The 230,686-nt window shown below is 52.9% G+C and carries 195 protein-coding genes, 1 other RNA gene, 4 pseudogenes and 1 other annotated feature (2 of these 201 only partly in view); of the genes and pseudogenes, 116 read left to right on the top strand and 84 right to left on the bottom strand.

Annotation, left to right across the window (positions count from 1 at the left end):
• The 4 genes in view from ACX1CU_RS18805 to ACX1CU_RS18790 are tightly spaced (at most 31 nt apart) and all read left to right on the top strand, a layout consistent with a single transcriptional unit that may run on beyond the window.
• On the top strand, nt 1-295 hold the 3' portion of the coding sequence (locus ACX1CU_RS18805; protein ID WP_459399755.1) for a hypothetical protein. The gene continues 38 nt to the left of window position 1, outside the view; the window shows 295 of its 333 coding nt (coding positions 39-333); the start codon falls outside the window, past its left edge; it ends in the stop codon at nt 293-295.
• Between the two features lies 1 nt (nt 296).
• A complete protein-coding gene (locus tag ACX1CU_RS18800) occupies nt 297-539 on the top strand; it encodes a hypothetical protein (protein WP_459399754.1) in 243 nt (80 codons plus the stop codon).
• A complete protein-coding gene (locus tag ACX1CU_RS18795) occupies nt 536-904 on the top strand; it encodes a hypothetical protein (RefSeq protein ID WP_459399753.1) in 369 nt (122 codons plus the stop codon). The genes ACX1CU_RS18800 and ACX1CU_RS18795 overlap by 4 nt, the downstream gene beginning before the upstream one ends.
• Nucleotides 905-935: 31 nt before the next feature.
• Entirely contained in the window at nt 936-1,970 is a 1,035-nt protein-coding gene (locus ACX1CU_RS18790; protein WP_459399752.1) for a major capsid protein, read from the top strand.
• Nucleotides 1,971-2,330: 360 nt separating this feature from the next.
• Here the strand turns inward: ACX1CU_RS18790 and ACX1CU_RS18785 are convergent, their stop codons facing one another.
• On the bottom strand, nt 2,331-2,576 hold the full coding sequence (locus tag ACX1CU_RS18785; RefSeq protein ID WP_459399751.1) for a hypothetical protein: 246 nt from the start codon (nt 2,574-2,576) through the stop codon (nt 2,331-2,333).
• A gap of 436 nt (nt 2,577-3,012) precedes the next feature.
• Here ACX1CU_RS18785 and ACX1CU_RS18780 point away from each other — a divergent pair, with 436 nt between their 5' ends.
• Together ACX1CU_RS18780 and ACX1CU_RS18775 are read left to right on the top strand one after the other, a co-directional pair.
• A complete protein-coding gene (locus ACX1CU_RS18780; protein ID WP_459399750.1) occupies nt 3,013-3,399 on the top strand; it encodes a hypothetical protein in 387 nt (128 codons plus the stop codon).
• A gap of 114 nt (nt 3,400-3,513) precedes the next feature.
• Complete coding sequence (locus ACX1CU_RS18775) at nt 3,514-4,488, top strand: DUF4062 domain-containing protein (RefSeq protein ID WP_459399749.1); 975 nt, start codon at nt 3,514-3,516, stop codon at nt 4,486-4,488.
• A gap of 157 nt (nt 4,489-4,645) precedes the next feature.
• Here the strand turns inward: ACX1CU_RS18775 and ACX1CU_RS18770 are convergent, their stop codons facing one another.
• Nucleotides 4,646-5,995: a tyrosine-type recombinase/integrase gene (locus ACX1CU_RS18770; protein ID WP_459399748.1), complete on the bottom strand. Its 1,350-nt coding sequence runs from the start codon at nt 5,993-5,995 to the stop codon at nt 4,646-4,648.
• Nucleotides 5,996-6,394: 399 nt separating this feature from the next.
• On the opposite strand from ACX1CU_RS18770, the gene ACX1CU_RS18765 reads away from it, so the two are divergent.
• Both ACX1CU_RS18765 and ACX1CU_RS18760 read left to right on the top strand, forming a co-directional pair.
• Entirely contained in the window at nt 6,395-6,616 is a 222-nt protein-coding gene (locus ACX1CU_RS18765) for a type II toxin-antitoxin system Phd/YefM family antitoxin (RefSeq protein ID WP_380677638.1), read from the top strand.
• Nucleotides 6,613-6,987 (top strand): type II toxin-antitoxin system death-on-curing family toxin, encoded by a 375-nt coding sequence (locus ACX1CU_RS18760; RefSeq protein ID WP_459399747.1) that lies wholly within the window; start codon nt 6,613-6,615, stop codon nt 6,985-6,987. The genes ACX1CU_RS18765 and ACX1CU_RS18760 overlap by 4 nt, the downstream gene beginning before the upstream one ends.
• A gap of 400 nt (nt 6,988-7,387) precedes the next feature.
• Here ACX1CU_RS18760 and ACX1CU_RS18755 read toward each other — a convergent pair whose 3' ends face one another.
• From ACX1CU_RS18755 to ACX1CU_RS18740, 4 genes are all read right to left on the bottom strand, one after another.
• Nucleotides 7,388-8,071 carry a YdhT family protein gene (locus tag ACX1CU_RS18755; protein ID WP_459399746.1) on the bottom strand — a complete coding sequence of 228 codons (684 nt, stop codon included), beginning with the start codon at nt 8,069-8,071 and terminating at the stop codon, nt 7,388-7,390.
• Between the two features lie 768 nt (nt 8,072-8,839).
• The gene (locus ACX1CU_RS18750) at nt 8,840-10,012 is read right to left on the bottom strand and encodes a fimbrial protein (protein WP_459399745.1); all 1,173 of its coding nucleotides are present in this window, start codon (nt 10,010-10,012) and stop codon (nt 8,840-8,842) included.
• 938 nt (nt 10,013-10,950) lie between these two features.
• Nucleotides 10,951-11,874 (bottom strand): LysR substrate-binding domain-containing protein, encoded by a 924-nt coding sequence (locus ACX1CU_RS18745; RefSeq protein ID WP_459399744.1) that lies wholly within the window; start codon nt 11,872-11,874, stop codon nt 10,951-10,953.
• A gap of 227 nt (nt 11,875-12,101) precedes the next feature.
• Nucleotides 12,102-18,134 (bottom strand): Ig-like domain-containing protein, encoded by a 6,033-nt coding sequence (locus tag ACX1CU_RS18740; RefSeq protein ID WP_459399743.1) that lies wholly within the window; start codon nt 18,132-18,134, stop codon nt 12,102-12,104.
• Between the two features lie 675 nt (nt 18,135-18,809).
• Here ACX1CU_RS18740 and ACX1CU_RS18735 point away from each other — a divergent pair.
• From ACX1CU_RS18735 to ACX1CU_RS18710, 6 genes are all read left to right on the top strand, one after another.
• Nucleotides 18,810-19,307, top strand: coding sequence for a CS1 type fimbrial major subunit (locus ACX1CU_RS18735; RefSeq protein WP_459399742.1), 498 nt, complete (start codon nt 18,810-18,812; stop codon nt 19,305-19,307).
• Nucleotides 19,308-19,542: 235 nt separating this feature from the next.
• Nucleotides 19,543-21,795: a TcfC E-set like domain-containing protein gene (locus ACX1CU_RS18730; protein ID WP_459399741.1), complete on the top strand. Its 2,253-nt coding sequence runs from the start codon at nt 19,543-19,545 to the stop codon at nt 21,793-21,795.
• 56 nt (nt 21,796-21,851) lie between these two features.
• Nucleotides 21,852-22,532, top strand: coding sequence for a pilus assembly protein (locus ACX1CU_RS18725; protein WP_459402859.1), 681 nt, complete (start codon nt 21,852-21,854; stop codon nt 22,530-22,532).
• On the top strand, nt 22,501-23,172 hold the full coding sequence (locus ACX1CU_RS18720; protein WP_459399740.1) for a fimbrial biogenesis chaperone: 672 nt from the start codon (nt 22,501-22,503) through the stop codon (nt 23,170-23,172). The genes ACX1CU_RS18725 and ACX1CU_RS18720 overlap by 32 nt, the downstream gene beginning before the upstream one ends.
• Before the next feature lie 26 nt (nt 23,173-23,198).
• Nucleotides 23,199-23,720: a fimbrial protein gene (locus ACX1CU_RS18715; protein WP_459399739.1), complete on the top strand. Its 522-nt coding sequence runs from the start codon at nt 23,199-23,201 to the stop codon at nt 23,718-23,720.
• An 811-nt stretch (nt 23,721-24,531) separates the two neighbouring features.
• Nucleotides 24,532-24,987, top strand: a complete 456-nt coding sequence (locus ACX1CU_RS18710; protein ID WP_459399738.1) for a hypothetical protein — start codon at nt 24,532-24,534, stop codon at nt 24,985-24,987.
• A gap of 253 nt (nt 24,988-25,240) precedes the next feature.
• On the opposite strand, the gene ACX1CU_RS18705 is transcribed toward ACX1CU_RS18710, so the two are convergent.
• Nucleotides 25,241-26,194 (bottom strand): LysR substrate-binding domain-containing protein, encoded by a 954-nt coding sequence (locus ACX1CU_RS18705; protein ID WP_459399737.1) that lies wholly within the window; start codon nt 26,192-26,194, stop codon nt 25,241-25,243.
• 318 nt (nt 26,195-26,512) lie between these two features.
• Entirely contained in the window at nt 26,513-27,151 is a 639-nt protein-coding gene (locus ACX1CU_RS18700) for a helix-turn-helix transcriptional regulator (protein ID WP_459399736.1), read from the bottom strand.
• A 723-nt stretch (nt 27,152-27,874) separates the two neighbouring features.
• On the opposite strand from ACX1CU_RS18700, the gene ACX1CU_RS18695 reads away from it, so the two are divergent.
• From ACX1CU_RS18695 to ACX1CU_RS18680, 4 genes are all read left to right on the top strand, one after another.
• Nucleotides 27,875-28,414 (top strand): fimbrial protein, encoded by a 540-nt coding sequence (locus ACX1CU_RS18695; protein WP_459399735.1) that lies wholly within the window; start codon nt 27,875-27,877, stop codon nt 28,412-28,414.
• A 52-nt stretch (nt 28,415-28,466) separates the two neighbouring features.
• Entirely contained in the window at nt 28,467-29,168 is a 702-nt protein-coding gene (locus tag ACX1CU_RS18690) for a fimbria/pilus periplasmic chaperone (protein ID WP_459402858.1), read from the top strand.
• A gap of 76 nt (nt 29,169-29,244) precedes the next feature.
• On the top strand, nt 29,245-31,887 hold the full coding sequence (locus tag ACX1CU_RS18685; RefSeq protein WP_459399734.1) for a fimbria/pilus outer membrane usher protein: 2,643 nt from the start codon (nt 29,245-29,247) through the stop codon (nt 31,885-31,887).
• Between the two features lie 9 nt (nt 31,888-31,896).
• Nucleotides 31,897-33,015: a fimbrial protein gene (locus tag ACX1CU_RS18680; protein ID WP_459399733.1), complete on the top strand. Its 1,119-nt coding sequence runs from the start codon at nt 31,897-31,899 to the stop codon at nt 33,013-33,015.
• Between the two features lie 447 nt (nt 33,016-33,462).
• Here ACX1CU_RS18680 and ACX1CU_RS18675 read toward each other — a convergent pair whose 3' ends face one another.
• The 7 genes from ACX1CU_RS18675 to mhpD all read right to left on the bottom strand — a co-directional run bounded on the left by ACX1CU_RS18675 (nt 33,463) and on the right by mhpD (nt 39,205).
• On the bottom strand, nt 33,463-34,452 hold the full coding sequence (locus tag ACX1CU_RS18675; RefSeq protein ID WP_459399732.1) for an amidohydrolase family protein: 990 nt from the start codon (nt 34,450-34,452) through the stop codon (nt 33,463-33,465).
• Nucleotides 34,449-35,021: a 3-hydroxyanthranilate 3,4-dioxygenase gene (locus ACX1CU_RS18670; protein ID WP_459399731.1), complete on the bottom strand. Its 573-nt coding sequence runs from the start codon at nt 35,019-35,021 to the stop codon at nt 34,449-34,451. Before ACX1CU_RS18670 ends, ACX1CU_RS18675 begins: the two co-directional genes overlap by 4 nt.
• Nucleotides 35,022-35,219: 198 nt before the next feature.
• Entirely contained in the window at nt 35,220-35,639 is a 420-nt protein-coding gene (locus ACX1CU_RS18665; protein ID WP_459399730.1) for a RidA family protein, read from the bottom strand.
• Nucleotides 35,636-36,418, bottom strand: coding sequence for a 2-keto-4-pentenoate hydratase (locus tag ACX1CU_RS18660; protein ID WP_459399729.1), 783 nt, complete (start codon nt 36,416-36,418; stop codon nt 35,636-35,638). Before ACX1CU_RS18660 ends, ACX1CU_RS18665 begins: the two co-directional genes overlap by 4 nt.
• Nucleotides 36,415-37,452 (bottom strand): 4-hydroxy-2-oxovalerate aldolase, encoded by a 1,038-nt coding sequence (dmpG, locus tag ACX1CU_RS18655; RefSeq protein WP_459399728.1) that lies wholly within the window; start codon nt 37,450-37,452, stop codon nt 36,415-36,417. The genes ACX1CU_RS18660 and dmpG overlap by 4 nt, the downstream gene beginning before the upstream one ends.
• The gene (locus ACX1CU_RS18650; protein WP_459399727.1) at nt 37,449-38,396 is read right to left on the bottom strand and encodes an acetaldehyde dehydrogenase (acetylating); all 948 of its coding nucleotides are present in this window, start codon (nt 38,394-38,396) and stop codon (nt 37,449-37,451) included. The genes dmpG and ACX1CU_RS18650 overlap by 4 nt, the downstream gene beginning before the upstream one ends.
• Nucleotides 38,393-39,205, bottom strand: coding sequence for a 2-keto-4-pentenoate hydratase (mhpD, locus tag ACX1CU_RS18645; RefSeq protein WP_459399726.1), 813 nt, complete (start codon nt 39,203-39,205; stop codon nt 38,393-38,395). The genes ACX1CU_RS18650 and mhpD overlap by 4 nt, the downstream gene beginning before the upstream one ends.
• Before the next feature lie 210 nt (nt 39,206-39,415).
• Here mhpD and ACX1CU_RS18640 point away from each other — a divergent pair, with 210 nt between their 5' ends.
• The 3 genes from ACX1CU_RS18640 (at nt 39,416) to ACX1CU_RS18630 (ending at nt 43,528) form a co-directional block, all read left to right on the top strand.
• On the top strand, nt 39,416-40,396 hold the full coding sequence (locus ACX1CU_RS18640; RefSeq protein WP_459399725.1) for a LysR substrate-binding domain-containing protein: 981 nt from the start codon (nt 39,416-39,418) through the stop codon (nt 40,394-40,396).
• A gap of 158 nt (nt 40,397-40,554) precedes the next feature.
• Entirely contained in the window at nt 40,555-42,027 is a 1,473-nt protein-coding gene (locus ACX1CU_RS18635) for a 2-hydroxymuconic semialdehyde dehydrogenase (RefSeq protein ID WP_459399724.1), read from the top strand.
• A gap of 136 nt (nt 42,028-42,163) precedes the next feature.
• Entirely contained in the window at nt 42,164-43,528 is a 1,365-nt protein-coding gene (locus ACX1CU_RS18630) for an MFS transporter (RefSeq protein WP_459399723.1), read from the top strand.
• A 38-nt stretch (nt 43,529-43,566) separates the two neighbouring features.
• Here the strand turns inward: ACX1CU_RS18630 and ACX1CU_RS18625 are convergent, their stop codons facing one another.
• From ACX1CU_RS18625 to ACX1CU_RS18610, 4 genes are all read right to left on the bottom strand, one after another.
• Complete coding sequence (locus tag ACX1CU_RS18625; protein WP_459399722.1) at nt 43,567-44,913, bottom strand: ATP-binding protein; 1,347 nt, start codon at nt 44,911-44,913, stop codon at nt 43,567-43,569.
• A complete protein-coding gene (locus tag ACX1CU_RS18620; protein WP_459399721.1) occupies nt 44,889-45,557 on the bottom strand; it encodes a response regulator in 669 nt (222 codons plus the stop codon). The genes ACX1CU_RS18625 and ACX1CU_RS18620 overlap by 25 nt, the downstream gene beginning before the upstream one ends.
• A gap of 212 nt (nt 45,558-45,769) precedes the next feature.
• Nucleotides 45,770-46,117 carry a hypothetical protein gene (locus ACX1CU_RS18615; RefSeq protein WP_459399720.1) on the bottom strand — a complete coding sequence of 116 codons (348 nt, stop codon included), beginning with the start codon at nt 46,115-46,117 and terminating at the stop codon, nt 45,770-45,772.
• A gap of 196 nt (nt 46,118-46,313) precedes the next feature.
• Nucleotides 46,314-47,330, bottom strand: a complete 1,017-nt coding sequence (locus ACX1CU_RS18610; protein WP_459399719.1) for a LacI family DNA-binding transcriptional regulator — start codon at nt 47,328-47,330, stop codon at nt 46,314-46,316.
• A gap of 215 nt (nt 47,331-47,545) precedes the next feature.
• Here ACX1CU_RS18610 and ACX1CU_RS18605 point away from each other — a divergent pair, with 215 nt between their 5' ends.
• The 3 genes from ACX1CU_RS18605 (at nt 47,546) to ACX1CU_RS18595 (ending at nt 51,347) form a co-directional block, all read left to right on the top strand.
• Nucleotides 47,546-48,292 (top strand): SDR family oxidoreductase, encoded by a 747-nt coding sequence (locus tag ACX1CU_RS18605; RefSeq protein ID WP_459399718.1) that lies wholly within the window; start codon nt 47,546-47,548, stop codon nt 48,290-48,292.
• Between the two features lie 28 nt (nt 48,293-48,320).
• The gene (locus tag ACX1CU_RS18600) at nt 48,321-49,961 is read left to right on the top strand and encodes an FGGY-family carbohydrate kinase (protein WP_459399717.1); all 1,641 of its coding nucleotides are present in this window, start codon (nt 48,321-48,323) and stop codon (nt 49,959-49,961) included.
• 111 nt (nt 49,962-50,072) lie between these two features.
• Entirely contained in the window at nt 50,073-51,347 is a 1,275-nt protein-coding gene (locus ACX1CU_RS18595) for an MFS transporter (protein ID WP_459399716.1), read from the top strand.
• 57 nt (nt 51,348-51,404) lie between these two features.
• Here ACX1CU_RS18595 and ACX1CU_RS18590 read toward each other — a convergent pair.
• The 7 genes and pseudogenes from ACX1CU_RS18590 to ACX1CU_RS18560 form a co-directional block, all read right to left on the bottom strand.
• Nucleotides 51,405-51,974: pseudogene (locus ACX1CU_RS18590) on the bottom strand (ABC transporter ATP-binding protein); the annotation flags it as partial.
• A 77-nt stretch (nt 51,975-52,051) separates the two neighbouring features.
• A complete protein-coding gene (locus ACX1CU_RS18585) occupies nt 52,052-52,732 on the bottom strand; it encodes an energy-coupling factor ABC transporter ATP-binding protein (protein WP_459399715.1) in 681 nt (226 codons plus the stop codon).
• Nucleotides 52,717-53,427 carry an energy-coupling factor transporter transmembrane component T family protein gene (locus ACX1CU_RS18580; protein WP_459399714.1) on the bottom strand — a complete coding sequence of 237 codons (711 nt, stop codon included), beginning with the start codon at nt 53,425-53,427 and terminating at the stop codon, nt 52,717-52,719. Before ACX1CU_RS18580 ends, ACX1CU_RS18585 begins: the two co-directional genes overlap by 16 nt.
• Nucleotides 53,427-54,005 (bottom strand): ECF transporter S component, encoded by a 579-nt coding sequence (locus ACX1CU_RS18575; RefSeq protein ID WP_459399713.1) that lies wholly within the window; start codon nt 54,003-54,005, stop codon nt 53,427-53,429. Before ACX1CU_RS18575 ends, ACX1CU_RS18580 begins: the two co-directional genes overlap by 1 nt.
• A gap of 152 nt (nt 54,006-54,157) precedes the next feature.
• Nucleotides 54,158-54,577 (bottom strand): PPC domain-containing DNA-binding protein, encoded by a 420-nt coding sequence (locus tag ACX1CU_RS18570; protein WP_459399712.1) that lies wholly within the window; start codon nt 54,575-54,577, stop codon nt 54,158-54,160.
• Nucleotides 54,578-54,878: 301 nt separating this feature from the next.
• The gene (locus tag ACX1CU_RS18565) at nt 54,879-55,067 is read right to left on the bottom strand and encodes a hypothetical protein (RefSeq protein WP_459399711.1); all 189 of its coding nucleotides are present in this window, start codon (nt 55,065-55,067) and stop codon (nt 54,879-54,881) included.
• An 86-nt stretch (nt 55,068-55,153) separates the two neighbouring features.
• Complete coding sequence (locus ACX1CU_RS18560; RefSeq protein WP_459399710.1) at nt 55,154-55,315, bottom strand: YnfU family zinc-binding protein; 162 nt, start codon at nt 55,313-55,315, stop codon at nt 55,154-55,156.
• A 212-nt stretch (nt 55,316-55,527) separates the two neighbouring features.
• On the opposite strand from ACX1CU_RS18560, the gene ACX1CU_RS18555 reads away from it, so the two are divergent.
• Entirely contained in the window at nt 55,528-56,079 is a 552-nt protein-coding gene (locus ACX1CU_RS18555) for a lipid-binding SYLF domain-containing protein (protein ID WP_459399709.1), read from the top strand.
• Between the two features lie 9 nt (nt 56,080-56,088).
• Here ACX1CU_RS18555 and ACX1CU_RS18550 read toward each other — a convergent pair whose 3' ends face one another.
• Entirely contained in the window at nt 56,089-56,823 is a 735-nt protein-coding gene (locus ACX1CU_RS18550; RefSeq protein ID WP_459399708.1) for a Crp/Fnr family transcriptional regulator, read from the bottom strand.
• Nucleotides 56,824-57,064: 241 nt separating this feature from the next.
• Here ACX1CU_RS18550 and ACX1CU_RS18545 point away from each other — a divergent pair, with 241 nt between their 5' ends.
• From ACX1CU_RS18545 to ACX1CU_RS18530, 4 genes are all read left to right on the top strand, one after another.
• Complete coding sequence (locus tag ACX1CU_RS18545; RefSeq protein WP_459399707.1) at nt 57,065-57,394, top strand: metalloregulator ArsR/SmtB family transcription factor; 330 nt, start codon at nt 57,065-57,067, stop codon at nt 57,392-57,394.
• Between the two features lie 151 nt (nt 57,395-57,545).
• A complete protein-coding gene (locus ACX1CU_RS18540) occupies nt 57,546-58,835 on the top strand; it encodes an arsenic transporter (RefSeq protein WP_459399706.1) in 1,290 nt (429 codons plus the stop codon).
• Between the two features lie 41 nt (nt 58,836-58,876).
• Nucleotides 58,877-59,302 carry a glutaredoxin-dependent arsenate reductase gene (arsC, locus tag ACX1CU_RS18535; protein WP_459399705.1) on the top strand — a complete coding sequence of 142 codons (426 nt, stop codon included), beginning with the start codon at nt 58,877-58,879 and terminating at the stop codon, nt 59,300-59,302.
• Nucleotides 59,303-59,395: 93 nt separating this feature from the next.
• The gene (locus ACX1CU_RS18530; RefSeq protein ID WP_459399704.1) at nt 59,396-60,517 is read left to right on the top strand and encodes a ribosomal protein uL16 3-hydroxylase; all 1,122 of its coding nucleotides are present in this window, start codon (nt 59,396-59,398) and stop codon (nt 60,515-60,517) included.
• A 104-nt stretch (nt 60,518-60,621) separates the two neighbouring features.
• On the opposite strand, the gene ACX1CU_RS18525 is transcribed toward ACX1CU_RS18530, so the two are convergent.
• From ACX1CU_RS18525 to ACX1CU_RS18510, 4 genes are all read right to left on the bottom strand, one after another.
• Nucleotides 60,622-61,887 carry an MFS transporter gene (locus tag ACX1CU_RS18525; RefSeq protein ID WP_459399703.1) on the bottom strand — a complete coding sequence of 422 codons (1,266 nt, stop codon included), beginning with the start codon at nt 61,885-61,887 and terminating at the stop codon, nt 60,622-60,624.
• A 25-nt stretch (nt 61,888-61,912) separates the two neighbouring features.
• Nucleotides 61,913-62,755: a class I SAM-dependent methyltransferase gene (locus ACX1CU_RS18520; protein WP_459399702.1), complete on the bottom strand. Its 843-nt coding sequence runs from the start codon at nt 62,753-62,755 to the stop codon at nt 61,913-61,915.
• Nucleotides 62,756-63,239: 484 nt separating this feature from the next.
• A complete protein-coding gene (locus ACX1CU_RS18515) occupies nt 63,240-63,611 on the bottom strand; it encodes a VOC family protein (protein WP_459399701.1) in 372 nt (123 codons plus the stop codon).
• A 110-nt stretch (nt 63,612-63,721) separates the two neighbouring features.
• Complete coding sequence (locus ACX1CU_RS18510) at nt 63,722-64,282, bottom strand: GNAT family N-acetyltransferase (protein ID WP_459399700.1); 561 nt, start codon at nt 64,280-64,282, stop codon at nt 63,722-63,724.
• A gap of 270 nt (nt 64,283-64,552) precedes the next feature.
• On the opposite strand from ACX1CU_RS18510, the gene feaR reads away from it, so the two are divergent.
• The 3 genes from feaR (at nt 64,553) to ACX1CU_RS18495 (ending at nt 69,583) form a co-directional block, all read left to right on the top strand.
• Nucleotides 64,553-65,470: a transcriptional regulator FeaR gene (feaR, locus tag ACX1CU_RS18505; protein ID WP_459399699.1), complete on the top strand. Its 918-nt coding sequence runs from the start codon at nt 64,553-64,555 to the stop codon at nt 65,468-65,470.
• A gap of 199 nt (nt 65,471-65,669) precedes the next feature.
• Complete coding sequence (tynA, locus tag ACX1CU_RS18500; protein ID WP_459402857.1) at nt 65,670-67,940, top strand: primary-amine oxidase; 2,271 nt, start codon at nt 65,670-65,672, stop codon at nt 67,938-67,940.
• Nucleotides 67,941-68,203: 263 nt separating this feature from the next.
• Nucleotides 68,204-69,583 carry an IS4 family transposase gene (locus tag ACX1CU_RS18495; RefSeq protein WP_459399698.1) on the top strand — a complete coding sequence of 460 codons (1,380 nt, stop codon included), beginning with the start codon at nt 68,204-68,206 and terminating at the stop codon, nt 69,581-69,583.
• 347 nt (nt 69,584-69,930) lie between these two features.
• Here ACX1CU_RS18495 and ACX1CU_RS18490 read toward each other — a convergent pair whose 3' ends face one another.
• Together ACX1CU_RS18490 and ACX1CU_RS18485 are read right to left on the bottom strand one after the other, a co-directional pair.
• Nucleotides 69,931-71,430 (bottom strand): aldehyde dehydrogenase family protein, encoded by a 1,500-nt coding sequence (locus ACX1CU_RS18490; protein WP_459399697.1) that lies wholly within the window; start codon nt 71,428-71,430, stop codon nt 69,931-69,933.
• A gap of 64 nt (nt 71,431-71,494) precedes the next feature.
• The gene (locus tag ACX1CU_RS18485; RefSeq protein ID WP_459399696.1) at nt 71,495-73,210 is read right to left on the bottom strand and encodes an alpha-keto acid decarboxylase family protein; all 1,716 of its coding nucleotides are present in this window, start codon (nt 73,208-73,210) and stop codon (nt 71,495-71,497) included.
• 910 nt (nt 73,211-74,120) lie between these two features.
• On the opposite strand from ACX1CU_RS18485, the gene pagP reads away from it, so the two are divergent.
• On the top strand, nt 74,121-74,711 hold the full coding sequence (gene pagP / locus ACX1CU_RS18480; RefSeq protein ID WP_459399695.1) for a lipid IV(A) palmitoyltransferase PagP: 591 nt from the start codon (nt 74,121-74,123) through the stop codon (nt 74,709-74,711).
• Between the two features lie 6 nt (nt 74,712-74,717).
• Here pagP and ACX1CU_RS18475 read toward each other — a convergent pair whose 3' ends face one another.
• On the bottom strand, nt 74,718-75,332 hold the full coding sequence (locus ACX1CU_RS18475; RefSeq protein ID WP_459399694.1) for a hypothetical protein: 615 nt from the start codon (nt 75,330-75,332) through the stop codon (nt 74,718-74,720).
• 150 nt (nt 75,333-75,482) lie between these two features.
• Here ACX1CU_RS18475 and ACX1CU_RS18470 point away from each other — a divergent pair, with 150 nt between their 5' ends.
• Together ACX1CU_RS18470 and ACX1CU_RS18465 are read left to right on the top strand one after the other, a co-directional pair.
• Complete coding sequence (locus ACX1CU_RS18470; protein WP_459402856.1) at nt 75,483-75,866, top strand: VOC family protein; 384 nt, start codon at nt 75,483-75,485, stop codon at nt 75,864-75,866.
• Between the two features lie 167 nt (nt 75,867-76,033).
• Nucleotides 76,034-76,288, top strand: a complete 255-nt coding sequence (locus tag ACX1CU_RS18465; RefSeq protein ID WP_459399693.1) for an ABC transporter ATP-binding protein — start codon at nt 76,034-76,036, stop codon at nt 76,286-76,288.
• 58 nt (nt 76,289-76,346) lie between these two features.
• Here the strand turns inward: ACX1CU_RS18465 and ACX1CU_RS18460 are convergent, their stop codons facing one another.
• Complete coding sequence (locus tag ACX1CU_RS18460) at nt 76,347-77,132, bottom strand: helix-turn-helix transcriptional regulator (protein ID WP_459399692.1); 786 nt, start codon at nt 77,130-77,132, stop codon at nt 76,347-76,349.
• A gap of 96 nt (nt 77,133-77,228) precedes the next feature.
• Between ACX1CU_RS18460 and ACX1CU_RS18455 the strand changes: the two genes are divergently transcribed.
• Nucleotides 77,229-77,999 (top strand): class I SAM-dependent methyltransferase, encoded by a 771-nt coding sequence (locus ACX1CU_RS18455; RefSeq protein ID WP_459399691.1) that lies wholly within the window; start codon nt 77,229-77,231, stop codon nt 77,997-77,999.
• A gap of 43 nt (nt 78,000-78,042) precedes the next feature.
• On the opposite strand, the gene aqpZ is transcribed toward ACX1CU_RS18455, so the two are convergent.
• Nucleotides 78,043-78,738, bottom strand: a complete 696-nt coding sequence (gene aqpZ / locus ACX1CU_RS18450) for an aquaporin Z (RefSeq protein WP_459399690.1) — start codon at nt 78,736-78,738, stop codon at nt 78,043-78,045.
• 839 nt (nt 78,739-79,577) lie between these two features.
• Here aqpZ and ACX1CU_RS18445 point away from each other — a divergent pair.
• Nucleotides 79,578-79,859 carry a YdgH/BhsA/McbA family protein gene (locus ACX1CU_RS18445; RefSeq protein ID WP_459399689.1) on the top strand — a complete coding sequence of 94 codons (282 nt, stop codon included), beginning with the start codon at nt 79,578-79,580 and terminating at the stop codon, nt 79,857-79,859.
• A 243-nt stretch (nt 79,860-80,102) separates the two neighbouring features.
• Entirely contained in the window at nt 80,103-80,660 is a 558-nt protein-coding gene (locus tag ACX1CU_RS18440; protein WP_459399688.1) for a class I SAM-dependent methyltransferase, read from the top strand.
• Nucleotides 80,661-80,744: 84 nt separating this feature from the next.
• Here ACX1CU_RS18440 and ACX1CU_RS18435 read toward each other — a convergent pair whose 3' ends face one another.
• Nucleotides 80,745-80,963 carry a hypothetical protein gene (locus tag ACX1CU_RS18435; RefSeq protein ID WP_459399687.1) on the bottom strand — a complete coding sequence of 73 codons (219 nt, stop codon included), beginning with the start codon at nt 80,961-80,963 and terminating at the stop codon, nt 80,745-80,747.
• Between the two features lie 29 nt (nt 80,964-80,992).
• Here ACX1CU_RS18435 and aroL point away from each other — a divergent pair, with 29 nt between their 5' ends.
• The 5 genes from aroL (at nt 80,993) to ppnP (ending at nt 85,956) form a co-directional block, all read left to right on the top strand.
• Nucleotides 80,993-81,517 (top strand): shikimate kinase AroL, encoded by a 525-nt coding sequence (aroL, locus tag ACX1CU_RS18430; RefSeq protein WP_459399686.1) that lies wholly within the window; start codon nt 80,993-80,995, stop codon nt 81,515-81,517.
• A 396-nt stretch (nt 81,518-81,913) separates the two neighbouring features.
• Nucleotides 81,914-82,687 (top strand): IclR family transcriptional regulator, encoded by a 774-nt coding sequence (locus tag ACX1CU_RS18425; RefSeq protein ID WP_459399685.1) that lies wholly within the window; start codon nt 81,914-81,916, stop codon nt 82,685-82,687.
• 218 nt (nt 82,688-82,905) lie between these two features.
• Nucleotides 82,906-84,474, top strand: a complete 1,569-nt coding sequence (locus ACX1CU_RS18420) for an OPT/YSL family transporter (protein WP_459399684.1) — start codon at nt 82,906-82,908, stop codon at nt 84,472-84,474.
• A gap of 41 nt (nt 84,475-84,515) precedes the next feature.
• Nucleotides 84,516-85,445, top strand: a complete 930-nt coding sequence (locus ACX1CU_RS18415) for a DUF1177 domain-containing protein (RefSeq protein WP_459399683.1) — start codon at nt 84,516-84,518, stop codon at nt 85,443-85,445.
• Between the two features lie 220 nt (nt 85,446-85,665).
• The gene (gene ppnP, locus ACX1CU_RS18410; RefSeq protein ID WP_459399682.1) at nt 85,666-85,956 is read left to right on the top strand and encodes a pyrimidine/purine nucleoside phosphorylase; all 291 of its coding nucleotides are present in this window, start codon (nt 85,666-85,668) and stop codon (nt 85,954-85,956) included.
• 46 nt (nt 85,957-86,002) lie between these two features.
• On the opposite strand, the gene rdgC is transcribed toward ppnP, so the two are convergent.
• Nucleotides 86,003-86,914 (bottom strand): recombination-associated protein RdgC, encoded by a 912-nt coding sequence (gene rdgC, locus ACX1CU_RS18405; RefSeq protein WP_459399681.1) that lies wholly within the window; start codon nt 86,912-86,914, stop codon nt 86,003-86,005.
• 248 nt (nt 86,915-87,162) lie between these two features.
• Here rdgC and mak point away from each other — a divergent pair, with 248 nt between their 5' ends.
• The gene (gene mak, locus ACX1CU_RS18400) at nt 87,163-88,068 is read left to right on the top strand and encodes a fructokinase (RefSeq protein WP_459399680.1); all 906 of its coding nucleotides are present in this window, start codon (nt 87,163-87,165) and stop codon (nt 88,066-88,068) included.
• 28 nt (nt 88,069-88,096) lie between these two features.
• Here the strand turns inward: mak and licT are convergent, their stop codons facing one another.
• The 3 genes from licT to sbcD all read right to left on the bottom strand — a co-directional run bounded on the left by licT (nt 88,097) and on the right by sbcD (nt 93,748).
• Complete coding sequence (licT, locus tag ACX1CU_RS18395) at nt 88,097-88,954, bottom strand: BglG family transcription antiterminator LicT (RefSeq protein ID WP_459399679.1); 858 nt, start codon at nt 88,952-88,954, stop codon at nt 88,097-88,099.
• A gap of 331 nt (nt 88,955-89,285) precedes the next feature.
• Nucleotides 89,286-92,522, bottom strand: coding sequence for an exonuclease subunit SbcC (gene sbcC, locus ACX1CU_RS18390; RefSeq protein ID WP_459399678.1), 3,237 nt, complete (start codon nt 92,520-92,522; stop codon nt 89,286-89,288).
• Nucleotides 92,519-93,748 (bottom strand): exonuclease subunit SbcD, encoded by a 1,230-nt coding sequence (gene sbcD / locus ACX1CU_RS18385; protein ID WP_459399677.1) that lies wholly within the window; start codon nt 93,746-93,748, stop codon nt 92,519-92,521. The genes sbcC and sbcD overlap by 4 nt, the downstream gene beginning before the upstream one ends.
• A gap of 218 nt (nt 93,749-93,966) precedes the next feature.
• Here sbcD and phoB point away from each other — a divergent pair, with 218 nt between their 5' ends.
• The 13 genes from phoB to araD all read left to right on the top strand — a co-directional run bounded on the left by phoB (nt 93,967) and on the right by araD (nt 110,374).
• A complete protein-coding gene (gene phoB / locus ACX1CU_RS18380; RefSeq protein WP_459399676.1) occupies nt 93,967-94,656 on the top strand; it encodes a phosphate response regulator transcription factor PhoB in 690 nt (229 codons plus the stop codon).
• Between the two features lie 24 nt (nt 94,657-94,680).
• Nucleotides 94,681-95,997 (top strand): phosphate regulon sensor histidine kinase PhoR, encoded by a 1,317-nt coding sequence (phoR, locus tag ACX1CU_RS18375; RefSeq protein ID WP_459399675.1) that lies wholly within the window; start codon nt 94,681-94,683, stop codon nt 95,995-95,997.
• 15 nt (nt 95,998-96,012) lie between these two features.
• Entirely contained in the window at nt 96,013-96,960 is a 948-nt protein-coding gene (locus ACX1CU_RS18370; protein WP_459399674.1) for a PstS family phosphate ABC transporter substrate-binding protein, read from the top strand.
• Between the two features lie 504 nt (nt 96,961-97,464).
• Nucleotides 97,465-98,787 carry a branched-chain amino acid transport system II carrier protein gene (gene brnQ / locus ACX1CU_RS18365; protein ID WP_459399673.1) on the top strand — a complete coding sequence of 441 codons (1,323 nt, stop codon included), beginning with the start codon at nt 97,465-97,467 and terminating at the stop codon, nt 98,785-98,787.
• Between the two features lie 71 nt (nt 98,788-98,858).
• Nucleotides 98,859-100,262 (top strand): proline-specific permease ProY, encoded by a 1,404-nt coding sequence (gene proY / locus ACX1CU_RS18360; protein WP_459399672.1) that lies wholly within the window; start codon nt 98,859-98,861, stop codon nt 100,260-100,262.
• A gap of 253 nt (nt 100,263-100,515) precedes the next feature.
• Nucleotides 100,516-102,339, top strand: a complete 1,824-nt coding sequence (gene malZ / locus ACX1CU_RS18355; RefSeq protein ID WP_459402855.1) for a maltodextrin glucosidase — start codon at nt 100,516-100,518, stop codon at nt 102,337-102,339.
• Nucleotides 102,340-102,690: 351 nt separating this feature from the next.
• A complete protein-coding gene (locus tag ACX1CU_RS18350) occupies nt 102,691-103,758 on the top strand; it encodes a zinc-binding dehydrogenase (RefSeq protein ID WP_459399671.1) in 1,068 nt (355 codons plus the stop codon).
• A gap of 121 nt (nt 103,759-103,879) precedes the next feature.
• Nucleotides 103,880-104,797, top strand: coding sequence for an ABC transporter substrate-binding protein (locus tag ACX1CU_RS18345; protein ID WP_459399670.1), 918 nt, complete (start codon nt 103,880-103,882; stop codon nt 104,795-104,797).
• Between the two features lie 54 nt (nt 104,798-104,851).
• Nucleotides 104,852-106,342 (top strand): sugar ABC transporter ATP-binding protein, encoded by a 1,491-nt coding sequence (locus ACX1CU_RS18340; protein ID WP_459399669.1) that lies wholly within the window; start codon nt 104,852-104,854, stop codon nt 106,340-106,342.
• A complete protein-coding gene (locus ACX1CU_RS18335) occupies nt 106,339-107,328 on the top strand; it encodes an ABC transporter permease (RefSeq protein WP_459399668.1) in 990 nt (329 codons plus the stop codon). Before ACX1CU_RS18340 ends, ACX1CU_RS18335 begins: the two co-directional genes overlap by 4 nt.
• Nucleotides 107,329-107,344: 16 nt before the next feature.
• Entirely contained in the window at nt 107,345-108,832 is a 1,488-nt protein-coding gene (locus tag ACX1CU_RS18330) for an FGGY-family carbohydrate kinase (protein ID WP_459399667.1), read from the top strand.
• Nucleotides 108,819-109,688: an L-ribulose-5-phosphate 3-epimerase gene (locus ACX1CU_RS18325; RefSeq protein ID WP_459399666.1), complete on the top strand. Its 870-nt coding sequence runs from the start codon at nt 108,819-108,821 to the stop codon at nt 109,686-109,688. The genes ACX1CU_RS18330 and ACX1CU_RS18325 overlap by 14 nt, the downstream gene beginning before the upstream one ends.
• Complete coding sequence (gene araD, locus ACX1CU_RS18320; protein WP_459399665.1) at nt 109,682-110,374, top strand: L-ribulose-5-phosphate 4-epimerase; 693 nt, start codon at nt 109,682-109,684, stop codon at nt 110,372-110,374. The genes ACX1CU_RS18325 and araD overlap by 7 nt, the downstream gene beginning before the upstream one ends.
• Nucleotides 110,375-110,413: 39 nt before the next feature.
• On the opposite strand, the gene ACX1CU_RS18315 is transcribed toward araD, so the two are convergent.
• From ACX1CU_RS18315 to ACX1CU_RS18300, 4 genes are all read right to left on the bottom strand, one after another.
• A complete protein-coding gene (locus ACX1CU_RS18315; protein ID WP_459399664.1) occupies nt 110,414-111,418 on the bottom strand; it encodes a LacI family DNA-binding transcriptional regulator in 1,005 nt (334 codons plus the stop codon).
• Between the two features lie 103 nt (nt 111,419-111,521).
• Entirely contained in the window at nt 111,522-113,285 is a 1,764-nt protein-coding gene (ggt, locus tag ACX1CU_RS18310) for a gamma-glutamyltransferase (protein WP_459399663.1), read from the bottom strand.
• A 218-nt stretch (nt 113,286-113,503) separates the two neighbouring features.
• Nucleotides 113,504-114,106 (bottom strand): peroxiredoxin C, encoded by a 603-nt coding sequence (locus ACX1CU_RS18305; protein WP_459399662.1) that lies wholly within the window; start codon nt 114,104-114,106, stop codon nt 113,504-113,506.
• A gap of 229 nt (nt 114,107-114,335) precedes the next feature.
• The gene (locus ACX1CU_RS18300) at nt 114,336-114,917 is read right to left on the bottom strand and encodes an ACP phosphodiesterase (protein WP_459399661.1); all 582 of its coding nucleotides are present in this window, start codon (nt 114,915-114,917) and stop codon (nt 114,336-114,338) included.
• Between the two features lie 120 nt (nt 114,918-115,037).
• On the opposite strand from ACX1CU_RS18300, the gene queA reads away from it, so the two are divergent.
• The 5 genes from queA to secF all read left to right on the top strand — a co-directional run bounded on the left by queA (nt 115,038) and on the right by secF (nt 120,529).
• Nucleotides 115,038-116,108 carry a tRNA preQ1(34) S-adenosylmethionine ribosyltransferase-isomerase QueA gene (queA, locus tag ACX1CU_RS18295; RefSeq protein ID WP_459399660.1) on the top strand — a complete coding sequence of 357 codons (1,071 nt, stop codon included), beginning with the start codon at nt 115,038-115,040 and terminating at the stop codon, nt 116,106-116,108.
• 78 nt (nt 116,109-116,186) lie between these two features.
• Nucleotides 116,187-117,311: a tRNA guanosine(34) transglycosylase Tgt gene (gene tgt / locus ACX1CU_RS18290; RefSeq protein ID WP_459399659.1), complete on the top strand. Its 1,125-nt coding sequence runs from the start codon at nt 116,187-116,189 to the stop codon at nt 117,309-117,311.
• A gap of 33 nt (nt 117,312-117,344) precedes the next feature.
• A complete protein-coding gene (yajC, locus tag ACX1CU_RS18285; RefSeq protein WP_004940391.1) occupies nt 117,345-117,677 on the top strand; it encodes a preprotein translocase subunit YajC in 333 nt (110 codons plus the stop codon).
• 25 nt (nt 117,678-117,702) lie between these two features.
• On the top strand, nt 117,703-119,550 hold the full coding sequence (gene secD / locus ACX1CU_RS18280) for a protein translocase subunit SecD (RefSeq protein ID WP_459399658.1): 1,848 nt from the start codon (nt 117,703-117,705) through the stop codon (nt 119,548-119,550).
• A 10-nt stretch (nt 119,551-119,560) separates the two neighbouring features.
• Nucleotides 119,561-120,529, top strand: coding sequence for a protein translocase subunit SecF (gene secF, locus ACX1CU_RS18275; RefSeq protein WP_459399657.1), 969 nt, complete (start codon nt 119,561-119,563; stop codon nt 120,527-120,529).
• An 88-nt stretch (nt 120,530-120,617) separates the two neighbouring features.
• Here secF and ACX1CU_RS18270 read toward each other — a convergent pair.
• Nucleotides 120,618-121,148 (bottom strand): annotated as a pseudogene (locus ACX1CU_RS18270) (SadB/YajI family lipoprotein); the annotation flags it as partial.
• 197 nt (nt 121,149-121,345) lie between these two features.
• On the opposite strand from ACX1CU_RS18270, the gene nrdR reads away from it, so the two are divergent.
• From nrdR to pgpA, 6 genes are all read left to right on the top strand, one after another.
• A complete protein-coding gene (gene nrdR, locus ACX1CU_RS18265) occupies nt 121,346-121,795 on the top strand; it encodes a transcriptional regulator NrdR (protein ID WP_037394689.1) in 450 nt (149 codons plus the stop codon).
• 10 nt (nt 121,796-121,805) lie between these two features.
• Nucleotides 121,806-122,921, top strand: a complete 1,116-nt coding sequence (ribD, locus tag ACX1CU_RS18260) for a bifunctional diaminohydroxyphosphoribosylaminopyrimidine deaminase/5-amino-6-(5-phosphoribosylamino)uracil reductase RibD (protein WP_459399656.1) — start codon at nt 121,806-121,808, stop codon at nt 122,919-122,921.
• Between the two features lie 111 nt (nt 122,922-123,032).
• Complete coding sequence (gene ribH, locus ACX1CU_RS18255; protein ID WP_459399655.1) at nt 123,033-123,503, top strand: 6,7-dimethyl-8-ribityllumazine synthase; 471 nt, start codon at nt 123,033-123,035, stop codon at nt 123,501-123,503.
• Nucleotides 123,504-123,524: 21 nt separating this feature from the next.
• Complete coding sequence (nusB, locus tag ACX1CU_RS18250; protein ID WP_459399654.1) at nt 123,525-123,941, top strand: transcription antitermination factor NusB; 417 nt, start codon at nt 123,525-123,527, stop codon at nt 123,939-123,941.
• Nucleotides 123,942-123,986: 45 nt separating this feature from the next.
• Entirely contained in the window at nt 123,987-124,973 is a 987-nt protein-coding gene (gene thiL, locus ACX1CU_RS18245; protein ID WP_459399653.1) for a thiamine-phosphate kinase, read from the top strand.
• Nucleotides 124,970-125,458 carry a phosphatidylglycerophosphatase A gene (gene pgpA / locus ACX1CU_RS18240; RefSeq protein WP_459399652.1) on the top strand — a complete coding sequence of 163 codons (489 nt, stop codon included), beginning with the start codon at nt 124,970-124,972 and terminating at the stop codon, nt 125,456-125,458. Before thiL ends, pgpA begins: the two co-directional genes overlap by 4 nt.
• A gap of 56 nt (nt 125,459-125,514) precedes the next feature.
• Here pgpA and ACX1CU_RS18235 read toward each other — a convergent pair whose 3' ends face one another.
• From ACX1CU_RS18235 to xseB, 4 genes are all read right to left on the bottom strand, one after another.
• Nucleotides 125,515-126,489, bottom strand: coding sequence for an aldo/keto reductase (locus ACX1CU_RS18235; protein ID WP_459399651.1), 975 nt, complete (start codon nt 126,487-126,489; stop codon nt 125,515-125,517).
• A 100-nt stretch (nt 126,490-126,589) separates the two neighbouring features.
• Complete coding sequence (gene dxs / locus ACX1CU_RS18230; protein WP_459399650.1) at nt 126,590-128,452, bottom strand: 1-deoxy-D-xylulose-5-phosphate synthase; 1,863 nt, start codon at nt 128,450-128,452, stop codon at nt 126,590-126,592.
• A 33-nt stretch (nt 128,453-128,485) separates the two neighbouring features.
• Nucleotides 128,486-129,388, bottom strand: coding sequence for a (2E,6E)-farnesyl diphosphate synthase (gene ispA, locus ACX1CU_RS18225; RefSeq protein WP_459399649.1), 903 nt, complete (start codon nt 129,386-129,388; stop codon nt 128,486-128,488).
• Nucleotides 129,389-129,393: 5 nt separating this feature from the next.
• A complete protein-coding gene (gene xseB, locus ACX1CU_RS18220) occupies nt 129,394-129,657 on the bottom strand; it encodes an exodeoxyribonuclease VII small subunit (RefSeq protein WP_459399648.1) in 264 nt (87 codons plus the stop codon).
• A 290-nt stretch (nt 129,658-129,947) separates the two neighbouring features.
• On the opposite strand from xseB, the gene thiI reads away from it, so the two are divergent.
• Nucleotides 129,948-131,396: a tRNA uracil 4-sulfurtransferase ThiI gene (gene thiI / locus ACX1CU_RS18215; RefSeq protein WP_459399647.1), complete on the top strand. Its 1,449-nt coding sequence runs from the start codon at nt 129,948-129,950 to the stop codon at nt 131,394-131,396.
• Nucleotides 131,397-131,434: 38 nt separating this feature from the next.
• Here the strand turns inward: thiI and yajL are convergent, their stop codons facing one another.
• Together yajL and panE are read right to left on the bottom strand one after the other, a co-directional pair.
• Entirely contained in the window at nt 131,435-132,025 is a 591-nt protein-coding gene (gene yajL / locus ACX1CU_RS18210; protein WP_459399646.1) for a protein deglycase YajL, read from the bottom strand.
• On the bottom strand, nt 131,988-132,899 hold the full coding sequence (gene panE, locus ACX1CU_RS18205; protein WP_459399645.1) for a 2-dehydropantoate 2-reductase: 912 nt from the start codon (nt 132,897-132,899) through the stop codon (nt 131,988-131,990). The genes yajL and panE overlap by 38 nt, the downstream gene beginning before the upstream one ends.
• 168 nt (nt 132,900-133,067) lie before the next feature.
• Here panE and ACX1CU_RS18200 point away from each other — a divergent pair, with 168 nt between their 5' ends.
• On the top strand, nt 133,068-133,559 hold the full coding sequence (locus tag ACX1CU_RS18200) for a YajQ family cyclic di-GMP-binding protein (protein WP_024913870.1): 492 nt from the start codon (nt 133,068-133,070) through the stop codon (nt 133,557-133,559).
• Nucleotides 133,560-133,593: 34 nt separating this feature from the next.
• Here the strand turns inward: ACX1CU_RS18200 and ACX1CU_RS18195 are convergent, their stop codons facing one another.
• The 8 genes from ACX1CU_RS18195 to ACX1CU_RS18160 form a co-directional block, all read right to left on the bottom strand.
• Nucleotides 133,594-134,958, bottom strand: coding sequence for an MFS transporter (locus tag ACX1CU_RS18195; protein ID WP_459399644.1), 1,365 nt, complete (start codon nt 134,956-134,958; stop codon nt 133,594-133,596).
• A gap of 198 nt (nt 134,959-135,156) precedes the next feature.
• Nucleotides 135,157-136,047, bottom strand: coding sequence for a heme o synthase (gene cyoE, locus ACX1CU_RS18190; protein WP_459399643.1), 891 nt, complete (start codon nt 136,045-136,047; stop codon nt 135,157-135,159).
• 12 nt (nt 136,048-136,059) lie between these two features.
• On the bottom strand, nt 136,060-136,398 hold the full coding sequence (locus tag ACX1CU_RS18185; RefSeq protein ID WP_459399642.1) for a cytochrome o ubiquinol oxidase subunit IV: 339 nt from the start codon (nt 136,396-136,398) through the stop codon (nt 136,060-136,062).
• Nucleotides 136,395-137,012 (bottom strand): cytochrome o ubiquinol oxidase subunit III, encoded by a 618-nt coding sequence (locus ACX1CU_RS18180; RefSeq protein WP_459399641.1) that lies wholly within the window; start codon nt 137,010-137,012, stop codon nt 136,395-136,397. The genes ACX1CU_RS18185 and ACX1CU_RS18180 overlap by 4 nt, the downstream gene beginning before the upstream one ends.
• The gene (gene cyoB / locus ACX1CU_RS18175; RefSeq protein WP_459399640.1) at nt 137,002-138,993 is read right to left on the bottom strand and encodes a cytochrome o ubiquinol oxidase subunit I; all 1,992 of its coding nucleotides are present in this window, start codon (nt 138,991-138,993) and stop codon (nt 137,002-137,004) included. Before cyoB ends, ACX1CU_RS18180 begins: the two co-directional genes overlap by 11 nt.
• Nucleotides 138,994-138,997: 4 nt before the next feature.
• Nucleotides 138,998-139,951 (bottom strand): cytochrome o ubiquinol oxidase subunit II, encoded by a 954-nt coding sequence (cyoA, locus tag ACX1CU_RS18170; RefSeq protein ID WP_459399639.1) that lies wholly within the window; start codon nt 139,949-139,951, stop codon nt 138,998-139,000.
• A 441-nt stretch (nt 139,952-140,392) separates the two neighbouring features.
• Complete coding sequence (ampG, locus tag ACX1CU_RS18165) at nt 140,393-141,871, bottom strand: muropeptide MFS transporter AmpG (RefSeq protein WP_459399638.1); 1,479 nt, start codon at nt 141,869-141,871, stop codon at nt 140,393-140,395.
• A 53-nt stretch (nt 141,872-141,924) separates the two neighbouring features.
• Nucleotides 141,925-142,503, bottom strand: a complete 579-nt coding sequence (locus ACX1CU_RS18160) for a lipoprotein (protein WP_459399637.1) — start codon at nt 142,501-142,503, stop codon at nt 141,925-141,927.
• A 328-nt stretch (nt 142,504-142,831) separates the two neighbouring features.
• Between ACX1CU_RS18160 and bolA the strand changes: the two genes are divergently transcribed.
• The 9 genes from bolA to ACX1CU_RS18115 all read left to right on the top strand — a co-directional run bounded on the left by bolA (nt 142,832) and on the right by ACX1CU_RS18115 (nt 153,470).
• Nucleotides 142,832-143,146 carry a transcriptional regulator BolA gene (gene bolA, locus ACX1CU_RS18155; protein ID WP_459399636.1) on the top strand — a complete coding sequence of 105 codons (315 nt, stop codon included), beginning with the start codon at nt 142,832-142,834 and terminating at the stop codon, nt 143,144-143,146.
• Between the two features lie 364 nt (nt 143,147-143,510).
• Nucleotides 143,511-144,815 carry a trigger factor gene (tig, locus tag ACX1CU_RS18150; protein WP_459399635.1) on the top strand — a complete coding sequence of 435 codons (1,305 nt, stop codon included), beginning with the start codon at nt 143,511-143,513 and terminating at the stop codon, nt 144,813-144,815.
• A gap of 410 nt (nt 144,816-145,225) precedes the next feature.
• Entirely contained in the window at nt 145,226-145,849 is a 624-nt protein-coding gene (clpP, locus tag ACX1CU_RS18145; RefSeq protein WP_021180167.1) for an ATP-dependent Clp endopeptidase proteolytic subunit ClpP, read from the top strand.
• Between the two features lie 150 nt (nt 145,850-145,999).
• Complete coding sequence (gene clpX / locus ACX1CU_RS18140; RefSeq protein ID WP_459399634.1) at nt 146,000-147,271, top strand: ATP-dependent protease ATP-binding subunit ClpX; 1,272 nt, start codon at nt 146,000-146,002, stop codon at nt 147,269-147,271.
• Between the two features lie 195 nt (nt 147,272-147,466).
• Nucleotides 147,467-149,821, top strand: coding sequence for an endopeptidase La (gene lon, locus ACX1CU_RS18135; protein WP_459399633.1), 2,355 nt, complete (start codon nt 147,467-147,469; stop codon nt 149,819-149,821).
• A gap of 215 nt (nt 149,822-150,036) precedes the next feature.
• On the top strand, nt 150,037-150,309 hold the full coding sequence (gene hupB / locus ACX1CU_RS18130) for a nucleoid-associated protein HU-beta (RefSeq protein ID WP_024913884.1): 273 nt from the start codon (nt 150,037-150,039) through the stop codon (nt 150,307-150,309).
• Between the two features lie 167 nt (nt 150,310-150,476).
• The gene (gene ppiD, locus ACX1CU_RS18125; protein WP_459399632.1) at nt 150,477-152,360 is read left to right on the top strand and encodes a peptidylprolyl isomerase; all 1,884 of its coding nucleotides are present in this window, start codon (nt 150,477-150,479) and stop codon (nt 152,358-152,360) included.
• A 138-nt stretch (nt 152,361-152,498) separates the two neighbouring features.
• Nucleotides 152,499-152,888 (top strand): ComEA family DNA-binding protein, encoded by a 390-nt coding sequence (locus ACX1CU_RS18120; RefSeq protein ID WP_459399631.1) that lies wholly within the window; start codon nt 152,499-152,501, stop codon nt 152,886-152,888.
• Nucleotides 152,889-153,056: 168 nt separating this feature from the next.
• Nucleotides 153,057-153,470, top strand: a complete 414-nt coding sequence (locus ACX1CU_RS18115) for a YbgC/FadM family acyl-CoA thioesterase (protein ID WP_459399630.1) — start codon at nt 153,057-153,059, stop codon at nt 153,468-153,470.
• 151 nt (nt 153,471-153,621) lie between these two features.
• On the opposite strand, the gene queC is transcribed toward ACX1CU_RS18115, so the two are convergent.
• Together queC and ACX1CU_RS18105 are read right to left on the bottom strand one after the other, a co-directional pair.
• On the bottom strand, nt 153,622-154,320 hold the full coding sequence (queC, locus tag ACX1CU_RS18110; protein WP_459399629.1) for a 7-cyano-7-deazaguanine synthase QueC: 699 nt from the start codon (nt 154,318-154,320) through the stop codon (nt 153,622-153,624).
• A gap of 150 nt (nt 154,321-154,470) precedes the next feature.
• Nucleotides 154,471-156,180: an SgrR family transcriptional regulator gene (locus ACX1CU_RS18105; protein ID WP_459399628.1), complete on the bottom strand. Its 1,710-nt coding sequence runs from the start codon at nt 156,178-156,180 to the stop codon at nt 154,471-154,473.
• A gap of 160 nt (nt 156,181-156,340) precedes the next feature.
• On the opposite strand from ACX1CU_RS18105, the pseudogene cof reads away from it, so the two are divergent.
• Nucleotides 156,341-157,158, top strand: a pseudogene (gene cof / locus ACX1CU_RS18100) (HMP-PP phosphatase).
• Nucleotides 157,159-157,212: 54 nt separating this feature from the next.
• Here the strand turns inward: cof and ACX1CU_RS18095 are convergent.
• Entirely contained in the window at nt 157,213-158,253 is a 1,041-nt protein-coding gene (locus ACX1CU_RS18095; protein ID WP_459399627.1) for a PLP-dependent cysteine synthase family protein, read from the bottom strand.
• Nucleotides 158,254-158,373: 120 nt separating this feature from the next.
• Between ACX1CU_RS18095 and ACX1CU_RS18090 the strand changes: the two genes are divergently transcribed.
• The 5 genes from ACX1CU_RS18090 (at nt 158,374) to amtB (ending at nt 164,421) form a co-directional block, all read left to right on the top strand.
• Nucleotides 158,374-158,835 carry an Lrp/AsnC family transcriptional regulator gene (locus ACX1CU_RS18090; RefSeq protein WP_429617287.1) on the top strand — a complete coding sequence of 154 codons (462 nt, stop codon included), beginning with the start codon at nt 158,374-158,376 and terminating at the stop codon, nt 158,833-158,835.
• 88 nt (nt 158,836-158,923) lie between these two features.
• On the top strand, nt 158,924-160,699 hold the full coding sequence (locus tag ACX1CU_RS18085; protein ID WP_459399626.1) for a SmdA family multidrug ABC transporter permease/ATP-binding protein: 1,776 nt from the start codon (nt 158,924-158,926) through the stop codon (nt 160,697-160,699).
• Nucleotides 160,692-162,470: a SmdB family multidrug efflux ABC transporter permease/ATP-binding protein gene (locus ACX1CU_RS18080; RefSeq protein ID WP_459399625.1), complete on the top strand. Its 1,779-nt coding sequence runs from the start codon at nt 160,692-160,694 to the stop codon at nt 162,468-162,470. Before ACX1CU_RS18085 ends, ACX1CU_RS18080 begins: the two co-directional genes overlap by 8 nt.
• 289 nt (nt 162,471-162,759) lie before the next feature.
• A complete protein-coding gene (glnK, locus tag ACX1CU_RS18075) occupies nt 162,760-163,098 on the top strand; it encodes a P-II family nitrogen regulator (protein ID WP_002208627.1) in 339 nt (112 codons plus the stop codon).
• A gap of 36 nt (nt 163,099-163,134) precedes the next feature.
• The gene (amtB, locus tag ACX1CU_RS18070) at nt 163,135-164,421 is read left to right on the top strand and encodes an ammonium transporter AmtB (RefSeq protein WP_459399624.1); all 1,287 of its coding nucleotides are present in this window, start codon (nt 163,135-163,137) and stop codon (nt 164,419-164,421) included.
• Nucleotides 164,422-164,495: 74 nt separating this feature from the next.
• On the opposite strand, the gene tesB is transcribed toward amtB, so the two are convergent.
• The gene (tesB, locus tag ACX1CU_RS18065) at nt 164,496-165,359 is read right to left on the bottom strand and encodes an acyl-CoA thioesterase II (protein ID WP_459399623.1); all 864 of its coding nucleotides are present in this window, start codon (nt 165,357-165,359) and stop codon (nt 164,496-164,498) included.
• A 277-nt stretch (nt 165,360-165,636) separates the two neighbouring features.
• On the opposite strand from tesB, the gene ACX1CU_RS18060 reads away from it, so the two are divergent.
• On the top strand, nt 165,637-166,128 hold the full coding sequence (locus ACX1CU_RS18060) for a YbaY family lipoprotein (protein WP_459399622.1): 492 nt from the start codon (nt 165,637-165,639) through the stop codon (nt 166,126-166,128).
• A gap of 52 nt (nt 166,129-166,180) precedes the next feature.
• Here ACX1CU_RS18060 and ACX1CU_RS18055 read toward each other — a convergent pair whose 3' ends face one another.
• Complete coding sequence (locus ACX1CU_RS18055) at nt 166,181-166,495, bottom strand: MGMT family protein (RefSeq protein ID WP_459399621.1); 315 nt, start codon at nt 166,493-166,495, stop codon at nt 166,181-166,183.
• A 156-nt stretch (nt 166,496-166,651) separates the two neighbouring features.
• Here ACX1CU_RS18055 and ffs point away from each other — a divergent pair.
• Nucleotides 166,652-166,748: signal recognition particle sRNA small type (ffs, locus tag ACX1CU_RS18050), an RNA gene on the top strand.
• A 572-nt stretch (nt 166,749-167,320) separates the two neighbouring features.
• On the opposite strand, the gene ACX1CU_RS18045 is transcribed toward ffs, so the two are convergent.
• The 6 genes from ACX1CU_RS18045 to sdeX form a co-directional block, all read right to left on the bottom strand.
• Nucleotides 167,321-167,524 (bottom strand): HHA domain-containing protein, encoded by a 204-nt coding sequence (locus ACX1CU_RS18045; RefSeq protein WP_431223464.1) that lies wholly within the window; start codon nt 167,522-167,524, stop codon nt 167,321-167,323.
• 50 nt (nt 167,525-167,574) lie between these two features.
• Nucleotides 167,575-167,943: an Hha toxicity modulator TomB gene (gene tomB, locus ACX1CU_RS18040; RefSeq protein ID WP_459399620.1), complete on the bottom strand. Its 369-nt coding sequence runs from the start codon at nt 167,941-167,943 to the stop codon at nt 167,575-167,577.
• Between the two features lie 754 nt (nt 167,944-168,697).
• Nucleotides 168,698-168,838 (bottom strand): type B 50S ribosomal protein L36, encoded by a 141-nt coding sequence (ykgO, locus tag ACX1CU_RS18035; RefSeq protein ID WP_459399619.1) that lies wholly within the window; start codon nt 168,836-168,838, stop codon nt 168,698-168,700.
• A gap of 12 nt (nt 168,839-168,850) precedes the next feature.
• On the bottom strand, nt 168,851-169,108 hold the full coding sequence (locus ACX1CU_RS18030; RefSeq protein WP_459399618.1) for a type B 50S ribosomal protein L31: 258 nt from the start codon (nt 169,106-169,108) through the stop codon (nt 168,851-168,853).
• A gap of 180 nt (nt 169,109-169,288) precedes the next feature.
• Nucleotides 169,289-172,435 carry a multidrug efflux RND transporter permease subunit AcrB gene (gene acrB / locus ACX1CU_RS18025; RefSeq protein ID WP_459399617.1) on the bottom strand — a complete coding sequence of 1,049 codons (3,147 nt, stop codon included), beginning with the start codon at nt 172,433-172,435 and terminating at the stop codon, nt 169,289-169,291.
• An 18-nt stretch (nt 172,436-172,453) separates the two neighbouring features.
• Nucleotides 172,454-173,644 (bottom strand): multidrug efflux RND transporter periplasmic adaptor subunit SdeX, encoded by a 1,191-nt coding sequence (gene sdeX, locus ACX1CU_RS18020; protein WP_459399616.1) that lies wholly within the window; start codon nt 173,642-173,644, stop codon nt 172,454-172,456.
• Nucleotides 173,645-173,786: 142 nt separating this feature from the next.
• Here sdeX and acrR point away from each other — a divergent pair, with 142 nt between their 5' ends.
• From acrR to mscK, 3 genes are all read left to right on the top strand, one after another.
• Nucleotides 173,787-174,452 (top strand): multidrug efflux transporter transcriptional repressor AcrR, encoded by a 666-nt coding sequence (acrR, locus tag ACX1CU_RS18015; RefSeq protein WP_459399615.1) that lies wholly within the window; start codon nt 173,787-173,789, stop codon nt 174,450-174,452.
• Nucleotides 174,453-174,462: 10 nt separating this feature from the next.
• Nucleotides 174,463-174,816 (top strand): DsrE/DsrF/TusD sulfur relay family protein, encoded by a 354-nt coding sequence (locus tag ACX1CU_RS18010; RefSeq protein WP_459399614.1) that lies wholly within the window; start codon nt 174,463-174,465, stop codon nt 174,814-174,816.
• A gap of 156 nt (nt 174,817-174,972) precedes the next feature.
• Nucleotides 174,973-178,305: a mechanosensitive channel MscK gene (gene mscK, locus ACX1CU_RS18005; RefSeq protein ID WP_459399613.1), complete on the top strand. Its 3,333-nt coding sequence runs from the start codon at nt 174,973-174,975 to the stop codon at nt 178,303-178,305.
• A gap of 49 nt (nt 178,306-178,354) precedes the next feature.
• Here the strand turns inward: mscK and rsmS are convergent, their stop codons facing one another.
• Both rsmS and priC read right to left on the bottom strand, forming a co-directional pair.
• Nucleotides 178,355-178,537 (bottom strand): pleiotropic regulatory protein RsmS, encoded by a 183-nt coding sequence (gene rsmS, locus ACX1CU_RS18000; protein WP_459399612.1) that lies wholly within the window; start codon nt 178,535-178,537, stop codon nt 178,355-178,357.
• A gap of 96 nt (nt 178,538-178,633) precedes the next feature.
• Complete coding sequence (gene priC, locus ACX1CU_RS17995; RefSeq protein WP_459399611.1) at nt 178,634-179,170, bottom strand: primosomal replication protein PriC; 537 nt, start codon at nt 179,168-179,170, stop codon at nt 178,634-178,636.
• A gap of 126 nt (nt 179,171-179,296) precedes the next feature.
• On the opposite strand from priC, the gene ACX1CU_RS17990 reads away from it, so the two are divergent.
• The 12 genes from ACX1CU_RS17990 to ACX1CU_RS17935 all read left to right on the top strand — a co-directional run bounded on the left by ACX1CU_RS17990 (nt 179,297) and on the right by ACX1CU_RS17935 (nt 192,647).
• On the top strand, nt 179,297-179,677 hold the full coding sequence (locus ACX1CU_RS17990) for a DUF454 family protein (protein WP_459402854.1): 381 nt from the start codon (nt 179,297-179,299) through the stop codon (nt 179,675-179,677).
• Between the two features lie 160 nt (nt 179,678-179,837).
• On the top strand, nt 179,838-180,389 hold the full coding sequence (apt, locus tag ACX1CU_RS17985; protein ID WP_459399610.1) for an adenine phosphoribosyltransferase: 552 nt from the start codon (nt 179,838-179,840) through the stop codon (nt 180,387-180,389).
• A gap of 97 nt (nt 180,390-180,486) precedes the next feature.
• Nucleotides 180,487-182,442 carry a DNA polymerase III subunit gamma/tau gene (gene dnaX / locus ACX1CU_RS17980; RefSeq protein WP_459399609.1) on the top strand — a complete coding sequence of 652 codons (1,956 nt, stop codon included), beginning with the start codon at nt 180,487-180,489 and terminating at the stop codon, nt 182,440-182,442.
• Nucleotides 181,775-181,839: a sequence feature (DnaX frameshifting element), on the top strand. Its footprint overlaps the gene before it by 65 nt.
• Before the next feature lie 42 nt (nt 182,443-182,484).
• Complete coding sequence (locus ACX1CU_RS17975; protein WP_037394553.1) at nt 182,485-182,814, top strand: YbaB/EbfC family nucleoid-associated protein; 330 nt, start codon at nt 182,485-182,487, stop codon at nt 182,812-182,814.
• Nucleotides 182,814-183,419 (top strand): recombination mediator RecR, encoded by a 606-nt coding sequence (gene recR, locus ACX1CU_RS17970; protein WP_459399608.1) that lies wholly within the window; start codon nt 182,814-182,816, stop codon nt 183,417-183,419. Before ACX1CU_RS17975 ends, recR begins: the two co-directional genes overlap by 1 nt.
• Before the next feature lie 142 nt (nt 183,420-183,561).
• On the top strand, nt 183,562-185,427 hold the full coding sequence (htpG, locus tag ACX1CU_RS17965; RefSeq protein ID WP_459402853.1) for a molecular chaperone HtpG: 1,866 nt from the start codon (nt 183,562-183,564) through the stop codon (nt 185,425-185,427).
• A 190-nt stretch (nt 185,428-185,617) separates the two neighbouring features.
• Complete coding sequence (adk, locus tag ACX1CU_RS17960) at nt 185,618-186,262, top strand: adenylate kinase (protein WP_459399607.1); 645 nt, start codon at nt 185,618-185,620, stop codon at nt 186,260-186,262.
• 83 nt (nt 186,263-186,345) lie between these two features.
• Complete coding sequence (locus ACX1CU_RS17955; protein ID WP_459399606.1) at nt 186,346-187,479, top strand: sugar diacid recognition domain-containing protein; 1,134 nt, start codon at nt 186,346-186,348, stop codon at nt 187,477-187,479.
• Nucleotides 187,480-187,597: 118 nt separating this feature from the next.
• Nucleotides 187,598-188,863, top strand: coding sequence for a GntP family permease (locus tag ACX1CU_RS17950; protein ID WP_459399605.1), 1,266 nt, complete (start codon nt 187,598-187,600; stop codon nt 188,861-188,863).
• Between the two features lie 10 nt (nt 188,864-188,873).
• Nucleotides 188,874-190,022 carry a glycerate kinase gene (locus tag ACX1CU_RS17945; protein ID WP_459399604.1) on the top strand — a complete coding sequence of 383 codons (1,149 nt, stop codon included), beginning with the start codon at nt 188,874-188,876 and terminating at the stop codon, nt 190,020-190,022.
• Between the two features lie 298 nt (nt 190,023-190,320).
• Nucleotides 190,321-191,283 (top strand): ferrochelatase, encoded by a 963-nt coding sequence (gene hemH / locus ACX1CU_RS17940; protein WP_459399603.1) that lies wholly within the window; start codon nt 190,321-190,323, stop codon nt 191,281-191,283.
• Nucleotides 191,284-191,342: 59 nt separating this feature from the next.
• Nucleotides 191,343-192,647 (top strand): inosine/guanosine kinase, encoded by a 1,305-nt coding sequence (locus ACX1CU_RS17935; RefSeq protein WP_459399602.1) that lies wholly within the window; start codon nt 191,343-191,345, stop codon nt 192,645-192,647.
• Nucleotides 192,648-192,696: 49 nt separating this feature from the next.
• Here ACX1CU_RS17935 and ybaL read toward each other — a convergent pair whose 3' ends face one another.
• Nucleotides 192,697-194,388 carry a YbaL family putative K(+) efflux transporter gene (gene ybaL / locus ACX1CU_RS17930; protein ID WP_459399601.1) on the bottom strand — a complete coding sequence of 564 codons (1,692 nt, stop codon included), beginning with the start codon at nt 194,386-194,388 and terminating at the stop codon, nt 192,697-192,699.
• A 229-nt stretch (nt 194,389-194,617) separates the two neighbouring features.
• The gene (locus ACX1CU_RS17925; RefSeq protein ID WP_459399600.1) at nt 194,618-195,838 is read right to left on the bottom strand and encodes an MFS transporter; all 1,221 of its coding nucleotides are present in this window, start codon (nt 195,836-195,838) and stop codon (nt 194,618-194,620) included.
• Between the two features lie 236 nt (nt 195,839-196,074).
• On the opposite strand from ACX1CU_RS17925, the gene ushA reads away from it, so the two are divergent.
• Both ushA and ACX1CU_RS17915 read left to right on the top strand, forming a co-directional pair.
• Complete coding sequence (ushA, locus tag ACX1CU_RS17920) at nt 196,075-197,727, top strand: bifunctional UDP-sugar hydrolase/5'-nucleotidase UshA (protein WP_459399599.1); 1,653 nt, start codon at nt 196,075-196,077, stop codon at nt 197,725-197,727.
• A gap of 288 nt (nt 197,728-198,015) precedes the next feature.
• Complete coding sequence (locus tag ACX1CU_RS17915; RefSeq protein WP_459399598.1) at nt 198,016-201,396, top strand: glycoside hydrolase family 3 protein; 3,381 nt, start codon at nt 198,016-198,018, stop codon at nt 201,394-201,396.
• Nucleotides 201,397-201,492: 96 nt separating this feature from the next.
• On the opposite strand, the gene ybaK is transcribed toward ACX1CU_RS17915, so the two are convergent.
• The 3 genes and pseudogenes from ybaK to copA form a co-directional block, all read right to left on the bottom strand.
• Nucleotides 201,493-201,972: a Cys-tRNA(Pro)/Cys-tRNA(Cys) deacylase YbaK gene (ybaK, locus tag ACX1CU_RS17910; RefSeq protein WP_459399597.1), complete on the bottom strand. Its 480-nt coding sequence runs from the start codon at nt 201,970-201,972 to the stop codon at nt 201,493-201,495.
• A gap of 227 nt (nt 201,973-202,199) precedes the next feature.
• Nucleotides 202,200-203,003: a TraB/GumN family protein gene (locus ACX1CU_RS17905; protein WP_459399596.1), complete on the bottom strand. Its 804-nt coding sequence runs from the start codon at nt 203,001-203,003 to the stop codon at nt 202,200-202,202.
• A gap of 125 nt (nt 203,004-203,128) precedes the next feature.
• Nucleotides 203,129-205,630: pseudogene (gene copA / locus ACX1CU_RS17900) on the bottom strand (copper-exporting P-type ATPase CopA); the annotation flags it as partial.
• A gap of 120 nt (nt 205,631-205,750) precedes the next feature.
• On the opposite strand from copA, the gene cueR reads away from it, so the two are divergent.
• Nucleotides 205,751-206,152 carry a Cu(I)-responsive transcriptional regulator gene (gene cueR, locus ACX1CU_RS17895; RefSeq protein WP_459399595.1) on the top strand — a complete coding sequence of 134 codons (402 nt, stop codon included), beginning with the start codon at nt 205,751-205,753 and terminating at the stop codon, nt 206,150-206,152.
• Here cueR and ACX1CU_RS17890 read toward each other — a convergent pair.
• The 6 genes from ACX1CU_RS17890 to tesA form a co-directional block, all read right to left on the bottom strand.
• A complete protein-coding gene (locus ACX1CU_RS17890; protein WP_459399594.1) occupies nt 206,149-206,610 on the bottom strand; it encodes an NfeD family protein in 462 nt (153 codons plus the stop codon). The two genes, cueR and ACX1CU_RS17890, sit on opposite strands and share 4 nt — an antisense overlap.
• A gap of 2 nt (nt 206,611-206,612) precedes the next feature.
• A complete protein-coding gene (locus tag ACX1CU_RS17885) occupies nt 206,613-207,518 on the bottom strand; it encodes an SPFH domain-containing protein (protein WP_459399593.1) in 906 nt (301 codons plus the stop codon).
• 156 nt (nt 207,519-207,674) lie between these two features.
• Nucleotides 207,675-210,488, bottom strand: coding sequence for a hypothetical protein (locus ACX1CU_RS17880; RefSeq protein ID WP_459399592.1), 2,814 nt, complete (start codon nt 210,486-210,488; stop codon nt 207,675-207,677).
• Nucleotides 210,489-210,950: 462 nt separating this feature from the next.
• Nucleotides 210,951-211,805 carry a co-chaperone YbbN gene (locus tag ACX1CU_RS17875; RefSeq protein ID WP_459399591.1) on the bottom strand — a complete coding sequence of 285 codons (855 nt, stop codon included), beginning with the start codon at nt 211,803-211,805 and terminating at the stop codon, nt 210,951-210,953.
• A gap of 66 nt (nt 211,806-211,871) precedes the next feature.
• On the bottom strand, nt 211,872-212,648 hold the full coding sequence (locus ACX1CU_RS17870) for an SDR family oxidoreductase (protein ID WP_459399590.1): 777 nt from the start codon (nt 212,646-212,648) through the stop codon (nt 211,872-211,874).
• 25 nt (nt 212,649-212,673) lie between these two features.
• On the bottom strand, nt 212,674-213,312 hold the full coding sequence (gene tesA / locus ACX1CU_RS17865) for a multifunctional acyl-CoA thioesterase I/protease I/lysophospholipase L1 (RefSeq protein WP_459402852.1): 639 nt from the start codon (nt 213,310-213,312) through the stop codon (nt 212,674-212,676).
• On the opposite strand from tesA, the gene ybbA reads away from it, so the two are divergent.
• The 11 genes from ybbA to tssM form a co-directional block, all read left to right on the top strand.
• Complete coding sequence (gene ybbA, locus ACX1CU_RS17860; protein ID WP_459399589.1) at nt 213,283-213,969, top strand: putative ABC transporter ATP-binding protein YbbA; 687 nt, start codon at nt 213,283-213,285, stop codon at nt 213,967-213,969. The genes tesA and ybbA overlap by 30 nt on opposite strands.
• Complete coding sequence (gene ybbP, locus ACX1CU_RS17855; protein ID WP_459399588.1) at nt 213,966-216,398, top strand: putative ABC transporter permease subunit YbbP; 2,433 nt, start codon at nt 213,966-213,968, stop codon at nt 216,396-216,398. The genes ybbA and ybbP overlap by 4 nt, the downstream gene beginning before the upstream one ends.
• 834 nt (nt 216,399-217,232) lie before the next feature.
• The gene (locus ACX1CU_RS17850) at nt 217,233-219,260 is read left to right on the top strand and encodes a type VI secretion system Vgr family protein (protein WP_459399587.1); all 2,028 of its coding nucleotides are present in this window, start codon (nt 217,233-217,235) and stop codon (nt 219,258-219,260) included.
• A gap of 170 nt (nt 219,261-219,430) precedes the next feature.
• Nucleotides 219,431-221,956 carry a DUF2169 family type VI secretion system accessory protein gene (locus ACX1CU_RS17845; RefSeq protein WP_459399586.1) on the top strand — a complete coding sequence of 842 codons (2,526 nt, stop codon included), beginning with the start codon at nt 219,431-219,433 and terminating at the stop codon, nt 221,954-221,956.
• Nucleotides 221,956-223,023, top strand: a complete 1,068-nt coding sequence (locus ACX1CU_RS17840; RefSeq protein ID WP_459399585.1) for a pentapeptide repeat-containing protein — start codon at nt 221,956-221,958, stop codon at nt 223,021-223,023. Before ACX1CU_RS17845 ends, ACX1CU_RS17840 begins: the two co-directional genes overlap by 1 nt.
• A 13-nt stretch (nt 223,024-223,036) precedes the next feature.
• Complete coding sequence (locus ACX1CU_RS17835; RefSeq protein WP_459399584.1) at nt 223,037-223,675, top strand: DUF3540 domain-containing protein; 639 nt, start codon at nt 223,037-223,039, stop codon at nt 223,673-223,675.
• A 28-nt stretch (nt 223,676-223,703) separates the two neighbouring features.
• Entirely contained in the window at nt 223,704-224,096 is a 393-nt protein-coding gene (locus ACX1CU_RS17830) for a DUF4150 domain-containing protein (protein WP_459399583.1), read from the top strand.
• Nucleotides 224,097-224,135: 39 nt separating this feature from the next.
• Nucleotides 224,136-224,693 (top strand): type VI secretion system lipoprotein TssJ, encoded by a 558-nt coding sequence (tssJ, locus tag ACX1CU_RS17825; RefSeq protein ID WP_459399582.1) that lies wholly within the window; start codon nt 224,136-224,138, stop codon nt 224,691-224,693.
• A gap of 261 nt (nt 224,694-224,954) precedes the next feature.
• Nucleotides 224,955-226,292 (top strand): type VI secretion system baseplate subunit TssK, encoded by a 1,338-nt coding sequence (gene tssK / locus ACX1CU_RS17820; protein WP_459399581.1) that lies wholly within the window; start codon nt 224,955-224,957, stop codon nt 226,290-226,292.
• A gap of 36 nt (nt 226,293-226,328) precedes the next feature.
• Nucleotides 226,329-227,573 carry a DotU family type VI secretion system protein gene (locus ACX1CU_RS17815; protein ID WP_459399580.1) on the top strand — a complete coding sequence of 415 codons (1,245 nt, stop codon included), beginning with the start codon at nt 226,329-226,331 and terminating at the stop codon, nt 227,571-227,573.
• Between the two features lie 11 nt (nt 227,574-227,584).
• A protein-coding gene (gene tssM / locus ACX1CU_RS17810) for a type VI secretion system membrane subunit TssM (RefSeq protein WP_459399579.1) crosses the window boundary here: on the top strand, nt 227,585-230,686 show its 5' portion. Its footprint extends 528 nt past the window's final position; only the first 3,102 of its 3,630 coding nucleotides appear in the window; its start codon is at nt 227,585-227,587; its stop codon lies beyond the right edge, outside the window.

Raw genomic sequence — 230,686 nt, 5'->3', positions numbered from 1 at the left:
TGAAATTGACTTCATTCAATCACGTTGGAACAGAGAAATTTATAATTTCTCTATTATGTATGTTCGCAGTCTGCAAGAAATTATCTTGAAAATCAGCAATGCCAAAAGTTGCAATCATAAACACTTACAGGATTTTATTTTTGTTTATGATTTCACCGTGAGTGAGTTGGTAGCGTTATATTCAGCGTATGAAACCCATGCTAAAAACATTACACCGACATGTTTTGACGATGCTGTTATAGGCGATCTCATGGATATTGGGTATTTTATAGGTAAGCTAATTAAGGGAGAATGAAATGATTAATACAATTAGATTAAATAAAAATAATGATGATAGAATCAGGGTGACATTGCTGGTAGATGATGTTGAAGTGGCAAATAAAATTTATCTAAAAGCAATAGAGTCTGAAACAGATGTTCATGTTGATGATAATGTATTAAAAGCATTCAAAGAAAAAAATAGAGATAATACTCAAGATAAACAAAACAAGTTAGATAGTTTTATTAAAAACAAAATGAATAAAAGGAAAAAGAAATGACACTATATTATGATCACAACCTCGACTACTGCGTTGCTGATGTTATCACATACGCAACCGATCCACTGCTCCAGGATAAAATTGTAAAACTACACACAGCTACAAAGGAGGTATTTCGGGCAGGCTCTCTGATTGATAGTTCAACTGGCAGTCTAGCAACAGCATCTACCATATCACAAAATTTATTTGTGCTATTGGAAAAAACACGTATAGGGCAAGAAACTATTTCCTGCGCCTATCCATTTGGTGTTGAACTAAAAACACAAGCACTACTAGCAAATGAAAAAGCCGCATTAACGGTGTTATTACCTATGTTACAGGCTCAAGGTTTTGGTATCCACGACTGTGGTATTTTTGCAAGTTAATCCCGATAACAATAATTAATAAAGAGGTTCGATGACAGTTTTAAACCCAAACACAGGTTATATTTATGATCTATCATCCGTGTACAATGTAACAGATACTGAAAATTTAATTTTATCAAGTTTAGATTTATTCAAAGTTGAAACACACCCGAGAAATAGAATCTCGATTGATAGAATGGTTGCTAAATCAAGCCAGATGCTAAAAGAGAACAAAGCCGAGGTGCACAGCGATTTTAATACCACTGAGCGACAGTTTGGTTCGAGTTACTTATATCAGATGATTTATCATAGTGCGATTGACAGCGTAACAAGCCGAGACGTTGAAAAATATCTAGGCAAAAATGATAATGATGCTGCACAAACAATTGACTTTTGCATCGCTGAATTTGGAGTTGAACAGGGACAGGCGTACCGTCGAACTAAAGAACAAATGTTGCGTGATGCAATTTTGGGAGGTGTTGCCAAATCTCAGTATGCAGAACAAGGTGATTTGAATTTTTATACTGAATTTGGTCAAGCGAAAACTCTGGTCACTATCGATACCTCAGAAACCGCAAACGTACCTGAACAGTTGGATGCAGTTTGGCGCAAAATTCGTAGTGTTATCAGCGAACAAGCAGGAAATCTCCAAGGCGTGACAGTGTTATGTTCCGGCACGATGGCGAGTGCACTCAAATACCATGTGAGCATCACTCAGGCGATGATGTTCATGGGTTTCAATAGCCCAGATAATTTTTATACTCAGTACACCGAATTGCTTCCCGGCTACAGCATATGGAAGTTTAAAAACTTTACATTTGTAGACGTTACTGGTGATAGCGGTATTGAGGAATATATCGGTGAGAATGGTGCAGTATTTATCCCCAGATTTAGTCAAGACAGTGGTGTTTATACACTGCATACAGGTGTCGGTGTGAAACACGCTTACCAAGGAAAAGAATTGAGTGAGGTTCATCAATACATGGTTAAAGACGAAAAATTCGGCTATCCAAGTGTTATTTTCGAAAGTGCGACATTGCCAATTAATCACCTACCGCAAGCGATTGTATTTGCTACAGTAGTATGATGGTGATTAAAATCTCAGGGGCTAAATGCCCCTTTTTTGTATATTTATCCAATAAAAATTTAAAATGAGGAAACATGAGGTTAATTATTGAAGGGGAGCGGGGAAGGCCATTTTTCAGTATCAACAGTGATGAGGAGATTTTGAGATTTGTTAACCTATCTGCATTGTGCACAGCGTTTAACATCAGCTTGCAAACAGTAAAAACCAGATTAAATCGGGGTTTGTCTCTGCGGGATGCGCTAACTCTACCTAATTACTATAATCACAGGTAGCCAAGGCTTGAGAAATTCAGTTTTGAATATGTACGGAAGCACCAATAATATCAACAATTAATAAAGGGGCCATGGCCCCTTGAATAAATTAGCGGTTTTTATCTGACTGTGAGACTACAGAACCCGCGAACGTTTTGGTCAGGTCGCTATATTTATCACTTTTCAGGGCTGCGGAAGCTTTTGCTTCCATTGCCTTGCCGGTTTCTTTTCCAGCTGCTGCCTGAGACAAAGCCGATGCTGCAAAACTTTTCTGAGTTGCAGAAGCGTTTGGATCGCGCAGGGTTTTCGCAGCCTGAGAGGCTACTGATTTAGAGGTTTTCTTGGTATTTACCATCGCTATACACCTATTTCTATTATGGATATATGGTCTCATATGGTGCTATAAATTAATAAAATGCACTATATGTAGTAATTACTGTATATGTGACCAGTTATAAGATCAAGAAAAGTATGGCTAAAGATCAGTAAAATTACACCTCCGAAGGGGGAGGGACACGCAATCGCACAGTTTTCACGTAGTGTCACCTATTCGACTGGAACCCATAAAAGTAACTGATTCAAGATTGAACTCAGTATGGGGGCCGTACGGGCTGCACAGTGGCTGTGTGAGGGTGTGCCTTGATATTTAACAGAAGAACAGTTCCAAAAGTGCCCCCCGGATCAGCCAACATAGTAGCTCTATCCAAATAGTTGGGATATTTTAAGTAAGATGTAAGTATGGTGAGATATTTAAAGATGGCGTAAACTAGTCAGAAAAAAGGAGATGTCATATGCTGGGAGTACGTGGAAAGTTAACCTTAATAATTGCGATTTTTAGTATTTACTCTGGTTTCACTTCGGCAAAATCAGAGTGCAGAGAAATGGCAGCGCGCGTAGTTCTTGATAGTGATGTTGCTCCAGTTTTTCTCAAAAATAATAGGGATTTAAAAGAACTTCAAGGCATTATGTATAATGCAGAGGTATTTTGCAAACGCCTTGTTAAATCAGTAAAGACCGGAAAGGTGACAGCAGATAGTATTCGGGTTAAAACGGATTATGGATTAAAAGAGGCTAAAGAAAAATATCAAAACGATGGTGATGTAGATGCATTTGAATTTCAAAAAATGCTTGCCAAAGTAACAATGGAGTCCATCCGAATTGCAGAAAGAGGAAATTAAAAGTTCGTCTTTTGGCTCCATTTTTTGTGTGCGCTAGCAGCGTTGTTGTAATCTTCTGCTAAGATAACGTCACTTTATAGTGACTACCTCCATGCTGATTGGGACAAGGATTAAGTGGATAAAAGATATCAAGTATTCGTTAGCTCTACCTTCACTGACCTTGAGGATGAGAGAAAACATGTGATCCAGACGTTGATGGAAATGGATTGTATTCCTGCAGGGATGGAGCTATTCCCTGCAATTGACGAAGAACAGTGGGAATTTATCAAGCGTATAATTGATGACTGCGATTATTATCTTTTGATAATTGGTGGACGCTATGGAACAGTCGCTGATGATGGGTTAAGTTATACAGAAAAAGAATTCGACTATGCTGTATCTAAAGGGCTGAAAGTAACAGTGTTGGTACATGAAAACCCTGGTCAGCTGTCAGTAGATAAGTCAGAATTAAATCCAGAGTCACGAGAGAAGCTTACTAAGTTTATAGCGAAAGCTTCTGACGGTCGGTTACGTAAAACATGGGCTAGTGTAAAAGACTTACCTGGATTGGTTGCCCTCAGCATGACTAAAACTATTAAGACATACCCTGCTGTAGGATGGGTTAGGGCTAATAAAATAACAAATGAAATGGCACTAAGTGAGCTTAATGAATTAAGAAAGCGTAACGAGGATCTTTTGGCTAAAATAGAGGTGCTTGAAGGGAAATCTTCTTTTACCCCACCTGAAGATATAGCTGACTTTGAATCTTATTTCGATGTTAATTATAGTTCGCATTCATATGATATTTCTCGTGGTTATATTAGTAGTGGTAATTTATCAATAAGCCTGCGGTGGGATAAGTTATTTTCTGCAATATCTCCATTTGTTATTGGAGGGGCTACTGATGGAGATATTGCTAAAGTGCTTTCAGAGTACATAGTTAAGATTAAGCCAAGCAATTATGATGATACTAATGTTGATCTTCATGATGTAAAGACAATTTATATACAGTTTAAAGTCTTGGGATTATTAGATAATGAGGCTGAGGATTGGAGGCTTTCACCTGAAGGGAATAATAGGATGCTGTTGGTGAGAACTATCAGGAAATAAAATTCACCCCTATTAAAGGAATGATATGTCGCTCAGGTAAAATAAGGCCCCGCAGGGGGTAACCTGTAGGGCTATAGCATTATTTTACCTCCTTCATGTTTTTAAACTAATCGACCGGCTTATTCAATCGGCATATCTAACGTTCTATGAAACAGATCTATTCTTTTCCAAAATATAACTCCTTAGCCGTGATATCTTCAATTTCTATAATGTCATACACCAATGCACTACAACGATCCGTGATTTCATCGAGTGATGAGAGGGGGGAGAGGGGGGGGCATATATGAACCACCCCCTCATAACTTACTAATTCTATTATCTTTCTTAATTCCTCAAACTCAGCGCCTTGGCTGTAAACTTGTTTGGCAATTGTCTTCTGAGTATGACCAACAATCGCAGCTATTCGACTATCATCAATGTTGTACCTATCCAAGCAGGTGATAAACATTCCACGTAAACTGTGGAAGCATTGTCTATCGCTTGCAGCAGGTAATACACGGTTTCTCAATCGGGTAAATTTCTGGCTAAAATAGGGGGCTATTTTACCGTCACTTCGGGTGATATTGTTTGCACTTGGCAACAGGTATTCATTGCCACGGCTCAGGTACTTCTCAATTATTCCCATAATAAATGAGTGCGCCGGAATTGTGCGGATTCCTGCCTTTGTCTTGCTTTTCACTATCTGAATAGATAACTCTGTGCCATTTCTAGAAATGTTCTCAGACTTGAGAGACACGATTTCTTCTAAACGCATCCCCTGATACAGCCCGATCAAAATAACATCCCTCAACTCATCGTCAGCCGCATTAAGCAGTCTCTTTACCTCTTCAATGCTAAACGGCTCATAATTGGTGACAGTGGATTTAGCCTCCAGTGCATAGCCCTTGAAAGGACAATCAGCCGGGATACCGTCATAGCAGCGCCTCGCGTACTCATAGACTGTCGAGAGGCTTGATAGATAGTTTTGGACTGTCTGAGATGATTTTTCTTTCTTCTGTTCTCTTATGAAGCCTGAAACCTGTGTCCTAAGCACGTCTTTCAGTGCAATGTCTGGTACACCAACCGTTTCAAGAAATAAATTAACACTCAGAAGAGTTTTAGATAGTGTCGTGAGTTCTCGTTTATCTCGATATTCCGAGAGGTATTCGTCCCTCACCGTTGCCAAGGTAATCGGAGCATGCTCAAGTTGCACGGCACTGATCAGTGGCGTAGGGAAGTTAAGCTGAATCCTGTTTGGTTGTGTACCAGTTAGAGAATGAATGGCGGCTATACCACGTTGAACGCGAATTTCTGGGGTATCAGGTTTTAACTGGTTTTTGATCTTGTTGAACTCAATAATCATGTGATCACGAAAATCACGGGCCTGCATTAGGTCACGTGTACCAGTGCTCTTCCTGAATGCTCGTTTTCCATCACAGATTGCTCTCATGTATTTAGGGACGAATACTTGAAAGATCCAAACGCCGTCTTTGCTTTGATATAAATATTGGTTACCCTTGATCGCCATGATTCTGTTCCTGTATGCTCACAGCATCAGTTACAAGAAAAGTACAATGTTGAGATGTCGGAACGGCAGCTTCCCAAGCTGCATACGAGGGTTCGATTCCCTTCACCCGCTCCAAAAACACTTCTCCCTAAGTATCCTAAAGTCTACTCAAACCACTATCCACAAGCGTTTACATCAAATTTCATTATCCTGACGTCTACTAAGTTGCATTGAAATCTACTCACCGTTGGGGGTATTGAACTAACGGTACATGAAGTGGTGGCCGGTAAGTAGGTTTTACCCTGAACTGCTGGTGCGACTGTGGGAGGCTGTTTCATCATCACACTACGCCTATCTCTCTAAATTGCGTTAAGTACATTTGAAGTGTACATTTTAACTGTACATTAAATGGGAGGGATTATGATCGTTTACACATCAACACAGGCTCGCGCCAATATTTCCGCAGTTCTTGACGCTGCCACCAGCGGGGAGCCGGTTGAAATTACCCGCCGTGATGGTTCTGCCGCCATAGTGATCAGCAAGGCCGAGTTTGAGGCATATCAAAAAGCAAAGCTTGATGCCGAGTTCGACAGCCTTATGCAGCGCCACGGACGTACCGTTGAGGCTTTGACTGATAGATGAAGTGGGTTAGCGCCAGTGAAATAGTCATATTCCATGACAGAATTTTGCAGCTGTACCCCGGTGTGGCAGGTATGCCAGATGCGGGTAGGGCAGAGGCCATTATTCACCGGGTTCACAATCTTGCTCACTACGAAGGTGTGAATGATGTGTTTGACTTGGCTGCTGCCTATTGGGCTGCTATTGCGCGCGGACGTATCTTCAATGATGGCAACAAGCGAACGGCATTCTTTACCACCATGGCGTTTCTAAGGCGTAACGGTGTGCTAATCCGTGATGAGGGTAATACGCTTGAAGAACTGACCGTCCAGGCCGCTACGGGTGAACTTACCCCGATACAATTAGCGCAAAGCTTACGTGAGCTTGTCGAATGAAAAGTGTTTTTCTGGCCGGTGGGTTGTCGTCACTGACGGCCCTCCACCAGCACCACTCCCTATATGGCTAAAAATCACTCGCAATCACGGCAAGCGAGAACAAATGTGTGTAGTTTCATTTTTGTAAACTCATGAAGCACCGTATTTACTGGCTTTAAGAGCTGGCGTTCTACTCCCTTCACCGCCTAGGCGAGGGTTTTTGTTTTCTGGCTCAGTAAGTTATTGGTTTAGTGATGTTTCCAATCGATAACCCAACCTGTGGCCGTTGTAACAGTTAGTACAGGTTGGTGGTACATTATGTGCCGACTCCAAAACCCAATAAACATGGCGTATATGAAGTACGCTTCGACGTCCCCAAAGAGCTCCAATAAGGCTGCTCTGATAATGGCCGAGTACCTAATCAGATGGCAACGATATTACCGTTCTCATCCAGACGATACATCCTACCTTTTTCGATCCCATTTTCTCCTTCATAAACGACGGTGACGCGAGCGCGAATACCATCATGCCAAGCAATAGCTGCAACACCTTGCTCATTGAGGGTGAAATAACGTGGATTTTTTGCGGCGAAAATAGTCGTACCGCGCCCACCATCGGAATTAATATTATTATCGGTGCCACAGGAGAAGAGGATGTTGTTGTTACCACAGTCAATAATCTGGCTTGCATCTCCCGCTGCCATTAAAACAGAATCAGCAACATATCCTGCAGTTCTAATAGTGCCATTTGTATTGGCAGTAACGGCAATTGCATCTGTTAATGTTAAATTTTCGGCGTCAGGGAAGAAATATTCAAGCATAATAGAAGAACCAAAACCCAGTGCTGAGGTCAGCGATGCATTGCCGCCTGTAATGCACGAATTTTCGCCCGTTGTCGCTATTTTTCCGCCCATGTTGGGAAAATTAACGTCGTCGTTAGTGGAAACAACATCGTCGTATACCATTGCGTTATCGCCACAGTGTACGATATTTATCGGGCTGGATTTTCCAACGATATTCTGACCATTTTGAGAGAAAGCGACACCTCCATACAGGGTACCTGCAATCATGGTGGTGCCTTCGATAGGTGAATTAACAGTAGACATAGTATTTCCTTTTAGGTGATGGTGAATTTTGCGCTTTACTGTATGGCTAATATTCCGTAAATCCTGCCTAAACTCACGACACTTACGTTGTGCTGTGGATGGTAGTACATGTATCACCGCCCTGGCACTGCGCCACCGAGAGCGGATACAAGTGGAAGAGGCCAACACCGCGCCGCTAATAGCCTTATTCGCTCCACCAGCGCGTTTCCACGAATGCCAGACACGCCAACGCAAGCCTGGTGTATAGAAAGGATGAGGCGAGTACCGCGATATGCGCGACAGTGTGTCGGCACTGAACCAACGTGCTTTTGTTTATATATACAGAGAGAAATAGTCGGGAAGAAAAACGATTCCGGCATGAGGTATGGTAAGCGGCGAGGCTATGGCTTAAATATGTGGAATTGAACACGCAGTAATTTTTGCTGTTTTTGGTGGGAGCCCAGAAGCACGCAAAGCAGAGGTACGCAGGCTGGCACGCAGAAAAAACATGTTTTGAAGTGCTTACCGATCAATCAATAGGCAAAGCAGGGGGCGCAAAAAATTTTGGGGCATATAGAATTTGTAAAAAACATCCAATATAAACATTGTGATGTGTATATTTTTCTACTCTCTTCACCCCCAGTAAATTCAAGCCTCCCAGCGAGACCTTGTTATCTCAAGGTCCGCCAGTATCAACCAAAGAACATGACTTACAATTTATTGGTATCGTATTAGGTTTATTAAAAACCCAACGTATTAATCTTTGAAATATATCAAACCACAAGGCTATCAGTAGTAGTTAATCAAAAATACCACTTTGCCATCCGCTTTCCCTGGCGTAGGAGAAGCAGCGGTTTGAATATATCGGGCAGCCAAAGGAATACGGATCGACGAACGCCCATCTTTTGGCAGCGTTAGCTTTTTTTCGGTTGATAGATTAAACAGAGTTGGTGATTGACCGCTCTCTCCCCAACCGATCTGGATCCCCACGCCCGAAGCGGGGCCAGAAACTGTCGAATCAATGGCCATTACCCCATTGGTGGCATCTGTCACCGAGGTGGTTGGGGTTAATCTCACACCAATGCTGTTACTGGTTGAGTTGGCAACGAGCCCGGTGCCGGTAGTGTAATCGAACATCACTGTACTGTTATCAGCGTTATAAAAACCATAGAAGGCCGGGCAGTTGGTCATCGAGATTGAAGCATCGACCCAGGGAGTGGTCGCGCCCTGGCCAGTAAAGTACTGCGGTATATCGAAGCTCCCAAGATTGACACTCACATCTGGCGTGGTACAGGTCTGAGCCGATACCGTCAACTGCCCCTGAAATTGAACCCGGGTAACGGTGATAGGTAATCCAGTTGTCCCCGGATGATTCAGCGGATTAGCAATTGTCAGGCCAGCTACCGGAAGTTTCGACGCATCCAAGGTATGATTTCCTAGCGCAATATTGCCTATTTTAATCAGTGAGACATAGATAACTCTATTCACCAAGTAAGGCTTATAATGTCCACCCGTTATCGGGGACTGATAATCGTTAGGAAACTGATAGTTCGGTTGGCCAACCTTGGCCGCATCACCATTATTGCTGCGGGAGATGGCAATACCGATACCTGGAATACCGGTCTCATACACCGCACCACCGAAAGGACTGCCTGACCAACTGGAAAGCGGCATAGGTGCCTGATCGACACTCCAGACAACGTTGAACCAGATAGAATCGGGGTCAATCGTTGATGCACAATCCATCACACTGATGCCGGTTGTACCACTAATCCAACGCCCTTGATAAATTACCGTCCCGACAGGAATATCCGCCCCTGCTGAGATCGCTGCGGGGGTTAGTGGAACGATATCGATACGTGAGGAGCCACCTACTGCGGAACAGATTACCAACGCCAAGGTGCTGTTGCTGACTGCCATGAGTAACAGTAGCCCAATGGTACGCTGTATTATTCTCTTCATTCTTTTACCTCTGGCACAGTTTTGTGTGCGACTCTTTATATATCTATGTCTTCTACATGACGTTAATTGCATAAGCTGAATAATTATCATGCAGGGCCGTTACCCGTTGTTAATCGCCAATGCTGTGTGCATCATTTTTTGCCAGCTTTGACTTTTGCGTAGTTGCGGAAATTGGCACTATACAAAGGGGAAATAAATGGTTGTATCGAAGTTAATTACATATTTCCGCTTTAAAATAAGGTGTCAATAACCCTCTATTTAAGAGGTGTATTGTAGGTTTTATTTTCATCATTTCAACCTCACTACGATGATCAAATTGCCACTTTAGATAATCCGAAATTGGATTATAAATCCACAAATTCAATATTACTTAGAATAAAAGACCAGGATGATAAATTTATTTGGAATATATAAGGATATTTCGATTGGTTTTTTTTAGTAGTTATAAATGCCAAATATTTAAAGTTTAAAGTATTAATAACCATACAATGAGTTTTATAAAATAAATTCAATTGACTATAAGTAATTATGCTGTTGGTTTCTTTTGGGGTAAAGAGAGAACTTCATAGATTATGTTAGCAAATAATCATCAGTACCCAATGCTAACGAGAGTTGGTGAAGAGTTACAAGAAAATACGGGTTAAATGCGCGCTTGAAGAGTTGATCGTTTAGGCTAATACCGGTGAGCTTACCCCGATACAATTAGCGAAAAGCTTACGTAAACTTGCCGAGTGAGAAGGCTTGCCTGGTTAGCGGAGGGGGCGGCTATGATTATAGGTTAGGTCGCTTCCTTTGGTTTTAAAGTCGTAAAAACGCTTTTATTCTCAACTGACTGGAGTGATGTATTAATCCTACCAAATTTTGCTAAAAGTCTATTTTAGTACTCACTAAAACCAGTTAGATTTCAATTGGTTCATATGAAAAAATAATCTACTTTATTATTGACTCTTATCAGAGAGAAGGTTGAAGCACGCCTGGCTGACTCTATCTATCAGTTGCCTAGCTAGCGGAGTTAATCCCTGTTGTTGCCTGTAAAGCAGAATATAAAGTGCATCAGGCAGCTTCTCTTGTATTGGGATAAAGGTTATAAGATCTTTGATGTAAGAAATATCGAGAATAGCTTTGGGACCAACAAAAAAGTAATCCTTACTTAAAACCAGTTGTTCACCAATGCTCATTGAGTCACCATAAATCACGCTGTCCTTGTCCACTCTTCCTTTGGGGAAAATAAATTTCTCCAGACTTTTATAATATCCTGTTCTTGTGCTGGGGAAATACCATTTTGCCCCTTGTAGTTCGCTTAGTGAACGACAATGAGAGAGAGGATGCCCCTTTCTGGCAATAATACAAAATTCTGCTTTGATTGATTGCTCGATAGTAAACTCATTCATTGCTATTTCAGGTGATGCGATGCCGATAAAGAAATCTAATCGCCCTCGCCGGAGCGAATTCACCAACTCACAAAGTTGTCCTTCAATAATGGTAATATTAGACGTCGGATGTTCTTTTTGAAACTTATGAACCAAGGCAGGCAGTACGCTAAGCGCGGGCAGATGAGAACAACCAAGGGCGACATTGCCCTGAGATTGCTCACTCAATTGATGCAACTCATCAACGGCTCTTTCCAGATCGTTAAGTAGTGTATTAGCCCTATGTTCAAAAACACGCCCCATCTCGGTTAAAACCATACCCTGAGGCCCCCTGGCTAACAAGGTTACCCCTAATATCCGTTCTAGCTCCTGAATGCTTTTGGTCATCGCCGGCTGTGTTTTGAACAGCGCCTGTGCAGCAGTTCTGATGTTTCCATAATAGACAATCGCCTTAAAATCCCGGAGCTGATTGATTTTTGGCAGTTCTTTCATCGTTCACCACGCATTTTAAAGTAAATAACGGCTCTGGAATGAAATAAATTTAAGCTTAGATGCTGACCCGGGAAATGTAAATACACGGTTTTTTGTATCAGAGTCAGTTTGGGAATTGATAAGATAAAAGAAAGCCACCGCTTCAAGCGGTGGCTTTACTAGATATCGGAGCCTGTCCCATCAATATGTCTTAGAACAAGCCACTGTATCTGCAACGACTTTCGGTCTTAGTTATATACTATCTGCATACCAGAGATAAAAGCACCGCTCTGTCCGTTCGTTCCTGTTGAATAAACGATAATCCCGTAGATGGTATCCGATACGGTGGCGGTATAGGCCGTTCCCGTTGACGAACCAACCTTATGATCGGCACCGTCTTTCCATGTCAACATTTCCAGTAATGGATTCGGTAGCCCTGTGATTGGCACGATCGCACTGTACCCAGTAATTGATGTTACTTTGTCCAGATTGAGAACTTCGGTAGACGCCTGGCCACCTGGTCCGCCTGCAATCAGCACTCCACTTGAATAGAATCCATCGACAACTGACGCGCTCTTTAATGTCAGGGATGGATACTTTTCTTTCGGGATCAGCGTAGTGTACGCTGTCTTGGTCCCAATAATTGCACTGGTCTTGGCCACAATCACGCTCACGTCAGTTTCCGCAGTCATCCCCTCAAAGGTTACTGACAGCTTACCTGATTCACTTTCATCCGCTGATGTGACATAGCCTGAGCCATCGACGCTAATTTTCGCATTACTGCTCTTCCAAGAGCCGGTTTTGGTAATATCGACTTTTGAACCGTCTGAATACACGGCTTCTGCGGTAACGTTAGTACCGAAGTATTTAGTCAACGTAATATCTTGTCTACCCAATGCAACGCTTTTTAGCACCGTTTTAAAGCTGACAGGTACACTGTTGGATGACTGACCGTTCAGTTGAGCATTAACCGTCACAGTTTCCTGCTTAGTGTTAATGAGTCCGATTCTAGCCTGTCCATTCTCATCAATAGTGACGGTGCTGGCGCCAACAAATTTAGCACTTCCGGTGGTGGTAAAGGTCACATCCAGAGCACCAGCCTTGTCTTTGATAATGTTTCCATTCTTATCTGTCATAGTGACGATCAGATTATGAGTAGAAAGCTCGCTTGGCGTATCTTCACTTTTCTGCGTTTCAATCGTTTTACCTGCAGTATCAAGAACCAGCCCGCTGGTGGTATTGATCATTGCCGTACTGAAATCCGCTTCAAAGCTCAGTTCGGTGCTGCTGGTCACGCCGCCCACTTCTGCTTCCACTTTGACGCTGCCCGCTTGCTCGCTGGTCACCGGCAGAGAGGCAATGCCGTTCTCGTCAGTTTTCACGGTCTGCTGACGGGTTGAACCGTCCGGGTTGGTCACGGTAAAGGTGACGTCAAAGCCCGGGATCGGGTTGCCCTTGGCATCTTTCACTGGCAACTGCACGGTATTCACATCGCTGCCGTTAGCCACGGTATTACCCGCTTTACCCGACAGACCGTTTTCGTCGATGGTCGCGGTGCTGCTGTCGGCGACAAAGCTCAGTTCGGTGCTGCTGGTGACGCCGCCCACTTCTGCTTCCACTTTCACGCTGCCTGCTTGATCGCTGGTCACCGGCAGAGAGGCGATGCCGTTCTCGTCGGTTTTTACCGTTTGCTGACGGGTAGAGCCGTCCGGGTTGGTCACGGTAAAGGTGACGTCAAAGCCCGGGATCGGGTTGCCGTTGGCATCTTTCACCGGCAACTGCACGGTATTCACATCGCTGCCGTTAGCCACGGTATTACCCGCTTCTGCCGTCAGGCCGTTCTGGTCGATGGTCGCCGTGCTGCTGTCGGCCACAAAGCTCAGTTCGGTGCTGCTGGTCACGCCGCCGACGTTGGCTTCCACTTTCACACTGCCCGCTTTATCGCTGGTCACCGGCAGAGAGGCGATGCCGTTCTCGTCGGTTTTCACCGTCTGCTGACGGGTAGAGCCGTCCGGATTGGTCACGGTAAAGGTGACATCAAAGCCTGGGATCGGGTTACCGTTGGCATCTTTCACCGGCAACTGCACGGTGTTGACGTCGGTGCCATTAGCCACGGTGTTACCCGCTTCTGCGGTCAGGCCGTTCTGGTCGATGGTCGCCGTGCTGCTGTCAGCCACAAAACTCAGTTCGGTGCTGCTGGTGACGCCGCCCACTTCTGCTTCCACTTTCACACTGCCCGCTTGATCGCTGGTCACCGGCAGAGAGGCGATGCCGTTCTCGTCGGTTTTCACCGTCTGCTGACGGGTTGAGCCGTCCGGGTTGGTCACGGTAAAGGTGACGTCAAAGCCTGGGATCGGGTTGCCGTTGGCATCCTTCACCGGCAACTGCACGGTGTTGACGTCGGTGCCATTAGCCACGGTGTTACCCGCTTCTGCGGTCAGGCCGTTCTCATCGATCTTCGCCGTGCTGCTGTCGGCCACAAAGCTCAGTTCGGTGCTGCTGGTGACGCCGCCGACGTTGGCTTCCACTTTCACACTGCCTGCTTGATCGCTGGTCACTGGCAGAGAAGCGATGCCGTTCTCGTCAGTTTTCACCGTCTGCTGACGGGTTGAACCGTCCGGGTTGGTCACGGTGAAGGTGACGTCAAAGCCTGGGATCGGGTTGCCGTTGGCATCCTTCACCGGCAACTGCACGGTGTTGATATCGGTGCCGTTAGCCACAGTATTACCCGCTTCTGCGGTCAGGCCGTTCTCATCGATCTTCGCCGTGCTGCTGTCGGCCACAAAGCTCAGTTCGGTGCTGCTGGTGACGCCGCCGACGTTGGCTTCTACTTTCACACTGCCTGCTTGATCGCTGGTCACTGGCAGAGAAGCGATGCCGTTCTCGTCGGTTTTCACCGTCTGCTGACGGGTGGAGCCGTCCGGGTTGGTGACGGTAAAGGTGACGTCAAAGCCCGGGATCGGGTTGCCGTTGGCATCCTTCACCGGCAACTGCACGGTGTTGATATCGGTGCCATTGGCCAGGGTGTTACCCGCTTCTGCGGTCAGGCCGTTCTCATCGATCTTCGCCGTGCTGCTGTCGGCCACAAAGCTCAGTTCGGTGCTGCTGGTCACGCCGCCGACGTTGGCTTCCACTTTCACACTGCCCGCTTGATCGCTGGTCACTGGCAGAGAGGCGATGCCGTTCTCGTCGGTTTTCACCGTCTGCTGACGGGTTGAACCGTCCGGGTTGGTCACGGTAAAGGTGACGTCAAAGCCCGGGATCGGGTTGCCGTTAGCATCTTTTACCGGCAACTGCACGGTGTTGACGTCGGTGCCGTTGGCGGTGGTGTTACCCGCTTCTGCGGTCAGGCCGTTCTCGTCGATGGTCGCGGTGCTGCTGTCGGCCACGAAGCTCAGTTCGGTGCTGCTGGTGACGCCGCCGACTTCTGCTTCCACTTTCACGCTGCCCGCTTGCTCGCTGGTCACCGGCAGAGAGGCGATGCCGTTCTCGTCAGTGGTCACGGTCTGCTGACGGGTAGAGCCGTCCGGGTTGGTCACGGTAAAGGTGACGTCAACGCCCGGCAGTGAGTTGCCCTTGGCATCTTTCACCGGCAACTGCACGGTGTTCACGTCGGTGCCGTTGGCGGTGGTGTTACCTGCTTTACCCGACAAGCCGTTCTCGTCGATGATCGCGGTGCTGCTGTCGGCCACAAAGCTCAGTTCGGTGCTGCTGGTGACGCCGCCCACTTCTGCTTCCACTTTCACGCTGCCCGCTTGTTCGCTGGTCACCGGCAGAGAGGCAATGCCGTTCTCATCGGTGGTCACGGTCTGCTGACGAGTCGATCCGTCCGGGTTGGTCACGGTAAAGGTGACGTCAACGCCCGGCAGTGGGTTGCCCTTGGCATCTTTCACCGGCAACTGCACGGTGTTGGTGTCGGTGCCGTTGGCGGTGGTGTTACCCGCTGCCCCGGTCAGGCCGTTCTCGTCGATGGTTGCGGTGCTGCTGTCAGCGATAAAGCTCAGTTCGGTGCTGGTAGTCACGCCGCCGATGTTGGCTTCCACCTTGACGCTGCCCGCTTGCTCGCTGGTCACCGGCAGAGCGGCAATGCCGTTCTCATCGGTGGTCACGGTCTGCTGACGGGTGGAGCCGTCCGGGTTGGTGACGGTAAAGATGACGTCAAAGCCCGGCAGTGGGTTACCTTGTGCGTCTTTGACTGGCAATTGCACCAGATTCACGTCGGTGCCGTTAGCCAGGGTGTTACCTGCTTCTGCGGTCAGGCCGTTCTCATCGATCTTCGCTGTGCTGCTGTCGGCGATAAAGCTCAGTTCGGTGCTGCTGGTGACGCCGCCGACTTCTGCTTCCACTTTCACGCTGCCCGCTTGCTCGCTGGTCACCGGCAGAGAGGCGATGCCGTTCTCATCGGTGGTCACGGTCTGCTGACGGGTAGAGCCGTCCGGGTTGGTCACGGTAAAGGTGACGTCCATGCCCGGCAGTGGGTTACCGTAGGCGTCTTTCACCGGCAACTGCACGGTGTTCACATCGGTGCCGTTGGCCAGGGTGTTGCCCGCTTTGCCCGACAGACTGTTCTGGTCGATCGTTGCAGTGGTATTATCTGCCGAAAGCGTAACGGTAGCCTGTTTCACTGCTATCTCTGAACCAGAAATGTTTGCCGCGATCTTCACCTCACCCACGCTGGTGCCCGCGGTAAAGGTGGCAAGATAAACCCCTGGGCGCTCTGCGGACTCAGTAACTTTACCGATCGCATGAGGCGTTGGTTGTGCCGGAGCAGAGGCCGGGCTGATTTTGCTGGCAACTGATGGCGCCTGGAACTCACTGTCCAGCGTAATCTGCCCCGCAATACCGCTGATTGGGCGGCCGCTGCCATCTTTTAGTGACAATTCTACCTGCGTCGTTGAGCGACCATCGGCAGGCAGGCGGGCATTTTTAATCATCAGATTGGAGGTGGCCGCAACGCCAAATCCGGTGACCACGACTTGACCCTGAGCAGGTTCAGAACGGTTACCTGATTTGTCGATAACGATCACGCTAATCGGGTAGCTGTTATTGCCCAGCAGGTTATACGATGGCAATACGGCCTGCCACCCCATACCGTTGGGGACAATCTTGCCGCCGGCAGCGGTAAACCCGTCTGCTTGCCACTCAAATGAAGCAACGCCGTTCTTGCTGGTAACCGTGATCGGCAACTCAATCGTCTGGCCGGAATCACCTTGTACCAACGGTGCCATCACCACGTTCAGTAACTGTTGCTCGCGATATTGCAGAACAATTTCATTATTACGGTCAACCAGCTCGTAGCGGCTGCCTGCCAGGGTACGTTTTGCCCCCACGTTGGCCGGATCGAGCTGCTGTGACAGATCGGTGCCAAAGGAATAATTGAAGGAAAGATTGAAGCGGGTATCTTCCATCCCGCTGGTTCCCTGTTTGTGGTCAGCACCCAGAGTAATAAGTGGGATCGGGGAATAATTCACACCGAAAGTGACTGCAGCCGGATCGGACTGACGTTTATCTTTGCCAAATAAACCGACATCATCACCAAAGTACTGCTCATAAACCAGCTTGCCGCCCAACTGTGGCATGGACGGAAGATAGGCTTCTGTACGGATATCAAAGCCATTGGCGGCTTTTTCATCAAAACCGTCCAGATCGCGCGAGTTCTTCCAACCGCTGATGCCGAAATAGCCGTTGGCTGCAACGCGCAGGTAATCACGAGCATATTCACCGCCAATACCGAGGCGTGAATGATGGCCTTGCATATCCCGATCCAGGAACAGGTTATAGCCAAACATCTGCTGATCGATAAAATGACGTTGCCCTATACCCGTGTTAAGCGTGAGGCGATCGTCAATATAGCGGGTACCCAGTTGACTGAAGGTCAGCAGGCTTGGGGTGTCTTGCAGCGGTAATAGAACGTCTAACTGGCTGCCTTTCAGATTAAGTTTGTCGTCCAGGTTCAATTGGACTTTGGCCGAACCAAATTGATTCAGCCAGGTTTCTACGGCGTCATTCGCGGTGCTGGTTACAGCACCACGGGCGATAGATTCAGCCTGCTTGGTTGGATCTCCGCTGGCTAATACAGACGCCAGACGGGTTGCCGCCGTTGCAACGGCTTGTTCATCTTCAGTATGGGCTTTGTTCGCCGCCATCACTGCCGGGGTGTAGGCCAGGCTCAGCGGAAATGCCACCTGCGTGACAATATTCGTCCAGGCTAACAGGATGGATAACCGAGATTTTTTTGGTGCCTCTGGCTTACGGCGAGAGGGTAAATCATGCGTGTTCAATGCAACTACCTTATAGATAAATAGAAAAAATATATTTACAGGAGGGGCTTAGTGGTTCTGCCTTACCTGTTTTTGAGTATTGAATGAATAATTAACTTGAAGAAAAACAATGCTAACTATTGGGTTGTGTTTTCAACCTGACAATGGTGGCGATTTGTTTTTAATAAAAATGATGTTAGGGGTGGTTACCTGTAATTAAATAATAAAAATACACTGGTGAATAACTGGGGTTGAAACTGCGAGAAATTTTTTGAGAAATACATGTGAATGATTGCCTATAATAACGTCATAGAGTTACTTCTTCCTGTTCACTTGGCTACCAAATTTTCACCATTGTATGGCGTGTCTAAAAGAACGTAAATAAAGTAATTTCTATAGGTGATAACATATTCTCAAACGATAGTTTTTTTATGGGGCGGTATTAATTTAATCTATCACCAATAAAAATTAATTGGCTTGTGGTAATCATATTCTGCGGCTATATTGGCGCGCATCTGAATAGTGCTAATGAAAAGTACTCAGATAAATACGGTAAAATAGCCTAAATTGCGCCAAGCAGACTGAAAACAATCCTTTAATAAGGGTCGTTTTTACCCTGTTTGGTTTAAATAGGTAATTCAACGCGTTCCTTGATGATAAGGACGTCTGCTAATTGCAATGATAAGGAAAGTAACAATGAAAAAGATTCTTCTGTCTGTGGTCGCTACAGCGATTCTGTCTACCAGCATGGCTCAGGCGGCCGATGGCGTGAAAAAAGAAATCACCATCGTGGCCAACATTAACGATGCTATTTTTGTTTCTAAGCCAGACGGTAGCACCTGGTATGATAAAGAAGAACTGTTTGCTAAAGACTATACGCAGACTGAATTTGCTTCTAACGATCTGCCAGTGCGTGTTTATACCACCGACAATGAAGTTAACGTCTCTCTGGTTCAGCCATTGACCGTTGCTCGTGCTGATGGTGCACAGTTGTCTAACGTCGCGATCAGCTTCGCAGGTAAGCCTGTTGTTCAGGGTACTCCGCTGAAAGTGACGCAAACTACTACCGCTCCAGGTGGTTATGACAACACTTATACTCTGAAGATTAATGCCAAAGCACCAACCAATGCTGCCGGTACCACCAACGGTTCATACCAGGGTGATCTGGTCATGCTGTTCGAGCCAAAGGCTTAATTATTTTATAACGGAAAGTGCTGGATAACGCTTAATCCTGTATTGATTTTTAGGGTTATTTTCGGATAACCCTAAGTATCGTACTGTGAATGCCATCTTCTCATTTTTAATAACGAAAGTTTTTATATCTCTAGTGTTAAAAACAGGCAAGGTGCGGCTTATTAATTATTAAATAAAAAAATTAATAATTAATGGGTTACTGACCGTGTTGTTGAATCTCTACATGGAATATAAGATGGGTAGAACAATCCCAGGATGGGCGGCAGGTTTATTATTATTGACTCCGTCAGCAACCACTTATGCTGAGGAAGCTCAAATCGAATATCAGGTGCCCGCAGGCTTCTCTGAGGCCGAGCAGGACTCCTCCATGCAGTTTCTTGCAACCCTCGACAGTAAACCGTTGCCGGGGCCTATCAGTTGGTCTGCCCAAAAAAATCGTCTCTCCTTTGATGAGACCCTGTTTCGCCAAAATGGGATTTCAACCGAGCAAATAGACCTGTTGAACAAGGTACTGACACAGATCCCCTATGCGGTTTGCCCGAACGGTTGTGACTATACCGTCAACGGTCAAACCGTCTCGCTCGACAAGGTCAAGCAGTCGCTGACCATCACCGATGGCAACAAGCGTTACGTCCAGCCCCAGACCATGATGGGCTTTATCCACAACCAGTCACTGGATGTGCGTACCGCCTCTAACGAGTACCGCGCCGTTTCCGCCTTTGGTCAGGGCTACCTTGGCTTGCCTTCGCAGAGCTACGGCTACCTGAGCTGGTACTACAACGACAGCAAAAACTTTGATACCCGGACCACCGATCAGGGCGTCAGTACCTGGTATCTGCAGAAGAACTTTGCCACTACCTATCTGCGCAGTGGCCGGCAGGATAGCAGAGATAACGCAGCAGGTAGCATCAGCACCTCACTTAACCCAAGTTTCGACCAGTTTGTCACCTTGGGCAGTCAGGACAATCTGAAGCGTGACAACCAGTCCGCCGGCAAGATGGTGTTGTTCGCTACCGCAGACGGTGACTACGAGTTCTATCGCGATGGGCGGTTGATCCGCCGTGTACCTGCGGTGATTGGCCGTAACGAGATTGACTACAACCAGTTACCTGGCGGCTTTTACAGCGTAGAGGTGCGTCTGGTCAATCGTAGTGGCCAAGTGGTGAGCAGCGAGAGCCAGCAGATTGCCAACATCAACTACGGCGGCAGCACTGGCTGGTATGTCACGCTGGGTAAAGAGCTTGACAGCGAAAAGAGCCTTCTTAGCGCAGGTATCAGCTTCCAGACCAACTGGTTTGCGGCCAGCAGTGCACTGCTCAAGGGTACTGGCAACAGTTGGGTGATGGAGCATAACCTTACGCGGCCAATGCAGGTGGCAGAGGTAGAAGTGACGCCAACCGTCGGGGTGATGGCGGGGGAAAAACGCGTGGGGGGTTACGCCAGCCTGAGCGCGGGCAACCAGCAATTGGGTTACCTGACCGCTTCGCAGTACCAGAATACTGCGGTCTCTGAGTTCTACCCGGCCAGCAACAGCACCGCGTTTGGTTATAGCCGCCAGTTCGGCCCGACCCGTTTGGGCTACAACTACAGCCGCTATGCCAATAGCGAACGCCATCAGTTGCAGAGCACCTGGAATTGGCGCGGCAACGGCGTCTGGGCGGTGATCTCCACCGGCTTGCAGAAAGGGGGCTATGACAACAGCAGTAATAACTACGGGCTGTTCCTGAATACCACCATTATGTTGGACCGTAATACCGGCACCCTGAACGCTGCCTACAACAACGGCAAACTGTATACCGGTGGCAGCTACGCTCGTGAATTTGAGGACAGCACCGGTACTACCACTGCCGGTATCGACTTCAGTGACGTTGGCCGCACCAATGCGGTGGGCCTGAACGCACGCCGCAGCGGTACCCGCGGGGATGCCTCTTTGCGCGTTGGGGTAGACGACCATATTACTAGCGGCAGCTTCAACTACAACGGTATGTTCGCCGCCAGCCAGGATGGGGTTGCCTTTGGGCGTACCAGTCCAAGCGGTGCCGCCATGCTGGTTCGTACTCCAAAACTGGGTGACGCCAAATATGGCTTCAAGGTGGAAGGCAACCCGGTAGGGGGCGGTAGTACCTATGCGGTGCCATTGGCCAGCTATCAGGACGTGACCTTTGCTCAAGCACAATCGGTAGATGCGGACGTCGACATGAACATCCGACTGCCCGCCAACGTAGTACGTGCGCATCCAGGCCAGGTCTACCCGGTGGACGCCGAGGTGGAAATGAACCTGCTGTATAACGGCTTCCTGGTGGACGGCCGTGGTTTGCCGGTAAGTGGAACGGTCAGTGAGACTGGCGATATGGTCTATCCGAATGGCCTGTTCTCGCTGGCATCAACGAGGTTGATAAAAGAAATCACCGTGACCGGCAAGCTGGGGCGCTACCGCTGTGACATGACGCAGCCAAAAGATAAGCGCTACCTGTGCGTTGCAGGTTGAGAACACATCCGCTGTGAACAGCGAAGAATTGATGAGAATTAACGAGGAAAACCATGATTAAACAATTGCAGTCTGCGGTGGTAGCCAGCCTTCTGGCTCTAAGCGGTCTGGCTCACGCTGATGGCCAACTGATGGTGATGCCAGCACGCAGCACCGTTGAAGGGCAGCAAAACCGTACCGTGCAGGTCAGCAACCTGGGTGACAAGCCCCTTTACCTGAAAGTGGATCTGATGCGTGTTGAGAACCCCGGTGAAACGCCAGAGCGCAAAACGGCGATCGGTGATATCACCGTGCCGGAGATGATAGCTAACCCGGCGAAGTTGACGCTGGGGCCCGGCCAGAAACGCGATATCAATCTGGTAGCGCTGAAAGCCCCGGCCCGGGAAACGCTGTACCGGTTGTATATCGTGCCGGTGTCCAGCATCAAGGTCGTCGGTCAGGAAAGTAAGGACAAGATCAGTGCCCCGCTGACCTTTGGTGTGGCCTATGGTGTGCTGGTTCACCATCTGCCTTCTTCTGGAGCACAAACCCGAGCCTGGAGCCATCAATGCACCGCTGCCGGGCTGCAACTGATGGCTAACGGTACCGTCCATTCGCTGTTCAGGCAGTTACAAGTGACTCCGGCAGGCAGCATGTCTGCGGAACAAAAAGTGTTCCCCGGCACCCCATTGGTGTTCCCGGTGAAAACCCTGAAAGGAAACGCCGATGGCCAGCCATTTGATATCCGCTGCCAGTAAGGCCACAGGGCTACTGCTGTGTCTGCTTCCTTGGGGGGCTGCACTGGCGTTGATTGATATCAGCCCAAAAATCCTGGAGATGCAGGATCAACAAGCAAGAGTACAGGTGATTAATACCGGCGATGCACCGGAGTTTGTTGATGTCTCTCTGTTTGAGGTCAGCAACCCTGGTGTGCCTGTCGATGAGGAACAACTGATACCGCTGGGGATTAGCAAAGATCCTTATCTTTATGCCGCTCCATTTAAGCTTTCGCTGGGGCCGCGCCAGCAGAAACCTGTTCAGTTAAAGGCACTAAAACAGCCGGAAAGAGAAAAGGTGTACCGGTTGGCGGTGATTCCCCAACAAAAAGTCAGCATCAGCGGCACCCGAGACAATGTGATGCTGGTCAGCCTGGGGTTTAACGGCTTGGTGCGCCAGTTGCCAACCCGGCAGGTCGCCACTTGGCAACACCGATGCGGCGTCAGTGGGCTGGAGCTTAATGCCACTGGAACGGTGCGGGTAGAGTTCAGTGAACTGAAGTTGAATGGCCTAGCCGTGGATGATTTTAATGTTTACCCCGGTACGCCACGGCTGATAACCGGGAACACTCTGACTGGCATGGCGCAGGATAAGTCCTTTAGCCTTCAGTGCGGCAAATGAGCGCAGACAATCAAGGAATGAAGACCATGAGATTATGGCAGCAGGTAATAACAGCATTGTTGCTGCTGACAGGGAGCACGGTAAATGCTGCCGACACAGTGCTGGGCGGTGTACCCATCAACATTACTCTAACCAATCTGGTACAGATCACGGTAGAGAAACCGGGCGGAGGCTGGTACGACACATTAACGCTCAGCAACAGCGCGGGCAGCGATATTACACGCTACCAGGTGCAGGTCCCGGTTCAGGTCAGTATCCGCAATGGGCAAGACTTTATGGTATCACTGGTTAATCCGCTGGTACTGACTCATGAAACGGATACCGCGCTGACCTTCACTACCGAGCAAGTAGGGTTTGGTAGCAACGCAACCACGCAGAAACTACTAAATTCCACTCCGGTAGATTTCAGCAATCCTCCACAGGTCGGAGGCACCTCGACAGGCAGTTATTTGCTTTCGGTATCGGCACGCCAGCCTGTAGGAGTGTTAGGAAACGTTTCCGGAAGTTACGCCGGTAAACTGGTGATGATGTTTGAAGTAAAGGTCTAAAACCGTGGCCTGGTATGCTCGATAAAGGCCATAGAATTGCCCGTACTTGGAACAATGACCAAACTATCAATATTTCTAGTTTGGCTTAGTCAGCTATACACAAAATAATTTGAGTTGCTTGTAGGCGATAGAGCATAGCCAACACCCAAGCAACCTGAAGTATGGAGTGTATATAACTGAGTCAATGCGAAATTTAAAGTAAAGGTGAATAATGAGGCGCAATCTATCAAGTATGCTCTCAATGTCTTTAATACTGCTGTGTGCTAGCACTCAATTTGCGACTGCCGGTACTCTTTATCAGAATACGATCTCCAACTGCAATATGATCAGTACAGGCAAAAATCAATGGCAGGTTAGCTTTGATTACACCCGAATTATAAATTCGACGGGACCGAGCATACCTGATACTCAGTATACTATTATTGATCTTAGAGTTCCCAGCATCAATAGTCGATATATTAACCCACTACTGACTCAGGCTGTTTCGCCACCACCTATCAGTAATGTGATTATACCGAGTGATACTCGGTATACTGTTAGTGCTTCGGTAGTGCGTATTTCAAGAACGCTAGGCACTGTCCTGAATGTAGGTAGCGTCAAGTATAATATATCATCTGAAGGGAATAATGCATTCCCGACGGCTTCTGTAAATACTTATAGCCTGGGAAATGACAATTACTTATCCAGAAGTCTCTATTACTGGATTGTGCCGGGAGATCCTCCTGGGAACTGCCGAAGTTCGGGCGGTTCTAGTACTCCACCGACGCTTCCCCCCATTGACGAGCTAATCCCCGTGGAGACAGAGTTCAAGATGAGCACCGCTGTATGGGAGCTAGATACTGTTGATGTTGGGAATTTACCCGATGTGGCTAAAGCCGGGAACGGTTTGGCTGCATCGATTAAGAATGCTGCCAGCAATAATCTGTGTATCAACTATACAACTGCGGGAGTAAAGAACAAAACCTATGCGCTGAGTGTAACCAACACCTCCAATATGAAAGGTGGCCGTAATCTATTTACGCTGCAAGGTCCTGGTAGCCAGTTATTTTATAACTTACAGCTGGCCAGCAATACGGGCGTGACGGCGAACGACTACAGTTTCCCTGCTGCCAGCGCCAAATATATTACCTTGACACAGACTGCCAGTAGCGTGGCGGGGCGTAGCGAGATGTGTTGGACGCCTAAAATTAATCTGTTTAAAGACGCTTCTACCAAAGAAGGGATGCATACCGGTACAGTGAATTTTGTTATTAGCCCTAAGGCCTGATGAGATAGGCACTTCTATTTACTGTTCACACGCCCCAGTTGCTGTTTTTTTAAACATGCTGGGGTGTGTGCTGATAGTAAGCCAAGCATAACCCCTGCTCTTGGCGGTCAAGCCGAGTTTATTACGTGAGTGAAATTTTTGGTTATTAAGCAGGGCGGGAAGGGAAGCGGCGTCGCCATTATCAGGTAGGCTGTAGCAGCCAAGATAAACATTAACGCCGTCTAAAAGAATATCGCTGGAAATATGTCTGGCTTTATTTAACCGGTAAAATAGTTTCTGGTTCAACCTGATTGTACCAAGGGTAGTTCTGACATTCCCGATGCAGTTTATCTATCATGGCTCTGGCAATCATCGTTAACGGCAGGCGATGGGAGTAGATAAAACTGTAGGTCGCATCGGGCAACGGTTCCTCGATGGGTATCATGCATAACTGCTGGCTCAAATAAGGTACCTGAAGGATCTCTTTTGCGGCCACGGTCAAAAAGCCAGCGTTCATCACCATCTGTAATGTTGTCGCTGCCGTATCTCCTCTGATAATAGATTGTGCATACTGTTCCCCTTCGGGGAACAGTAGTGTATCTAGCTCGCCGTAGTAACCCATTTTCGCCGTTGGTAAATACCATTTGGCCTGTTTAAGTTGGTTCAGTGAAGTACAGTTGGCCAACGGATGCCCCTTGCGAGCCAGTATGGCAAAAGGAGTGGTGAAAAAGGGTTCTTCAATAAACTCGTTGGTTATAACACTTTCCGACGACGTTGCGCCGATAACAAAGTCTAACTTCCCAACGCGTAGCTCAGGCAAAAGGTCGGGGAGTTGGCCTTCGGTAAGATTGATGTTGACCTGCGGAAAGCGTTTTTGGAAACGCTGGACCGCCGATGGCAACATGGTAAAAAAGGGTAATGACGAACTACCTAACTCAATGGTTCCCTTTGAGGATGCGCTCAGTTGTTTGGCTTCATTGACGGCGCGCTCCAACTCTTTCAGCACCAATTGTACGCGGGGCTCAAAAAGTTTCCCTGCTTCGGTCAGCACCACTCCGCGAGGTCCGCGAACCAAAAGTGGCGTACCTAGCATTTTCTCAAGCTCATTCATTGACTGTGTCAAGGCTGGCTGGGTCTGATGCAGAGCTTTGGCGGCAGCCCGAAAGCTCCCATGCTCTATAATTGACTGGAACATTTTTAGTTGATTGGGTTTTGGCAGATTTCTCATAATTATGATATCTGTTTCTCTCTGTATTACTTGTTTTTATATTCCACTTAGGGGATATAAACCGGTTTATAGAAAAGCCGTTTAGCTATTGACATTTTTTACCGATCAAGTGTTTTCGGGAATATGTAATGGCAAAGTTAAATGGCGAGTTAGTGTGTTTTTAATATTGTGAATTTTATCTACCGTGATATAGGCTGATTGCGGTGTCGGATAATAAATTCTTAAAAATTAGTGGCGAATCATGCCCAGTATTACTCTGCAAACGCTTATCTTTGTAACCATAAGCTTGCTTTACTTGGCTGCTTTATTTTCATGCCTTTACACCATTTCAGTGATGAACGTTTCTTTTAATATATTTTTCTTTTTCAAACTCACCAGTGGGTGTAACGAACGGGCTCCCAACTTTGTCAAGGCAGCACGTTTATAATGACTGATCGTTCTGAAATCTAATTGCAATTCTTTTGCTATCTGTTTTGCAGTATCGCCGTCCAGTAACATGCGCAGAACCTGTAATTCACGTGAGGAGAGCATGATCGAGGTTATCTCCCTACCTTGCCAAGGAAAGATCAGGCTCAGCAGTTCCATTTTTAACTCATCGAGCGACATGGTATTATCCAATATGACACGGACGTTTCCTAAACCGCCAAAGTAGCACTTTAGTAAGCTCATATAAGCCATGTTCCCTATCAGTATCACCTGACTATTAGGATGCTTTTTCAGTAAATCTTGCCCAATCAATTGCAAGAGCGAGGCCAGATTTTGTTCACGATTGCTGATGGTCAGAATGACAAAGTCAACCACTGGCAACGCGTTCAAAATATTTTCACATTCAGCCAGGTTATTGGTGCTTCCCACAATATCAAGAGCGTGAGATAACTGTGTATCATTAATTAAATTTTCTAACCCTACACGCATAAAATTGCAGGGGCACTGTAGAACGACTCTTTTCTTTCTCATTACTTCCTCGTGATTTTTAGATATGATTTTTTTATCGGCTTATCGTCTTTTAAACTACACTCTCATTACTATACGTATTGCTCGAACTGACGTGAGCCGTTGACGGCTGAGTTACTTTCTTAGTGACTGGAGTAGCTGATTCCTTAAGGTGTTTTTTCCATGTCTAAAAAAGCTTGTGCAGAGCAATGGGGCACTGGATGGTCATCTTATTTTAGCTATAAGTATTCAAGGCTATTCTTAAGTTGAATATTTCAGCTAAAGATGAAGCGCATCTGAAATTTAATGGGTGCTGCCCTGCTTTTATTGATGGCTAGTATAGGATTTTACTTAATGGCTGTGAAGGAAGTATTTTCTATCAGTGATAATTAAAATTAATAATTTTAAACCATGGCTGATTGTTAGTGCTCGTTGTGTTTATATTCATATGATTTTCATGGGGTTTAAAAGTAAACAAAATTTTTCCTATCACTGATAGAAAAAACTTTATTTACAGGGTTGTGTTTGATTATTATAGTTCGCCTCGTTGAATGACACTTCGCTTAAAGTAAGTACCCAGTCTTTCATTATATAATCACGCTAATTACGGCTTTATTTACAGCTGGTCTGTGTATATCAGTAACTTTTTTTAGAGTGATTTCCCATTTTTTCAACAAATAACGTAACTCATTCCAGGCGCCTTTTTATAACCAGGGGCGCTCTGTTAACTGTAATTAAGGAATATCAATGAACAAAATTATGTTGTCTGCTCTCGCTGGTGCAATGCTCTCTTCTGGTCTGGCACAGGCCGCTGCTGGTGGCACCATTAACTTTGAGGGGCAGTTAACTAACAACACCTGTGAGGTTGTTGTCGATGGTCAGGTTAGTAACCCGAAGGTAACCCTGCCGGTTATCAGTACAGGTCAACTAGGTAGCGCCACGCAGACTGCCGGTATGACCGGTTTCAACCTGGCGCTGGCCAACTGTAGCGGTAGCCTGAAAACCGCTTCGGCTTTCTTTGAAGCCGGAGCATCGGTAGATGCGCTCACGGGTCGCCTGAAAAACACCGGTACGGCACAAAACGTTAGCCTGCAATTGCGTGATGGCACCAGCGCTTCTCAAGCGGTGATCAAAGCGGGTAACGCGGCTCAGGCTAATAGCAACTCATTTGTTAACGTCGAGTCTGGTAGTGCTAGCCTGCCTTACTTTGTTGAGTACTACGCTGAAGATGCCACTATTGCAGGTACCGTAGTCGGCAGCGTTGTTTACTCTATTCAGTACAAGTAATACCTCTAGGGAGGGTAATACCCTCCCGAATAATTTATTTTCAGGAGCGTTTATGAGTTTTTTGCTTCATCATGTTTTTCGGATGGTTGGCTTGGCTGCGGTGGCTTTATTCAGTGTTAATAGCCTGGCCAGCATAGTGATTAATGGCACTCGGGTGATTTACTCTTCAGATCAAAAAGAGGTTAGCGTCAAACTGAGTAATACGGGGAATTCTCCGGTTTTGGTGCAAAGCTGGCTGGATACTGGGGATACCAATGCCAAACCGGCCGATATCAAGGTTCCCTTTATACTTACGCCACCAATGAACCGAGTAGAAGGTGGGAAAGGGCAAACGCTGCGGATAAGTTATACCGGCACAGCGCTACCCATGGATAAAGAGTCGGTATTTTGGCTCAACGTGCTGGAAGTCCCCGCCAAAAAACAGGCAAAGACGGACGAAAATTATCTGCAAATGGCATTTCGCTCGCGGATTAAATTATTTTATCGCCCAGCAGGGTTGGCAGGTAATGCCAATGATGCCGCTAAAGCCGTTACTTGGAGCGTAAAAGGCAACAGCCTACAGGCATTCAATCCAACGCCATATTATGTTTCTTTTGTCAGCCTGGCGGTAAACGGTAAAAAAATTGAAGGTGAGATGATAGCACCGCGTTCTACTTTGGCCTTACCATTGCCTGCTAATAAGGGTAATACGGTGAACGGTGAATATGTTAATGACTACGGCGCGATTAATTCATTCAACGCCGAAATAAGATAGCGTTAATTTTATAGGCGCTGGGATTTTTAATGAGTTGTCAGTCAATATTCGATAAGTAATCTTCAAGAGATATATTATGCCAAAAGTTTTATCCTATGGCTTGCAGAGTCAATTGTCTCCTTTAGCCATGGTTATTTTGTCGGCTTTTTTTACTGCGAATGTAAAAGCGAATACTGCTGTTACTCCTCAGGAAGTTGCCCAGAATGTTGAGTTTGATGCTTTTTTCCTGAATCTTGATGATGAAACATCAGTCGATCTCAGCCGCTTTGCTAACGGTGCTTCGGCATTGCCGGGTGTTTATCGTACTGCTATTTATGTCAACAATACGCCAGTTGATAATAAAGAGGTTGAATTTAAATCACGTGAAGATAAATCGGTTTATCCGTGCCTAACCGCTGAAATAATAAAGAACATCGCCTTCAATTATGAACAATTACCGTCGGGCGTGTTACAGGCGACAGAGACCGGTGAACACTGTGTCGATCTGCAGCGTAAACTGCCTGATGCCCAAGTTAACTTCGACAGCAGCGAACAGCGCCTGGATTTACTGATCCCACAGATTTATATGTTGAAAGCAGCGCGAGGCAGCGTTAGCGCGGAATTGTGGGACAGCGGTATTCCTGCACTGATGCTCGGTTACAACGTGAGCGGGTATTCCAGCGAGTCTCGTGACCATAGCTTTAACTCGCTGTATGCCGGTGTGAATGCCGGGCTGAATGTTGGTGCCTGGTATTTGCGGCATAACGGCGCCTATAACTGGATGGAAAACGGGCCAGCGCAATACAGCAATCGCAACACCTATTTACAGCGGGATATCCCGCACATCCTGGGGCGTGGATTAGTTGGGCAAGCCAATACGGATGGGCAACTGTTTGACACCTTGCCGTTCACCGGCCTTCAACTGATCAGTGATGAACGCATGCTGCCAGAATCACAGCGCGGCTATGCGCCGGACATTCGTGGGATTGCGCGTACCAATGCGCGGGTTACGGTGCGCCAGAACGATCAGGTATTGTATGAAACCACGGTAACGCCCGGTGAGTTTCTGATCAACGACCTCTATCCCTCTGGGTACGGCGGCGATCTTGAGGTGACCGTGCGTGAGGCCGATGGCACTGAGCAGCGTTTTCGGGTGCCCTATGCGTCTGTGGCACAACTGTTGCGCCCAGGTTCATCACGCTATGCCGCTACTGCTGGCAGATTACGTCACGATCAGCTGCTTGATAACCCAGAGCTTTATCAACTGACCTACCAGCGTGGGCTGACCAACACCGTCACCGGCTATAGCGGTTTGCAGGTGAGCCAGGGCTATAGCGCATTGCAGCTAGGCGCCGCCGTCAGTACACCGATTGGGGCCCTGGCATTTGACGTCACTCAGGCGCGGGCTCAGGTAGCAAGTAAGCAGGATGATAAGCGCGGTAAAACCTTTAACGGGCAGAGTTACCACCTCAGTTACAGCAAAGTGATTACTGAGACCAACAGTAACCTGGCGCTGGCGGCGTCACGCTTCTCTACCGAGGGTTATCTGGATTTTATGACCGCCATGGAAAGCCGTGATGCGGTAGCCAGAGGCGATTCTCCAGAGTCGGTATTGCGCGCCAAAAATCGCTTTACCGTGACCGCCGGACAGGAACTTGCCCAAGGTTGGGGGCAGTTGTATGTCAGCGGAACCATGCAGAATTACTGGAATAAAACAGGCAGCGAGAAGCAATTTCAGGTGGGTTACAGCAACCAGTATAAGAAATTGACCTACGGCATCAGCGCCAACCGCAGTTATTCCAGTTTGGCAGGGGATCAGAATAACTACCTGCTCAGTTTCAGTTTGCCACTGGGGCGTGATGATAAGGCGCATACCCCTCAGTTGCGCACCGATCTTTCTCAAGACAGCAATGGCCGTCACGGCCAACAGGTAAGCATGGCGGGTACCGCTGGGGTTGATAGCCAGTTTGGCTATGCGGTGACAGCGATGAATGCTAATCAGGGTGTGGGTGCCAGTGGTTCAGTCAGCGGCAGTTATAGCAACCCTGCAACAGCGTTAAATGGCAGCTACAGCACCGGCAAAGGTTATCACAGTATGGCGGCAGGGATGAGCGGGACGGTAATCGGGCATTCCGGCGGTGTGACCTTGACTCCTTATACCTCAGAGACTTACGCGCTGGTTGAAGCTAAAGGGGCTGAAGGAGCCAAAGTATCGTCTTACCAGAATGTGACTATCGACTCCCGTGGTTATGCGCTAGTGCCTTACCTGAATGCCTATCAGTTGAATGACGTCAGCATCGATCCGAAAGGCGCTGCTGCTGATGTTGAACTGGATAACACCCGGCAGAGAGTAGTGCCTCACGCAGGGGCTGTGGTCAAGGTGAAATATGATGCCAAGCAAGGTACTCCACTCCTGATCAATGCCACCTATCAGGGCGAGCCTCTGATCTTTGGCGCTGAGGTGTTTGATAGTAAAGGCAACAGTGTGGGTGCGGTGGGCCAAGGCGGGCAATTGTATGCGCGCGTGGCGCAGGAGAGAGGGCAACTGTTGGTGAAATGGGGGGAGGAACGTGGGATGCAATGTAGCGTCAATTACCTGTTGATGCCGCAGGCGAAGAGCAGCGTGCAGAGCGCCATTCAGCAGTTTAACTCGGTGTGCCAAACCAGCACGGCGCAAAATGCCTTGGGTCAATTAGCCCATAACAGCAGTGATAAATCTCTCGCTCAGAGCGGTTCGTAAGGTAAGTCAATGAGTCAATTAATGAAGAAAATGAAGATAACAGCACTGCTGCTGGGGATGGCAGCAATCTATACGCACAACGCGAGTGCGGCAACCTGCTCGTTTGCTGCGGGTAATAGTAGGTTTGTCGCCGTGGTGCCTCTGCAAGCTCAGAATATTACCGTTGGGCCGGATACGCCAAATGGAACCGTGTTGCTTTCTCATTATGTTGGCGGTGTCAGTGGAGGAGCGGCGAATACTCCTACGTTTAGTTGCACCTCTGAGCCGGTTGGTTACAACATAGCGGCAAAATATGCGAATACCAGCACGCCAAAAGCCCTATCGGCCTGGAGTGGTTCACCCTATCCAGGGCAGGTTTATGAAACCGGTGTACCTGGTATCGGTGTTGTCACGTCGTATTGGGGGAGGTCAATTCCAACGGATAGAACAACCATTAATGTTGGCAGTAATGCGCCTTATACGGGGTTTGTGGGGGCAGAGTTTGACCTGATTCTGATCAAGATTGGCCCGGTGTCACCCGGTACGATCAGGGGGGCTGATTTACCCTCAGTCGCCGTGCAGGTGACCCCGCAGGGTGGCGTCCCACTGAGTTTAAACGGCATCTCTTTTTCAGGCACTATCAATATCGTTTCGCAAACGTGCCAAACGCCAGATGTGCATGTGCCGATGGGTACGGTCAATATTGCTCAAAATTTCAAGGGGCTAAATTCGGCATCTGCCTGGCGGGATGCTTCTATACGTTTGACTAATTGTCCGCGCTTTTATGGCACTAAGTTTCAGGTAAGAAGCTATACCAGCGTGGGGACTCCAAGCAGCATCCCTACGGCTAATTCACTGGAACTGAAATTGGCACCGAACACCTCGATTATTGATAGCGCCAAAGGGATTTTAGGGATTAAGACGGGAACGGAAAGTGCTACGGGGGTGGGTATCCAAATGGCTTATGGCAATATCGGTGATGCATCGCCTGCTCTGGTCAACTTTGCTAATAGCAGAAGTTTTAATATGGTTAATAATGATTCGACTACGCAAACGCTGCCGCTGGTGGCCAGATATATCCAGACCAGTGATCAAGTAACACCGGGAAAAGCGGATGCTGCAGTGACCTTTATGATTAATTATTATTAAAGCCGTGGTGGTGTGCTGATTTAGGCGAATGAGCATCTATAGAATCTCTGTTTGGCACATAAGTGTTAGCTGAATGAGTAGTGATTAACACAGACAATACCCTATATTCTGCTGGAAATTGCGATTTAAAAGATTTGCCATAGGACAATACCGTTCACTTAAGCGCAAAACGGCATAATTATGCAGCAGGTGCTGAAGGTGTGGCCTCCCTCTCCCCGAGGGAGAGGGAACTGGTTAGCCTTAACCGATCGGCACTGTGCCATAGGGAATATTAAGTTGTAAAATGCTTTCTATTTCAGTTGGATACCATGAATCGTAAAACCGCTTTTGCCTTTATTTTCCTTGGTGTGATCTGGGGAACCAATTTCCTGTTTATGCACATGGCGAGTCGTTATGAAATGACACATGTCTTTAGCTCGGGAACGGAGCCATTCCGTTCCCGAGGTCTTACTGTAGAGAGAAAAACGAACGTGCGTTTGCCGCCAGAATCTGGCGCTTGCTCTCCTCGGGCAGGGCAGAGTGGCTGACCAACTGGCCTACCTGCTGCTCGCCCAGCGGGAACGGCGCATCCGAACCCAGCATCACCCGATCGGCCCCCATGGTATCCACTAGCAACTGCAAAGCCCGTGGATCGAACACGGCAGAGTCGACGTAGAAACGATCCAGATAGCTCGAAGGTTTCTGCGGGCAATCTTCACGCACGATATCGCGCTGTTCCCAGGCGTTATCCACTCTGCCCATCAGGTAGGCAAAGCTGCCGCCACCGTGGGCGAAGCACAGCTTCAGGTTGCGCGGCAGGCGCTCGAAGGCCCCAGAGAGGATCAGCGACAGGATCGCCAACTGCGTCTCTGCGGGCATCGCCACCAGCCATGGCAGCATCCACTTCTTCATTCGATCCGCGCCGCCCATCATATCCCAAGGGTGTACCAGCACCGGGATCTCCTCTTTGGCGCAGTGGGTCAGAAAGGCAATCAGCGACTCGTGATCCAGATCCTTCGCTCCCACGTGGTTGCCGATCTGCACGCCAATGTGGCCGCACGCCTTCGCCCGGCTGGCTTCGCGGCAGGCGGCATCGCTATCCTGCAACGGCACCTGTGCCAGCACTTTCAAGCGCTGTGGGTTGGCGGAGGCCATCTCCAGCGCCTTGTCGTTCATCAGTTGCGCCCAGGGCAGGGCGCGTTCGATGGCGACGTCGTAGGCAAACATCACCGGCGTGGCGCACATGATCTGGATATCGATCTGCTGCTCGTCCAACTGTTCCAAGCGACGATCGGCATCCCACAGCGCGTCATAGACCGGGCGGAACGGTTGATCGTTCAGCATGATTTGGCCTTCGCGCCCGCGGGTGGCCAGCCAAGGGGCCCGCTCAACGTCCAGTCTGGCGGCCTCTTGCTGGCTGATTTTCGGGAAGAAATGCGAGTGAATATCTATTTTCATTGGTTTTCTTTTGCCTTCAGTAGGCGATGCCAGGTCTGCCAGTCGCGGCCTGAATGGATTTCACCGCACTTGTTGCAGCGGCGTTCTTCATCGCTGGTTGCATAAAATTGTTCATAAACTGGGGGAAGATCCGCCACGATGCTTTCCAGGTCCATCTCATAGCGTTTAATCAGGGTGCCGCAGGCGGCGCATGACCACTGTAATGCGTCGACTTCCCCTTCCGGGCGTACCCGTTCAATCACCAGACAAAGGCTGCCCTCTTCTGGCCGCTGCGGGGAGTGGATCACATGGGGGGCCATCAGGAAAACGTCTCCTTCGTGCAGATCGATCCTGTCGTAACGGCCGTTATCCCAGATGTTGAGGTAGGCATTCCCCTTAAACTGGTAGAAGAATTCTTCCACCGGATCGTCATGAAAATCGGTGCGCTGATTCGGCCCGCCGACCACGGTGACCATAAAATCGCTGTCCTGCCAGATCTGCTGGTTATTCACCGGCGGCTTGAGCAGATGGGTATTCGTGTCTAGCCAGTTCTTGAAGTTGAGCGGAAATCCATATTTGAAGTTAGACATTGTTATTCTCCGATGTGTAGGGCAGAGGGTACGAACCGCTTATTGTTGTAATGCCGCTCAGTTAAGACTAACCAGTTCCCTCTTCTTAGGGAGGGTGAGGGGAAGATCACTGAACGAAAGCCCCTCACCCCGGCCCTCTCCCACAGGAAGAGGCGCTGTACGATATGTCGCTTTTTGCCTAACCGATCAGCATTACACTTATTGTTGCGGCTTATAGGCGATCGCCTTGATTTCAATTAACAAGTGCGGGTGAGGCAATTGATGCACCGCGACGGTGGTGCGGGTCGGGCCGTCGTAGTCAAAGTACTCGGCATATACCGCGTTATAACCGGCAAAATCGTTCATATTGACCAGAAATGCGCTGATCTCGACCACATCACTCAGATCGGCACCGACGCTGCGCAGGATATCGCGGATATTATCGAGCACCGCGCGGGTCTGAATGTCGATGCTCAGGCGGGTGGCGCCCATGGCATCCACTTCCGCACCGGCAATGCTGTTATCCGGCAGCCTCGAACTGGTGCCAGAGACAAACAGAAAATCCCCGGCCCGCTTCACGTGTGGAAAGCGCCCGCGCGGAGTGGCTTTGCCTTTAACTACCACAGCCTGGCTGCTCATAAGCCACCTCCGGTATGAAATGCTGTCCGGCCAAAACCGGAGAGATCGACGCTGACGTGCAGCCCAGGGCGCAGCGCTTCGGCGGCGGTGGCGGCACCGGCCAGGATCACCGATCCCGCAGGTAACACACGCTCTTGCTGATGCAGCAGGCTGGCGATCTGTACCAGCGCACGCAGCGGATGCCCGAGGATCGCCGCCGTGCTGCCAACCTGCACCGGGCGGCCGTTAAAGTTCATCACTACGCCAAGGTTATCGATGGCGCGCTGCGGGCTTTGCAAAGCACCCACGACGAATTTGGCCGATGAACAGTTGTCGGCCACCACGTCCTCCAGGGTAAAGCGGAAGTCCCGATAGCGGGAATCGATGATCTCCAGCGCCGGGCCAACCCCTTCCAGCACCAGACCGGCTTCTGCCAAGGAGAGCGGGCTGTTGATCTCTTTGCGGGTGATAAAGTAGATCTCAGGCTCAACGCGCGGGTGGATCTGCTCGCTCAAATCCAGTGAACCACCTTCTTCAATCTGCATAGCGTCGGTCAGTTCGCCCCAGATCAGGTGATCAACGCCCATTTGCAGCATTTTGGCGCGGCTGGTAAAGCCCAGCTTCAGGCCGACGCGCCGCTCGCCACGCTGTTCGCGCAGGCGGATCCCTTCGGCCTGCACACGGTAGGCGGTGGCAAGATCCAGCGCCACCTGCCCGGTTAACTGGGCTGCGGCTTCATGGCGCAGCGTGGCTTGGTCCAATTGGGTGGCCAAAGCGGTTAAATCTATGACTTTGCTCATACGGTTTTCTCCGGTTGCCCGTTGCGCTGTGCCAGCAAATCCAGGGCGACATCGACGATCATATCTTCCTGACCACCCACCATGCGGCGGCGGCCGACCTCCAGTAAAATATCGGCGGCTCTGAGCTGATAACGTTCTGCGGCGCTCTCGGCGTGGCGCAGGAAGCTGGAGTAAACCCCGGCGTAGCCCAGCGACAGGCTTTCACGATCGACGCGTACCGGGCGATCCTGCAATGGCCGCACCAGATCGTCGGCGGCATCCATCAGTTGCAACAGATCGCAACCGTGGTTCCAGCCCAGGCGTTCGGCGGTGGCGATAAACACTTCAAGCGGCGCATTGCCCGCCCCGGCGCCCATGCCAGAAAGGCTGGCATCCACGCGGTTACAGCCTTCTTCCACCGCGACGATGGAATTGGCAACGCCAAGCGCCAGATTGTGGTGAGCGTGCATGCCGAGTTCAGTGCTCTCGTTAAGCACCTCGCGCAGGGCGCGGAAACGATCGCGGATATCCTGCATCAGCATGGCACCGCCGGAGTCGACCACGTAAATACAGGTAGCGCCGTAGGACTCCATCAGCTTGGCCTGCTGCGCCAGTTTTTTCGGCTCAGCCATATGGGACATCATCAGAAAGCCGACGGTATCCATCCCCAGTTCACGGGCATAGGCAATGTGCTGGCGTGAAATGTCGGCTTCGGTGCAGTGGGTGGCTACGCGCACCACGCGCGCACCGGCGTCATAGGCATTGCGTAAGTCATGCACGGTGCCGATGCCCGGCAGCAGTAATGTGGCAATCCTGGCGTTGCTGACCGACTCGGCGGCCGCGGCAATCCACTCGACGTCGCTGTGCGCACCAAAACCGTAATTGAGGCTGGAGCCGGACAAGCCGTCACCATGAGCGACTTCGATCGACGCCACCCCGGCGCGATCCAGCGCGCTGGCGATCTGCCGCACCTGCGGCAACGAATAGCGGTGGCGCATGACGTGGGAACCGTCACGCAGGGTCACGTCGGAGATATAGAGTTTTTTCATCTTCATGCTCCCTGACTGTGCAGCAGACGGGCAGCGATATGTTCACCGCAGGCCAGTGCGGCTGATGTCATGATATCGAGATTGCCCGCGTAGGCGGGCAGATAGTGGGCAGCCCCTTCGACTTCGAGGAAGATGGAGACTTTCAGGCCACCCTCTGGCCCCAGATCCGGGTAAAGATGAGCGTCGGCGGCAGAGATATCTTCAAACTGCACTTCCTGCTTCAAGCGATAGCCGGGCACGTACTCCTGCACCTTGGCTGCCATAGCGGCAACCGCCGCGCTTATGGCATGGCGATCGCCGTGCGGCGTCAGGCAGAAAACGGTATCGCGCATCATCAACGGCGGCTCGGCCGGGTTGAGGATAATGATGGCCTTGCCGCGCCGGGCTCCACCCACCGTTTGCAGCGCCTGTGAGGTGGTTTCGGTAAATTCGTCGATATTGGCGCGGGTGCCGGGGCCAGCAGAGCGGCTGGAAATTGAAGCCACGATCTCGGCGTAGTAAACGTCAGTGACGCTGGCGACGGCGGCTACCATCGGAATAGTGGCCTGCCCACCGCAGGTGACCATATTCAGGTTTGGCGCATCGCCCTGAGTCTCCAGGTTTACCACCGGCACCACGTAGGGGCCGATCGCCGCAGGGGTCAGATCGATCACCCGCACGCCGTGCTGTTGCAGCAGTTGGTTGTGGTGCGCGTGGGCTCCGGCGGAGGTGGCGTCAAACACCACTTTGATGGCGCTGAAATCGGGCAGGGCCAGCAGCCCGTCAATGCCTTCATGGGTGGTTGCCACACCGAGCCGGTTGGCGCGCGCCAGGCCGTCGGAGGCAGGATCGATGCCGACCATGGCCGCCATTTTCAGGCGTTTGCCGTGGCGCAGGATCTTGATCATCAGATCGGTGCCGATGTTGCCTGAACCGATAATCGCGGCAGAAATCTGGGCTGAATGGCTCATTTTGCGCCTCCTGCGGCTGGCGCGAAGCGGGCGCTGACGTGGCCGAGGCCTTCAATGCGCGCGGTAAACACTTCCCCTGCGCTGGCGGCGACCATCGGCCCCAGCGCGCCGGTGAGGATAATATCGCCAGCGCGCAGCGCATCACCCCGCTGTGCCAGCGTGTCCGCCAGCCATAGCGCAGCGAGCAGCGGATTACCCAGGCAGGCGGCTCCGGCACCGACTGAAACCGGCTCGCCCGCTCGTTCCAGCACCATGCCGCAGCTAAGCAGATCAACGTCTTTCAACTGTACCGGGCGGTTGCCCAGTACGAACAGGCCGCAGGAGGCGTTATCGGCAATGGTATCGGCCAGCGAAATATCCCAATTGGCAATGCGGCTGTCGACGACTTCGATGGCGGGCAGCAGATAAGCGGTGGCACGGATCAGGTCGGCGAGGGTGTGTTTTTCGTGGGGCAGATCCTGCTCAAGCACCAGGACGATCTCGGCTTCTACCTTGGGTTGGATCAGGCGGCCTGCGGCAATTTCTTCTCCGTCACACAGCGCCATATCGGCGAACAGTCGGCCAAAATCCGGTTGGTTGACGCCCAGTTGCCGTTGCACCGCCGGTGAGGTCAGGCCGATTTTGCTGCCAACCAGGCGGCGGCCTTGCTTGATCTGGTAGTCGTTATTCAACCGCTGCACCGCGTAGGCGGCATCGATATCGGTGGAACCAATCAGGCTGCGTACCGGCGCGCAGGGCTGGCCGCTGCTGGCTGCCTGCCTGAGCATGCTGGCGGCTTCTTGGTATTCAGGCTTCAGTGGATTTGACACATGGCTCTCCTGTTTGTGTGCCACGGATCACCACCGGTGACCGTGGGAGATATTCCTTGCTGATTTGCAATAGCCTGGTGTTGGCATATTGGCAGTCTAGCCAAGCTGGCAATAAGCGAAAATGAATAAAGGGGCTTTTGCTATTCCCTAAAGTTATGCCATAGTCGCCGCAAGCATCGCCTTGGTCAGACTTTTTGGGAGTAAACAACAATGACTGAACGCGCACCTTTTACCGTCAGCGACATGATCCTCAACCGCCTCAAGCTGCGCCCGCTGCTGATTTTTGACCGGGTATTGCGTAACCAGTCGATTGCACGCGCGGCGCGGGAGCTGAATCTGACGCAGCCAGCGGTGACCAAAGCGATCCGCGAGCTGGAACAACAGTTGGATACGGTGCTGTTCGATCGTAATAACCGCGGCGTGACCCCGACTGACTGCGGGGTGTTGCTGGGGGAACGGGTGAAATCGGTGATTGCCGAACTGCGCTACCTGACCGATGAGCTGAACACCTTTAAAGGCGGCGTGGTAGGCCATGTAGTGGTGGGTACGCAGATTTCTGCTAGCGCCCGTTTGCTGCCGCGCGCTATCCTGCTGCTGAAAGCGCGCGCGCCAAAGATTCTGGTCAGCGTGCGGGAAGGGCCGCAGGATTATCTGTTTCCTGCGCTGGCCAGCGGCGAGTTGGATGTGGTGGTGGGGCGCTTGCCGGAACCTGATTCCCCGCTGACCGCCAGAATGGCCTTGAGCCACCGGGCGCTGTACCGCAACAGCCTGTGCGTGGTTGCCGGTGGTCACCATCCGCTGGTCAGTCAAACCGATCTCAACCTTCAACACCTGGCCGAATGGCCGTGGATCCTGCCGCCGCTCGATTCGCCTGCCCGTCGGGTGGCCGATCACTTCTTCAAAGAGTCCGGGCTGGCCGCGCCGGAAAACATTGTCGAATCTCTGTCGCTGCTGACCAACGTTAACCTGCTGGTAGATTCCTCTTTCCTGGGGCTGATGCCCACGGCGGCGGCGCGGCGTTTTATTGCCGCGGGCCTGTTGATCCAACTGCCGCTTGGCGACGTAGGCCCACCGGCGGAAGTGGGGTTCTCGATCCGTGAGGATAAGCCATTGACTCCGGCGAGCAGGCAACTGATCGAATGCCTCAAGCAGGCGGTTCAGGAAGACAGCGATCTGCCTGGCTATAACTAAAGTGAATAGCAAAACCCGTTTTATTCATTTTTAATTTATTTCAACGGCTCCTTACACTGCGTGACGATACCCGGCCGAAGGTTCCTGCAACGGCGTTGCATTCAGACGCGAATGGATGGTTCCTTCGTGCTGATTTGTGACTCAGGAGGAATAGTGCCGTGGCAACTTATCAATCCGCACCGGATTTACCCTTGTATATCGACGGGCAGTTTGTCGATGGGATCCGGCAGTTCGACAATATCAGCCCGGTTGACGGGCATCTGGTTTCGCGCGTTGCCGAAGCCGGTGAGGCGCAGGTCGCCGCCGCGGTAAAAGCCGCATATGCCGCGCTCTCCGGCCCTTGGGGACAACTGAGCGTGCCTGCGCGCACTGCGCTGATGCATCGGGTGGCCGATGGCATCGAAGCCCGTTTTGATGATTTCGTCGCGGCCGAAGTGGCGGACACCGGGCGGCCAGAAAACTTGGCGCGTACGCTGGATGTGCCGCGTGCCATCGCCAACTTCCGTACCTTTGCCGACTTGGCTGCGACCTCGGTCAGCGAATGTTGCGAAACCCCGCAGGCGGACGGCGGCCTGCTGTTCAACTATACGGTGCGCAAACCCCTTGGCGTTGTCGCCGTGATCTCTCCTTGGAACCTACCGCTGCTGCTGCTGACCTGGAAGCTCGGGCCCGCGCTGGCCATGGGTAACACCGTGGTGTGCAAACCTTCGGAAGAAACCCCCTCTTCGGCCACCTTGCTGGCGGAAGTGATGCACGCGGCTGGGCTGCCTGCCGGGGTCTTTAACCTGATCCACGGTTTTGGCCCCGGTTCGGCAGGGGAATTTTTGACCCGCCAGCCCGAGATCGCCGCAGTTTCCTTTACCGGTGAATCCCGTACCGGCAGCGCGATTATGAAAGTGGTGGCGGACGGGGTAAAAGAGGTCTCTTTCGAACTGGGGGGGAAAAACGCGGCGGTGGTATTTGCCGATGCCGACTTTGAAGCGGCCGTGGCGGGCGTGGCGCGTTCCTCATTCTTTAATACCGGGCAGGTGTGCCTGTGCTCTGAACGGGTGTATGTAGAGCGCCCGATTTTTGATCGCTTCGTCGCGGCCCTCAAGGCGCGAGCCGAAGCCTTGAAGATCGGTTATCCCGATGAAGAAGGGGTGGATCTTGGCCCGCTGGTGTCACAAAAACATCGGGATAAGGTGCTCTCCTACTTTGCGCTGGCGCGCTCCGAAGGCGCTAACGTGATCACTGGCGGTGAAGTGCCGGTATTCGGTGACGCGCGTGATAACGGTTCCTGGATCCGCCCGACCATCTGGACCGGGCTGAGCGACGATGCGCGTTGCGTGCGGGAAGAGATCTTCGGGCCGGTGTGCCATATCTCGCCTTTTGATGACGAAGAAGAGGTGCTGGCGCGGGTCAACGACAGCCAATACGGCCTGGCCTGCGCGCTGTGGACCAGCCAGGTAGGACGCGCCCATCGTCTGGCGCGGCGTATACATACCGGGATTGTCTGGGTCAACAGCTGGTATGCCCGCGATCTGCGCACCCCGTTTGGCGGCAGCAAGCTGTCCGGCATGGGGCGCGAAGGTGGCCGCCACTCTCTCGATTTTTACTCTGAAATCAGCAATATCTGCATAAAACTATAATCGACCACCGGCCGCTGCCAAGCCGGTTGGCGGCCTGCTGAGTCTTGCCCTATACCCAGAATAATTCAAGTTGCAGGAAAGCCAACGCCGCTACAACTTGAAGTATAACGGGTGTCGCTGACAGGAGCGTTACCTCATGCCTAACCCTACATCGCTGGATATTGAAGCCTTTATCGATCGCACCACGTTTTCCCCCTTCCAATGGTTACTGCTGTTGCTGTGCTTTTTAGTGATTTTTATGGACGGCTATGACATGGCCGCCATTGCCTATGTGGCTCCTTCGCTGCTGGACGATTGGGGGCTGCAAAAAGCGGAGCTTGGCCCGGCCATGAGTGCCGCGCTGTTCGGGCTGGCCTTTGGCTCGCTGCTGTCTGGGCCGCTAGCGGATCGGATTGGCCGCAAACCGGCGGTGATCTACTCCGTGCTGCTGTTTGGGGCGTTCAGCCTGGCGACGGCCTGGTCTTCCTCGATCGGGTCTCTGACCGTGCTGCGCTTTGTCACCGGATTAGGGCTGGGAGCGGCGATGCCTAACGCCATCACGCTGCTGTCGGAATACTGCCCCAGCAAGCGCCGCACTATGATCGTCAGCGCCATGCTGTGCGGCTTCCCGCTGGGCGCTGCCGCCGGTGGTTTGCTGGCAGGCTATCTGATCCCCGTGTTTGGCTGGCGTTCGGTGCTGGTGGTGGGGGGCGTGGTGCCGATCCTGCTGTGTGGGGTATTACCCTGGGTGCTGCCGGAATCGGTGCGCTACATGGTGTTGAAGGGCTACCCTAACGCCAGCATCCGCGCCATTCTCCGGCGGGTGAAAAGCGAAGGGATGGAGCAGATCGAACACTTTGTGATTGCGGAAAAAATTGCCGACGGCCATTCAGCCATTCGTGCCATTTTAACCGCGCCTCATCGCACCATCACCGGCCTGCTCTGGCTGAGCTGTTTTATGAGTATGCTGGTGTTTTATATGATCGTCAGCTGGATGCCGCTGCTGCTGAAAGAGGCGGGGCTGGCGGTGCAGCAATTCTCCCATATCAGCGCGCTATTTCCGTTGGGCGGCGGGGTCGGCTCAATCCTGATCGGTTGGGTGATGGATCGCCGTGAGCCGAACAAGGTGCTGGCTTTCACCTATCTGCTGGCTGGGCTGCTGGCCTATGGCGTGGGGCTGGCGGTGGGTAACGTCGATCAGACCCTGATATTGGGTTCGCTGGTGTTCTTTATGGGCTTTGCTTCCGGTGGCGGGCAGTCTGCGCTGGCTTCGCTGGCAGCGTCGTACTATCCCACCAGTTGCCGCGCGACCGGGGTGGGCAGTATGTACGGCGTAGGGCGCTTTGGGGCCATCTCCGGCGTGCTGGCCGGTGCCGAACTGCTGCGCTATCAGTTCCCTGCCACCACCATTTTCAGCCTGCTGCTGATCCCTGCCTGGCTGGTTTGCCTGGCGTTGATGCTGAAATACTACAGCGGGCGGCGGCGTGAACCGTTGTTGACCGGTTTGCAGGGTAAACACTGAGTGCGTCACCCGCTGTAACGGCGGGTGATAGATTTGTATCATTGAGGTAAAGTGATTCTGGCTCGCAGGCCGGTAGGGTGGTGGAGGGCGTTGAGTAGCGCCACTTCACCACCCAACTGCGAGACCGTGGCTTTGACAATCGACAACCCCAGCCCAGATCCCAATTGCCCGCTCCCCTCTATGCGATAGAACGCATCAAATACCCGAGCTCGCTTGTTTTCTGCGATGCCAGGGCCGTTATCCTCGATTTCAATAATAATTTGCTGCTGGCTACGGCAGAGCCGCAGGTCAACGCATCCCCCGGCGGGGGTATAGCGAATGGCATTCTCCACCAGGTTTTTCACTGCGGTAAACAGCGCTATTTCATGGGTATAGAGGGTGATATCCGTAGTATCAACCACGCCTAAATCAATATTCTTCTCCAATGCCAACGGCAACAGCCCCTCAATGACCTGCCGATAGACTGACTGTATTGCAACTGGCGCGGGCGTTGCAGGCGCAGCCACGTGTTGCTGGGCGCGGGCCAGCGACAACAGCTGTTCCAGCAGATTTTTTGCCCGGTTTATCCCTTGGCGCAGCGTGCCAAGGCGTTCGAATGCCTCTTCAGACATGGCCGATTGGCCGATGCGTTCCGCCTGTAACGAGATAGCGGTCAAGGGGGAGCGGAGTTCGTGGGCGGCGTCAGCCACAAATCGCCGCTGGTGTTCAATGGCATTCTCCACTTTGCCCAATAATCTGTTTATTCCCACCACAAAGGGACGCACTTCATTCGGGACTTTCTCCGTATTCAAGGGTGTGAGATCTTGTTCATCACGCAGGTAAACCTCGTCGGCCAACAAGGCAACCGGCCGAAAAACCGTCCGAATAAGTTTAGCGACAATCAGCAGAAGCACCGGCAGTAAAATCAGGAACGGCATTAATGTTTGCAACGCACTGTCAAAAGCCACTTCGTCTCGCACGGAGATTTGCTGCCCTACCGCAATATGCAAATTTGGCGATAATCGCGTCACTAAAACCCGATAGCTACTGTCATTTGCCGCAACGGTCTGAAACCCTTCAGACAATGGCAACGATAAGTTAAAACGAAACAGAGGATGGGATGAAGGCGGCGGATTACCCGCAATAAACTGAACGATAACGTTTGAGTTTTCGCTGCCCGCAAGGTCTTGGTTTATATAACTGTCCTTTACCAAAGGGAACTGGGTCTTTTTTAATACTTCGGTAATTTGTGTTAGCGTGGAGTCCTGCAACTCATGGGCTTCGTCAAGAGCGGTGAAAAAAGTAATCCCCCCTGATATCAGGGCGATAATAAAAATAGCGGAACATAAAACGATCGACAGACGAAATTGAATAGAGTTTGTTATCCGTTCTTTGAAACCATCCATCCAACCCCCCTCACATTCTTGATCGCATCATTGCCTAATTTTTTACGCAATGCGTGAATGAGAAACTCAATGGCATTACTTTCAACCTCATTACCCCAGCCATATATCCGCTCTTCCAATTCGCCGCGAGACAATATACGGCCGGGCCGGATCATCAGTGCCTGAAGTAAGGCAAATTCCCGGTTTGAAAGTTGGAAACTGATAGCGTTGCCGACAATGCAGGCTTCATGGGTGGCAGGATCCAGCGTCAAAACACCGTTATTAAACAGCGGAGCGCCACTGCCGCCTTTTCGACGTAACACCGCGCGGATCCGGGCTAACAACTCACTCATGTCGAAAGGCTTAAGCACATAGTCATCGGCACCGCCGTCCAACCCTTTCAGGCGGGCATCGAGTGCATCGCGGGCTGTGAGGATCAGGATCGGGGTTGTAAGGTCTTTTTTGCGGATGCCAGATAATACCACCAAGCCATCCTTGCCGGGTAACCCCAGGTCCAGAAGTATGGCATCGTAATGCTGGCAGGTTGCGCTGGACAGTGCATCGATACCATTGTTAACCCAATCAACCGCATAGGCCGCATCTTTTAAGGCGTCCTGTAGCACTTCAGCGATCATCACATCATCTTCTACCAGAAGGATTCGCATCAATATCTCTCGTCGTAATGAATGGCAACCGCCGTGATCAATAAAGAGGTCGAGTTTTGAAAGCGGGCGATGTGATAAATATTATGGCACATCAGGCAGTAAGGAAGAGTGAAGCCCATTGGTTTTGTAGAACAGCGTAATAATCAGGGCAAAAGACCCGCAGTATGCGCTGCCCAACTTTAGGGGATAGTTCATACTGCGGGCTAACTTTTTTAACCATTGATATGATCTTTCCCTAGGGTAAATGGTGCCTCACAGCTGTGATTGTTCGGGTTGCAATAGCTGTTATTCTCCCCGGTCGATGGCGCTATTTTATCTTGCCCCAGTGTGAACGGCGCCTGGCAGCTATGGTAATTGGGATCGCAATAGCTGATATTTTGTTTTACCGGCGGCGCGATTTTATCTTTGCCTAAGGTAAACGGCGCTTCGCAGCTGTGGTTATTTGGGTTGCAGTAACTGTTATCGCCACTTTTGGCCTGTACTGAGAAAGCTGAAATCATCAGTGCACTTCCAGCCAGGAAGAGCGACAGGGTGAGTGTTTTTGTCATTGAGTTCATCATTATTACCTCTGCATTGTCATTGTGTAGAGTGGACGGGTTATTTTCCACTTTGCCTATCTATATCGGCTTAATGATAAATCTACAGGGGAATACTTAGCGGACACTGAGGGAGCGAAAATTTTTATTGGTTATTTTTAATCTCAATGACGTGGCTATTATCGGCGGGGAACTCTCGCCCGCCGTTGTCGTGTGCATTCTATTCAGCAACAGAGAAAATAGGCGCGATTTCAATACGTTTATGACTTTTTTCATTTGCATCGATGAGCGCAAACAGAGCTTCTAGCATACTGACGACATCCTGTTGCACCATCACAATGTCATGGCCTAACAGCATCACAAACGGATCCCAGTCAAAACAGCCCATCACCGGCTGTTTGTCACCGCGATAGCCCGCTGAAATCATCCAGCGCATCACGCCTTCAAGGGAGATCGTCGAGTTCACAAACAGCCCGGTGTCGAGGTTGCCACCTTTGGCGATGAAATCGCTGAGCACCTGTTCTGCCTTGTCGGGGGAATAGCCACAGGTCAGGATATTTTCCTCAATAACCTCAAGACCCAACTGCTGATGGGCGCTCCTGAAGCCTCTTAGCCTTTCCATCGTGTTGTGATCGCTGCCGCGGCCACCCACGAAAATCAGCGGTTGTGCATGGCCCAGCCGTTTTTCACCGTTAGCCAGAATACGCAGGGCCAGCTCTTTGGCACCGGAATAGTTATCGGTAATCACCGAAGGGGCCAAGGTGCCGGGTAAATCCAGATTAAACGTCGGTACACCTGCGGCAGCGCAGATTTGCGTAATGCTGTCCGGGGCTGTTGCGCCCGTCGAGACGATCCCGTTCACCTGATAAGAAAGCATGGTGCGTGCCGCTTCGATCTCCAGTTCAGGATCGCGGTTGGTGCAGGTAATCACCGGGAACAGGCCGCGCTCACGGGCCATTGACTCGAATAACTCGACGATAGAACCAAAATAGCGGTTGTCATATTTGGGCACAATCATACCGATCATGGTTGATTTCCGGCGGCGCAGCAGGCTGGCCTGCTGGTTTAGCGTATATCCTTGCTGTTCAGCCAGTTGTAACACTTTCTCTGCCAGTTGAGCGCTTATCCGCCGCTTTTTCCAACTGCCATTGAGCACCGCGCTCACCGCGCTTGAAGAAGCTCCGGCCAGCTCGGCCAGATCGTAAATGGTCGTTTTTTTTGATTTGAAGTCAGTCACAAATTTTACTCCAAAATTTTCTATATCTTGACAGTTAAATTTTAAAGTCGCAATCATGCTCCATCGATTGAGCCTTGTGCGAAAATAATAATGCAGACGAAAAAAGAAAGGGAAACGGTTAAACAAGAATAAAACCTGATATCTGCTTGAAAATAGGCCAATCACCACATGTTGAAAGACGATGGGTATATCTATTTTTTAATTGAGGAAGACAGATGAATAATTTCAGCCAGTTGAATCTCCCACTCAAAGATAAAGTCGCTGCTATTACCGGCGCGGCATCAGGCATCGGCCTGGCATGCGCCCGTATTTTCCTGCAGGCCGGGGCCAAAGTGGTGCTGATCGATCGGGACAAGGAGAAACTCGAGTTGCTCACCAACGAACTGGGTGACAACGCCGTTTCCCTGGTTATCGATCTCCTCAACCCGCAGCAGGTTTCCGGCATGTTGACTGGCATATTGGCCGCCGCCGGGCGTCTCGATATTTTTCACGCCAATGCCGGTGCCTATGTTGGTGGCCCGGTGGCCGAAGGGGATCCGGATGTGTGGGATCGGGTGTTAAATCTCAACATTAACGCCGCGTTCCGCTCGGTTCAGGCGGTGCTGCCGCACCTGATCACCCAAAAATCGGGAGATATCGTTTTCACCAGTTCGATCGCCGGAGCCGTCCCCGTTGTCTGGGAGCCCATTTACACCGCATCGAAGTTTGCCGTGCAGGCGTTTGTACACACCACGCGTCGCCAGGTGGCGCAGTATGGCGTGCGCGTGGGGGCGGTGCTGCCGGGGCCGGTAGTGACCGCGCTGCTGGATGACTGGCCAAAAGCCAAGATGGAAGAAGCGTTGGCCAATGGCAGCCTGATGCAACCTTCTGAAGTAGCGGAAGCGGTGCTGTTTATGATGACGCGTTCGAAGAATGTGACCGTGCGTGACCTGGTGATTCTGCCTAACAGTGTCGATCTCTAAAGTAGCCCTAATGACAAAGTGAGAAATCATGAACAGTGAAAAAAACAGCGGAAATCATTCAGGCGAGCGGGTCGTGATTGGCGTTGATGTGGGTTCAGGTAGCGCGCGGGCCGGGGTGTTTGATCTTTCCGGCACTATGCTGTCCTACGCCAGCCATGAAATTACCCTGTTTCGCGGCCCGGAAAATTATGTCGAACAATCGAGCCGCGAGATCTGGGACGCGGTGTGCAGCAGCATAAAAAGTGCGGTGTCTCTCTCGGGGGCATTGCCTTCAAGCGTGGCCGGAATAGGTTTTGATGCCACCTGCTCACTGGTGGTACTGGATGCGGGTGGCGAACCACTTCCCGTCGGTTTGTCGGAAGATCCCGATCGCAACATCATCGTGTGGATGGATCACCGTGCAACCAAGCAGGCGGAGCGGATTAATGCGACCGGGCACCCGGTGCTTAAGTACGTTGGCGGCAAGATTTCACCAGAAATGGAAACGCCCAAAATCGCCTGGCTGAAGGAGAATAAACCGGATATTTACGACCGAGCCTGGCAGTTTTTCGATCTCGCTGATTTTCTGACCTGGCGTGCCACCGGCGATCTGGCGCGCTCGGTCTGCACCGTCACCTGCAAATGGACCTATCTGGCCCATGAAAAACGTTGGGATCCGGATTATTTCCACACCATCGGTCTGGGGGAACTCGCGGATGAAGATTTCCGCCGCATCGGTGCATGCATCGTGGAACCTGGAACGCCTTGCGGCAATGGCCTGACGGCCGCCGCTGCTGAGCAAATGGGCCTGCCGGTGGGCACCCCGGTTGCCGCAGGGATGATCGACGCACACGCTGGTGGCATTGGCACCGTGGGGGTTGGCGGTGGTGCCACCAATAACCTGGCATATGTTTTTGGCACTTCGTCATGCACCATGACCACGACGAAAAACCCGGTTTTCGTTCCAGGCGTATGGGGGCCTTACTATTCCGCCATGGTGCCGGGATTGTGGCTGAATGAAGGCGGGCAAAGTGCTGCCGGAGCGGCGATTAAACAGCTGGTCTCCTTCCATCCTGCGGCCGCCGAGGCAACGGAACAGGCAAAAGCGCAGGGCATTTCGTTACCGACTTTCCTGGCCAATCTGGCACTGGAAAGAATGCCTTTAGCATCAGAAGCGGCCAGGCTTGCGGATGGTGTGCATGTGGTTCCTGAATTCCTCGGTAACCGCGCCCCCTTTGCCGATCCTCACTCCCGCGCCATTATTGTCGGGCTGGGAATGGAAAGCGATCTCGACAACCTGCTGTCGCTGTACATTGCCGGTATCTGCGGTATCGGTTATGGCTTAAGGCAAATCATCGAGGCTCAGGCGCAGATGGGGGTCACTATCGACAAAATAGTGATTAGCGGTGGGGCGGGCCGCCACCCTTTGGTTCGCCAACTGATTGCGGATACCTGCGGCTGCACCGTATTGGCGACCAAAGCCAGTGAACCGGTTTTGTTGGGGTCAGCTATTCTGGGGGCCGTGGCGGCAAAACTTTCGCCGTCAGTTCAAGAAGCCATGGCGCACTTCTCTGTGTTAGATAATCAGTATCAGCCGGATGCCCATTTCAGCAAGCTGCATACCCACCGTTATGAGGCTTATAAACGGTTGCAGCACACTGCAAAACTGATCCGCGATGAATGGCAGTAGCATATTAAAATACCAAATTAACATAATTATAATCCAGAGCGTCATTTAGCTAAGCTTGGCACCACAATATAGTTGTGGTGCCTTCTACTGCACCTTACAGACGAGAAATATATGGAAAATATAAATGGAAAGTGGTTAGGCTTACCTCTTAATCTTATCTGGGGATATATTGCCATCGCCATATTTATGACCGGCGATGGATTTGAAATGGCTTTTCTCTCTCATTATATTAAAGAGTTGGGTTTTACACCGGCTCAATCATCGTTGGTTTTCACCGTTTATGGCTTTGCCGCCGCATTGGCGGCATGGGTATCGGGGGTATTGGCTGAAATTATTACGCCACAGAAAACCATGCTGATTGGTTTCCTGATGTGGTGCGTATTTCACGTGCTATTTCTGACTTTTGGTTTGGGGCAGCAAAATTACGCATTAATCTTGCTGTTTTACGGCATTCGTGGGCTGGCTTATCCGCTGTTTCTCTATTCTTTCATTGTGATCATTGTCCATAATGTTAAAGACAGTAGCCTCAGTTCTGCGCTGGGTTGGTTCTGGGCGGTTTACTCCGTTGGCATTGGCGTTGCCGGTAGCTATATTCCGAGCGTGACCATTCCTTATTTTGGGGAACTGGGTACCTTATGGCTTGCGCTGGTGTTCTGCGGTATAGGCGGGGTAACTGCGATGTTTTCCATGCGTAACGTTAGCGTGCCTAAGCACCAAGGTTCAACCAAGGAGAAATTTACCGAACTGAGCCGAGCGGTCACTCTGTTCCATAGCAATAAAAATATTATGTATGCCAGTATGGTACGTATCATCAATACGCTTTCTTTATTCGGCTTTCCGGTGATTATGCCGATGATGTTTGTTGATGAGCTCGGCTTTACCATGGCCGAATGGCTGAAGATTTGGACGGTCTTTTTTGCTACCACCATTTTCTTCAACATCTTTTGGGGCATTGTCAGCGAAAAAATGGGTTGGATGCGAGTGGTGCGCTGGTTTGGCTGCATTGGTATGGCGGTGTCCAGCCTGGCTTTTTATTATATCCCGCAATATTTCGGCAATAACTTCTATATCGCTTTAATTCCAGCCGTTTCATTAGGCATCTTTGTGGCGGCATTTGTTCCCATGACGGCAGTATTCCCCGCTTTAGAGCCCAATCACAAGGGCGCTGCAATTTCTACTTATAACTTGTCTGCCGGGTTGTCGAACTTTTTGGCACCGGCGATTGCGGTTATTCTACTCCCGCATTTTGATACGGTTGGCGTGGTCATCGCCTATACCCTGCTGTATATCTTTGCGTTCTTCATCAGCTATTTAATCAAGGTAGAACAGCCTGGTTTGGCAAGCAAAGAGAGTGAATTTGTTAAATGCGTGCCGGGTCAGATCTGAGGAGTTTTCTTAGTAGAGTAAAAAGCCGGGTAAACCGCGTTTATTCGGCTTTACACCTTACCCCTCGGTTACAACCCCGTCAGCCAGCCGAAGGGTGCGCGGGAAATGTAGTTTCACAAAAGAGTCATCATGGCTAATGGCCAGCACGGTGCTGCCCTGTGCGCGGCAAATATCCAACCAGCGGGTAAAGACGCCCAACCAGTAGTCATCAAAATCACGGCTGGGTTCATCCAGCAAAAGCAGTGGCGGCGCAACGGCGGCTAGGCTTGCCACTGCAACCATACGCCGCTGCCCGGCATGGAGATCCAGCGGGTGCGCCTCTGCAACATCGGTTAATTCGCACAGCGCTAACGTTTGGGCAATTCGCTGTTCCAGAGCTTCTCCTCTTATTCCTTGATGGCGTAGGCCAAAAGCAATTTCATCGCGCACCCGGTTACGAAATATCTGCCGCTCGGCTTCCTGAAATAACACCCCCAGCAGCGGTGCCCGCTGTGCTGCTTTGAGGGTGGTGATATTCCGCCCCTGTAATGCGATCTGCCCGCCCGTGGGTTTTAATAACCCGGCGATCAGGCGTAATAGCGTGGATTTTCCTGCGCCGTTATCACCGAGCAAAGCCACCCATTCGCCGGTTTCAATGGTCAAATTCAGGCCGTTAATAAGCGGTTTGGCCGCGCCTGGCCACTGATAATCCAGCGATGCAATCGTTAGCATAAGGAGAGTTTGCCCTGCGTGAGTGCCCAGGTTTGCTGGCAATACGCCGCAACATTGGTAAGCGCTCGTTCAAAAAGGATGATTACGCACTGCTGTTGAACCGCATAGGTGACCAGTTGCTGTAGCAGCGTCGTAGCAGCTTCTGGCGTCAGGCGGCTAAAGGCTTCATCGAGTAATAACAGCTTAGGGCGCATCGCCAGTGCGCAGGCTATCACCACCCGTTGCGCTTCCCCGCCGGAGAGCGTTGCCGGATGACGATGGCGCAGTGCGTGGCAGTGGGTGAAGGTTAGCACCTGTTCAATACGCTCGAGGATCTCCGCTTCATCAAGGCAAAGATTCTCTGGCCCGAAGGCGATTTCCTCTTCCACCGTGAAGGCACAGCCAGAGAGTTGCAGCTGTGGTGCCTGCTGAATGAGCTGCACCTGCTGCGCCATCTCAACCAGCGGCCGCGAGCCAATTTCATTGCCAAGTACATACCCGGAACCCTGTAAGGTACCGGGCAAAAAATCGGGAAAACAGCCCGCCAGCAGCTGTGCGAGCGTGGTTTTTCCGCTGCCATTGCCGCCGCGAATGCCATATAAACCTGGCTCGGCACAATGCAGATTGATGTTATCCAAGTGCCAGCCAGTAGATCCTTGCGGTGTAAAGCCCAGCGCGTTCAGTGCCACAACCATAGCCAAGCTCCTATTTCCAGCATCGCCAACAGCAGCAAGCCATAGCGCACCAGGCGTTGTTGTGGGCTATCGATCGGTGCCCAGAGCGTGGTGCGCTTTGGGTGCAGGCGAAACGCGCGCATATCCAGCGCCGTACTGCGCGCGGTTAAATCATTCAACGCACTGTGAGTTAAAGGTATTACCAATGCTGGGATATAGCGCAGCCGTTGATACCAAAAACCATCCAGCGGCACGCCCCGCGCCAGTTGCGCTTGATAAATCGCAGTAAGCTGGGTTCGCAGTTGTTCGACGATCAGCAATGGGCCAGCAAACAGATAGGCCAGCCCGAGCGGCAAACGGCTGGCAAACAGTGCGCGGATAATGCGTTGTGGTGGCACATATTGCAGCCAGATTTGCCCACTGCACAGTAAGGCGAGCAGGCGTAGCCACAGGGCTGCCGCCTGCAACAGTTCGCTATCGTCACGCACCTCGCCCCGTAGCCACCACGCCAGCCAACCGCTGTGCACCAGCCATAAGCCGCACGCCATGGGTAACATGATCCACGCCACATAGCGCCAGCGATGCCGGGTGCTTTTCAGCAGGAGCAGCAGCAGAACGCTCGCCAGGCTATAGGCTAACAGCGGATAACCCAACGGCATTAACAAACTGCTGGTACCCAGCACCACCCAAATCGTCAGGGAGGTAAAAGGATGCATTAACGAACGGCCGCCATGGCCGGGAAATTACGTAAAGTACGCTGTGACATATTGCGCACCAGTAACCAGACGATAACGGCTGCCAGCACTTTATCAACCAGGTTGGCTCCCAGTACGGTTATTGCCACGGAATCAACCAGATTGTTGCCCATGGAATACACATAAGCGACCAAGAAATCTGCGCCGCTGCCGGTCACCCCGGCAAACAGGTAAGTACGGATCGGTACGGCAACCGCCGTCACCGCCAGGGTAATGACCACCCCACTGAGGATTACTTTCGGTAACGAACGGAACCAGCCGATGCGTGCCAACAACCCCGCGACCAGACCAATCACCATCGCCACGGGAGCAAAGGCCGCCGCGATAGGGCCGGTGAGCAAGCCCCAGATCAGGTTGGTCAGCAAACCGGTGAACATGCCGATAATCGGCCCGGCGAGTATGGCACTGAGAACGGTACCAATGGAGTCGAAGAAAATAGGCAATTTCAACATCGACACCAACTGCCCACCAATCATGTTGATAGCAATAGAGATAACAATCAAAACCAGCGTCTGGCTCGACAACCGTTTACCTGTCATAGCAACCCTCAATTAAATTGCAGGAAAATGAGTCTAATACCGTTCGGTTAAGCAAAAATTGGCATAATCATGCGGCACAAGGCTAAAGATAACGTCCCCTCTTCCCGAGGGAGAGGGAACTGGCTAGTCTGTACTGACGAGCATTAGGACAATTAACGTGGTTTGACGTTTAATTCGTCATAACCTGAGAGCGTACAAGGCTGTCGGCTAAACACGGCATCATTCAATTCCCCAATCACCAGTTCAAGCGTGGTGCGCACAATACAACCTTCCATCACATGGCCGCCGGTCATATGACCGTTCTCATCCGCGACGGCCATATGCAGATGTTCCCCGCCCGCTTCTAACGTGCCAATCAGCGATACCACTTCAAACTTTCCGCTTAATAACGTGGTGCCTTCACGCCCGGCATAACGAAAAACCACCTCACTTAAACTGCCGACACAGCCACTTATCCAGGCGGCATGAAGCCCATTCCGCCGAATAAAGTCGCGTAAAGCGCTCAGGAGTTCTTGTTGCGGCAAGAGGCGCAAAGCATAAAAACGTGCTGTTGAAGGGGGGGATATCTCCACGTTGAGATCCTTTCACTCAGATAAAGAAAACATAGGATTAAGTGGCGTCGGGAAGGCAGGATGCGGCATGGGGAAATAGATTGTTCCAGAAAACTCCGAACCTCGGACGTTACGGCATATGATAAAGATTGATAAGGCTAATGTATGTGACATGGGTCAGTAAAACGGGCTGAGCTGGCAGGTTGGGGGATCCCCGCAAGTGCACGGTTCTCATTGTCAGGATGATGGCAGCACGGTAGAGCGGGGATTAAATCCGTTGGTAATAACACGGATTTTTTAACATCTTGTTATGGGGTTGTTGTTATTTATTGTTTTGTGCTTTCTTTGCATCGTGTTTATCCATATTTATTTTGGCTTCCTCTTTGGCCTTTTCAGCCAAACGGTTGATTTCATCTTCGGAAATTAACTCGCTGGCTTTATGTACTTTAGCCAGCCCTTCGTTGATCTTTATATCTTCAGGTTTTCTATTATTCATTTTGAGTGGTTCCATAGGTATTTTCATTAAGCATGGAGTGTTTTTTAAAAATTGCCATCATTGCATGATGTTTTTTTGCGGAGTTAAATTATCTCGAAATTTTACTCCTCCTCAGGTAAATAAAAATGACCGCATTTACGACAAATAAGAGTCACATGCTTACGTAGTTTTTCGCTGCTTTGATCTGATTTAATCGAGCAATGCGGGCATGTGACTTTAACTGATGTGTCACTAAACATCTTAAGGGTATCAAAGATAGACATATCTTATTCCTGGCCGATGCATGGAATACCAGTATACCTCTATACGGGTAGGATAGCCCGTAGTCATTTTTTAATTATGGCACTGTAAGTTAAAATATCGGACGACGAACCACTATGTACGTCAGCGTACCGATGCTTGCGAATTATTAGGTTATGATTGACACGGAATAAAAAAAGATGAACGAATATAAACTCAATATTAGGATAATAAAATGAATATATTTAAAAGAAACATTCTCCCTATAATGGCTATGCTAATCCTTGGCATCAGTTCCGGGCAGGCTGTTGCTGCATCGGCAAGTGATTTAGATAGAGATGCCATGCAGGCGCTCAATACTCTATATCAGCATAACCCGGTAGCCAAGAAAATTGCCGCACAGTCGCGCGCTATACTGGTATTCCCTAAAGTGATTAAGGCAGGGCTAGTGTTCGGCGGCAGCTATGGTGAGGGTGTGCTGTTAAAAAATAATAAACCTGTCGACTATTATAACTCTGTGTCAGCTTCCTGGGGGTTACAGGCAGGCGCTCAGTCTTATGGTTATGTAGTGTTCCTGATGAATGACAGCGCGGTTGAGTATCTGCAAAAGTCTAAAGGTTGGGAAGTGGGTGTTGGGCCAACGATCGTGGTAGTGAATGAAGGTGTGGCTAAGAATTTGTCATCATCAACGCTCAAAGATGCTGCGTATGCCTTTATCTTTGATCAGCAAGGCTTGATGGCAGGGCTAAGCATCGAGGGCACTAAAATATCTATCATTAATCGCTGATAAACTCATCTATAGCGAAAGGTGATCTCTATTCGGCGAATAAATTAATAAGCGGTCATATTCTTTTTTCACGACGGAGTAACATTCACATGTGCGGTGCTCAAGCCCAGGGCGATCCAACACGGTTATCAGCCCCCGTGCGTAGCGGATTAATCCTGCCTGTTGCAGCTTGAGTGCGGCTTCGGTGACACCGCTGCGGCGCACACCTAACATATTGGCAATCAGCTCTTGAGTCATGATGAGTTCATTACCAGGCAAGCGGTCTAAACTGAGCAACAGCCAACGGCACAACTGTTGGTCTATGCTGTGATGCCGGTTACAGACGGCCGTTTGCGCCATCTGGGTTAGGAGGGCTTGTGTATAGCGCAAGAAAAGGCGCTGTAACTCCTTCCCCTTATGGAATTCATTTTTTAACGCGCGGCCTGGCAAACGGAAAGCATATCCGGCACTTTGTACTACTGCCCGGCTCGGGGTAGAGTCTCCGCCCATAAACAGCGAGATACCGACAATCCCCTCATGGCCCACTACGGCTATCTCTGCGGAGGCGCCGTTTTCCATCACATACAGCAGCGAGACGATGGCTGTTGCAGGAAAGTAGACGTGAGTCAAAATATCGCCCGATTCGTACAATACTTTGCCCAACGGTAGCTCAACCCGCGTGAGCAGGGGCTTTAGACGGCGCCATTCAGATGGCGGTAACGCCGCAAGTAGACCGTTTGTATGTGGAGCAGAATAATCGGTCATCTCCGGTGCTTCCCGTGAAAGGTGAGGGGTTACCATAACCTAAAGCGCATCTCAGTGGTTGAATTTATCGACTTCTCTCTCCCATAGAGCAGAAAATGCGGTGTACCGCGTGCAAGTTCTCCCACTTCTCATCCCCAAACCCCGCTAGCTGATCATCATATGCATATGGAAAAACGAATGTATTGTTGACTTTGATTGCCATCGCCCTAAGATAACCCCAGTATTCAGTCTTGGAGTTTTCATGATCGCTCTCACGCCGTTGCAGTTGTTCAAAAATCTGTCAGACGAAACCCGCCTGAATATCATCCTGCTGCTGCGAGAGTCCGGCGAGCTGTGCGTTTGTGAGCTTTGCAATACGTTAAATGAGCCTCAGCCCAAGATCTCCAGACACTTAGCGATGTTGAGAGAATCAGGGTTGCTGCTGGATCGCCGCGCAGGCAAGTGGATCCACTATCGTTTGTCACCGCATATTCCCGCCTGGGCGGCAACGGTGATTGAGCAGGCTTATCTTAGCCAACGCGATGAAGTCGCCCTGTTGGCGCAAAGGGGTAGCAAGGCTGTTTGCTTTTGATTGATTAAAAAATTTGCTCAGTCATATCTGATTTTTCATATTTGAATGGGCGATGTAGCCATCAAATTTATAGGAAGACCGTTTGTGCTATCCGGCCGTGCGGTGCCTAACTCACTATCATTTTTCAGGGGCTTGGCCTTTTGGGGGCGTTATGTTGTTGGCAGGGGCTATTTTTGTTCTGACCATTGTGCTGGTGATCTGGCAGCCTAAAGGATTGGGTATTGGCTGGAGCGCCACGCTCGGCGCGATACTGGCGCTAGTGAGCGGCGTGGTTCATCTCGGCGATATTCCGGTGGTCTGGCAGATTGTCTGGAATGCCACCGCGACCTTTATCGCCGTGATCATCATCAGCCTGTTGCTGGATGAATCAGGCTTCTTTGAATGGGCCGCACTGCACGTGGCGCGCTGGGGCAATGGCCGGGGCCGTTTGCTGTTTACCTACATTATCTTGCTAGGGGCGGCGGTAGCGGCGCTGTTCGCCAACGATGGTGCTGCATTGATCCTGACGCCGATTGTGATTGCCATGCTTTTGGCGCTGGGCTTCAGCCGTGGCGCGACCCTGGCCTTTGTGATGGCAGCGGGCTTTATTGCGGATACCGCCAGCTTGCCGCTGATCGTGTCGAATCTGGTGAATATTGTCTCGGCGGATTTCTTCAACCTCGGATTCACTGAATACGCGGCGGTAATGGTGCCGGTCAACCTTGCTGCAATTGCCGCCACGCTGGTGATGCTGCATCTGTTTTTCCGCAAAGATATTCCCGCCGTTTACGATTTGTCTCTGCTGAAAGCGCCGAAAGAGGCTATCCGCGATCTGAACACCTTTAAAACCGGGTGGCTGGTGCTGGTTCTGCTGTTGGTCGGGTTCTTTGCCCTGGAGCCGCTCGGCGTACCCGTCAGCCTGGTCGCCGCCGTGGGGGCGCTGATTTTGTTTGCCGTTGCCAAGAAAGGGCATGCCATTAATACCGGCAAAGTGCTGCGCGGTGCGCCCTGGCAAATCGTGGTTTTCTCGCTGGGGATGTACCTGGTGGTCTACGGCCTGCGTAATGCCGGGCTGACCCACTACCTTTCCGCCTTGCTGAACCAGTTTGCCGATCAAGGGTTGTGGACTGCCACGCTGGGCACCGGGTTCCTGACGGCGTTCCTGTCCTCCATTATGAACAATATGCCCACCGTTCTGGTGGGGGCACTGTCGATTGATGGCAGTTCTGCCACCGGCGTGATCAAAGAGGCGATGATTTATGCCAACGTGATCGGCAGCGATTTAGGGCCGAAAATCACCCCGATAGGCAGCCTGGCCACTTTATTGTGGCTGCATGTGCTAGCGCAAAAGAATATGACCATTACCTGGGGATATTACTTCCGGGTGGGCATTGTTATGACGATCCCGGTGCTATTCGTTACGCTGGCGGCGTTGGCCCTGCGATTATCTATTTCCCTGTAAAACCAACATGCCAGCAGGCATTTCAATAAGAGAGCACCCAGATGAGCAATGTGACCATTTATCATAATCCGGCCTGTGGAACATCGCGTAACACGCTGGAGTTAATTCGCAACAGTGGTACTGAACCGACGGTTATTCACTATTTAGATACGCCGCCAAGCCGTGAGGTGTTGGTGAAACTGATCGCGGATATGGGGATCGCGGTTCGGGCGTTATTGCGCAAGAATGTGGAACCCTATGAGCAGCTAGGGCTGGCAGAAGAGTCCTTTAGCGATGAGCAGTTGATCGATTTTATGTTACAGCATCCGATCCTGATCAATCGCCCGATTGTGGTGACGCCATTAGGGACAAAACTGTGCCGACCTTCTGAAGTGGTGCTGGATATTTTACCCGATGCCCAGCGCGGCGCCTTCACCAAGGAAGATGGCGAGCGGGTGGTGGATGCACAAGGGAAACGTGTGGAGTAATAAGAAGTGGCACAGTCTTGACCCATAACAAGGCGGTGCAGGCGTTAGCCTCTTTATAATCACACCTGTTTGTCTTCTCACAGGTGTGAAAGTATGGCTTATCAACTGAACCTTAACTGGCCCGAATTTTTAGAAAAGTATTGGCAAAAACAACCGGTTGTACTGAAGAATGCCTTCCCTGACTTCGTCGACCCTATCACGCCGGACGAACTGGCCGGTTTGGCAATGGAAGCGGAAGTAGACAGCCGTTTGGTCAGCCAAGAAAACGGCCTGTGGCAGGCCAGCAACGGGCCATTTGAGCACTTTGATAATCTGGGTGAAACCGGCTGGTCGCTGCTGGCTCAGGCGGTTAACCACTGGCATGCTCCGTCTGCCGAGCTGGTGCGCCCGTTTCGCGTGCTGCCGGACTGGCGTTTAGACGATCTGATGATCTCCTTTTCCGTACCGGGCGGCGGCGTTGGGCCGCATATCGATCAGTACGATGTTTTTATCATCCAGGGCATGGGCAGCCGCCGTTGGCGCGTTGGTGACAAGCTGCCGCTGAAGCAGTTTTGCCCGCATCCGGCGCTGCTGCACGTTGAGCCGTTCACGCCGATCATTGATGAAGACCTGGCACCGGGCGATATTCTGTATATTCCACCGGGCTTCCCGCACGATGGTTTCACGCATGAAACCGCGCTCAACTATTCCGTCGGCTTCCGTGGCCCTAACGGCAGGGATTTGATCAGCAGTTTCGCTGACTATGCGCTGGAAAACGATCTCGGTGGTGAGCACTACAGCGATCCTGATCTAACCTGTCGGGAGCATCCTGGCAAGGTTGAAGAGTATGAACTCGATCGCCTGCGCCTGATGATGATCGACATGATTAAGCAGCCGGAAGATTTTAAGCAGTGGTTCGGCCGCTTTGCCACCACGCCGCGCCACGAGCTGGATATCGCCCCCGCGCAACCGCCTTATGAACCGGATGAGATTATCGATGCCCTGTTGGGCGGTGAAATCCTGACGCGCCTGAGCGGGTTGCGGGTTTTGCGCGTCGGCGACAGCTTCTTCATCAACAGCGAACGGCTGGAAACGGTGGAACCGAAAGCCGCTGACGCTCTGTGCCGTTATACCGCGATCGGTAAAAAAGAGCTGGGTGAGGCGCTGCGTAACCCGGCGTTCGTTGTTGAGTTAACCGGGCTGATTAATCAGGGTTACTGGTTCTTCGAGGAATAATCGGGCTGCTGATAACGGCTTCCAGAGGCGTACAGGGTGGCGCCTGCCATCTGGAGGCTGCGTTTTATGTGGTTCTCAGCGTTGTAATCTGAAGCCCACTGTATTTATCCCTGAGCTTCCTCACTCGGTTGTTTGAGCAGATCTTGCGCGCCGTCATTCGCTTTTAGCAGCCTCAAGAACCGTACCAGGAAAATCAGGCTCAATACGCCCGCGACAAGCCCCATGCTGTGAAACAGCTCTTTATTGCCATGCTGATAAATCCATCTGCCCAGTTCAATGCTCAGGGCAATGGTGCTCAGCACGATAATATTGAGGCTGGCCGAGACGGTTCCCTTGGGGGATGAGCTAGAAAACAGCGTACGCCGGAACAGAATCGGGAAGGTCATGCCAATGCCAAAGGCATAAAGGCTGACTCCGATAATCGACCAGGCCCAGACGTGGGGGATAAAGAGATTACCCAGCAGCGCGACACTTAGCCCGACAAGCTGAATAGGCAGGCCAGCCCACAGAATGCGGTCTGACGGCTGTTCGCCGACCAGCTTGGCCACCATCAGGCTGCCGAGGATCACCGCAACAAAGATCGGTACCTGCGTCCAGGCATATTGCGCGGAAGAGAGCCCGCCGTCGTCAATCAGGATCACCGGTGAGGTGGCCACCCAGGACATCATGGGGATATAGGCGCAACTGATGGCGAAGGCACCCGCCAGAAAACAGGGGCTACGGAAAACCTGTTTAAAATCGGTGGCAATCCCTGCAAGGCTGAATGTGCCACGTTTGGCGGTAACGGTTTCTGGCATATTGCGCCATAAACCGATCGAGGCGGCCAGTGCCAGCAGGGCAATCAGGGCAAACATCCCTTTCCAGTGGGCTATCTGGATGAAGGCGGCACCGGCTAACGGGCCGATAATCGGGGCGATTAACGTAACCGAGGTGATCAGGCCCATCATTTTGACGCCATCCTTCTCGCCAAACACCTCCTGCACCGCAACATAGCCCACGGTGGCAATAAAGCACATGCTGGTGCCTTGAATAAACCGCGTCAGCAGGTATTGCTCCATGTTATGGGTAAATAGGGTGGCGATGCAGCCGAGAGTAAACAGCAGCGCACCGGTCAGCAACACCGGCCTGCGGCCGATACGATCGGAAAGGGGCCCCAGTAACCACTGCAATATCATGCCACCGGCCATATAAACGCTGATCGAGGCCGGTGCCAGGCTGACATCGGCATTAAATTCCTTGACGATATCAATGATGCCCGGCTGCACCATATCGTTGGTCAGATAGGCGGCAAACTCAAACAGGATCAATGAGATCGGAAAGAATAGGGTTACCGAACGGCTTCTGTGATTTTGTAAACGACTCTCTTGCATCCTGGCTCCATTAATTCCTTAAGTATTATGGCTGCTTAACGCCATGTAATACATACAGCTTCCCGGCAAAGTCCTCACCTGTTGGCCAGTCGTTGGCCGTCAACCGGTTGATGTGGTTTATCCCCAACGTTTGTAAACCTTGTCGGTACTCTTCATCGCTCCAGGCCTGCATGTGGCTGGCGAAGAGGGAGACTTCTCCAGTTGATTCGATAATCCACCAGGCGGCTGAAGCGATATTGCGTTGTTCGTCCCAGGCATTTTCTGTGAGTACCAAGTGTGGTGTGGAGGAGAACAATCCCTGTTGGTGAGATTCCCAACGGCTCCCCGTTTCTCCCTGGCGTTTCACCTCTTCCTGGGTATGGACCTCCATAATCAGTTGCCCATCAGGCTTCAGCCAGTTCGCCATGTGCTTAAGCAGCGCCAGCCCATCCGCTTTACTGAATACGTTGAATTCACCGAAGGTCATCATGATGCAGTCATACTGCTCTGCAGGCTTGAATTGGCGGATATCCTGGCAGTGATAACGGATCTCAAGCCCTTCATTTAGTGCCTGTTGGCGCGCATAGTGGATAGACGCCGGTGAGAAATCCACTCCGGTACATTGAAAGCCTGCCTGAGCAAGGCACTGAAGATAAAACCCTGGGCCACAGCCCAAATCAAGGATCTGCGCTTGTGCCGGTAACTGGTGCTGGATCCAGGCAACCTGTTTGTCGATCAGTGACAGGCGGCGGCTGGCCCAGTCATGATCTTGAGCAAGGTGGTTTTGCAACATACGTTCACTGAAGGCTGGATCATGCCAAGGGATTTTTTCCGCGTCTTCCCAAGCGTTAAGTGGACGTTGTTTATGAATGATATCTTTGAGTTGCATCCTTTATGTCCTTTTAAACGCTAAACCCCGGCATAATCGCCAGTGCCAAAGGTCTACAACGAAATTCGACGCAGGAGAAAGGCAGAACAGCGAAGCATGATGGGGATAACGCCTTTGGTGCTTTCAACCAATGGCGAAAACACGCGCTAATACGGCAATGCCGATCGGTTAAGGCTAACCAGTTCCCTCTCCCACAGGGCGAGGGAGGCCACACCTTCAGCACCTGCTGCATAATTATGCCGTTTTGCGCTTAAGTGAACGGCATTGCGCTAATACGGGGTATTTATGCGGCGAAAGTCTACCGCAGCGGTTATTTAAACAACAGACAGATAGCTTGATGTAAATCAAAAAATAGGCGATTGCCAGACCCGGCTGGTATTTTTGATATCGTGATAAATACCTGGTTGAAACGCCAAAGACTTTGGTTATATCTGTCACATTTCAAGCTGCGACCAACCAGGCCGCAGCTTGAAAGATAACGGTGTTACTTCATCGAATGCAGGCCGATCACATTGCCTTCACTGTCTTTTGCAATGGTAATAAAGCCATTCTCACCAATGGAAAACTTCGGACGCAAGATCTCGCCGCCGTTAGGCACAATTCGCGCCTCTTCTACCGCACAGTCTTCGCACATCAAGTACACCATGGTGCCGCCTGGCCCTGGCGGAACGCCGTCCATCTTAACCAGCGCACCGCCTGCACCCTCGCTCCCACACTGATAAGGAAATAGCCAGTACTCCATCTCCTCACTTTCCATTTTTTCAAATTGAGTATTGAAAACAGACTCATAGAATTTTTTCGCCCGTGGCATATCGGCAACATAAATTTCAAACCAACCAACGATATTCGTTTTCATTACACTCTCCTGTAGGTTTTTGATTGACTCGTTTCCTGGCAAGGATTGTCACTAATAATGTATATCCATACAGTGATCTGGATCATGCAATCAGTACAAATTACGCGCGTTTATCGGTTGCGATTCCACTCGTCTTGGGTGATTTCCCAGATCTCAGTTTCCATGCGCCCACCGACGAAATCAGCCCACTGGGTGGCAACCACACGCATACCGCTGCGCTCTGATATTCGCCTTGAAGCAAGATTGGTTTTTGCCTTGGGCACACGCAGCACAGGTCTATCAAGCTGGTTAAACCAGAAATCGGTAACCACTTCACTGGCTTCGCTCATCAACCCCTGACGCTGCCATGCCGGTATCAGCCAAAACCCACGGTTGGCATTGGGTGTATCGCAAAGATTGATGACGCCAATTAAGTGACGATCATCCTCCTTAAGCCGAATAGACCAGTACCAGCCAGAGCCCTCTTCCATATTGGGTAGCGCAATTTCCTGAACAAATTGCCGTGCTGCGCCTTCGGGATAAGGCCAGGGGACTTGATTGGTGATGTATTGCACAATTTCCCAGTGTGGGAACAACCGTTGAATATCTTCTGAATCTGATAATTCTAGCGGTTGTAATATCAGCCTGCGGGTTTTCAACGTCGGGATGGCAAGTTTTTTTTCTGTTGTCATCAATTACGTTTCCTTGAATTCCTTTTAGTTTTTTGTTTATACAACAAAATATCAGCCAGCTTTAAAGGTGGTAGTGAGATCTCTCTCATTCTGTCACTGAAAGCCGAGTGTGATCTCCGCGCCAAATCCCGTAGATAATGCTGACTAAATGTTAACGTATTGTTATTTTGATTTTTCAATCAATGTCAAAAATGCCTCAGCTATCGCTTCGCGGTAGTGGGCTAAATCAGCCAGTTTCTCTTTTGTTGCTTATGTTTCAAGGGGTTAATTATGGCAATTTCTACACAGGTCAGGGATGCGCGCTTCGAAGAGTGGTTAGGGCAGATCAATTCTGCCTGCGGTCGGTTTGGTGCCAAAACCTTGGGGCCGGGCTTCAGCGGCGCGGTACAAGAATTCCGTGCCCATGCACTGCGTCTGAGCGTGGTTGATATTGCCCAAACCCGGCTTTATCGGACCCGACGTGAAATTGCTCAGAGCAGTGACAGTTCGCATTTTTTTGCTGCCTTCCAACTGCATGGTAGTTCGATGATGGAGCAGGGGCATCACCAGACCAGGCTATCGGCCGGGGATATGACTTTTATCGATGCCTCGCAGCCCTGTAGCTTTATTTATCAGCAGGACTCACGCCAACTCTCTCTAGTGTTACCTCGCAGCTATATTGAGCAACACCTGAGATTCATCACTCTTCCCTGTGCCCAGCGCCTTGGCACCGAGGCTGCGGCGGCGAAACTCAGCCTACAGTTGGTGTTGGGCAGTATGCAGAATCCTGAGATGAGTCAGGTGGAAAGCGAAGCGGTACTTAACGCAGTGGCGACCTTGCTGCGGCCGGTGCTGGCAGGGGGCGAAGAACAGCAGGATAGCCATGAGCGGATCTTCACCCGTTCGCTGGCGTTTATCGACCAGCATATTCAGTCGGAACAGCTACGGCCGGAGTGGATCGCCAGTGAGATAGGGGTTTCCGTGCGCAGTTTGTACCGCATGTTTGCCCGCAAGGGGCTGGTTGTGGCGCAGTACATCAAAAACCGCCGCTTGGATCTGTGTGCACAGGCGCTACGCCAGGCAAAAGAGCGGCAAAAGCTCGCCAACATTGGCTATGACTGGGGATTTGCCGACCACAGCCATTTCTCTACCGCGTTTAAGGCGCGCTTTGGCGTTTCGCCAAGCGCGTATCGCAAGCAGTACCAGTAACCCCAACCTTTCCCCCGTTCGTGCGCTTGCCGTGCAGATTGTCAGTAACGACAAACAGGATGGCAAGCACAACAAAATATCCCCGCTTGAGAGTTGCTATGTTGGCATAGGGCCCGGCTGACGGGTTCACCACAACAATAACGGATGTCGATGCTTCTTTGATTCGTGCGGGGGAATAATGAGATCTAAAACAACAATCATGGCGACCCAACGCCTGCCAGCAGCCATTGCGCTGGCATTGGGGTTATTGGTAGGAACGGGTTGGCAGACTGCGGCGCTGGCACACGGTGCTGCGGCCAAGATGGTGCCGATGCAAAAAACGCTGGAGGAGTTCGGGGCCAGCGTACAGTGGGATGACTACGCGCGTATGTTTGTGATCGTCAAAGACGGTGCCTACGTGAAGGTGAAACCGAGCGCTCACGAAGCCATCGTCAATGGTAAACCGCTGAAGTTGCCGGTGCCGGTGGTGTTCAAAGGTAAAACTGCCTATATGTCTGAAGGATTCATTAACGACGTTTTCCAGTCTGGGCTGGATCAGACCTTCGCCGTTGAACACCGGGCACATCCGCTGAATCCGCTGAGCGCGGCAGAGATCAACGCGGTGGTTGCGACCATCAAGGCTGCGCCAGAGTATAAAAATAACCTGCGCTTTACCGAAATTTCGCTGCGTGAACCGCCGAAAGATCAGGTCTGGCAGTTTGTGCTGAACGGCAGCAGCGTGCAGCAACCGCGACAGGCCGATGTCACCTTGCTGGATGGCGTTCATGTGATTGAAAGCGTGGTGGATTTACCGCAGAAAAAAGTGCTGTCCTGGCAACCGATCCAAGGGGCTCATGGAATGGTGCTTCTGGATGATTTTGCCAGCGTGCAGGCGATTATCAACGGCAGCAAAGAATATGCCGACGCATTGAAAAAGCGCGGCGTACAGGATCCTGCCAAAGTGATCACCACGCCGCTGACGGTGGGTTATTTCGACGGTAAAGATGGCCTGAAGCAGGATCAACGGCTGCTGAAAGTGATCAGCTATCTGGATGTCGGCGATGGCAACTACTGGGCGCATCCGATTGAAAACCTGGTGGCGGTGGTCGATCTGGAACAGAAGAAGATCATAAAAATTGAGGAAGGGCCGGTGGTCCCGGTGCCGTTGAAGCCGACGCCGTATGATGGCCGCGATCGTCAGGCACCCAAGATCAAACCGTTGGAGATCGTCGAACCCGAAGGGAAAAACTACACCATCACCGGCAATACCATCCACTGGCAGAACTGGGATTTCCACCTGCACCTCAATTCCCGCGTCGGGCCGGTGCTCTCAACGGTGACCTATAACGATCATGGTCGCAAACGCAAAGTGATGTACGAAGGCTCGCTAGGGGGCATGATTGTGCCTTATGGCGATCCGGATATCGGCTGGTATTTCAAAGCCTATCTTGATGCGGGGGATTACGGTATGGGGACGCTGACCTCGCCGATTGCCCGTGGCAAAGATGCCCCGCAGAACGCCGTATTGCTGGATGAAACCATTGCCGATTACACCGGTAAACCCACCGCTATCCCACGCGCTATTGCCCTATTCGAGCGTTACGCCGGGCCGGAGTATAAGCATCAGGAAATGGGCCAGCCGAATATCAGCACCGAGCGCCGTGAACTGGTGGTGCGCTGGATCAGCACGGTAGGGAACTACGATTACATCTTCGACTGGGTATTCCACCAGAATGGCACCATTGGTATTAACGCTGGGGCGACGGGGATTGAAGCGGTGAAAGGCGTGAAGGCCAGAACCATGCAGGACCCGACCGCGAAGCAGGATACGCAGTACGGCACGCTGATCGATCACAACATCGTCGGCACCACGCATCAGCATATCTACAATTTCCGGCTGGATATGGACGTGGATGGCGAAAACAATAGCCTGGTGGAACTCAACCCAGATGTGAAACCCAACGATCGGGGTGGCCCACGCACCAGTACTATGCAGGTTGACGAGGTTAAGGTCAGCACTGAGCAGCAGGCGGCGCAGAAGTTTGATCCTGCCACCATCCGCTTGCTTAGCAACACCAGCAAGCTGAACAAAATGGGTAACCCGGTTTCCTATCAGTTGATTCCGTATGCGGGGGGAACGCACCCGGTCGCCAAAGGGGCTAACTTCGGCAAAGATGAGTGGATTTATCACCGCCTGAGCTTTATGGATAAGCAACTGTGGGTGACGCGTTACCAACCGGATGAACGTTACCCGGAAGGTAAATACCCGAACCGCTCCACGCAGGATACCGGGCTGGGGCAATACACCGCCGATAATCAGTCAATCGACAACAGCGATGATGTGGTATGGCTGACCACCGGTACCACCCATGTGGCGCGGGCGGAAGAGTGGCCGATCATGCCAACAGAATGGGTGCATGTGCTGCTCAAGCCCTGGAACTTTTTCGATGAAACGCCGACGTTGAATCTGAATGGAAAACCGCAGGATTGAGCGAGACGATGACTAGGGGCACTGCAAGCAGTGCCCCTGAGGTTGATGGTAAATTTGCCTTTTAGCCCGAGATACCCGGGGCTAGCGCACCATAGGTATCACGGCTTGCTGCGGCTTTGGTGCTTGAAATGTGCACTGAACGGTCCCTCCCCGCAGGAGCTGTCTCTTATACACATTTCCCCGGCACAAATGCCGGGGAGTTTTTGAACTTTCTCCCCGTCTGTTGATCTCTCTTTATATTCTCCTCTTCTTCGGTTTTTAGTATGGTGCTTTCTGATTGTTATTCATGGGCTAATGACACTTTTGGGCTCGCTCAACTTGGCGACTACCGGCGAACTCAGCGTCTCGTCAAATTCACTGCCTCGTTGGCTAAAAATACAGGACTTTCTATTGTGAAATCATCCCAAACCACCGCTGAGGTTGAAGGGGTTTATCGTCTGATCCGCAATCCCAACGTCTCACCCGATGCCATTGCCGAGGCCGGCTTCAACGCCACAGCAATGGCCGCCAAGACGCACACCCTGCTACTTGCTTTGGAAGACACCACCTCCATTAACTTCGCTCACACCACCGCGTATGACGAGTTGGGAAATACGACAACCAGCAAGAATACGCATGGCCTGTTAGCCCACACCGTCCTGCTTTATGCTCCTGAGCACGCACTGTTCTTGGGGCTCATCGACCAGCATCGCTGGAGCCGTGAAGCGAACAAATACGGTAAAAAGCACCAACGTAAACACGTGCCTTATGAAGAGAAAGAGAGTTACAAATGGCAACAGGCATCTGAACGAACGGCACAACGTCTCGGTGACACACAAGCACACGTTATCTCCGTCTGTGACCGGGAAGCGGATATCTGGCATTACCTTGATTATAAAACGAAAAACAAACAGCGCTTCATCGTTCGAGCCGCTCAGAACCGGTTGCTAAGTGGACATAATGAGAAGCTGTTGGAGTTGCCAGAAACGCTAACAGAAGCAGGCAGTTATCGACTGAATGTGGTCCAGAAAGGCGGACGTGCCGCGCGTGACGCACAAATGAGTATCCGCTATAGCTCGGTCGAACTCAAAATGCCGGGGAGTACGTCAGAAGAAAATACCGTCCCACTGACGTATATCTGCTGTCGTGAAGAAGGAGAAGACGGAGCGTGCTGGCACCTTCTGACATCAGAAAAAGTCACATCAGCGGAAGAAGCCCGGGTGATTATCAGTTACTACGAGCGTCGCTGGCTGATAGAGGAATACCATAAAGCGTGGAAAAGCGGTGGAACGCAGGTGGAACAGCTACGGATGCAAACGCGAAATAATCTGGAGCGAATGATCGTCATCCTGAGCTTTATAGCGGTGCGGGTGTTGTCGTTACGCCAGGGCGGGTTGAGTGAAGAGACGCTCAATGCAAGCTGTGAACGGGTACTGAGTCCACTTGAATGGAAGTTGCTGTGGGTGAAACAGGAAGGTAAAACGTTGCCGAAGAGGCCGCCGAGTGTGAAGTGGGCGTACCTGAATCTGGCGAAGCTGGGGCGTTGGTATGACAGTAAACGGACGGGACGAGCAGGATGGGTAGTGATGTGGGAGGGATGGTTCAAGCTTCAGGATATCGTTGAAGGGTATAAACTGGCGAAGTCTCTTGATCAGGAGATCTGATCAAGAGACAGCCGCAGGAGAGGGCTAGGGTGAGGGGCTATTCACGGCGAACTTTCATTGATTAAATATCAATTAATTCAATGGGTTTTGTTGTCCATGACAATGAGTTTCCAACGGAGTCGCTGGCAATAGATCGTGATAAAAAGCCCCCTCACCCCCGCCCTCTCCCAAGGGAGAGGGAGTCCCACCTTCCGTGCAAAGATCTGTAGATACCTATGCTAGTGCACCGAGGGGCACTCCGACGGCTTACGGCGTTACGACCCCTTCGGTACGCTCCCCCTAATAACCAGCTTTGTCAGTAGTCTGAAGGGCACTGGAAACAGTGCCCCTAAATATTGGCGCTAGGCTTAATAACGAATACAGACCGATTTCGATTCGGTGTAAGCATCCAGCCAGTCCGGGCCGAAATCGCGCCCGGTGCCAGATTGCTTGAAACCACCAAACGGCATATTGGCGTCGATCAGCGTATGCGTGTTGACCCACACCGTGCCTGCCTGAATACGCGGCGTATAGGCCATTGCCGCTTGCAGGCTGGTGGTCCATAGGCTGGCGGTCAGACCATAATCGGTATCATTGGCTTTTTGTAACGCTTCTTCGGCATCCGCCACGCGGATCAGGTTAACCACCGGGCCGAAAACCTCTTCTCGCGTCAGGTTCAGGCTATCGTCCGGGTTAATCACCAAGGTGGGAGGAATATAGAAACCCTGCGCATCCGGCCCAGAGGCACCGCTGATCAGCTCCGCATGTTTGTTCCTGGCGTCGTCCAGGTAGGCCGCCACCTTGTTACGATGATGCTGTGAAACCAGCGGGTTAATCTGTGCGCTGCCATCCATGCCCGGCCCGACAGACAGCGACTTCACCGCCTGTTCGAAACCGGCCACCAACCGATCGTAAATCGGTGCCTCGATATAAATACGCGAACTGGCGGCGCAGACCTGCCCCTGATTGAGGAAACTGCCCGCCATCAGCCCTTCGATCACCTGTTGCAGATCGGCATCTTTCAGCACAATGGCCGGGTTTTTACCGCCCAACTCCAAGGTGACGCGGGTTAAGCGATCGGCCGCCGCGCGAGCGATGCTTTTGCCCACCGGCGTAGAGCCGGTAAAGCTGACTTTGGCGATCAGCGGGTGTTCGGTCAGCGCTTTACCGCACAGCGAACCTTTGCCGGTCACCACGTTAAACACACCGGGCGGTATGCCCGCTTCGCTGGCCAGTTCCGCCATGCGTAGCAGAGTCAGCGGGGTAGTTTCTGATGGTTTGATCACGATCGAACAACCGGCCGCCAGCGCGGGCATCACCTTCCACATCCCGATCAGCAGCGGGAAGTTCCACGGCACGATGCCAGCCACCACGCCGATCGGCTCTTTGCGGGTATAAACCTGATATTTGGCACCCGGCGGCATCGGAATGGAAACGTCCAGGGTTTGGCCAGTGATTTTGGTGGTCAACCCGGCGGTGTAGCGCATCCAGTTCAGGGTACAACCTACCTCGAACGCCCGGGAGATATTAATTGATTTGCCCTGTTCCAGCGTTTCCAGTTGGGCCAGTTCTTCGGCGTTCTGCTCCAGCAGATCGGCATAGCGCAGTAAAATACGTTCGCGCTCGGCAGGCAGGCGCTGCGCCCAAACTCCGCTGGTGAATGCCTGATGAGCCGAGGTGACCGCCAGCGCCACATCTGCGGCGTTGGCATCGGCGGTGGACGAGATTTGCTTGCCATCGGCAGGGTTATACACCGCCAGCCGGGCTTCCGCCTGGGCGGCCTGCCACTGGCCGTTGATATACAGGCCGTGCTGACGATCGAGAAAACGCACTACGCTATCCAGTATTGTTACGGAATTGTCAGGCATATGCCCTCCTTGTCATGCAAAATAAGCTTATCGACGAGATAGTTACCTTTAAAAGTCTACAGCCTTACGCCCAACCTCGCTTTAATCTGCCTGACAGTGGGTTTGCGCTGCGTGACAGCGTGGCGTGCTGGCCAAAGTTGAAGTGGTTACAACGCTGGCAAAACTCTTTCATGGCGGGCGGTGCGTCCATCATCGGTAATTTCACCTCGATAAAGGCCAGCCGATCCTGCCTTGATGCCTGTTCCAGCGCCATTTCCAGCTGCTGGCTGGTCTCTACCGCCACGCAGAACGGCGTCGCCTGGCGATTCAGCACCGCTGGCAGTTTGGCGTAATCCCATGAACCGATATCGTTATAAGACGATGATTCCCCAAGGATATAGCGCTCAATGGTGTACCCCTGGTTATTAATCAGGAAGATAATCGGCTTCAGATCGCAGCGCAGCAGGGTCGAAACTTCCTGTGCGGTAAGCTGGAATGAGCCATCACCGATAAACAGCAGGTGCCGGCGCGCAGGGGCCGCCATCAGGGTGCCGAGCAGCGCGGGCAGGGTATAGCCGATCGCGCCCCAAATGGGCTGATTCACTACCGTTATGCCGTCCGGCATGCGCATCGCCCCCATTGCCGCGCCGGAGGTGCCATTTTCGACCACCAGAACATCATCCGCCTGAATAAAGTGGCTGATGCGTTGCCAGAAATAAGCCTGATCGAGCAGCGCATCGCTTGGCATCGCCAATGTTTGATTTAGCTTTGGCAGCGGAGCCTGCGGTAGGGCGCTAGTTTCCTCAGCCAGTTCCAGCAGCGTACGCAGCAAATCCGCTGCCGTTACCGCCGGATACGTGGTGTTATCCAGCCGCAGCGAGTAGGGCTGGATATCCACCATCGCCTGCGGGAGGATTTGCTGGCTGAAATAACCGGTGGTGGAGTCCACCAGGCGCACGCCAAGGCTGAGTACACAATCGGCCTGAGCCATCTTTTCGAACAGTTCAGGGGATGACAAATCGCCGCTGTAGCCACCTTGCCAGCCCGGCGTGCTCTCAGGGATCACGCATTTTGCCGTGGGCATATTGGTCAATGGGATGGCGAACTTGTCGGCGACCGCAAGCACCAGCGGCTGTAGTTGAAAACGATCAACCATCTGATCGATCAGGATCATCGGCCGCTGCGCCTGTTGAATGCGTTTGAGTAATGCCGTTGCCGCCAAGCGCAGAGTGCTGGCGTAGCTGTTGGGTAAGTGCGGCGAGAGAATAGTGTTCACTTCAATTTCGACGTCGCAAATGTCGGAAGGCAATTGCAGGTAAACCGGTTTTTTCCGCTGCCAGGCGGTGGTGAGCACGCGAAGGATCTCGCTGGCCGCATTCTCCGGCGTAATCAGCGCCTGCGCCACGGTGAACTGCTTAAAGCAGTTCATCACATTGTCAAAATTGCCGTCTGCCAACGAGTGATGCACCAGAGCATGGCTTTTCATGGCATACAGCGGCGGTGTGCCCGCCAGGCAGATAACCGGGACCGATTCCGCGTAGGCACCGGCAATGCCAGGCAGCGCGGCCAGATCGCCCACGCCGTAGGTGGTGATGAGTGCACCAGCCCCGTTGAGGCGGGCATAGCCATCGGCGGCATAAGCCGCATTCAGTTCGTTACAGTTGCCGATAAATTCTATGTTGGCGTCATGCTCAATCAGTTCCAGCAGGGCCAAGTTGTAATCACCAGGCACGCCATAGATATGCTCTACATTCAGGGCTCGAAGCTGTTGCAGGAGGAATGCACCTATCGTTATTTTCATTACTGCTCCACATTCATATTAATTTATTGCTATTTGAAGGAGCACAGCAGAGAGCGGCTGGCGATGTTGCTCCTTTAATCGTTGAATTTGTGATTGGCTCAAGGCGGACGGAATATGCCTGGTCAGCTTTAACAGTTGGTGAAAGAGGAAACTTGTTCAAGTTTTCTTGGCTTACTGGCCAATACCGTATCGTATGCGGGAATTTACGCCCTAAAAGGCTAAGGGGTCATGGCTGAGAACAGCTGCGGGTATTTTTCTAACACAGAGATTCCCAGAGAATTGAAGCGAAATGCTATAGAAATGCCGCAGTCAGAGGGCATTGAGAATAGTGGCAGGATTTTTCTTGGTATGCATCTATCCTGATTCAGTTATTTTAACCGTAAAAGACAAAATGAATTATTGATGATAAATCTGCTGAATAACCTCTTTGGCCCGTTTCATTGCCGTGGGTGGCAGAACTGCTTTACACTTCTGCGTGTTGGCGAGTAACCCTGATAGCCTGCCGTCTAGCGTGGTAGGATGCGTCGCATTGCGCACTGATGTGAGCGGGAGTTGTGGAAAGGATCACGTTCTCCCTCGGCGCACTGTCAATATTTTGCCACGTCAGGAACTAAGGAAAAACGCAGATTCAGGCAGCCCTGGACTGATAATGTAACCTTTTCTTTCAAAAAACGGTTAAATCCTTGCTATAACGCCTTGAGATGCAAGTGTAACAAAAGAGAGTTTTCTGACATGCAAACCAATGAAAAATGAGTAGCTTAGCCGGGTTCTCACTGCGGGAAACTTACCCGGTGGCCGGTATAAACCAAACATCAACAAGCGGGTATAAATGGCACGGAGCCACTGTGATACGGCTTGATCTCGGCAGGGCGATCGGTAAAAATCCCCCGCTAATTTTTACAGGAGCTTTATGATGTGTTTTGAAAGGACTCTTTTGGCATCTTCGCTGGCGTTGTTATTTTCTGCACTGCCTTCTTATGCTGAGGTTAGTGCAGAAAATAGCAATACGGCGACGGAAGAGCAGAACTGGTGGGGGCGTTTTAAGAATAACGTTGCCGAAACCTGGACTGATTCGCCGAATAAAGAGCTCTATCTGCCGGCCATTACCTGGCACAACCGTTGGACGTACGATCAGGAAAAGATCGATAGCTACAACGAACGTCCGTGGGGCGCGGGGTACGGCATTTCGCGCTTTGACGCAGACGGTGACTGGCACACTATCTACTTTATGGTGTTCAAGGATTCGTTCAACAAATGGGAGCCGATCGGCGGCTATGCCTATGAGAATATCTGGCGGCCGATTGAGGGCGAAGATTTTCGTCTTGGCCTGGGCTTTACCGCCAGCGTGACCGCGCGCGACAACTGGAACTATATTCCGCTCCCGGCCCCGCTGCCGATGGCCTCCATCGGTTATCAGCAGCTCACCTTCCAGGCCACCTACATTCCAGGCACCTACAATAACGGCAACGTGTTCTTCGCCTGGCTGCGCTGGCAGTTCTGATAAGGGTTAGTACTCATTATCGTTGATCGGGTGATAGGGTTCTGATCCTTCTCCCGATAATCTCAATGGCAGCGGCCCACCCTGATGATCCGCTACGGAGAGGGTGGCTGAGCGGAAGCTGCAACCGCTTGTGAGGTTTTTGACCTTCATAACATATTCACCAGCCGCATCCATTTTAACCGTGAAACTGCCAGTGGCGGGGATAAACACTTCAGCAGGCTGCCGTGGCGCCAAGGCATTCTCCAGTTTGACCAGCACGGCAAAAGCGTTGCGCCGGTTATCCAGAGTGAACTCCCGCAGGGAACTGCCGGTTTGCCATTCCGGCTGATGCAGATAGCCAGCAACGGCAGGCCAGGGTCGCCCTTGATTATCGTGCAACGGCCCACCGCAATGTTCACGAGCCTCCCGCAAAGGAATTTCGCGCTGGATCAGGTAATGCTTTGGTGCATCGAGCGCCGCCGGATCTTCATGTTGCTGCGCATACAGATGGCGTTTGGCGGCAAAAATGCCTGCGGCAATCAGCATGAAAAAGATCAGTATCGTCAGGCGATTTCTGAAGATCGGTGCGAGCAGCCTGCCTGGAAGTTGAAACAGCCAATTGGCGATTCTCAATAACATCATTCTCCCTTAGCGCCCAATAGGTTACGCTTGCGGTGGCACTACTTTTCCAGTATAGCCAACATCTTGCCAGTGGTATTATTGTCCCAAAGCGAATTTGAACCGCTGATGACACACTGCGGCGGATATCTCTATCACCCGAGGAGAATGATGATGAAAATAGCGCATGTCGCGATATGGACGCAGGATATTGAGGCGCAGGTTGCTTTCTGGCTGCGTTATTTCAACGGTGTGGCGGGGGAAGAGTATGTGAGTAAAAACCGCCCTGGTTTTGTTTCCCGCTTCGTTAAGCTGGCTGAGGGGCCAACGCTGGAGATCATGACCGTTCCCGGTCTGCTGCCGGGTAAACCAGGGGAGGAGCGTATCGGTTGGGCGCATATTGCCCTTTCATTGGGCAGTGAGGCGCGGGTGGACGAATTGGCGCAGCGGGCCAAACAGGACGGTATTCTGCTGGCTGTGCCGCGCCGGACCGGCGACGGCTTCTATGAGGCGATTATTCGCGATCCTGACGGCAATGCCATCGAGATCACTGGCTGATTTATCTTTTAAAGAGCGGTCAACTGCTGCCGCATTGGCTGGCGTTTCAATGCGCTGGCCTACCACCACGCCATTTGCTGATATTTACGCTTCTTTACTGTGCAATCGATTGAAATATCAGCACTCCTGCAACATATAATGGAACCTTCAACCAACAAGGAGGGTGTATGGGAATCAGCGAAGAAGAGTCGATCCGCCGCTTAACCCACGAGAAAAATGCCGTAGGGAATTCGGCGAAATGGGTGGCGATTGTTTCAGCCGTTTACTTTATTTTGATGGTGTTTTATGACCACCCTGCTGGGGTGCTGGCCATGTCTGGGGCCATTTTTGTTGTTTCTGCCACTACCTGGCTGAAGAAACGCAAAAAGGTGAAGGCTTACCGCATGGCGCTGGCAAAAATCAGCGATAACGAAACGCGCTGAAGCGCGTTTACAGACGCTAATAAATGGCAGGTAAACCTGTCCATGAATTTGTTACCCATTACGACAGCGGCATTAACATCACCAGCTTCAGCCCAGGGTGCTCGGCAGGGTAGAAGGTGACCTGCTGATAATGCAGCGCGCCCAGTAATGGATGGGTAAAGGTGCGCTCTCCTCCTTCGCGCGCCATGACGTCCTGCTGCTTCCACCAATGATGAAAGGGTTCGCTGTTGTGCGTCATGTTGCGCACAAAGGCGCGTATCTCTTCGGTTCCCTGATGATGGCTGGTTTCAGCCCGGAATTCTGCCACCACGCGCCGGGCGCGATCTTCCCAATTGCTGACCAGTTGCTTTGCCTGAGGATGGAAGAACATAAAATGTAACAGGTTTGGGGTCTTGGCCTGTTCCAGCCAGCCGCTGAATAGCTTTTCCGCCTGCTGATTCCAGGCCACCATATTCCAGGTGAGATCCAGCAGATAACAAGGCACCGTCATTTGATGCACGCTTTCCAGTACGGCGGCGTTGACCGTTTCTTGCAACTGTTCCAACTCCGGGTCGGTGATGCGCGCCAGCGTAAACAGGTAGTGGCGTTCGGCATGGCCGAGCCGCAGCGCTTTAGCAATGCGCGCCAGCGTGTAGGGCGAAATGGATACCTCCCGCCCCTGTTCGATCCAGGTATACCAGGTTGCGCTGATGCCGCTGATTTGTGCCAGTTCCTCGCGGCGTAAGCCGCTGGTGCGGCGACGCGGGGCCGTGGGCAGGCCCAGCATTTCTGGTGTTACCCGTTCCCGGTGCGCGCGCAGAAAAGCCCCTAGGGCTTTTGGGCCGGATAAAGTGTCTGATTCCATAGGGTGGTACCTGTCGATACTAGGATAAATGGTCATATTGTACCCGTATAGTAAGTTAATTATAGTCGCTTCAGAACATCCATAACGGGAGTAAATATGAGCATCAGCGACAGCCATAAGAATGCGGTCGAACGTCAGTTCGGCGAACAGGCTCAGGCCTATTTGAGCAGTGCCGTACACGCACAGGGGAAAGATCTGCAACGCTTGGCGCGCCTGCTGGAAGGCAGCAGTAAAGCTCGGCTGCTTGATCTGGGATGTGGTGCCGGGCATGCCAGTTTTGTCGCCGCGGCAAAGGTAGCCCAGGTGGTGGCGTACGATCTGTCCGCGCAGATGCTGGCAGTGGTTGGTAAAGCCGCCACGGAGAAAGGGTTGGGGAATATTCAGGTACAACAAGGCGTGGCGGAGTCGCTGCCGTTTGACGATGCAAGTTTTGATATAGCGATCAGCCGCTATTCGGCGCATCACTGGCACGACGTTGGCCGGGCACTGCGCGAGGTGAAGCGGGTACTGAAACCCGGTGGTCGAGCCATCTTTATGGATGTGATTTCGCCGGGCCATCCTTTGCTGGATATCTATTTGCAGACGGTAGAAGTGTTACGCGATACCTCACACGTGCGCAACTATGCGCCGGGCGAATGGCTGGCGATGTTTACTGAGGCTGGGTTGGTGGTGCGGGAAGTGACTTCGGATCGTCTGGATCTGGAGTTCAGCAGTTGGGTGGCGCGGATGCGTACCCCTGAACATTTTGTCACCGCGATTCGCGCCTTACAGCTTGGGGTAGCAGAGGATGTGCGGCAGCATTTCGCCATTCAGGCCGATGGTTCGTTTACCAGCGACATCATGATGTTTGAGGTTACAAAGGGGTAAATAGGGCAGGGCAGCCAAGAGAGGGCTGCCCTGAAAATAGTACTTACTTTTTGTCTTCCAGCAGACAGCGGTAAATCAGCCCGCCAACAATGCCGCCAATCAATGGCACTAACCAGAATACCCACAGTTGCTGCAATGCCCAGGTGCCCTGGAAAATCGCCACACCGGTGCTGCGCGCTGGGTTAACGGAGGTATTGGTGACCGGAATGCTGATTAAGTGAATCAGCGTCAATGCCAGGCCGATAGCCAGTGGTGCAAACCCTGCCGGTGCACGTTTATCTGTCGCACCATGAATAACAATCAGGAAGAATGCGGTCAGCACCAGCTCAATAACGATAGCGGCCTGCAAAGAATAGCCGTTTGGTGAATGTTCACCGTAGCCATTGGAGGCAAAGCCACCGCCGGTAGCGTCGAAACCGGTTTTACCGCTGGCGACTAAATAAAGCACCGCCGCTGCCGCAATACCACCGATAACCTGAGTAATAACATAGGGAACAACATCTTTTGCCGGGAAACGGCCACCGGCAAATAAGCCTACGGTGACGGCCGGGTTAAAGTGCCCGCCAGAAATATGGCCGACGGCATAAGCCATGGTGACTACGGTGAGGCCAAACGCTAAAGCTACGCCGGTAAAACCAATCCCCAGTTGTGGGAATGCGGCGGCCAATACTGCGCTGCCACAACCACCGAACACCAACCAAAATGTGCCAAAAAATTCGGCAAAGAGTCGCTTTGACATAGATTGCATCCTGCAAGATAAAATAGATTGGTATCAGTGATAAAAACTATGGAAGCTCTGTTTTTATTACGATGATTTATACCCAATGAATTGCAGATAAGCAGCAGGCGAACAACGCCTGATAATCTTACGTGGTAAGTTTTTCGGGTTTGTGAACGTAGCCAACATTAATCTGCGAATTAAAAATTAACAGGTGTAAATCATTGTGCCTGATATGCCCTTGATTACGGCCAGTATTAAATCCCTATCTTTTTGCTTTGTCCATATCACTGCATTGATTTTAAGAAAATATCTTCTTTCACTGATGTTTTTTGCCTTTGTATAAGTGATTTTCTTGGTTATTACCTGATTAAATCTTAAGTTTGCCGTTTTTATTTCATTTTTGTTAGTTAAGTTGTTTCTCTTTATGACGATAAATTGAGTGTTGGTTTTATTTGCTAAACGTTAGTTATTACTATTATCTATATTAGTATGTTAACCATATCCTAAATGGCAGGTATGTTGGTTGTGATGACCTATTGTTGATGCACCACGTGCTTGTCAGCGGCGTTTTGTCAGAAAATGCAGCGTAGTGTCGATGCCAATGGTGATTAAAAACTGTTAAAAATTAGAGCATTTGACTTAATCGGGTAAATAGAATTTTTATTTTCATAAACTATGACCTAAAATTAGATCATAAATGCAGTTCAGTATTGTTCAGGAAATAAATATTCTTATCTTCTCCTTGTTTTACTCACAATGATTGAGTTTCTTTACATTGGATGACGTCCGTTTTCACTGGTTGGCCGATAATTAACACCACTGAGAACGAGTTAACAAGCAAAATAACGGAGTCAATCATGAAACTATTACCTTGCATCGCTGCCGTACTGATCGCCACTGCTTCATTCTCCACTCTGGCCGCGGATATGTCCGTTAAACAGGTCGACAATACCCAGGCCAGCACCATGCAGAGCATGGGAGTGGTCTCGGTCTCTGGCATCAGTGGTTCACCAGATGATGCGATCCACGCGTTAAAACAGAAAGCGATGAAAGATGGTGCAACACATTATCGTATCATTGGTCTGGATAACCCAGGTGATTCCAGCGATTGGCGTGGTAATGCGGAAATTTATCGTTAATTTATTAACGGTAATATATTTATCATCTGCTCATAAAGTTTGGATAATATAATAGACGGCTGTGGATAATAATCTGACCAATAATGCTATGATTATTGACTGATTATTACCGCAGCTTTTTTTGTCCGCCCGTCGCTGTTGGTTGCATTTTATTACAACTGTATCTGTGCTTTTAGCAATTCTGTTAATGAAACCTTAATGAATTCAGTCCAGATTAGAGGGATTCAACCAAAGGATACCTCAATGCTACATGCGACACGGATGCAACTGAAAAACCATTTATCTTATCTTCAGCAATTTATGGCGTCCCCCCGTACGGTAGGCTCGCTGGCGCCTTCTTCCCCTTGGTTATGCCAGGCGATGCTGAATCAGATTGATTGGTCGCAGGCTTTGTCGATTGCTGAACTGGGTGCTGCAAACGGTGTGCTGACCAAACGTATTCTGAGGCACATGCGTGCCGATGCCCAACTGGAGTCCTATGAAATCAAACCCAGTTTTGTACGCCGCTTACGGCTGATTGATGACGATCGTCTACGGGTGATGGCCTGCTCGGCAGAAAACTTGGGGCGCAATTATGATGTGATCTTTTCCTGCCTGCCATTGCTGTCGCTCCCGATAAAGGTCAGCGTACGTATTTTGCAGCAGGCGCAGCAGGATTTGCGGGCCAGTAACGGCACGCTGGTGCTGTTTCAATACAGCCATTTGTCAGAAAAGCTGCTTTCACGCTATTTCCATTGGAAAAAGCAGCTTGAAGTACGCAACTTTCCGCCCGCGTTGGTGTATGTCTGCACGCCACGTTAATCAGAGCATCACCACCGCGTTGCCGCCGTGTGGCCAGCTGCGGTTATATCTGTCATCTAGCGGTTACTTGAGTTGTGTAGGGTTTTACTGACTGTAACAATAGGTTCCTGCTAACGGGAAAATCTGCTTAAATAGCGTGCTCTGAACCAACAGGATGATCAATTGCGGGCCATGTTGGCGCAGGAAGCGCAGCGCTATAGCATTTACACTGTCGTAAAGATTGAAATACAGTGTGGGGGCGGTATGATGCAGCAGCCATCGTTCGATCTGCCTGCCAGATATTCTGCTGGCAAACCAACGCATTCAAGTCACCGCATAAGGGACAACCCGTAATGACACAAACCATTTTTATGGTAGGCGCGCGCGGAGCCGGTAAGACCACGGTGGGTAGCGCGTTGGCGCAGGCCTTGGGTTATCAGTTCATTGATACCGATCTGTTTATGCAGCAGGCCGCGCACATGAGCGTGGCGGAAATGGTGGCGCAAGAGGGCTGGCTAGGGTTCCGCCGCCGTGAAACTCTGGCTTTGCAAGAGGTGACTCAGCCGTCAACCTTGGTTGCCACAGGGGGCGGTGCGATCCTGGCGGAAGAAAATCGCCGGTTTATGCGCCAGCACGGTACGGTGATTTACCTGCGCGCACCTGCCAGCGTGTTAGCACGGCGGCTGGAAGAATACCCGGAAGATGCGCAGCGCCCGACATTGACTGGCCGCCCCATCGCTGAAGAAATGCTGGAAGTGCTGGCAGCGCGCGAAGCGCTGTATCAAGAAGCCGCCCATTATGTGATGGACGGAACCCTCCCTCCTGCGCAGGTGGTGGAACAAATCCTCGCGGTCTTGCAGTGTGAAACGGTGAAATAAATCCCCTCAGGGGCACATTTTCTGGTGCTCCGTTCTCTACCATAGCCCTATTTACTGAGGTAAAAAGTGAAGGGCTAACGTGTTCCTCTAATCCACTCTCATCATTCTTCGTTAGCCATAAAGAGTTAACCTTCGATATTAATAGCCTGTTTGACCATTCTTGGTGGAATTATCTTTATTAGCATTTTGTGCTGGAATTTATATTCTATAACGGACATCCACAAGCTTTCATCAGCAATAACTCTGCTATCTGTGCTGTGTTTTATTTATCGAAGCATTATTTTCTGCAATGGGTTGCGCATATAAAAAATAAACTGCTTGACGATAAGGGGTACGGGTTTTAGTTTCTAAATATTGATTAGGAACTGAGTTCCATATAATGGAACAAGGCGTGCCATGACCACCTTAGAAAATGCCTCGGCGGTGTTAAAGCTATTTTCTCAGCGGCGTATGGCCTACGGCCAGCCGGGGATTTCGTTCACTGATGTGGTCGAGCAGCTTGGCTTGCCGAAAAGCACGGTTTCGCGCCTGTTACAAACCATGGAAAGCCAGGGGATGCTGGAGCGAGATCCGGTAAGCCGTCTGTATAAGATCGGGCATTTACTGCTTTCGGTGGCCAGCCATTATCTGTCAACGCCGCTGGTGGAAAGTGCGACGGTGCTGATGGCTCAGCTCAACCAACTGACCTTTTGCACAGGCTATATCGCGATGCTGGAAGGGAGTGAAAGCCGGGTGATGCGTACCTTCCCTGGGCGTCACTTTTTGCAGGTGGTCACACCGGTTGGTGTTTGTTCACCGGCAGCCGGAACCTCTGTAGGCCGGGCGATGCTGGCGCGGGAAAGTGATGAGCAGGTGCGTGAGCGCTTTGCGGCAGGCTATCAGGCCGCTTCTCCCAACTCACCACAAACGCTGGACGCGTTGCTGCAAAAACTGGCACAAGTCAGGCAGCAGGGCTGGTCATTGGCGTGTAACGAAACGCTGCCGGGGATCAGCTCACTGGCAACCTCGGTAACCAATAAACACCGCAGTGAGACGGTGGGGTTATGTTTATCTTTTCCCTCTCAGACCGACGAGCAACCTTACTCGCCTCAGGTTCTTGAGGCATTAATGGTGGTTTCCCGGCAGTTGGCAGAAAGGCTTGGTGATGAGTATTGGCAGCAGATTGTTTAGGAATCCCCTTCACCGAGAAAACAGCGTTACGGCTTAATTAATTGGAATGCCAACACCAGAGGCATTTGCTGACGGTTTAATTACCGTGCGGCAATTAATCAGGCTAAGGCAGGTAATAAAACATTTCACTGTAAGTTCCAAATAATGGAACTGCGGCGGCAGCTTATGCCCGAAATATTATTTTCGCCAAACAACAGGGATATTCAGGGACACTGTTTATGAAACCAGAGAAAGCCATTAATCCGTTAAAAGACATCGGCACGCTGTTGGTGATGGTCGTGCTGTCCGTCATCGGTGCCATTATCGGGGTGCAACTGATCACGACTTTGGGCGTAACGCCCAATACCTCGATCATCGGTGCGCTGTTTGCCATGTTGCTGGCGCGTATTCCGTTGCAGATGTTCCAGCGTTACCGCTCCATACATACGCAGAATCTGGCGCAGACGGTGATCTCCTCTGCCACCTTCGGCGCGGCCAACAGCCTGCTGATGCCGATTGCTGTTCCTTACGTGATGGGGCAACCCCAACTGATTATGCCGATGTTTTGCGGCGTGGCGGCTGCGATGCTGCTGGATGCCTATCTGCTGTACCGCCTGTTTGATACCAAAGTGTTTCCCGCCGCCAATGCTTGGCCGCCGGGCGTGGCGGCCGCAGAAGCCATCAAGGCTGGCGATCGGGGCGGCAAACAGGCATGGCTGCTGGTGGTGGGCGTGGTCGTCGGGGTTGCCGGTTCGATGCTCAAGATCCCGATGGCGGCCTTCGGTACCGCATTTATCGGCAACATCTGGGCGCTGAGCATGTTCGGTATTGGCCTATTGCTGCGCGCTTACGGCCAGCCGCTGACCGGGGTGGATCTCAACGTGCAGTATATTCCACACGGAGTGATGGTGGGGGCTGGGCTGGTGGCGTTGATTCAGGTGGTCCAGGTGATCCGCAACAAGCAGGCGGATACCGTCTCCACCCATACGCAGCCTGACAGCGAGGTGCGTAAAGCGCTTGGGTTGGGAGCGGTGGGCTATGTGGCGATCGCCGCAATGTTGGCGCTGGCAGGGGGGCTGTACAGCGAAATGTCGCTGACCATGCTGCTGCTGTTTGTCATTTATGCCGCTTTTGCCGCCTTTGTGCATGAGTTGATCGTCGGTATCGCGGCGATGCATTCCGGTTGGTTCCCGGCCTTTGCCGTGGCGCTGATCACCCTGATTATCGGCATTTTGATCGGCTTCCCGCCGTTGGCGCTGTGTATTCTCACCGGTTTCACCGCCGCTACCGGCCCGGCGTTTGCCGATATGGGCTTTGACCTGAAAGCGGGCTTTATCCTGCGGGGTTACGGTAAGGACTTGCAGCAGGAACTGCTGGGGCGTCGCATTCAGTTGATTGCCGCGATGATTGCTTTCGTGATCGCCATTCCGGTGGTTTATTTCTCTTACAGCAGTTATTTCCTACAGGAACTGGTTCCGCCGGTGGCGCGCGTGTATGCCAAAACTATCGAAGCCGGTGCGCAGCCGGGTATCGCCTTCAGCCTGCTGATTTGGGCTATTCCGGGGGCCATCGTGCAGTTTATCGGCGGGCCAAAACGCCAGTTGGGGGTGTTGCTGGCAACCGGTTTGCTGATCAACAACCCATTGGCCGGTTGGGCCGTGGTGGTGGGGATTACGCTGCGTATTCTGATCATCAAGCGCTGGGGCGATAAAGGCCGTACCCCAATGGAGATTATGGCGGCCGGGTTTATTGCCGGTGACGCGTTGTACAACTTCTTTAATTCGATTTTTTCCAGCAAAGGGAAATAACGCTGGGCGCATTGATACACAAAATTTGCGAGGTATAGAACATGAGTTTGCAACAAACGCTGCAGGTTTTTGAGTTAATCGACAACGCACACGTCAGCGGCCAGGACATTGTTGACTTATTCGCGCCATATCCGGCGGTTAAGGCCAGCACCCATCGCGCCAGCGGGGCAAAAGGGTCGACCGATTTTGTCCGCATTGAGATTGTGGGCAATGCAGGCAAAAGCGTAGGTGGTAGTGCTCTGACGCTGGGGATCATTGGGCGGCTGGGGGGCATTGGTGCGCGCCCAACGCGTATCGGGTTGGTCTCTGACGGTGATGGCGCTATTGCGGCGATCGCCTGCGCCCTGAAGCTGGCAGAGATGCAGCGCAAAGGCGATGTGCTGCCGGGGGACGTGATCGTTACCACCCATATTTGCCCGAATGCGCCAACTCGCCCGCACGAGCCGGTGGATTTTATGGATTCACCGATCGATGACGTAACGATGAATGACCATGAAGTGGTGCCGGAAGCGGATGCTATTTTGTCGATCGATACCACCAAAGGTAACAGGATCATCAATCACAAAGGCTATGCGCTGTCGCCGACGGTAAAAGAGGGATACATCCTGCGGGTGGCGGAAGACCTGCTGCGTATTATGGAGATGACCAGCGGCCGCGCGGCGGTGACGTTTCCGATCACCATGCAGGACATCACGCCCTATGGTAATGGTGTGCACCATCTCAACAGTATTTTGCAGCCCTCAACCGCCACCACGGCGCCGGTGGTTGGCGTGGCGATCTGCACGGAGTCGGTGGTGCCGGGTTGTGGCACCGGGGCCAGCCATGAAACGGACATCGCGTTAACGGTGAAATTTGCCGTGGAAGTGGCGAAAGAGTTCGGGCGCGGTACCTGTAGTTTCTATGACGCCGCAGAGTATGCTCAACTGCTGGCGCTGTATGGCAGTATGAGCCATCTGCAACGGCGGCAATAACCGCATTATCTGAACCTGTTAATTTTTCTTTTAGACTTGTTAATCGTTTGGGGCCTTTTGGCCCCGTTTTTTATTCTGCACGGTTGTTTTGATCAACCAGAAAAAAACGCTGCAACCTTCCCGTGCGGCGTGATCGCATTTCGTGTGAAAAACCAGTGACAGATCAGGCTCAATCCCCCAATATGGAACTCCACTAAGATGATAATGCGGGGGCCAGTCTATGCTGAAAGTGAACGAGTATTTTGGCGGAAAAGTGAAGTCTATCGGTTTCGATAGTAGCAGCATCGGTCTTACCAGCATCGGTGTGATGGAGGAGGGGCAGTACACCTTCAGCACCGCACAGCCGGAGGAAATGACGGTGATCACCGGGGCATTGAAAGTGCTGCTGCCGGGCGCGCCGGACTGGCAGGTCTTTACGCCAGGCGAAAAATTCTTCGTGCCGGGACACAGTGAGTTCAACCTACAGGTTGCTGATGCAACCGCATACCTTTGCCGTTATCTGAGTAAATAATTTACCGCCGGGGTGCAACCATTGCATCCCGGCGGCTTTGCTCGCGTTATCGCTGCGCTTCGCCACCCAAGGCTTCAATGGTATTGCTGATCAACGCTGCCAGTTCGCTGGTCATCAGGATAAAATCGGCATCAAAACGCTGAGCGAAATCTTCACGGTCAATATCATCGTTCTGCTCGCGTAATACATCGGCAAACTTCAGGCGTTTAAGAGAGCCGTCGTCGGCCAGCACCAGTTGGATCCGCTCCTGCCAGTCTACCGCCAGTTTGGTCACCAGCTTGCCCGCTTCAATATGCACGGCGATCTCATCGCTGATCAGGTTCTGTTTCTTGCAGCGGATCACGCCGCCGTCTTCCAGAATGGCCTTCAGTTCGGCTTCATCCTGAATGATAAAACCGGCTGGCAGTTCACCGGAGCGCACCCATTCGGTCAACGTCAGCTCGATCGGGCTTTCCATGGTCAGCGGCACTACCGGCAGCGAACCCAGGCTTTTGCGCAGCAGTGCCAGAGTATCTTCGGCACGTTTGGCGCTGGCGGCATCCACCATGATCAAACCGTTGACGGTGTCGATCCACATAAAGGTCTGGTTAAAACGGCTGAAGGCGCGCGGCAACAGGCTGTGCAGCACTTCATCTTTCAGCGAGTCTTTCTCGGTTTTCTTCAGCTTGCGGTGCTGCTCGCCTTCCAGCTTATCGATCTTCGTCTGTAGCTCCTGCTTCAGCACTGGCGAAGGCAGGATCTTTTCTTCTTTACGGGCGCAGATCATGATTTGGCCGTTAACGGCGTGCGTCAGTGCGTCGCTGCGAGAGCCCATTGGCGAGACCCAGCCGGTTTTCGCCATATCCTGGCTGCCACACGGGGTGAACGCAAAGGCGCTGAGCTGTTTTTCCATTTCATCCGCGTTTAGCGCAACGTCGCGGCTCAAACGGTAAACCATCAAATTCTTAAACCACAGCATAGTGTTATCCCTGGCTGGGCGTGCATTTGTACCCCGAATTTCTCTTGCGGGTCGCACGCAGATTCGTCAAAAGCAGGGCGGCATGATAACGAATTGACGCTGAAAAAGCGCCTTATTCCCACCGATTTGCGTCGGCTCCCGCGTTTCTGTGACGCGTTTTCTGCAACGCTAACAGTGAGTAAAAGATTTTTTATCTGGGTTACATTAGGCTGTATATCCGTTGTTGTGGTGCGTTGAGGAGAAAAATCGTGCGCATTGGTATTGATCTGGGTGGCACAAAAATTGAAGTGATCGCGTTAGCCAATGACGGGCGGGAACTGTTCCGCCACCGTATTGCCACGCCGCGTCATGACTATCCGCAGACGTTGGCCGCCATTGTTGGGCTGGTGAGGTTGGCGGAAGAGCAAACCGGCCAGCAAGGTTCGGTTGGCGTCGGCATCCCCGGTACGCTGTCGCCTTTTACCGGGCTGGTGAAGAACGCTAACTCAACCTGGCTGAACGGCCAACCGCTGGATAAACATCTTTCGGCCATGCTGGCGCGAGAAGTCCGGCTGGCGAACGATGCCAACTGCTTGGCGGTGTCAGAGGCCACCGACGGTGCCGGGGCGGGCAGCCAAACGGTGTTTGCGGTGATCGTTGGCACCGGCTGCGGCGCGGGTGTGGCGATTAATGGCCAGGTACACGCCGGGGGGAACGGTATTTCCGGCGAATGGGGCCATAATCCGCTGCCCTGGCTGGATGATGACGAACTGCGCTTTCGCGCCGAAGTGCCCTGCTACTGTGGTAAACAGGGCTGTATTGAAACCTTTATCTCCGGCACCGGCTTTGCCACCGACTATGCACGGCTGAGCGGGGCTGCACTGAAAGGGGATGAGATCATGGCGCTGGTGCAGCAGCAGGATGCCACTGCTGAACGGGCGATTGCGCGCTACGAAATGCGGCTGGCGAAGTCTCTGGCGCATGTAATCAATCTGTTTGATCCCGATGTGATCGTCCTCGGGGGCGGCATGAGTAACGTGGATCGCCTGTACCAGAACGTGCCGCAGTTGGTGAAACCCTGGGTGTTTGGCGGCGAATGCGAAACCCCGATCCGCAAAGCGATCCACGGCGATTCCAGCGGCGTGCGCGGCGCAGCATGGCTGTGGCCGCAGTGATCAATGAGCTTCGCCAAGGAGGGAAACTTCACTCCTTGGCGATGTAATTCCCCTCGCTTTCGCTGCGCACCCGTTCAATGTGGATGGTCAGAAACATCATCTCTTCACGGGTCAGCCGGTGCTGATAGTGCTTCTCGATGTGCTGGTTGATTTTGCCAGCACAGGCGAAGGACTCGTGATATTTGTCTTTCACTACCTGGTACAGCGAATCATCGTCGCTGTCGACGTAGTTTTTCCCTAGCAGGCGCTGGGCGAAGAACTTCAGGTGGGTGACGAAGCGGTGATAGCTGAGCGCCTCTTCATTGTAATCAAAGCGGAAATGGTATTTGACGATATTCAGGATCTCCTGCATCACGCGGGTGATATGCAGGGTGTTGTGCATTTCGTCGTTAAGCTGGGCATTGACCAGATGCAGGGCAATAAAGCCGGCTTCGTCTTCCGGTAGCTGGGTTTCCAGGCGCTGGGCGATGATCGTCAACGCCTCCAGCCCAAGGGCAAACTCGTTCGGATAGAGCTTTTTGATCTCCCACAGCAGCACGTTCTTGATATCCAGCCCTTGCGCATGGCGCTGCAACGCGAAGTGGATATGGTCGGTCAGCGTAATGTAGACGATGTTGTGCAGTTTCCCCGGCAGCTTTTGGCGGGCGAGGGTGATAATCCGATCGGCGGTGGTAATGCAAGCCAGCGGAATTTCCGCCAGCAGCTCTTTGTAACGTTCGCTCATCTCGCCGCTGTTGAGGGTAAACACTTTCTCGATCAGGCTTTCATCGAGGCTATCACCGGCTTTCTTTTTAAAGCCAATGCCACGCCCCATTACCACCGTTTCTGCCTGATGGTCGCCCAGCGTAATCACTACGTTATTATTAAGTATTTTAGCGATTTTCATGGCTATTCCTGGCTTTTCAAACCCGCTGAAAACGAAAAAACCTGACATCCAGGAGCGATCCCGGAGGTCAGGTTTTGCCTATATATATTATACAGTGACAATCCTTTTATACCCGTCATACTTCAAGCTGCAGATGCGTTGGCTTTCCTCACTCACCCCAGTCACTTACTGGAGTAAGCTCCTGGGGACTCGCTGCGTCGCCGCCTTCCTGCAACTTGAATTATTTAGGGTAATTCTACCGCATGATAACCATTGTCAGCCGCGGCTCAACGCTTTTCGCCTTGTACTGCCGCCGTGATCACACTTCTTATCACTCTCGTTACTGAACGGCTTATTCGATGCGGAACTGTGATTCCAGCCTGCTGACGCCCAGCCCGTTGACTTTTTTCACCTTAATCTGCACCGGGATGCGCTCTTTCATCGCTTCAACATGGCTGATCACGCCGATGGTTTTGCCGGTGGCATTGAGGCTGTCGAGGGCGTCCAGCGCGGTATCGAGCGTTTCGGCATCCAGCGTGCCGAAGCCTTCGTCAAGGAACAGCGAGTCAATGCTGGTTTTATGGCTCACCAGATCCGACAGCGCCAACGCCAGCGCCAAGCTGACCAGGAAGCTCTCGCCGCCCGATAGGGTGCGAGTGTCGCGCAGAGCATCGGCCTGCCAGGTATCCACCACCTGTAGTTCCAGCGCATCGCTGGTTTTGCGCTGTAACAGGTAACGCCCGTGCAAGCGGCCAAGCTGGTGGTTGGCCAGATACACCAGATGATCAAGCGTTAACCCTTGGGCAAACTTGCGGAATTTGTCGCCCTCTTTCGAGCCAATCAGCTGATTGAGCGTGCTCCAGTCATCGTACTGTTGTTGGCTTTGCGCGATCTGCTCAAACAGCGTTTGCTGGTTCAAACGGCGCTGCGCATCGCTGCTTAATTGGTTGCGCACTTCCCCTTGGCGCAGTTGCAGCGTTTTTAGCTGTTCGACCAATTGGTTCAGGGCTTCTGGGGTGGCCAATGCCTCGTCCAGATCCGCCGGGCGGCTCAGGCGCTGCTGTTCCAGCGTTTGCACTGCCTGGGCCAATAGGGTGCTGGCTTGCACCTGGCGCTGCTGTAGCCGTTCTTTCTCTTGCTGTAATTGCTGGCGCACGCCGTCTTCGAGCAAGGCGGCACGCAGCGCCGCTTCATCGGTAAATTCACTGCTGGCGAGCGCCTGTTGCCAGTGCTGCTCAGCCAGTTGCAAGCGATCGGCATACTGCTGTTGCTGCTGTTGGAGGCCGGTGAGTTGGCCCATTAAGCGGTCGCGCTGCTCCTGCGCTTGGCTCAGCCGTTCTGTGGCCTGCTTGAGGGCGTTATCGCAGGCCGTTTGCGCCGCCTGCAATTGTTGGCGAACCTGCACTACCTGCTGTTCACCAAACAACGTGCTGCGTTGGCGATGCAGTTCAGCCAGGTTTTGCTCCTGTTGCTGCACCAATTGTTGCAACTTTTCAAGCTGGCGCTGGGTCTGTGCATGGTTTGTTTGCAGCAGGTTAAAACGCTCGTCCAGCAGCGCGATGTCCTGCTGGGTTTTCTGCTGCTCCTGTTGCAGTACGTTCAGCGCATCTTTGGCCTGCTGAACGGCGCGGGCGGCCCGATCGTGCTGCAATAGCCACTGTTGAGCCTGGTTCTCTTCGCTGTCGCAGGCTGCCAGCCAATCGTTCAGGTGCTGCGTATCGTGCAGGGTAAAATCAAACGCCAGCGGTGCGCTGAGCGTTTGCCAACTTTGCAAATGCTGTTCCTGCTGCTGCTCTTGTTGTTTCAAGCGCTGTTGCAGTTGTTGCTGCTGTTCTTTCAGGCTTTCACTGCGCGCGCGCAGTTCGGTGCCTTGCGTATGCAGCGCTTCGGCTGTTGCACGCATTTCTACTAGGCGCAGCGCGGTTTCTGAGGGTTTAACTGCCTGATACTGGGCGATCGCCGGGTGGTGGGTGGAACCGCACAGCGGGCAGGGATCACCGGTTTGCAGCCGGGCGCGCTCGGCCTCCAGGCTGACGATCAGTTTTTCCAGCTCGTGCGTTTTCTCAACGTCATTGAGATGGCTTTTGTGCTGTTTGTACTGTTGGCGGGTGCTCTCAAGCTGAGTTTCTGCCTCAGCCAACTGTTTCTGGCGAGCATCAAACTCCAGCCGTTGCTGCTCCAAGTACTGCTGGCCTTGTTGAAACAGCAACGCCAAGTTAGACAGTTGTTGGCGCACCGGGCGTAGCTCGGCCAGTTCCGTTTGGCGCAGGCGCAGTTTCTCCTGTGGAGATTGCTTTTCCAGTGCTGCCTGCTGTTGCCGCTGTTGTTCCAGCGCGCTGGTCAGCTCGGCCTGTTTCGCCTGAGCTTGGCCCGCCAAAGTGGCAAGCTGTGTGCGCTGGTTTGCCAGTTGTTCCAGCGTGCGGCGTTGTTGTTCATACTGTTTTTGGTTGTCGCTAAGCTCTTTTTGCGTCTCAGCCAGGGTGTTTTGTAACTGGCTAATCTGCTGATCGAGCGGCACCACTTTATCGATCAGGTTCTGCTGCTGCTGTTGATGTTCAATCTGCGCCTGTTTTGCCGTTTGCGCCTGTTCGAACTGCTGCTGCAACGGAGCGATCTGCGCCATTTGCTGTTGCTGCTGTTGCACTAACAGCGCGATCTGCTGTTGCAGGGCTAGGCTGTCTTGCTGGCAGCGGTTGCGCTCATCAAGCCGTGGGCGCAGCTTTTCTGCCGGTTCGCTGCGTGCCAACTGCTGCAAGCGTGGTTCCGCCTGCTGAGTGTCCTGCTGCACGGCGCTGAGCTGCTGTTGGTATTCCTGCAACTGCCGTTGGGCGTTGTGCCACTGTTGCAGCCAGTTCAACTGATGCTGGCGCTGCTGCGCCTGCTGGCTGAGCTGTTGCTCCTCAGCGCTAAGGGTGCGGAGCTGGTTTTCCAGAGTTTGGCGCTGTTCGTCATTCAACAGTTCAATACCGCTGGCGCGATGATGCAGGGCCTCCAGATCGGTTTTCGCCTGCTTGTGCTGCTCAAATACCCGCTCGGACAACCGGCCATAAATCTCGGTGCCGGTCAGTTCCTCCAGCAGTTCGGCGCGATCGTTGGCGTCGGCATTGAGAAACGCGGCAAACTGCCCCTGTGACAGCATCATCGATTTGGTGAAACGGCCGAAATCCAACCCGGTAATCGAGGCGATCAGATCCAGCTTATCCCGCACTTTATCTGCCAGGATCTTGCCGCTTTCCCGTAGCGCCAACTCCACTTTGGGGGCCTGTAAGTTACCGGTGGGATCGTTTTTGGCGCGGCGCTGGCTCCAGAAGGCGCGATAGCCGATGCCTTTCACCTCAAACTCCACTTCCGCCAGTGATTCAGCGGTATGGCGCGTCATCAGTTCGTTTTGGCTTGGCGTGACGTTCAGGCGCGGCGTTTGGTGATACAGCGCCAGGCAAATCGCATCCAGCAGCGTGGTTTTGCCCGCGCCGGTCGGGCCGGTGATGGCAAATAGCCCGTTGCTGGCGAAGGGTTCGGTGGTGAAGTCGATTTTCCACTCGCCCTGCAACGAGTTCAGGTTTTTCAGGCGCAGGCTCAGGATCTTCATGCGGAGGGCTCCTCATCCTGGTGTAAGGTTTCGACCACCTGTTGGAACATCTGGCGCATCCGTTGTTGGCGCGGTTCTGCCATTTCGCTCTCCAGCGCCAGCCGCCGTTCGAATACGTCGCCAACGCTCAGTTCATTCAGGGTTTCTTTATCCTGCTGGGCGATCACCAGGCGGCGTTGCTCTTTGCTGCGCCGCAGCAAGAGCACCTCGACCGGCAGATCATCGGCCAGTTGCTGGATGCGGCGCTGAATATCGCTAAGGTAATCCTGCGTGGCTACTTCGATATCCAGCCAAACCGGCAGTTCCCCCTGATAATCGGCAAATTGCCGCAGTTGCTGTTCGATCTGCTGAAGATCGCCTTTGATCAACTGCATCGGCTGGAAGGTGGGGACTTCCAGCGCAGTCACCTGTTGCAGAGCACCGTCGGCGAAATCGACCATCAATACGCTTTTGGCTTTACCCAGTTCGTCGAAGCTGAGCGGAATCGGCGAGCCGCTATAGCGAATATGTTCGGATTTAGCCACGTTCTGGGCGCGGTGAATATGGCCAAGAGCAATGTAGTCGGCCGGGGGGAAGGCCTGCGCCGGGAAGGCATCCAGCGTGCCGATGTAGATATCGCGCACCGAATCGGAAGTGGTCACCCCCACGGTGGTTAAGTGGCCGGTGGCGACGATCGGCAGCTTCAAGCCCAGCGCATCGCGGCGCGCGCAGGCCGCCTGATACAGATTATGATAATGCTCGGCAATGGCTTCCTGTAAGGCCTGCTGTTTTTGCGTGCCGGATTCCCCGGCGCGGCTGGTGAGCAGATCGCGTGGGCGCAGGAACGGGATGGCGCACAGCACCGCACCCGGTTGGCCGTCGCGCTGCTTGAGCACCAGGATCTGCGATTCGATCGCCGTTTGCGCATTGGCAATTACGGTAGTATTCAGGCAGGAAAGTAGTTCACGTGATTCATTCAGCGTGGCCACGGAATCATGATTGCCACCCAAGATCACCAACTGGCAGCCGGTGTGCTGCAATTCCACCACAAAGCGGTTGTACAGTTCGCGGGCATAGCTTGGCGGGGAACCGGTATCGAACAGATCCCCGGCGACGATCAGCGCATCCACCTGCTGCTGTTCCACCTGTTCGATCAGCCAGCGCAAGAAGGCCTGGTGCTCGGCGGCGCGGCTTTTGGTGAAAAAGTATTGGCCCAGATGCCAGTCAGAGGTATGAATCAGGCGCATGATACTCCCTGCATAAAATATAATTGCGGTGATTATAAGGGGGCTGAGTGCCCTGTCGTGACGCAAGCATTATGACATCTAAATGGTTTTTCTTTGATCGTTAGAATAATCACTATGCTTAGAGCCGCAAAGGCAGTGGTGATTTTCATAAAAGTGTCACAAAACTGACGCATAATGGCGCCGCAAAATAGCCTAATAACACATTGGCAGGGTTGACGATGGCAAGACGCATACTGGTGGTGGAAGACGAAGCGCCGATCCGTGAGATGGTGTGCTTTGTGTTGGAACAGAATGGTTACCAACCGTTGGAAGCCGAGGATTACGACAGTGCCATTGCGCGCCTGTCCGAGCCGTTCCCTGATTTAGTGTTGCTCGATTGGATGCTGCCCGGCGGTTCTGGCATCCAGTTTATCAAGCACATGAAACGCGAAGCGCTGACCCGCGATATCCCGGTGATGATGCTGACCGCACGCGGCGAAGAAGAAGATCGGGTGCGCGGCCTGGAAGTGGGGGCGGATGATTACATCACCAAACCCTTCTCGCCAAAAGAGCTGGTGGCACGCATTAAAGCGGTGATGCGCCGTATTTCACCGATGGCGGTGGAAGAAGTGATTGAAATGCAGGGGCTGAGCCTGGATCCTTCCTCACACCGGGTGATGGCAAATGAACAGGCGCTCGATATGGGGCCGACCGAATTCAAGCTGTTACACTTCTTTATGACTCATCCAGAACGGGTTTACAGTCGCGAACAGTTGCTTAATCACGTCTGGGGCACTAACGTTTATGTAGAAGACCGTACCGTTGATGTGCATATTCGCCGGCTGCGTAAGGCGCTGGAGACCAGTGGTCATGACAAGATGGTTCAAACCGTTCGGGGCACCGGCTACCGGTTCTCAACGCGCTATTAATCGCGCAATGTTGGAGCAGATGCCGTGTTAGAACGCCTATCGTGGAAGAGGCTGGCGATTGAGCTGGCCCTTTTTTGTTTGCCTGCTTTACTGCTGGGGCTGATTTTTGGTTTTTTGCCCTGGTTCCTGCTGGTTGCGGTGCTGATTGCACTGGTGTGGAATTTCTATAACCAACTCAAACTCTCTCACTGGCTGTGGGTCGATCGCAGCATGACGCCGCCGCCGGGCCGCTGGAGCTGGGAGCCGCTGTTTTACGGTTTGTATCAGATGCAGCAGCGTAACCGCCGCCGCCGCCGTGAGCTGGCGCTGTTGATCAAACGCTTTCGCAGCGGGGCGGAATCGTTGCCCGATGCGGTAGTGATGACCACCGTTGAAGGCAATATTTTCTGGTGTAACGGCTTGGCGCAGCACCTGCTGGGCTTCCGCTGGCCGGAGGATAACGGCCAACATATCCTTAACCTGCTGCGCTATCCGGAGTTCAGCCAGTATCTGCAACAGCAGGAATTCTCCAAGCCGCTGACGCTGCAACTGAATAATGAGCACTTTGTCGAATTCCGCGTGATGCCCTATTCCGAAGGGCAACTGCTGATGGTGGCGCGTGATGTCACCCAGATGCGCCAGTTGGAAGGCGCGCGCCGTAACTTCTTCGCCAACGTCAGCCATGAGCTGCGTACACCGCTGACGGTGCTGCAAGGCTACCTGGAGATGATGAGCGATCAGGAGCTTGATGGTTCACTGCGCGGCAAAGCGCTGAGCACCATGCAGGAGCAAACCAAACGTATGGACGGATTGGTGAAGCAACTGCTGACGCTGTCGCGCATTGAGGCAGCACCCAACATCGATATGAACGAAAAGGTCGATATCCCGCTGATGCTGCGGGTTTTGCAGCGTGAGGCGCAGTCGCTTAGCAATGGCAACCATGCGATCAGCTTCCGGGTAAACGAAAACCTCAGAGTGTTTGGTAACGAGGATCAGCTGCGCAGTGCGGTATCCAACCTGGTGTACAACGCCGTTAACCATACGCCGCCGGGCACCAATCTTGAAGTGAGCTGGCAGCAAACGCCGCAGGGGGCGCAGTTCCAGGTAAGCGATAGCGGGCCGGGCATTGCTGCCGAACATATCCCGCGGCTGACCGAACGTTTCTACCGCGTGGATAAGGCGCGTTCACGCCAGACCGGCGGCAGCGGGCTGGGGCTGGCGATCGTCAAACATGCGCTCAGCCACCATGATTCACGGCTGGAAATATTGAGCGAGCCCGGTATCGGCACGCGTTTCATCTTTACCCTGCCTAATCGGTTGATTGTGCCCGCCGCTTTGTCAGAGAATGCGGTGAAAAATTAACGCGTGGACTTGGTAATGGCCCGATTCACCCAAGGATTGCTGTTTTGCCTGATGCTGTTGCTCAGCTCTGGAGCGCTGGCGCAGCCGGACGGGATGCTTTCCGGCAATCTCTCCAGCGCCGGTTCCGACACGCTGGCTAATCTGATGGCGCTGTGGGGGCAGGATTTCAGCCAGCACTATCCTAACGTTAACCTGCAAATTCAGGCTGCCGGATCCTCAACGGCTCCTACCGCATTGGCGGCGGGCGCGGCGCAACTGGGGCCGATGAGCCGCCCGATGAAAGCGGCGGAAGTGGCGGCGTTTGAGCATCGCTATGGCTATCCGCCGCTGGCGGTGCCGGTGGCCGTTGATGCGCTGGTGCTGCTGGTGCATCAGGATAATCCGTTGCGTGGGCTGAACTTGCAGCAGCTCGATCAGATCTTCTCTTCCACCCGCCGCTGTGGCGAAAACACCGCGATTCAGCGCTGGGGCGAACTGGGGCTTCAGGGCAGTTGGGCACAGCGCACTTTGCAACGTTTTGGCCGCAATTCCGCTTCTGGCACTTACGGCTACTTCAAGCTGCGCGCGCTGTGTGGCGGTGATTTTATGGCGCGGGTGAACGAATTGCCCGGCTCGGCTTCGGTGGTGCAGGCGGTGGCGGGATCGTTAAGCGGCATCGGCTATGCCAGCATTGGCTTTCGTGCCAGCGGGGTGCGCTTGCTGCCGCTGGCGGAATCAGGCAACAACTATGTGACCCCGACGGAAACCAATGTGCGCAACGGCAGCTATCCGCTGGCGCGTTACTTGTATATCTACATTAATAAAGCACCTAACCAACCGCTGGAACCCTTGACCGCAGCGTTCCTTGATCGCGTGCTTTCGGTGCAGGGGCAGACGTTGGTGAATCACGACGGTTATCTGCCGTTACCCCCGGGGACGCTGCGCAAAACGCGCATGATGCTGGGGCTGGAGCAGGCCCGCTGAGTGACAAAAATTGAGCGCATGCCACGCATTGAACGATTGAATTTTGGTGTTGTCGCGCAATATTTAACCCCATAATTCACACTCTGTGAGTTTGCCGCTCAAAGATAATACAAATCATGTAGTGTATATTTATTGATAACCCCTATGATCGACTGGCTGCAAAATATTATCTGGACGATCGCTCTGCTTTCTTCACTGCATCTTGTCTTTTGGCGCTATAAACGTTTAACTTAGCCCCCGTTGCTGGACTAAACCTCCATTCACCCTTTGGTCTTTCAAGCCCGTTGCCGTTGGCTACAGCTTGAAATCTGTCGGGGATATAACTTCTAAAATTCTGCCCATCATCATGAGTGGTCATCTTTCGAGCAAGGACGAAGCGCCGGTTATTGTGCGTTTTTTGTGCTTTTTTGTCTCAGGATGCAATGGCAGACCAGCAACCTATTTAGGCATTTTGCCACCACACTGGCGGAAATTTATTCATTTTTACAGGCAACACAACATCCTATGAGTCAGCGTTTAACATCAAAAGATATTCTGGCGTTGGGGTTTATGACCTTCGCCTTGTTCGTCGGTGCCGGGAACATTATCTTCCCGCCGATGGTGGGTTTGCAGTCCGGCGAGCACGTCTGGACTGCGGCACTCGGTTTTCTGATCACCGCCGTGGGTTTACCGGTGATAACGGTGATCGCGCTGGCGCGCGTGGGTGGTGGTGTTGATGCACTGAGCACGCCGATTGGCCGCAGCGCAGGTTTGCTGCTGGCGACGGTGTGCTATCTGGCCGTCGGCCCGCTGTTTGCCACCCCGCGTACCGCTACCGTTTCCTTTGAAGTGGGGATCGCCCCGTTGACCGGTGACGGCCCACTGCCGCTGTTCATCTATAGCCTGGTTTATTTTACGTTGGTGATCGGTATCTCGCTGTATCCGGGCCGCTTGCTCGATACCGTGGGCCATATTCTGGCTCCGCTGAAGATCGTGGCGCTGGCCGTTCTGGGCATTGCCGCACTGGTGTGGCCTGCCGGTGCACCGATTCCGGCGGTAGAGGCTTACCAGAGCGTGCCTTTCTCCTCCGGTTTTGTGAATGGTTACCTGACCATGGATACGCTCGGGGCGATGGTGTTCGGCATCGTGATCGTCAATGCTGCACGTTCGCGTGGGGTGAAAGATGCCGGTCTGCTGACCCGTTATACTATTCTGGCGGGGTTGATCGCCGGTATCGGCCTGACGCTGGTGTATCTGAGCCTGTTCAAACTGGGTTCCGGCAGCGGCGTGTTGACGCCTGATGCCACCAACGGCGCGGTGATCCTGCATGCTTACGTGCAGAATACCTTTGGCGGTTTGGGGAGTTTCTTCCTGGCGGCGCTGATCTTTATCGCCTGCATGGTAACGGCGGTGGGCCTGACCTGTGCCTGCGCCGAGTTCTTTGAGCAGTACCTGCCGTTCTCTTACAAGACGCTGGTGTTTATTCTGGGCCTGTTCTCAATGTTGGTTTCCAACCTTGGTCTGAGCCATCTGATTAAGATCTCGATCCCGGTGCTGACCGCAATTTATCCCCCTTGCATCGTGCTGGTGGTGCTGAGCTTCACCCTGCGTTGGTGGAACAGTAGTTCACGAATTGTTGCGCCGGTGATGTTAGTCAGCCTGTTGTTTGGTATTCTTGACGCCGTGAAAGCGTCCAGCTTCCAGCATCTGATGCCAGCATGGACCGATAATCTGCCGCTGGCGGTGCAGGGTTTGGCATGGTTGCCACCTTCGCTGCTGATGTTGGCGCTGGTCGCAATTTATGATCGGGTTTTTGCACGCAGCCGCGAAGTGACTGTGCACTCATAAACCTGCGGTCTTAACTTTGGGCCACGGACTTGTCCGTGGCTTTTGTTCGTTTAAAGGGACAGGTCATTTCCATGCAACAACAATCATCCACCGCAGCACCCAATAAGCTGAAGCGTGGCCTCAGTACGCGCCACATTCGCTTTATGGCTCTCGGTTCCGCTATCGGTACCGGTTTATTCTACGGTTCTGCTGAAGCCATCCGCATGGCGGGCCCCAGCGTTCTGCTGGCTTACCTGATCGGCGGTATCATCGCTTTTATCATCATGCGCGCACTGGGCGAAATGTCGGTCAACAACCCGCAGGCCGGTTCGTTCTCGCGCTATGCCCAGGATTACCTTGGCCCGATGGCCGGTTACATTACCGGTTGGACCTACTGCTTTGAAATCCTGATCGTGGCGATTGCCGACGTGACGGCGTTCGGCATCTATATGGGCGTCTGGTTCCCCGAGGTGCAGCACTGGATCTGGGTATTGAGCATTGTGCTGATCATCGGTGCGATTAACCTGATGAGCGTGAAGGTGTTTGGTGAACTGGAGTTCTGGTTCTCCTTCTTCAAAGTAGCCACCATTATCGTCATGATCGCAGCCGGTGTCGGTATCATTATCTGGGGCATTGGCAACGGCGGCCAAGCGACCGGTATTAGCAATCTGTGGACCAACGGCGGCTTCTTCAGCAACGGCTTTATCGGCATGCTGCTGTCGCTGCAACTGGTGATGTTTGCCTATGGTGGCATCGAGATTATCGGTATTACTGCCGGAGAGGCCAAAGATCCGAAAGTGTCGATCCCGAAGGCGATCAACTCGGTGCCATGGCGCATTCTGGTGTTCTACGTGGGGACGCTGTTTGTCATCATGTCTATCTACCCGTGGAACCAGGTTGGCACCAGCGGCAGCCCGTTTGTTCTCACCTTCCAGCACATGGGGATCACCATGGCGGCAGGTATCCTTAACTTTGTGGTGATCACCGCGTCACTGTCGGCGATCAACAGCAATGTGTTCGGCGTTGGCCGTATGATGCACGGCTTGGCAGAGCAGGGCCATGCACCGAAGGTATTCAGTAAAATCTCCAAACACGGTATTCCTTGGGTGACGGTAGTGGTGATGATGGCGGCGCTGCTGATTGCCGTATACCTCAACTATGTGATGCCGAAGGACGTATTCCTGGTGATTGCCTCACTGGCGACCTTTGCTACCGTGTGGGTGTGGATTATGATCCTGATCTCGCAGATCGCTTTCCGCCGCAGCCTGAGCAAAGACCAGGTGAAGAAGTTGGACTTCCCGCTGCGTGGCGGCGTGTTTACGTCGGTGATTGCCATCATCTTCCTGGTGTTCATCATTGGTCTGATCGGCTACTTCCCAACCACCCGCGTTTCTTTGTATGCCGGGTTGGTGTGGGTCGTGCTACTGCTGCTGGGTTACTACATCAAAGTGAACCGCCAGAAGAAGCAGGCAGGATTGGCAACACAGCAAGATTGATGTGAAAAATACCGGCCCTGACCCGCAGGGCCGGTATGGTTAGATAACTCTCCCTTCCAGATTTGCTCAAAAAAACTCTCCATATCAAAAGCGCCTTAGCTAAAAGGCAACAGGGTGATTTTACCCTGGAATCCGCATCTCCACCCCTCAACTCATCCCTGAGTTTGTCGAACAGAGAGGAGGGGAAATGGCACTCGACGTGGCATTGTTCGGGGCATTAAATAGTGCCGTCTATTACATCAGGAGAACCTTAATGCTTAACGCCTGGCATCAACCCGTTCCCCCCTTCGTGGTGAAGAAAGGGCAACGTCTGGAGATCACACTTTGGTTGCAGGGTGATGATCTGCCCGAGCAGATCCTCTTACGCACCGAGTCGGACAATGAGGAATGGCTGCTGAAAATGAAGGCGCAGGCCTCGGAAGGCCTGTGGCGCTATCATGCCAGCTTGGCGCTCAATGAAGGCGAGGCCACCCGGCGCTACTGTTTTAAGCTGCTGTGGGCCGATCGCCAGCAGTGGTTTGGCCCGCAGGGTTGGTCGTTGATCCCGCCGGGGCAACTGGCACAGTTTGCGATCGATGAGCCGAATCATAGCCCGATGTGGGTGGCCGATCAGGTGTTTTACCAGATATTCCCCGATCGTTTTGCCAGCAGCGGTGCCGCGCATGGTATTAAAAGCGGCAGCTATCGCCATCATGCGGCGGGTTGCAATGTGGTGCGCCGCGATTGGCAACATCCGCTGGAAGAGAAACACGCGGCGTCGACTTTCTACGGCGGCGATCTGGATGGCATCAGCGAGAAACTGCCGTACCTGCAACAGCTTGGCGTAACGGCGTTGTATATCAACCCGATCTTCACCTCACCGAGCGTGCATAAATACGACACGGATGATTATTATCAGGTCGATCCGTACTTTGGCGGCAATGAAGCGCTACAGCGCTTGCGAGTAAGCACTCACAAGGTGGGCATGAAAATGCTGCTGGATGGGGTTTTCAACCATACCGGCGATTCACACCCGTGGTTTGATCGCTATCAGCAGGCCGAGCAGGGCGCTTGCCATAACCCAGATTCCCCTTATCGCGGCTGGTTTAATTTTTACCCGGATGGCGAGGCGCTAACCTGGAAGGGCCATACCAATCTGCCCAAGCTCAATTTTGCTGAACCACAGGTGGTGGATGTTATTTATCGCGCCGACAGCAGCGTGGTGCGCCATTGGATGCGGCCGCCTTACAGTATCGACGGTTGGCGGCTGGATGTGGTGCATATGCTGGGGGAGAACGGCGGAGCAGAGGGTAATTTGCACCATTTGGCTGGGATTTATCAGGCGGTCAAGCAGGAGAACCCGGAAGCCTATGTTTTGGGCGAGCATTTTGGCGATGCCCGCCGTTGGCTGCATGCCGGAGTCGAAGACGCAGCCATGAACTATGTGGGCTTTGCCTTACCGGTGCGGGCGTTTCTGGCGGGCCAGGACGTAGCCTATCATCCGGTACAGATTGATGCGGCCGTTTGCGCAGAGTGGATGGATGGCTATCGTGCCGGGTTGCCGCACCATCGTCAGCTTATTCAGTTTAACCAACTGGACAGCCACGACACCGCTCGCTTTTTGACAATGCTGGAAAATAACACCCAGCGTATGCAGATGGCGGCGGTGTGGCTGATGAGCTGGATTGGGGTGCCCTGCCTGTATTATGGCGACGAAATTGGTTTGGACGGCGGCAACGATCCGTTCTGCCGCAAAACCTTTCCGTGGGATGAAAGTCAGTGGGATCACCAACTGTTAAATCTGTTCCAACGCCTGATTGCGCTGCGTAAGCAGAGTAAAGCGCTGCGGCGCGGCGGTTGCCAGGTGCTGTATGCCGCAGGAGAAACGCTGGTGTTTGTACGTACTTACCAGCAAGAGCAGGTACTGGTGGCGCTGCAACGCAGCGGCAGCAGCGAAGCAGTATTGCCATACAGCCCGTTGTTGGCTAAAGGGCAATGGCAACGGTTAGAAGGGGAAAGCGAACTCAGCGCAGCAGACACAGGGCTGCAATTACGGCTAGGTGCTGAATCTGCTTCGCTTTGGCGGCTTAACCGCTGAATCTTTAGCCACTCTCTCCAACAAGCTGAGCGTTGCGATTGACTGCAACGCTCAGTTCATTCCCCACCTTATTCTTCAATGCCTACCCTCTGCTAATGTGATCACGATCGGAAATCTGTAGCACTTTTAGACTAGATGTTAATGAACTGTGACTCCGTTCAAACATTTGTTTTCTAAGCTTTGGTTATATGATGATTAATGTTTACGTTGTCATTTATGGTTTTCATGGGTGCTATATGTCTAATGTGATGAAATATATAAATTAACAGTCATATTGATTTTTTTAAAACTAAAAATGACAACGTCAACATTTTGGTTTTTAGCCTGATAAAATTGATAATGGAGAGTGAAATGAACCAGTTACCAGAGAAGATGCGAGCGGTGGTTTGCCATGGTCCACAAGACTACCGTTTTGAACAGGTGCCGACACCGTTGCCAAAAGCCAAGGAGTTGGTGATCAAAGTTGAAGGCTGTGGGATCTGTGCCGGGGACTGTAAATGTAAAAACGGTGCTCAAATGTTCTGGGGCGAAACGCCTTGGGTAAAACCGCCGGTGGTGCCGGGCCACGAGTTTTATGGCCGCATCGTCGCCATGGGCGAGGGTACTGAGAAAAAGTACCGGATTGGTGAGCGGGTGATCGCCGAGCAGATCGTGCCTTGCTGGGAATGCCGTTACTGCAAGTCCGGCAGCTATTGGATGTGTGAAACGCACAATATTTACGGCTTTCAGAAAGATGTCGCCGAAGGCGGGATGGCGGAATATATGCGCTTTTCGGAAAACGCTATCGTGCATAAGATCCCGGAAAGCCTCAGCCACGAAGATGCGGTGCTGATCGAACCGATGGCCTGCGCCATCCACACCGTTGCGCGCGGTGATATTCAACTGGATGACGTGGTGGTGCTGGCCGGTGCCGGGCCGCTGGGGTTATGCATGGTGCAGGTTGCGCGGCTGAAAACGCCGAAAAAGCTGATTGTGATCGATGCCATTGATGAGCGCCTGGAGCTTGCCAAAGAATTTGGTGCCGATGTGGTGATCAACCCGCTGAAAGAAGATGCCGATAAAATCGTCAAAGACTTAACTGATGGCTATGGTTGTGATGTTTATATCGAAGCGACCGGGGCTCCTATCGGGGTGACGCAGGGCCTGCAAATGATCCGCAAGCTGGGGCGCTTTGTTGAGTTCAGCGTATTTGGCAAAGAAACCACCGTCGACTGGTCAATTATTGGCGATCGCAAAGAATTGGATATCCGCGGTGCGCATTTGGCACCTTACAGCTATGAAATCGCCATCGATCTATTTGAACGTGGTCTGGTCACTTCCAGAGGCGTGGTCACCCACAGTTATTCATTAAACGATTGGGATCAGGCTTTTGCAATCGCCGACTCAACGGATTCTATTAAGGTTATTTTGGTTCCTTAATTCTAGATTTTAAACGACGATTTAAATGCTTTTTACCAAGCATGGGATGCTATTGCTGTTAAACAGGTTAATTCATATTGTTGTTCTGATAATAATGACTCACCCTACAGGAGAATAAAATATGTTTTCTTTTATCAAAAAAACGCTGCCGGTTATTCTGGCAGGCGGCATGCTGATTGCCAGCCAATCAGTAATTGCCAAGCAAGTTACCATTGGTGTTTCCTTTCAGGAGATGAATAACGAATATTTCGTCTCAATGAAGCAGGCATTAGAACAGGCGGCCAATGATATTGGTGCCAAGGTGTATATTGCCGATGCCCGTCACGATGTATCCAAGCAGATTAATGACGTTGAAGACATGCTGCAAAAGAAAGTGGATATTTTGCTGATTAACCCGACGGATTCGGTTGGCGTGCAGTCGGCGGTGATTGCGGCCCATAAAGCCGGGGCGGTGGTGGTGGCGATCGATGCCCAGGCCGAAGGCCCGCTGGATTCCTTCGTTGGTTCAGAAAACTATGATGCCGGTTTCCAGGCCGGTGAATACCTGGCGAAATCACTGGGTAACAAGGGCAAAGTGGCGATCCTGGATGGCATCCCGGTGGTGCCGATTCTTGAACGCGTGCGCGGCTTTGAGGATGCCATTAAAAAGCACCCGGAGATGAAGATCGTCACCAAGCAAAACGGCAAGCAAGAGCGTGATACCGCACTGACGGTGACCGAAAACATGTTGCAATCAACGCCCGATCTGGCCGGTATTTTCAGCGTTAACGACGTAGGTGCCTTGGGAGCCTTAGCGGCGATTGAAAGCAACGGTGCCAAGGTCAAACTGGTGAGCGTTGATGGTCACCCAGAAGCGATTAAAGAGATCCTGAAGCCGAACTCACCGTTTATTGCTACCTCCGCCCAGTTCCCGCGCGATCAGATGCGTATCGCCCTGGGAATTGCGCTGGCGCGTCACTGGGGAGCCAACGTACCGAAGACCATTCCGGTGAAAGTGAAGCTGATCGACAGCAGCAACGCGGCCGGTTTTAGCTGGTAAGCGCTTATTATCGCTCTGCCCAGTGGTGGAGCGATAAAGTCGGAGGAGTTTATCGTGACGGCACTATTAGAATTAAAGCAGATAAAGAAATCCTTTCCGGGTGTGAAAGCGCTGGACGGTATTGATCTCACTATTCAACCCGGCCAGATACATGCCTTGCTGGGGGAGAATGGTGCCGGTAAATCTACGCTGGTTAAAATCATGTGCGGTATTCACCAACCGGACTCTGGCGAAATAATTATCGAAGGTAACCAGCAGCACTTCGATAATTACCGTCAGGCTATTGATGCCGGTGTAGGGATTATATTTCAGGAGTTTTCGTTAATTCCTTATATGAACGCCATCGACAATATATTCCTCAATCGGGAAATCAAAAACCACTGGGGATTATTAGACCGAAAAGCCATGCGTAGAAAGGCCGAGTCGATATTCAAACGCCTGGCGGTGAATATCGTTCTCGATTGCCCGGTTGAACAACTCAGCGTTGCTCAGCAGCAGTTTGTCGAGATCGCCAAAGCCCTGTCGCTGGATGCGCGCGTTCTGGTGTTGGATGAACCCACGGCTACGTTAACCCCAGGCGAAGCCGAGCACCTGTTCAGCGTGATGAACGATCTGAAATTGCTTGGCGTCGGCATGGTGTTTATCTCCCATCATCTGGACGAAATCTTCACCGTCTGCGACCAGATTACCGTGCTGCGCGATGGCACTTATGTACAGACGTTGCCCACGGCGGATACCAACGTGGATGAACTGGTGAAGCTGATGGTCGGGCGCAAAATCGAGAACGCTTTTCCGCCGAAGCTGCACGCGGTAGACACATCGATACGCCTGCTGGAAGCCAGCATCCAACGCAGCAAACAGCAGCAGGAAGATAATTTCCATCTGTTCAAAGGGGAGATCCTGGGTTTTGCCGGATTGGTGGGCTCTGGCCGTACAGAAACAGTATCTGCACTGATTGGTGCAAGTGCTTGCTATCGCAAACGGGTCAGTCTCAGCGGGCAACCCGTAACGCTGCGTAACCCGGCAGAGGCGCTGAAGCAAGGTATCGGTCTGCTGCCGGAAAGCCGCAAAACCGAAGGGTTGGTATTGCCGTTTTCCGTAGCCCAGAACATCACGCTTAATCGCCACGAGCGCTTCGGCAAGATTTTTGTCAATAGCCGCAAGGACAACGCCAACGTGCGCCGTCTGATCCTGGAGGTTGGGGTGAAAACGCCGGATCCGGATACGGCGGTCAACACCCTGAGCGGCGGTAATCAACAGAAAGTGGTCATTGCCCGCTGGCTGAACAATGACTGCAACATTCTTATCTTTGATGAGCCGACACGCGGGATTGACGTTGGTGCGAAGTCTGAAATTTATCAGATGATGCAACAGCTCACGCAGGAAGGCATTTCTATCATCATGATTTCATCAGAATTACCGGAAATTATCGGGGTTTGCGATCGCGTTCTGGTATTTCGCGCTGGCCACATCGTTGCCGAATTGAGCGGTGATGAAATCGAGTCTCACAACATCATGCTACACGCGACCGGGAGTGCATTATGATCGGAATTGAACAGTCTCAACCTACCCGCTATGCCCCAAAGCAGAGCCTCGGCAAGCGCTGGGATAAATGGCTGCACCACCCTGCCGTGTTGCCATTTATCGGCTTTGTCATCCTGTTCTTATTGATGAGCCTGTTTAATGACAGCTTTCTCACGGTCAATAACCTGACCAACGTAGCGCGGCAGGTATCAATTAACGCCATTATCGCGGTGGGGATGACCTGCGCGATCCTGACCGGGGGGATCGATCTCTCAGTCGGGCCGGTGATGGCGCTGTCTGGCTCGATTGCCGCCGGGCTGATGCTCGGTGGGATCCCCATTCCGCTGGCGATGGTCGCCGCATTGCTGATTGGCGCTCTGTTCGGTTTGGCCAACGGTGCCTGTATCGCTTATCTGCGGATGCCGCCGATCATCGTGACGCTGGCATCGATGGGCATCGCCCGCGGTCTGGCGCTGCTGTACACCGGGGGGTATCCGATTTCCGGCCTGCCAGAGATGTTCTCCTTCTTCGGACGCGGCTCGTTGTTGGGCATTCAGGTGCCGATCCTGATCATGGCTGGCGTTTATGTCCTGGCGTGGCTGATGCTGAATCATCTGCCGTTCGGCCGCTATGTTTACGCCATTGGTGGCAACGAAGAGGCCGCGCGCCTGAGTGGTATTCGCGTATCTCGCTATAAGGTGCTGGTGTACGTGGTCAGCGGGGTTACTGCGGCGCTGGCGGGGTTGGTCTTGACCTCACGCCTGATGAGTGGGCAACCGAACGCCGGTGACGGCTTTGAGCTGGATGCCATCGCCGCCGTGGTGCTGGGCGGTGCGGCGATCTCCGGTGGACGTGGCGCGATTATCGGCACCCTGGTCGGCGCGATGATGCTTGGCGTACTGAACAATGGCCTCAATCTGATGAGCGTCTCACCCTACATTCAGAACGTGGTTAAGGGCGGCATTATTCTCGCGGCCATTTACCTCAGTTCTAGTCGCCGTAAATAACGGCAGGGGCACAGCGATGAGATATTTTCTAGGCGTTGATATTGGTGGCACGGTGATCAAGGCGGGGCTATATCGCGCTAACGGTGAGGAAATTGCCGTTGCGCAATGTGATGGTGAAGCCTTATCCCAGCAACCGGGTTTCAGCGAGCGCGAGATGGAGGCGTTATGGCAGGATCTTTGCTCGACCATCCGTCAGGTGCTGCACAAGGCGGCGGTCAGCGGTGATCGGGTGCACGGCGTCAGTTTTTCATCGCACGGCAAAGGGCTGTATGCGATTGATGCGCGCGGCAAGCCGGTACGCAACGGTATCGTTTCATCAGATACCCGCGCTGCTGCGATGGCCGCCGACTTACAGCGGCAAGGGGTTGAAGAGATTACCTATCCCCGCAGCTTGCAGCCCATCTGGAGCAGCCATCCGGCGGTGTTATTGCGCTGGCTGAAGCAGCATGAACCTGCGCAGTACGACGCAATTGATGCCGTGCTGATGGCGCACGACTATCTGCGCTTTCGCCTGACCGGCGAGGTGGCAGCGGAGGTGACCAATATCTCCGGCAGCAACCTGTTTAATCAGAAGGTTGCGGACTACGATCCGCAACTGATGGCGGCCTTTGGCATTGAGGAGGTGGTGGATAAAACCGCGCCGCTGTTGGGATCGGCCGAACTGGCCGGGCAGATCACCGCCAGCGCCGCTGCGCAGTGCGGATTGTCTGCCGGAACGGCGGTGTATGGCGGTTTATTTGATGTGGTGGGCGCCGCGCTCTGTTCCGGGGTGCTGGACGATCGCATTCTGAGCACGGTGGCGGGCACCTGGTCGATAGCCACCTGCGTGACCGAAAGTGTGCTCCCCTCTACGCACCCTTTTGCCTGGGGGCGTTACTGCATGGCGGACCGCTATTTTGTGCACGAAGGTAGCCCAACGTCAGCGGGCAATCTGGCCTGGTTCTTACGCCAGTTTTGTGACAACGACCATCAGCGCTACGCGCAATTCAACCGTTGGGTGGCTGAGCGCAGCCAGCAGCCCAGCGATATTGTGTTTTTACCCTACCTGTATGGTTCCAACCTCGGCAGCAACCTGCCCGGCGGGCTGATCGGCCTGGGGGGCCACCATGATATGGCCGATATTGTTCATGCGATTTATCAGGGCATCGTGTTCTCGCATCTGATTCATCAAGATCGCATGGTGGCGCTGAACCCACGGGTGGAACGGATCCGCATGACCGGTGGCCCGACGCAGTCGGCCATCTGGATGCAGATGTTTGCCAACGCGGGCAATTTGCCGCTGGAGGTGGTGGATATCCAGCAAAGCGGCTGCCGCGCTGCCGCACTCTGTGCCGCCGTGGGCGCGGGCGAATACGCCAGCTTTACCGAAGCGGTGCAGGTGGTTCAGCCTGAATTACACACCTATTTCCCCGATGCGGCTGCCAACCGGCGTTTACGCGATCGCTTTGCGGGCTATCTGGCGATCGCCCAGGCATTAAATGAGGTCAAGAATGCAAACCACTAATACTCTGTGCCTGGGGCTGTACGAAAAAGCCTTGCCAGCACAGCTTGATTGGGCGCAACGGCTGGATATTGCCAGTGAGTTGGGCTTTCAGTTTATGGAGATCTCCATTGATGAGCAGCCCGAACGCCAGCAGCGTTTGGACTGGGATCGTCAACAGCGTTTAGCGCTGATTAACGCCCGCTTTGACAGCGGCATCGCCTTGCCCAGTATGTGCCTGTCGGCACATCGGCGTTACCCTTTTGGCAGCGCCGATGCAGCCACCCGCCAGCAGGCGCGGGTGTTGATGGAGAAGGCGCTGGACTTTGCGGTGGACGTCGGCATCCGAAATATTCAACTGGCGGGCTATGATGTCTATTACGAAAGTTCGGATCGCCACACGCGTCAGCGTTTTATCGAAGGTATGCAGTGGGCGGTTGCGCTGGCGGCCAAGGCTCAGGTGATGCTCTCGGTGGAGATCATGGATACCCCCTTTATCAACAGCATCAGCAAGTGGCGCGAATTCTCGCGGCAGATTGCCAGCCCGTGGTTCACCGTCTATCCCGACATCGGCAACCTGAGCGCCTGGGGCAATGATGTGGCCTTTGAGCTGGAACAGGGCATCGATAAGATCACCGCTATCCATTTGAAAGACACCTTAGCGGTGGCACCTGGCGCTGCGGGGCAGTTTCGCGATGTGCCTTTTGGCAGCGGCTGCGTCGATTTTGCCCATACCTTTGCCGTGTTAAAGCGCTTGAACTATCAGGGCCCGTTCCTGCTGGAGATGTGGGCGCGTAACGATGGTGAAGATAAGCAACACATCGCTCAGGCCAAACGCTGGATTGAGCAACAGAGGCAAAAAGGGGATATGGCATGTTAAGCGAACTGAAACAGCAGGTGTTGGCGGCCAATCTCAGCCTGCCCGGCTACGGTTTGGTGACCTTTACCTGGGGGAATGTGTCGGCGATCGACCGCCAGCAGGGTCTGGTAGTGATCAAACCTTCCGGGATCGCCTACGACGAAATGACGCTGGATGATTTGGTGGTGGTGGATTTGGACGGCGTGGTGCGCGAAGGGCAGCGCAAACCCTCTTCCGATACCGATACCCATCTGGCGCTGTATCGCGCATTCCCGCACATCGGCGGCGTTGTGCATACCCATAGCCGCAATGCCACCATCTGGGCGCAGGCCGGGCAGCCGATCCCGGCGTTGGGCACCACCCATGCCGACTATTTTTATGGCGATATTCCCTGCACGCGGCCAATGAGTGAGGCAGAAATTGCCGGTGATTACGAGCGGGAAACCGGCAACGTGATCGTTGAAACTTTTCAGCTGAGCGATCGCGATCCGCAGCAGGTGCCCGGCGTGCTGGTCTATTCTCATGGCCCGTTCGCCTGGGGCAAAACGGCGGCCGATGCGGTGCACAATGCGGTAGTCATGGAGGAAGTGGCGGCGATGGCGATGGCTACGCGGCAGTTGGCACCGGCGATCTCACCGATGCAGCCGGTGTTGCTGGATAAGCATTTTCTGCGTAAACACGGTAAAAATGCCTACTACGGGCAGTAGAAATCACTCAGGTTGTCGTCAACCACGGCAACCTGAGCTTTATTGAACCAGTAATTTCCCGGTGAAAAACTCACGTCTTAAAGGTTGGTCGTTAGGGGTATCTTTGATGGCATTGAACAGCAGTTCTGCGGCGATTTCCCCTAGCATCTGCGTATCATGATAGACCCCGGCGATCTGTAAGCCGTAATCACAGGCCTTGGGCGGCTCATCGATGGAAAAGAATTTTATCCGATCGTAAATATTTAGCTGGTGGCAGAGTGAAATCGCACCAAGCGTGATAATGCCATTCAGGCCGACAATATAGTGCGGCTGGTTTTGCGCATCAGCAAGGTATTCTTTAACCTGTGCTGCCTGTGAAATAAAATCATAATCGCCGTTGATGATAGTGATTTCACTATTTCTATTTGCCAAGGCATCGATAATCCCCTGAGTACGCATCAGAGTGATTTCTGAATCTGCGGGGCCGCCGAGAATAAGGATTTTACTGTCTGGCTGTTCGGCAAGATATTTACCGGAAAGTTTACCGATCTCCAGGTTATTAAGAAATACGCCGCTCAGTTGCTGATTATAAATATCTCGATCTATAAGAATCAGTGGGGTGTGATAGCGCTCAGCCTGGTTCAGATAGGCCGGTTGATAGTTTTTATCATCGCGTACGGCGGATAATAAAATGCCGCGTGCTTTATAACCAAACAGCGCCTGAATCGCCTGCATCTCTGCCGCTTCACTGCCGTCGGTATCAAACAGCATAATCTGATAGCCCTGCTGGCGGGCAATGCGCGATACGGTTTGAATTAAATTGGAATAAAACGGGTTATACAAACTGCTGGTGACAATACCGATAATCTGGCTGCTGCTTTTTTTTAATCCCTGAGCAAAGGCATTGGGAACATAATTAAGCTCTTTGGCGATAGCATGGATTTTTTCAAGCGTTTCCGGCTTTAACAATTCGGGCTTATTAAAAGCGCGGGAAACAGTGATATTAGTCACGTTAGCTCGGCGAGCAATATCTACAATGGTCGCATTTGATTTTGCTTTCGACACCGTTAATCCTTGCTTTAATGCATCAACAGAACGCCATTGTAGGGAAGGCACCTACAGGATGCCAGGCGAACTTTTCCGCCTGGCAAGACATCAGGCCTGGGAATCAGTACCCCACGGCTGAACCTGCCGGACGGCGCACGTCGTTGGCACCATACAGGTAACCTTCGCGTACTTTGCCGGAAACGGCGGAATCATTGCCGGAGTTGGCCGGGGTGACACCGGCGGCACCCGGTAAGCCCACCAGAATCAGTTCGGCGGCGCCCCAAGGGTTTTGCTCGACCATCTTGTAGCCCATTTCCTTCAGAATTTTCAGCGTATCGGCAGACACGCCACGCTGTTCGTAATACACCTCATCCGGCAACCACTGATGGTGAATACGTGGAGCATCTACCGCTTCCTGCGGTGCCATGCCGTGGTCGATGACGTTCAGCGCGGTTTGCAGCGTGATGGTGATGATGCGTGAACCGCCCGGTGAGCCGAGCACCATAAAGATTTTATTGTCTTTGGTCACCAGCGTCGGGCTCATCGAGGATAGTGGGCGCTTACCGGGGGCGATGGCGTTTGCTGTGCCCTGTACCAAACCGTAAAGGTTTTTCTCGCCCACTTTGACGGTGAAATCGTCCATTTCATCATTGAGGAAGAAACCGGTGCCCGGTGCGATCACCACCGAACCGAAACGGCCATTGACGGTATAGGTGGTAGAAACCGCGTTCCCGTGGCTATCGACAATGGAATAATGGGTGGTTTCTGGTTTTTCGTGCGGTTCCATACCGGGTTGCACGTTTTCAGAAGGCGTCGCTTTATTGGCAACAATCTGCTTGCGGATCTGCTCGGCGTAGCTCTTGCTCACCAACCGATCAACCGGGTTTTTAATAAACGCCGGATCGCCGAGGTAGGTATTGCGGTCCATATAGGCATGGCGCATGGCTTCGGTCATGGTGTGGATCGCCGCTGCTGAGTTAAAGCCCATGCTTTTCAGATCGTAACCTTCAACAATATTCAGCGTTTCGCACAGTGTCACGCCGCCGGAGCTGGGCGGTGGTGCGGAAACGAATTTATAGCCACGGTAGCTGCAAGTGATAGGGGCGCTTTCGGTGACTTTATAGCTAGCAAAATCGGCCGCCGTCAGGATCCCACCGCCTTTTTTGGCAGCATCCTCCACCGCCTGTGGGATTTTGCCCAGATAGAAGGCAGAGGGGCCTTGTTTGGCGATCGCTTCCAGCGTATTGGACAGGTCGGTTTGCACTAATAAATCGCCCGGTTGCAGCGGTGAGCCATCTTTACGCAGGAAGATTTTCGCTGCTTCCTGATCTTGCTTAAAACGTGTGATGGTGGTGTCGAGAATATCGGTGTCGGCCCGCGTTAGGATAAAGCCTTCGCGCGCCAGCTTGATTGCCGGTGCGAGCACTTGCTCACGGCTCAGTTTCCCGTATTTCTCGCGTGCGGTTTCCATCCCCAGTACCGTACCGGGCACGCCAGAAGCCAGGTAGCCGTATAGGCTGGCGTCTTTTTTTACCTTGCCGTTGGCATCCAGATACATATCGGCACTGGCCGCAGCCGGAGCAGTTTCGCGGAAGTTGATAAAGGTGTCGGTGCCATCGGCCAAGTGCACGGTCATAAAGCCGCCGCCGCCGATATTGCCACAGCAAGGGTTAACCACCGCCTGTGCGTAACCCACGGCCACTGCGGCATCTACCGCATTGCCACCCATCTTGAGAATATCTACGCCGACCTGTGAGGCCAGATGTTGCGATGTCACGACCATGCCATTTCTGGCTTCTACCGCCGGATTGGAAGCGGCGTACAGGTTGCTGCTGACCAGCAAGGCCGCCAAGGTCAGTGGTTGGCTCCATTTTTGCAAAAACATAACGACTCCTGTCGATTCTTATTGTGATGAGACTTTTTGCCAGTCTTTAAAACGCAAAGAACAGGCCGGGATAATGATAGTAGCGGCAGGGGGAATGCGGGTTATAGATATGAGTTAAAACAGAGAGGTAAAGCACAAAATAGGTGCAAATGCCCGGCTAATGGGCATAAAAAAACCGGCCAGCAGGGCTGACCGGTTCACACGCAAGCAAGCTGAAATTACAGCTTGGAGGCGTTCTCAGACAGGTATTTAGCCACGCCGTCTGGAGAGGCGCCCATACCCGCTTTGCCTTTCTCCCACTGAGCTGGGCACACTTCGCCGTGCTCTTCGTGGAATTGCAGTGCGTCAACGGTACGGATCATTTCGTCGATATTACGGCCGATTGGCAGGTCGTTAACGATCTGCGAACGTACGATGCCGTTTTTGTCGATCAGGAAAGAACCACGCAGTGCTACGCCAGCATCTGGGTGCTCGATGCCGTAAGCTTTCTGAATTTCGCGCTTAACGTCAGCAACCATTGCGTATTTCACTTCACCGATGCCGCCTTTGTCGACAGGGGTTTTACGCCATGCGTTGTGGACGAATTCTGAGTCGAAGGAAACGCCTACAACTTCAACGCCGCGCTTCTGGAATTCTTCATAACGGTGATCGAAAGCGATCAGCTCTGAAGGACATACGAAGGTGAAGTCCATCGGCCAGAAAAACACTACGGCTGGTTTGCCGTTCAGGTGCTTCTTCAGGTTGAAGTTTTCAACGATTTCGCCGTTGCCCAGTACGGCAGCAGCGGTGAAGTCAGGGGCTTGACGAGTTACCAGGACCATAATTACTCCTGTAATAGTTGTTAGGGGGTTGATGTAAAAGCAAGAGTCAGTATAGGGGCCGTGACTCGGTGAATAAAGGGTAAATGACCAATCAATGAGATAGTTTTTACCTATCAAACCGAGAAATTAAATTCGGCAGGCTTTAAAAGTAACCTTTTCGTGCAAAAGGGCAAGTGTTAAAGGGCAATTTCTTGTGATCCTGCGTACTAGATAGCATTTAGGCACCAGATTACAGTGCCTTGTTTTTCGCCTGTTGCATAATCTGCGGGTAAAATTGCCAGAAGTGTGTTTCAAGCTGATGATAATTGCGCTCCACGTCGGCAAAAGAACCCGCCAGAGCACCCAGGCGCGGGCGGCGGCTAGCCATGCCTTGTAACACCTTCGCGATAAACGGCAGCTCGGCATAGCGCTCCAGCCAGCGTTCCGGCCAGAGATAGTGGTTCAGGTTCTGGAAGCGCGCAGGCGTCAGCGGCAGATGCGGCATAATCTGGCCGCGCGCTTCCTCAGTGAAATTCTGCAGGCTGCGAGTGGGTTCAAGCTGGTGCCAGTGGCGCGCCAGAAAGTGATCCCACACCACGTCGAGCGTAATCGGCGCAACGCGGCGGAACTCCGGGCTGAAATAGTCACGGCAGGCGCGGATTACGGGCAGGGTATCGACCAATACGTCGACACGGCGGTGCATCATGATGCCGGCAACCACTTCAGGATCGTAGTCCCCGGCAGGGTTGCCACGCACGAAGTCGGCCAGTAGGTTGCCCAGTAATGAGCTTTCGGCAAGCTGGGCCAAATGGAGATGAGCGAGAAAATTCATTTGGCAACTATAACGCAAGTTATGCAATCCCTCCTTATCTCTTGCTGCTGGTCGCCCACGGCTTTAGACTGTACCGCCTGTTTTTTCTTAATTAGCTCTATATTGAAGAAGTGAATACCCATGCGCGTCGCCGATTTTTCTTTTGAACTCCCTGAGTCTTTAATTGCCCACTATCCACAGCCGGAGCGCAGCGCTTGCCGTTTGCTGCAACTGGACGGGCCGACCGGAGCCTTGACGCACGGCGTATTCACCGATCTGCTGGATAAGCTGGAAGCTGGCGATCTGCTGGTATTTAACAATACGCGCGTGATCCCGGCGCGTCTGTTTGGCCGCAAGGTCAGCGGTGGCAAGATTGAAGTGCTGGTGGAGCGGGTGTTGGACGATCACCGCGTACTGGCGCATGTGCGGGCATCCAAAGCACCAAAGCCCGGTGCTGAACTGCTGCTGGGCGACGATGAAAGCATTGCCGCTACCATGGTTGCTCGCCATGACACGTTGTTTGAACTGCGTTTCAATGACGATCGTGACGTTTTCACTATCCTCAACGCGGTTGGCCATATGCCATTGCCGCCGTATATCGACCGCCCAGATGAAGATGCCGATCGCGAACTGTATCAGACCGTCTACAGCGAAAAACCGGGTGCCGTTGCGGCACCAACCGCCGGGTTGCACTTCGACGAACCGCTGTTGGCTGCGCTGCGTGCCAAGGGCGTTGAAATGGCGTTTGTTACCTTGCACGTTGGGGCCGGAACCTTCCAGCCGGTGCGGGTGGAAACCATTGAAGAACACGTGATGCATGCGGAATACGCCGAAGTGCCGCAGGAAGTGGTAGATGCCGTGTTGGCTTGTAAAGCGCGTGGCAAACGCGTGGTGGCAGTGGGGACTACCTCGGTGCGTTCGCTGGAAAGCGCCGCTAAGGCGACTCAGGATGCATTGATTGCCCCTTTCTTTGGCGATACCCAGATCTTTATCTATCCCGGCTACCATTATCAGGTGATTGATGCGCTGGTGACCAATTTCCACCTGCCGGAATCGACGCTGATCATGCTGGTTTCTGCCTTTGCTGGCTATAAGAACACCATGAATGCCTATCAGCAGGCGGTGGCCGAGCAGTACCGCTTTTTCAGCTACGGTGATGCGATGTTTATCAGCCGTAATCCGCAGGCGGAAAACGAATCCGTCGGCGAGTGAATATGAATCCCTGGGTTACGCGCACCGCGTGGCCCTGTTTTAATGTCATCGGACTGTTTTTCCGGTGCTGGAGGTTTTGTGAAGTACGAATTACAAACAACCGATGGCCGTGCTCGCCGTGGCCGCCTGGTCTTTGAACGTGGCGTAGTGGAAACCCCGGCCTTTATGCCGGTAGGGACCTACGGTACGGTCAAAGGCATGACGCCGGAAGAAGTGAAAGAAACCGGCGCGCAGATCCTGCTGGGTAACACCTTCCACCTGTGGCTGCGCCCAGGGCAGGAGATCATGAAACTGCACGGCGATCTGCATGACTTTATGCAGTGGCACGGCCCGATCCTGACCGACTCCGGTGGTTTCCAGGTGTTCAGCCTGGGAGCGATGCGCAAGATCAAAGAGGAGGGCGTCTATTTCCGTAACCCGATTAACGGCGATAAAGTGTTCCTCAGCCCGGAAAAATCGATGGAAATCCAGTATGACCTAGGGTCTGACATCGTGATGATTTTCGATGAGTGTACGCCTTACCCGGCCGATTGGGACTACGCCAAGCGCTCGATGGAAATGTCGTTGCGCTGGGCGCAGCGCAGCCGTCAGCGTTTTGATGAACTGAATAATAAGAATGCTTTGTTCGGTATTATTCAGGGCGGGGTTTACGAAGATTTACGTGATGTTTCAGTAAAAGGGCTGGTGGATATCGGCTTTGATGGTTACGCTGTGGGCGGTTTGGCGGTCGGTGAGCCAAAAGAGGATATGCATCGCATTCTCGAGCATGTTTGCCCGCAAATTCCAGAAGATAAGCCACGCTATCTGATGGGGGTGGGCAAGCCGGAAGATCTGGTAGAAGGTGTGCGTCGCGGTATCGATATGTTCGATTGCGTGATGCCAACGCGTAATGCCCGTAACGGCCATTTGTTCGTGACTGACGGTGTGGTAAAAATCCGCAATGCCAAGCACAAGGATGATACTTCTACGCTGGACAAGGACTGTGATTGCTATACCTGCCGCCATTACAGCCGCGCCTACTTGCATCATCTTGATCGTTGCAACGAAATATTAGGTGCCCGATTGAACACAATTCATAACCTGCGATACTACCAGCGCTTAATGGCGGGTTTACGCCAGGCTATTGAAGAGAGTAAATTAGAGCTGTTTGTTGCAGATTTTTATGAGCGGATCGGTAAGCCGGTTCCATCTTTAACTGCTTGATTCAATAATTAATAACTTAATGAGGGATTTTCAATGAGCTTTTTCATTTCTGACGCCGTCGCATCCGCAGGGGCTCCGGCTCAGGGAAGCCCGTACTCTCTGATCATTATGCTGGTGGTATTTGGTCTGATTTTCTATTTCATGATCCTGCGTCCACAGCAGAAACGCGCTAAAGATCACAAGAAACTGATGGACTCCATCGGCAAGGGTGATGAAGTGTTGACCACCGGTGGCCTGATTGGCCGCGTCACCAAAGTGGCTGACACCGGTATCATTGCCATTGCGCTGAATGACACCACGGAAGTGATGATCAAGCGTGACTTCGTGGCGGCCGTTCTGCCGAAAGGTACTATGAAGGCCCTGTAATTTCGTTTTCCCTAAGGGAACTGCCGTGCTAAACCGTTATCCTTTGTGGAAGTATCTGATGTTGATCGTCGTGATCCTCGTCGGTCTGCTTTATGCACTTCCCAACATTTACGGTGAGGATCCGGCCGTACAAATCACTGGCGCGCGCGGTGTCGCCGCCAGTGAAGCTACGCTGGACCAAGTCCGTAACGTATTAGAAAAAGATAATATTGCGAGCAAGTCGATTGCGCTGGAAAACGGTGCCATCCTGGCTCGCTTTAAAGATCCTGACGTTCAGCTGCGCGCCCGTGAAGCCTTGATGGCAGAATTGGGTGATAAATATGTTGTGGCGCTGAACCTTGCTCCGGCAACGCCAACCTGGTTGAGGCTGCTGAACGCAGAGCCGATGAAATTGGGTCTGGACTTACGTGGTGGCGTGCACTTCCTGATGGAAGTCGACATGGATACCGCGCTGGGCAAGTTGCAAGAACAAACCATGGATACCCTGCGCAGTGAACTGCGTGAAAAGGGCATTCCCTATGCTGCGATCCGCAAGCTGGAAAACAACGGTGTGGAAGTCCGCTTCCGCGACGATGCTGCGCGCGATCAGGCGATCAGCTTCATGGCCCCACGCCAGCGTGATCTAGTGCTTTCAGCCAATGGCACCAACACGCTGAAAGCGACCATGACCGATGCGCGTCTGAGCGAAGCGCGTGAGTATGCGGTGCAGCAGAACATCACCATCCTGCGTAACCGTGTTAACCAGCTCGGCGTTGCCGAACCTTTGGTACAGCGCCAGGGTTCTGACCGCATCGTGGTTGAACTGCCAGGTATTCAGGATACGGCACGCGCCAAAGAGATCCTGGGGGCCACCGCTACGCTGGAATTCCGCCTGGTGAACACCAACGCGGATGCGACCGCAGCAGCAAGTGGCCGCGTACCGGGTGATTCCGAGGTGAAATTCACCCGTGATGGCAAGCCGATCGTGTTGTACAAGCGTGTGATCCTGACCGGTGACCACATCACTGACTCCACTTCCAGCACTGACGAGTACAACCAGCCGCAGGTTAACATCTCGCTGGACAGTGCCGGTGGCACTGCAATGTCTAACTTCACCAAGGATAGTATCGGTAAACCGATGGCGACCCTGTTTGTGGAGTACAAAGACAGCGGCAAGAAAGACGCCAATGGTCGTTCGATCCTAGTGAAGCAGGAAGAAGTGATCAACGTGGCGAATATTCAGTCGCGCTTGGGCAACAGCTTCCGTATCACCGGTATCGATAATCCGAACGAAGCTCGCCAGCTTTCGCTGCTGCTGCGCGCCGGTGCGTTGATTGCGCCTATCCAGATCGTGGAAGAACGCACAATCGGCCCAACGCTGGGTCAGCAGAACATCACTCAGGGTCTTGAGGCTTGTCTGTGGGGCCTGGTGGCATCCATCGTGTTTATGGTGGTCTGGTACCGCAAGTTTGGCCTGATCGCCTCAAGCGCGCTGATGGCTAACCTGGTGCTGATTGTCGGCGTGATGTCACTGTTGCCGGGTGCAACGCTGACGATGCCGGGGATTGCCGGTATCGTGCTGACGCTGGCGGTGGCGGTCGACGCCAACGTACTGATCAACGAACGTATCAAGGAAGAACTGAAGAATGGGCGATCCATTCAGCAGGCGATCCATGAAGGCTATAAAGGCGCGTTCTCCAGTATTGTTGATGCCAACGTCACTACCCTGATTACCGCGATCATTCTGTACGCAGTGGGTACGGGTTCGATCAAGGGCTTTGCAATTACCACCGCAATCGGTGTGGCGACGTCCATGTTCACCGCGATTGTCGGTACCCGTGCCATCGTCAACCTGCTTTACGGCGGCAAGCGCATTAACAAGCTGTCTATCTGAGGAGTGCGTTGTGGCACAGGATTATACTGTTGAACAACTCAACTACGGCCGTAAAGTCTATGACTTTATGCGCTGGGATTACGTGGCCTTCGGCATCTCATTGCTGCTGCTGATCGCGTCAATCGCCATTATGTCCGTTCGTGGTTTTAACTGGGGCCTGGATTTCACCGGTGGTACGGTGATTGAAATCAACCTGGAAAAACCGGCGAATCTGGATCTGATGCGCGATACGCTGGAAAAAGCCGGGTTCAAGGATCCGATTATTCAGAACTTCGGCAGCAGCCGCGACGTGATGGTGCGTATGCCACCCGCGACCGGCACCGCAGGCCAGGAACTGGGTAATAAAGTGATCGGCGTGATCAACGATGCCGTTGACAAGAATGCGACCGTTAAACGTATCGAGTTCGTTGGCCCGAGCGTAGGGAGTGAGTTGGCACAAACCGGCGGCATGGCGCTGCTGGTGGCGTTGATCTGTATCCTGATTTACGTTGGCTTCCGCTTCGAATGGCGTTTGGCGTTGGGGGCGGTTATCGCTCTGGCGCACGACGTGGTCATTACTATGGGCGTGCTGTCGCTGTTCCATATTGAGATTGACCTGACGATTGTCGCTTCTTTGATGTCGGTTATCGGTTACTCGCTGAACGACAGTATCGTGGTTTCTGACCGTATTCGTGAGAACTTCCGCAAGATCCGCCGCGGAACGCCTTACGAGATCATGAACGTGTCGCTGACCCAGACGCTGAGCCGTACCATCATGACTTCCGCTACCACGCTGATGGTGGTTCTGATGCTGTACATCTTCGGCGGCGCGATGCTGCAAGGCTTCTCACTGACCATGTTGATCGGTGTGTCCATCGGTACCGTATCCTCTATCTACGTAGCGTCCGCGCTGGCGTTGAAACTGGGTATGAAACGTGAGCACATGCTGCAGCAGAAAGTGGAGAAAGAGGGCGCAGACCAGCCTTCGATTCTGCCGTAATGCTAATCTGCTGTACGTTCAGCTGAATAAAAAGAGCGCCATTTGGCGCTCTTTCTTTATCTGCTTGGGGGCCCGCAGCGCTGTCGGTGACGGGGTTAACACTGTGCAGGCGAATATAGCCAAGTTGTTCCGGCGTGACGCCGCTCAGACGCAGTTCAAAGTTTTGTTCATTTTTGGGTAACAACGAATCATGGCTGCGGATCTGCTGCGACAGCGAACCTGCCGTTAGCGGCATGCCGGTGGTGACATCCAACTGGCCCCACTCCAGCTTAGCGGTAAAGTCTGGCAGGTTTTGGCCGGAGATTGTGCGAATCACCAATGTAGCCTGAGTGCCGTTGGCTTCGTTCTTCATTTGACTGAGTGAAACACTCAGTTCACCCACGCTGCTTTGTAACCTGGCAGCACTGTTGGCAGCCGGGAGTAGATAAACACCGCTGGTGGAATTCTGGTTCAGCCGATTCTGGCGCTCCAGCGCGCTAGCCTGATCGGTCAGCGTACTTAGCATCTGTTTCAACTCAACGACCTGGCTTTTGAGCTTGGGCACTTCGCGGTGTGGTGTACAACCTGCCAGTAAAATCAGGGTAGTGAACAGGGCGGTGTGACGATAACGGATAGTCATGATAAGGGAACCTTATTCAATCGCTTCGGTTGCCAGCTTAACGGCATCGCCAGGTAAAGTCATGCCTATCCCGGTAGTGTGGCCTGTTTTGTGTTCGTTCATGGCAGTGGCTCGCAACAAATACCCGCCGGCCTTTGTTGTGGCCTAACTTCGGGGTAAACTATTCTTAACTATAAAAACGTTTATCAGGACGAGTTATGCATTGCCCTTTCTGCGCTGCCGTTGATACCAAAGTTATTGATTCTCGCCTGGTGGGGGATGGATCGCAGGTGCGCCGTCGTCGCCAATGTCTGGTTTGTAACGAACGTTTTACCACTTTCGAAGTTGCCGAGCTTGTGATGCCGCGGGTGGTTAAAAGCGATGAGGTCCGTGAACCCTTCAACGAAGATAAACTGCGCCGTGGCATGCTGAAAGCGTTGGAAAAGCGCCCGGTCAGCGCTGACGACGTAGAAAGCGCGATCAGCCATATCAAATCCCAGTTGCGTGCTACCGGTGAACGTGAAGTCCCCACCAAAATGGTCGGCAATCTGGTGATGGATGAACTGAAGAAGCTGGATAAAGTGGCTTACATCCGTTTTGCCTCGGTGTATCGCAGTTTTGAAGATATCCGTGAATTCGGCGAAGAGATCGCCAAACTGCAGGATTAACAGGATCCGCATGCACAACGATGAATTTTACATGGCACGCGCCTTTGAACTGGCGCGATTAGGGCGTTTCACCACCCCACCTAACCCCAACGTGGGCTGCGTGATCGTGCGCGATGGCAACATTGTGGGAGAAGGTTACCATTTACGCGCTGGCGAACCCCACGCTGAGGTTCATGCCTTGCGTATGGCGGGTGAACAGGCGCGCGGTGCCACGGCTTATGTGACGCTTGAGCCTTGCAGCCATCATGGTCGCACGCCGCCCTGCGCCGATGCTCTGGTTGCTGCGGGCGTCAGCCGTGTGGTGGCCGCAATGCAGGATCCTAATCCGCAGGTGGCCGGACGTGGGCTGTATAAATTGCAGCAGTCCGGTATCGAAGTTCATCATGGCTTGATGTTGGCAGAGGCCGAAGCGGTCAATCTGGGCTTTTTGAAGCGCATGCGTACCGGGTTCCCCTATGTGCAGTTGAAGTTAGGGGCGTCGCTGGATGGCCGCACGGCGATGGCGTCTGGAGAAAGCCAGTGGATCACTTCTCCACAGGCCAGGCAGGACGTGCAGCGTTTGCGGGCTGAAAGTTCAGCCATCCTCAGCACCAGCGCCACCGTGCTGGCCGATGACCCTGCATTGACGGTGCGTTGGGATGAGCTGGATAGCGCAACCCGGCAGATTTACCCGCAGGAAAACCTGCGGCAGCCAGTACGGATTATCCTCGATAGCCAAAACCGGGTCACACCACAGCATCGGTTGGTACAACAGCCGGGATCAACCTGGCTGGCTCGCCTGCAACCGGACGATCAGCGTTGGCCGCAGGGTGTCGAACAACTGTCGTTCCCTGCGCACGGTGGCGGGATCGATCTGGTGGTGATGATGATGCAACTGGCCAAGCGCCAGGTGAATTCCATCTGGGTTGAAGCTGGTGCCAAACTGGCGGGTGCTCTGCTGCAAGCCGGGCTAGTCGACGAGCTTATTGTGTACGTCGCGCCAAAATTGCTGGGCGATGGTGGCCGCGGCCTGTGTCAACTGCCGGGCCTGGAACAACTGGCCGATGCGCCGGAGTTCGTCTTCAGCGAAGTGCGCCAGATCGGCCCCGATCTGCGTCTGCGCTTGAAAGCCAAGTTTAGTCTGTAGCCTCCGCCTGCCGTGCTGCCAAGGTTTTACAAAACCGCCGCGCAGGCAGGTAAAGAATATGATAGAATCCGCCCCCCTGCGGGGTATTGAACCCATTTTTAAGGAAAGCCCATGAAAGTTATCGAAGGTGTTGTTGCTACTCCTAATGCCCGTGTGGCGATCGCAATTGCACGTTTTAACAATTTCATCAACGACAGCCTGCTGCAAGGTGCCATTGATGCGCTGAAGCGCATTGGCCAGGTTGCTGATGACAACATCACCGTTGTCTGGGTTCCAGGCGCTTACGAACTGCCGTTGACTGCACGCGTGCTGGCGAATACCGGCAAATACGATGCGGTGATTGCACTGGGCACCGTGATCCGTGGGGGCACCGCGCACTTCGAGTATGTGGCGGGTGAAGCCAGCTCTGGCCTGGGTAATGTCTCGCTGAATAGCGAGATCCCGGTTGCCTTTGGCGTTCTGACCACCGAGAGCATCGAACAAGCGATCGAGCGTGCCGGTACCAAAGCGGGCAACAAAGGTGCAGAAGCTGCCCTGACCGCACTTGAAATGATCAATGTAATTAAAGCCATTAAAGCCTGAATTTAGTCTAAGGGGAATTCCGTGAAACCTGCTGCTCGTCGCCGCGCTCGTGAGTGCGCTGTTCAAGCGCTTTACTCTTGGCAGTTGTCTAGAAATGACATTGCCGATGTTGAACACCAGTTCCTGACGGAGCAGGATGTCAAAGATGTTGACATCGCCTATTTTCGTGCGTTGCTGTCCGGTGTGGCAGTGAATGCAGGTATGTTGGACGAACTGATGACGCCATACCTGTCACGCCAGCTCGATGAATTGGGCCAGGTGGAAAAAGCCGTCCTGCGCATTGCGCTGTTCGAACTGAAAATGCGTGAAGACGTCCCTTACAAAGTGGCTATCAACGAAGCGATCGAACTGGCGAAAACCTTCGGCGCTGAAGACAGCCATAAGTTTGTGAATGGGGTGCTGGATAAAGCGGCACCTAGCATCCGCAAGAAAAAATAAATTTAAGGCCGGTTTTCCGGCCTTAGTTTCTTTGGAAGATTGACCATGGCATGCGGCGAATTTGACCTCATTGCTCGCTATTTTGACCGGTTTAAGAGTCTGCGCCGGGACGTACAGTTGGGCATTGGAGATGACTGCGCACTCCTGACAGTGGCAGAGAAACAGCTTTTAGCCATCAGCACCGACACCTTGGTTTCGGGTGTTCACTTCTTGGCGGATATCGATCCGGCCGATCTCGGCTACAAAGCATTGGCCGTTAACCTGAGCGACCTGGCAGCCATGGGTGCCGATCCGGCGTGGCTATCGCTGGCGCTGACGCTGCCCGACGTTGACGAAGCCTGGCTCAAAGCCTTTAGCGATAGTCTGTTCGATCAGTTGAATTACTACGGTATGCAACTGATCGGTGGCGACACCACCCGTGGCCCGCTGAGCATGACCCTGACCATCAACGGGCTGATCCCCGCAGGGCGGGCGTTGACGCGTGCTGGTGCGCGTATTGGCGACTGGATTTACGTGACCGGCATGCTGGGTGACAGCGCCGCAGGGCTGGCGATCCTACAGGATCGTTTGTCGGTCGATAATCAGGCGGCCCGTGAATATCTGTTAGCACGCCATCTGCGCCCGCAGCCACGCGTGTTGCAGGGCCAGGCGTTACGCGATCTGGCCAGCTCGGCGATCGATATCTCTGACGGCCTGATTTCAGATTTGCAGCACGTGCTGAAAGCCAGCGAATGCGGTGCGCGCATCGAATTGGACGAACTGCCCATATCACAGGCGTTAACCGGCAACACCGATGCCGAGCAGGCATTGCGTTGGGCGCTGACCGGTGGTGAAGACTATGAGCTATGCTTTACTGTGCCGGAAATCAATCGCGGGGCGTTGGAAGTGGCGTTAAGCCATCTGGGCGCAGATTATACCTGCATCGGCCAGATTGGCCCGAGTTCCGAAGGCATGAAGTTCTATCGTGACAACAAAGAGATTACGCTGCCATGGAAAGGTTTTGATCACTTCAATCTAGAGCCAAGCCTATGAAGGATGAAGCAAAACGTCGGTTGCGCATGAGCAACCCGTGGCACCTGCTGGCGACCGGTTTCGGCAGTGGGCTTTCGCCGATCATGCCGGGTACCATGGGCTCGCTGGCGGCGATCCCATTCTGGCTATTGCTGATCCAACTGCCGTGGCAGCTCTATTCGCTGCTGGTGATGTTCAGTATCTGTATCGGCGTCTATTTGTGTCACCGCACCGCGAAAGACATGCGGGTGCACGATCACGGCAGTATCGTCTGGGATGAGTTCGTCGGGATGTGGATCACCCTGATGGCGTTGCCGGTCAACAGCTGGCAATGGGTCGCTGGCGGGTTTGTAGTGTTCCGCATTCTGGATATCTGGAAACCCTGGCCGATCCGCTGGTTCGATCGTAACGTGCACGGCGGTACCGGGATCATGGTCGACGATATTGTTGCCGGGGTACTCTCCGCCGGTATTATCTATCTGATTGGCCATTATTGGCCGATTTGACGTTGATTCAGCGGGGCCAGAAGGCTTTTTTTGGCTCCGCTGATTTGAACCCTCTGCTATGCAAAACCTACAACTTGATGCGGCACATAGGCCGTTTCTAACTCGCTAATCTCTTCGGGGCTGAGCTTTAGCTCAATGGCGGCCACGGCGTCTTGCAGGTGTTCACTGCGTGATGCGCCAATAATCGGCGCGGTAACGACCGGTTTACTCAGCAACCATGCCAGCGCCACTTGCGCACGAGGAACGCCGCGTTTTTCCGCAATATTGGCAACGCGCGCGGCGATCAGCGCGTCGATCTCTTCCGTTTTGTCATACAGCGTTTTGCCATAGAGATCGGAAACCAGCCGTGCGCTGCTTTCACCCCATGGGCGCGTCAACCTGCCGCGTGCCAGCGGGCTCCAGGGCAGCACCGCAATACCTTCGGCAGCACACAGCGGGTGCATCTCACGTTCTTCTTCGCGTTGCAGCAGGTTGTACTGATCTTGCATGGTGGCAAAGCGCGTCCAGCCGTGCAGATCGGCGGTGTACAGCGCTTTGGCAAACTGCCAGGCGAACATTGAAGAAGCGCCGATATAGCGTGCTTTACCGGCTTTCACCACGTCATGCAGCGCTTCCAGCGTTTCTTCAATCGGGGTTTCATAATCCCAGCGGTGGATTTGCAGCAGGTCAACGTAGTCGGTGCCCAGGCGTTGCAGGCTGTCGTCGATGGACTGCATGATCTTAGGGCGCGATAGGCCACGTTCCAGATTGCTCATGGCGTTATAGACTTTGGTGGCGATCACCACCTCTTCGCGGCGCGTATAGTCGCGCAGCGCACGGCCAAGAATTTCTTCGCTGCTGCCATCGGAATAGTTATTGGAGGTATCGAAAAAGTTGATACCGGCATCCAGCGCCTGCTTGATCAACGGGCGGCTACTTTCTTCCGGCAGCGTCCAAGCGTGATTACCGCGCGTCGGCTCACCGTAGGTCATACAACCCAAGCAGATGCGGGAAATCTTCAGATCGGTGTTACCCAGTTTCAGATATTGCATGCCTATCTCCTGTTTAGCATTCAGACGATAACGATACGGAAAGGCTATGCGGGCGCATGCTGCGCCCGTCTACAGGATGAAGAGAGTGGTGGAGGGGGAACTATGCCAGCCAGTTTTCGATCTGACGTTGAATACCAGCGGCGTCCAGCCCCAGATCGCTGCGGATCTCTTCCTGGCTGCCTTGGGGGATAAAGTAATCCGGCAGGCCGATATTCAGTACCGGCACCACCCGGCGTTTGGCCATCAGCAATTCATTAACGCCGCTGCCTGCGCCACCCATAATGGCATTCTCTTCCAATGTGACCAGCACTTCATGGCTGGCAGCCATTTCCAGCACCAACTGTTCATCCAGCGGTTTAACAAAACGCATATCTACCAGCGTGGCATTTATCGCCTCGGCGGCAGCGGTGGCTTCCGGCAGCAAAGTACCGAAGTTGAGGATTGCCACTTTCTCACCTTCACGGCGCACGATGCCTTTGCCGAGCGGCAATGCGGCCAGCGGTTCCAGCTTGGCACCCGTACCGCTCCCGCGCGGGTAGCGCACCGCGCTTGGGCCGTCGTTATAGTGGTAACCGGTATACAGCATCTGGCGGCATTCGTTTTCGTCACTCGGCGTCATGATCACCATATTCGGGATGCAGCGCAGGAAGGAGAGATCGAATGCCCCTTGGTGAGTTTGCCCGTCGGCCCCGACAATGCCGCCGCGATCGATAGCGAACATCACCGGCAGATTCTGGATGGCCACGTCATGGATCAACTGATCGTAAGCCCGTTGCAGGAAGGTGGAGTAGATCGCCACCACCGGCTTGTAGCCGCCAATCGCCAGGCCAGCGGCGAAGGTCACCGCATGTTGCTCGGCGATCGCTACATCGAAATACTGCTGCGGATAATCGCGGGAGAACTGCACCATGCCGGAACCTTCACGCATAGCGGGGGTGATAGCCATCAATTTGCTGTCTTTGGCGGCGGTTTCACTCAGCCATTCACCAAAGATCTTCGAGTAGGTTGGCAAACCGCCAGCACTTTTCGGCAGAGTACCGCTGGCGGGATCAAACTTGGGCACGGCGTGGAAACTGATCGGGTCTTTTTCGGCAGGCGCATAACCACGACCTTTTTTGGTCATGATATGCAGCAGTTGCGGGCCTTTCAGATCGCGCATGTTTTTCAGCGTGGCGGCCAAGCCTTGTACATCATGGCCATCCACCGGGCCAATGTAGTTAAAACCCAGCTCTTCAAACAGCGTACCGGGAACCACCATGCCTTTCAGATGTTCTTCTGTGCGTTTCAGCAGCTCTTTGATCGGCGGCAGGCCGGAGAGCACCTTCTTGCCGCCTTCGCGCAGCGTGGAATAGAGCTTGCCGGACAGCAACTGCGCCAGATGATTGTTCAGGGCACCGACGTTTTCGGAGATCGACATTTCGTTGTCATTCAGCACCACCAGCATATCTGGGGTGATGTCACCGGCATGGTTCATGGCTTCGAACGCCATTCCGGCGGTGATGGCGCCATCGCCAATCACGCAGACGGTACGGCGGCCTTTACCCTCACGCGCTGCCGCTACCGCAATGCCAAGACCGGCGCTGATCGAGGTAGAAGAATGACCAACAGAAAGCACGTCGTATTCGCTTTCGGCGCGCCATGGGAAGGGATGCAGCCCGTTTTTCTGGCGGATAGTGGCGATACGATCGCGGCGGCCGGTCAGGATCTTGTGCGGATAAGCCTGATGCCCAACGTCCCAGACCAACTGATCAAACGGCGTGTTATAGACGTAATGCAGTGCCACCGTCAGTTCAACGGCTCCCAGCCCGGACGCAAAATGGCCGCTGGAGCGGCTGACGCTGTCCAGCAGATATTGCCGCAGTTCATCACACAGCTTCGGCAGGCTTTCTTTTGGCAATGAGCGAAGCTCATCCGGGTTTTCCGCTAGCGCCAATGTCGGGTATTTGGCTATATCAAGGGTCATTCGATACTCATATCAGAGGATTAACGTCATACGTTAATTGTCGCGTTCAATGATGAAGCTGGCTAACGCACGTAATGGCGCCGTATTGTGAGATTGTGCTGCCAAAGACTCTAACGCAGCCAAGGCTTCCTGATAGAGATCCCACGCCTTTGCCCGTGCGCTGTCAAGCCCAAGTAAGGCCGGGTAGGTACTCTTTCCATGTTGTTGGTCCGCTCCCTGGCGTTTGCCGATTTTTTCGGTTTCGCCCACCACGTCCAAAATGTCATCCTGCACCTGAAACGCCAGGCCGATCGCAGCGGCGTAACGATCGAGCTGCGGCAGTGCCGCACGGCCCGGTTCACCGGCAGCCAGGGCTCCCAAGCGAACCGCTGCACGAATTAACGCGCCGGTTTTGTGGCGGTGGATTTGCTCTAATGCGGCTAGATCGACATGCTGCCCTTCCGCTTCCAGATCCAGCGATTGGCCGCCGCACATCCCGGCAACGCCGCTGGCGGTTGCCAGTTCAGAGATCATCGCCAGCCGATCGCGTATTGCGACATCCGGCATGTCGGCATCGGCCAGAATCGAAAACGCCAGCGTTTGTAAGGCATCGCCAGCCAGAATCGCGTTGGCTTCACCGAATTTGACGTGGCAGGTGGGTTGACCACGGCGCAGATCGTCATCGTCCATTGCCGGTAAATCGTCATGAATCAGCGAGTAGGCGTGAATGCACTCTACCGCAGCGGCGGGAGCATCAAGATTATTCAGTGACAGGCCAAACATCTGCCCGGTCGCGTAAACCAGGAAGGGGCGCAGGCGTTTGCCGCCCAACAGCGCGCCGTGGCGCATGGCTTCAACCATCTTGCCGTTATTGAACGGCAGCGGCGCGATGTAGTCCAGCAACGCGCGATCGCTGCGTTGGCGGAAAGCCTGTAACTGATGGTGAAAATCAGACATCGTAATTACTCAGCGTCCGGGGTAAAAGGTGCCAGAGCAGCATCGTCGTTGCTGTCGTTGAGCAGGATTTGTACGCGCTGTTCTGCCTGCTGCAATTTTTGTTGGCCCTGACGCGCCAGTTGTACACCGCGTTCGAACTCGTTTAACGCGTCTTCCAGCGGCAGTTCGCCCGACTCCAGGCGTGTCACGATGTGCTCAAGTTCGCTAAGGGAGTTTTCAAAGCTGATGCTTTGCTCTTTACTGTCTGATTGTGCAGGTTTTTTCGGCATAATTTTCTTTTTACATCATCATGTGAACAGTGGTGCCAGAGCCTATCCTAGCGGATCTTGATTAGCAAATCATGGCGTGAATGTATGGTTTTGCGCGCGGCGCGCGAGCAGATAGTGATATACTTCGCGCCCAGATAAGAATGATAAAAGTTCGTCAGGTTCGAAGTTTTATCATTCTTATCGCCATTGTATACCTAATAGCTTTTAAGTTGCAGCCAACTGCTGCCGCTCGAAAGATTCAGGATATAAATCTTTTACCCCGTAATTCTTATCAGACAATAAAAACCGCCATGAAGTTTATCATTAAATTGTTCCCAGAAATCACCATCAAGAGTCAATCTGTGCGCTTGCGCTTCATTAAGATTCTGACAACCAATATCCGCAACGTGCTGAAGCAGTATGATGAAACGCTGGCGGTGGTCCGTCACTGGGATTTTATCGAAGTTCGAGCCAAAAACGAAAATCAGCGCCCGGTGATCGCTGAAGCATTAACCCGCATTCCTGGCATTCATCATATCCTGGAAGTGGAAGATCGCGTTTATACCGATGTGCACCATATCTTCGAACAGACGCTGGAAACCTACCGTGAACAGTTGGAAGGCAAAAGCTTCTGCGTGCGGGTTAAGCGCCGTGGCAAGCATGAGTTCAGTTCTCAGGATGTGGAACGCTACGTGGGCGGCGGCCTGAATCAGCACATCGAAAGCGCGCGCGTTAAGCTGTCGCATCCGCAGGTTACGGTGAATCTGGAGATCGAAGACGACAAGCTGATGCTGGTTAAATCGCGCCGCGAAGGCATTGGCGGCTATCCGATCGGCACTCAGGAAGATGTACTCTCACTGATTTCTGGCGGTTTTGATTCCGGTGTTTCCAGCTACATGCTGATGCGCCGTGGCTGTCGCGTGCACTATTGCTTCTTTAATCTGGGTGGCGCAGCGCATGAAATCGGCGTCAAGCAGGTGGCGTATTACCTGTGGAATCGTTTTGGCAGCTCGCACAAGGTGCGTTTTGTGTCGATCGATTTTGAGCCCGTGGTGGGTGAGATCCTGGAAAAAGTGGATGACGGCCAGATGGGCGTGGTGCTCAAGCGTATGATGGTGCGCGCCGCTTCCCAGGTGGCAGAGCGTTATGGCGTGCAGGCGCTGGTGACCGGCGAAGCGCTGGGCCAGGTATCCAGCCAGACGCTCACTAACCTGCGCATGATCGACAACGCTTCCGATACGCTGATCCTGCGTCCGCTGATTTCGCACGATAAAGAGCACATTATCAAGGTAGCGCGGGAAATTGGTACTGAGGACTTCGCCAAAACCATGCCGGAATACTGCGGTGTGATTTCGAAGAATCCGACGGTTAAAGCGGTGAAAACCAAAATTGAAGAAGAAGAGGGTAACTTTGACTTCGAGATTCTGCAGCGGGTGGTGCGTGAAGCGCGCAATGTGGATATCCGCACCATCGCAGAAGAGGCGCGGGAGCAGGTTACCGAAGTGGAAACCGTTGCTGAATTCGCGGCTGACGAGGTGATTCTGGATATTCGTTCCATCGACGAGCAGGAAGAGAAACCGTTGCAACTGGCTGAGGTTGAGGTCAAATCGCTGCCGTTCTACAAGCTGAGCAGCCAGTTTGGCGATCTCGACCAGAGTAAGACCTATCTGCTGTATTGCGATCGCGGTGTAATGAGCCGTTTGCAGGCGCTGTATCTGCTTGAGCAAGGTTACGCCAACGTTAAAGTGTACCGCCCATAAGGTGTGACCGGCAGGCAGTCTGGCCTGCCGGTAGAAACTCAACTGCTGAAGTCGTACATGCCGGGGATCAGCACTAACTGTGCTGCCACTTCGGCGGCCTTGGCCTTGCCCAAGAGTAAATCGATCAGCTTCAGAGCAAACTCCATTGAGGTGCCTGGTCCTTGGCTAGTGAGTAGGTTGACGCGCGGATCAAAAACGACACGCCTTTCTATCCATTGACCTTCTGGGATCTGATCTTTCAGACCGGGGAAACCAGTCATGTTACCTACCGGGAACAGTTTGTGATGCTGTAATACCAGCGCAGGCGCTGCACAGATGGCGGCAACAATCTTGCCCTGTAGGTGCATTTGGCGGACTTTTTCTACCAGTAATGGGCTATCGCGGAAGCACTCTGCCCCTTTAATTCCCCCTGGCAGGACAATGGCATCGAAAGGGTCATCCACAATCGCTACCAGCGGCGCGTCAGCCAGCAGTTTCACGCCGCGTGAGCAAATGATGGTCAGGTTGCCATCACCAGCTACGCTGGCGGTAGTGACCTTCACCCCGGCGCGCACCAGGAGATCGATAGTGGTAACGGCTTCTGTTTCTTCGCTACCAGGTGCTAGGCAAACCAACACCGACACGCTCATATTCATTTTCCTTTCGTTTAATCAATTCGAACAAACGGGTATTTTCTGGCAGAGGAATACCGTGGCTGCGCCCGCGCCGCAACAAATAGCCGGTAATGTAGTCGATTTCGGTATGCCGCTGGGCGCGGATATCCTGCAGCATTGAGGAGATGTTGTCCGCCGTGAGTTGGATCACCTGCATAACGTAGGACATCAGATCTTCGCACGAGGTATGGTGGCCTTCCATTTCCATCACGCTGGCCACTTCGCAGCAGAGCGTTTCTATCTGTTCCGGGTAACGCTGTAGATCGCCGTTGTGGCAGCCATACAGTGCAGTCAGTGGGTTGATTACGCAGTTAACCGCCAGCTTGCGCCAACTGGCGGAGGCAATGTGGTTATGCCAGGCAACGTCCGGCAGCGCCTGATGCAGCACTTCTGCCAAGTGGCTGAGATGGGTGGCCTGCGGCGTGATGGGGCCGATATGAGTCACCCCGTTCGCTACGTGAACAATGGTGTTGCCATCATGACGTGCTGCATGAGTGGTAGTACCTTGCAGCAGCGGCTGACTATGTGGTGGCAGTTCGTCCTGCGTTCCCATGCCGTTGTGCAGGAGCAAAATGGCGCAATGTGGGTTCAGCTTAGGCAATAGCGCAGTGACTGCACCGGAAACCTGCCAGGCTTTCAGCGTCACTAACAACAGTTCACTCTGCGCAAGATGTTCGGGGTCGTTGGTGGGTAAATTACGGTTGAACGATGCGCCGTCAGGCTCGATCACGTTCACCGCACAAAATGGTTGGGGGACCCGTAACCATCCCTGTACGTCATGGCCTTGCTGATAGAGCCGCGAAAGCCACAGTTGCCCGAGCGCACCGCAACCAAGAATGGTTATTTTCATTCAATCTCCTTGGTGTCCGGGAATACCGCTGATGAATCTGCCTATTATAGGCTTTTCTGTTGCTAAGCGTCTTGCCCGGCAGTGATATCGGAATTTTGCCAAGGACGATAAAGCGGGTATCATGCACCGCATCGAAATCGCTTAGGCTCTCATTCAGGAGGAAGAAGTATGCCATCTTTCGACATCGTTTCCGAAATTGATATGCAGGAAGTTCGCAATGCCGTTGAGAACGCGACGCGCGATCTCAGTACGCGTTGGGATTTCCGTAACGTCCCGGCCAGTTTTGAGCTGAACGAGAAAAATGAAAGCATCAAAGTGGCCAGTGAGTCCGACTTCCAGGTGCAGCAACTGCTGGATATTTTGCGTGAAAAACTGAGCAAACGCAGCATTGATGGCGGTGCTCTGGAGATCCCGGAAGAACTGACCCACAGTGGTAAAACCTACAGCGTTGAAGCCAAGCTGAAGCAAGGTATTGAGACGACGTTGGCGAAGAAAATTGTGAAGCTGATTAAAGACAGCAAGCTGAAAGTGCAGGCACAGATTCAGGGTGATGAAGTGCGCGTCACCGGCAAGGCACGCGACGATCTGCAAAGCGTGATGGCGCTGGTGCGTGGTGCCGATCTGGGGCAGCCGTTCCAGTTCAAAAACTTCCGCGATTAAAAAAACCAGGGCCGCTTAAGCGGCCCTGGTTATTCTATAGTGCGTTGACCAGCGCTTCCAATTGGCCACGATTGGTCTGTTTGGTATCAACCTTCACATAGGCACTGCGTTCTTCTGGCACTACAACGGCTTCTGCTACGCCCGGTTGAGCCATCAGGCGGCTTTGCAGTGCTGAATCCTTCACCGCCAGCTCAGAGAGTGTGATACGCAGGCTGCTGACGTACGGCGGTTCCTTCATGGTGCTGCTGACCACAAACCAGATGGCGGCAATCACCGCTCCGGCAATAAACACCAACCCTGCGCCCTGTATCCCATACAACCAACCCCCCAGGCTCCCGCCGATGGCGACGCCGATAAATTGGCTGGTGGAGTAAACCCCCATGGCTGTGCCTTTATAACCCGCAGGAGATTCTTTGCTGATCAACGAAGGCAGAATCGCTTCCATCACGTTAAACGCCATGAAGAACAACTGCACGCCGGCAATGATGCCCCACAGGTGTAGCCCGGCAAACCACAGCAGAACTTCGGCACAAAATAGCACCGCTACGCAGCCCATGAAAACCTGCTTCATGCGGCGATATTTTTCAGCATAAATAATGAAGGGCACTACGGCGGCAAAGGAAACCAGCATGGTGACCAGATACACTTTCCAGTGATCGCTGGCGGCCAGCCCGGCGTGTTGCATGGCCAGCGGCAGGGCAACGAAGCTGGACATCAACAGAATGTGCAGGCACATGATGCCGAAGTTGAGTTTCAGCAGACGCGAATTGCTCAACACCTTACTGAAACTGCCACGCACGATACTCGATTCGCGGTTCAGCACGTGATCGTCGGCGGAAGGGACCACCGTCAGCGTAATCACGATCCCTGCTAATGCCAGTACGGCAATCATCCAGAACAGCGCATGCAGGCCGAAGGCATGGGTGACGATCGGGCCAACCACCATCGCAATGGCGAAGGTAATGCCGAAACTGACGCCGATAAATGCCATCGCCTTGGTGCGGTTCTGCTCACGAGTCAAATCCGACAGCAGCGCCATCACCGCGGCGGCAATTGCCCCGGATCCCTGCAAGGCGCGGCCAAGAATGATCCCCCAGATAGAATCGCTGACGGCGGCGATCACGCTACCAAAGGCAAAAATCAGCAGGCCGCCGACGATCAGCGGTTTACGCCCGATGCGATCGGAAACCAGCCCGAACGGGATCTGAAAAACCGCCTGCGCCAAACCATAGATACCGATCGCGATACCGATCAAGGCTTCACTGGCACCGTTCAGCGCCATGCCATAGGTGGTGAGAACCGGCAGTACCATAAACATGCCGAGCATGCGCAGCGAGAAAACGGTTCCCAATCCCCATGTTGCGCGGCGCTCTTGGGGCGTCATTACATTGTCGTTCATCGTGACCTCAATAAAACCTATTCCGTCAGGCTGGGAAGATTAAAGCCTGATGGAATAGCTTCTAGCAAGCTGCGTCATTTTAGTGTTTGGGGTGAGGGGGGTAAATTGAATGTTGTTTAACAGATATTACAGCTAAGTGGTTTTTCTGCGAGATAAATAAAATGGGCCGCTGAGCGGCCCATTCACAGATTACTGGCTTTACCAGACGTAGCTTAACAACGTCTCCGGTGAAGCTCCTACGCTAAAGTCGATAGACATCATCACGCTCAGCGAAGTAATGGCAACAATCGAGAACACAAACAGTTTGCGTGCCCAGACGCTGTCATTTTCGGTTTTGTAACCACGCAGTGCCATACCAAGCCACCAGACGCTCACCGCCGCTGCGACGATCAGGTATTTGTAGCCAGCGTAGCCGCCCAGAGTCAGCATCAATGTCGCAATCATAAACGCCAGAATGTAGACCGTAATATGATTTTTAGCGACAGAAATACCCTTCACCACTGGCAGAACCGGAATGTTGGCTGCTTGGTAATCCTTAAAGCGGAAGATGGCAATCGCATAAGAATGCGGCATCTGCCACAGGCTAAAGATCGCCAGCAGGATCAACGCTCCAGCGTCAAACTCGTTGGTGACGGCACAATAACCGATCACGGGTGGAGCCGCGCCCGACAGGCTGCCGATTAGCGTGCCGTATACCGAGTGGCGTTTCATGTACAGGCTATAAACGCCGACATAAACCACAAAACCCATTACCGCCAGCCACATGGCCAGCGGGTTCGCGGCGATATACAACAGTGCAAAACCAGCAATACCCAACAGGGTAGCGTAAACCAGGGTCACACTCGGCGCGATCAGGCCCCTTACCAGCACCCGATTCTTCGTTCTCTCCATTTTCTTGTCGATGTCACGGTCGATGAAGTTGTTAAATACACAACCCGAGGCGACCACCAACGAGACACCCAACAGGGTGGCGAGAAACAGGGGATAGTTGATGCTCCCTTTGGAAGCAAGCAGGAATCCCCCAACGACAGAAATTAAATTGCCGAAAATAATTCCTGGTTTAGTGACTTGCAGGTATTGCTTAATCATCGCGTACGGCTCTTAATCGACCATCATATTGAGGTTGAGGTTGTACATAATCCAGAGTGAACCCACAACAACAATACCGATGATCATAATGGTGAACAGTAATGCCACCAGGTTCCAGCGCTCTTCCGATGAGGTGTTCATGTGGAGGAAGTAAACCAGGTGAACAATCACCTGGATAACTGCCATACCGACCACGACCGCCAGGATGGTGGAGTGAGAAGCAGTGCCACTCATTACCATCGCAAATGGAATTACCGTCAGGATGATCGACAAAATAAAGCCGGTCAGATATGACTTCACGCTGCCGTGGCTTGCGCCACCGTGAGAGGTTTCATGGGATGGATGGCTCATGGCATAACCCCCAGCAGGTAGACAACGGTAAATACGCAGATCCAGACCACGTCCAGGAAGTGCCAGAACAGGCTCAAGCACATCAGACGGGTTTTATTGGTTGAATTCAGGCCGCGTTTGCTGACTTGAATCATCAATACGATAAGCCAGACCAGACCAGCACTTACGTGCAGACCGTGGGTGCCGACCAGCGCAAAATAGCTGGACAGGAACGCACTGCGATCGGGACCAAAACCTTCAGCGATCAGGTGATGGAACTCATAGATTTCGATCGCTACGAAAGCGAGGCCGAACACGAAGGTCAGCATCAGCCATTTGTTGACGTTGCCAGCCAGGCCTTTGTTCATGCCGATCATCGCCATTCCGTAGGTGATGGAGCTGAACAGCAACAGGAAGGTTTCGACCAGGACCAACTTCAGATCGAAGATGTCCTTGCCTGAGGGACCGCCAGCGGTCCCGTTCACCAAGACTGCATAAGTTGCGAACAAGCTCGCAAACAAAATACAGTCGCTCATCAGGTAGATCCAGAATCCGAAGACTTTGGTCTCGCCTGCATCGTGGTGCCCATGTTCTACATGGGCTGCGTTATGCTTAGTCAGGATATCAGTTGACATGTTTCACGCCTGCTTTGCTGATTTGTTCATAGCGTTGATTTTCAATGCGTTCGATCTCATCAACCGGTACATAGTAATCAACATCTTCATCGAAGCTCTTGGCAATCCAGGTAACGATCATGCCGACAAAGCCGGCGATCGCCATCCACCAGATATCCCAGATCATCGCGAAACCAAATACCAGGCTGAAGCCAGCAATAATCACACCGGCACCGGTATTCCTCGGCATATGAATTGGCGCGTATTGCGCTGGCTTCTTGTACGCTTCACCTTTCTCTTTCATGTCCCAGAAAGCATCACGATCGTGAATCTCTGGTACAACAGCGAAGTTATAGAACGGAGGAGGGGAGGATGTTGACCACTCCAGCGTACGGGCACCCCATGGATCACCTGTCAGATCACGGTTTTTCTCGCGATCGCGCACACTGACCAGGATCTGAATCACCTGACACAGCACGCCACAGGCAATCAGCGCGGCACCACCGGCAGCAACCAGCAGCAGCGTGTGGAACTCTGGGTTGATATTCTGGCTGAGACGGCGGGTCATACCCATAAAGCCCAGGGCATACAGCGGCATGAAGGCAACGAAGAAGCCGATGATCCAGAACCAGAATGCACGGATACCCCATTTTTCATTCAGCGTAAAACCGAAGGCTTTCGGGAACCAGTAGGTCAGGCCAGCGAAGCAACCAAATACCACACCACCGATAATCACGTTATGGAAGTGGGCAATCAGGAACAGGCTGTTGTGCAGCACGAAGTTGGCCCCTGGTACTGCCAGCAGTACGCCGGTCATCCCACCGATGGAGAAGGTGATGATGAAGCCAACGGTCCACAGCATCGCAGAGTTGAACTGGATACGGCCCTGATACATGGTGAACAGCCAGTTGAAGATTTTCACCCCGGTTGGGATGGAAATGATCATGGTGGCGATACCAAAGAAGGCGTTAACGTTAGCGCCGGACCCCATGGTAAAGAAGTGGTGCAGCCAGACGATGAACGACAGAACGGTGATCGCGATGGTTGCCCATACCAGAGAGGTATAGCCAAACAGACGCTTCCTTGAGAAGGTCGCGGTCACTTCGGAGAACACACCGAACACTGGCAGAACCAGGATATACACCTCTGGGTGACCCCAGGCCCAAATCAGGTTGATGTACATCATCATGTTGCCGCCCATATCATTGGTAAAGAAATGGGTGCCCAGGTAGCGATCCAGGGTCAGCAACGCAATGGTGACGGTCAGAATTGGGAATGAAACAATGATCAGGATGTTGGTACACAGCGCTGCCCAGGTGAACACCGGCATCTTCATCAGAGGCATACCAGGGGCACGCATCTTCAGGATAGTAGCGAAGAAGTTCACGCCGGTCAGCAGGGTACCCAGACCGGATATCTGTAGACTCCAGATCCAGTAATCTACACCGACACCAGGGTTGTATTCCTTACCAGAAAGCGGCGGATATGCCAGCCAGCCAGTCTGGGCGAACTCACCTACCCCCAGAGAGACGTTGATCAGCACAACGCCCACCACGAAGAACCAGAAACTCAGGGAGTTCAGGAACGGGAAGGCAACGTCGCGAGCACCGATCTGCAACGGCACAGCAATGTTCATCAGGCCTACCACGAAAGGCATAGCCATGAAGAAGATCATGATTACGCCGTGAGCGGTAAAGATCTGGTCATAGTGGTGCGGCGGTAGGAATCCGGCCTCACCGGCAGACGCGAGAGCCTGTTGACCACGCATCATGATGGCATCGGCAAAACCACGTACCAGCATCACCATAGCGACGATGATGTACATGATACCGATTTTCTTATGGTCGACAGAGGTCAGCCATTCGCTCCACAGCCACTTCCATTTGCCGAAATACGTTATCAGCGCCAGCAGTGCCAGGCCTCCAACGAGAATTGCGGCAACGGTGACCATGACGATCGGTTCGTGAATCGGAACCGCATCAAGTGTTAATTTTCCCAACATCAGATTATTCCTCAGCTCCGGCGTGAGCATGTTCGCCCATGTCCATACCCTGGCTCATGTCCATGCCTTCATGCGCGGAAGTTTCTGCGCCTTTGTGCATGTGCATGTCACCCATGAATTTGCCAATAGTCTCTTTGAACAAATTCGGTCTGACACTGGAGAAGTACTCAACCGGGTTGTTTTCACTCGGCTCTGCCAGTTTGTTAAAATCGCTGGTGGCATTAAGGGTATTAGGCGATTGCTTCACCTTGGCCACCCACTGATCGAAGTCGCCTTCGGTTGGTGTGACAATTGCGGTGAACTTCATACCTGAGAACCCGTGGCCACTGTAGCTGCTGGAAATACCTTTGTATTCACCCGCTTCGTTGCCAATCAGGTGCAGTTTGGTCTGCATCCCGGCCATCGCATAAATCTGCCCACCTAACTGAGGAATAAAGAACGAGTTCATTACCGAGTTGGAGGTGACTTTAAATTCGACGGGAACATCTTTCGGGAACGCCAGTTCATTAACGGTCGCGATACCTTGCTCTGGATAGATGAACAGCCATTTCCAGTCTAACGACACCACTTCAATGGTCATTGGCTTTTTGTCAGTGACAATCGGCCTGAATGGGTCCAGTGCGTGGGTGGTTTTCCAGGTAATGGTGCCAAGGATGGCGATGATAATGATTGGAATGGTCCAGACGACCGCTTCAATCTTGTTGGAGTGTGACCAATTGGGTGTGTACTTGGCCTCTTTATTAGAGGCACGGAACTTCCAGGCAAAAGCGAACGCCATGAAGATCACTGGAACTACCACGATCAACATCAAGCCGATTGCAGTAAGGATCAGTGTCCGTTGTTCAACACCTATTGCTCCTTTGGGATTCATCAAAACCATATCACAACCACTGAGCATTACCGTGGCTGCAATTAATGACAGCATCCCAATACTTTTATTGTATTTCTTAAGTCTCATCTAACGACCCCAATTACAAAGGCACTATCGTCGTTTCATGTGTGCGGGCATTTTACGGGAAGGTTGCAGTACTGTAAACATGCTTAAGGGAGTGTCAGTGTCTTGTTGACCCTTTCTGTTAAGGGGGTCACACATGTAACGTCAGGTGACAATTTACTAATGGCAACAATGTGTTGGCGGGCTGAATCGTGCCGGGCAGGCGGTATCTCAAGGAAAACCAACGGTATGCTGGAGGATATTGGTTAATCCTCCGCTTTCAAATATGAGTGAAAAGTATATTTAATGTAAAATAATTGTATTTTAAAAGTGAATTTATTTTTATTTCCGAGTAAGGCACTCGGGTAAAAAATAATTTCCGCGGCAATATTATTTTTTCAACGAAATAAATTCATTTCTCTGATGCATTTTTGTCGGCCAGCATTTCGGCTGGCCGACAAAAAATCAGACTAACCGTGTGCGGCGTAGAGCCAGATAGTCCAGTGTGCTTCCCATCACAATACCCAACAGGCTGAGCAGGGCCCCCGTTTGCAGTATCTGGACGGCAAAATTTGGCCACTGTGTCCAATCAAGCGCGTTGGTGATCAGCAAGAGCAACCACAGAGCGAGCAGCGAACAACCCGTAGCTAGCAGGCGTCGTGCCCAACGATAGCTTTGTTGGAACTCGGTGCGTGGCATGAAATTGCCGGTCTGCTGGGTGTATTCCAACGTTTTGCGACAAATGGCCAACAGCATTAAGCCAGGCAGAGCCGCGACGATGGAGAACAGATAAAACAGCGGCCAGCCGTGAGCCTCGACAAACCAGCCAGCGATCGGGCCAACGTAAACACGCCCGACGGCTGAAAGCGCAGAGAGCAAGGCAAATTGGGTAGCGGAAAAAGATTTGTTACACAGGGTCATCAGCAGGGCGACAAACGCCGCAGTACCCATGCCGCCACACAGGTTTTCCAGGAAAATAGCGCTGCCCATGGTGATGATATTTTTATCGGTAACCGCCAATAGCCAGTAGCCGATATTGGAAACAGCCTGCAAAATACCGAACAGCATCAGAGCGCGGAACAGCGTCAGGCGCTGCATCAATACGCCGCCAAACAGTGCACCGACGATGGTAGCAAACAGCCCAAGCGTCTTGTTTACCAGCCCAACTTCGCCGGCATCAAACCCCACGCCACGGATCAGGAAAGTGGTGCTCAGGCTACCCGCAAAGGCATCACCTAATTTGTACATCACGATCAGCAGCAGGATCAGCCAAGCGTTATTGCGGGCGAAGAAATCTTGAAGCGGTTCTACGACAGCTTGTTCCATGGTGCGTGGTGCCGGAATGCTGTTATCCGGCTCTGGCGCCATCAGGGTTGCGGCGACGCCGATCAGCATCAATCCGGCCATCAGCCAATAAGTTGCCTGCCAACCGAGGTAACGATCGGCTAACCACAGAGCCAAACCGCCGGAAACCAGCATCGCCAAGCGGTAACCCAGTACCGAAACTGCCGCACCGGCACCGCGTTCTTCCGCCGACAGCAGATCCGTTTTATAGGCATCAAAAACAATATCCTGCGAGGCAGAGCAAAACGCCACCACCACCGCCAGCGCAGCCAGCCACCATAAATGTTGCGTTGGGTTCATAAACCCCATGGCGACAATCGCTACCACCAGCAGCAACTGGCTGATTAACAGCCAACCACGCCGCCGCCCGAGAAATGACGGGGTGTAGCGATCCATAAACGGTGACCACAGGAATTTGAAGACATAGGCCTGACCCACCAGCGAGAAGATCCCGATGGTTTTCAGATCGATATTTTCGACGGTCATCCAGGCTTGCAGCGTACCGGAAGTCAATGCCAGTGGCAGCCCTGAGGCAAAGCCCAGCACTAGCAGCATAATGGAGTTACGCTGAGTAAAAATATTCAGATACTGTTTAGACATGAGGTCCTTGTTTGCGCTGCCCGAAAAATCAGGCAGCACAAGGCATTAACGGATTAACGTGCGTTTTGCTTGATAAATTCGTTGACGCTGGTGTCTTGTGCCATATCGGCAATGACATCGCCCAGCACGGTGTTAACCGCATTGGTGATTTTTTCGTTCGTTGCGGTGAAGGCACCCTGTACGTTATAGGTCGAGCGGTAGTTTTTCACCTGTTTGCTGCCGTTCTTCGCCTGAGCGATGATGGATATATCCGCTTTGGTGGTGATGTTGTAACGTAGGTTGCCTTCAGAGACGTCAGCAAAAAGATTGTTCACGACGATCTGCAGATCTACCGCGCCAGCTGGGCCAATCATATAGCCGCGTGCGCCCATTTGTTTTTCCAGCACTTCCTGTAATAGGAAGCGCAGATCGCGTGAAGGCAGCAGGGTAATCAACTGGCCATCACGGTTCACTTTAGCCAGCGCCTGGTCTTGACGCTGATCGGCACCATTGATGCTGATAGTGATACCTTGCAGAGTCGGATCCTGTTGAGGAAGAACGATCTTTGGGGTCACGTTCAGCGTATTGGTGCTAGCGGCACAACCGGCAAGCATCAATGCAGCCAGCAGTGGAAGAAAAAGTTTTTTTAACATATGACTGTCTCATCAATCGTGGTTATTAGTTTATGGGCGCTTAGTAATCAAAGCGCTAGAGTCAACAACAAATTGCCGACATCATAGCATCGTCGCCAACGGGGGGAAGCGTTGAACGTGGCCGAGTGATAAATTTTTACCCGGCGTTGATAAAAACATGCTTTTTCGTCCAGCTCAATCAGATAAACTCCAAGCGCTACATTATGTTGGTATTTTTCTCAGCAAAGGGCAGGTAAATTTACGCCAGTGAAGAGTCTGGCGGGAGTAGAAGCGGCTAATATTGAACTGGATGGGCAGGTAAATAGTGCCAGTGTTGTAAGGAGAATCTATGATTCGCGAGCAGATAGAAACAAAATTAAGGGCTGCATTTGAGCCCGCGCATCTGGATGTGGTTAATGAAAGCCATAGCCATAATGTTCCGGCGGGTTCAGAGAGCCATTTCAAAGTTGTCATTGTCAGCGATCGTTTTGTCGGCGAGCGCTTTCTGACGCGCCATCGTTCTATTTATGCCGTGCTAGCGCAGGAGTTGGCGGGCGGCGTACATGCGCTGGCATTACATACTTATACCCTCAAAGAGTGGGAAGAGCTGCAGGATACGGTACTGGCTTCACCGCCTTGTCGTGGCGCAGGGACAGTGGCGTGATGGCTAAAATTTACGGTATCAGTGGAACTTTCCCCACGATTTAAGGTATTACTACTGACGAATTTTGCGACGGCCTGCGGGCCGTTGCTGTTTTTGATGACGACAAAGCCGATGTGGAATGCAGTTCCGATGGTCTTGGTTCGACGCTATTTTGGCGAAAAACCGGCAAAAGTGTGATTTTTAACGCACCAGTACCGCCTTGCCATCCTCGACTCGCTACGCATGCGCCGCTATAATGTCGCGTCTTATTTTTCCGGAATGGTTTCGGGCACTTCTGACATCAGGGAACTCGGTTCTGTAATGTAGCCGTCCTGGTTCTTGGAACGGAGTTGACCGAGCACTGTGATTTTTTTGAGGTAACAAGATGCAAGTTTCAGTAGAAACCACTCAAGGCCTTGGGCGCCGTCTCTCTATTACTGTACCCGCTGATGTTATCAAGCAAGCGGTGAAGAAAGAGCTGATCAACGCAGCGAAAAGCGTGCGTATCGACGGTTTCCGTAAAGGCAAAGTGCCGATGAACATCGTTGAACAGCGTTATGGTGCTTCAGTTCGTCAGGATGTGCTGGGCGAACTGATGCAGCGCAACTTTGTTGACGCCATCATCAAAGAAAAAATTAACCCGGCTGGTGCACCAAACTATGTACCGGGCGATTATAAAGAAGGCGAAGACTTCGCTTTCACGGTTGAGTTCGAAGTGTATCCAGAAGTAGAGCTGAAAGGCCTGGAAAACATCGAAGTTGAGAAGCCAGTGGTTGATGTTAACGATGCTGATGTTGACACCATGCTGGACACCCTGCGCAAGCAGCAGGCAACCTGGAAAGAGACCGATCGTGCAGTGGCTGCTGAAGATCGTGTGACCGTTGATTTCTCCGGTTCTATCGATGGCGAAGAGTTTGAAGGCGGTAAAGCGTCTGATTTCGTGCTGGCGATGGGTCAGGGGCGTATGATCCCAGGCTTTGAAGAGGGTCTGGTTGGGCACAAAGCGGGTGAAGAGTTCACCATTGACGTTAACTTCCCAGAAGATTACCACGCAGAAAACCTGAAAGGTAAAGCAGCCAAGTTTGCTATCGTGCTGAAGAAAGTTGAAGAGCGCGAACTGCCAGAACTGACTGAAGAATTCATCAAACGTTTCGGCGTGGCTGATGGTTCTATCGCAGGTCTGCGTGCTGAAGTGCGTAAAAACATGGAACGCGAACTGAAAGGCGCCGTACGTAACCGTATCAAGACTCAGGCTATTGACGGTCTGGTCAGCGCTAACGAAATCGACGTACCTGCTGCACTGATTGACGGCGAAATCGACGTTCTGCGTCGTCAGGCTGCACAGCGTTTCGGCGGTAACGAGAAGCAAGCGCTGGAACTGCCACGTGAACTGTTCGAAGAGCAGGCTAAGCGTCGCGTTGTTGTCGGCCTGCTGCTGGGCGAAGTGATCAGCACCAACGAGCTGAAAGCTGATGAAGATCGCGTGAAAGCCCTGATCGAAGAAATGGCCTCTGCTTACGAAGATCCAAGTGAAGTTATCGAGTTCTACAGCAAAAACAAAGAGCTGATGAACAACATGCGTAACGTGGCTCTGGAAGAACAAGCGGTTGAAGCCCTGCTGGCAAAAGCGAAAGTGTCTGAAAAAGCCACCACTTTCAGCGAACTGATGAACCAGCCTCAACAGGCGTAATGCCGGTTGAACGTAGGGGCGCAACCTGTTGTGCCTATGGTGCTAGCGTGTTGGCACCCTACGTTGTGAAAAGCCCGTAACTCCGGTTACGGGCTTTTCTTTTGCCACATGACTGATTAATCTCAAGTTCACTGTGGCAATATGCACTATATTTATTTTGTTATAGGTTGCAGATGGTAGCGGAAAGCTTGTCATCGTAGCCTTGCCACACAGGGATGCCGGTGAAAATAGTTCACTGGGCTTGAAATTCTGTCTGTGGCCCCAACTTCTACAACAGCATGGGCTGTTTTGATGATCACGCCGTCAGGTTAGCGTGGAGCCTGTCGTCAGCTTGAACGTAGTCACGGTGAGCGTTCTCAAGTAGAATCGACAGACAATGGCGCCAAGGCAATTTCTATTAGGAGACGGTAATGTCATACAGTGGCGAACGAGATCAATTTGCACCTAACATGGCTCTGGTGCCAATGGTGGTAGAGCAGACTTCACGCGGGGAGCGTTCTTACGATATTTATTCCCGCCTGCTGAAAGAGCGTATTATCTTCCTGACCGGTCAGGTAGAAGACCATATGGCTAATCTGATCGTGGCGCAGATGTTGTTCCTCGAAGCAGAAAGCCCGGAAAAAGACATTTTCCTGTATATCAACTCACCGGGTGGCGTGATTACTGCTGGCATGTCAATTTATGACACCATGCAGTTTATCAAACCGGACGTTAGCACAATCTGTATGGGCCAGGCGTGTTCAATGGGTTCGTTCCTGTTGACCGCAGGTACCAAAGGCAAGCGTTTCTGCCTGCCGAATTCACGCGTGATGATTCACCAGCCGCTGGGCGGTTATCAGGGGCAGGCGACGGATATCGAAATCCATGCGCGCGAAATCCTCAAGGTGAAAGCTCGCATGAATGAGCTGATGGCGCAGCATACCGGCCAATCGCTGGAGCAGATTGAACGCGATACCGAGCGCGATCGCTTTATGACCGCAGAAGAATCGGTAGAATACGGTCTGGTAGACAGTATTCTGACGCACCGCAGCTAGGGCGAAATATAAGTGCGAGCTGATAGACTATAGTATTCAGAGTGAGCTACGCTCGCTCTGAACAGTGTTATCGGCGTTCCCGGTATAAAGTTTGGGTGCACTGCCGCCGTAAATTCCTGCGGGACAAAGACAAAATAAGAGGTTTTACTCATGACAGATAAGCGCAAAGACGGTTCAGGAAAGTTGCTGTACTGCTCTTTCTGCGGCAAAAGCCAGCATGAAGTGCGTAAGCTGATTGCCGGGCCGTCAGTGTATATCTGCGATGAATGTGTTGATCTGTGTAACGACATTATTCGCGAAGAGATTAAAGAAGTTGCCCCGCATCGCGAGCGCAACTCATTGCCAACGCCGCACGAAATCCGCCATCATCTGGACGATTATGTCATTGGTCAGGAACAGGCGAAGAAAGTCTTGGCGGTGGCGGTGTACAACCACTATAAGCGCTTGCGCAATGGTGATAGCAGTAACGGCATCGAATTAGGCAAAAGTAATATTCTGCTGATTGGCCCGACCGGTAGCGGTAAAACCCTGCTGGCAGAAACCCTGGCGCGCCTTCTGGATGTGCCTTTCACCATGGCCGATGCCACCACGCTGACCGAAGCCGGTTATGTGGGTGAGGACGTGGAGAATATTATCCAGAAACTGTTGCAGAAATGTGACTATGACGTGCAGAAAGCCCAGCGTGGTATTGTCTACATTGATGAAATCGATAAGATTTCCCGCAAGTCAGACAACCCTTCCATCACTCGCGACGTATCGGGTGAAGGTGTGCAGCAGGCATTGCTGAAACTGATTGAAGGTACCATTGCTGCTGTGCCGCCGCAGGGTGGGCGTAAGCATCCGCAGCAGGAATTCCTGCAGGTTGATACCTCCAAGATCCTGTTTATCTGTGGTGGTGCTTTTGCCGGCCTGGATAAAGTGATCGGCCAGCGGGTGAATACCGGTACCGGTATTGGCTTTGGTGCCACCGTTAAGGGTGAAGCTGAAAAAGCCACCGAAGGCGAATTGTTGTTGCAAGCTGAACCGGAAGATTTGATTAAATTTGGTTTGATTCCTGAGTTTATCGGCCGTCTGCCAGTGGTCGCAACGCTGAGCGAACTGAGCGAAGAGGCGCTGATCCAAATCCTGAAAGAGCCGAAAAATGCCCTGACGAAACAGTATCAGGCGTTGTTCAATCTGGAAGGTGTGGAACTGGAATTCCGCGATGAAGCGCTGAACGCCATTGCCAAGAAAGCGATGACGCGTAAAACCGGGGCTCGTGGCCTGCGTTCGATAGTTGAAGGCGCACTGCTGGATACCATGTATGACCTGCCTTCGTTGGAGAGCGTGGACAAAGTGGTGATCGACGAGTCGGTGATCTCCGGCAATTCCAAGCCGCTGCTGATTTACGGTAAACCGGAAGCACAGGCATCTGGCGAATAATTAGCCAGTTAAACCAGAAAGTTATTAGCAAAATGGGGGATTTTATCCCCCATTTCTTTTTCCATACATTCTTGCCGTTGAATGTAAGAGATTCATCCCCATATACTCATAATCCAGATTTTGTGAAACGTTTGATGCTGGCGTCTCATGAGATTCCCCCTCAACCTGGCGGAAATTAAACTAAGAGAGAGCTCTATGAACCCTGAGCGTTCCGAACGCATTGAAATCCCCGTTCTGCCATTGCGCGACGTGGTGGTTTATCCGCACATGGTGATCCCGTTATTTGTTGGCCGGGAAAAATCGATTCGGTGCCTCGAAGCCGCAATGGATCACGATAAAAAGATCATGCTGGTGGCACAGAAAGAGGCCTCAACGGATGAACCTGGCATTAACGATTTATTCTCTGTCGGTACCGTAGCGTCGATTTTGCAGATGCTGAAGCTGCCGGACGGCACGGTGAAAGTGCTGGTCGAAGGCTTGCAGCGTGCGCGCATCACTACGCTTTCTGACAGCGGTGAGCACTTTGCCGCCAAGGCCGAATACCTTGAATCACCGGCTATCGATGAGCGTGAGCAAGAAGTTCTGGTGCGTACCGCAATCAATCAGTTTGAAGGCTACATCAAGCTGAATAAAAAAATTCCACCGGAGGTGCTGACGTCATTGAACAGCATCGACGATGCTGCACGCCTGGCGGATACCATTGCTGCGCATATGCCGCTGAAGCTCAGCGACAAGCAGTCGGTGTTGGAGATGTTCGACATTACCGAACGTCTTGAATACCTGATGGCGATGATGGAGTCGGAGATCGACCTGTTGCAGGTTGAGAAGCGCATCCGTAACCGCGTCAAGAAGCAGATGGAAAAAAGCCAGCGCGAGTACTATCTGAACGAGCAGATGAAGGCCATTCAGAAAGAATTGGGCGAAATGGATGATACGCCAGACGAGCACGAAGCGCTGAAGCGTAAGATCGAAGCGGCAAAAATGCCGAAAGAAGCGCGCGAGAAGACCGAAGCGGAACTGCAAAAGCTGAAAATGATGTCGCCAATGTCAGCAGAAGCCACCGTGGTGCGTGGTTACATCGATTGGATGTTGCAGGTACCGTGGAATGCGCGCAGCAAGGTGAAAAAAGACCTGGTCAAGGCGCAGGAAGTGCTCGATACCGATCACTACGGCCTGGAACGCGTCAAAGACCGTATCCTTGAGTACCTCGCAGTACAGAGTCGCGTCAGCAAAATCAAAGGCCCGATTCTGTGCCTGGTTGGGCCTCCGGGCGTGGGTAAAACCTCGCTAGGGCAGTCGATCGCCCGTGCCACCGGCCGCCAATACGTGCGTATGGCGTTGGGCGGCGTGCGTGACGAAGCGGAAATCCGCGGTCACCGTCGGACTTACATTGGCTCCATGCCGGGTAAGCTGATCCAGAAAATGGCCAAGGTTGGGGTGAAAAACCCGCTGTTCCTGCTGGACGAAATCGACAAGATGTCATCCGACATGCGTGGCGATCCGGCTTCTGCACTGCTGGAAGTGCTTGATCCAGAACAGAACGTAGCGTTTAACGATCACTATCTGGAAGTGGATTACGATCTGTCTGACGTGATGTTCGTTGCGACTTCGAACTCGATGAACATTCCGGCACCGCTGCTGGACCGTATGGAAGTGATCCGTCTTTCTGGTTATACCGAAGACGAAAAGCTGAACATTGCCAAACAGCACCTGTTGCCGAAGCAGCTTGAGCGTAACGCGCTGAAGAAAGGCGAACTGACGGTTGATGATAGTGCCATTACCGGCATTATCCGTTATTACACCCGTGAGGCCGGGGTGCGTAGCCTGGAGCGTGAAATCTCCAAGCTGTGTCGTAAAGCGGTGAAATCACTGTTGATGGATAAAACGCTCAAGCACATTGAGATTAATGGCGATAATCTGAAAGATTACCTGGGCGTTCAGCGCGTCGACTACGGGCGTGCCGATACGGAAAACCGCGTTGGCCAGGTTACCGGTCTAGCATGGACGGAAGTGGGCGGCGATCTGCTGACCATTGAAACCGCCTGTGTGCCGGGCAAAGGCAAGCTGACCTACACCGGTTCTTTGGGCGAGGTGATGCAAGAGTCGATCCAGGCTGCATTGACCGTAGTGCGTGCGCGTGCCGAGAAACTGGGCATTAACGCGGATTTCTACGAAAAACGCGACATCCACGTGCACGTTCCGGAAGGGGCAACGCCGAAAGATGGCCCAAGTGCAGGTATTGCCATGTGTACCGCGCTGGTTTCCTGCCTGACCGGCAATCCGGTGCGTGCCGATGTGGCGATGACCGGTGAGATCACGCTGCGTGGTCAGGTATTGCCGATTGGCGGCCTGAAAGAGAAGCTGCTGGCGGCACACCGTGGCGGTATCAAAACTGTGCTGATTCCTTACGAGAATAAGCGCGATCTGGAAGAGATTCCGGATAACGTCATTGCTGACCTGGAGATTCATCCGGTGCAGAAAATTGATGAAGTTTTGAACATCGCATTGCAGAACCCGGCCTTCGGTGCACTGCCTGTCGCAGTAAAATAGTGATGGATCGCAAAAACCACTGAGAAAACTTATGCTGGCAAGCCATTTCGGACTTGCCAGTATTTTTTTGTGCCGCTAAGTTAGATCCCTGTCGTGCCACGTTTCGCCGCTGTTTGGTGGCTTGCCAAGGCTCGACAGGATTGATATAACAGCTGCGCTGTCGCAGCCGTAGGGATTTTCCGGTGCGACGTTTGAATTCTAGAGGGGATGATAGAGTGAATAAGTCACAACTGATCGACAAAATTGCCGCAGGCGCTGATATTTCTAAAGCGGCAGCTGGGCGTGCTTTAGATGCAATTATTGCATCCGTTACCGAATCCTTGAAAGAAGGGGATGATGTAGCTCTGGTTGGTTTCGGTTCTTTCACCGTGCGTGAGCGTTCGGCTCGTACCGGCCGTAACCCGCAAACCGGTAAAGAAATCAAAATTGCGGCAGCCAAAGTTCCGGCATTCCGTGCAGGGAAAGCGTTGAAAGACGCCGTAAACTGATTACAGCGTCAAAACGAATAGCAACACATAAACAATCACCTGACGCAGCGGTGCTGGTGAGGTAAGATACAAGGCGCATCAGATTGATGCGCTTTTTTATTTTTGTCGCAGGGAACGCGCCTGCACAAGGGTTTTTAATCCATATCACAGCGGAGTGTTGTCACACTATGATGGACAATTTACGCGCGGCTGCTAACAACATCGTGCTAAAAATCATCCTGGGCCTGATCATTTTGTCATTTGTTCTGACAGGGGTGGGCGGCTACCTGACCGGTGGTTCCGGCGATTATGCAGCGAAAGTCAATGGGCAGACGATCGAGCGTGCTCAACTGGAGCAGGCTTTCCAGAGTGAACGCAGTCGTATGCAGCAGCAATTGGGTGACCAGTTTTCCGCATTGGCGGGTAACGAAGGTTACATGCAGCAGATGCGCCAACAGGTGCTGTCACAGTTGATTGACAACATGCTGCTCGATCAGTATGCCAAAAAGTTAGGCCTGAACGTGAGTGACGAGCAGGTGAAGGACGCCATCCGCAAGGCGCCTTATTTCCAGACTGATGGCCAGTTCGATAATGCCAAATATCTCGATCTGATTAGCCGTATGGGGTACAGCGCCGACAACTATGCGCAATCCATGCGCCAGCAGCTGATTAACCAGCAGATGCTCCAGGGCTTTGGCAGTTCCGGCTTTGTGCTGCCTTCCGAGTCTCAAGCCATGTCAGCGCTGATGTTGCAAGAGCGTGATGTGCGTTTGGCGACGATCGACCTGAAAGCATTGCAGGCAAAGCAGACCGTCACAGACGATGAGCTGAAAGCGTATTACGAGCAGAACAAGAACAGCTTTATCGCGCCAGAGAAGGTGAAGGTGAGCTTTATCGCGCTGGATGCGACGGCGCTGCAAGATAAAGTTACCGTCAGCGAAGCGGATATCATTGCCTATTACGACCAGCATCAGAGCAATTACGGCCAGCCGGAGCGTAGAAATTACAGTGTGATCCAGCTGAAAACCGAAGCGGATGCCAAGGCGGTTCTGGATGAGCTGAAAAAAGGCGCTGACTTTGCCACGCTGGCAAAAGAGAAGTCTACCGACATTATCTCACGCCGTGACGGTGGGGTGCTGGGCTGGCTTGAGCCGGAAACTACCGCTGACGAACTGAAACAGGCCAATCTGACTGAGAAAGGCCAACTGTCTGGCGTAGTAAAATCTTCCGTGGGTTACCTGATTGTCCGTTTGAACGACATCAAACCAGCAGTAGTGAAACCATTAAGTGAAGTGCATGATGCCATCACCAAGCAGGTGAAGCAGGAAAAAGCGGTTGATGCCTACTATGCATTGCAGCAGAAGGTGAGTGAAGCCGCGACCAGCGATAACGAGTCTCTGGCCTCTGCGGAAGAAGCCGCCGGTGCCAAGGCTGTGCAAACCGACTGGTTTACCCGTGACAATATCCCTGCAGCGCTGAATTTCAAACCGGTTGTACAGTCAATTTTCGACGGCTCATTGATCGGTGAGAATGGCGCTCCTGGCAGTAACTCAGATGTGATCACCGTAGACGGTGACCGTGCATTTGTTGTCCGCGTCACTGGCCACCAGCCAGAAGGCATTGAGCCGTTCGACAAGGTGAAAGATCGCGTTATTGAGATGGTGAAGCGCAATAAGGCGTTGCAGGAAGCGAAACTGCAAGGCGAGAAGTTGTTGGTTGAACTGAAGCAGGGTAAAGGTGATGACGCGATGAAAGCGGCTGGCCTGAGCTTTGGCAGCGTGCAGAAAATGACGCGCAATTCAGAAGAGCGCCAACTGGTGGAAACCATATTCTCATTGCCTCATCCGCAGGATGGCAAATCAGTTTATGGCATGTCGCAGGATCGCCAGGACAACGTAGTGCTGATCGCGTTGGATACGGTGCGGCCTGGAACTTTACCGGCAGATGAAATGAAGACCTTCGTCAGCAAAATGGAAGAGAGCGCGGTGGGTATTGCCCTCGATTCACTGCTGTCTAATCTGCGTAAAGAAGCCAAAATCACCATGGGTGCGGCAGAGCAACAACCTCAATAAGCGCCGCATTTCTCTGCAACAAAATGTAATTCACAAAGGCCGCTTTCGCGGCCTTTTCCACATTTAACATCTGCCATTTGCTGAATATTTGCCGCTGCGGCAAGGTAGCCTCGCTGTTAAACATAAGGAGGATACAGCATGCAACTCAGCGAAAATAAAGCGATTATCCGTTTTTCTCATTCCGTAAAGTTCCTATTGGCGGCGGCGTTGTTCAGCCTGATGGGGGCATCGGCAATCGCCGCAGAGAAAACGCCACCAGAGCCGCAACCGGTGGTTCAGAGTCCGCCCAAAGTAGAGCGGCAGGCTGTCGTTGAAACGCCCTCCGAAGGCGAGGCAACGGTCAATATCAATGAAGCGGATGCCGAAGAACTTGCCAGCATATTGAATGGTGTTGGGATGAAAAAAGCAGAGGCTATCGTGCGGTACCGTGAACAGAACGGGCCCTTTACTCAGGTTGAACAACTACAGGAGGTACCAGGAATCGGGCCGACGTTAATAGAAAGGAATCGTGCTCGGCTGAAAATGTGATCCCGGTCGCGGCTGCGTGGCAAAGTGTGCAGGCAGCCGCTTTCCTCTGCTACATTCTACAGGTCGTACCAGTTTCATCGCCGATGAAGAGGATAAATTCGAACTGGCTAGGGCGCGATGCGCCCGTTTTCACCCATGATCACCAGAGGCAGGAGCGATCGTTTCACTATGCACACCTATATTAAAGTTCGTGGTTACCATCTTGATTTTTATCAGCATGTTAACAATGCCCGCTATCTGGAGTTCCTGGAGGAAGCGCGTTGGGAATGGTTGGAGAATCTGGATGCGTTTCACTGGATGACGCAAAATAATATCGCGTTCATCGTGGTGAACATCAATATCAATTACCGCAAACCGGCGGTGCTGGGTGACAAGCTGCGCATCGATAGCCAAATGCAGCAACTGAACGGCAAGAGCGGAGTATTGAGCCAGCAGGTGACGTTGGAGCCTGAAGGGACACCGGTAGCAGATGCAACACTGACGTTTGTCTGTGTCGATCTGAAAACCCAAAAAGCATTGCCGATCGAAGGGGAATTGCGCGAACATTTGATGGCGTTGCAGCAGAAAGATATGCAGGCCTGATATACCCGTTGTCTTTCAAGCTGCAGCGTTGTTGGCTGCACGTAGTCACCCCTTGAGTAAGCTCCTGGGGATTTCTACGCTTGCCGCCTAGCTGCAACTCGAAATCCATAGGGTATAGACTGTATTACGCAAATGGTGACGAGCAGCGCTTTTAAACCAGCCCAGTTTTCTGTTTCAAACTAGCCATCACCGTGGTTTTATCCTGAAGATATTGATGCAAGCCGTTAGCTCGCAGATGGCAAGCCGCACACTCACCGCAACCGTCACCTTGCACGCCGTTGTAGCAGGTGAGGGTATCCCGGCGGACAAGTTCCAACTGTTGGTAATAATCGGCCAGTGCCCAGGTTTCGGCCTTGTTGAGCCACATCAGCGGCGTTTCAAAGCGGATATCGCGTGCGATGCCCAATACGACAGCATTATTCAGCGCTTTAACGAACTCGTCACGGCAGTCTGGATAACCGGAGAAATCAGTCTCACACACCCCGGTTATCACGGCTTCAGCTTCCACCTGATAGGCATAAATTGCCGCCAGCGTCAGGAACAAGATGTTACGCCCTGGCACAAAGGTGCTGGGTAGCGCGTCTTTCTGCGTACTGTCGAAGGCGGGAACCGGAATGCTATCGCGAGTCAGGCTGCTGATCGCCAGCTCATTGAGTAATCCCACATCCAGCACTTTGTGTGCTTTAGCACCCAATCGTTGGGCCAAGTTCTTGGCAATATCGATTTCAGCACGATGACGCTGGCCGTAATCGAATGTGATGCAGTGAACTTCATCATACTGTTGCAATGCCTGAATTAAGCAGGTCGTGGAGTCTTGTCCACCGCTGAAAACGACGACTGCGCGTTTCATAGAATCAACCTTTTGTCGAGGAGCCATTCCCGATGCACATTCGGGCGGCTGGTTTATCCCCTCCATGAGCAGTTGGCATCACAGAGGAGGGAATTACACATGCGGTGGTGATGGTAGCAGATCGGGCGCGGCTACCCTAGAGCGAAGCTATCACCGGTTATCCGCCAACGGTGGTGGCAACCAGGCCTGGCAAAAGTCGAACCAGCCGTGAGCGGTGAGGGTTACCCCTTGGATACGAGGTGGTGCGCTGACCTGATATTGATAATGAAACAGCGGCGTCAGTATTGCTGCCTTCATCAACTGCTGGTAATAGGTTTTCAACAGGTCGTAGCGCTGTTGCTGATCCGGAAACTGCTGAATATGGCGCAAAACCTGCTGTTGGTGCTGCCAGTTCTCCTCGGTCAGAATACCTTGCCAGAGCACATCACGGCGTAACCAGCTTTCCAGCGTGGCTTCCGGTGCTTCACCAATCAGGTTATCTGCCAGCAACAGATCGGCTTGTGCCAGTTGTTCGGTGCTTTGCCAGCGTTTATCGGGGCAATAATGTATCTCTAACTCACAACCTTGTTCCGACAGCAACTGTTGCAAAGCCTGTGTCAGCGTTTCAAGCTCGACCGGGGGGCGATAGAGCAAAGTTAACCTAGCGGGCAGCGTGACCTTCTCTACTTGATGTGCGGGGATCGCCCATCCAGGCAGCATTTCACGGCTTGGGGTGATCACGCTGTTGGGAATTGGCAGATTGGCCAGTAACCCCGAGCGCTGGATCAGCATTAACAGCTTTTGCCCTTGGGCTTCGCTGAGCCCCCCTCGTCGCTGGTTGATCGCCAAGTAGCACCAACCCAGGCTCATGCTGCGTTGTACCGGCCGCGCCTGCGCCAACTCCTCCTGTTGGCCGATGGTGATCCGCACCGGATGCTGGCAACTGGTGTCATTACCGTTGGTGAGCAAGTCTGGCGTGATCCAATACTCAATGCTTTCCAGATAAGGGTGTTGCAGATGGTAGTAAGGGTGCTGTTCCAGCCGCACCATTTGCGGATCATTCAAGGCCAGCTTGAACGGTCCGGCGCCGATCATTGGGTATTCTGGATGAGTAATCAGGCAGGGTAATTCTGCCAGTCGGTGTGCTAACCAGTAATCCGGCGTATGCAGATCGAATTGAATACACAGCGCATGTGGCAAGCTGATGGCTTCTACGCTGCTCAATAACGGTTGGCTACGGGGATGCTGATGCAGCTTGCTTAGCGCTTGCAGCAATTGTTGGCCGGTCAGTGGTTCCCCGTTATGCCAGCGCAACTGGCTGCGCAGGAAGAACTGCCAGTGCAAGCCGTCCTCACTGATCTGCCAATGATGCGCCAGATCTGGCTGCGGCTGCGGGCTACCGGTATTGAAGCGGGTCAAACCCGCATATAGGGTAGCGACCAGATGTTGCTCAGCCCGGCCGCTTAACGTGAGTGGATCGAGTTTTTCCAACGTGCGGTAATAGGGGATACGCAGCGTAGGGCTGCCCTCCTGCCATTGGCCACCCAGATGCGGGCTCAACAGTTCCTGCAAGTGCTGAGGGGCAAGCTGCGCCATCTCCAGAGCACCCTGATGATCGCCGATCTGCAACAGGCGCTGCAAATGGGTGGCACGCAATTCATCCGGCGTTTTCAGGCATTGCAGTTGCGCACGTTTACCGCGCCCGGCTTGAGAGCGCCAACTCAACCAGCCCTGTTCTTGCAGCTGTTGTACCAGCGTGCGCGCATGACGTTCGCTGCAATAAAACATCGCCGCCAGTTCTGCGACGGTGATGCTCACCGGTGCGCTACCCAGATGTTGGTACAGGCGTTGATACTGGCTGAGGCGATGAACCAGGCGCATAGCAATATCCTTTATCTTTCAAGCCGCAACTTGATTATAAATCCGGAAGTATTTTCCTGAATTGTTCACTATTACTTCCGCAAATACCATCTCATACTGTAGCGATTGTTATTGTGTTCACCGTTAATCTTCTGTCGGTGACAGTCCTTGAGAGGTTTTTATGTATCGTCTGGCTGCCTTCGATATGGATGGCACTCTGTTGACGCCCGATCATCGTGTTGGGCCGGAAACGCTGGCCGCGTTGAATCAGCTAATCGACCGAAACATAGTGGTGACGTTTGCCACCGGGCGGCATTACCTTGATGCGCAACCGATCATGGCGCAGCTTGGTTTACAAGGGTATCTCATTACCGGCAACGGCACGCGCGTCTATGACAAACAGGGCAGCAACTGCATGCTACGGATTTGCCTGCCGACGTTGCCGAAGAGGTTTTGCAGACCCACTGGCAGACCCCCGCCAGCATGCATGTATTCCGTGATGAAGGCTGGCTGACCGATCGGGCGCTGCCGGAAATGTTGGCGGCTCATCATCTCAGCGGTTTTCATTTCCAACTGACCGACTTGCAGCGTTTACCTGCGTTAGGTAACAGCAAAGTCTGTTTCTGCGGCCCCCATGAAGCCTTAATCGAATTGCAGGCGCAATTGCATACCCATTTTGCGGGGCGTGTTGATTTGTGCTTCTCGGCTTACGAATGTCTTGAAGTGCTGCCGTTGGGCTGCAACAAAGGTAGCGCGCTGGAAAAACTAAGCGCGCATCTGGGACTGACTCTGGCAGACTGTATGGCGTTTGGCGATGCGATGAATGACAAAGAAATGTTGGCCAGCGTGGGTCACGGCGTGGTGATGGGTAACGCTTTGCCACAGTTGAAAGCGCTGCTTCCTGACCTTCCGGTTATCGGCCACTGCGAAAAACAGGCAGTGGCTCACTATTTGCAACATTGGCTGCGTTCACCACGCTCCCCCTATACCCCCGTATAAAGGAGCCTTTTACAGCCAGCCGGGTAGACTACCCGGCTTTTTTATTCTCTTCGCTTAAAGGTTGGCCAGTTGCGTTAAATAAGGCGTCAGGTCGCCGATATTATTGCTGACCCACTCGGGATTATAGTAAGTATCCAGATAGCGTTCCCCGCTGTCGCACAGCAGAGTGACGATCGCCCCTTGTTCGCCTTTTTCGCGCATTTGCTTTGCCAGTTGCAGTGCGCCCCAAACGTTGGTTCCGGTGGAGGCACCGGCTTTGCGACCCAATACTTTTTCCAGCCAATGAATGGTGGCCACGCTGGCAGCATCCGGCACGCGCAACATGCTGTCGATCACCGAAGGGATGAACGAGGGCTCGGCGCGTGGGCGGCCAATGCCTTCAATACGGCTGCCACAGCTGCCGATGATGGTGCGATCGCCGTGATGGAAACAGTCGTAGAACACCGAGTTTTCCGGATCGACCACGGTAAGTTGCGTATCGTGCCCTTGGTAACGAATATAGCGCCCCAGCGTGGCGGAGGTGCCGCCGGTACCGGCACTCATCACGATATGTTTGGGGATGGGGTAGGGTTCACGCGCCATCTGGCGGAAAATGCTGTCGGCAATATTGTTGTTACCACGCCAGTCGGTGGCACGCTCGGCGAAGGTGAACTGATCCATATAATGGCCGTTCAACTCTTTTGCCAACTCCTCTGAAACAGCATAAATCTGCGCTGCATGATCGACGAAATGGCTGCGTCCACCGTAGAACGCAATCTGCTCCACTTTACGGCGGGCGGTACAGGAAGGCATCACGGCGATGAACGGTAGGCCGATCAGCCGGGCGAAGTAGGCTTCCGACACTGCGGTACTGCCGGAAGAGGCTTCAATAATAGGGGTATTTTTGCTGATCCAGCCGTTACACAGGCCGTAAAGGAACAACGAACGTGCCAAACGGTGTTTCAGGCTGCCGGTGGGATGGGTACTTTCATCTTTCAGATACAGGTAGATGCCGGGAAACTCCGGCAGGTTCAGGCGTATCAAGTGCGTGTCGGCGGAGCGCTGAAAATCCGCTTCTATTTCACCGATAGCATATTTTACCCAAGAATTTGTCATGATCAGGTCTCAGAATAGGGGGCTTATTGATGGGTAGCATAGCGTTTCACTGAGAAAAAAGGATTGCCATTTTTACTGTTTAATCGCCTAATGGGAGAAAAATTTTCTCCGGATTGGGCTATGTTGGACAAAACAGACCGCAAACTGCTGTGTATGCTGCAACAAGACTGTACGCAATCGCTACAGGTTTTGGCCGAAGCGGTGAACCTGACCTCAACCCCGTGCTGGAAACGGCTGAAAAGGCTGGAGGATGAGGGCTATATTCGCGCACGCGTTGCGCTGCTGGATAATGAAAAACTCGGGCTTGGGCTGACGGCGTTTGTCCTGATTAAAACCCAGCAGCACAGCAGCGAGTGGTATCAGAAGTTTGTTGCGCTGACGGCGCAGATGCCGGAGGTGCTGGCGTTTTACCGTATGGCGGGGGAATACGATTACCTGATGCAGGTCGAAGTGGCAGACATGAAAAGCTATGACAACTTTTACAAGCGCCTGGTGACCGGCGTGCCGGGGTTAATTGATGTGACTTCCAGCTTCGCGATGGAAAAAATCAAATACACCACCGCACTGCCGGTGCCGGAGTGAAAAGTTCACCAAGTAGCCGCTTTACCGGTGCTATTCTATGCCTCTAAGGCAAAGAGAAAAAACCGTTACCCTTCTGGAATAAAACTGCGTGAGATTATTTGCTCAAATCGGCTGGTACTTCCGCCGCGAGTGGCGCCGCTACCTTGGCGCGGTGCTACTGCTGATCATTATTGCCATTCTGCAACTGCTGCCACCCAAGCTGGTGGGGATCATTGTGGATGGTGTGACCGGGAAACAGATGTCTACCCGCGTGCTGCTGGCATGGCTGGGGCTGATGGTTGGCACCGCGATCGTGGTTTACCTGCTGCGCTATGTGTGGCGGGTGCTGCTGTTTGGCGCGTCCTATCAGTTAGCGGTGGAACTGCGTGAGAATTTCTATCGCCAGCTCAGCCGCCAGAATCCGGCTTTTTATCTGCGGCACCGTACTGGCGATCTGATGGCGCGGGCCACCAATGATGTGGATCGCGTGGTGTTTGCCGCCGGTGAGGGCGTGCTGACGCTGGTGGATTCGATGGTGATGGGCTTGGTGGTATTGCTGGTGATGAGCACGCAGATCAGTTGGCAACTGACGCTGCTTTCGCTGATCCCGATGCCAATTATGGCCATTGCCATCAAGCACTATGGCGATCAACTGCATGAGCGTTTTAAATCAGCGCAGGCGGCGTTCTCCAGCCTGAACGATCAGGCGCAGGAAAGTATGACCAGCATCCGCATGATCAAAGCCTTTGGCCTGGAGGATCATCAATCCAATCAGTTTGCCGACGTCGCGGCGCAGACCGGTGCAAAAAATATGCACGTAGCGCGCGTTGACGCACGTTTCAATCCCACCATTTATATCGCCATCGGCGCTTCTAACCTACTGGCGATCGGCGGTGGCAGTTGGATGGTGGTCAACGGTTCACTCACTCTCGGCCAACTCACCAGTTTTGTGATGTATCTCGGCCTGATGATCTGGCCGATGCTGGCGTTAGCATGGATGTTCAATATCGTTGAGCGCGGCAGCGCGGCCTATAGCCGCATCCGTAGCCTGCTGGAAGAAGCGCCCGCGGTGAAAGACGGCGAGTTTGAACTGCCTGCCGGGCGTGGCCAACTGGCGGTGGAGGTAAAGGCTTTCCATTATCCGGAAACCAGCCGTCCTGCGCTGCATGATGTGGCGTTGCAGTTGCAGCCGGGGCAAATGCTGGGTCTGTGCGGGCCGACCGGAGCGGGGAAATCGACCCTGTTGTCCTTAATCCAGCGTCAGTTTGATATTGATGATGGGCAAATCAGTTACCACGGCATGCCACTCACCCAGATCAAGCTTGATCAATGGCGTTCACGCCTGTCGGTGGTCAGCCAGACGCCGTTCCTGTTCTCTGACAGCGTGGCCAATAACATTGCTCTCGGTAACCCTGCGGCTACGCAGGAGCAGATCGAGCAGGCTGCGCGCTTGGCCAGCGTGCATGAAGACATTCTGCGTTTGCCGCAGGGGTATGAAACCGAAGTGGGTGAGCGAGGCGTGATGCTGTCCGGTGGCCAGAAACAGCGTATTTCCATTGCGCGAGCGTTGCTGCTGGAGGCGGAGATCCTGATCCTTGACGATGCGCTTTCGGCGGTAGACGGCCGCACAGAGCATCAGATCCTGCATAACCTGCGCAGTTGGGGGCAAAACCGCACGGTGATTATCAGTGCGCACCGCCTTTCTGCCCTGACCGAAGCCAGTGAAATCCTGGTGTTGCAGCAGGGTACGGTGACCCAGCGTGGGCAGCATGCGTTATTGGCGGCACAGCCCGGTTGGTATCGCGATATGTATCGCTACCAGCAACTGGAAGCGGCGCTGGACGAAGCTCCGGAACCCGCTGAGGAGGCGTTGGCTGATGAGTAAAATGCAAAAGATCTGGCCAACGCTGAAGCGGCTGCTGGCCTATGGTTCGCCTTACCGTAAACCGCTGGGGTTGGCGGTGTTGATGCTGTGGATCGCCGCAGCGGCGGAAGTCGCCGGGCCAATCCTGATCGGTTATTTCATTGATAACTATGTTGCCAAAGGGCAACTGCCGCTAATGGTGGTCAGCGGGCTGGCAGTGGCTTATATCTTGCTCGAGCTGCTAGCCGCCACGCTACAGTATTTCCAGGCCCTGTTGTTTAATCGGGCTGCGGTGGGGGTGGTGCAACGTTTGCGGACCGACGTGATGGATGCGGCGCTGCGCCAGCCGCTGAGCGCCTTTGATACCCAGCCGGTCGGGCAGCTTATATCGCGAGTCACCAACGATACCGAGGTGATTAAAGATCTGTATGTGATGGTGGTAGCCACCGTGCTGAAAAGCGCAGCGCTGATCGGTGCGATGCTGGTAGCGATGTTCAGCCTCGACTGGCGCATGGCGCTGGTGGCGATCTGCATTTTCCCGGCGGTGCTGGTGGTGATGTGGATCTATCAATACTACAGCACGCCGATTGTGCGCCGGGTACGCAGCTATCTGGCGGATATTAATGATGGCTTTAATGAAGTGATCAGCGGGATGGGGGTGATCCAGCAATTCCGCCAGCAGATACGTTTTGGTGAACGTATGAGCGTTGCCAGCCGTTCACACTACATCGCACGCATGCAGACGCTGCGTTTGGATGGTTTCCTGCTGCGGCCACTGCTCAGCCTATTTTCGGCGCTGGTTTTGTGTGGGCTGCTGATGCTGTTTGGTTTCAGCGGTGAAGGTGTGATTGGCGTAGGCGTACTGTATGCCTTTATCAACTATCTTGGCCGTTTGAATGAGCCGCTGATCGAACTGACCTCGCAGCAGTCGATTCTGCAGCAGGCTGTAGTGGCCGGTGAGCGCATTTTTGAGTTGATGGATCGCAGTCAGCAGCGTTACGGGGCCGACGAACGCCCATTAGCAAGCGGCCGCATCGAGATTGACGATCTGAGTTTTGCCTATCGCGATGACCAGCAGGTGTTGCAGCATATCTCGCTGAGCGTGCCGTCGCGTGGTTTTGTGGCGTTGGTCGGGCATACCGGCAGCGGCAAGAGCACCTTGGCTAACCTGCTGATGGGCTACTATCCGGTGAACAGCGGCGAAGTGCGGGTTGATGGGCGCCCATTGTCCACGCTTTCGCATCGCACCTTGCGCCAAGGCATTGCCATGGTGCAACAGGATCCGGTGGTGGTCGCCGAGTCGGTGCTGGCGAACGTGACGCTGGGCCGTAACATCAGTGAAGAGGCCGTGTGGCAGGCGCTCGAAGCGGTACAGCTGGCTGATCTGGTACGCTCATTCCCGCAGGGGATCCAGACGCGTTTGGGCGAGCAGGGCAATAATCTTTCCGTCGGCCAGAAACAACTGCTGGCGATGGCGCGCGTGCTGGTGCAGGCGCCACAGATCCTGATTCTGGATGAAGCTACGGCTAATATCGATTCAGGCACTGAACAGGCGATCCAGCGTGCATTGCGGTTGATCCGTGAGCACACCACGCTGGTAGTGATTGCTCATCGTCTTTCAACTATCGTTGAAGCTGACTCGATTCTGGTGTTGCATCGTGGGCATGCGGTGGAGCAGGGGAATCATCAGCAACTGTTGGCGCAGCAGGGCCGCTATTACCAGATGTACCAGTTGCAACTGGCTGGTGAAGAACTGGCTGCTGCCACGCGTGAGGAAACTCAACCGGCATAAGGTCGCCCGCCAGTGTGCACCGCTGGCGGGGTTCCTGATTTCTCGCACCACCAACAGGCATTTTTTCCTTCCTCTCTCCTGCTTACTGCACTTTTTCAACGCGTCATGCACCATAATGGTGCGTAATAAGCCATCGGCTATTCGCGCCACTGCTCATTGTTGACCTGTACACCTTCATTCATCCGCGTAATTAGCAAAACTCTTATACGAAATCATTTATGGCATAGCCTTTGCTAGATAAGACTCGTACCGGGGGTGAGTTTTTGGGCTTAATTCGTGGAGAGGCAATATGAAGCTGGTTACCGTGGTGATTAAACCATTCAAGTTAGAGGACGTGCGTGAAGCCTTATCCTCTGTAGGTATTCAGGGGTTGACCGTAACTGAAGTCAAAGGGTTTGGTCGCCAGAAAGGCCATGCCGAGCTTTACCGCGGAGCCGAATACAGCGTCAACTTCTTACCTAAAGTCAAAATCGATATTGCTATCGCCGACGACCAGTTAGATGAAGTGATTGATGTGATCAGCAAAGCGGCCTACACCGGCAAAATTGGCGATGGCAAAATTTTCGTTGCCGAATTGCAACGTGTTATTCGTATCCGCACTGGCGAGACAGACGAAGCTGCACTGTAATCACGGGCTCAGTAAAGTAAACGGGGATGGTTAATAATGAAAAAACTTTTATCCATGTTGGGCCTGAGTACGGTAACCATGGTTCCTTCTTTGGCTCTGGCCGCTCCGGCGGTGGCAGACAAAGCTGACAACGCTTTCATGATGATTTGCACCGCGTTGGTGTTGTTCATGACCTTGCCTGGCGTCGCTTTGTTTTACGGTGGTTTGTTGCGTGCCAAGAACGTGCTCTCAATGCTGACACAGGTCACCGTGACCTTTGCCTTGGTATGCGTGCTGTGGGTGCTGTATGGCTACAGCTTTGCTTTCAGCGAAGGGAATGCCTTCTTTGGCGGCTTCCAGACGGTGATGCTGAAAGGGATCGGCATTGACAGCGTAACCGGCACGTTTAGCCAGATGATCCACGTAGCGTTCCAGGCTTCCTTCGCCTGTATTACCGTGGCGCTGGTGGTGGGGGGCTTTGCCGAGCGTATTCGCTTTTCCGCCGTAGTGATTTTTGCCGCCATCTGGTTCACCATTTCCTACCTGCCGATTGCGCACATGGTATGGGGCGGTGGTTTACTGGCCAGCGACGGTGCGCTGGACTTTGCCGGTGGCACCGTAGTGCACATCAACGCTGCCAGTGCGGGGTTGGTCGGTGCTTATTTGCTGGGTAAACGTGCCGGTTTTGGCAAAGAAGCGTTTAAACCACACAACCTGCCAATGGTGTTTACCGGTGCCTCTATCCTGTATATCGGCTGGTTTGGCTTCAATGCGGGTTCTGCCAGCGCGGCCAACGGCATTGCCGCCCTGGCGTTCCTGAACACCGTGATAGCGACGGCGGGTGCGATCCTCTCCTGGACCTTCGCCGAGTGGATCCTGCGCGGTAAGCCTTCTCTGTTAGGGGCCTGTTCCGGCTGTATTGCGGGTCTGGTAGCGATTACGCCAGCGGCGGGAACTGTTGGTGTAGGTGGGGCACTGATTATCGGCCTGGTAGGCGGTGTTGCTGGCCTGTGGGGAGTGGTGACACTGAAGAAATGGCTGAAAGTGGACGATACCTGCGATGTGTTTGGGGTCCACGGCGTATGCGGTATCGTGGGTTGCCTGTTGACCGGCGTGTTTACGGCTTCTTCACTCGGTGGTACGGGCTACGCTGCTGGCGTTACCATGGCGCATCAGATGTGGATCCAGTTGATGAGCGTGGTGATTACCCTGGTATGGTCAAGCGTAGCGGCGTTTATTGCCTTCAAAGTGGCGGGGGCGGTGGTTGGGCTGCGTGTGCCGGAAGATCAAGAGCGCGAGGGCCTGGACGTCAACAGCCACGGTGAGAATGCCTACAATCAGTAAACTTGGAAAGAGCAGTAGGCTGAATTATCACTGATAAAAATAGTGGGGCGATGGTGACATCGCCCTTTTTCTTTTTAGGCGTCGCGCTGGCGGATAACGCCTTCTTGCACCGTGGTGGCGACCAGCACCCCTTCACGGGTATAGAACTGACCGCGTACAAATCCACGGGCACCGGAGGCAGAGGGGCTTTCCACCACGTACAGTAACCAGTCGTCCAAGCGGAACGGGCGATGGAACCACATGGAGTGATCGATGGTAGCCACCTGCATGCCGGGTTCAAGGAACCCCACGCCGTGCGGCTGCAACGCCGTTGGCAGGAAGTTGAAGTCTGATGCGTATCCCAGCAAATATTGATGGATCCGCAGGTCATCCGGCATGGTGCCATTGGCACGGAACCACACGTGGCGGTAAGGTTCCTCCACGCTACCTTTCATTGGGTTATGAAATCTTACCGGGCGCATTTCGATCGGCTTTTGGCCAATAAACTTTTCCCGCACCTTTTCCGGCAGCATATGCGACAGCTTTTGGGCGATTTCCGATTCTGACATCAGCCCTTCTGGCGGTGGAACATCTGGCATGGTGTTTTGGTGTTCAAACCCTTGTTCCGGGGTTTGGAAAGAAGCGGTCATGTAGAAGATCGGCTTGCCATGTTGAATGGCGCTGACGCGGCGCGCGCTGAAGCTGTTGCCATCGCGCAGGGTTTCTACTTCATAAATAATCGGCTGACTGCTATCCCCAGGGCGCAGGAAGTAGCTATGGAATGAGTGAACGCTGCGCTCTTCAGGAGCGGTCTGCTTGGCTGCATACAACGCCTGACCAACGACCTGGCCGCCAAATACCTGGCGTAACCCCAAATCTTCGCTCTGGCCGCGGTACAAGCCTTCTTCAATTTTCTCCAAATTCAGCAGGTCGAGGAGGTTTTGTAATGCCTGACTCATAAAGTGGTAACCCTTTTCATCATCATGGTGCGCAGTGTGAGGAATATTACGGCAAAACGTTAATACATTGCATTATCCCTTTCACCTTTCTGTTGGCGTTAATCTGTACGTTATTGGTTTTTTATGGCCGATAACGCGTTGTTAACGTTGACTTAAATTAGCTTGCTAAGTTATTAATGTGCTTATTTTTGTGATTTAATTGGTGTTTTATGCTATATTTGAATGCTGTGGCGGTTAAAGCCACCAACGTGTTGCTGAAAGTAGAGGAGAGCGATCTATGAAACTCTGGCAAATAGTAGGTGGAGTAGCCGTGTTGACGATTACCCTGGCAGGCTGTGCCCACCAGAGTACGGACGTGCCAACACCGGCTAAAAGTACCCCTGCGGTGTCACAAGCGCAGATACAAGGCCCCGCGGTGAAAGGTTCGGTGAATATTCGTCAGCGCATTGCGTTGCCACCGGATGCCGTATTGACGGTCACACTGTCTGATGCATCACTGGCTGATGCGCCGTCAAAAGTCATTGCACAACGGGTGACGCGTACTGAGGGCCAGCAGGCACCGTTCAGTTTTGTGTTGCCGTATAACCCGGCGGACATTCAGCCTAATGCGCGAATCATTCTGAGCGCGGCGATTACGCTGGACGGCCAGTTGACCTTTATCACGGACACCATTCAGGAAGTGATTAATCGCAATGGGACTCGGGCCGATCTGTTGCTGGTTCCCGTGCAGAATGTTCCTCTTCAGGCAACCTCGGCACTCACGCCGTAACATGGGTTCTTGAATCAAATAGCCTTTGTGCCTAGCGGCCAAAGGCTTTTTTTTACCAGCGCCAGCTATAAACCTGTAGATCGATACCGCCCTGTGTGTTGAACGCAATGCCTTCGGCGAGCAAGGCCTGTTTTTGCCTGGTGTGATCCTCACCGCGTAACGAAATCTGGCCATGGCGATTAATGACTCGGTGCCAGGGCAGGGTGCTGCCTTCCGGCAACTTTTTTAGCACCCCTCCTACCTGACGTGCGGCGCGCGATGAACCCGCCAGCCTGGCAACGTCACCGTAAGTGGTCACTTTGCCATAGGGGATGGCGGCAACCACGTGAAATACGCGCTGACGAAATGTGGCGTCTGCTGGTGCCATGTCTCTCTTCCTGCTGCATCAATCCATAAAAGGAAGTGTGCCACAGCCTGGGTGGGTAAGAAAACAGCGGTTGGCCCGGGTTGGCTTGCTATTTGGGTAGCCATCACCGATAATGCCCGTCGCTTCGCAGTTCAATGAAGCAGTCAATGGGGGCCCTGTTGGTTCTCCCGCAACACTAACTTGTGAACTCGGTCAGATCCGGAAGGAAGCAGCCGTAGCAGGTAACGTGTGTGCCGGGATGTAGCTGGCAGGGTCCCCACCAATTTCAGTATCCCCAGAAATCACTGACTAATACCTTCTCTCGTTATTTCATCCGCATAATGAAGTAATAGATGCCGCTAAAGACAATCTATTCGACACTTAATTCTCTTTTAACCGCGATGATTTTTGATCATGAGTGGAGTTGATGGCAATGGGGTGTAGCAGGAGATTACCGAGTTTTCGAACAGAAACATCAGCGGATTAGCGTTGGCAGATAGTCACCCGCAAGAAATTAATGTCACGCTATCAGAGCGGTTTCCCTGAAATTCTGTATGGATGAGTTTGTTTGCAATTAGCCGCCACTATTTTTACCGTAGTGACATGCAATCTATCTAAATGATGAATAATTAACCGCTATTCGTTTAGAGTAACCGTCAGTTAACGGCACTGTGGCGTTAATACGCAGCGCAAAAGAAACCGCCATTCTTAATTGAAAAACATTTTCAGTTATTTCAAAAAGATTGTTTGCGGCATAGTAAAGCCCCTGAGTTTTTAAGATAAATACCTAATCAGGGCAGCAATTGAAGCCGATAGCAATATCGGCCCAACGCGGTGGTGCTTTGATTATCTTACGAATTTCCAAACGGCAACTGGGATCTTATCGTACAGCTTGTTCATAGTCAGCTCGGCCAGACGATGGTCTGCTGCAGAGTAGAACAATTCCAGCTCATCGTTAGAGAGTTCGTACTTATTTTTTTCAATAACTCGCTCAAGAGTGTCAATCGTGGTGCATTTACGCAAACGCATCAGATAGTCAATTTTTGTCATGATAACCTTTAATCTTATTAACCGTAAAATTGTTTGAGGATAATTATCCCCTAAGTTTTCATCGTCGTACAGGTGCCCTCTCCTGAGAACATTCTGAATAATCGCGTCTTGGTTTTTTGCCAGCGGCGCAAATCGGAATCATTAATACCGTAACTGCTGAACAGTGTATAGGTATCGTCGAGATATTCTTCAACTAACTCCGACAAATCACTTTCGTCCATGTATTTAATTCTAAAGCTCATTACAAACGAAGCAATATGTTCAATCAACTCGTTAAGCTGCAGATTGACGGAAGACGTTGGGTCGTTTACCCACCCATGGCTGCTGTCACCCAAAGTGACCATGCCTTCGTCATACAAATTTTCACACAAGAATTTGAGTTGTGCAATATCATGCCTTTTAGGCGAATACTCATCCATATCATCCCCCGTAAGTCTTAATTTCGGTGTTGATAACACTCTGTGAGTACACTGATTTACATCATAGACGGATACAGCTTAACAAGAACTAAATAAACTACCCGTATAATTAATATAAGTCATTTCTTGCCATTTGGCCTGTTACTATTACTCAAACTTACAATTCATTAGCCGTTGATGGGCCAAGTTATCGCTGTCATCAAATACCTGGCTCTTTTTTGTCAGAGTAAATGTACGGGTATCATTAATGTATTCACCAGCGTTGATATCCCGATACGTATTAAAACTGACCTCTCTTGGTGCTAACTTGTTGAATTATAGAGGTTGTCTAAAAATTCAGCTCAAGTATTTCTAATGAGTTTTCAGAGTCATGTACATTCTCTGAATAAGCATACAACCTACTGCTAGCATAAGTATTTACTTAGATTACTTATTATTAATCACTTTTTTTAATTGTTTCACAGAAAGTATGCCTATTCTGTTACAACAGATCAATGTTACATGTACGAAGTATCAGGCTGTTGCACGATTCACCGCTCTATCTTACTCCTTTTTTACCCGTTGGTGGTCAAACTTTTCGTCGAATAAAATTTTTTACCGTTCACTAACGTTTGTGCATATCTTAATAACCAGATTGATCACTGGCGTGACAAACAGAACCGGGGGATGTTTATGGCAACCTATGTTGCGATAGGGGGGATAAGAAAGCCCCGTAGAGCAACCACGGGGCGTTGGTGCTGATAGCACTCAGGCGTTAACGCTTTTTCTTGTGCCCTTGTACTGCTTTGAATCGTGGGTTGGATTTACAGATCACATAGATACGGCCATGGCGGCGTACCACTTTGCAATCCGGATGGCGATGCTTTGCCGAACGCAATGAACTCAGAACCTGCATGATGACTCCCTATTATTTTTTGCTGCCGAGGAAACTGCCAAACCGTTGTTGGAAACGGGCGGTGCTGCCTTCTTTTGAGAACTCTTTCTGCTTGCCGGTATAGTACGGATGCGAAGCAGAGGAGACATCGATCGTGATATACGGCCAGCGTTGGCCATCAAGATCGATAGTACGCTCGGTTTTAATGGTCGAACCCACTTTGAAATAGGTATCGGCGCTGAGATCGTGGAATACCACGGTACGGTAGTTGGGATGAATGCCTGCTTTCATGATGAACCTAATTGTTATGTTATAATATAACAATTACTATAAATTGCACCAAGAGGAGGATCAAGGAGAAAATGTGTTTGCAGGTTATTTAATGAAAGTAGTTTGCCTGAACAACATGACAAACAAAGAAAAAGGCCGCATCAGAGTGCGGCCTTAGTGTTTATAAAGAAAAGAAGAGGATCAGTGATGCTTAACCGGATGGCTGTGTTCCAGATCTTCAGACTTTTTACCGAAGCGGCGGCGAACCACCACGAAGAACACCGGTACAAAGAAGATTGCCAATACGGTTGCGGCAACCATCCCGCCCATCACACCCGTACCTACGGCATTCTGTGCGCCAGAGCCTGCACCGCTACTGATAACCAGCGGCATTACCCCTAGGATGAACGCCAGCGAGGTCATCAGGATAGGGCGCAGACGCATACGTACCGCTTCCAGCGTGCCTTCGACCAGACCTTTGCCCTCTTTTTCCATCAGGTCTTTGGCGAATTCCACAATCAATATGGCGTTCTTCGCCGATAGCCCAATGGTGGTCAACAGGCCTACCTGGAAGTAAACGTCGTTCTCCAGCCCACGCAGGGTTGCAGCAACCAGAGCACCGACTACCCCCAATGGCACCACCAGCATTACCGAGAAGGGTATCGACCAGCTTTCGTACAGTGCAGCCAGACACAAGAACACCACGATCAGTGAGATAGCATACAGTGACGGAGCCTGGTTGCCGGACAGACGTTCCTGATAGGACATACCGGTCCAATCATAACCCACGCCGCTTGGCAGTTTAGCCGCCAGTTCCTCCATCATGTCCATAGCTTCACCGGTACTTTTGCCGGGTGCTGCCTGACCGAGGATCTCCATGGATGGCAGACCGTTATAGCGTTCCAAGCGTGGCGAACCAAACTCCCATTTCGCACTGGCGAAAGCAGAGAAGGGCACCATCTGGCCGGAACTGCCCCGGACATACCAGTTATCAATATCACTCGGCAACATACGGAACGGAGCTTCAGCTTGCAGATAAACTTTCTTCACACGGCCACGATCGATGAAATCGTTGACGTAAGATCCGCCCAGTGCAGAGCTTAAGGTAGTATTGATATCACTCAGGGAAACGCCCAGTGCCAGCGCTTTTTCCTGATCGATTTCCAGTTTGAACTGCGGTGTATCTTCCAGGCCGTTCGGACGCATACCGACCAGTAAGTCAGGATGCTGTGCCGCCATGCCTAGCAGTTGGTTACGGGCTTCGGTCAGCTTTTCGTGCCCCAGGTTACCCTGATCGATCAACTGGAAGTCAAAGCCTGTCGCGGTCCCCAGTTCAACAATCGCTGGCAGGTTAAAGGCGAATACCAGACCATCTTTAATCTGTGAGAACGCCCCCATGGCACGCCCCACGATAGCGGGCACCTTGTTTTGTTCACCGCTGCGTTCAGACCAGTCTTTCAAACTGACGAATGCCAGACCGGTGTTCTGCCCTTGGCCGCTGAAACCGAAGCCGTTAACGGTAAATACCGAGTTAACGTTGTCTTTTTCATTGGTCAGGAAGTAATCGTTCACTTCTTCCAGCACTTTTTGGGTACGTTCCTGAGTCGCACCTGCTGGCATTTGCACCATGGTTAACAGCATGCCCTGATCTTCATCCGGCAAGAACGAGGTAGGCAAGCGCAGGAACAGCAGGCCCATACCAACCACGATCAGCAGGTAGATCACCAGATAACGGCCGGTACTGCGCAGGATATTTGCTACGCTGTCGGTGTAGTGGTGAGTGCTCTTTTCAAACAGGCGGTTAAACCAGCCGAAGAACCCGGTAGTCACACCGTGATCGCCTTTCGCGATCGGTTTCAGCATCGTGGCACACAGCGCAGGCGTCAGAATCAACGCCACCAGCACCGACAGCACCATGGCAGAAACGATGGTAATTGAGAACTGACGATAGATCGCCCCGGTTGAGCCACCGAAGAAGGCCATTGGGACAAATACCGCCGACAGCACCAGTGCGATCCCCACCAATGCGCCTTGGATCTGATCCATGGACTTTCTGGTGGCTTCTTTTGGCGGTAAACCTTCTTCCGCCATCACACGCTCGACGTTTTCTACCACTACGATGGCATCGTCTACCAATAAGCCTATCGCCAACACCATACCGAACATCGTCAGGGTGTTTATCGAGTAGCCAAAGGCAGCCAGGATGGCGAACGTCCCGAGTAAGACCACCGGCACGGCGATCGTTGGGATCAACGTGGCACGGAAGTTCTGCAGGAACAGATACATCACCATGAACACCAGGATGATCGCTTCAATCAGCGTTTTTACCACTTCGTGAATCGAAATTTTTACGAAGGGGGTAGTGTCATACGGATAAACGACTTTCAGGCTGGACGGGAAGAACGGCTCCAGCTTGGTCAGCTCTGCTTTAACGGCGGCGGCCGTATTCAGCGCGTTGGCACCGGTTGCCAGTTTGATACCGATACCGGAAGCCGGTTTACCGTTAAAGCGGGCAATCACGTTGTAGCTTTCACCGCCCAGTTCAACCTTGGCAACATCGCGCAGGAGCACCTGTGAACCGTCAGCATTCACTTTCAGCATGATTTTGCTGAACTCTTCCGGCGAGGTCAGGCGGGTCTGCGCAATGATCGACGCGTTCAACTGCTGGCCTTGAACCGGTGGAGTCCCACCAAGTTGGCCTGCCGCGATCTGGTTGTTCTGCACTTTGATAGCCGCGATAACATCCCCAGGCGTCAACTGGAAGTTGTTCAACTTGTTCGGATCCAGCCAGATACGCATCGCATATTGGGAGCCAAAGAGCTGAACAGTACCGACACCAGAGGTACGGCTGATAGGATCCTTAATGTTGGAGCCTACGTAGTCCGCGATATCTTCCTGCGTCATGCTGCCGTCTTCAGAAATAAAGCCGGCGACCATCAGGAAGCTGCTGCTTGATTTCTCCACGCTCACGCCCTGTTGCTGCACTTCCTGCGGCAACAGTGGCATGGCCAGTTGCAGTTTGTTCTGCACCTGTACCTGAGCGATATCCGGATCGGTACCCGAGTTGAACGTCAGCGTGATCTGAACGTTGCCAGACGAATCACTGCTGGAGGACATATACAACAGGCCATCGATACCGTTCATGTTCTGTTCGATAACCTGCGTTACGGTATCCTGCACCGTTTTGGCGTCAGCACCTGGATAGTTGGCGGAGATAGTCACCGCCGGTGGCGCAATGGTCGGATATTGCGCGATAGGCAGCTTCATTATCGACAAGATGCCTGCCAACATAATAATGATGGCAATGACCCATGCGAAAATGGGGCGATCTATAAAGAACTTAGCCATGTATTACCGGCTCCTTTTTTATGACTTCTTCGCGGATTCAGGCTGAGTCTGAGCGGCGGCCTGGCTGTCAGCTTCTTGCGCTTTCACCTGGGCACCTGGTCTGATCTTCTGCAAGCCAGTGACAATCACACGATCGCCAGCTTTCAGGCCCGCAGTCACCAGCCATTTATCGCCAATGGCCTGCGCGGCAGTCAGCGTACGCAATTCCACTTTATCGTCAGCGCCAACAACCAAGGCCGTTGCTTCGCCACGCGGGTTGCGTGTTATACCCTGTTGTGGAACCAGCAACGCTTCATTGCGAACGCCTTCATCCAGACGGGCACGTACGAACATACCGGGCAGCAGGGCATCATTTGGATTAGGGAAGATTGCGCGGATGGTGATGGAACCGGTGGTTTGATCAACGGTAACGTCCGAGAACTCCAACGTCCCTTCATGCGCATATTCCTGCCCGTTTTCCAGCAGCAGTTTCACCTTGGCTTTACCGTTTTCCTGTTGCAGGGTACCGTCGGCCAGTTCCTGTTTCAGACGTAGAAAGTCATTGCTGGACTGGGTGACATCCACATACATCGGATCAAGCTGCTGTACGGTGGTCATGGCAGTCACTTGCCCGGTGGAAACCAGCGCGCCTTCGGTTACGGTAGAGATGCCAGCCCGGCCGGAGATCGGCGAAGTGACCTTGGTGTAAGCCAGATTGATGCGTGCGGCCTCTACTGCGGCTTTGGCTGCCACCACGGCGGCGTTTGCTTGCAGCTGAGTTGAAACGGCAGTGTCGTAATCCTGCTTACTGACGTAGTTGGTACCCAGTAAAGGTTTGTAGCGCGTCACCGTCAGACGGGCGATTTCCGCAGCGGCCTGGGCCTTGGCCAGTTCACCTTTCGCACTGTCATAAGACGCCTGATAGGTTGCCGGATCGATTTGATAAAGTGAAACACCGGCCTTGATATCGCTGCCTTCGGTGAAGTTACGCTTCAGGATAATGCCGCTAACCTGAGGGCGAACTTCGGCGATGCGGTATGCTGCGGTGCGGCCAGGAAGATCGGTAGTGATGTTGAGAGGTTCAGCCTTCAATGTCACGACACCCACTGTAGGAGCGGGGTGTTGGGCACCTTGTTGCTGGGTTTCTTTATCGTTACATCCTGTAAGCACTAAGCTGCCTGAAAGCATCAGAACTGCCGCCAGAGGCGTTAACCCTCTGTTTTTGTTCATAGAAAAACCTCAAGTGTCCGATTTCAAAATGATCAATGGATCACAAGCTTTAAAACCCATTGCTGCGTTAATTTTATGTGCGTGCTATGGTACATACATTCGCGAATGTATGTAAATCACACTTCCCCTAAAAAGCAACGTCATGGCACGAAAAACCAAACAGCAGGCGCTAGAAACACGACAACAGATTCTCGACGCTGCAGTGAGAGAATTCTCTGAACGTGGCGTTTCAGCAACGTCACTGACAGATATTGCTACCGCGGCGGGGGTCACGCGTGGTGCAATTTACTGGCACTTCAAAAATAAGGTAGACCTGTTCAGCGAGGTCTGGGAATTGTCAGAGTCGAAAATAGGCGACCTGGAGATAGAGTATCAGACAAAGTTTCCGGATAATCCACTGCGTATTTTAAGAGAGATCCTGATTTACATTCTGACAGCTACGGTGGATGACAGCCGTCGCCGTGCCCTGATGGAGATTGTGTTTCATAAGTGCGAGTTCGTGGGTGAAATGATGCCGTTGCATGACGCACGCAAAATACTTTATCTGGAAGGTTACGATCGTATCGAATGCGTATTGCGCAATAGCATGGATCATGGCCAGCTACCCGCCGATTTACATACCCGCCGTGCCGCTATCATACTACATGCCTATGTCACGGGCCTGATGGAAAACTGGCTGTTTATGCCGGAAAGCTTTGATCTGAAAGCCGAAGCGAGTGTATTAGTAGATACCTTCATCGATATGGTGCAACTCAGCCCGACCCTGCGCGTACAACCGCCAGAGCTGACAGAGCGCCAACCTTTATAAGGAGAGCTTTATGTCATCCGTTTTATTGATCGCCAATGGTGCGGCTTACGGCCACGAGTCATTGTTCAATGCGTTGCGCTTGGCCATTACCCTGAAAGAGCAGCAGCCCGATCTTGATCTCAAGCTGTTTCTGATGTCCGACGCCGTGGTTGCCGGTATTGCCGGGCAGCAGCCGCGTGAAGGTTACCATTTGCAGCAGATGCTGGAGATCCTGACGGCGCAGCAGGTCACGGTAAAACTGTGTAAAACCTGTGCCGACGCGCGCGGTGTCAGCCAACTGAAACTGGCCGATGGCGTCGAGATCGGTACGCTGGTTGAGCTGGCGCAATGGACGTTGGCAGCCGAAAAGGTGCTGACCTTCTAAACCTTAACGGTACATCACCAGCAACGTTTTTCTTATTCATTGCCCGCCTGCGATCGTGCTAGTCTGGTTTTTCCATTGCCAAACCGATGTTAAATCATGAGTCGCAGGTTCATCACAGCATCTTCTCAGACTGTTTCTCTGTTGCGCGGAGCAGATATGACCCGCACTATCGCCCTATTTCTGCTGTTGTTTGCCATGGTCTTTCTGCCAGCCATCGCTGATGCGGCGCAGAATGGTGATATCCCTTCCCGCAGTGACATTCAAAGCCAGCTTGATTCGCTAAACAAACAGAAAACCCTGACGCCAGCGGAGAAGCTGTCTCAACAAGATTTAACCCAAACCGTGGAGCTGCTCGATGCCATTGACCGTACCCGGCAAGAAGCTAATGACCTCAAGCAACAGCTTCAGCAGGCTCCGGTAAAATTACAGCAGATCACCAAGGCGCTAGAGGTGCTGAAAAACCCGGCCAATGAGGCTCTGACCCGCGCCGAGTTGCAGCCGCTTTCCCTGCGGCAGTTGGAAAGCCGTCTGTATCAGACGCTGGACGATCTGCAGAACACCCAGGAAAGCCTTTCCACTTACAACAGCCAGCTTATTTCGTTGCAGACTCAGCCTGAACGGGTACAAAGCACCATGTACACCGCCTCGCAGCGCCTGCAAGAGATCCGTAATCTGCTTAACGATCGCTCGCCAGGGCAGGCGGCGTTGCGCAGCACTCAACAGGTGATGCTCAATACCGAGCAGGTATTGCTCAACGCTGAGATAGAGTTGCAGCGTAGAAGCCTGGAGGCCAATACCACGTTGCAGGATCTGCTGCAGAAGCAGCGTGATTACACCACCATGAACATCGACGCGCTCGATCACCGGGTGCAGGTACTACAGGATGTGGTGAATAACAAACGCCTGACGCTGTCAGAAAAAACGGCGAAGGAGGCGCAGAACCCAGAAGATACTACCGACATTCAGCACGATCGCCTGGTGAGCAAAGAGCTGGACGTCAACCGCCAGATCAGCCAACGGCTGATTGCCGCCACGGAACAGAGCAACACCCTGTTCCAGCAGAATATCCAGGTTAAAAACTGGCTCGATCGTGGTTTGCAGTCGGAACGTAATCTGAAAGAGCAGATTCAGGTGCTGAAAGGCAGTTTGGTGCTGTCACGCATCCTTTATCAGCAGCAGCAGAATCTGCCGCCAAGGACGCTGGCATCGGACATGAGTACCCAGATCGCCGATCTGCGCTTGGAGCAGTTTGAAGTCAATCAGCAGCGCGATGAGCTCTTTAAGGGCGATGATTTCATCAACAAACTGGTGGCTGCCAGCAAAGAGAAGGCCAGCGGCGATGTGATTGATGCGCTGAATGAAATTATCGATATGCGCCGCGAATTGCTCGATCAACTGAATAAACAGCTCAACAATCAGCTGTCGCTGGCGATTAATCTGCAGATCAACCAGCAGCAACTGACCAGCGTTTACACCTCAGTGCAGGATACGCTGACCCAGCAGATTTTTTGGGTTAACAGCAACCGGCCCATCGATCTTACCTGGCTGAAGGCGATGCCTGGGGCAATTAAAGAACAGCTTGCCGCGCTGAATTTCAAGTTTGAACCTGGCCAGATGCTGATGGGCGGATTACAGGCGCTGGTTTTCCTGATCCCGCTGCTGATCGTCATCGGGCTGCTGCGTTGGCGCTATCGCCTGATCGATAGCCATTTACAGAAACTGGCCAACGATGTCGGCCAGTTAAAGCGCGATACTCAGTTGCATACGCCGAAAGCCATCCTGCTGACGCTGCTGAAGGTGTTACCGGGTTCGCTGTTGCTGCTGGGGGCCGGGTTCTGGTTCTATCGGGCAGAATTCACGGTCAGTGATTTTATCTGGGCGCTGTCGCAACAGTTGGCGCTATTCTGGCTGGTATTTGGCTTTACCTTCCGCATGTTGGCGCCTGGCGGTATTTCAGAGCGCCACTTTAATACCCCAGCCGATCACTGTGCTCATTATCGCCGCCAGACGCTCAGGTTAGGCCTGGCCTTACTGCCGCTGATCTTCTGGTCGGTTCTTGGGGAGAAGGCACCGCTGCGGCTGGTGGAGGATGTGATTGGTCAGGTGGTGGTGATCCTGACGTTGGCGCTGTTGTCGGTGCTGGTATTTCCGCTGTGCCGCGACAGTTGGCGTGAGAAAGGTTCCCATGCGGTGAGGTTGGTGATCGTCACGGCGATTGCCGCGATGCCCATGATCTTGTTGGGGCTGGTATTTGTGGGTTATTTCTACACCGCGCTGCGCTTGGCGGGGCGCTGGATTGACAGCATGTATCTATTCTTCCTGTGGAATATTGTTTATCAGGCCGCCATTCGTGGCCTGAGCGTGGCGGCTCGCCGTCTGGCCTATCGCCGTGCTTTGGCGCGGCGTCAAAATCTGGCAAAAGAGAAAGAAGGTGCTGAAGGCAGTGAGGCGGTGGAGGAACCCCCATTGGCGCTGGATCAAATCAACCAGCAGTCGCTGCGTTTGACCACCATGGTGCTGTTCCTGGTGTTTGCCACCGCGTTCTACGCGATTTGGTCGGATCTGGTAACGGTATTCTCTTATCTCGACAGCATTTCCCTGTGGCATTACGCCAGCACGGTCGCGGGCACCAGTGTGCCGCAGGCGGTTACTTTGGGGAATCTGATGGTGGCGATCGTGGCGGTGATTGTCACCTACGTCATGACGCGCAACCTGCCGGGGCTGCTCGAAGTGCTGGTGCTCTCGCGTCTGCAACTGCGGCAGGGGGCCTCTTATGCGATCACCACCATCCTGACTTATCTGATCACCACCGTGGGGACGATCACCGTGCTGAGTTCGCTGGGTGTTTCCTGGGATAAACTGCAGTGGCTGGTGGCGGCGTTGTCTGTGGGGTTGGGGTTCGGATTGCAGGAGATCTTTGCCAACTTCGTTTCCGGCCTGATTATTCTGTTTGAACGCCCGGTGCGTATTGGCGATACCATTACTATCGGCACCTTTTCGGGCTCGGTCAGTAAAATCCGCATTCGCGCCACGACCATCACCGATTTTGACCGTAAAGAGGTGATTATTCCCAACAAGGCGTTTGTGACCGAACGGCTGATTAACTGGTCACTGTCTGACACCATTACCCGCGTGTTGATTAAGGTCGGTGTGGCTTACGGTTCCGATCTGGATAAGGTGAAAGCGGTGCTGTTGCAAGCGGCGCGCGAAAACCCGCGCGTCATGACCGATCCTGAACCGCAGGTGTTCTTCCTTAACTTTGGTGCCAGCACGCTGGATCACGAACTGCGTCTCTACGTGCGCGAGTTGCGTGACCGCAGCTATACCGTGGATGAACTGAACCGCTCAATTGAGCGCTTGTGCCGTGAGAACGATATCAATATCGCCTTCAACCAACTGGAAGTGTATTTACATAATCAGCAGGGGAATGAGGTGCAGGAAGTGAAGCGGGCGCAAGCTCAGAATAATGGCGGCCAACCAGCGGTTTAATTTAGCGGGCCGACAAGGCGGTGCTGTGCAAGTGAAAGTTTGCCCACCGTCATTGTTGGCCAGTCGGCTGATAGAGCGACGTTATACCCGCACGCTGTACTTTTTCCTGATAATCCTTTTTGACAATGTCCAATGCAGCCAGCGCCGTTGCCGGATCGATTTCGTTACACTCCAGCAGGTAAATCAGATCTACTGCCAGTTGTAATTCTGGAGAAGCATTATCTATAGACATAGGTCCAACGTGTGAGTAAGTGATATTTCATTTCGGTTTAGTATAGTGAACATCGCTAAGGGGAGGGAATAATCATTCAAATAATGTGATAACTATTCAAAAACCGTTTTCTTTTCGTTCAATATTGCGCTCAATACGCGCTAATGCTTGCCGACAACGCACTAATCGGCCTTCGATCGCCGCCAGTTCCTGCTGTAGCTTTTTCTGCGCTGCAAAGGTGGTTTGCTGCCCTAACAGGTTTTCCCGATCCTCAATCATCGAGATCAAACGGCGTTCATAATCCTGATGTTCGGCCAGCTTGTGGTACAAATCGACGGCTACCACCTCTTTGGGCTGATTTTTGCGCCTCAACACCTGGGTGGCCATTTCACGCTGCAACGCGGTGAGCTGTGCGACCAGTTTTTCCGCCAGAAAGGCGACGTGAGCGGTGCGGTTATCCTTTACCGCAGTCTGTAACTGGGCAAAGTTCTTTTTTACTTCAGCCAGATAGTCACGTAAACGCGTACCGTGGTTGGAAAACAGCGCTACGTCAAAACGTGCCTGGGGGATCGGTACATCGCCACGGGGCTGCACTTCGCTGGCTAATGCGGCGATCTGCTGCTCAAGGGCTTGTAGTAAGCGCTGCGTACTCACGGGATGTCCTTTGGGAAAACGGTTTGTTGCTAAGCTTGCCCGTGAACGGCATCTGAAACAAGCCGCATGTGGATAAACCTGCCACCGGTGATACAGTAAGCGGCCATCATGATGATAAGGACAGGCATGACGCGTTGGTTATTAATGTTATTGGGTTGGCTGGCGGTGCTGCTGGCAACGCTGGGCGTTGTGCTACCGTTGTTGCCGACCACGCCGTTCCTGCTCTTGGCTGCGTGGTGTTTTGCCCGCTCATCGCCGCGTTTTCATCACTGGTTGTTGTATCGATCATGGTTTGGTGGCTATCTGCGTCACTGGCAGCAACACCGTGCATTACCGCCGGGGGCTAAATGGAAGGCGGTGCTGCTGATTGTGCTGACGTTCGCCGTTTCACTGTGGCTGGTGAAACTCTGGTGGGTCAGGGGCGTTCTGTTGGTGATGCTGGTCGCCTTGCTGACCTTTATGCTGCGGCTGCCGGTTATTGATCGGGAGCAACAAAAAACGCGCTGATTGTGCTGCGTCGGTTGCATTTATCGCGCATTTTGCATAGATTTGGGCGTTTTCGTGCGCAGGCTTCTCCCCTCTGATTATTCTTGCCCAAGGCATTATCCATGCCGGGGTTTGAGGGGCCTGTGTGGAAGTTATCAGGTAGTTTTATCAGGCAATAACTATGACCGCGACTGCACAGCAGCTTCAGTTTATTAAAGACAGTATCAAAACCATCCCTGACTATCCGAAGCCGGGCATTCTGTTTCGTGATGTGACCAGCCTGTTGGAAAACCCGCTGGCTTACGCTGCCAGCATCGAACTGCTGGTTGAGCGTTACCGCGAGGCGGGCTTTACCAAGGTGGTGGGTACTGAGGCGCGTGGTTTCCTGTTTGGTGCTCCGGTGGCGCTGGCGTTGGGCATTGGTTTTGTGCCGGTTCGCAAACCGGGCAAATTGCCGCGTGCGACCCTCAGCGAAAGCTATGAGCTGGAATACGGCACCGACCGGTTGGAGATCCATACCGATGCCATTACCGCAGGCGATAAAGTGCTGGTGGTGGACGATCTGTTGGCGACAGGCGGCACCATCGAAGCCACCGCAACGCTGATCCGTCGCTTGGGTGGTGAAGTGAAAGACGCGGCGTTTATTATCAACCTGCCGGAACTCGGTGGTGAAACCCGCCTGAATGGCCTCGGCATTGATTGCTACTGCCTGGTCAACTTTGCAGGACACTGATCGGCAGCAGCGGATCGGCATTACCATAACGGCCTCGCGGAACGCCGCGGGGCTGTGTTAGCATGGCCCTCCAGACCACTCGACTTCTCCGGTATCAATGAGCTATCAGGTTCTAGCCCGTAAGTGGCGCCCTCAAACGTTTGCAGATGTTGTCGGACAGGAACATGTCCTGACGGCGCTGGCTAATGGCCTCTCTTTGGGGCGCATCCATCACGCCTATCTGTTCTCGGGCACGCGTGGCGTGGGCAAAACCTCCATCGCCCGCCTGTTGGCCAAAGGCCTGAACTGTGAAACCGGCATCACCGCCACCCCTTGTGGCCAATGTGATAACTGCCGCGAGATTGAACAGGGGCGCTTTGTCGATCTGATCGAGATCGATGCGGCATCCCGAACCAAGGTGGAAGATACCCGCGATCTGCTGGATAACGTGCAATATGCCCCGGCGCGTGGCCGTTTCAAGGTTTACCTGATCGATGAAGTGCACATGCTCTCGCGTCACAGCTTCAATGCGCTGTTGAAAACGCTGGAAGAGCCGCCTTCGCACGTCAAATTCCTGCTGGCGACCACCGATCCGCAGAAACTGCCGGTGACTATTCTTTCGCGTTGCCTGCAATTTCACCTGAAGGCGATGGACGTTGAGCAGATCCGTACTCAACTGGAAACCATCCTGCTGGCGGAGCACGTCACCAGCGACGCCCGAGCGCTGCAACTGCTGGCGCGCGCTGCCGATGGCAGTATGCGTGATGCGCTCAGCCTGACCGATCAGGCGATTGCCATGGGGCAAGGGCAGGTGACTACCGTTACCGTCAGCCAGATGCTTGGCACGTTGGACGATGAGCAACCGCTGGCGATTCTTGAAGCTTTGGTCAGCGCCGATGGTGAAAAAGTGATGGCGCAGGTGGCTCAGGCGGCTTCACGCGGCGTCGATTGGGAAACCCTGCTGGTGGAAACGCTGGCCTTGCTGCACCGCATTGCGATGATTCAGTTGCTGCCTACCGCGCTGGATAACCACTATGCCGCCATTGAACAGCGTTTGCGTGAATTAGCGCGCACTCTGCCACCGGCAGACCTCCAGCTTTATTACCAGGTCCTGCTGGTCGGGCGTAAAGAGCTGGCCTTCGCGCCGGATCGCCGTATGGGCGTTGAGATGACCCTGCTGCGTGCGCTGGCATTTCACCCGAAAGCCGTGATCCCTGAGCCGGTCGCCATGGTGCAACAGGCTCCCATGGTGCAACCGCAAAGCCAGATAGCACCTGCACCGCCGCCACAGTTTCAGGACGCGCCACCACCCTTAGGGCAGGCGGCAGCGCCACAGAATAATCAACCAACGAGTTTACCCGATGCCACCGCGCAGCTGCTGAAAGCGCGAACCCAGTTGCTGCGGCAACAGGGGGCATCCACACCAAAAAAGAATGAGCCGGCTGCGCCTGGAACAGCGCGGTCGGCAAACTCAGCACTGGAGCGGTTAGCTTCCGTGACTGAGCGCAGCCAGAAGCGTCAGGCGGAAAAGGCGGTGGAGGAAAAACCTGCCAAGCCGGAAGCCTATCGCTGGCGTGCGCAGATGGAACCGGAAGCCGCCCCTGAACCATTGGCTACCCCAAAAGCACTACGCACGGCGCTTGAGCATGAAAAAACGCCCGAGCTGTCAGCTAAACTGGTGGTTGAGGCGATTGCGCGTGATGCCTGGGCGGCGGAAGTTGATCGGTTGCAAATACCGAAACTGGTCCAGCAACTGGCGTTGAACGCCTTTAAAGAAGCGTTGGAACCAGGCAGAATTTGTCTCCACCTGCGGTCTTCGCAGCGTCATCTGAATTCGCCTTCGGCGCAGAAGACGCTGGCTGATGCGCTCGGCGAGCTGTATGGCAGCCCGGTTGAACTCATCGTGGTGGAAGACGATAATCCGGCGGAGCGGACTCCGCTGGAGTGGCGGCAAGCCATTTATGAAGAAAAACTGGCGCAGGCTCGCCAGTCCATTATTGCGGATACCCATATTCAGACGCTGCGCCGATTTTTCGACGCGGATCTGGATGAAGACAGTATCCGCCCTATTTAACGCGGCGCACCGTGCGCGGCCAATGCTATGTGAGAGACGACTATGTTTGGTAAAGGCGGTCTGGGTAACCTGATGAAGCAAGCCCAGCAAATGCAAGAAAAAATGCAGCAGATGCAGGAAGAAGTCGCCAAATTGGAAGTGACGGGCGAATCCGGCGCAGGCCTGGTGAAAGTGACCATCAACGGCGCACACAACTGCCGCCGCGTGGAAATCGATCAAAGCCTGATGGAAGACGATAAAGAGATGCTGGAAGATCTGATCGCTGCGGCGTTCAACGACGCGGCGCGCCGCATCGAAGAAACCCAGAAAGAGAAGATGGCGTCCGTTTCCAACGGTATGCAGTTGCCACCTGGCTTTAAGATGCCGTTCTGATGCAAACCAGCCCGCTGCTTGAATCATTGATGGAGGCATTGCGCTGCCTGCCGGGCGTTGGTCCGAAGTCGGCGCAGCGCATGGCGTTTCAGCTGTTGCAGCGCGATCGCAGCGGCGGTATGCGCCTGGCGCAGGCGTTGACCCGTGCGATGTCGGAGATTGGCCACTGTGCCGATTGCCGCACCTTTACCGAGCAGGACACCTGCACCATCTGCAACAATCCACGTCGGCAGCAAAACGGCCAGATCTGCGTGGTGGAAAGCCCAGCGGATATTCATGCCATTGAGCAGACCGGGCAGTTCGCCGGGCGCTACTTTGTGCTGATGGGCCATCTGTCGCCGATGGACGGGATCGGGCCTGGCGATATCGGCCTGGATCGGCTGGAGCAACGGCTGGAAAAGGAAACCATTACCGAAGTGATCCTCGCCACCAACCCGACGGTGGAAGGGGATGCCACGGCGAACTACATCGCTGAAATGTGCGGCCAGTATGGCATTCTGGCCAGCCGCATTGCTCACGGCGTGCCGGTGGGCGGTGAGCTGGAGATGGTTGATGGCACCACGCTGTCGCATTCCCTGGCCGGTCGCCACGCGATCAAGTTCTGATGTTTTTCTGCGGGGCAGGCCGCTGCCCCGTCATCGTTTCGCAAAAATTCCCCCGCCAGTCGCTTGAAAAACCTCAGGGTTGACCCCACTTTACTTTCATTGTCTGATTTGGTCATTACTGTCTTTGAGGTAATCAATGAGTATGAAAGGTCAAGAAACCCGTGGGTTCCAGTCTGAAGTAAAACAGCTACTGCATTTGATGATTCATTCGCTGTACTCCAATAAAGAAATTTTCCTGCGAGAGTTGATCTCCAACGCTTCCGACGCCGCCGACAAGCTGCGTTTCCGCGCACTTTCCACCCCGGATCTGTATGAGGGTGATGGTGAACTGCGCGTGCGTCTCTCCTTCGACAAAGAAAAGCGCACGCTGACCATTGTCGATAACGGCATTGGGATGAACCGCGAAGAAGTGATTGAAAACCTGGGAACTATTGCCAAATCTGGCACCAAAGCGTTCCTGGAGTCGATCGGTTCCGATCAGGCGAAAGACAGCCAGTTGATCGGCCAGTTCGGCGTCGGTTTCTATTCGGCGTTCATCGTGGCCGATAAAGTCACCGTGCGCACCCGCGCGGCTGGTGCGGCGGCCGATGAAGGCGTGTTCTGGGAGTCTGCGGGTGAAGGTGATTACACCATCGCCGACATCAGCAAAGCCGATCGCGGTACCGAAATTACCCTGCACCTGCGCGAAGGCGAAGATGAATATCTCGACGGCTGGCGTCTGCGTTCGGTGATCGGCAAATACTCCGATCACATCGCGCTGCCGGTAGAGATCGAAACCAAGAATGAAGAAGACGATACCGTCACCTGGGAGAAGATCAACAAGGCGCAGGCCCTGTGGACTCGCAGCAAATCAGACGTTACCGACGAAGAGTACAAAGAGTTCTACAAGCACATTTCCCATGATTTCACCGATCCGCTGAGCTGGAGTCACAACCGTGTGGAAGGCAAGCAGGAGTACACCAGCCTGCTGTACATCCCGGCGCAGGCGCCATGGGACATGTGGAACCGCGATCACAAGCACGGCCTGAAGCTGTACGTACAGCGCGTGTTCATCATGGATGACGCCGAGCAGTTCATGCCGAACTACCTGCGTTTCGTGCGTGGCCTGATCGATTCCAACGATCTGCCGCTGAACGTTTCCCGCGAAATTTTGCAGGATAACCGCGTAACTCAAAGCCTGCGCGGCGCGTTAACCAAACGCGTATTGCAGATGCTGGACAAGCTGGCGAAAGACGATGCGGAAGGCTACCAGAAGTTCTGGCAGCAGTTCGGTCTGGTGCTGAAAGAGGGCCCGGCGGAAGATGGCAGCAACAAAGAAGCCATCGCCAAGCTGCTGCGCTTTGCCACTACCCATAACGACAGTTCGACGCAAAGCGTATCGCTGGAAGAGTATGTCGGCCGCATGACCGAAGGCCAGGACAAGATCTACTACATCACCGCCGACAGCTACGCCGCCGCCAAGAGCAGCCCGCACCTGGAGCTGTTCCGCAAGAAAGGCATTGAAGTGCTGCTGCTCTCCGATCGCATCGACGAGTGGATGATGAGCTACCTGACCGAATTCGACGGTAAAGTGTTCCAATCGGTCAGCAAAGCGGATGAAGCGCTGGATAAACTGGCGGATGAAACCGAAGAGCAGAAAGAAGCCGAGAAGCAGCTTGAGCCGTTTATCGAGCGGGTGAAAACGTTGCTGGGTGAGCGGGTGAAAGACGTACGGCTGACGCATCGCCTGACCGATACTCCGGCCATCGTCACCACCGATGCCGATGAAATGAGCACCCAGATGGCGAAACTGTTCGCCGCAGCGGGCCAGGCAGCACCAGAAGTGAAGTATATCTTTGAGCTGAACCCAGAGCATGCGCTGGTCAAACGCGCCTCTGACGTGGGCGATAACGAGCAATTTGCCGAATGGATCGATCTGCTGCTGGATCAGGCCCTGCTGGCAGAGCGCGGTACGCTGGAAGATCCAAACCAGTTTATCCGCCGGATGAACAAGCTGTTGTCTGCGTAATTGATAACACCTACGCCCTTAACCCAGCGGTTAGGGGCGTATTTTTTCTTCTCTTTCTCTCTTGCCTCGTTTCAGCTGCGTTTTTCCACCCGCGATCTCCTCTCGCTACCTTGAGCCAGCACCCTTGTAAATGGTATGGTTGAGTGTTTTCGCAATTTTATAAAAACTACATAGCAAGGGGATTTACGCAATGCGTATCATACTGCTGGGCGCTCCGGGCGCAGGTAAAGGTACTCAGGCTCAATTCATCATGGAGAAATACGGTATTCCGCAGATTTCCACCGGTGATATGTTGCGCGCAGCCGTGAAGGCCGGCTCTGAACTGGGCAAGCAGGCGAAAGAAATTATGGACGCCGGCAAGTTGGTTACCGATGAACTGGTGATTGCGTTGGTTAAAGAGCGCATCACTCAGGAAGACTGCCGTAACGGTTTCCTGCTGGACGGTTTCCCGCGCACCATTCCACAGGCAGACGCGATGAAAGAAGCCGGCATCAAAGTGGATTACGTGCTGGAGTTTGACGTACCGGACGAACTGATCGTTGATCGTATCGTTGGTCGCCGCGTGCATGCGCCATCTGGCCGCGTGTATCACATCAAATTCAATCCGCCGCAGGTGGAAGGCAAGGACGACGCCACTGGCGAAGAACTGACCACCCGTAAAGACGATCAGGAAGAGACCGTGCGTAAGCGTTTGGTGGAATACCATCAGATGACCGCGCCGCTGGTGTCTTACTATCATCAAGAAGCCGATGCGGGCAATACTGCTTACCACAAAATCGATGGCACACGTAAAGTGACCGAAGTGAGCGCTGAACTGGCGAACATTCTGGGCTAATCGGTTTTATTGCTGTTTTAGAACGCCGGGCCTGACGCCCGGCGTTTTTTTTGCATACCCATATTACCGGACAGGAAAAGCGCATGCTCAGGCAGACAAGTTTTCTGGAAGAGGCCACAGCACGGCAGATTGTGCAACGTGCGATGGGCATAATTCATCATTCAGTCAACGTGATGGACAGCAACGGCGTGATTATTGCCTCGGGCGATCCGGCACGACTGTATCAGCGCCACGAAGGCGCGGTGCTGGCGCTAACGGAAAATCGTGTGGTTGAAATAGATACGGCGACGGCAGCTCATCTGAAAGGGGTAAAACCCGGCATCAACCTGCCGTTTAGCTTTCGTCAGCAACTCGTTGGGGTGATTGGCATTTCTGGCGATCCGCAGGAGGTCCGTGCCTATGCCGAACTGGTGAAAATGGCGGCTGAACTGATGGTGGAACAGGCGGCGTTGCTGGGGCAGCATCAGTGGGAGCGGCGTTACCGTGAGGAGCTGGCGCATCAACTGCTGCAACCGCAAACTGAGCCTGGCTCGTTGGAAGCCATGGCCGCTTATCTGGGGCTGGATTTACAGCAGCCACGGCTGGTCTGGATTGTCGAGTTATACGATCAGCAACCGCAGTTGTTACGTGATTTACTGACCGAATTGGAAAGTACCCAGCGTGAGGCGTTGATGATCATGACGCGCTTCAATGAGTTGGTGCTGCTGCGGCCTGCCATGCTGCAGCAAGGGGAATGGAGCCTGAAGCAGGAGCGTCGCCAGGCGCAGCAACTGCTGAATCAGCTACAAGGCCGCTTTCGCGTCAGGCTGATCATCGGCGGTTATTTCGCGGGCCAGGAAGGGTTACAGCGTTCCAACCTGACTGCACGGGCAACTCAGGCGATGGCACGCCGGTTGAAGTTACGCCATAAGACCTTGTTCTATCAGGATTACCCATTGCCTTCGCTGCTGTGTGATATGGGAGAGGACTGGCGCGTACAAGAGCTGTCACGGCCTTGGGCGGTACTGAGTGAAAAAGACGAGAAAGGCGTGCTGCGTAATACGCTCCGCCAATACTTTTACCTGAATTGTGATCAGACGCAGGCTGCGCTTCAGCTGCATATCCATGTGAATACGCTACGTTATCGCCTGCAAAAGGTAGAGGCAATAACGGGTTTAAACATTAATAACTTAGGCGATAATTTGCAGTTGTATATTGGTATGCTGATTAATGACTGAACTGTATTAACCCACAATTTTCCTTCCCTTTTGACCGGTTTTTTTGTTGTTTTCTCTCAGGCTAAAACGCAGTGCTGGCGTTAAGTTGGCTGGCACACCAACCACAGGGAAAATAATAATGACAACGGTATCCACTTTAGGCGCGCTGGTGGCGTTAACTGTCGCCATCGTACTGATTTTACGTAAGGTTCCACCGGCTTATGGCATGATCGCCGGTGCGCTGGCGGGCGGCTTGTGCGGCGGTGCCGATCTGGTACAAACCGTCACGCTGATGATCACCGGTGCACAGGGTATCACCAATGCGGTGATGCGCATTCTGGCCGCCGGTGTGCTGGCTGGCGTCTTGATTGAATCTGGTGCGGCACACACCATTGCGGAAACCATCGTGCGTAAAGTGGGGGAAACCCGCGCTTTACTGGCCTTGGCGGTGGCAACCTTGATTCTTACCGCCGTTGGAGTATTTATCGATGTGGCGGTGATCACCGTGGCACCGATCGCCCTGTCTATCGCGCAAAAAGCCGGGATCTCCCGTGTGGCCATTCTGCTGGCGATGATCGGCGGTGGCAAAGCGGGCAACGTCATGTCACCCAATCCTAACACCATTGCCGCCGCCGAGAATTTCAACGTGCCCCTCACCTCGGTGATGATGGCCGGGATCGTCCCCGGCTTATGCGGTTTGGTGGTGGCTTATCTGCTGGCGAAACGCCTGAGCAATAAGGGCAGCATGGTCAGTGCAGGAGAGTTGACCATTCAGGCTGAAGGGGCGCGCCCTGGTTTTGCCGCTGCGATCAGCGCGCCTTTGATCGCCATTCTGCTGCTGTCGTTGCGCCCGATTGCCGGTATTGCCGTAGATCCGCTGATCGCCTTGCCGGTGGGTGGCCTGATGGGGGCGCTGCTGATGGGGCGCATCCGTGACAGCAACAAGTTCATGATCTCGGGCCTCAGCCGTATGGCTCCGGTGGCGATTATGCTGCTCGGTACCGGGACCCTAGCTGGGATTATTGCGAACTCAGGATTAAAAGACGTCCTGATCAGTGGCCTGACCCACACCGGCATGCCTGCCTGGCTGCTGGCTCCGCTTTCTGGCGCACTGATGTCCATGGCTACCGCGTCTACCACGGCGGGTACTGCCGTCGCTTCCAGCGTGTTCAGCAGCACATTGCTCGAACTGGGCGTCAGCGGGTTAGCCGGGGCGGCAATGATCCATGCGGGCGCAACCGTGCTTGATCACCTGCCGCATGGCAGCTTCTTCCACGCCACCGGCGGGAGCGTCAACATGGCCGTGCATGAACGGCTGAAGCTATTACCTTATGAAACGCTGGTGGGCTTCACCATTGCCACCGTTTCGGCGCTGATGTTCGGCGTATTCAATCTCGCAGGCTAAGGAATCTAAGATGACAATGCTGAAAAAAGTGGTGATAGCACCCGACTCATTTAAAGAAAGCCTGAGTGCGCTGGAAGTGGCGCATGCCATAGAGCGTGGTTTTCGCCAGATATTCCCCGATGTGCAATATGTATTGCTGCCGATGGCAGATGGTGGCGAAGGGACGGTGGACTCCATGGTGGCTGCCACCGGCGGTGAGATCGTTACGGTCAGCGCCACCGGCCCCTTGGGTAGACCGGTAGCGGCCTTTTATGGCCTGCTGGGGGATGGCGAGACAGCGGTGATCGAAATGGCTGCCGCATCTGGGCTGCACTTGGCCGCGAGTAATGAGCGTGACCCTCGCATCACCACCAGTTATGGCACCGGTGAACTGATCCTGGCCGCGCTGGAACGCGGGGTGAAATCGATCATTCTGGGGATCGGTGGTAGCGCAACCAATGATGGCGGCGCGGGTATGATGCAGGCGCTTGGGGCCAAGCTGCTGGACAAAAATCATCAGCCGCTGCAACCCGGTGGCGCAGCGTTGGCGCAGTTGGCACATCTCGATCTCAGCCAACTGGATCCGCGTTTGCAACAGGTCAAGATCACCGTGGCCTGTGACGTAGATAACCCGTTGTGCGGTGAGAAGGGTGCTTCGGCGGTGTTTGGCCCGCAAAAAGGGGCAACGCCAGCCATGGTTCAGGAACTGGATAACGCGCTGCATCACTACGGTACGCTGTTGGAGCAGGCCACCGGGCGCGCGGTACTGAATGCGGCAGGTGCGGGCGCAGCCGGGGGCATGGGCGCGGCATTGATCGGCTTTCTTGCCGCCCAACTGCGGCCGGGGATTGAGATCGTGATCGAAACGCTGCAACTGGAAGAGGCTTTGCGCGATGCCGATCTGGTGATCACCGGCGAAGGGCGGCTCGACAGCCAATCAATTCACGGCAAAACGCCGATCGGCGTAGCGCGGGTGGCAAAGCGCCACCAACTGCCGGTGATCGGCATCGCTGGCAGTTTGGCGGCGGATTATCAGGTGGTGCATCAGCACGGTATCGATGCTGCTTTCTCAGTGCTGGATCGCATTGTGACTCTGGAAGAGGCGTTAGCGGGTGCGGCGCGCAATTTGGAAGTGACCGCGCGCAACGTGGCTGCGGTATGGCAACTGGCGCAGAAGTAGGCCGCAGCGGGAATACCTGTTGCTGATATCGGTTCCGGCTCAGCACTTTTCCGCTACAATAGCTGTCATTACTCTTATATCAGTCAGTTAAGCGCAGAATCGCCTAATTATGCAGCAGGCGCTAAACGTGTCGCCCCTCTCCCTGTGGGAGAGGGCCGGGGTGAGGGGCCCTAATTCGGTGATCTTCCCCCATCCTCTTCCTAAGGTAGAGGGAACGGGTTAGCCTTAACTGACAAGCATTACGCCATTAATCACGTCTAATAACAGCGTATTAGCCAGGCCGGAAAAGGGAACTGTAATGAAGCAAGAAAAACACGGGGTATTGCTGGTGAACTTGGGCACGCCCGATGCCCCAACCCCGCGAGCGGTCAAACGCTATCTGAAAGAGTTCCTCAGCGATGGCCGCGTGGTCGATCTGTCACCGCTGCTCTGGTGGCCGATTCTGAACGGGGTCATTTTGCCGCTGCGCTCGCCGCGCGTGGCTAAGTTGTACCAATCCGTATGGATGGACGAAGGCTCACCGCTGTTGGTTTACAGCCGCCGCCAGCAGCAGGCGTTGGCGGCACGCATGCCAAACACGCCGGTAGAACTGGGGATGAGCTACGGTTCACCGAGCCTGGCGCAGGCGATCGACAATCTGCTGGCACAGGGCGTGACCAATCTGGTGGTGCTGCCGCTCTATCCGCAATACTCTTGCTCGACCAGCGCGGCGGTGTGGGATGGCGTTGCGCGGGTGCTAAAAGGTTATCGCCGTCTGCCATCGATCGGTTTTATCCGCGATTACGCCGAACATCCTGCCTATATTGCTGCATTACAGCAAAGCGTCGAGCGTTCTTTGGCCGAGCACGGCCAGCCGGATCGCCTGATCATGTCATTCCACGGTATTCCAAAGCGTTATGCTCGTTTAGGGGATGATTATCCACAGCGTTGTGAAGATACCTACCGAGCGCTGGCGGCCACGCTGCCGTTAGCGGCTGATCGGGTGATGCTGACCTACCAGTCGCGCTTTGGCCGCGAACCATGGTTAACCCCTTACACCGATGAAACTCTGAAAGGTTTGCCTGCTCAGGGTGTGAAGCACATTCAACTGATTTGCCCCGGTTTTTCGGCAGACTGCCTGGAAACGCTGGAGGAGATCAAAGAGCAGAACCGGGAGATCTTCCTCGAGGCTGGCGGTGAAAAGTTCGAATACATCTCTGCGCTTAATGATGACTCGGCGCATATCGATATGATGCAGCAACTGGTGGCACAGCGGTTTTAATCAATTAGGCAGGAATATGCTAATATTCCTGCCTGTTCACAGCCACTTCTGTCAATCACATGAAATTTCCTGGTAAACGTAAATCCAAACACTATTTCCCGGTTAACGCTCGCGATCCGTTATTGCAGCAGGCGCAGCCAGAAAATGAAATCGGCACCTCTTATATCGTCGGCATCGACCAGACGTTGGTGGATATCGAAGCGAAAGTGGATGATGCGTTTGTTGCACGCTATGGACTGAGTCTTGGCCATTCACTGGTGATTGAAGATGACATTGCCGAAGCTCTGTATCAGGAACTGCAGGACAACAACCTGATCACCCACCAGTTTGCCGGTGGGACGATCGGCAATACCTTGCACAATTATTCGGTGCTGGCGGACGATCGTTCGATCCTGCTGGGCGTGATGTGCAGCAATATCAAGATTGGCAGTTATGCCTACCGTTATCTGTGTAACACCTCCAGCCGTACCGATCTCAACTACCTGCAAGCTGTGGATAATGCGATTGGCCGCTGTTTCACGCTGATCACTGAAAGCGGTGAGCGCACCTTCGCCATCAGCCCGGGGCAGATGAACCAGTTGCGACCGGAGAGTATTCCTGAAGAGGTGATTGCCGGGGCTTCGGCGTTAGTGCTGACCTCTTATCTGGTACGCTGCAAGCCGGGCGAGCCGATGCCTGCCGCCACCATGCAAGCGATTGAATATGCCAAAAAGCACGATGTGCCGGTGGTGCTGACGTTGGGCACCAAATATGTGATTGCCGACAACCCGCAGTGGTGGCGCGATTTTCTCAACGAGCACGTCTCCATTCTGGCGATGAACGAGGACGAAGCGCTGGAGTTGACCGGGCTCAGCGATCCGCTAATGGCGGCGGATATGGCGCTCGATTGGGTGGATCTGGTGCTGTGTACCGCCGGGCCGAGCGGCCTGTATATGGCAGGCTATACCGAAGAGGCCAACAAGCGTGAAACCCAGCATCCGCTGCTGCCGGGGCAGATTGCCGAGTTCAACCGTTATGAATTCAGCCGTGGCATGCGCCGTGCGAGCTGCGAGAACCCGCTGCGCATCTATTCGCATATTGCGCCCTATATGGGCGGCCCGGAAAAAATCATGAATACCAACGGTGCCGGCGATGCGGCGCTGTCTGCCTTGCTGCATGATATTGCGGCTAACGGTTATCACCGCAACAACGTACCGAACTCCAGCAAGCACGTGCGCAGTTATCTGACCTATTCGTCTTTGGCGCAGGTGTGTAAATATGCCAACCGCGTCAGCTATCAGGTGCTCAATCAGCATTCACCGCGCCTGACGCGCGGCTTGCCTGAGCGGGAAGACAGCCTGGAAGAGTCTTACTGGGAAAGGTAACAGGAAATAGCAGGAGCGCCGTTCTGGCGCTCCTGTGAGCTTATCGGTATCAGATCGGGCAAGCGCCCATTTTCTCTTCTTCCGACAGCGTCTCCAGCTTGAGGCTATTCAGCATGCTGTTGGCAATCTCGCGCTCACCCATCACTATCTGATCCGCCCCATGTTCAGAGAGGTACGAGATTTCGTCATCATAGTGAGCACGGACAATGATTTCGATATTTGGCCGTTTGGCGCGAGCAGAGGCCACGATCTCACCGGCTTCGTAACTGTTTGGAATGGTCAACAGCAGCCAACGTGCGCAGTCCAGGCGTGCCAGATCCATCACTTCTGGATTGGCCGCATTACCCAGTACCACTTTGACGCCCTGTTCACGCAAGGCTTCAACCCGCGTGCGTGAGTTTTCAACCACCACCAGTGGAATACCGGCCCTGGCGAGTTTGGCTCCCAGCAGGCTGCCAACGCTGCCAGAACCGACGATCAGCGCATGGTTACACATATCCACCGGGATCTGTTTCTCTTCTTCTACCGCCTCTTCCAGGGTCTGATCTTCTATGGTTTCGGTTTTTGCCAGATAGCGCTCCAGCAAGGTAAACAGCAGCGGATTGAGCATAATCGACAGAATCGCCCCGGCCAGCACCAGATTACGGCTGTGCTGATCCATCAGGCCGAGGGTCATCCCCAACCCGGCAAGAATAAAGGCAAACTCGCCGATCTGCGCCAGACTGGCGGAAATCGTCAGCGCGGTGCGCTTGGAGTGGCCGAACATTTTTACCAGCAGGAATGCCGCCACTGATTTACCGAACACGATAATCGCCAGCGTGGCCAGCACCGCCAAGGGTTCGTGGAGCAGAATCATCGGATCAAACAGCATCCCGACGGAGACAAAGAACAGCACCGCAAAGGCGTCGCGCAGCGGCAGCGTATCGTGAGCCGCCCGGTGACTCAGTTCCGATTCGTTCAATACCATGCCCGCAAAGAAAGCACCCAGTGCAAATGAGACATCAAACAGGCCAACGGCACCGTAAGCAATCCCCAAGGCCAACGCCAGCACCGCCAGCGTAAACAGCTCGCGTGAACCGGTACTGGCGGTTTTAGCCAGGATCCACGGTACCAAACGGCGGCCAACCACGATCATCAGTGCGATAAATGCAATCACTTTACCGATGGTGATGGCCAGTTCAGTCAGCAACTGTGTGGAGCTGGTATTCTCGCTGCTGATCATGTTGGCGAAGGCGGGCAGCAGAACCAGTGCCAACACCATGGCTAAATCTTCGACGATCAACCAGCCGATAGCGATTTGCCCGCGTTGGCTGTCAATCAGTTGCCGCTCTTCCAGCGCCCGCAGCAGCACCACGGTACTGGCGGTAGACAAACACAGACCGAATACCAGGCCGGAAACCAGATCCCAACCCATCAGTTTCGACAGGCCCATGCCCAACAAGGTGGCGACGGTAATTTGTGCGATGGCACCGGGTATGGCGATCGATTTTACGGCGAGAAGATCTTTAAGAGAGAAGTGGAGGCCAACACCGAACATCAGAAGGATCACGCCGATTTCTGCCAGTTCAGGTGCCAGAGAGGTATCGGCAACAAAACCTGGGGTAAACGGGCCAGCGAGCACGCCTGCGGCCAGATACCCTACCAGAGGAGAGATGCGCAGGCGGTTTGCCAGCATACCAAAGAGGAAAGCGAGTACTAATCCTCCGACAATCGTGGTGATCAAGGGTGTTGAGTTGTGCATCCAGACTCCTTCTAGTAGTAAATTGCATTCATTTTGCGCAAAGAGCCATTGAGTTTATTGCATTTGCCTTATTCGTGTTTAGCTAATTTTATCATTTATGTAAAAAAAGCAGAGAATTTCACTATTTTCATACCAAATAGGTAATTTAAGGTCTAATAATGCAAATAATGTGGGCTTAAAGAGAGAATAACCCGAATGAGTAAACCTTATCATCCGGGTTATAAGGGGGTTAATGCCGCTTGTGATCTACATTTGGCAGTAATGCGGTAATAATCCCGATTAACGGCAAGAAAGCACAGATTTGATAGACCAGTTCGATGCTGGTCAAATCAGCAACATAACCAAGAACGGCCGCACCTAAACCGCCCATACCGAAAGCAAAACCGAAGAATAGCCCGGAAACCATGCCCACTTTCCCTGGAATAAGATCCTGCGCATACACCAGAATGGCGGAAAATGCCGAGGCCAGAATAAGCCCGATAATCACCGTCAAAACGCCGGTCCAGTAGAGAGATGCATGGGGTAAAACCAGGGTAAAGGGCGCGACACCCAGGATAGAACCCCAAATAACATACTTACGCCCGAATTTATCCCCCAAAGGCCCGCCGATCAGGGTTCCGGCGGCTACGGCAAACAGAAAGGCAAACAGATGAAGTTGTGCATTCTGTATCGAAACGCCGAACTTATGCATCAGATAAAAGGTGTAATAGCTGCTGATGCTGGTGAGATAGAAGTATTTGGAGAAAATCAGGATCAGCAGAATGCCGAGCGAGAACACCACGGTACGTTTTGGCAGCGGTAACCCTTGTGCAGGCGGTTTGGGCCTGCTCTGAGCGGCCCGATGTTGCTGTTGATACCATTTGCTGACCTGCAACAGCACCACAATAGCCAGCAGCGCCGCGAGCGAGAACCAGGCCACATTGCCTTTGCCATAGGGCGCGATAACCAGAGCTGCCAGCAATGGGCCGAGCGAACTGCCGAAGTTACCCCCCACCTGGAACAGCGATTGCGCCAGGCCATGCCGCCCGCCGGAGGCCATACGCGCCACTCTGGAGGATTCCGGGTGGAAAACCGAGGAACCGGTACCCACCAGCGCCGCGGCCAGCAGCACTAATGGGAAGGTGTTGGCAACCGAAAGCAGCAATAAGCCGGAAAGGGTAAAACCCATGCCGATGGGCAGCGAATAAGGCTGCGGGTGCTTGTCGGTGTAGTAGCCAATCAGCGGTTGCAGCAGCGATGCCGTGAGCTGATAGGTGAGGGTGATCATGCCGATTTGCACAAAGCTGAGATTGAAATCAGCGCGCAGGATCGGGTAAATCGCCAGGATCAGCGATTGAATCATGTCGTTAAGCAGGTGAGAAACGCTGATAGCACCGAGAATCGAAAAAACGGTGCCTTTCACCGCATTGCCTCTGGCTGATGGCAGGTCGGCTTCGCTACGGTCAGTCATATTATTATTAGCCTGGTAAGTGGATGCAAAGTCGTCATCTTATACCCTTTATCTTGCACGTGAAATATTGTTGCTTAGATGTTATTCCGCCGTGGTGATATCCCGAAGCTGAGCAGCTTTCAGCCTATCCGGCATAATCCAGCCTATGTCACAAAAATTTGAAATTGCTTGCTGCTAATTCGCGTTACACTTCAGCACACATCAACAATATCGGTTATCAGCAATGGAGATCCGCCATGCGTTTTTCGCTAAAAACCACCGCATGTGCGTTGGCCGTGTCCCTGACTTTGCTTTCAGGAACGGCCAGTGCCTGGGAAAAGGATAAAACCTACGACATCACCATCCTGCACACCAACGATCATCATGGCCATTTCTGGCAAAACGATCACGGTGAGTACGGCTTAGGCGCGCAGAAAACGCTGGTGGACAGCATCCGCCAGGAAGTGGCAGCCAAAGGGGGCAGCGTGCTGCTGTTGTCCGGTGGTGATATCAATACCGGCGTGCCGGAATCTGATTTGCAGGACGCAGAACCTGATTTTCGCGGTATGACGCTGATTGGCTACGACGCGATGGCGATCGGCAACCACGAGTTTGACAACCCGCTCAGCGTGTTACGCCAGCAGGAAAAGTGGGCCGCTTTCCCGCTGCTCTCGGCCAATATCTATCAGAAAAGCACCCAACAGCGTTTATTCAAGCCGTACGCATTGTTCGACAAGCAAGGGATCAAGATTGCAGTGATCGGCCTGACCACCGACGACACCGCCAAGATTGGTAACCCGGAGTATTTCACCGACATCGAATTCCGCGTTCCGGCGCAGGAAGCCAAACAGGTGGTTGAACAGTTACGTAAGGAAGAAAAGCCTGACGTGATTATCGCTGCCACCCATATGGGCCATTACGATGACGGCAATCATGGTTCTAACGCGCCGGGCGATGTGGAAATGGCGCGCAGCCTGCCTGCGGGCTATCTCGATATGATTGTCGGGGGGCATTCGCAGGATCCGGTCTGTATGGCCAGTGAGAACCACAAACAGGTAGATTATGTGCCAGGAACGCCATGCGCGCCGGATCGCCAGAACGGTACCTGGATCGTGCAGGCGCATGAATGGGGCAAGTACGTTGGCCGTGCTGATTTCCAGTTCCGCAACGGTGAATTGAAGCTGGTGCATTATCAACTGATCCCGGTCAACCTGAAGAAGAAAGTCGAGAAGGCCGATGGCAGCAGCGAACGTGTCTATTACACCCAGGCGATTGCCGAAGATCCGGGCATGATGAAGCTGTTGACACCGTTCCAGGAAAAAGGCCAAGCGCAGTTGGGTGTGAAGATCGGCAGCGTTAACGGCAAACTGGAAGGCGATCGCAGCAAAGTACGCTTTGTGCAGACCAACCTGGCCCGCATGCTGCTGGCGGCGCAGATCGAAAGGGCTAACGCCGATTTCGCCGTGATGAGCGGTGGCGGCGTGCGTGATTCTATTGAGGCGGGTGATATCACCTATAAAAACGTGCTCAAGGTACAGCCGTTTGGTAATACGCTGGTGTATGCCGATATGAAGGGCAGCGAAGTGCAGCAATATCTGGCGGTGGTGGCGAATATGAAGGTAGATTCAGGGGCCTATGCCCAGTTCGCCAACGTCAGCCTGGTGGCCGACGGTAAAGGCGTCAGCAACGTGAAAATCAACGGCGAACCGTTGCAGGCGGATAAAACCTATCGCCTGGCAACGCTGAATTTCAACGCGTTGGGCGGCGATGGCTATCCGAAGCTCTCTACTCTGCCGAGCTACGTGAATACCGGTTTTATCGATGCAGAAGTGCTGAAACAATATATCGAAAAGCATTCACCGCTGGATGCGGCGGCTTTTGAACCAAAAGGTGAGATCGTTTACCAGTAAATAGGTTGTCAGGTTGAATAAGCGCGGTCTGGTAACAGGCTGCGCTTATTCGACAATGAGCCGGTTTACCAGCGATTAAAAGTGAAATTGAACGGTTTTCTGGCTCCCATCCCATTCCCAATCTACCCAGTCATGTATTTATTTCGAAGTGTGAAATATATCTAAGTATTCTTCACTTCCCTCTGTTAAATATTGCTTATGTTTTAGAAGGCTTACTGTCTTCTAAGGTGTTTACTTTGTTACTTAGAGAGGGATTTTGTGATAAAGACGAAGAGTGTAATCATTAGCGTGCTTGTTTCTTTAGCCTTGGCTGGTTGCGATAGTGCTGACAAAAGCATTACGGATAGCAGCAATAATGGCGGGAGCAATAGCACTAATAATAACGGTAACAACAATGGTGGTAACAGTAATGGCGGTGATATTAAACCGCCTAGTACCAGCCTGCCTTACTTTGCAGATTGGGAAAACGTTAACAGCGTAATCAAAAAAGATCCGGCTATGGAGGCGGAAATTCAGCGCATCCTTGCGATGATGACGCTGGAAGAAAAAGTGGGGCAGATGGTACAACCGGATTTACGCGATGTTACTCCAGAAGAGGCAGAACAATATAAGTTAGGTTCTATCTTGAACGGCGGCGGCGCGGCGCCAGGTAATAACAAGTACGCAACCGCTGAAGAGTGGGCGAAAGAAGCGGACAAATATTGGTTAGCACTGGAACGTGTTTATGAAGGTCGCGGATTCAGGATCCCCTTTATGTGGGCTACGGACGCGGTACACGGCCATAACAATGTGTTTATGGCGACGGTTTTCCCGCACAACATCGGCCTGGGGGCCGCGCGTAACCCCGATCTGATCGAAAAAATCGGCGCAGTGACCGCGCGCGAGATTGTCGCAACCGGCTTGGACTGGACGTTTGCCCCGACGGTTGCCACACCGCGTGATTACCGCTGGGGCCGGGTATACGAAGGTTATTCTGAAGATCCCGAGATCGTTTATGAGTACGCGAAACGCATGGTGCAAGGCATTCAGGGCGGTGAAGAAGGCCTGAAAGGCGAACTGAACGTGATTTCGAACGTTAAGCATTGGGTGGGTGACGGCGGGACCCTGCAAGGTGTTGATCACGGCCAAAACCGCTATACCGAAGAGTATCTGCGTAATATCCATGCCATGGGCTATATCGGCGGCCTAAGCGCTGGCGCACAGGTGGTGATGAGTTCATTTAACTCCTGGTGGAACCCGGCCAACGTCGATCCGATGGTCGATAACCCCTATTACTCTGCGGTAGACACGGACTCTGGCTACATGCAAAACCAGAAAATCCATGGCTCAAAGTATCTCATCATCGATGTGCTGAAAGGCAAAATGGGTTTTGACGGTTTAGTGGTGACCGACTGGAATGGCCAAGGTGAGATCAACGGTTGTTCTGCGGCTAATTGCCCGCAAGCCGTTATCGCAGGTAATGACGTTTTCATGGTGACATCGCGCAATGATTGGCATGCGTTCTACCAGAACGTGATCGATCAGGTTAATTCCGGCATTATCCCGATGGAGCGTATTGATGATGCGGTAACCCGTATTCTACGCGTCAAGATGCGTGCAAACCTGTGGGAAAAACCGATGCCCAGCCAACGTGCTTTAGCGGGTAAACAGGAGATATTGAGTGCCCCTGAACACGTTGCCGTCGCGCGCCAAGCGGTATCCGAATCAATGGTGCTGTTGAAAAACCAAGCGCAAACGCTGCCACTGAAGAAAAATGCTAAATATCTGGTGGTGGGCTCTGCTGCCAACGATATCACCAAGCAAACAGGGGGCTGGTCGCTATCATGGCAGGGGGATGGTAACACCATCGAAAAAGACTTCCCGAACGCTCAGACCCTGTTAATGGCAATGAAAAGCGTAGTAGGCGCAGAAAATGTCATTACCGATATTTCTGCTACCACGCCTGAAGAAGCGGTGGCGGTGGTTGTCATCGGTGAAGATCCCTACGCTGAAATGTTCGGTGATATCTCAAAATCACAGACGCTTGAGTTCGCTTCGTTAAAAGCGAAATATCGGCAAGATTCAGAACTGATTAAATCGCTCAAAGAGCAGGGCTATAAAGTGGTCACGGTGTTCTATTCCGGCCGCCCTCTGTATGTGAACGAAGAGATCAATAACTCTAACGCGTTTGTCGCTGCCTGGTTGCCCGGTACGGAAGGCCTGGGTATTACGGATGTGCTGTTCGGTGATAAGGACTTTAAAGGCAAATTGTCCTACACATGGGGAGCAACCAAGTGTTCAACCACCATTAACCGTGCTGCGCCCAATATTGCAAACTATATCACCCCCGTTGATGGGATTACTGGCGAAGTGATCGAGCAGGAACTTGACGGTGAGTATAAGCAGCTTTTCCCCTACGGCTATGGTTTGAACTACGCGGGTAAAACCGACGTTGCCGCCACTGAAAGCGATCTGAACAATCTTCCTCTGGATCCCCGTGATTATGGTTGCGGTATCTCTGCACCTGATACCGGTGTTGCTGACTCCCCTCTGGAGATCTACGGTAAGAGTGCTAAAGGCGAGTTTGTGGCGTTAATGTCCGGGGATATTAACGGTTGGTCCAAGCGTGAAATAACCAAAGGTGAAACGACCATTGGTACGGTAACTACTAAAGGTATTGACTATCAAGGGATGCAGCAGTCAGCCTTGAACGTCAACTTCAGCGGGGAAACCGAAGGTTTTGCCGGTAAATCGGCGGCGCAAATCTATATGCAGACCGTTGACGAGAAAGGCGTTGATTACAATCGCTATGTGAATGCTAATGCGACTATCGAGTTCGACATTCGCGTCAACTCGGGTAATCCGGCCCTGGTTAACTTGTCTACGCACTGTGAATATCCTTGCCGTGGTGAAGTGAACATTGCCAACGTTCTACCTAAACCCTCAAGCGATTGGTCGACAATTAAAATCCCCGTTCAGTGCATGGTAGAAACGGGTATGTCATACCAAATGATGAATACCCCTTTCCTGATCTACACGGCTGAAGCGATAAACTTTGATATCGGTGCAATCCGTTATGTGCCGCAGCCAGAGGGTTTACCTAAAGACGCCATTCCCTGTACGACTTTCCATGAAAGTGAATTACCGCCGTTAGCAGGGGCAAGCTACGATATTCTGGCTGATTTCGGCGCGATAACGGTCACCAGCGATCAGTACAATACGGATGACTGGCAACCCTTACCGGAAGGCGTTACGCATATGGTCGCCACAGCAACCGGGCCCGTTGTCAGCGTGGCTTACAATGCGAAAAGCCCGGAGTCGTACAAAGGCCTATTGCACTTTAATTTTGAACCCCAGAACCTCAAGCAGTTTGCCAGCGGTAATCTACAGTTTGATCTCTTCGTCAAGTCGTTAGGCGCGCAAAAGCAAGACTCTGAACAAACGGGTTTAGTGATTAAAGTCGGTGGCAATAAAGGTGACACGGGGGATATGTTTGTCGAATCACTGGCAGGATCAAAGCTGGTTATCGGCGAATGGCAAACCATTGTTGTTCCGATGAGTAGCGTGATTGCTAAAGTCAGTAATACTTACTTTGATCAGAGTCTTAAGAGCTTCACGATTTTCCCTGCGTGGGGGAATACGCAAGCGGGCTTTGAGTACGAGATTAAAAACATCAAGTTTATCAAGTAACCCTAAGCTGTGAACTGCGGTGGCTGCGATGCGGCCACCGTTTTCTATTCTCAATCCCCGTTGTTCAGCACTCATCACCGAGTCAGCATCCGCCATTCAATCCCGCTTGGCGATATCCGCAAAGCTGCCGGTCAGTAAACGGCATAAATCGCTAGCGGCCAGTTCAATATCCAGCCCGCGCTTGCCGCCGGAAACGAAAATCGTAGTGAACTGCTGTGCCTGGCTGTCGATCACCGTCGGCAGCCGCTTTTTTTGCCCGAGCGGGCTGATGCCACCCACCAGATAGCCGGTTACCCGCTGTGCCTGCACCGGGTCGGCCATCTCGGCTTTTTTGGCCCCCAGCGCTTTGGCGACCTTTTTCAAATCCAACTGGGTGGCGACCGGCGTGACCGCCACCGCCAGATTTTTGCTATCGCCATTAAGCGCAACCAACAGGGTTTTGTAGACCTGTTCGGCATTCAACCCCAGCTTTTGCACCACTTCGTCGCCAAAGTTGGTTTCTTCGCTATCGTGGTGATAAGGATGAAGAGTAAAGGACACTTTTTGTTTTTCAAGCAGTACCACTGCGGGCGTCATAAGGTATTTTCCTCAGCGATGGAAAGGAAAGGTTGCAGTTTGGGGCCATAAAATGACAAAAGCATAACCGGCTAAGCAACCTGTGCCGAGCGTAGGTAAAGGCGGTTGCCAACAGGTTCACCGGGTTGCTACTCTGCTGATTGTAACCGCTAACAGGGTTATGATGCGTATAACTAAAATATGAAAAATTCCTCTTTGACTGGCCAATAGCGATATTGGCCACTTTTTTAGCCAGATTGCAGCATAGCGGGCAGATTATCTTCGCCATACAGGTGCAGAGCACCGACGGCCACCACATAGTTACCCGGCGGTAACGCTGCCAATTTTTGCTGCCAATTGCGGTTGCGACGGTGCATCAGCACGTCATACAGCTCGGCACTAAAGGTGGAGGGCAAGGTTTCCAGCGTGGTGTTCGGCTTGGCATCGAGCCACCAGCTCACCATGGTTTGCAGCAGCCGCGCATTGGTATGCCAATGTTCCAGCGTATCGTGCAGCAGTGTCATTCCCCCTTCCGGCAGTTGTTCCAGCAGGCTTAATTGCTCCTCAGCCCCTTCCAGCTCAATAACCGGTTTGTGCTGCGCTTTGGCGGCCTGCAACAACTGATAGTCGATACCGTATTCGGCACGCAACCCCAACTGTTGCGCCTGTCGCGCTTGCATCATCAGGGCAACCTGCCACCCAGGCAGGGTAGAGAAGGTTGCCACATCGGTTCCCAGTTCTTGGCACAGTGTCTGTAACTGGCAAAACTCCTCGGCGGAGAGGCGTTGCTCCAATGCGTTTTGTTCGTTGATTTGACCAAAGGGTGAGGAAGAGCCGGTAATATCGGCTTCAACGATCAGTACGTCGGCCTGCTGCAAACGAGCAATCAGCCGCGCGGGCAACGGAGACATATTAACCGTACCCATATGAATGCTGCCCACTAGATGGAACTGACGATTGCCCGGCAGAGTGATGTCCAGTGCCGGATAGGCATGAGTCACCGGGGATGTGATGCCGAGGAAAGCGGCGATGCGGCGTAACAGTTGACCCATACAGCGTGGCTCCGGATTAGCGTTTGCCCCATGCTAAACGCTATCTGCCATATAAGAAAGTCTGAACAGTGAAGGAATAGTCCCAAAGCGAAGCGGAGCGCGTGAGGTTGCGCTCCGCTTCCAGGCTACTGTTTAGGGGTAAAGCGCAGCAGCCGGTTGGCGTTAGTGACTACGGTAATGGACGAAAGCGCCATGGCTGCGCTGGCCACCATCGGGCTGAGCAGGGTACCGGTCAGCGGATACAGCACACCGGCAGCGATTGGGATACCGAGCGTATTGTAAATAAATGCCCCGAGCAGGTTCTGCTTCATATTACGCATGGTGGCCTTTGACAGCGCCAGCGCATCGGCAACCCCATTCAGACTGTGGCGCATCAGAGTAATGGTAGCGGTTTCAATCGCGATATCGCTGCCGCCGCCCATGGCGATCCCTACGTCTGCCTGTGCCAGCGCCGGGGCGTCGTTGATACCGTCGCCCACCATCGCCACGCGGTGGCCCTGCGCCTGCAACTGTTTAATGGCTTCTGCCTTGCCATCCGGTAAGACGCCAGCGATCACCCGGTCGATACCTGCCTCTTTGGCAATTGCATTGGCGGTGATCGGGTTGTCGCCAGTCAGCATCACTAGTTGATAACCCTGCTGATGCAGGCGTTGCAGTGCCTTCACGCTATCGCTGCGCAGAGGATCGCGGATGGCGATCAACGCCGCCGGTTTACCGTTGGCGGCCAGCAACACCGGGGTGATGCCACGTTCGGCCTGTTGCTGCATCTGAGCATCCAGTTCGCTGGTGGTAGCGATCTGGTTTTTCTGCAACAGTTTAGCGTTACCCAGCAACAATGATACGCCTTCAACGTCGCCGCTGACGCCGGAGCCGCGCAGCGTGCGGAACTGCTCCACCTGCGGCAGGGTTTGTTCGCCAGCATGTTCAACGATGGCGCGTGCCAGCGGGTGGTTGGCCCCTTGTTCCAGCGCGGCCGCCCAGCGTAATGCCTGCTGTTCGGTGACTTGGTTAAAGGTGATGATTTCCACCACCCGTGGTTGACCTTCCGTTAGCGTGCCGGTTTTATCGAAAACCAGGGTATCCAGCGCGCTGGCCTGTTGCAGCGCATCGGCGTCGCGGATCAGCACGCCAAACTCTGCCGCACGGCCAACGCCGGAGATGATCGACATTGGCGTTGCCAGCCCTAATGCACAAGGGCAGGCGATGATCAGCACCGTGGTGGCGATCACCAGCGTGTAGACCAGTTGCGGTTGTGGGCCAAAGAAGTACCAGACAGCGCCGCTGAACAGGGCGATGGCGACGACCGTAGGGACGAACACCGCCGAGACCCGGTCTGCCAGTTTGCCGATCTCCGGCTTGCTGCTCTGTGCCTGACGCACCAGTTTGATAATGCGTGCCAGCGTGGTTTGGCTGCCGATGGCCGCGGCGCGGAACAGTACGCTGCCGTCATCAACCACCGTACCGGCATGCACTTTATCGCCGATCCCTTTCTGCTGCGGCACGGCTTCACCGGTCAGCATGGCTTCGTCGATCCACACTTCACCCTGTACTATTTCGCCATCCACCGGAATGCGATCGCCGGTGGTCAGGCGCAGGGTCATCCCCAATTGCACTTCGGCCAGCGGGATATTCCGTTCACCGCTTTCCGTCACCAGCCTGGCAGTTGGCGGGGTCAGATCGAGCAGCCGTTCCAGCGCCTGCGACGAACGCTGCCGCGCACGCTGTTCAATGGCATGGCCAAGGTTAATCAAACCGATGATGATCGCACTGGCTTCGTAATATAGATGCCGTGCTTCCATCGGGAAGAAATCGGGCCAGATATTGACGCTGATGGAATACAACCAGGCAGCACCGGTGCCCAACGCCACCAGCGTATCCATGGTCGCACTGCCGTTCAGCAGGGCGCGCCAGGCGTTGCGGTAAAAGTGTCCACCGGCAAACACCATCACCGCCAGGGTGATCATGCCAACCAGCAGCCACAGCCGCTGGTTTTCTGGCGTCAACGACATGCTGCCACCAAACAAATCCCACAGCATCAGTGGGATCCCCAGTGCTAACCCCAACGCCGCCTGCCAGCGGAAACGCTTCATATTGGCTTGGGCGGTTTGCTGCTGGCGTGCGCGGCGTTCGGTTTCGTCCTGGATCATCTCCGCGCCATAACCGGCTTTTTCTACCGCCGCGACCAGAGCCTGAGGTGCCGCACTGCCGGTGATCAGCGCACTGCGTTCTGCCAGATTGACCCGCGCCTGCTCGACACCGGGGACGCTTTGCAGCGCATTCTGGACCTTGCTGACGCAGCTGGCGCAGCTCATGCCGCTGAGCAAAAGCTGTATGCTGTCATCGTCTGTTGCCGGAAGGGAGGAACGTGCCGCTGCCTGAGTTTCCGGCAGAGTAGGATCAGATACAGTCAGCGGCTCAGTTTTTGGGTGGCTGGAGCCCTCCGCCAAGCTGGCATGAAAGCCTGCATCTTCTATGGCAGCGATCAACTGCTCTGCGTTGGCATAGCCATACACGTTTGCCGCCTCAAGCGTCACTTCGGCGCTGGTCACCCCCGGCACCGCTTCCAGCGCCTTGCGGGCGCTGCCAACGCAATGCATGCAGGAAAGCCCTTGCAGCGTTAAGACCGTAGTTTGGGACATAATATATCTCCTCGTAGAACGTGCTGTTGCTTAAGGCTTGACCGCCTTGATGATTATCATTAAGAATGAGGTTAAACCTTCCAGCAAGGGTAAGGTCAAGGGGCTTCAATGAATATCAGTGATGTTGCCAAAAAAACCGGTTTAACCAGCAAAGCGATCCGTTTTTACGAAGAGAAAGGCTTGGTCACCGCGCCGATCCGTACGGAAAACGGCTACCGCAGTTACGATGCAAAGCATATTGAGGAGTTGACGCTGCTGCGTCAGGCGCGGCAGGTGGGCTTTAACCTTGATGAGTGCCGTGAACTGGTGACGCTATTTAACGATCCGGCGCGCCACAGTGCCGATGTTAAAGCGCGTACTCTGCAGAAAGTGGCCGAGATCGAAAAGCACATCAGTGAATTGGGCGAAATGCGCCAACGGCTGTTAGCGCTGGCGGAACAGTGCCCGGGGGATGAAGGTGCAGACTGCCCGATCATTAACAATCTGGCAGGCTGCTGCCACAAGCATTAGCGGTTAACGGCGCGGATCACCAGCGTGACGCCTTCAACGGCGACGACCTCAACTTCGGTACCGACCGGCAGATCTTCGTTGGCCTGCGCGCGCCAACTGCCATCGCCGATGTTGATGCGGCCCATGCCGTTGTGCATCGGCTCGGTTAACGTGGATCGGATGCCAATCAGCTGGCGGTTACGCTGGTTCAGCACCTGCGAACCGCTGGTGGCCGCCGCAGGCCGCTGGTGCAGCCAGTACCACCACAGATAGGCCACGACGATGGTCATAACGGCAAAAATGGCACCCTGCCACTCCCAGTCGAGCTGTGGTGAAAACCAGACGACAATCCCGACCAGCACTGCCGACAGGCCGCTCCACAGCAGATAACCGCTGGCACCGAGCATTTCGGCTGCCAGCAGCAACCCACCGAGAGAGATCCAGAACCATTGCGGGTTTGCTGCGATCTGCTCAACCATGATTACTTGCCTTTACTGTCTTTCAGCAGTTCGGTGATGCCACCGATGGAACCCAACAGACTGCTGGCATCCAGCGGCATCATGATGACTTTGCTGTTATTGGCGGAACCGATTTTTTGCAGCGCATCGGTATACTTTTGCGCCACGAAGTAGTTGATTGCTTGGATATTGCCGCTGGCAATAGCGTCAGAAACCAACTGCGTCGCTTTTGCTTCCGCTTCGGCGGCACGTTCACGGGCTTCGGCCTGTAAGAACGCGGACTGACGTTCCCCTTCGGCTTTCAGGATCTGCGACTGTTTATCCCCTTCGGCACGCAGGATCGCCGCCTGGCGCACCCCTTCGGCTTCCAGAATATCGGCACGTTTGGTACGTTCGGCCTTCATCTGCGCGTTCATTGCCACAATCAGTTCGGCCGGTGGGCGCACGTCACGGATTTCGATACGGGTGATTTTCACGCCCCAAGGATTGGTGGCTTCATCGACGATATGCAGCAAACGGCTGTTGATGCTGTCGCGCTGTGACAACATTTCGTCCAGTTCCATGGAACCGAGCACGGTACGGAAGTTGGTCATGGTGAGGTTAACGATCGCCTGCTCCAGGTTGCTGACCTCATAGGCGGCACGCGCCGGGTCGACCACCTGAATAAAGCACACGGCATCAATCGCCACGTTGGCGTTATCGCGCGAGATAATCTCTTGGGAAGGGATATCCAGCACCTGCTCCATCATATTGATTTTGCGGCCGATACGATCCATAAACGGCACAACGACGTTTAACCCTGGCATCAAGGTTTTGGTGTAACGGCCAAAACGTTCTACCGTCCATTGGAAGCCTTGCGGCACAATTTTTATGCTGGCGAAGACGATAATCAACGCAACAACGATCACAATCGGAATAACGGTAAACATGGCATAACCTCCTGACAGACGTATTAATAGATATTACGTCAACGGTGGGATAATCGCTGCATAAATATACCTTTATTACTGGCGGTGGCATGCTTGCTGCAATCCCCGGCGGCCTGTCAGTTCTATGGCCGCCGGGTTGGGCTCAGCGATCTGCGATTATTTGGGGATAAACGCATTTTTATAGAAGTGGATAAATCCATCATTAGGCACGGTGAATTCAACGCCGTTGTGCAGTGACAACGGCGAGTTCACCGAGTCATTAACGATCGCCCCGTAGCGGTAATAGCGGCTGGCATCAATGTACATAAAGTCGAGGCGGGCTTCGTGGTTATCCTTGGCTTGATAGAAATTACCGACGATCGGGCTGATAAAGGACGCCTTTGGCCGCTCTCTGGTGCCTAACAGCCTGAATTGGGTGTAGTCCCCTTGATCGTCAGGAGTCAGGGTGTAGTGATAGCTATTCTCTGGATCCAGGTTATTTTGCAGCGCGTAGAGCAGGTTGACGGTGGTCCCGGTGGTGATGGCCGATAGCATCGCGAAAGGGTTCTGATATTCACCGATGCCGTAATCATTCACGACTTTGGTGACGCGCCCACCGCGCACCTGATAAATGCTTTTGCTGGTGAAAACCAGGAACAGGGTTTCTGACAGGTCATTGATCGCTACCACGTCTTGCAGGAACTCCTGATATTCGGTCAAACGCAGTTCGTTACCGCTGGTTGGCGCATCCTCAAGCCCCTGCGTAAGGAAAGATCTCGGGTAGGCATACTGGTCATTGGCGGCAAAAAATAGGGCGGAGGTGTTTCCGGATGACGAGTGGCTTTCAACGGCAGCGCTACAGACTTGAAGATCGTAATCCGGGTACCAGTTGCTGAGCCGCTGATCGGTTCCCCGGCTGAAGAACTCGGCGATATCGCAGTATTTCACGTCGCGGATGTTGGCAAAGTTATAGATGCGCGACGTTTTGGCCGAAGTGACCAGAGCCCCGGCTTGCGTATAAACGGCGTCGTTTTCTCGATCGACCCGATGTTGGACATTATCCCAATCTGAATTCATGGTTTTGGCATCATAAGCGCAAATCATTGTGCCATTCCAATAGCTCTTGGCCCTGCATAAATAGCTGCCGATATCTTGATAGACCAAGCCCTTGGGCTGAATAACCTGGCTGGTGTAGGCCTGAATAGGGGACAGTGGTATCTCGGGCTTTTTGAATAAGCCATACAGCCATTGTGCAATCATCACCACGAAGCCGACAATCGCAATGACGATGCCCAACGGCCCGGCAATCGCCAAGCCCATCAAGGCCGCAATGGACACTGCCAGCGTCATCGCGGAGAGCAGCATGTTGATCGAGGCAAAGACAATATCGGCAGTATCTCCCTCCATCACCGTCTGATAGAGGTTATATGCTGCCAACGCGGCACCCAGTGCCGCCAGGCCGACGAAGCAGATTTCTATAATGCGCGTGACCGCTGAGGTGGCGATGAAAAGCTTGTTGACCACCAGCCTTTCGGTATTGTTCAGGAACTTCCCTTTGCCGCAAAGATTACTGATGAACTGGCTAAATTTGCCCATATTCACGGCAATGGCGTTAATAAGGGGTTCTCCGTTACCAAAAATAAACATGCTCACCAGGTTTAGCAGCACCTTGAAATATATTACGATCTTCAGCCCCGTTTTTACGATGGCCAAGCCCAATTTCATAAGAGTGATCGGGCTGAAAAGATCGTCACGCTCACTTACCGTCGCCCAGGTAAAGTGCCCAACTCCCAGCAGCAAAGACAGCGTTGGAAGGGGGGAGTCTTCTCCGTCGCTGCTGCCCAACTCTGGGTATTGATTGATAATCCGCTGGTTGGCGTTGTTGTCCTGAAGCGTGTAAGACTCCAGCCCCAATGTGTTTATATTATCCCAGAATTGTTCAGGGTTATTTTTCTCGAAGAAGCTTTGCCAGAATGTTTGCTGTTTGCCATCGTCGGTTGTGAGTAATTGAACCACATCCATAAAGTTCCGGCGATTAGAGAGCACGCTATTTTTTTCGCTTTGCTTACCCCAACTCATGCTCATGGCGAATCCGGTGTAGACCGCACCATATAAAGTGCGTTCAAACTCTGCCAGTTCTTCTTCTTTGATCGAAGAACCCGAGGCAATATTTAGGGCGCGGACTTTATTGATGGTATTATAAACTTCTTGCATAGCTTGCAAAAATGAGGACTGCCCAGACTCCTGAATTTTGAATGACAGCACCAGATTGTTCAATACAGTATTATCAGAGTAATATTCGATAAGTTCGCGCGCCCAGCGCTCACCCTCATTTTTATACGCAGAGAATATACCATTCTGGCAATAGTTTGTTGCAATAGCGTAGAGCCTGTCCATTAGCGCTTTAAATTTCTCTCCTTTCTCGGCCAATCGAGTATTGGAGTTGGCTTTAATCATATCCCATGAGTTATAGGCCAGACGATCACTTACAGGAACATCCTGTTGCTGACTGTATGATTTTTGCAGCATGCCGCTGATGTATTCGGCAAGATGTTCTTCAAAGTAATCGGTGTTGTCTTGAAACACTTTGTCGGCGGAGTCTCGGCCATCATTCATCCCTAGAATTTTGTCGTTGGGTGACATGGCTTGGCCGAAGCTGTCGCTCAATCCGTAATATTCACGCTTAAACTGATGTTTCATCAGTTCTTGGAAGGTGACTTGTGCAAGATACTGCGCCTCATCGGTTGCCTGCTGGAAGCTGATGGCATCCAAGCCCAGATTACTTTGCGATGAACTACTGGCATAAAAATTTATGGCGTCGAGCTCATTGAATGAGGTGCTGCGCTCACCAAACAACAGACTGGCGGCAGAGACGGTGGTAGGGAATACCGAGCTTATTGCCAGGCCTAATACGGATGCTGAAGAGTAAGTAAGAAAGGCTCTACGCCCTTGGGAAAACTCTTTATTGACAAGCAGGCTTAATTTTTTCAATCGTCTTTCTCCGTGAAGTTTATCGGTGCTTTATGGGGGTAAGAATGGATCTAATAATGCTGTTGTAGAGGGCTGGTACATTAATTTAATTAATGTGAGAGGGGTTCTTATACAAAACGCTTGGTGACATGTAAAGCGATAATGCTATTTTTTCATTACTGATTGATTAAGTGGATTATTTGAATGAGTGATTTAAATAAATTAAAATCAAGTTAATTTAAAACTGAACTGGTATTTTTAAAACTTAATATTTAGTTAGTGAGGTAATTATTTTTATCGATTGTATAAGCCATGGCGCTAATTGTCATTAATACCAATGGCAGACATATTTGTCACATTTGAAGTGGCCGTTCGATTTCAATTTATAGCGGGAATATTGATCAACAACGCCTTCACAGTGGTAAAGACGTTGTTGAGTTCACTGCCCGGTGCGGGCAGTAGATTTATTATGGCAGCCCGTGTTTAATACAAAAGTGAATACAATTGGCGGCGATATTTGGCAGCCAGCGCATCACCGGTGCCCAGCGCGGCCAGAATATCCATCAACGTCTTGCGCGCATTACCGTTCGCTGCGGCCAGATCTTTTTGCAGATGGCCCATCAGCAGTTCCAGCGCTTCTTCGTTACGGCCAACCTGATGCAGCTGCAAGGCGAGCTGAACCGCCAGTTCAACGTTCTGTGGCTGCTGCTGTACCTGCTGCTGCAACTGTTGGATTTCCGGCGTATCGGCAGCCTGTTTCAGTAATTCAATCTGCGCCACCAGCCCTTGATAACGGGTATCGCGATCCTGCAATGGAATGGTTGCCAATACCGCTTCGGCATCTTCCGTCTTGTTCAGGGCGATTTGCGTTTCGGCCAGAGTCAGGCCGATATCGCTACGTTGGCTACTGGCTTGCCAGGCCTCTTTCAGCAGCGGCAGGGCATCGATGGCACGATCTTCTTGCAGCAGTTCCATCGCTTCTGCCAGTTTCAGATCTTCGACTTTGGGCAGGAAACGTTGCAGGAATTCACGGATCATCTCTTCCGGCTGCGGGCCTTGGAAGCCATCAACCGGTTGACCCTCTTGGAACATATAAACGGTTGGGATCGAGCGCAGCCCAAACTGCGAGGCGATCATCTGCTCGGCGTCGCAGTCTACCTTGGCCAGAATGAACTGACCGGCGTATTCCGCCGCCAGCTTATCCAGAACCGGGTTGAGTTGCAGGCAATGCTGGCTGCGATCGGACCAGAAGTAAAACAGCACCGGGATCGACATGGACTGTTCTAACGTCTGGTGCAGGTTAGTTTCGTTAATATCAACAACAACTGGAGCTAGCATAGTTTTTCTCTCTGAGCTTGCGGAGCGATTTGATTCTTAATGGGGGCAAACTGACGCACTTCAACCCTAGCCATTGCTGCGCATCATCCAATCCAGCACGCGGCCAGGCAGCAGACGGCGCAGGATACCCATGGCATGGGCCAGCAATGTCACCGGATAACGTAATTTAGCCTTCGGGCTCTCCAGCGCGTGGCACAGTTTCGGCAGCACGGCTTCCGGCGGCAGCGTCAGCAGTTTGGCGATGCGGGGATTATGCACTGGCTGATCGCTCTGCGTCTGATTGACGTTCTGGGTAAAATGCGTGGTGAGCGGGCCGGGCTCGATCAGGCTGACCTGAATCCCCGTACCGTGCAGCTCCATACGCAGCGCATCCGACCAGGCTTCCAGCGCAAACTTGCTGGCGGCATAGGCTCCGCGCCCAGCGCTGGAGACCAACCCCATCACTGAACTGGTTTGAATGATACGCCCTTCGCCGTGCGGCAGCATAGCTGGCAGCAGTAACTGCGTTAACTGATGGGTGCCGAACAGGTTGGTTGAGAACTGCTGTTCCAACTGCTGGCGCGAGATGGCACTCAGCTTGCCATAAACACCGTAACCGCCATTGTTGAACAGGCCATACAGACGCCCGTTGGTCATTTCGATCACCTGCGCTGCGGCACGTTCTACGCTGGCGCTGTCATCCAGATCCAGCTCAATCCCTTCCAGCCCGAGTTGCTGCATGTTTTCCACGTCCTGCGGTTTACGGCAGGCGGCCAGCACGCGGTAGCCACGGTTACGCAGATCCTGCGCGGCAATCAACCCAATTCCGCTGGAACAGCCGGTTATCAATATCGCTTTTTGCATAACTTTACCTAGTAGGCAGCCCTATTTAGTGAGACTCATGTTTTACTAGAGGTTCCAGCCGCTCTGCCATCCAGGTGGCGATAAACGGTTGGGCATCCTTGTTAGGATGTAATCCGTCATCCTGCATCCATTCCGGTTTAATCACCACTTGTTCCATAAAGAACGGCAATAGCGGAATGTTGAACTGCTTGGCCAGCACCGGGTAGATGGCGCCGAAAGCGTCGGTGTAGCGGCGGCCATAGTTTGGCGGAATATGAATTTGCATTAACAGCGGTTGTGCACCCGCCTGCTGTACTTGAGTGATAATTTGGCTGAGATCGCGCTGAATATCCTGGGCCGGGAAACCGCGCAGCCCATCGTTAGCGCCCAGTTCAATCATCACCCAGCGCGGCTGGTGCTGTTTCAACAGTTCAGGCAGGCGCGCCAGCCCTTGGGCTGCGGTGTCACCGCTGATACTGGCGTTGATCACCTGCGGGCCGCTGGGCTGTTTTTGCCAGCGGTTGGCCAGCAGCGTTGGCCAGGCTTGAGCCACCGGCAGGCGATAACCGGCACTTAAACTGTCGCCAAGAATCAATAAGGTATCGGCGGCGGCAGCACGTAAACTGAATAATCCCAACAGCAAAAGGAAGGGAAGATGCCAGCGGAAAACGTTCTTGAAGTTCATCATCTTAGTAAACACGTTGGTCAGGGTGAGCATCAGCTCACCATCCTTACCGGAGTCGAGCTGGTTGTCAAACCCGCGCAGACAATTGCCCTGATTGGCGAGTCCGGTTCGGGTAAATCGACGCTGCTGGGGATCCTCGCCGGGTTGGACGACGGCAGTGAAGGGGATGTGCGCCTGCTGGGCGAGTCGCTGACGGCTCTGGATGAAGAAGGGCGCGCGGCCTTGCGGGCGAAAAACGTCGGATTTGTGTTTCAATCTTTCATGCTGGTGCCGACGCTGAATGCGTTGGAGAACGTGCAATTACCGGCGCTGCTGCGTGGCGAGAGCGATCGCCATAGCCGCGAACAGGCGGTGCAGTTACTGGAGCAGCTCGGCCTGGGCAAACGCCTTAGCCACTTGCCCGCGCAGCTTTCCGGTGGTGAGCAGCAGCGTGTGGCGCTGGCGCGTGCTTTCAGCGGCCGCCCACGGGTGCTGTTTGCCGATGAACCGACCGGTAACCTCGATCGCCAGACCGGTGAACGCATCGCCGATCTGCTGTTCTCCCTCAACCGTGATTTTTCCACCACGCTGATCCTGGTCACTCACGACGAAACCTTGGCGGCGCGCTGCCAGCGTCGGCTGCGCTTGCGTGAAGGCAAGCTGTGGGAGGAAGCATGATCTGGCGTTGGTTCTGGCGTGAATGGCGTTCGCCTTCGCTGCTGATTGTCTGGCTGGCGCTGACGTTGTCAGTGGCCTGTGTGCTGGCGCTCGGCAGTATCAGCGATCGTATGGACAAAGGCTTGAGCCAGCAAAGCCGCGATTTTATTGCCGGTGACCGCGTGTTGCGCACCGCACGCCCGGTGCCGGAAGGCTGGATCCTCGACGCACAGCAGCAGGGGTTGCAGGTCAGCCGTCAGCTCAGCTTTACCACCATGACTTATGCCGGGGAACGCCCACAGTTGGCCAATGTGAAGGCCACCGATGTGGCTTACCCGCTGTATGGCAAATTGGAAACCCGCCCGGCCAATATCAAACCGGAACCCGGTACGGTGCTGGTGGCACCGCGTCTGTTGGCGCTGTTGGATATCAAGGTTGGCGATAATCTGGAGGTGGGTGATACCACCTTGCGTATCGCCGGTGAAATCATCCAAGAGCCGGACTCCGGCTTTAACCCGTTCCAGACTGCGCCCACCATTATCATCAATCTGGCGGACGTAGATAAAACCGGTGCGGTGCAACCGGGCAGCCGCCTGACCTATCGCTATATGTTTGCCGGTTCACCGGAGAATATTCTGCGTTTTGAAGAGCGCTTAAAGCCGCAGCTCAAGCCGGATCAACGCTGGTTTGGCCTGGAGGAGTCCGGCAGTGCGCTGGGGAAATCGCTACAGCGCTCACAGCAGTTTCTGCTGCTTTCGGCCTTGCTGACGCTGCTGTTGTCGATTGCCGCCGTGGCGGTGGCGATGAGCCACTATTGCCGCAGCCGTTACGATCTGATTGCGGTGCTGAAAACCTTGGGTGCCGGGCGCAAAGCGCTGAGCAGGCTGATCGTTGGCCAATGGCTGGCGGTGCTGCTGCTGGCAGGGGCCTGTGGCGGCCTGATCGGGCTGGGTTTTGAATCCTTGCTGATCCGCCTGTTGGCCCCGGTGTTACCAGGGGCGTTGCCCGCCGCCGGCGCTTGGCCATGGGTATGGGCGCTGGGGGCGCTGGTGATGATTTCGTTGCTGGTTGGCCTGCGCCCGTACCGGCAATTGCTGGCCACCCAGCCGCTGCGTGTGCTGCGCCGCGACGTGGTGGCTAACGTCTGGCCGCTGCGCTATTTCCTGCCGATTACGGCGGTGATTGTGGTGCTGTTGCTAACCGTGCTGATGGGGGCGAGTACGATGTTGTGGGCGATCCTCGCCGGGATGGTGGTGCTGGCACTGCTGTTGGGGGGGATTGGCTGGGGCAGCCTGCTGCTGTTGCGGCGCATTACGCTGAAAAACCTGGCGTTACGCTTGGCGGTGAACCGCCTGCTGCATCAACCTTGGGTGACGATCAGCCAGCTAGCGGCATTTTCGCTGTCGTTCATGCTGTTGGCGCTGTTGCTGGTGCTGCGTAACGATCTGCTCGATCGCTGGCAGCAGCAGTTGCCGCCTGATAGCCCGAACTATTTCCTGCTGAACATGACGCAAGCGCAGGTGCCACAGGTTAAAACCTTCCTGCAACAACACCAATTGAGGGAAGAGACTTTCTACCCGATCGTGCGTGTGCGCCTGACCGAGATTAACCAGCAGGTGGCAACCGAAAGGGTGCATGAGGACGATCCGGGTGGAGAAGCGGTCAACCGCGAACTGAACCTGACTTGGCAGACCGATCTGCCGGATCACAATCCGTTAACGGCGGGTGTCTGGCCGCCGAAGAGCGGAGAAGTGTCGATGGATGAGGGTATTGCCGGGCGGCTCAAAATCAAATTGGGCGATACGCTGACCTTCAGCGGCGATACCCAATCGTTCAGCGCCAAAGTCACCAGTCTGCGGCAGGTGGATTGGGAAAGCCTGAAACCGAACTTCTACTTTATCTTCCCGCCGGGTGCCTTGTATGGCCAACCGCAAACCTGGCTGACCAGCTTCCGTTACGACGGTGATGGCAAGATGCTGACCCAGCTCAACCGCCAGTTCCCAACCTTGAGCCTGCTGGATATTGGTTCGATCCTGAAGCAGGTTGGCGGCGTGTTGCAGCAGGTGAGCCGTGCGCTTGAAGTGATGGTGGTGCTGGTGGTGCTCTGCGGCGGTTTGCTGCTGCTGGCGCAGGTGCAGGTCGGTATGCGCCAACGTCGGCAAGAGCTGGTGGTTTACCGCACGCTGGGAGCGGGCAAACGCCTGCTGCGCGGCACGCTGTGGTGCGAGTTTGCGCTGCTCGGGCTGGTGGCGGGTATTGCGGCGGCAGTGGGGGCTGAAGCGGCGCTCTGGCTGTTACAAACTAAGGTGTTCGACTTCCCGTGGTCACCGACGCCGGTGCTGTGGTGGGCGCTGCCGCTATTGAGTGCCTTGCTGCTGTCGCTATGTGGCGGTTGGTTGGGTGTGCGCTTGCTGCGCGGACAAGCTCTGTTTCGCAGTTACGAAGGTTAAGTAAAAATGGTGAACAGGTGAGCCATGCCAGGCGGTTAACAACCTGGTGGGCTCGCAGTTTTCGGGCCTCAATCGCCTCTCCCGCAGGGAGAGGCGTGACCAGTATTGAAACATAATGTTAAATCATGCTTAAGAATTGGGGTCGTATGCCACTTTATAGTGCAGATAAAGCGACTTAATTAAAAGTAAAATCAGATATTAAATATCAATGATCACTGCGTAAACAATCATTAAATCTGGGTTTTTTCTCAAATAAGTCTTCACTATATCTTTATAGGCCAATTTAATACCTATTAAGAAGTATTTTTCATGCTTATTTAGCGACAAACGAATTTATCTATCGCTACATCCTTTTCCTAGGAAAAGTCGGTAGGACGGTAAACTGACGGGATACCTCAGAGCATAATTTGTTATGGCCTATCAGACAGCCATTATCCGTATAAAATGTAAGGATTATTAGGGAGGCAGGGGCCGATCGCCTGATTGAACGGCGTAACCCTGCCCCCTAAATAATAGAGAACCTCTTGCGCTAAAAATCCCTTCTCAGCGTCTTTATTTCCACTAGCGAAAAAAATAGCTACACAAGAGATTATTCAATTAAAAAGCGGCTTAAAGGACTCAGAGAAACCTTGATTTACATAGATTATTGCATTCAAATTGCTTGTTACATTTATTTGACTACGTTTTAAAGACTGGATAAAAATAGCCCTATTACGTTCGAGTTATTACAGTGGTTATGGAAATATTTACCTTAGTATGCGGAGTTTGAATGTGTATCTGCGCCGTAGGGTGTAGGTATGACAATATTTACATTCCTTAGTGCGGGCACAAACAATGATTACACCAAACCCAAACCGTTATTTCGTCGCGCAACAAGTCACAGATATCTCTGAACCACTTCTCTTTCGCACGTTAACAGGCGAAGAACGGTTATCTGAAATTTATGAATTCGATGTTGAACTGCTCTGTCCAAATAATACCGTTGATTTAAAGTCACTACTCGGTAAATCCTTTACCATTACAATTAATGATCTACCTGGTAACCCACGGTATTTAAACGGTAATATCACCGGCATGTCGCTGGCTGGTCGTGAAGAGAGTGGCGAAAAATACTATCTTTATCACGCAACGCTGCGCCCTACGCTCTGGTATCTGACACAAAATCAGGATTGCCGGATTTTCCAGGGTAAAACTGTGCCAGAGATCCTCATCGGTATATTAAGCGAATACAAAGTCAAAGTTGAAAATCGCCTGAGCTATGATTACCGCTCTTGGGATTATTCGGTGCAGTACCAGGAAAGTGATTATGATTTTATCTGCCGTCTGATGGAGCATGAGGGGATCTATTTCTATTTCACCCATCAGGCTGACGGGCACACCATGATCCTGGCCGATGCGCCTCAGGGGCATAACGTTCTAGCGGGCTATGACAATATCGTTTATCGCCTGACAGAAGGGGGATTAACGCAAAACGACGCTACGATTTATGAGTGGAACGTTTCCGACATTATCACCCCCAGCTTGTACAGCATGGATGATTACGATTTCCGCAAACCGCGGGCAAATCTGTTAGAAAATCGCCGTAATCCGTTGTCCTACGCGAAAGAGAAAGCCGAGATTTTCGACTGGCCGGGGTGTTATACCGATCAGAGCCACGCGCAGTTTTACACCCGCGTTCGGCAGCAGGAGTTTGAAGCCAATCATGAGAATATGAGCGGCCGTGCCTCTTCGCTTGGCCTGGCCCCCGGATATCGGTTTATGCTGGATAACGCCCCACGCCTGGAAGATTCCCGCGAATATCTGACCATCGCAGCGCGCTATTTCTTCCAAGAAAACAGCTACGTCAGCAATGACGAAGATGATGCCGAACACTATATCGATTTTGAGGTTCTGCCAGCCAGCACCCAGTGGCGGCCAAAGCGGAAGACCGCCTGGCCGAAAACTCATGGCCCGCAAACCGCAGAAGTGGTTGGCCCAGCGGGGGAGAGTATCTGGACCGACAGCTATGGCCGGGTAAAACTCAAGTTTCGTTGGGATCGCTACAGTCAGGGCGATGAAACCAGCTCATGTTGGGTAAGGGTTTCCAGTAACTGGGCCGGGTGGCAATACGGCGGCGTGCAGATCCCAAGGATTGGCGAAGAGGTGGTGGTTGATTTTATCAACGGCGATCCTGACAGGCCGATGATCACCGGGCGTGTCTATAACGAAGACAACATGCCGCCGTGGGATTTACCGGCCAACGCCACGAAAATGGGGATTATGAGCCGCACCACCGAGGGCAGCATCTCGAATGCCAACAGTCTCTATATGGATGACGCGCCGGGCGTGGAGAGCTTTAGCCTGCACGCCGAGCGGGATATGAGTATTTCGGTGGAAAACAACCTGGATCTACTGGTTGAAGGGGATACCACCAGCACTATTCAGGGGTTCAGCGACGCGCTGATTGAGGGCGATGCCACCTCGATGATCCAGGGGGCTTCCGCCATGTCTGTGATGGGCGACGCGGTAGAGACCTTCTCCAGCAGTCTGACGACCACGGTGTCACAAACGCTGACCACTATTGCGCCAATAATGATGATTCAGCCGACCACCAATCGAGTCTCCATCACGCCTGACGATTTGGAAGCGACCAAATTAAAAGTCTTCGCTGCCGGGTTGAGAGTGCAGGCCGTGGGGGCCGATATTCGGGTGCGCGGGATGCATATTGATTCCACGCAGTTTGAAGCACAGGTTATTCCCACTTATCTGGGCGTCACTAAAGCTAAAATATTGGCCGATGATACCGTGCTGAAAATATTCAAGGCCCAAATTAATATTGGCAAGTTGGAGTTAAACGCCAAAGATCTGGTGCTTTATCTCTAATTAGAACGGCATCAAGGGAGTATTCTTCGCAGTAATAGGCTGCTCACAATACTCCATAATATCCTGGGGTATTGAGTAGCCAATGGGTAATTAAGAAAGATAATGCTTTTCTATTGAGTGTGATATTTCGCATGCTTTTTACTGATTGCCATCTGGAAGGCGAACTATAAATGAGAATTATCAAACCGCTGCGTCTTGGGATTATGAATCGTCCTTGTTTTTATAAAGCGCATAAGCCTTATTTGGGCGTTGCCGTCTTGGCATTGGTGGATATGGGGGCACAACCGATGTTGCGCCCAGAGCCAGAATTATGGCAACTGGCGCAAAGCGAATTATCCAGTACGGGAGGCGTGGTGGATACCGCTTACCCCAAATATTACGCCGAGTTTCTGGCAACCGGCCATGCCTATCCGCACGCCTGTTTGGCCGAGAATGTTTGCCGCGCCAGTATTACGCTGGGTGAAAAGCAAAAATCATTAATTGTTTCTGGCGATCGGCAATGGCAAGGCGAAACGCCAACCTCACCGCGTCCCTTTGCCTCTTTGCCCATTGACTGGCCTCACGCTTACGGCGGCCCGCACATCGCGGCCAACCCGCGAGGCATCGGGGCGGAGGCCAACGGCGCTCCCCAACGGTTGCCGAATATCGAATTGCCCGGCGAACGCATGACTTCACCCACGCAACAGATCACCCCGGCAGGGTTCGATGCTATTGATATCACCTGGCCTGCCAGGCAGGCGTTTATTGGCCGCCGCTACGATGAGGCCTGGGTAAAGCGCGGGGCGATTGGCCTGGCCGATGATGCGGACTTCCGGCTGTTCAACATCGCTCCTCAAGATCAGCAGTGGCAGGATCTGGCGGAGCTACCGCACGGCACGCAGTATCGGATCGAGAATATGCACCCTGAACATGCCCTACTGGAAGGGCAACTTCCCCCCTGGAAAGCGCGCTGCTTTGTCCACCATACGGAAAAAGGGGAGGAGGTTTTCTCTGAACTTGAACTACGTCATACCACGGTCTGGTTCCTGCCGCATCTGGAGAAAATGATCCTGGTGTATCACGGCGAACTGCCGCTTGAGGCGGTGGAAGACGATGGTTACAACGTTCATATGCTGATGCCCGCGCTGGAACATGCAGATCGGCCACGTTCGTTAGACCATTATCGGGATGTGTGGATCAAGCGTAGCGATCGGGAAAAAGGCAGCGCCTTCGCGTTCCAGGATCGCGACCTGCTGCCGGAAGAGAGTCTCGGGCCATGGATTGATAACACGCCAGAGCCGGAAACCGAGCATCCGCTGCAGCAAAACCTTGATGCACGTAAGCAAGCCATCTACCAGGATGCCGATAAGCGCCTGGAAGCGGTGGATACTACGTTGTACGCAGAGGCCAAAGAGACGCCGGACATCAAACGGCCCATGCTGTCCCAATTGCCTGAATTTATGGCAGAAATGGAAGGGATGGCCGCTAAAGCGAAAAGCGACGCCATGCAGCAGATGGAACAACGTATGCCGGATCGGGATGGCTATGATTCGCGGCGTCCAACCGGGCCAGAATCCGTTAATAAAATGCTGACGGCGTTGAAACAGCAGCAGGGCCGCCTGCATCCCGGCCAGGAAGAGGGATTGCATCAGCTTTATCGTCTTGGCGTGTCAAACCAGAATGCTGCTCCGCGGCTGACCGGTGAACGAGCCGCACAGCTGAGAGCCTGGGTGATCGGTAAAATGGCGCAGGATCGTAACTTCACCGGTTGCGATCTGACCGGGGCCGATCTTTCCCATCTCGACTTGAGCGGTGCCAACCTGACCCGCGCCATGATGGAGAACGTGGATCTGAGCCATAGCGTGCTGGATCACGCCACGATGACGCAGACCATTCTGGCCCGCAGCGTCCTGAGCCACACTTCGCTGCGTCATACCCTGTTCCATGAAGTGACGTTGGCGCTGGCTATTTGCAGTGACTGTGATTTTACCGACACCAACCTGAGCAATATCGAAACCGAGGGCGCGCAGTTTGAGCGCTGCAACTTCGGCCAGGCAACGATAGCCAATCAGATGTTCACCCAGACCTCGCTGACCGACTGTGACTTTAGCGCGGCTTCTCTGGACAACGTTATTTTCAACGGGATCACGCTGGAGAATCCCCGTTTTTCCGCCGTGCGGATTAACAAAGGCACCTTTGTCGACAGCCAGTTGCAGCATGCGGTGTTTGAAAATGCGCGGCTTAAGCGCTGCTCAATGACCCATTGCCAGGCCGATGGCATCGATTTCACCCGCGCCCGGCTGGAGAATTGCGCCTTTGTCGCGGGCACCGTGCTGGAAAGCGCCAGTTTCGCCCATGCGGTGCTGATGCAATGCAACCTGCGTCAAATGCCGCTTAGCGGGGCCGATCTGAGTTTCGCCCGGCTTGAGAGCTGCGATCTGTCCGAAGCCACGCTCCGGCAGGTGAGCCTGCACCGGGCGCAGGTCAGCGATTCGCTGTTTATCCGTACCAATCTGGAGGGGGCGGATCTCAGACAAGCCAGCCTGATCGGCAGCCGGTTACAGAAATCCCGGCTTATTGGCTGCGATCTTACCGCTGCCAATCTGTTCCGGGCGGATATCTCACAGGCGGAAATCGATGACACCACCCTGATGCGCGATGCCTGGGTAAAACAGATGAAAGTCTACCCGTTGCGCAGTAGTCAAGGAGCCGAATAATGGATGCGGTTCAGCTACAGCAAAAAGTCAAACAGGGTGAAGTGATTGAAGAATTGACGCTGTGTGGTATCAGCCTGGTTTCTGGCGACCTGGCAGGTGGCATTTTCAGGCAGGTGGATTTCAGCAACGTCGACTTTACCGATTGTAATCTTGAAAAGTGCCTGTTTATCGAATGCATCCTAACGGCGGCGATCTTTACTCGGGCGCGGTTGCAGTATGCGTGTTTCAGCGAATCCTACCTGCGTCACGCCAACTTTAGCGGCACTGCGCTGCCAGGCCTGATCTTCAGCGAGTGCAATTTGCAACACGCGGATTTCAGTCAGGCCCAGGCTGCGAAAATGCAGTTTATCGGTTGTCGCCTGGATCACTGTCTGTTCCGGCAGGCGCAGTTCGACAAGAGTGCGATCTCCGAATCGACGATGGAAAAAAGCGATTTCAGCGGGGCCAAAATACAAAAAACCACGTTTTATCAAACGGATTTGCGTCAGTACATCCCCACCGGTGCGCATTTTGAACAGGTTAACTTTTTTGAGTGCCAGCAGCAGGGGCTCGACTATAGCGGCCAGTCATTAATTCAGTGCATGTTTACCCGCAATCAGATGGAGAAGGTTAATTTCGCCTCGGCATTGCTCAAGCTTTGTCTGTTTCATGGCGCATCGATGCAGAAGGCTAACCTGAGGGGCGTCCAGGCAGATGGTGCCCAGTTTGTGGATGCGGATTTGTCTTACGCTGATTGCCACGCCAGCCAGATGAATCAGTCGATGTGGATTAACGCCTGCCTGTCCTCAACCAACTTCGCGGGTTGTCAGCTGGTGCAGGCGCAGTTCAGCAAAAGCCGGGCTCAGGGGGCGTTGTTTACCGACAGCCAACTGGTCTATGCCAATTTTTCGTATGCCGATGTCAGCTATGCCGATTTTGGCGGAGCGCATTTTAACCAAACGCAATTTCACCGGGCCGTACAGCAGGAAACACGCTGGGGAGATAAAACCGGCGTGTTAGTGAATGACCCCGAACTGTTCGCCGCCGAAGGCTGGAGTGAGCAGTTCGACCATGCGGATCACGGATAAAGAGGAGAGTTCAATGAGCACCGTAACTACATCACACGCTCTGCCGGTCTATTTGCCGCAGCAATTCAGCGGCCAGGTAGCGGATATTTTATCCGATGGCAGCATGATCGTCGAAAGTGAAGGCCGTGGCTGGCACTGCCGCCGGGCTGCCAGTTGCATGTTAACGCCGGAGGCCGGTGATACCGCGTTGCTCGCCCGTTCAAGCGATGAAAAACTCTGGCTGCTGGCGGTGCTGGAGCGGGCTAAACCGCAGCAGGCGGCGCAAATCATTGTTGATGGCGATCTGAATATTTCTACGCGCGGCGGTTCGCTCACCCTCAACAGTGAACGTCAACTCGCGCTGGAGAGTCACCGGCTACAGGTGAAATCCGCCCAAGGTGATTGCCGCATCGGCAACCTGGAATATTGCGGTGACGAACTCAATGCCCGCGTCACCCTCAGCCGCTGGGTTGGGGAACGCTGCGAGTCAGTCTGGCATACCCTGACGCAGCTCAGCGAAGTGATCTTCCGCCAGGTGAGAAAGACCGAGCATGTGCGTGTCGGGCAACTGGATTATCAGGCTGAAGATTACGCGCGGCTTCATGCGCGCAGCACGATGATTACTTCGGAAACCATCACCAAAATAGATTCGGAACAGATTCACGTAGGCTAATGTTGGCTCATCAAGAAGGAACTTGACCATGTGTTTTGCAAACTGTCAGTTGGGTGGAATAGATTTTGCCTTCCCAGACAACTGTTGGACACCGCCCGTGCCCAGTCTGATTGCTTATCCCAATATTGGGTTTGGCTGTATGGCGATCCCTAGCGTATTACATATTCTGTTCGCTGCGTTGCCGGCACATAATATGTGCACAGTTATACCGATCACCTTTGGTGATGAAGCGGGTTCTTTGGGAGGCGTGATTTCAGGGACAATAATGGGGCCATCCCGGCATATTACCGGCGTCCTGACATTTCTTATTGCCGGTTTTCCAGCAACTCGAGTTTCCAGCCTGACACTGCAAAATTTAACCAATGCCATTGGCATACGTATCTTATTCAGCCAAGCGACGATTATTTTAATGTGTCCATAAGTCTGAACATTTACGGCGAAATTAAGGGCGGGAGAAATAATGAGACAGGCAATGTATTTTTGGGGGCAACGCAGTGGCAGAGTGCTGGGGGTTATCGTCACCGGCCTGTTGCTCTGCGGTTGCTTGAGCATGAGCACCAAAAAAGCCGAACCCGTGGTGGCGTCTTATCGCATCACCTTCTCCGCGACCCGAGAAGCCAATATCAACCAACAGCAGAATCCGGCGCCGTTAAAAATCAGCGTGTTTTACCTGCGCTCGGATACCGGATTTATGAGCGCGGACTTTTTCGCCTTACACAATAAGGCGGCCGCCGTGTTAGGTGAGAACTTACTGGGCACCGAGCAGTTCTTTTTGTTGCCTGGCGGCGAAACCGTCAAAATTTCCGGAGAGAAAAAGAGTGAACGTTATTACGTTGGCGTCACCGGGGAGTTTCAGGATTTAAATAATAAAACCTGGCGCATCATTATTCCGATCCCCGATCCGGAGAAAGTGCCGTTTTATAAATTCTGGCGCGGTCAGCCTCCGCCACAGGAAATCAAGGTTGTTGCCAACGGGCAAGGGCTGCGCGTGACGGAAAACAGCAATAAAGAAAAATAAGCCCAAAACGGTAACCAACGTATTTCAAGCTGAAATACGGCGTGTATCAAGTAATGCCGATCAGTTAAGCAGAAAGAGTATAACCCTGCGCACAATATTTAAAGTTGCGCCCCCTCCCCTGTGGGAGAGGGCCGGGGTGAGGGCTTGTAGTACGGTGATCTTCCCCTCACCCTAACCCTCTCCCCAAGGAGAGGGGATTGGTTAGTCTTAATTGACCGGCATAAGTGTACCAAGCGCTTTTTATTTCCAAGGACCTCGGTAATGAAACGAGTACATAAAGTCGTCTGGACGGAAGGTATGTTTCTGCGTCCGCACCATTTTCAGCAATCTGAAAACTACCTTGAACACTATATCCGTTCATGGGGAATGGCACAGCAAGAGCATTACTGGGGTTTTATCTCGCTGGATATTGATGAGAGCGCCCTGCGCCTGGGGAATATCGCGCTTAACTCCGCCAGCGGGATTATGCCCGATGGCAGCTTCTTCTCTTTTTACGGTGCCGAGGAAGCGCCGCTGCCGATCAAAATAGCGGACGGCAAAAGCATTATTAACGTGATGCTGGCCCTGCCGGTGCATCGCGCCAGCAGCCGTGAGGTGGCGTTTAGCGACTCGCCCGATTCACTGGCCCGTTATGTGGCTTATGAAAGCGAAGTGGAAGACATGAACACCATTTCGGTTGGCAGCGCAGAATTACAGTTCGGCCAGTTGCGCCTGCATCTGATCCCGGAGAGTGAACTGACGGCCGATTGGTGCGCTATTGGCGTGCTGCGGGTGTTGGAAAAAAGCGCGGATAACAGCCTGAAAATCGATGCGAGCTACATTCCGCCAATGCTGGCCTGCCAGGAAAACCCGTTGCTAAGCACCTTTATCAGCGACGTGCTCGGCCTGTTGCAGCAGCGCAGCCAGCAGTTGGGGCTGCGTCTTGGGCAAAGCGGGCGGGGCGGCGTGTCGGAAACCTCGGATTTCATGATGTTGCAGTTGATCAACCGCTACGTGGGCATTACGCATCATGCCCGCCACTGCAATCAGTACCACCCGGAGCGGTTATTCACCGAATGGCTGGCGCTGGCCTGCGAATTGATGACCTTCTCCCCGGCGCGTATTGCGGGCGAGGCATTGCCGGTGTATGACCACGACGCGCTGGCGTTCAGCTTCAACGCGCTGATGAACTGGCTGCGGCAAGGTTTGTCCATCGTCTTCGAAGAGAACGCCATTCAGCTACCGCTGATCGAGCGTTCACACGGCCTGAATATTGCCACCATCCCGTATGCCAACATGACCAACGAGTTTGGCTTTGTGATTGCCGTCAATGCCGACGTGCCGATGGACGCCATTCGTACCCGCTTCCCGGCCCAGTTGAAAGTCGCGCCGGTCAACAACATCCGCGATCTGGTGCAGTTGCAACTGCCGGGGATTGGCTTGCGCAGTATGCCTGCCGCCCCGCGCCAACTGCCTTATCACGCGGGATATACCTATTTCGAGCTGGAAAACAGCGGCGAACTCTGGAAACAGATGAGTAAATCCAGCGCTTTTGCGCTGCATCTCGCCGGGGATTTCCCTGGCCTGAATATGGAATTTTGGGCGATTCGTAATCCGTAATCCGTCGGTATAAGGTTCAGGAAACAGGAATGTTCCATGCAAAATACTCACGCTAAAGCGGCTGGCGATGATCTTGCAGCGCCTCTGGCGAATATGCAGGCTTCAAACAATCTGTTGGTGACGCTGGCAAACCCGCTGCTTAATCGGATCCCGTTCATCCGCAATATGGCCAGCCGTCCCGATCCAGTGAAGTTACGCCAGACGCTGATTGATGATATCCGCCGTTTCGAAGTCCAGGGGCAGCAGGCCGGGTTGCCGTACGACGTGCTGATCGGTGCCCGTTATTGTCTGTGCACCGCGCTGGACGAAGCCGCGATGTTTACCCCTTGGGGGAAAAGCACCGTGTGGTCTACCAGCGGGCTGTTGGTCACCTTCCATAACGAAACCTGGGGCGGGGAGAAATTCTTCCAACTGCTGGCCCGGCTGTCTAAACAGCCGCAGAAAAACATCCTGCTACTGGAGCTGATCAACTACTGCCTGCTGCTGGGCTTTGAGGGCCGTTATCACATTATCGAGAACGGCTACTCGCAGCTGGAAACGCTGAGGCAGCGTCTGGCACAAATTATTCACTCGGTACGCGGCGAATATCCCGTGCCGTTATCCCTGCATCCTACCGATTTGCCGGTGGGCAAAAAAAACTGGCGGCCAATGCTGCCGGTGTGGGCCTGTGCGGCATTTCTGGGGCTGATGTCTTGCCTGTGGTTTATCTCGCTGGACTGGCGGCTCGGCGAAGCCACCACGCCGGTGGTGGCCTCTATTTATCAGCTCGAACTGCCACCGGTACTTTCGGCGGAGATACCGGCCCCGCCGACGCCGGCCATTGCCAGCCTGAAAGGCTTCCTGCAACAGGAGATCGATGAAGGTTTGCTGAGCGTACATGATGAAGACCAGAAAAGTATCGTGGTGTTGCGCGGCGATGGCTTGTTCGACTCGGCCTCAACCTCGGTACGCGCGGCCTACCGGCCGATCCTCAACCGGGTGGCAGAAGCTCTTAACAAGATCGACGGGAAAGTCATGGTCACGGGATATACCGACAGCGATGTCATTCGTAAAGCACGCTTTGCCTCCAATTACGATCTTTCGCTGGCGCGTGCGGATTCCGTCAGCGCTCTGCTGAAAAAGTCCCTGGTACAGCCAGACCGGCTGATGATCGAAGGGAAAGGCGAGCAGGATCCGGTGGTGCCAAACGACAGCAAAGCCAATAAGGCACTCAACCGCCGGGTTGAGATCACGCTGCAACTGGCACCGGGCGCAGCCCAAAATCCGACGATGTCGCTCTAGATGGGGGTCAGATGCTGAATTCAATTATTGCCATTATTACCAGCCGTTTCCTGTGGGGCATGGTGGGCGTAGGTTCCATTTCGATGATCATCTGGTTCATCGGCCCTTACGTTTCCGTCGGTGACTATCGTCCACTGGAGTCGACGGTCAACCGGCAGATCGCGATCGCCGTTATTTGCGGGATCTGGCTGCTGTTCCGGCTGATCGCCGCCGCCTGGCGCGCAAGGCGTAACCGCAAAATGCTGACGCAGATGTCTGAAACGCCAGCGGAAAACGCGGGTAAAGACGCGGAACGCGACGATCCTAAACTGGTGGAGCGCTTTGAAGAGGCCACCCGCCTGCTGAAAAAAGCGCGTTTCAACGGCCAGCAGTCGCGCTTTATGCCCGGTTGGCTGAGCGGTTTTGGGCGGCAATATCTCTATCAACTGCCGTGGTATGTGTTGATCGGCGCTCCCGGGGCCGGGAAAACCACCGCGTTGGTCAATTCCGGCATTAACTTCCCGCTGGCGGATCGCTTCGGGAAAACGGCGCTGCGCGGCATCGGCGGCACTCGCCATTGTGACTGGTGGTTTACCGAAAATGCGGTGATGCTGGACACCGCCGGGCGTTATACCACGCAGGAAAGCGACCCGACGCACGACGCGCAGGAGTGGGGCAGCTTCCTCGGTTTGCTGAAGAAATATCGCCCACGGCAGCCGATCAACGGCGTGATCGTCACCGTCAGCCTGAGCGATCTGATGAATGGCACCCCAGAAGAACGCCAGGAACAGGCTCAGGCGCAGCATAAGCGTTTGGTGGAGCTGCGCGAGTCGTTAAAAATCGACTTCCCGGTCTACATCATGGTCAGCAAAGTTGACCTGCTGCGGGGCTTCCTCGCCTACTTCGGCCAGTACGACAAAGAGCAGCGCAGCCAGATCTGGGGCTTCACCTTTGCCCGCAGCGACACGCAGAAAATCGGTTTTGAGCTAATGAAGGCGTTTGAGCATCACTTTACCCTGCTGCTGCAACGCCTGAATCTCGGGCTGGCCGACACCATGCTGACGGAGCAGGATCAGAAAACGCGCGCAGAAAGCTACCTGTTCCCGCAGGCCTTTGCCCGACTGCGCCAGGTGCTGGGGGATTACCTCAATACCCTGTTTGCCACCTCCAGCTTTGAGGCCTCCTTCACGCCACGCGGGGTATATTTCACCAGCGGCACGCAAGACCGGATGCCTTTCGACAAGATGATGTCGGAAATGAACGGTTCGCTGCATCTGAATCTGACCCCGCGCTCTGCCGAGGAAACCGGCCACAGCGGTGAGGCGGAAGAAGAGAAACAGACCCAGGGCAAAAGCTACTTCCTGAAAAAGTTCCTGGAAGAAGTGGTATTCCGCGAGTCGGAGCTGGCCAGTAACAACCGCTGGTGGATCTACCGTAACACCACGCTGCATTGGGTTGGCTACCTGTCGCTCGGGGCGATCTTCGCCACGGCGGGGCTGTTCTGGTACTCCAGCTATATCAACAACCACGACTACCTGAAAGAAGTGACCACTCACATCCCGGTGCTGGAAAAGCAGGGCAGTGAAATGGAGCTGTATAACTATCAGGATGTTTTCACTCTGCTGCCTTATCTCAACGGCCTGAAACGGTTAGGCGGCAGCGAAAGCTTTTCACTGGAGGATCCGCCGCTCAGCTACCGCTTAGGGCTGTATCGTGGGGCTCAGGTCGAAACCGCCAGCCAGGCGCTGTATCAAAAAGCGCTGAAAAACATGCTGTTGCCTTTTGTTGCCTGGCAGGTGACCGCCATCTTGCGTAACGATATGGGGGCCGACGCCGATTTCAGCTTCGAAGCGCTGAAAGCCTACCGGATGTTGTACGAACCGGAGCATTACGATGGCAAATTCCTGCGCGCCTGGGTGATGTTCAACCTGCATCGGGTCTCTGGGCCGGGCACCAGCAAAGCGTCGTGGGAAGTGCTCGATGGGCATCTGAAACAGCTGCTGGACGAGCGCATTCAGTCCTCCCCATATGTGCGCGATAGCCTGTTGGAACAGTCCGCACAGCAGCGCCTGAGCCAGGCACCGTTATCGGTGCGTATCTATGGGCGGTTGAAACGCATCCTGCTGAAGGAACCTTCGCTGAAAACCGTTTCGCTGACCGATCTGGCTGGTGCACAGGCGGAACTGGCTTTCCGGCGTAAAAGCGGCAAGCCTGCGGCCGACGGCATTCCAGGGTTGTATACCCCCAAAGGCTACTGGCTGGCGTTTAATAAACGCATCGATAACGTGGCACAAACGCTGCTGACCGAAGACGGCTGGGTGATGAACGTCAACGAAAGCGCGTTGGCCAAAGAGAGCCGCGCCGATCTGCTGAAAACCGTCCGCCTGCTGTATATGCAGGATTTCATCAGCGCCTGGGATGCGCTGCTGGGCGATATCGAACTGAAGAACATTGCCAACCTGAGCCAGCGCATCAATACCGCGCGTTTGCTCTCTGCCGGGGATTCGCCGTTACGTAACTTTCTGATCAACGCGGTGAAAAACATCAAGCTTACCGATGAACAGGAGCAGAAAGAGAACGGCCTGAAGCTGAGCAGCGGGGAGAAAAACAGCGCGGGCCCCGGCCATTTCCTCGACACGCTGTTTTACAGCACATCGTCTGAAGACGTTGGTGATATCTCTTCCTTGCCGGAGCAGGTGGTGATTAAGCATTTTGCGCCAATTATCGAACTGGCACAGAGCAGCGATGAAGCGGCTAAAAGCATCCCGTTTGATACGGTGCTCAAGCAGGCCGATGGCCTTTATAACTACCTGATCGCGGTGCAAAGCGCGGCCAACAGCGGAATGGCCCCGCCACCGGGGGACGTCATTCTGGCGTTGCAGGCTGAATCGGGCCGTTTGCCGCAGCCGTTTAAAGACATGATGCTTTCACTGGCAGTCGGTGCCAGCAGCGATTCGCAGATGAAAGAGCTGGAAGGGCTACAAAAGCGCGTTGGCTTTGAGGTCGGCAGCTTTTGCAAGCAGGCCATCAGCGGGCGCTACCCGTTAGTGCGCAGCGCGCAGCAGGAGATCGCCAGCAGTGACTTCTCGCGCATGTTCGCTCCGAACAGCGGCATTATGGACAGTTTCTTCCGC

It is taken from the genome of Serratia sp. D1N4, assembly GCF_054552755.1.
This window is presented reverse-complemented; position numbering and strand designations above follow the sequence as displayed.

Excerpts from the sequence above, each read along its gene's own strand:
- ACX1CU_RS18800 (WP_459399754.1), top strand. The coding sequence starts at position 297 with ATGATTAATACAATTAGATTAAATAAAAATAATGATGATAGAATCAGG.
- ACX1CU_RS18795 (WP_459399753.1), top strand. The coding sequence starts at position 536 with ATGACACTATATTATGATCACAACCTCGACTACTGCGTTGCTGATGTT.
- ACX1CU_RS18790 (WP_459399752.1), top strand. The coding sequence starts at position 936 with ATGACAGTTTTAAACCCAAACACAGGTTATATTTATGATCTATCATCC.
- ACX1CU_RS18785 (WP_459399751.1), bottom strand. The coding sequence starts at position 2,576 with ATGGTAAATACCAAGAAAACCTCTAAATCAGTAGCCTCTCAGGCTGCG.
- ACX1CU_RS18780 (WP_459399750.1), top strand. The coding sequence starts at position 3,013 with ATGCTGGGAGTACGTGGAAAGTTAACCTTAATAATTGCGATTTTTAGT.
- ACX1CU_RS18770 (WP_459399748.1), bottom strand. The coding sequence starts at position 5,995 with ATGGCGATCAAGGGTAACCAATATTTATATCAAAGCAAAGACGGCGTT.
- ACX1CU_RS18765 (WP_380677638.1), top strand. The coding sequence starts at position 6,395 with ATGATCGTTTACACATCAACACAGGCTCGCGCCAATATTTCCGCAGTT.
- ACX1CU_RS18760 (WP_459399747.1), top strand. The coding sequence starts at position 6,613 with ATGAAGTGGGTTAGCGCCAGTGAAATAGTCATATTCCATGACAGAATT.
- ACX1CU_RS18755 (WP_459399746.1), bottom strand. The coding sequence starts at position 8,071 with ATGTCTACTGTTAATTCACCTATCGAAGGCACCACCATGATTGCAGGT.
- ACX1CU_RS18750 (WP_459399745.1), bottom strand. The coding sequence starts at position 10,012 with ATGAAGAGAATAATACAGCGTACCATTGGGCTACTGTTACTCATGGCA.
- ACX1CU_RS18745 (WP_459399744.1), bottom strand. The coding sequence starts at position 11,874 with ATGAAAGAACTGCCAAAAATCAATCAGCTCCGGGATTTTAAGGCGATT.
- ACX1CU_RS18735 (WP_459399742.1), top strand. The coding sequence starts at position 18,810 with ATGAAAAAGATTCTTCTGTCTGTGGTCGCTACAGCGATTCTGTCTACC.
- ACX1CU_RS18730 (WP_459399741.1), top strand. The coding sequence starts at position 19,543 with ATGGGTAGAACAATCCCAGGATGGGCGGCAGGTTTATTATTATTGACT.
- ACX1CU_RS18720 (WP_459399740.1), top strand. The coding sequence starts at position 22,501 with ATGGCCAGCCATTTGATATCCGCTGCCAGTAAGGCCACAGGGCTACTG.
- ACX1CU_RS18715 (WP_459399739.1), top strand. The coding sequence starts at position 23,199 with ATGAGATTATGGCAGCAGGTAATAACAGCATTGTTGCTGCTGACAGGG.
- ACX1CU_RS18710 (WP_459399738.1), top strand. The coding sequence starts at position 24,532 with ATGAGCACCGCTGTATGGGAGCTAGATACTGTTGATGTTGGGAATTTA.
- ACX1CU_RS18705 (WP_459399737.1), bottom strand. The coding sequence starts at position 26,194 with ATGAGAAATCTGCCAAAACCCAATCAACTAAAAATGTTCCAGTCAATT.
- ACX1CU_RS18700 (WP_459399736.1), bottom strand. The coding sequence starts at position 27,151 with ATGAGAAAGAAAAGAGTCGTTCTACAGTGCCCCTGCAATTTTATGCGT.
- ACX1CU_RS18695 (WP_459399735.1), top strand. The coding sequence starts at position 27,875 with ATGAACAAAATTATGTTGTCTGCTCTCGCTGGTGCAATGCTCTCTTCT.
- ACX1CU_RS18690 (WP_459402858.1), top strand. The coding sequence starts at position 28,467 with ATGAGTTTTTTGCTTCATCATGTTTTTCGGATGGTTGGCTTGGCTGCG.
- ACX1CU_RS18685 (WP_459399734.1), top strand. The coding sequence starts at position 29,245 with ATGCCAAAAGTTTTATCCTATGGCTTGCAGAGTCAATTGTCTCCTTTA.
- ACX1CU_RS18680 (WP_459399733.1), top strand. The coding sequence starts at position 31,897 with ATGAGTCAATTAATGAAGAAAATGAAGATAACAGCACTGCTGCTGGGG.
- ACX1CU_RS18675 (WP_459399732.1), bottom strand. The coding sequence starts at position 34,452 with ATGAAAATAGATATTCACTCGCATTTCTTCCCGAAAATCAGCCAGCAA.
- ACX1CU_RS18670 (WP_459399731.1), bottom strand. The coding sequence starts at position 35,021 with ATGTCTAACTTCAAATATGGATTTCCGCTCAACTTCAAGAACTGGCTA.
- ACX1CU_RS18665 (WP_459399730.1), bottom strand. The coding sequence starts at position 35,639 with ATGAGCAGCCAGGCTGTGGTAGTTAAAGGCAAAGCCACTCCGCGCGGG.
- ACX1CU_RS18660 (WP_459399729.1), bottom strand. The coding sequence starts at position 36,418 with ATGAGCAAAGTCATAGATTTAACCGCTTTGGCCACCCAATTGGACCAA.
- dmpG (WP_459399728.1), bottom strand. The coding sequence starts at position 37,452 with ATGAAGATGAAAAAACTCTATATCTCCGACGTGACCCTGCGTGACGGT.
- ACX1CU_RS18650 (WP_459399727.1), bottom strand. The coding sequence starts at position 38,396 with ATGAGCCATTCAGCCCAGATTTCTGCCGCGATTATCGGTTCAGGCAAC.
- ACX1CU_RS18640 (WP_459399725.1), top strand. The coding sequence starts at position 39,416 with ATGACTGAACGCGCACCTTTTACCGTCAGCGACATGATCCTCAACCGC.
- ACX1CU_RS18630 (WP_459399723.1), top strand. The coding sequence starts at position 42,164 with ATGCCTAACCCTACATCGCTGGATATTGAAGCCTTTATCGATCGCACC.
- ACX1CU_RS18625 (WP_459399722.1), bottom strand. The coding sequence starts at position 44,913 with ATGGATGGTTTCAAAGAACGGATAACAAACTCTATTCAATTTCGTCTG.
- ACX1CU_RS18620 (WP_459399721.1), bottom strand. The coding sequence starts at position 45,557 with ATGCGAATCCTTCTGGTAGAAGATGATGTGATGATCGCTGAAGTGCTA.
- ACX1CU_RS18615 (WP_459399720.1), bottom strand. The coding sequence starts at position 46,117 with ATGATGAACTCAATGACAAAAACACTCACCCTGTCGCTCTTCCTGGCT.
- ACX1CU_RS18605 (WP_459399718.1), top strand. The coding sequence starts at position 47,546 with ATGAATAATTTCAGCCAGTTGAATCTCCCACTCAAAGATAAAGTCGCT.
- ACX1CU_RS18600 (WP_459399717.1), top strand. The coding sequence starts at position 48,321 with ATGAACAGTGAAAAAAACAGCGGAAATCATTCAGGCGAGCGGGTCGTG.
- ACX1CU_RS18595 (WP_459399716.1), top strand. The coding sequence starts at position 50,073 with ATGGAAAATATAAATGGAAAGTGGTTAGGCTTACCTCTTAATCTTATC.
- ACX1CU_RS18585 (WP_459399715.1), bottom strand. The coding sequence starts at position 52,732 with ATGGTTGTGGCACTGAACGCGCTGGGCTTTACACCGCAAGGATCTACT.
- ACX1CU_RS18580 (WP_459399714.1), bottom strand. The coding sequence starts at position 53,427 with ATGCATCCTTTTACCTCCCTGACGATTTGGGTGGTGCTGGGTACCAGC.
- ACX1CU_RS18575 (WP_459399713.1), bottom strand. The coding sequence starts at position 54,005 with ATGACAGGTAAACGGTTGTCGAGCCAGACGCTGGTTTTGATTGTTATC.
- ACX1CU_RS18565 (WP_459399711.1), bottom strand. The coding sequence starts at position 55,067 with ATGGAACCACTCAAAATGAATAATAGAAAACCTGAAGATATAAAGATC.
- ACX1CU_RS18560 (WP_459399710.1), bottom strand. The coding sequence starts at position 55,315 with ATGTCTATCTTTGATACCCTTAAGATGTTTAGTGACACATCAGTTAAA.
- ACX1CU_RS18555 (WP_459399709.1), top strand. The coding sequence starts at position 55,528 with ATGAATATATTTAAAAGAAACATTCTCCCTATAATGGCTATGCTAATC.
- ACX1CU_RS18550 (WP_459399708.1), bottom strand. The coding sequence starts at position 56,823 with ATGACCGATTATTCTGCTCCACATACAAACGGTCTACTTGCGGCGTTA.
- ACX1CU_RS18545 (WP_459399707.1), top strand. The coding sequence starts at position 57,065 with ATGATCGCTCTCACGCCGTTGCAGTTGTTCAAAAATCTGTCAGACGAA.
- ACX1CU_RS18540 (WP_459399706.1), top strand. The coding sequence starts at position 57,546 with ATGTTGTTGGCAGGGGCTATTTTTGTTCTGACCATTGTGCTGGTGATC.
- arsC (WP_459399705.1), top strand. The coding sequence starts at position 58,877 with ATGAGCAATGTGACCATTTATCATAATCCGGCCTGTGGAACATCGCGT.
- ACX1CU_RS18530 (WP_459399704.1), top strand. The coding sequence starts at position 59,396 with ATGGCTTATCAACTGAACCTTAACTGGCCCGAATTTTTAGAAAAGTAT.
- ACX1CU_RS18525 (WP_459399703.1), bottom strand. The coding sequence starts at position 61,887 with ATGCAAGAGAGTCGTTTACAAAATCACAGAAGCCGTTCGGTAACCCTA.
- ACX1CU_RS18520 (WP_459399702.1), bottom strand. The coding sequence starts at position 62,755 with ATGCAACTCAAAGATATCATTCATAAACAACGTCCACTTAACGCTTGG.
- ACX1CU_RS18515 (WP_459399701.1), bottom strand. The coding sequence starts at position 63,611 with ATGAAAACGAATATCGTTGGTTGGTTTGAAATTTATGTTGCCGATATG.
- ACX1CU_RS18510 (WP_459399700.1), bottom strand. The coding sequence starts at position 64,282 with ATGACAACAGAAAAAAAACTTGCCATCCCGACGTTGAAAACCCGCAGG.
- feaR (WP_459399699.1), top strand. The coding sequence starts at position 64,553 with ATGGCAATTTCTACACAGGTCAGGGATGCGCGCTTCGAAGAGTGGTTA.
- tynA (WP_459402857.1), top strand. The coding sequence starts at position 65,670 with ATGGCGACCCAACGCCTGCCAGCAGCCATTGCGCTGGCATTGGGGTTA.
- ACX1CU_RS18495 (WP_459399698.1), top strand. The coding sequence starts at position 68,204 with ATGGTGCTTTCTGATTGTTATTCATGGGCTAATGACACTTTTGGGCTC.
- ACX1CU_RS18490 (WP_459399697.1), bottom strand. The coding sequence starts at position 71,430 with ATGCCTGACAATTCCGTAACAATACTGGATAGCGTAGTGCGTTTTCTC.
- ACX1CU_RS18485 (WP_459399696.1), bottom strand. The coding sequence starts at position 73,210 with ATGAAAATAACGATAGGTGCATTCCTCCTGCAACAGCTTCGAGCCCTG.
- pagP (WP_459399695.1), top strand. The coding sequence starts at position 74,121 with ATGATGTGTTTTGAAAGGACTCTTTTGGCATCTTCGCTGGCGTTGTTA.
- ACX1CU_RS18475 (WP_459399694.1), bottom strand. The coding sequence starts at position 75,332 with ATGATGTTATTGAGAATCGCCAATTGGCTGTTTCAACTTCCAGGCAGG.
- ACX1CU_RS18470 (WP_459402856.1), top strand. The coding sequence starts at position 75,483 with ATGAAAATAGCGCATGTCGCGATATGGACGCAGGATATTGAGGCGCAG.
- ACX1CU_RS18465 (WP_459399693.1), top strand. The coding sequence starts at position 76,034 with ATGGGAATCAGCGAAGAAGAGTCGATCCGCCGCTTAACCCACGAGAAA.
- ACX1CU_RS18460 (WP_459399692.1), bottom strand. The coding sequence starts at position 77,132 with ATGGAATCAGACACTTTATCCGGCCCAAAAGCCCTAGGGGCTTTTCTG.
- ACX1CU_RS18455 (WP_459399691.1), top strand. The coding sequence starts at position 77,229 with ATGAGCATCAGCGACAGCCATAAGAATGCGGTCGAACGTCAGTTCGGC.
- aqpZ (WP_459399690.1), bottom strand. The coding sequence starts at position 78,738 with ATGTCAAAGCGACTCTTTGCCGAATTTTTTGGCACATTTTGGTTGGTG.
- ACX1CU_RS18445 (WP_459399689.1), top strand. The coding sequence starts at position 79,578 with ATGAAACTATTACCTTGCATCGCTGCCGTACTGATCGCCACTGCTTCA.
- ACX1CU_RS18440 (WP_459399688.1), top strand. The coding sequence starts at position 80,103 with ATGCTACATGCGACACGGATGCAACTGAAAAACCATTTATCTTATCTT.
- ACX1CU_RS18435 (WP_459399687.1), bottom strand. The coding sequence starts at position 80,963 with ATGCGTTGGTTTGCCAGCAGAATATCTGGCAGGCAGATCGAACGATGG.
- aroL (WP_459399686.1), top strand. The coding sequence starts at position 80,993 with ATGACACAAACCATTTTTATGGTAGGCGCGCGCGGAGCCGGTAAGACC.
- ACX1CU_RS18425 (WP_459399685.1), top strand. The coding sequence starts at position 81,914 with ATGACCACCTTAGAAAATGCCTCGGCGGTGTTAAAGCTATTTTCTCAG.
- ACX1CU_RS18420 (WP_459399684.1), top strand. The coding sequence starts at position 82,906 with ATGAAACCAGAGAAAGCCATTAATCCGTTAAAAGACATCGGCACGCTG.
- ACX1CU_RS18415 (WP_459399683.1), top strand. The coding sequence starts at position 84,516 with ATGAGTTTGCAACAAACGCTGCAGGTTTTTGAGTTAATCGACAACGCA.
- ppnP (WP_459399682.1), top strand. The coding sequence starts at position 85,666 with ATGCTGAAAGTGAACGAGTATTTTGGCGGAAAAGTGAAGTCTATCGGT.
- rdgC (WP_459399681.1), bottom strand. The coding sequence starts at position 86,914 with ATGCTGTGGTTTAAGAATTTGATGGTTTACCGTTTGAGCCGCGACGTT.
- licT (WP_459399679.1), bottom strand. The coding sequence starts at position 88,954 with ATGAAAATCGCTAAAATACTTAATAATAACGTAGTGATTACGCTGGGC.
- sbcC (WP_459399678.1), bottom strand. The coding sequence starts at position 92,522 with ATGAAGATCCTGAGCCTGCGCCTGAAAAACCTGAACTCGTTGCAGGGC.
- sbcD (WP_459399677.1), bottom strand. The coding sequence starts at position 93,748 with ATGCGCCTGATTCATACCTCTGACTGGCATCTGGGCCAATACTTTTTC.
- phoB (WP_459399676.1), top strand. The coding sequence starts at position 93,967 with ATGGCAAGACGCATACTGGTGGTGGAAGACGAAGCGCCGATCCGTGAG.
- ACX1CU_RS18370 (WP_459399674.1), top strand. The coding sequence starts at position 96,013 with ATGGCCCGATTCACCCAAGGATTGCTGTTTTGCCTGATGCTGTTGCTC.
- brnQ (WP_459399673.1), top strand. The coding sequence starts at position 97,465 with ATGAGTCAGCGTTTAACATCAAAAGATATTCTGGCGTTGGGGTTTATG.
- proY (WP_459399672.1), top strand. The coding sequence starts at position 98,859 with ATGCAACAACAATCATCCACCGCAGCACCCAATAAGCTGAAGCGTGGC.
- malZ (WP_459402855.1), top strand. The coding sequence starts at position 100,516 with ATGCTTAACGCCTGGCATCAACCCGTTCCCCCCTTCGTGGTGAAGAAA.
- ACX1CU_RS18350 (WP_459399671.1), top strand. The coding sequence starts at position 102,691 with ATGAACCAGTTACCAGAGAAGATGCGAGCGGTGGTTTGCCATGGTCCA.
- ACX1CU_RS18345 (WP_459399670.1), top strand. The coding sequence starts at position 103,880 with ATGTTTTCTTTTATCAAAAAAACGCTGCCGGTTATTCTGGCAGGCGGC.
- ACX1CU_RS18335 (WP_459399668.1), top strand. The coding sequence starts at position 106,339 with ATGATCGGAATTGAACAGTCTCAACCTACCCGCTATGCCCCAAAGCAG.
- ACX1CU_RS18330 (WP_459399667.1), top strand. The coding sequence starts at position 107,345 with ATGAGATATTTTCTAGGCGTTGATATTGGTGGCACGGTGATCAAGGCG.
- ACX1CU_RS18325 (WP_459399666.1), top strand. The coding sequence starts at position 108,819 with ATGCAAACCACTAATACTCTGTGCCTGGGGCTGTACGAAAAAGCCTTG.
- araD (WP_459399665.1), top strand. The coding sequence starts at position 109,682 with ATGTTAAGCGAACTGAAACAGCAGGTGTTGGCGGCCAATCTCAGCCTG.
- ggt (WP_459399663.1), bottom strand. The coding sequence starts at position 113,285 with ATGTTTTTGCAAAAATGGAGCCAACCACTGACCTTGGCGGCCTTGCTG.
- ACX1CU_RS18305 (WP_459399662.1), bottom strand. The coding sequence starts at position 114,106 with ATGGTCCTGGTAACTCGTCAAGCCCCTGACTTCACCGCTGCTGCCGTA.
- ACX1CU_RS18300 (WP_459399661.1), bottom strand. The coding sequence starts at position 114,917 with ATGAATTTTCTCGCTCATCTCCATTTGGCCCAGCTTGCCGAAAGCTCA.
- queA (WP_459399660.1), top strand. The coding sequence starts at position 115,038 with ATGCGCGTCGCCGATTTTTCTTTTGAACTCCCTGAGTCTTTAATTGCC.
- yajC (WP_004940391.1), top strand. The coding sequence starts at position 117,345 with ATGAGCTTTTTCATTTCTGACGCCGTCGCATCCGCAGGGGCTCCGGCT.
- nrdR (WP_037394689.1), top strand. The coding sequence starts at position 121,346 with ATGCATTGCCCTTTCTGCGCTGCCGTTGATACCAAAGTTATTGATTCT.
- ribD (WP_459399656.1), top strand. The coding sequence starts at position 121,806 with ATGCACAACGATGAATTTTACATGGCACGCGCCTTTGAACTGGCGCGA.
- ribH (WP_459399655.1), top strand. The coding sequence starts at position 123,033 with ATGAAAGTTATCGAAGGTGTTGTTGCTACTCCTAATGCCCGTGTGGCG.
- thiL (WP_459399653.1), top strand. The coding sequence starts at position 123,987 with ATGGCATGCGGCGAATTTGACCTCATTGCTCGCTATTTTGACCGGTTT.
- pgpA (WP_459399652.1), top strand. The coding sequence starts at position 124,970 with ATGAAGGATGAAGCAAAACGTCGGTTGCGCATGAGCAACCCGTGGCAC.
- ACX1CU_RS18235 (WP_459399651.1), bottom strand. The coding sequence starts at position 126,489 with ATGCAATATCTGAAACTGGGTAACACCGATCTGAAGATTTCCCGCATC.
- dxs (WP_459399650.1), bottom strand. The coding sequence starts at position 128,452 with ATGACCCTTGATATAGCCAAATACCCGACATTGGCGCTAGCGGAAAAC.
- ispA (WP_459399649.1), bottom strand. The coding sequence starts at position 129,388 with ATGTCTGATTTTCACCATCAGTTACAGGCTTTCCGCCAACGCAGCGAT.
- xseB (WP_459399648.1), bottom strand. The coding sequence starts at position 129,657 with ATGCCGAAAAAACCTGCACAATCAGACAGTAAAGAGCAAAGCATCAGC.
- thiI (WP_459399647.1), top strand. The coding sequence starts at position 129,948 with ATGAAGTTTATCATTAAATTGTTCCCAGAAATCACCATCAAGAGTCAA.
- yajL (WP_459399646.1), bottom strand. The coding sequence starts at position 132,025 with ATGAGCGTGTCGGTGTTGGTTTGCCTAGCACCTGGTAGCGAAGAAACA.
- panE (WP_459399645.1), bottom strand. The coding sequence starts at position 132,899 with ATGAAAATAACCATTCTTGGTTGCGGTGCGCTCGGGCAACTGTGGCTT.
- ACX1CU_RS18200 (WP_024913870.1), top strand. The coding sequence starts at position 133,068 with ATGCCATCTTTCGACATCGTTTCCGAAATTGATATGCAGGAAGTTCGC.
- ACX1CU_RS18195 (WP_459399644.1), bottom strand. The coding sequence starts at position 134,958 with ATGAACGACAATGTAATGACGCCCCAAGAGCGCCGCGCAACATGGGGA.
- cyoE (WP_459399643.1), bottom strand. The coding sequence starts at position 136,047 with ATGATTAAGCAATACCTGCAAGTCACTAAACCAGGAATTATTTTCGGC.
- ACX1CU_RS18185 (WP_459399642.1), bottom strand. The coding sequence starts at position 136,398 with ATGAGCCATCCATCCCATGAAACCTCTCACGGTGGCGCAAGCCACGGC.
- ACX1CU_RS18180 (WP_459399641.1), bottom strand. The coding sequence starts at position 137,012 with ATGTCAACTGATATCCTGACTAAGCATAACGCAGCCCATGTAGAACAT.
- cyoB (WP_459399640.1), bottom strand. The coding sequence starts at position 138,993 with ATGTTGGGAAAATTAACACTTGATGCGGTTCCGATTCACGAACCGATC.
- cyoA (WP_459399639.1), bottom strand. The coding sequence starts at position 139,951 with ATGAGACTTAAGAAATACAATAAAAGTATTGGGATGCTGTCATTAATT.
- ampG (WP_459399638.1), bottom strand. The coding sequence starts at position 141,871 with ATGTCTAAACAGTATCTGAATATTTTTACTCAGCGTAACTCCATTATG.
- ACX1CU_RS18160 (WP_459399637.1), bottom strand. The coding sequence starts at position 142,503 with ATGTTAAAAAAACTTTTTCTTCCACTGCTGGCTGCATTGATGCTTGCC.
- bolA (WP_459399636.1), top strand. The coding sequence starts at position 142,832 with ATGATTCGCGAGCAGATAGAAACAAAATTAAGGGCTGCATTTGAGCCC.
- tig (WP_459399635.1), top strand. The coding sequence starts at position 143,511 with ATGCAAGTTTCAGTAGAAACCACTCAAGGCCTTGGGCGCCGTCTCTCT.
- clpP (WP_021180167.1), top strand. The coding sequence starts at position 145,226 with ATGTCATACAGTGGCGAACGAGATCAATTTGCACCTAACATGGCTCTG.
- clpX (WP_459399634.1), top strand. The coding sequence starts at position 146,000 with ATGACAGATAAGCGCAAAGACGGTTCAGGAAAGTTGCTGTACTGCTCT.
- lon (WP_459399633.1), top strand. The coding sequence starts at position 147,467 with ATGAACCCTGAGCGTTCCGAACGCATTGAAATCCCCGTTCTGCCATTG.
- ppiD (WP_459399632.1), top strand. The coding sequence starts at position 150,477 with ATGATGGACAATTTACGCGCGGCTGCTAACAACATCGTGCTAAAAATC.
- ACX1CU_RS18120 (WP_459399631.1), top strand. The coding sequence starts at position 152,499 with ATGCAACTCAGCGAAAATAAAGCGATTATCCGTTTTTCTCATTCCGTA.
- ACX1CU_RS18115 (WP_459399630.1), top strand. The coding sequence starts at position 153,057 with ATGCACACCTATATTAAAGTTCGTGGTTACCATCTTGATTTTTATCAG.
- queC (WP_459399629.1), bottom strand. The coding sequence starts at position 154,320 with ATGAAACGCGCAGTCGTCGTTTTCAGCGGTGGACAAGACTCCACGACC.
- ACX1CU_RS18105 (WP_459399628.1), bottom strand. The coding sequence starts at position 156,180 with ATGCGCCTGGTTCATCGCCTCAGCCAGTATCAACGCCTGTACCAACAT.
- ACX1CU_RS18095 (WP_459399627.1), bottom strand. The coding sequence starts at position 158,253 with ATGACAAATTCTTGGGTAAAATATGCTATCGGTGAAATAGAAGCGGAT.
- ACX1CU_RS18090 (WP_429617287.1), top strand. The coding sequence starts at position 158,374 with ATGTTGGACAAAACAGACCGCAAACTGCTGTGTATGCTGCAACAAGAC.
- ACX1CU_RS18080 (WP_459399625.1), top strand. The coding sequence starts at position 160,692 with ATGAGTAAAATGCAAAAGATCTGGCCAACGCTGAAGCGGCTGCTGGCC.
- glnK (WP_002208627.1), top strand. The coding sequence starts at position 162,760 with ATGAAGCTGGTTACCGTGGTGATTAAACCATTCAAGTTAGAGGACGTG.
- amtB (WP_459399624.1), top strand. The coding sequence starts at position 163,135 with ATGAAAAAACTTTTATCCATGTTGGGCCTGAGTACGGTAACCATGGTT.
- tesB (WP_459399623.1), bottom strand. The coding sequence starts at position 165,359 with ATGAGTCAGGCATTACAAAACCTCCTCGACCTGCTGAATTTGGAGAAA.
- ACX1CU_RS18060 (WP_459399622.1), top strand. The coding sequence starts at position 165,637 with ATGAAACTCTGGCAAATAGTAGGTGGAGTAGCCGTGTTGACGATTACC.
- ACX1CU_RS18055 (WP_459399621.1), bottom strand. The coding sequence starts at position 166,495 with ATGGCACCAGCAGACGCCACATTTCGTCAGCGCGTATTTCACGTGGTT.
- ACX1CU_RS18045 (WP_431223464.1), bottom strand. The coding sequence starts at position 167,524 with ATGACAAAAATTGACTATCTGATGCGTTTGCGTAAATGCACCACGATT.
- tomB (WP_459399620.1), bottom strand. The coding sequence starts at position 167,943 with ATGGATGAGTATTCGCCTAAAAGGCATGATATTGCACAACTCAAATTC.
- ykgO (WP_459399619.1), bottom strand. The coding sequence starts at position 168,838 with ATGCAGGTTCTGAGTTCATTGCGTTCGGCAAAGCATCGCCATCCGGAT.
- ACX1CU_RS18030 (WP_459399618.1), bottom strand. The coding sequence starts at position 169,108 with ATGAAAGCAGGCATTCATCCCAACTACCGTACCGTGGTATTCCACGAT.
- acrB (WP_459399617.1), bottom strand. The coding sequence starts at position 172,435 with ATGGCTAAGTTCTTTATAGATCGCCCCATTTTCGCATGGGTCATTGCC.
- sdeX (WP_459399616.1), bottom strand. The coding sequence starts at position 173,644 with ATGAACAAAAACAGAGGGTTAACGCCTCTGGCGGCAGTTCTGATGCTT.
- acrR (WP_459399615.1), top strand. The coding sequence starts at position 173,787 with ATGGCACGAAAAACCAAACAGCAGGCGCTAGAAACACGACAACAGATT.
- ACX1CU_RS18010 (WP_459399614.1), top strand. The coding sequence starts at position 174,463 with ATGTCATCCGTTTTATTGATCGCCAATGGTGCGGCTTACGGCCACGAG.
- mscK (WP_459399613.1), top strand. The coding sequence starts at position 174,973 with ATGACCCGCACTATCGCCCTATTTCTGCTGTTGTTTGCCATGGTCTTT.
- rsmS (WP_459399612.1), bottom strand. The coding sequence starts at position 178,537 with ATGTCTATAGATAATGCTTCTCCAGAATTACAACTGGCAGTAGATCTG.
- ACX1CU_RS17990 (WP_459402854.1), top strand. The coding sequence starts at position 179,297 with ATGACGCGTTGGTTATTAATGTTATTGGGTTGGCTGGCGGTGCTGCTG.
- apt (WP_459399610.1), top strand. The coding sequence starts at position 179,838 with ATGACCGCGACTGCACAGCAGCTTCAGTTTATTAAAGACAGTATCAAA.
- dnaX (WP_459399609.1), top strand. The coding sequence starts at position 180,487 with ATGAGCTATCAGGTTCTAGCCCGTAAGTGGCGCCCTCAAACGTTTGCA.
- ACX1CU_RS17975 (WP_037394553.1), top strand. The coding sequence starts at position 182,485 with ATGTTTGGTAAAGGCGGTCTGGGTAACCTGATGAAGCAAGCCCAGCAA.
- recR (WP_459399608.1), top strand. The coding sequence starts at position 182,814 with ATGCAAACCAGCCCGCTGCTTGAATCATTGATGGAGGCATTGCGCTGC.
- htpG (WP_459402853.1), top strand. The coding sequence starts at position 183,562 with ATGAAAGGTCAAGAAACCCGTGGGTTCCAGTCTGAAGTAAAACAGCTA.
- adk (WP_459399607.1), top strand. The coding sequence starts at position 185,618 with ATGCGTATCATACTGCTGGGCGCTCCGGGCGCAGGTAAAGGTACTCAG.
- ACX1CU_RS17955 (WP_459399606.1), top strand. The coding sequence starts at position 186,346 with ATGCTCAGGCAGACAAGTTTTCTGGAAGAGGCCACAGCACGGCAGATT.
- ACX1CU_RS17950 (WP_459399605.1), top strand. The coding sequence starts at position 187,598 with ATGACAACGGTATCCACTTTAGGCGCGCTGGTGGCGTTAACTGTCGCC.
- ACX1CU_RS17945 (WP_459399604.1), top strand. The coding sequence starts at position 188,874 with ATGACAATGCTGAAAAAAGTGGTGATAGCACCCGACTCATTTAAAGAA.
- hemH (WP_459399603.1), top strand. The coding sequence starts at position 190,321 with ATGAAGCAAGAAAAACACGGGGTATTGCTGGTGAACTTGGGCACGCCC.
- ACX1CU_RS17935 (WP_459399602.1), top strand. The coding sequence starts at position 191,343 with ATGAAATTTCCTGGTAAACGTAAATCCAAACACTATTTCCCGGTTAAC.
- ybaL (WP_459399601.1), bottom strand. The coding sequence starts at position 194,388 with ATGCACAACTCAACACCCTTGATCACCACGATTGTCGGAGGATTAGTA.
- ACX1CU_RS17925 (WP_459399600.1), bottom strand. The coding sequence starts at position 195,838 with ATGACTGACCGTAGCGAAGCCGACCTGCCATCAGCCAGAGGCAATGCG.
- ushA (WP_459399599.1), top strand. The coding sequence starts at position 196,075 with ATGCGTTTTTCGCTAAAAACCACCGCATGTGCGTTGGCCGTGTCCCTG.
- ybaK (WP_459399597.1), bottom strand. The coding sequence starts at position 201,972 with ATGACGCCCGCAGTGGTACTGCTTGAAAAACAAAAAGTGTCCTTTACT.
- ACX1CU_RS17905 (WP_459399596.1), bottom strand. The coding sequence starts at position 203,003 with ATGGGTCAACTGTTACGCCGCATCGCCGCTTTCCTCGGCATCACATCC.
- cueR (WP_459399595.1), top strand. The coding sequence starts at position 205,751 with ATGAATATCAGTGATGTTGCCAAAAAAACCGGTTTAACCAGCAAAGCG.
- ACX1CU_RS17890 (WP_459399594.1), bottom strand. The coding sequence starts at position 206,610 with ATGGTTGAGCAGATCGCAGCAAACCCGCAATGGTTCTGGATCTCTCTC.
- ACX1CU_RS17885 (WP_459399593.1), bottom strand. The coding sequence starts at position 207,518 with ATGTTTACCGTTATTCCGATTGTGATCGTTGTTGCGTTGATTATCGTC.
- ACX1CU_RS17875 (WP_459399591.1), bottom strand. The coding sequence starts at position 211,805 with ATGCTAGCTCCAGTTGTTGTTGATATTAACGAAACTAACCTGCACCAG.
- ACX1CU_RS17870 (WP_459399590.1), bottom strand. The coding sequence starts at position 212,648 with ATGCAAAAAGCGATATTGATAACCGGCTGTTCCAGCGGAATTGGGTTG.
- ybbA (WP_459399589.1), top strand. The coding sequence starts at position 213,283 with ATGCCAGCGGAAAACGTTCTTGAAGTTCATCATCTTAGTAAACACGTT.
- tesA (WP_459402852.1), bottom strand. The coding sequence starts at position 213,312 with ATGAACTTCAAGAACGTTTTCCGCTGGCATCTTCCCTTCCTTTTGCTG.
- ybbP (WP_459399588.1), top strand. The coding sequence starts at position 213,966 with ATGATCTGGCGTTGGTTCTGGCGTGAATGGCGTTCGCCTTCGCTGCTG.
- ACX1CU_RS17850 (WP_459399587.1), top strand. The coding sequence starts at position 217,233 with ATGATTACACCAAACCCAAACCGTTATTTCGTCGCGCAACAAGTCACA.
- ACX1CU_RS17845 (WP_459399586.1), top strand. The coding sequence starts at position 219,431 with ATGAGAATTATCAAACCGCTGCGTCTTGGGATTATGAATCGTCCTTGT.
- ACX1CU_RS17840 (WP_459399585.1), top strand. The coding sequence starts at position 221,956 with ATGGATGCGGTTCAGCTACAGCAAAAAGTCAAACAGGGTGAAGTGATT.
- ACX1CU_RS17835 (WP_459399584.1), top strand. The coding sequence starts at position 223,037 with ATGAGCACCGTAACTACATCACACGCTCTGCCGGTCTATTTGCCGCAG.
- ACX1CU_RS17830 (WP_459399583.1), top strand. The coding sequence starts at position 223,704 with ATGTGTTTTGCAAACTGTCAGTTGGGTGGAATAGATTTTGCCTTCCCA.
- tssJ (WP_459399582.1), top strand. The coding sequence starts at position 224,136 with ATGAGACAGGCAATGTATTTTTGGGGGCAACGCAGTGGCAGAGTGCTG.
- tssK (WP_459399581.1), top strand. The coding sequence starts at position 224,955 with ATGAAACGAGTACATAAAGTCGTCTGGACGGAAGGTATGTTTCTGCGT.
- ACX1CU_RS17815 (WP_459399580.1), top strand. The coding sequence starts at position 226,329 with ATGCAAAATACTCACGCTAAAGCGGCTGGCGATGATCTTGCAGCGCCT.